General features: G+C 60.5%; 200 protein-coding genes, 1 tRNA gene, 7 pseudogenes, 1 CRISPR repeat array and 2 riboswitches (1 of these 211 cut by a window edge). Of the genes and pseudogenes, 112 read left to right on the top strand and 96 right to left on the bottom strand.

All coding sequences use genetic code 11. The features are described 5' to 3' along the window. A protein-coding gene (locus CHB75_RS08045; protein ID WP_217898769.1) for an IS3 family transposase occupies positions 1-690 on the bottom strand; the annotation gives its coding sequence in 2 pieces (ribosomal slippage) (positions 1-435 and positions 435-690; 1,140 coding nt in all); it reaches 449 nt to the left of the window's first position. 166 nt (positions 691-856) lie between these two features. Here CHB75_RS08045 and CHB75_RS08040 point away from each other — a divergent pair. From CHB75_RS08040 to CHB75_RS08020, 5 genes are all read left to right on the top strand, one after another. Then, positions 857-1,777, top strand: a complete 921-nt coding sequence (locus tag CHB75_RS08040; RefSeq protein ID WP_089270016.1) for a hypothetical protein — start codon at positions 857-859, stop codon at positions 1,775-1,777. A 462-nt stretch (positions 1,778-2,239) separates the two neighbouring features. Then, the gene (tnpA, locus tag CHB75_RS08035) at positions 2,240-2,698 is read left to right on the top strand and encodes an IS66-like element accessory protein TnpA (RefSeq protein WP_089270015.1); all 459 of its coding nucleotides are present in this window, start codon (positions 2,240-2,242) and stop codon (positions 2,696-2,698) included. Then, complete coding sequence (tnpB, locus tag CHB75_RS08030) at positions 2,695-3,048, top strand: IS66 family insertion sequence element accessory protein TnpB (protein WP_089270014.1); 354 nt, start codon at positions 2,695-2,697, stop codon at positions 3,046-3,048. The genes tnpA and tnpB overlap by 4 nt, the downstream gene beginning before the upstream one ends. A 64-nt stretch (positions 3,049-3,112) precedes the next feature. Further along, a complete protein-coding gene (gene tnpC, locus CHB75_RS08025) occupies positions 3,113-4,765 on the top strand; it encodes an IS66 family transposase (protein ID WP_089270013.1) in 1,653 nt (550 codons plus the stop codon). A gap of 353 nt (positions 4,766-5,118) precedes the next feature. Further along, positions 5,119-9,861, top strand: a complete 4,743-nt coding sequence (locus CHB75_RS08020; RefSeq protein ID WP_176439087.1) for a glycosyltransferase — start codon at positions 5,119-5,121, stop codon at positions 9,859-9,861. Positions 9,862-10,071: 210 nt separating this feature from the next. Here CHB75_RS08020 and CHB75_RS08015 read toward each other — a convergent pair whose 3' ends face one another. From CHB75_RS08015 to CHB75_RS08000, 4 genes are all read right to left on the bottom strand, one after another. Further along, positions 10,072-11,331, bottom strand: a complete 1,260-nt coding sequence (locus CHB75_RS08015) for an McrC family protein (protein WP_217898768.1) — start codon at positions 11,329-11,331, stop codon at positions 10,072-10,074. A gap of 26 nt (positions 11,332-11,357) precedes the next feature. Continuing rightward, positions 11,358-13,610 carry an AAA family ATPase gene (locus CHB75_RS08010; RefSeq protein ID WP_089270010.1) on the bottom strand — a complete coding sequence of 751 codons (2,253 nt, stop codon included), beginning with the start codon at positions 13,608-13,610 and terminating at the stop codon, positions 11,358-11,360. A 157-nt stretch (positions 13,611-13,767) separates the two neighbouring features. Then, positions 13,768-15,993, bottom strand: coding sequence for an SF1B family DNA helicase RecD2 (recD2, locus tag CHB75_RS08005; RefSeq protein ID WP_089270009.1), 2,226 nt, complete (start codon positions 15,991-15,993; stop codon positions 13,768-13,770). Between the two features lie 102 nt (positions 15,994-16,095). After that, positions 16,096-16,755 carry an XRE family transcriptional regulator gene (locus tag CHB75_RS08000; RefSeq protein ID WP_245840806.1) on the bottom strand — a complete coding sequence of 220 codons (660 nt, stop codon included), beginning with the start codon at positions 16,753-16,755 and terminating at the stop codon, positions 16,096-16,098. Between the two features lie 118 nt (positions 16,756-16,873). On the opposite strand from CHB75_RS08000, the gene CHB75_RS07995 reads away from it, so the two are divergent. From CHB75_RS07995 to CHB75_RS07915, 17 genes are all read left to right on the top strand, one after another. Then, positions 16,874-17,569, top strand: coding sequence for a hypothetical protein (locus CHB75_RS07995; protein WP_089270008.1), 696 nt, complete (start codon positions 16,874-16,876; stop codon positions 17,567-17,569). A 272-nt stretch (positions 17,570-17,841) separates the two neighbouring features. Further along, positions 17,842-18,054, top strand: coding sequence for a helix-turn-helix transcriptional regulator (locus tag CHB75_RS07990; protein WP_089270007.1), 213 nt, complete (start codon positions 17,842-17,844; stop codon positions 18,052-18,054). Beyond that, positions 18,051-18,416 carry a hypothetical protein gene (locus CHB75_RS07985; protein ID WP_245840803.1) on the top strand — a complete coding sequence of 122 codons (366 nt, stop codon included), beginning with the start codon at positions 18,051-18,053 and terminating at the stop codon, positions 18,414-18,416. The genes CHB75_RS07990 and CHB75_RS07985 overlap by 4 nt, the downstream gene beginning before the upstream one ends. A 44-nt stretch (positions 18,417-18,460) precedes the next feature. Next, positions 18,461-18,949, top strand: a complete 489-nt coding sequence (locus CHB75_RS07980) for a hypothetical protein (protein ID WP_089270006.1) — start codon at positions 18,461-18,463, stop codon at positions 18,947-18,949. Continuing rightward, complete coding sequence (locus CHB75_RS07975) at positions 18,946-19,938, top strand: ATP-binding protein (RefSeq protein ID WP_089270005.1); 993 nt, start codon at positions 18,946-18,948, stop codon at positions 19,936-19,938. Before CHB75_RS07980 ends, CHB75_RS07975 begins: the two co-directional genes overlap by 4 nt. A gap of 14 nt (positions 19,939-19,952) precedes the next feature. Beyond that, on the top strand, positions 19,953-20,618 hold the full coding sequence (locus CHB75_RS07970) for a hypothetical protein (RefSeq protein ID WP_089270004.1): 666 nt from the start codon (positions 19,953-19,955) through the stop codon (positions 20,616-20,618). A 12-nt stretch (positions 20,619-20,630) separates the two neighbouring features. Then, entirely contained in the window at positions 20,631-22,322 is a 1,692-nt protein-coding gene (locus CHB75_RS07965; RefSeq protein WP_089270003.1) for a DEAD/DEAH box helicase, read from the top strand. After that, the gene (locus CHB75_RS22010) at positions 22,319-22,744 is read left to right on the top strand and encodes a DUF6511 domain-containing protein (RefSeq protein ID WP_245840801.1); all 426 of its coding nucleotides are present in this window, start codon (positions 22,319-22,321) and stop codon (positions 22,742-22,744) included. Before CHB75_RS07965 ends, CHB75_RS22010 begins: the two co-directional genes overlap by 4 nt. Then, positions 22,744-23,511: a PD-(D/E)XK nuclease family protein gene (locus CHB75_RS07955; protein ID WP_089270002.1), complete on the top strand. Its 768-nt coding sequence runs from the start codon at positions 22,744-22,746 to the stop codon at positions 23,509-23,511. Before CHB75_RS22010 ends, CHB75_RS07955 begins: the two co-directional genes overlap by 1 nt. Beyond that, positions 23,508-25,811 (top strand): AAA family ATPase, encoded by a 2,304-nt coding sequence (locus tag CHB75_RS07950; protein WP_217898767.1) that lies wholly within the window; start codon positions 23,508-23,510, stop codon positions 25,809-25,811. Before CHB75_RS07955 ends, CHB75_RS07950 begins: the two co-directional genes overlap by 4 nt. Positions 25,812-26,243: 432 nt before the next feature. Next, entirely contained in the window at positions 26,244-26,780 is a 537-nt protein-coding gene (locus CHB75_RS07945; RefSeq protein ID WP_217898766.1) for a crossover junction endodeoxyribonuclease RuvC, read from the top strand. Next, entirely contained in the window at positions 26,777-26,977 is a 201-nt protein-coding gene (locus tag CHB75_RS07940; protein ID WP_089270000.1) for a hypothetical protein, read from the top strand. Before CHB75_RS07945 ends, CHB75_RS07940 begins: the two co-directional genes overlap by 4 nt. Beyond that, positions 26,970-27,398: a DUF6362 family protein gene (locus CHB75_RS07935; RefSeq protein ID WP_089269999.1), complete on the top strand. Its 429-nt coding sequence runs from the start codon at positions 26,970-26,972 to the stop codon at positions 27,396-27,398. Before CHB75_RS07940 ends, CHB75_RS07935 begins: the two co-directional genes overlap by 8 nt. A gap of 428 nt (positions 27,399-27,826) precedes the next feature. Continuing rightward, the gene (locus CHB75_RS07930; protein ID WP_089269998.1) at positions 27,827-29,080 is read left to right on the top strand and encodes a site-specific DNA-methyltransferase; all 1,254 of its coding nucleotides are present in this window, start codon (positions 27,827-27,829) and stop codon (positions 29,078-29,080) included. Positions 29,081-29,084: 4 nt separating this feature from the next. Continuing rightward, positions 29,085-29,843, top strand: a complete 759-nt coding sequence (locus CHB75_RS07925; RefSeq protein WP_245840798.1) for a DNA cytosine methyltransferase — start codon at positions 29,085-29,087, stop codon at positions 29,841-29,843. After that, positions 29,797-30,279 (top strand): hypothetical protein, encoded by a 483-nt coding sequence (locus tag CHB75_RS22005; RefSeq protein ID WP_141135092.1) that lies wholly within the window; start codon positions 29,797-29,799, stop codon positions 30,277-30,279. The genes CHB75_RS07925 and CHB75_RS22005 overlap by 47 nt, the downstream gene beginning before the upstream one ends. Beyond that, the gene (locus CHB75_RS07915; RefSeq protein WP_425439494.1) at positions 30,276-30,596 is read left to right on the top strand and encodes a DUF7220 family protein; all 321 of its coding nucleotides are present in this window, start codon (positions 30,276-30,278) and stop codon (positions 30,594-30,596) included. The genes CHB75_RS22005 and CHB75_RS07915 overlap by 4 nt, the downstream gene beginning before the upstream one ends. Here the strand turns inward: CHB75_RS07915 and CHB75_RS07910 are convergent. The 3 genes from CHB75_RS07910 to CHB75_RS07900 form a co-directional block, all read right to left on the bottom strand. Beyond that, positions 30,578-31,093: a DUF3489 domain-containing protein gene (locus CHB75_RS07910; protein ID WP_089269996.1), complete on the bottom strand. Its 516-nt coding sequence runs from the start codon at positions 31,091-31,093 to the stop codon at positions 30,578-30,580. The genes CHB75_RS07915 and CHB75_RS07910 overlap by 19 nt on opposite strands. A 92-nt stretch (positions 31,094-31,185) precedes the next feature. Then, on the bottom strand, positions 31,186-31,404 hold the full coding sequence (locus CHB75_RS07905; protein ID WP_089269995.1) for a hypothetical protein: 219 nt from the start codon (positions 31,402-31,404) through the stop codon (positions 31,186-31,188). Between the two features lie 5 nt (positions 31,405-31,409). Continuing rightward, on the bottom strand, positions 31,410-31,679 hold the full coding sequence (locus CHB75_RS07900) for a hypothetical protein (RefSeq protein ID WP_089269994.1): 270 nt from the start codon (positions 31,677-31,679) through the stop codon (positions 31,410-31,412). A 111-nt stretch (positions 31,680-31,790) separates the two neighbouring features. Here CHB75_RS07900 and CHB75_RS07895 point away from each other — a divergent pair, with 111 nt between their 5' ends. Genes CHB75_RS07895 through CHB75_RS07860 form a run of 8 tightly spaced genes read left to right on the top strand, consistent with a single transcriptional unit; the run spans position 31,791 to position 38,878 of the window. Beyond that, positions 31,791-32,351 (top strand): hypothetical protein, encoded by a 561-nt coding sequence (locus CHB75_RS07895; RefSeq protein WP_089269993.1) that lies wholly within the window; start codon positions 31,791-31,793, stop codon positions 32,349-32,351. Next, positions 32,299-34,299: a phage terminase large subunit family protein gene (locus tag CHB75_RS07890; RefSeq protein WP_089269992.1), complete on the top strand. Its 2,001-nt coding sequence runs from the start codon at positions 32,299-32,301 to the stop codon at positions 34,297-34,299. The genes CHB75_RS07895 and CHB75_RS07890 overlap by 53 nt, the downstream gene beginning before the upstream one ends. Positions 34,300-34,303: 4 nt before the next feature. After that, positions 34,304-34,519 carry a phage head-tail joining protein gene (locus CHB75_RS07885; protein WP_089269991.1) on the top strand — a complete coding sequence of 72 codons (216 nt, stop codon included), beginning with the start codon at positions 34,304-34,306 and terminating at the stop codon, positions 34,517-34,519. 4 nt (positions 34,520-34,523) lie between these two features. After that, positions 34,524-36,047 (top strand): phage portal protein, encoded by a 1,524-nt coding sequence (locus CHB75_RS07880; protein WP_089269990.1) that lies wholly within the window; start codon positions 34,524-34,526, stop codon positions 36,045-36,047. A 4-nt stretch (positions 36,048-36,051) separates the two neighbouring features. After that, positions 36,052-37,146: a head maturation protease, ClpP-related gene (locus CHB75_RS07875; RefSeq protein WP_176439086.1), complete on the top strand. Its 1,095-nt coding sequence runs from the start codon at positions 36,052-36,054 to the stop codon at positions 37,144-37,146. Positions 37,147-37,150: 4 nt separating this feature from the next. Beyond that, the gene (locus CHB75_RS07870) at positions 37,151-37,528 is read left to right on the top strand and encodes a head decoration protein (protein WP_089269988.1); all 378 of its coding nucleotides are present in this window, start codon (positions 37,151-37,153) and stop codon (positions 37,526-37,528) included. A gap of 25 nt (positions 37,529-37,553) precedes the next feature. Further along, a complete protein-coding gene (locus tag CHB75_RS07865) occupies positions 37,554-38,567 on the top strand; it encodes a major capsid protein (protein ID WP_176439085.1) in 1,014 nt (337 codons plus the stop codon). After that, a complete protein-coding gene (locus CHB75_RS07860) occupies positions 38,567-38,878 on the top strand; it encodes a head-tail joining protein (protein WP_089269986.1) in 312 nt (103 codons plus the stop codon). Before CHB75_RS07865 ends, CHB75_RS07860 begins: the two co-directional genes overlap by 1 nt. Positions 38,879-38,918: 40 nt before the next feature. On the opposite strand, the gene CHB75_RS07855 is transcribed toward CHB75_RS07860, so the two are convergent. After that, positions 38,919-39,206 carry a sll1863 family stress response protein gene (locus CHB75_RS07855; RefSeq protein ID WP_089269985.1) on the bottom strand — a complete coding sequence of 96 codons (288 nt, stop codon included), beginning with the start codon at positions 39,204-39,206 and terminating at the stop codon, positions 38,919-38,921. Positions 39,207-39,274: 68 nt separating this feature from the next. Here CHB75_RS07855 and CHB75_RS07850 point away from each other — a divergent pair, with 68 nt between their 5' ends. Then, entirely contained in the window at positions 39,275-39,907 is a 633-nt protein-coding gene (locus CHB75_RS07850) for a DUF6441 family protein (protein ID WP_089269984.1), read from the top strand. A 783-nt stretch (positions 39,908-40,690) separates the two neighbouring features. Then, positions 40,691-41,110: an acyl-CoA transferase gene (locus tag CHB75_RS07845; protein WP_089269983.1), complete on the top strand. Its 420-nt coding sequence runs from the start codon at positions 40,691-40,693 to the stop codon at positions 41,108-41,110. Positions 41,111-41,118: 8 nt separating this feature from the next. Here CHB75_RS07845 and CHB75_RS07840 read toward each other — a convergent pair whose 3' ends face one another. Beyond that, positions 41,119-41,469 carry a bactofilin family protein gene (locus tag CHB75_RS07840; RefSeq protein ID WP_089269982.1) on the bottom strand — a complete coding sequence of 117 codons (351 nt, stop codon included), beginning with the start codon at positions 41,467-41,469 and terminating at the stop codon, positions 41,119-41,121. A gap of 68 nt (positions 41,470-41,537) precedes the next feature. On the opposite strand from CHB75_RS07840, the gene CHB75_RS07835 reads away from it, so the two are divergent. From CHB75_RS07835 to CHB75_RS07780, 12 genes are all read left to right on the top strand, one after another. Continuing rightward, positions 41,538-42,476, top strand: coding sequence for a phage tail tube protein (locus tag CHB75_RS07835; protein ID WP_089269981.1), 939 nt, complete (start codon positions 41,538-41,540; stop codon positions 42,474-42,476). Next, positions 42,476-42,913 carry a hypothetical protein gene (locus CHB75_RS07830; RefSeq protein WP_089269980.1) on the top strand — a complete coding sequence of 146 codons (438 nt, stop codon included), beginning with the start codon at positions 42,476-42,478 and terminating at the stop codon, positions 42,911-42,913. Before CHB75_RS07835 ends, CHB75_RS07830 begins: the two co-directional genes overlap by 1 nt. Positions 42,914-42,921: 8 nt before the next feature. Further along, positions 42,922-43,140 carry a DUF7697 family protein gene (locus CHB75_RS07825; protein WP_089269979.1) on the top strand — a complete coding sequence of 73 codons (219 nt, stop codon included), beginning with the start codon at positions 42,922-42,924 and terminating at the stop codon, positions 43,138-43,140. After that, positions 43,133-45,538: a phage tail tape measure C-terminal domain-containing protein gene (locus CHB75_RS07820; protein WP_089269978.1), complete on the top strand. Its 2,406-nt coding sequence runs from the start codon at positions 43,133-43,135 to the stop codon at positions 45,536-45,538. Before CHB75_RS07825 ends, CHB75_RS07820 begins: the two co-directional genes overlap by 8 nt. Next, complete coding sequence (locus CHB75_RS07815; RefSeq protein WP_089269977.1) at positions 45,538-46,164, top strand: DUF2460 domain-containing protein; 627 nt, start codon at positions 45,538-45,540, stop codon at positions 46,162-46,164. Before CHB75_RS07820 ends, CHB75_RS07815 begins: the two co-directional genes overlap by 1 nt. Further along, on the top strand, positions 46,161-47,045 hold the full coding sequence (locus tag CHB75_RS07810; RefSeq protein ID WP_089269976.1) for a DUF2163 domain-containing protein: 885 nt from the start codon (positions 46,161-46,163) through the stop codon (positions 47,043-47,045). Before CHB75_RS07815 ends, CHB75_RS07810 begins: the two co-directional genes overlap by 4 nt. Further along, the gene (locus CHB75_RS07805; protein ID WP_089269975.1) at positions 47,042-47,476 is read left to right on the top strand and encodes an NlpC/P60 family protein; all 435 of its coding nucleotides are present in this window, start codon (positions 47,042-47,044) and stop codon (positions 47,474-47,476) included. The genes CHB75_RS07810 and CHB75_RS07805 overlap by 4 nt, the downstream gene beginning before the upstream one ends. A gap of 9 nt (positions 47,477-47,485) precedes the next feature. Next, entirely contained in the window at positions 47,486-51,454 is a 3,969-nt protein-coding gene (locus CHB75_RS07800; protein ID WP_089269974.1) for a baseplate multidomain protein megatron, read from the top strand. 10 nt (positions 51,455-51,464) lie between these two features. Continuing rightward, the gene (locus tag CHB75_RS07795; RefSeq protein WP_089269973.1) at positions 51,465-52,541 is read left to right on the top strand and encodes a DUF2793 domain-containing protein; all 1,077 of its coding nucleotides are present in this window, start codon (positions 51,465-51,467) and stop codon (positions 52,539-52,541) included. A 19-nt stretch (positions 52,542-52,560) separates the two neighbouring features. After that, positions 52,561-52,851 (top strand): DUF6127 family protein, encoded by a 291-nt coding sequence (locus tag CHB75_RS07790; protein WP_089269972.1) that lies wholly within the window; start codon positions 52,561-52,563, stop codon positions 52,849-52,851. A gap of 72 nt (positions 52,852-52,923) precedes the next feature. Continuing rightward, positions 52,924-53,598: a YcbK family protein gene (locus tag CHB75_RS07785; protein WP_089269971.1), complete on the top strand. Its 675-nt coding sequence runs from the start codon at positions 52,924-52,926 to the stop codon at positions 53,596-53,598. Further along, positions 53,595-53,852 (top strand): hypothetical protein, encoded by a 258-nt coding sequence (locus CHB75_RS07780; protein ID WP_089269970.1) that lies wholly within the window; start codon positions 53,595-53,597, stop codon positions 53,850-53,852. The genes CHB75_RS07785 and CHB75_RS07780 overlap by 4 nt, the downstream gene beginning before the upstream one ends. A gap of 213 nt (positions 53,853-54,065) precedes the next feature. Here the strand turns inward: CHB75_RS07780 and drmB are convergent, their stop codons facing one another. From drmB to CHB75_RS07725, 10 genes are all read right to left on the bottom strand, one after another. Next, complete coding sequence (gene drmB, locus CHB75_RS07770) at positions 54,066-55,931, bottom strand: DUF1998 domain-containing protein (RefSeq protein ID WP_089269968.1); 1,866 nt, start codon at positions 55,929-55,931, stop codon at positions 54,066-54,068. Next, positions 55,928-59,470, bottom strand: a complete 3,543-nt coding sequence (drmA, locus tag CHB75_RS07765) for a DISARM system helicase DrmA (protein WP_089269967.1) — start codon at positions 59,468-59,470, stop codon at positions 55,928-55,930. The genes drmB and drmA overlap by 4 nt, the downstream gene beginning before the upstream one ends. A gap of 5 nt (positions 59,471-59,475) precedes the next feature. Then, a complete protein-coding gene (locus CHB75_RS07760; RefSeq protein WP_089269966.1) occupies positions 59,476-59,982 on the bottom strand; it encodes a hypothetical protein in 507 nt (168 codons plus the stop codon). Between the two features lie 7 nt (positions 59,983-59,989). Further along, a complete protein-coding gene (locus CHB75_RS07755) occupies positions 59,990-61,096 on the bottom strand; it encodes an XRE family transcriptional regulator (RefSeq protein ID WP_089269965.1) in 1,107 nt (368 codons plus the stop codon). A 68-nt stretch (positions 61,097-61,164) separates the two neighbouring features. Then, a complete protein-coding gene (locus CHB75_RS07750) occupies positions 61,165-61,821 on the bottom strand; it encodes a hypothetical protein (RefSeq protein WP_089269964.1) in 657 nt (218 codons plus the stop codon). 12 nt (positions 61,822-61,833) lie between these two features. Further along, positions 61,834-65,730, bottom strand: coding sequence for an Eco57I restriction-modification methylase domain-containing protein (locus CHB75_RS07745; protein ID WP_141135091.1), 3,897 nt, complete (start codon positions 65,728-65,730; stop codon positions 61,834-61,836). A 5-nt stretch (positions 65,731-65,735) separates the two neighbouring features. Then, positions 65,736-68,969 carry a DISARM system SNF2-like helicase DrmD gene (gene drmD / locus CHB75_RS07740; RefSeq protein ID WP_089269963.1) on the bottom strand — a complete coding sequence of 1,078 codons (3,234 nt, stop codon included), beginning with the start codon at positions 68,967-68,969 and terminating at the stop codon, positions 65,736-65,738. Then, positions 68,966-69,160: a type II toxin-antitoxin system Phd/YefM family antitoxin gene (locus CHB75_RS07735; protein WP_089269962.1), complete on the bottom strand. Its 195-nt coding sequence runs from the start codon at positions 69,158-69,160 to the stop codon at positions 68,966-68,968. The genes drmD and CHB75_RS07735 overlap by 4 nt, the downstream gene beginning before the upstream one ends. Positions 69,161-69,370: 210 nt before the next feature. Next, positions 69,371-69,571 carry a hypothetical protein gene (locus CHB75_RS07730; RefSeq protein WP_089269961.1) on the bottom strand — a complete coding sequence of 67 codons (201 nt, stop codon included), beginning with the start codon at positions 69,569-69,571 and terminating at the stop codon, positions 69,371-69,373. 276 nt (positions 69,572-69,847) lie between these two features. Then, entirely contained in the window at positions 69,848-71,020 is a 1,173-nt protein-coding gene (locus tag CHB75_RS07725; protein WP_089269960.1) for a tyrosine-type recombinase/integrase, read from the bottom strand. A 226-nt stretch (positions 71,021-71,246) separates the two neighbouring features. Between CHB75_RS07725 and CHB75_RS07720 the strand changes: the two genes are divergently transcribed. Then, positions 71,247-72,686 (top strand): DUF6880 family protein, encoded by a 1,440-nt coding sequence (locus CHB75_RS07720; RefSeq protein ID WP_089269959.1) that lies wholly within the window; start codon positions 71,247-71,249, stop codon positions 72,684-72,686. 134 nt (positions 72,687-72,820) lie between these two features. After that, positions 72,821-75,274 (top strand): type IA DNA topoisomerase, encoded by a 2,454-nt coding sequence (locus tag CHB75_RS07715; RefSeq protein WP_089270028.1) that lies wholly within the window; start codon positions 72,821-72,823, stop codon positions 75,272-75,274. Positions 75,275-75,399: 125 nt separating this feature from the next. Here the strand turns inward: CHB75_RS07715 and CHB75_RS07710 are convergent, their stop codons facing one another. From CHB75_RS07710 to CHB75_RS07680, 7 genes are all read right to left on the bottom strand, one after another. Next, positions 75,400-76,812, bottom strand: coding sequence for a hypothetical protein (locus CHB75_RS07710; protein ID WP_089269958.1), 1,413 nt, complete (start codon positions 76,810-76,812; stop codon positions 75,400-75,402). Positions 76,813-77,686: 874 nt separating this feature from the next. Then, on the bottom strand, positions 77,687-79,378 hold the full coding sequence (locus CHB75_RS07700; RefSeq protein ID WP_089269956.1) for a recombinase family protein: 1,692 nt from the start codon (positions 79,376-79,378) through the stop codon (positions 77,687-77,689). A gap of 3 nt (positions 79,379-79,381) precedes the next feature. Continuing rightward, positions 79,382-79,516, bottom strand: coding sequence for a hypothetical protein (locus CHB75_RS22345; RefSeq protein ID WP_281253187.1), 135 nt, complete (start codon positions 79,514-79,516; stop codon positions 79,382-79,384). A 332-nt stretch (positions 79,517-79,848) separates the two neighbouring features. Further along, the gene (locus CHB75_RS07695) at positions 79,849-81,972 is read right to left on the bottom strand and encodes an AAA family ATPase (RefSeq protein WP_089269955.1); all 2,124 of its coding nucleotides are present in this window, start codon (positions 81,970-81,972) and stop codon (positions 79,849-79,851) included. A 32-nt stretch (positions 81,973-82,004) separates the two neighbouring features. Beyond that, entirely contained in the window at positions 82,005-82,832 is an 828-nt protein-coding gene (locus CHB75_RS07690) for a hypothetical protein (RefSeq protein ID WP_089269954.1), read from the bottom strand. A gap of 73 nt (positions 82,833-82,905) precedes the next feature. Further along, positions 82,906-83,430, bottom strand: a complete 525-nt coding sequence (locus tag CHB75_RS07685; protein WP_089269953.1) for a hypothetical protein — start codon at positions 83,428-83,430, stop codon at positions 82,906-82,908. 103 nt (positions 83,431-83,533) lie between these two features. Further along, positions 83,534-84,022: a hypothetical protein gene (locus CHB75_RS07680; RefSeq protein WP_141135090.1), complete on the bottom strand. Its 489-nt coding sequence runs from the start codon at positions 84,020-84,022 to the stop codon at positions 83,534-83,536. 108 nt (positions 84,023-84,130) lie between these two features. Here CHB75_RS07680 and CHB75_RS07675 point away from each other — a divergent pair, with 108 nt between their 5' ends. From CHB75_RS07675 to CHB75_RS07665, 3 genes are all read left to right on the top strand, one after another. Next, entirely contained in the window at positions 84,131-84,307 is a 177-nt protein-coding gene (locus CHB75_RS07675; RefSeq protein ID WP_089269951.1) for a ribbon-helix-helix domain-containing protein, read from the top strand. A gap of 509 nt (positions 84,308-84,816) precedes the next feature. Beyond that, a complete protein-coding gene (locus CHB75_RS07670) occupies positions 84,817-86,436 on the top strand; it encodes a plasmid recombination protein (RefSeq protein WP_089269950.1) in 1,620 nt (539 codons plus the stop codon). A gap of 86 nt (positions 86,437-86,522) precedes the next feature. After that, a complete protein-coding gene (locus CHB75_RS07665; RefSeq protein WP_089269949.1) occupies positions 86,523-87,068 on the top strand; it encodes a transposase in 546 nt (181 codons plus the stop codon). 237 nt (positions 87,069-87,305) lie between these two features. Here CHB75_RS07665 and CHB75_RS21295 read toward each other — a convergent pair. The 3 genes and pseudogenes from CHB75_RS21295 to CHB75_RS07650 all read right to left on the bottom strand — a co-directional run. After that, positions 87,306-87,422: pseudogene (locus CHB75_RS21295) on the bottom strand (transposase); the annotation flags it as partial. A 34-nt stretch (positions 87,423-87,456) separates the two neighbouring features. Beyond that, on the bottom strand, positions 87,457-87,951 hold the full coding sequence (locus tag CHB75_RS07655; RefSeq protein ID WP_089269947.1) for a hypothetical protein: 495 nt from the start codon (positions 87,949-87,951) through the stop codon (positions 87,457-87,459). 12 nt (positions 87,952-87,963) lie between these two features. After that, positions 87,964-88,500, bottom strand: coding sequence for an invasion associated locus B family protein (locus CHB75_RS07650; protein WP_089269946.1), 537 nt, complete (start codon positions 88,498-88,500; stop codon positions 87,964-87,966). A gap of 39 nt (positions 88,501-88,539) precedes the next feature. Between CHB75_RS07650 and CHB75_RS07645 the strand changes: the two genes are divergently transcribed. The 5 genes and pseudogenes from CHB75_RS07645 to CHB75_RS07625 all read left to right on the top strand — a co-directional run bounded on the left by CHB75_RS07645 (position 88,540) and on the right by CHB75_RS07625 (position 101,707). Further along, the gene (locus tag CHB75_RS07645; RefSeq protein WP_089269945.1) at positions 88,540-91,047 is read left to right on the top strand and encodes a filamentous hemagglutinin N-terminal domain-containing protein; all 2,508 of its coding nucleotides are present in this window, start codon (positions 88,540-88,542) and stop codon (positions 91,045-91,047) included. Then, entirely contained in the window at positions 91,044-92,750 is a 1,707-nt protein-coding gene (locus tag CHB75_RS07640; RefSeq protein WP_089269944.1) for a ShlB/FhaC/HecB family hemolysin secretion/activation protein, read from the top strand. The genes CHB75_RS07645 and CHB75_RS07640 overlap by 4 nt, the downstream gene beginning before the upstream one ends. 210 nt (positions 92,751-92,960) lie before the next feature. Then, a complete protein-coding gene (locus tag CHB75_RS07635) occupies positions 92,961-100,178 on the top strand; it encodes a two-partner secretion domain-containing protein (protein WP_089269943.1) in 7,218 nt (2,405 codons plus the stop codon). 5 nt (positions 100,179-100,183) lie between these two features. Next, positions 100,184-100,525, top strand: a complete 342-nt coding sequence (locus CHB75_RS07630) for a hypothetical protein (RefSeq protein ID WP_089269942.1) — start codon at positions 100,184-100,186, stop codon at positions 100,523-100,525. A gap of 244 nt (positions 100,526-100,769) precedes the next feature. Further along, positions 100,770-101,707 (top strand): annotated as a pseudogene (locus tag CHB75_RS07625) (IS5 family transposase). Between the two features lie 481 nt (positions 101,708-102,188). On the opposite strand, the gene cas6 reads toward CHB75_RS07625, so the two are convergent. Together cas6 and CHB75_RS07615 are read right to left on the bottom strand one after the other, a co-directional pair. Then, positions 102,189-102,830: a CRISPR system precrRNA processing endoribonuclease RAMP protein Cas6 gene (gene cas6 / locus CHB75_RS07620; RefSeq protein WP_176439083.1), complete on the bottom strand. Its 642-nt coding sequence runs from the start codon at positions 102,828-102,830 to the stop codon at positions 102,189-102,191. A gap of 613 nt (positions 102,831-103,443) precedes the next feature. Beyond that, positions 103,444-104,076: a hypothetical protein gene (locus CHB75_RS07615; RefSeq protein ID WP_089269940.1), complete on the bottom strand. Its 633-nt coding sequence runs from the start codon at positions 104,074-104,076 to the stop codon at positions 103,444-103,446. Between the two features lie 112 nt (positions 104,077-104,188). Between CHB75_RS07615 and CHB75_RS07610 the strand changes: the two genes are divergently transcribed. Further along, entirely contained in the window at positions 104,189-105,025 is an 837-nt protein-coding gene (locus CHB75_RS07610; RefSeq protein WP_089269939.1) for a reverse transcriptase domain-containing protein, read from the top strand. A 220-nt stretch (positions 105,026-105,245) separates the two neighbouring features. On the opposite strand, the gene CHB75_RS22465 is transcribed toward CHB75_RS07610, so the two are convergent. The 3 genes from CHB75_RS22465 to csm6 form a co-directional block, all read right to left on the bottom strand. Continuing rightward, positions 105,246-105,401, bottom strand: a complete 156-nt coding sequence (locus CHB75_RS22465) for a hypothetical protein (protein ID WP_425439493.1) — start codon at positions 105,399-105,401, stop codon at positions 105,246-105,248. Between the two features lie 91 nt (positions 105,402-105,492). Next, positions 105,493-106,626, bottom strand: a complete 1,134-nt coding sequence (locus tag CHB75_RS07605) for a hypothetical protein (protein WP_089269938.1) — start codon at positions 106,624-106,626, stop codon at positions 105,493-105,495. 2 nt (positions 106,627-106,628) lie between these two features. After that, positions 106,629-107,744: a CRISPR-associated ring nuclease Csm6 gene (gene csm6 / locus CHB75_RS07600; protein ID WP_176439082.1), complete on the bottom strand. Its 1,116-nt coding sequence runs from the start codon at positions 107,742-107,744 to the stop codon at positions 106,629-106,631. A gap of 221 nt (positions 107,745-107,965) precedes the next feature. On the opposite strand from csm6, the gene CHB75_RS07595 reads away from it, so the two are divergent. The 10 genes from CHB75_RS07595 (at position 107,966) to CHB75_RS07550 (ending at position 119,705) form a co-directional block, all read left to right on the top strand. Further along, positions 107,966-109,738, top strand: a complete 1,773-nt coding sequence (locus CHB75_RS07595; RefSeq protein ID WP_141135088.1) for a Cas10/Cmr2 second palm domain-containing protein — start codon at positions 107,966-107,968, stop codon at positions 109,736-109,738. Continuing rightward, positions 109,738-110,376, top strand: coding sequence for a hypothetical protein (locus tag CHB75_RS07590; RefSeq protein WP_089269935.1), 639 nt, complete (start codon positions 109,738-109,740; stop codon positions 110,374-110,376). Before CHB75_RS07595 ends, CHB75_RS07590 begins: the two co-directional genes overlap by 1 nt. Then, positions 110,376-111,845, top strand: coding sequence for a hypothetical protein (locus CHB75_RS07585; protein ID WP_089269934.1), 1,470 nt, complete (start codon positions 110,376-110,378; stop codon positions 111,843-111,845). Before CHB75_RS07590 ends, CHB75_RS07585 begins: the two co-directional genes overlap by 1 nt. Beyond that, positions 111,842-113,401 (top strand): RAMP superfamily CRISPR-associated protein, encoded by a 1,560-nt coding sequence (locus tag CHB75_RS07580; protein WP_089269933.1) that lies wholly within the window; start codon positions 111,842-111,844, stop codon positions 113,399-113,401. The genes CHB75_RS07585 and CHB75_RS07580 overlap by 4 nt, the downstream gene beginning before the upstream one ends. Then, a complete protein-coding gene (locus tag CHB75_RS07575; protein WP_089269932.1) occupies positions 113,394-113,942 on the top strand; it encodes a hypothetical protein in 549 nt (182 codons plus the stop codon). The genes CHB75_RS07580 and CHB75_RS07575 overlap by 8 nt, the downstream gene beginning before the upstream one ends. Next, positions 113,935-116,085, top strand: a complete 2,151-nt coding sequence (locus CHB75_RS07570; RefSeq protein ID WP_089269931.1) for a TIGR03986 family type III CRISPR-associated RAMP protein — start codon at positions 113,935-113,937, stop codon at positions 116,083-116,085. The genes CHB75_RS07575 and CHB75_RS07570 overlap by 8 nt, the downstream gene beginning before the upstream one ends. Positions 116,086-116,600: 515 nt before the next feature. Then, positions 116,601-116,900 carry a CRISPR-associated endonuclease Cas2 gene (cas2, locus tag CHB75_RS07565; RefSeq protein ID WP_141135087.1) on the top strand — a complete coding sequence of 100 codons (300 nt, stop codon included), beginning with the start codon at positions 116,601-116,603 and terminating at the stop codon, positions 116,898-116,900. Further along, positions 116,897-117,883 carry a CRISPR-associated endonuclease Cas1 gene (gene cas1, locus CHB75_RS07560; RefSeq protein ID WP_089269929.1) on the top strand — a complete coding sequence of 329 codons (987 nt, stop codon included), beginning with the start codon at positions 116,897-116,899 and terminating at the stop codon, positions 117,881-117,883. Before cas2 (CHB75_RS07565) ends, cas1 begins: the two co-directional genes overlap by 4 nt. Continuing rightward, complete coding sequence (gene cas2, locus CHB75_RS07555; protein ID WP_089269928.1) at positions 117,870-118,211, top strand: CRISPR-associated endonuclease Cas2; 342 nt, start codon at positions 117,870-117,872, stop codon at positions 118,209-118,211. Before cas1 ends, cas2 (CHB75_RS07555) begins: the two co-directional genes overlap by 14 nt. A 122-nt stretch (positions 118,212-118,333) precedes the next feature. After that, positions 118,334-118,853: a CRISPR direct-repeat array (repeat unit 36 nt; unit sequence GTCTGGACCCATGCCCGATATCGAGGCGATTGAAAC). Between the two features lie 64 nt (positions 118,854-118,917). Continuing rightward, a protein-coding gene (locus CHB75_RS07550) for an IS5 family transposase (RefSeq protein WP_089269927.1) occupies positions 118,918-119,705 on the top strand; the annotation gives its coding sequence in 2 pieces (ribosomal slippage) (positions 118,918-119,254 and positions 119,254-119,705; 789 coding nt in all). Positions 119,706-119,999: 294 nt separating this feature from the next. On the opposite strand, the gene rpsU is transcribed toward CHB75_RS07550, so the two are convergent. The 8 genes and pseudogenes from rpsU to CHB75_RS07510 all read right to left on the bottom strand — a co-directional run bounded on the left by rpsU (position 120,000) and on the right by CHB75_RS07510 (position 125,006). After that, positions 120,000-120,200 carry a 30S ribosomal protein S21 gene (gene rpsU / locus CHB75_RS07545; RefSeq protein ID WP_089269926.1) on the bottom strand — a complete coding sequence of 67 codons (201 nt, stop codon included), beginning with the start codon at positions 120,198-120,200 and terminating at the stop codon, positions 120,000-120,002. A gap of 120 nt (positions 120,201-120,320) precedes the next feature. Further along, on the bottom strand, positions 120,321-120,611 hold the full coding sequence (locus CHB75_RS07540; RefSeq protein ID WP_089269925.1) for a hypothetical protein: 291 nt from the start codon (positions 120,609-120,611) through the stop codon (positions 120,321-120,323). Next, positions 120,611-120,919: a helix-turn-helix domain-containing protein gene (locus tag CHB75_RS07535; RefSeq protein WP_176439081.1), complete on the bottom strand. Its 309-nt coding sequence runs from the start codon at positions 120,917-120,919 to the stop codon at positions 120,611-120,613. The genes CHB75_RS07540 and CHB75_RS07535 overlap by 1 nt, the downstream gene beginning before the upstream one ends. A gap of 2 nt (positions 120,920-120,921) precedes the next feature. Beyond that, complete coding sequence (locus CHB75_RS07530) at positions 120,922-121,263, bottom strand: hypothetical protein (protein ID WP_089269923.1); 342 nt, start codon at positions 121,261-121,263, stop codon at positions 120,922-120,924. A 335-nt stretch (positions 121,264-121,598) separates the two neighbouring features. Next, a complete protein-coding gene (locus CHB75_RS07520; protein ID WP_089269922.1) occupies positions 121,599-122,825 on the bottom strand; it encodes a recombinase family protein in 1,227 nt (408 codons plus the stop codon). Between the two features lie 128 nt (positions 122,826-122,953). Continuing rightward, a pseudogene (locus tag CHB75_RS07515) lies at positions 122,954-124,122 on the bottom strand (IS3 family transposase). A gap of 69 nt (positions 124,123-124,191) precedes the next feature. After that, positions 124,192-124,296: pseudogene (locus tag CHB75_RS22460) on the bottom strand (IS1 family transposase); the annotation flags it as partial. A gap of 146 nt (positions 124,297-124,442) precedes the next feature. Next, a complete protein-coding gene (locus CHB75_RS07510) occupies positions 124,443-125,006 on the bottom strand; it encodes a carboxymuconolactone decarboxylase family protein (protein WP_089269921.1) in 564 nt (187 codons plus the stop codon). Between the two features lie 157 nt (positions 125,007-125,163). Between CHB75_RS07510 and CHB75_RS07505 the strand changes: the two genes are divergently transcribed. Continuing rightward, positions 125,164-125,763 (top strand): TetR/AcrR family transcriptional regulator, encoded by a 600-nt coding sequence (locus tag CHB75_RS07505; protein WP_089269920.1) that lies wholly within the window; start codon positions 125,164-125,166, stop codon positions 125,761-125,763. Here CHB75_RS07505 and CHB75_RS07500 read toward each other — a convergent pair. From CHB75_RS07500 to CHB75_RS07475, 6 genes are all read right to left on the bottom strand, one after another. Continuing rightward, positions 125,760-127,127, bottom strand: a complete 1,368-nt coding sequence (locus tag CHB75_RS07500) for an MATE family efflux transporter (RefSeq protein ID WP_089269919.1) — start codon at positions 127,125-127,127, stop codon at positions 125,760-125,762. The two genes, CHB75_RS07505 and CHB75_RS07500, sit on opposite strands and share 4 nt — an antisense overlap. 38 nt (positions 127,128-127,165) lie before the next feature. Beyond that, positions 127,166-128,446 carry a TRAP transporter large permease gene (locus CHB75_RS07495; RefSeq protein ID WP_089269918.1) on the bottom strand — a complete coding sequence of 427 codons (1,281 nt, stop codon included), beginning with the start codon at positions 128,444-128,446 and terminating at the stop codon, positions 127,166-127,168. 2 nt (positions 128,447-128,448) lie between these two features. Further along, complete coding sequence (locus CHB75_RS07490; RefSeq protein ID WP_089269917.1) at positions 128,449-128,979, bottom strand: TRAP transporter small permease; 531 nt, start codon at positions 128,977-128,979, stop codon at positions 128,449-128,451. Positions 128,980-129,058: 79 nt separating this feature from the next. Continuing rightward, the gene (locus CHB75_RS07485) at positions 129,059-130,054 is read right to left on the bottom strand and encodes a TRAP transporter substrate-binding protein (protein ID WP_089269916.1); all 996 of its coding nucleotides are present in this window, start codon (positions 130,052-130,054) and stop codon (positions 129,059-129,061) included. Positions 130,055-130,297: 243 nt separating this feature from the next. Next, positions 130,298-130,990: a GntR family transcriptional regulator gene (locus CHB75_RS07480; protein WP_089269915.1), complete on the bottom strand. Its 693-nt coding sequence runs from the start codon at positions 130,988-130,990 to the stop codon at positions 130,298-130,300. 81 nt (positions 130,991-131,071) lie between these two features. Next, the gene (locus CHB75_RS07475) at positions 131,072-132,334 is read right to left on the bottom strand and encodes an enolase C-terminal domain-like protein (protein WP_089269914.1); all 1,263 of its coding nucleotides are present in this window, start codon (positions 132,332-132,334) and stop codon (positions 131,072-131,074) included. Positions 132,335-132,523: 189 nt separating this feature from the next. Between CHB75_RS07475 and CHB75_RS07470 the strand changes: the two genes are divergently transcribed. The 6 genes from CHB75_RS07470 to CHB75_RS07445 all read left to right on the top strand — a co-directional run bounded on the left by CHB75_RS07470 (position 132,524) and on the right by CHB75_RS07445 (position 140,315). Next, positions 132,524-133,627, top strand: coding sequence for an ABC transporter ATP-binding protein (locus tag CHB75_RS07470; protein WP_089269913.1), 1,104 nt, complete (start codon positions 132,524-132,526; stop codon positions 133,625-133,627). Then, positions 133,624-134,619, top strand: coding sequence for an ABC transporter permease (locus CHB75_RS07465; protein WP_217898765.1), 996 nt, complete (start codon positions 133,624-133,626; stop codon positions 134,617-134,619). The genes CHB75_RS07470 and CHB75_RS07465 overlap by 4 nt, the downstream gene beginning before the upstream one ends. Before the next feature lie 13 nt (positions 134,620-134,632). Further along, positions 134,633-135,514: a carbohydrate ABC transporter permease gene (locus tag CHB75_RS07460; protein WP_089269911.1), complete on the top strand. Its 882-nt coding sequence runs from the start codon at positions 134,633-134,635 to the stop codon at positions 135,512-135,514. A gap of 26 nt (positions 135,515-135,540) precedes the next feature. After that, a complete protein-coding gene (locus CHB75_RS07455; protein WP_089270027.1) occupies positions 135,541-137,088 on the top strand; it encodes a type 2 periplasmic-binding domain-containing protein in 1,548 nt (515 codons plus the stop codon). A 97-nt stretch (positions 137,089-137,185) separates the two neighbouring features. Continuing rightward, positions 137,186-139,537: a DUF4962 domain-containing protein gene (locus CHB75_RS07450; RefSeq protein ID WP_089269910.1), complete on the top strand. Its 2,352-nt coding sequence runs from the start codon at positions 137,186-137,188 to the stop codon at positions 139,535-139,537. Positions 139,538-139,571: 34 nt separating this feature from the next. Then, positions 139,572-140,315: an SDR family NAD(P)-dependent oxidoreductase gene (locus tag CHB75_RS07445; protein ID WP_089269909.1), complete on the top strand. Its 744-nt coding sequence runs from the start codon at positions 139,572-139,574 to the stop codon at positions 140,313-140,315. Positions 140,316-140,360: 45 nt separating this feature from the next. On the opposite strand, the gene CHB75_RS07440 is transcribed toward CHB75_RS07445, so the two are convergent. Next, positions 140,361-140,672 carry a cupin domain-containing protein gene (locus CHB75_RS07440; protein WP_089269908.1) on the bottom strand — a complete coding sequence of 104 codons (312 nt, stop codon included), beginning with the start codon at positions 140,670-140,672 and terminating at the stop codon, positions 140,361-140,363. A 119-nt stretch (positions 140,673-140,791) separates the two neighbouring features. On the opposite strand from CHB75_RS07440, the gene CHB75_RS07435 reads away from it, so the two are divergent. Beyond that, positions 140,792-141,733: a sugar kinase gene (locus CHB75_RS07435; RefSeq protein ID WP_089269907.1), complete on the top strand. Its 942-nt coding sequence runs from the start codon at positions 140,792-140,794 to the stop codon at positions 141,731-141,733. Between the two features lie 292 nt (positions 141,734-142,025). Here CHB75_RS07435 and CHB75_RS07430 read toward each other — a convergent pair whose 3' ends face one another. The 6 genes from CHB75_RS07430 to CHB75_RS07405 all read right to left on the bottom strand — a co-directional run bounded on the left by CHB75_RS07430 (position 142,026) and on the right by CHB75_RS07405 (position 149,122). Then, positions 142,026-142,727, bottom strand: a complete 702-nt coding sequence (locus CHB75_RS07430; protein WP_089269906.1) for a FadR/GntR family transcriptional regulator — start codon at positions 142,725-142,727, stop codon at positions 142,026-142,028. 355 nt (positions 142,728-143,082) lie between these two features. Continuing rightward, positions 143,083-144,609, bottom strand: coding sequence for a tripartite tricarboxylate transporter permease (locus CHB75_RS07425; RefSeq protein ID WP_089269905.1), 1,527 nt, complete (start codon positions 144,607-144,609; stop codon positions 143,083-143,085). Positions 144,610-144,612: 3 nt separating this feature from the next. After that, complete coding sequence (locus CHB75_RS07420) at positions 144,613-145,128, bottom strand: tripartite tricarboxylate transporter TctB family protein (protein ID WP_245840789.1); 516 nt, start codon at positions 145,126-145,128, stop codon at positions 144,613-144,615. 147 nt (positions 145,129-145,275) lie between these two features. Next, a complete protein-coding gene (locus CHB75_RS07415; RefSeq protein ID WP_089269903.1) occupies positions 145,276-146,241 on the bottom strand; it encodes a Bug family tripartite tricarboxylate transporter substrate binding protein in 966 nt (321 codons plus the stop codon). A 633-nt stretch (positions 146,242-146,874) separates the two neighbouring features. Next, positions 146,875-148,395, bottom strand: a complete 1,521-nt coding sequence (locus CHB75_RS07410; protein ID WP_089269902.1) for an aldehyde dehydrogenase (NADP(+)) — start codon at positions 148,393-148,395, stop codon at positions 146,875-146,877. 1 nt (position 148,396) lies between these two features. Next, the gene (locus CHB75_RS07405; RefSeq protein WP_089269901.1) at positions 148,397-149,122 is read right to left on the bottom strand and encodes a ribonuclease activity regulator RraA; all 726 of its coding nucleotides are present in this window, start codon (positions 149,120-149,122) and stop codon (positions 148,397-148,399) included. Positions 149,123-150,016: 894 nt separating this feature from the next. Here CHB75_RS07405 and CHB75_RS07400 point away from each other — a divergent pair. Continuing rightward, positions 150,017-151,255, top strand: a pseudogene (locus tag CHB75_RS07400) (IS3 family transposase). Here the strand turns inward: CHB75_RS07400 and CHB75_RS07395 are convergent. Beyond that, complete coding sequence (locus CHB75_RS07395) at positions 151,252-151,545, bottom strand: DUF6916 family protein (RefSeq protein WP_245840786.1); 294 nt, start codon at positions 151,543-151,545, stop codon at positions 151,252-151,254. The pseudogene CHB75_RS07400 and the gene CHB75_RS07395 sit on opposite strands and share 4 nt — an antisense overlap. Positions 151,546-151,716: 171 nt before the next feature. On the opposite strand from CHB75_RS07395, the pseudogene CHB75_RS07390 reads away from it, so the two are divergent. The 3 genes and pseudogenes from CHB75_RS07390 to CHB75_RS07380 form a co-directional block, all read left to right on the top strand. Beyond that, positions 151,717-152,054, top strand: a pseudogene (locus CHB75_RS07390) (transposase); the annotation flags it as partial. 45 nt (positions 152,055-152,099) lie between these two features. After that, positions 152,100-153,104: pseudogene (locus tag CHB75_RS07385) on the top strand (IS481 family transposase). 176 nt (positions 153,105-153,280) lie between these two features. Next, the gene (locus tag CHB75_RS07380; RefSeq protein WP_089269899.1) at positions 153,281-155,071 is read left to right on the top strand and encodes an SLC13 family permease; all 1,791 of its coding nucleotides are present in this window, start codon (positions 153,281-153,283) and stop codon (positions 155,069-155,071) included. A gap of 631 nt (positions 155,072-155,702) precedes the next feature. Here the strand turns inward: CHB75_RS07380 and CHB75_RS07375 are convergent. The 5 genes from CHB75_RS07375 to CHB75_RS21625 form a co-directional block, all read right to left on the bottom strand. Further along, a complete protein-coding gene (locus CHB75_RS07375; protein ID WP_245840783.1) occupies positions 155,703-156,227 on the bottom strand; it encodes a GNAT family N-acetyltransferase in 525 nt (174 codons plus the stop codon). Between the two features lie 234 nt (positions 156,228-156,461). Further along, complete coding sequence (locus tag CHB75_RS07370) at positions 156,462-156,995, bottom strand: phage tail protein (RefSeq protein ID WP_089269898.1); 534 nt, start codon at positions 156,993-156,995, stop codon at positions 156,462-156,464. A 10-nt stretch (positions 156,996-157,005) separates the two neighbouring features. After that, positions 157,006-157,524 carry a phage tail protein gene (locus CHB75_RS07365; protein WP_089269897.1) on the bottom strand — a complete coding sequence of 173 codons (519 nt, stop codon included), beginning with the start codon at positions 157,522-157,524 and terminating at the stop codon, positions 157,006-157,008. A gap of 16 nt (positions 157,525-157,540) precedes the next feature. Then, positions 157,541-158,023: a phage tail protein gene (locus CHB75_RS07360; protein WP_245840780.1), complete on the bottom strand. Its 483-nt coding sequence runs from the start codon at positions 158,021-158,023 to the stop codon at positions 157,541-157,543. Positions 158,024-158,249: 226 nt separating this feature from the next. Beyond that, positions 158,250-158,411 (bottom strand): hypothetical protein, encoded by a 162-nt coding sequence (locus tag CHB75_RS21625; RefSeq protein ID WP_176439080.1) that lies wholly within the window; start codon positions 158,409-158,411, stop codon positions 158,250-158,252. 154 nt (positions 158,412-158,565) lie between these two features. Here CHB75_RS21625 and CHB75_RS07355 point away from each other — a divergent pair, with 154 nt between their 5' ends. Then, complete coding sequence (locus tag CHB75_RS07355) at positions 158,566-160,926, top strand: beta strand repeat-containing protein (RefSeq protein ID WP_176439079.1); 2,361 nt, start codon at positions 158,566-158,568, stop codon at positions 160,924-160,926. Positions 160,927-161,484: 558 nt separating this feature from the next. On the opposite strand, the gene ilvC is transcribed toward CHB75_RS07355, so the two are convergent. Beyond that, positions 161,485-162,507: a ketol-acid reductoisomerase gene (ilvC, locus tag CHB75_RS07350; protein WP_089269894.1), complete on the bottom strand. Its 1,023-nt coding sequence runs from the start codon at positions 162,505-162,507 to the stop codon at positions 161,485-161,487. Between the two features lie 166 nt (positions 162,508-162,673). Between ilvC and CHB75_RS07345 the strand changes: the two genes are divergently transcribed. The 3 genes from CHB75_RS07345 (at position 162,674) to CHB75_RS07335 (ending at position 164,783) form a co-directional block, all read left to right on the top strand. Beyond that, positions 162,674-163,129 carry an Lrp/AsnC family transcriptional regulator gene (locus CHB75_RS07345; protein ID WP_089269893.1) on the top strand — a complete coding sequence of 152 codons (456 nt, stop codon included), beginning with the start codon at positions 162,674-162,676 and terminating at the stop codon, positions 163,127-163,129. Further along, on the top strand, positions 163,126-163,581 hold the full coding sequence (locus CHB75_RS07340; RefSeq protein ID WP_089269892.1) for an Lrp/AsnC family transcriptional regulator: 456 nt from the start codon (positions 163,126-163,128) through the stop codon (positions 163,579-163,581). Before CHB75_RS07345 ends, CHB75_RS07340 begins: the two co-directional genes overlap by 4 nt. Before the next feature lie 77 nt (positions 163,582-163,658). Further along, positions 163,659-164,783 (top strand): aminotransferase class V-fold PLP-dependent enzyme, encoded by a 1,125-nt coding sequence (locus CHB75_RS07335; protein ID WP_089269891.1) that lies wholly within the window; start codon positions 163,659-163,661, stop codon positions 164,781-164,783. A gap of 65 nt (positions 164,784-164,848) precedes the next feature. Here CHB75_RS07335 and CHB75_RS07330 read toward each other — a convergent pair whose 3' ends face one another. Beyond that, positions 164,849-166,066, bottom strand: a complete 1,218-nt coding sequence (locus CHB75_RS07330) for a UbiH/UbiF family hydroxylase (RefSeq protein WP_089269890.1) — start codon at positions 166,064-166,066, stop codon at positions 164,849-164,851. A gap of 68 nt (positions 166,067-166,134) precedes the next feature. Beyond that, positions 166,135-166,779, bottom strand: a complete 645-nt coding sequence (locus CHB75_RS07325) for a pyrimidine 5'-nucleotidase (RefSeq protein WP_089269889.1) — start codon at positions 166,777-166,779, stop codon at positions 166,135-166,137. Between the two features lie 211 nt (positions 166,780-166,990). On the opposite strand from CHB75_RS07325, the gene CHB75_RS07320 reads away from it, so the two are divergent. Beyond that, a complete protein-coding gene (locus CHB75_RS07320) occupies positions 166,991-167,635 on the top strand; it encodes a GntR family transcriptional regulator (RefSeq protein ID WP_089269888.1) in 645 nt (214 codons plus the stop codon). Here CHB75_RS07320 and CHB75_RS07315 read toward each other — a convergent pair. Both CHB75_RS07315 and carA read right to left on the bottom strand, forming a co-directional pair. After that, positions 167,632-169,515, bottom strand: a complete 1,884-nt coding sequence (locus CHB75_RS07315; RefSeq protein ID WP_245840777.1) for a glycosyltransferase family 2 protein — start codon at positions 169,513-169,515, stop codon at positions 167,632-167,634. The two genes, CHB75_RS07320 and CHB75_RS07315, sit on opposite strands and share 4 nt — an antisense overlap. A 145-nt stretch (positions 169,516-169,660) precedes the next feature. Beyond that, entirely contained in the window at positions 169,661-170,824 is a 1,164-nt protein-coding gene (gene carA / locus CHB75_RS07310; protein ID WP_089269887.1) for a glutamine-hydrolyzing carbamoyl-phosphate synthase small subunit, read from the bottom strand. A 185-nt stretch (positions 170,825-171,009) separates the two neighbouring features. On the opposite strand from carA, the gene CHB75_RS07305 reads away from it, so the two are divergent. Next, the gene (locus tag CHB75_RS07305) at positions 171,010-171,474 is read left to right on the top strand and encodes a GatB/YqeY domain-containing protein (RefSeq protein WP_089269886.1); all 465 of its coding nucleotides are present in this window, start codon (positions 171,010-171,012) and stop codon (positions 171,472-171,474) included. A gap of 166 nt (positions 171,475-171,640) precedes the next feature. Here CHB75_RS07305 and CHB75_RS07300 read toward each other — a convergent pair whose 3' ends face one another. The 5 genes from CHB75_RS07300 to lipB all read right to left on the bottom strand — a co-directional run bounded on the left by CHB75_RS07300 (position 171,641) and on the right by lipB (position 176,865). Beyond that, positions 171,641-172,552: a hypothetical protein gene (locus CHB75_RS07300; protein WP_089269885.1), complete on the bottom strand. Its 912-nt coding sequence runs from the start codon at positions 172,550-172,552 to the stop codon at positions 171,641-171,643. A gap of 10 nt (positions 172,553-172,562) precedes the next feature. Then, a complete protein-coding gene (locus CHB75_RS07295) occupies positions 172,563-173,069 on the bottom strand; it encodes a DUF2244 domain-containing protein (protein WP_089269884.1) in 507 nt (168 codons plus the stop codon). A gap of 55 nt (positions 173,070-173,124) precedes the next feature. Beyond that, positions 173,125-173,880 carry a metallophosphoesterase family protein gene (locus CHB75_RS07290; protein WP_089269883.1) on the bottom strand — a complete coding sequence of 252 codons (756 nt, stop codon included), beginning with the start codon at positions 173,878-173,880 and terminating at the stop codon, positions 173,125-173,127. A gap of 227 nt (positions 173,881-174,107) precedes the next feature. Continuing rightward, positions 174,108-175,781: a cytochrome c oxidase subunit I gene (gene ctaD, locus CHB75_RS07285; RefSeq protein WP_089269882.1), complete on the bottom strand. Its 1,674-nt coding sequence runs from the start codon at positions 175,779-175,781 to the stop codon at positions 174,108-174,110. A gap of 415 nt (positions 175,782-176,196) precedes the next feature. Further along, the gene (lipB, locus tag CHB75_RS07280) at positions 176,197-176,865 is read right to left on the bottom strand and encodes a lipoyl(octanoyl) transferase LipB (RefSeq protein ID WP_089270024.1); all 669 of its coding nucleotides are present in this window, start codon (positions 176,863-176,865) and stop codon (positions 176,197-176,199) included. A gap of 125 nt (positions 176,866-176,990) precedes the next feature. Between lipB and CHB75_RS07275 the strand changes: the two genes are divergently transcribed. The 4 genes from CHB75_RS07275 (at position 176,991) to CHB75_RS07260 (ending at position 180,971) form a co-directional block, all read left to right on the top strand. Further along, positions 176,991-177,977: a diacylglycerol/lipid kinase family protein gene (locus CHB75_RS07275; protein ID WP_089269881.1), complete on the top strand. Its 987-nt coding sequence runs from the start codon at positions 176,991-176,993 to the stop codon at positions 177,975-177,977. Further along, positions 177,974-178,771: a metallophosphoesterase family protein gene (locus CHB75_RS07270; RefSeq protein ID WP_089269880.1), complete on the top strand. Its 798-nt coding sequence runs from the start codon at positions 177,974-177,976 to the stop codon at positions 178,769-178,771. Before CHB75_RS07275 ends, CHB75_RS07270 begins: the two co-directional genes overlap by 4 nt. 259 nt (positions 178,772-179,030) lie before the next feature. Next, entirely contained in the window at positions 179,031-180,707 is a 1,677-nt protein-coding gene (locus CHB75_RS07265; RefSeq protein ID WP_089269879.1) for a peptidoglycan-binding domain-containing protein, read from the top strand. Between the two features lie 177 nt (positions 180,708-180,884). Then, positions 180,885-180,971, top strand: a tRNA-Leu gene (locus CHB75_RS07260). A gap of 165 nt (positions 180,972-181,136) precedes the next feature. On the opposite strand, the gene cobD is transcribed toward CHB75_RS07260, so the two are convergent. From cobD to cobO, 4 genes are all read right to left on the bottom strand, one after another. Next, positions 181,137-182,120, bottom strand: coding sequence for a threonine-phosphate decarboxylase CobD (cobD, locus tag CHB75_RS07255; protein WP_089269878.1), 984 nt, complete (start codon positions 182,118-182,120; stop codon positions 181,137-181,139). An 11-nt stretch (positions 182,121-182,131) separates the two neighbouring features. After that, on the bottom strand, positions 182,132-183,073 hold the full coding sequence (gene cbiB / locus CHB75_RS07250; RefSeq protein WP_089269877.1) for an adenosylcobinamide-phosphate synthase CbiB: 942 nt from the start codon (positions 183,071-183,073) through the stop codon (positions 182,132-182,134). Further along, positions 183,070-183,912: a hypothetical protein gene (locus CHB75_RS07245; protein ID WP_089269876.1), complete on the bottom strand. Its 843-nt coding sequence runs from the start codon at positions 183,910-183,912 to the stop codon at positions 183,070-183,072. The genes cbiB and CHB75_RS07245 overlap by 4 nt, the downstream gene beginning before the upstream one ends. Before the next feature lie 96 nt (positions 183,913-184,008). Then, entirely contained in the window at positions 184,009-184,620 is a 612-nt protein-coding gene (cobO, locus tag CHB75_RS07240) for a cob(I)yrinic acid a,c-diamide adenosyltransferase (protein ID WP_089269875.1), read from the bottom strand. A 38-nt stretch (positions 184,621-184,658) separates the two neighbouring features. After that, a riboswitch (cobalamin riboswitch) is annotated at positions 184,659-184,870 on the top strand. Positions 184,871-184,961: 91 nt separating this feature from the next. Between cobO and CHB75_RS07235 the strand changes: the two genes are divergently transcribed. The 7 genes from CHB75_RS07235 to cobJ are packed head-to-tail and all read left to right on the top strand — an operon-like array spanning position 184,962 to position 192,944. Further along, positions 184,962-185,348 carry a DUF1636 family protein gene (locus CHB75_RS07235; protein WP_089269874.1) on the top strand — a complete coding sequence of 129 codons (387 nt, stop codon included), beginning with the start codon at positions 184,962-184,964 and terminating at the stop codon, positions 185,346-185,348. A 1-nt stretch (position 185,349) separates the two neighbouring features. Next, positions 185,350-186,408: a cobalamin biosynthesis protein CobW gene (gene cobW, locus CHB75_RS07230; RefSeq protein ID WP_089269873.1), complete on the top strand. Its 1,059-nt coding sequence runs from the start codon at positions 185,350-185,352 to the stop codon at positions 186,406-186,408. Positions 186,409-186,414: 6 nt separating this feature from the next. Next, positions 186,415-189,702: a cobaltochelatase subunit CobN gene (gene cobN / locus CHB75_RS07225; RefSeq protein WP_089269872.1), complete on the top strand. Its 3,288-nt coding sequence runs from the start codon at positions 186,415-186,417 to the stop codon at positions 189,700-189,702. Beyond that, positions 189,699-190,832 carry a cobalamin biosynthesis protein CobG gene (locus tag CHB75_RS07220; protein ID WP_089270023.1) on the top strand — a complete coding sequence of 378 codons (1,134 nt, stop codon included), beginning with the start codon at positions 189,699-189,701 and terminating at the stop codon, positions 190,830-190,832. Before cobN ends, CHB75_RS07220 begins: the two co-directional genes overlap by 4 nt. Then, on the top strand, positions 190,829-191,458 hold the full coding sequence (locus tag CHB75_RS07215; RefSeq protein ID WP_089269871.1) for a precorrin-8X methylmutase: 630 nt from the start codon (positions 190,829-190,831) through the stop codon (positions 191,456-191,458). The genes CHB75_RS07220 and CHB75_RS07215 overlap by 4 nt, the downstream gene beginning before the upstream one ends. Then, on the top strand, positions 191,455-192,195 hold the full coding sequence (gene cobI / locus CHB75_RS07210; protein ID WP_089269870.1) for a precorrin-2 C(20)-methyltransferase: 741 nt from the start codon (positions 191,455-191,457) through the stop codon (positions 192,193-192,195). Before CHB75_RS07215 ends, cobI begins: the two co-directional genes overlap by 4 nt. Then, the gene (gene cobJ / locus CHB75_RS07205) at positions 192,192-192,944 is read left to right on the top strand and encodes a precorrin-3B C(17)-methyltransferase (RefSeq protein ID WP_089269869.1); all 753 of its coding nucleotides are present in this window, start codon (positions 192,192-192,194) and stop codon (positions 192,942-192,944) included. Before cobI ends, cobJ begins: the two co-directional genes overlap by 4 nt. Here the strand turns inward: cobJ and CHB75_RS07200 are convergent. Further along, positions 192,917-193,672 (bottom strand): cobalt-precorrin-6A reductase, encoded by a 756-nt coding sequence (locus CHB75_RS07200; protein WP_089269868.1) that lies wholly within the window; start codon positions 193,670-193,672, stop codon positions 192,917-192,919. The genes cobJ and CHB75_RS07200 overlap by 28 nt on opposite strands. Between CHB75_RS07200 and cbiE the strand changes: the two genes are divergently transcribed. The 14 genes from cbiE to CHB75_RS07130 all read left to right on the top strand — a co-directional run bounded on the left by cbiE (position 193,671) and on the right by CHB75_RS07130 (position 208,109). After that, positions 193,671-194,870, top strand: coding sequence for a precorrin-6y C5,15-methyltransferase (decarboxylating) subunit CbiE (cbiE, locus tag CHB75_RS07195; RefSeq protein ID WP_089270022.1), 1,200 nt, complete (start codon positions 193,671-193,673; stop codon positions 194,868-194,870). The two genes, CHB75_RS07200 and cbiE, sit on opposite strands and share 2 nt — an antisense overlap. Further along, positions 194,867-195,235 carry a cobalamin biosynthesis protein gene (locus tag CHB75_RS07190; protein WP_089269867.1) on the top strand — a complete coding sequence of 123 codons (369 nt, stop codon included), beginning with the start codon at positions 194,867-194,869 and terminating at the stop codon, positions 195,233-195,235. Before cbiE ends, CHB75_RS07190 begins: the two co-directional genes overlap by 4 nt. Then, on the top strand, positions 195,232-196,026 hold the full coding sequence (cobM, locus tag CHB75_RS07185; protein ID WP_089269866.1) for a precorrin-4 C(11)-methyltransferase: 795 nt from the start codon (positions 195,232-195,234) through the stop codon (positions 196,024-196,026). Before CHB75_RS07190 ends, cobM begins: the two co-directional genes overlap by 4 nt. Continuing rightward, complete coding sequence (locus CHB75_RS07180) at positions 196,013-197,365, top strand: cobyrinic acid a,c-diamide synthase CobB (protein ID WP_245840774.1); 1,353 nt, start codon at positions 196,013-196,015, stop codon at positions 197,363-197,365. Before cobM ends, CHB75_RS07180 begins: the two co-directional genes overlap by 14 nt. Continuing rightward, positions 197,362-198,081, top strand: coding sequence for a uroporphyrinogen-III C-methyltransferase (gene cobA / locus CHB75_RS07175; protein ID WP_089269865.1), 720 nt, complete (start codon positions 197,362-197,364; stop codon positions 198,079-198,081). Before CHB75_RS07180 ends, cobA begins: the two co-directional genes overlap by 4 nt. 31 nt (positions 198,082-198,112) lie before the next feature. Continuing rightward, positions 198,113-198,294, top strand: a riboswitch (cobalamin riboswitch). Between the two features lie 55 nt (positions 198,295-198,349). Next, a complete protein-coding gene (locus CHB75_RS07170) occupies positions 198,350-199,027 on the top strand; it encodes an energy-coupling factor ABC transporter permease (RefSeq protein WP_089269864.1) in 678 nt (225 codons plus the stop codon). A gap of 62 nt (positions 199,028-199,089) precedes the next feature. Then, positions 199,090-199,827 carry a precorrin-6A synthase (deacetylating) gene (cobF, locus tag CHB75_RS07165; RefSeq protein WP_089270020.1) on the top strand — a complete coding sequence of 246 codons (738 nt, stop codon included), beginning with the start codon at positions 199,090-199,092 and terminating at the stop codon, positions 199,825-199,827. A 298-nt stretch (positions 199,828-200,125) separates the two neighbouring features. After that, complete coding sequence (locus CHB75_RS07160; RefSeq protein WP_245840772.1) at positions 200,126-201,124, top strand: iron-siderophore ABC transporter substrate-binding protein; 999 nt, start codon at positions 200,126-200,128, stop codon at positions 201,122-201,124. Further along, entirely contained in the window at positions 201,121-202,104 is a 984-nt protein-coding gene (locus CHB75_RS07155) for a FecCD family ABC transporter permease (RefSeq protein WP_089269863.1), read from the top strand. Before CHB75_RS07160 ends, CHB75_RS07155 begins: the two co-directional genes overlap by 4 nt. Continuing rightward, positions 202,101-203,078 (top strand): FecCD family ABC transporter permease, encoded by a 978-nt coding sequence (locus CHB75_RS07150; RefSeq protein WP_089269862.1) that lies wholly within the window; start codon positions 202,101-202,103, stop codon positions 203,076-203,078. Before CHB75_RS07155 ends, CHB75_RS07150 begins: the two co-directional genes overlap by 4 nt. Then, positions 203,075-203,845 carry an ABC transporter ATP-binding protein gene (locus tag CHB75_RS07145; RefSeq protein WP_089269861.1) on the top strand — a complete coding sequence of 257 codons (771 nt, stop codon included), beginning with the start codon at positions 203,075-203,077 and terminating at the stop codon, positions 203,843-203,845. The genes CHB75_RS07150 and CHB75_RS07145 overlap by 4 nt, the downstream gene beginning before the upstream one ends. 14 nt (positions 203,846-203,859) lie before the next feature. After that, positions 203,860-204,912 carry a siderophore-interacting protein gene (locus CHB75_RS07140; RefSeq protein WP_089269860.1) on the top strand — a complete coding sequence of 351 codons (1,053 nt, stop codon included), beginning with the start codon at positions 203,860-203,862 and terminating at the stop codon, positions 204,910-204,912. Positions 204,913-205,023: 111 nt separating this feature from the next. Next, the gene (locus CHB75_RS07135; RefSeq protein WP_089269859.1) at positions 205,024-205,902 is read left to right on the top strand and encodes a helix-turn-helix domain-containing protein; all 879 of its coding nucleotides are present in this window, start codon (positions 205,024-205,026) and stop codon (positions 205,900-205,902) included. Positions 205,903-205,973: 71 nt separating this feature from the next. Further along, a complete protein-coding gene (locus CHB75_RS07130) occupies positions 205,974-208,109 on the top strand; it encodes a TonB-dependent siderophore receptor (RefSeq protein ID WP_245840769.1) in 2,136 nt (711 codons plus the stop codon). 99 nt (positions 208,110-208,208) lie between these two features. On the opposite strand, the gene CHB75_RS07125 is transcribed toward CHB75_RS07130, so the two are convergent. From CHB75_RS07125 to CHB75_RS07055, 15 genes are all read right to left on the bottom strand, one after another. Next, on the bottom strand, positions 208,209-209,633 hold the full coding sequence (locus CHB75_RS07125) for a gamma-aminobutyraldehyde dehydrogenase (protein ID WP_089269858.1): 1,425 nt from the start codon (positions 209,631-209,633) through the stop codon (positions 208,209-208,211). A gap of 31 nt (positions 209,634-209,664) precedes the next feature. After that, positions 209,665-210,471 (bottom strand): ABC transporter permease, encoded by an 807-nt coding sequence (locus tag CHB75_RS07120; RefSeq protein ID WP_089269857.1) that lies wholly within the window; start codon positions 210,469-210,471, stop codon positions 209,665-209,667. Next, the gene (locus CHB75_RS07115; protein WP_089269856.1) at positions 210,461-211,402 is read right to left on the bottom strand and encodes an ABC transporter permease; all 942 of its coding nucleotides are present in this window, start codon (positions 211,400-211,402) and stop codon (positions 210,461-210,463) included. The genes CHB75_RS07120 and CHB75_RS07115 overlap by 11 nt, the downstream gene beginning before the upstream one ends. Further along, positions 211,399-212,382: an ABC transporter ATP-binding protein gene (locus CHB75_RS07110; RefSeq protein WP_089269855.1), complete on the bottom strand. Its 984-nt coding sequence runs from the start codon at positions 212,380-212,382 to the stop codon at positions 211,399-211,401. The genes CHB75_RS07115 and CHB75_RS07110 overlap by 4 nt, the downstream gene beginning before the upstream one ends. A gap of 56 nt (positions 212,383-212,438) precedes the next feature. Then, positions 212,439-213,599: an ABC transporter substrate-binding protein gene (locus CHB75_RS07105; RefSeq protein WP_089269854.1), complete on the bottom strand. Its 1,161-nt coding sequence runs from the start codon at positions 213,597-213,599 to the stop codon at positions 212,439-212,441. Positions 213,600-213,725: 126 nt separating this feature from the next. Beyond that, positions 213,726-214,634 (bottom strand): LysR family transcriptional regulator, encoded by a 909-nt coding sequence (locus CHB75_RS07100; protein ID WP_089269853.1) that lies wholly within the window; start codon positions 214,632-214,634, stop codon positions 213,726-213,728. Positions 214,635-214,728: 94 nt separating this feature from the next. Beyond that, positions 214,729-215,757 (bottom strand): histone deacetylase family protein, encoded by a 1,029-nt coding sequence (locus CHB75_RS07095; protein WP_089269852.1) that lies wholly within the window; start codon positions 215,755-215,757, stop codon positions 214,729-214,731. Beyond that, the gene (locus CHB75_RS07090) at positions 215,754-216,236 is read right to left on the bottom strand and encodes a GNAT family N-acetyltransferase (protein ID WP_089269851.1); all 483 of its coding nucleotides are present in this window, start codon (positions 216,234-216,236) and stop codon (positions 215,754-215,756) included. Before CHB75_RS07090 ends, CHB75_RS07095 begins: the two co-directional genes overlap by 4 nt. 3 nt (positions 216,237-216,239) lie before the next feature. After that, a complete protein-coding gene (kce, locus tag CHB75_RS07085; protein ID WP_089269850.1) occupies positions 216,240-217,166 on the bottom strand; it encodes a 3,5-dioxohexanoate:acetyl-CoA acetone transferase in 927 nt (308 codons plus the stop codon). 9 nt (positions 217,167-217,175) lie between these two features. Next, positions 217,176-218,513 (bottom strand): aminotransferase family protein, encoded by a 1,338-nt coding sequence (locus tag CHB75_RS07080; protein ID WP_089269849.1) that lies wholly within the window; start codon positions 218,511-218,513, stop codon positions 217,176-217,178. A gap of 13 nt (positions 218,514-218,526) precedes the next feature. Beyond that, on the bottom strand, positions 218,527-219,288 hold the full coding sequence (locus CHB75_RS07075; RefSeq protein WP_089269848.1) for an amino acid ABC transporter ATP-binding protein: 762 nt from the start codon (positions 219,286-219,288) through the stop codon (positions 218,527-218,529). A 15-nt stretch (positions 219,289-219,303) separates the two neighbouring features. Next, positions 219,304-219,960: an amino acid ABC transporter permease gene (locus CHB75_RS07070; RefSeq protein WP_089269847.1), complete on the bottom strand. Its 657-nt coding sequence runs from the start codon at positions 219,958-219,960 to the stop codon at positions 219,304-219,306. A gap of 30 nt (positions 219,961-219,990) precedes the next feature. Next, a complete protein-coding gene (locus tag CHB75_RS07065) occupies positions 219,991-220,638 on the bottom strand; it encodes an amino acid ABC transporter permease (RefSeq protein ID WP_089269846.1) in 648 nt (215 codons plus the stop codon). 12 nt (positions 220,639-220,650) lie between these two features. Beyond that, positions 220,651-221,442 carry a creatininase family protein gene (locus tag CHB75_RS07060; RefSeq protein ID WP_176439077.1) on the bottom strand — a complete coding sequence of 264 codons (792 nt, stop codon included), beginning with the start codon at positions 221,440-221,442 and terminating at the stop codon, positions 220,651-220,653. A 63-nt stretch (positions 221,443-221,505) separates the two neighbouring features. Beyond that, on the bottom strand, positions 221,506-222,294 hold the full coding sequence (locus tag CHB75_RS07055; RefSeq protein WP_245840765.1) for a transporter substrate-binding domain-containing protein: 789 nt from the start codon (positions 222,292-222,294) through the stop codon (positions 221,506-221,508). Between the two features lie 140 nt (positions 222,295-222,434). On the opposite strand from CHB75_RS07055, the gene CHB75_RS07050 reads away from it, so the two are divergent. From CHB75_RS07050 to CHB75_RS07040, 3 genes are all read left to right on the top strand, one after another. After that, positions 222,435-223,394 (top strand): LysR family transcriptional regulator, encoded by a 960-nt coding sequence (locus tag CHB75_RS07050; RefSeq protein WP_176439076.1) that lies wholly within the window; start codon positions 222,435-222,437, stop codon positions 223,392-223,394. Positions 223,395-223,708: 314 nt separating this feature from the next. After that, entirely contained in the window at positions 223,709-225,169 is a 1,461-nt protein-coding gene (locus CHB75_RS07045) for a sensor histidine kinase (protein WP_176439075.1), read from the top strand. Continuing rightward, positions 225,162-225,584, top strand: a complete 423-nt coding sequence (locus CHB75_RS07040; protein WP_089269842.1) for a response regulator — start codon at positions 225,162-225,164, stop codon at positions 225,582-225,584. The genes CHB75_RS07045 and CHB75_RS07040 overlap by 8 nt, the downstream gene beginning before the upstream one ends. A 407-nt stretch (positions 225,585-225,991) precedes the next feature. On the opposite strand, the gene CHB75_RS07035 is transcribed toward CHB75_RS07040, so the two are convergent. Genes CHB75_RS07035 through mgtE form a run of 4 tightly spaced genes read right to left on the bottom strand, consistent with a single transcriptional unit; the run spans position 225,992 to position 229,799 of the window. Beyond that, positions 225,992-227,035: a succinylglutamate desuccinylase/aspartoacylase family protein gene (locus CHB75_RS07035; RefSeq protein ID WP_089269841.1), complete on the bottom strand. Its 1,044-nt coding sequence runs from the start codon at positions 227,033-227,035 to the stop codon at positions 225,992-225,994. Then, on the bottom strand, positions 227,035-227,940 hold the full coding sequence (gene rimK / locus CHB75_RS07030; RefSeq protein ID WP_089269840.1) for a 30S ribosomal protein S6--L-glutamate ligase: 906 nt from the start codon (positions 227,938-227,940) through the stop codon (positions 227,035-227,037). Before rimK ends, CHB75_RS07035 begins: the two co-directional genes overlap by 1 nt. Positions 227,941-227,967: 27 nt before the next feature. Beyond that, the gene (locus CHB75_RS07025) at positions 227,968-228,438 is read right to left on the bottom strand and encodes an ATP-dependent zinc protease family protein (protein ID WP_089269839.1); all 471 of its coding nucleotides are present in this window, start codon (positions 228,436-228,438) and stop codon (positions 227,968-227,970) included. Beyond that, a complete protein-coding gene (mgtE, locus tag CHB75_RS07020) occupies positions 228,426-229,799 on the bottom strand; it encodes a magnesium transporter (protein WP_089269838.1) in 1,374 nt (457 codons plus the stop codon). Before mgtE ends, CHB75_RS07025 begins: the two co-directional genes overlap by 13 nt. Before the next feature lie 90 nt (positions 229,800-229,889). Here mgtE and CHB75_RS07015 point away from each other — a divergent pair, with 90 nt between their 5' ends. Continuing rightward, complete coding sequence (locus tag CHB75_RS07015) at positions 229,890-230,177, top strand: hypothetical protein (RefSeq protein ID WP_089269837.1); 288 nt, start codon at positions 229,890-229,892, stop codon at positions 230,175-230,177. Positions 230,178-230,686 lie beyond the last annotated feature (509 nt).

Raw genomic sequence — 230,686 nt, 5'->3', positions numbered from 1 at the left:
GCGCCATGGGGAAGTAGGTGATGTCCATCGCCCAGACCTGATTGGGCCGGATGATGGGCAGCTTGCGCAGCAGATAGGGGTAGATCTTGTGCCCCGGCGCCGGTTGCGAGGTGTTCGGCTTTCGATACAGTGCCTCGATGCCCATGCGCTTCATCAGAGTGGCGACGTGCAACCGCCCGATCTTGAACCCTTCCTGCACCAACAGGCCCTGCAACATCCTGCTGCCCGCGAAGGGGAACTCCATGTGCAGCTTGTCGATCCGGTGCATCAGCTTCAGATCGGCGTCCGACACCGGGCGGGGCTTGTAATAGACGGCTCCCCGGCTGATCCCCAGCACAACGGCCTGACGGCTGACGCTCAGCTTGGCCGTGGGATCGATCATTTTCTTGCGCTCCGCAACAGACCCGCCTTGCCGAGCGCGCCGGACAAAAAATCGTTCTCCAGCGTCAGCTCTCCGATCTTCGCATGCAGGGTCTTCACATCGATGGTCGGCTCCGGCTCAGCCTTCGGGGTCTCGCCAAACACCCCGGTCGCCCCCTCAAGCAGCTGGTCGCGCCACTGCTTGATCTGGTTCGGATGGACATCGAACTCCTGCGCCAACTCGATCATGGTCTTCTCGCCCTTGATAGCGGCCACCGCTACTTTCGCCTTGAATGCCGGGCTGTGGTTCCGGCGTGGTCGTCGTGCCATGGTCTTCTCCTCGCTCGCAGCATCATGCTGCTGTTGAGCGGAAAATCCACTTATCCCGGCTGTTCAGATTTCCGGAACCACCTCTAACTGACTGCGGCGGCCTTGATTACTTTCCTCCTTGGAACAACACTCATGCGTGAAAAGCAAAGATTTGGTCAGGAAAACAATGATTGAGTACGATGGGGCGGTATTATTTGTCGACATATTGGGTATCAGCGCACTAACAACATCTGAAAAGCCACTTGTCTCTGCTCATGACTTCAAGGCACTGGCCCCCAAGTGCCGAAAGGTAGACGGAAATCAGCTCTTCTGCGCTCGCCTGCTTTCACAGTTTCGCAAGAACCTTCACGAATGCAATATAGAAGGCCTCAAAATTGCGCAGCTTTCGGACTGTGCGTTTCTGTGGTCAAGAAGCGAAAGCCTGGTCGTTCAGGCAGCGCACAGAATATTTTTTGAGAACACGAGAACTGGAATTCTCGCCAGAGGCGGGATGACTTTTGGTCAGATCATTGAGCCAAAAAAGACTAGAAGATCTTTAGGGCACTTCATTTGCGGAAATGCCGTTACGAGAGCTGCGCAGCTAGAAGGAGCGGGTAAAGGTGCTCGGGTCTTCATTGACCGAGAGATCGGTGGGCGTCCAATAGTGGGCGTTTCTCCAAGGGCATTTGAAGGCATGCCAAACCCATCGGACTACAGGATGATTGATGAGTTTATTTGGTTTTCTTGTCCGAAGGAATTTTCAGACCATTCTGAGAAGATGAGCAGACTTAAAGAACTCGTTAGGCTTCTCGTCAGCTTCAAGAGCTCCCCCAAGTTTCGTTGGAACGCCGCTTCGTCGCACGGGAGGATCCACTTGGGTGCAACAATCGAAAGATTGTGCAAAGCTGCCAGCGAGTTATGTGAGGAAATAAAAGTCCAACCCCCTCACTTTGCCATGCAAACGTCTGAGCTTTTTCAAGAAGTGTATAACGAGGAGCAATATAGCGATCAGGAGCATGCAAAAAATCTAGTCAAGCTCGAGAGGTGGGCAAGCCAGATGTTCGCTGATGATCGCAAGCATTCCTCTGCTCAAGCGCCGACCCGATGACGCACCCGGCCCTGAGCGTCCCTTCATGCTACTCGCAGCGAACGGCGGCTCTTGGAATGGGCCATAAACGTGCCAAAACAAGATGAACTTTGCCTTAGCGCTCTGTCTAGGATTACCTGATGAAGCAGTAGTATAGCGCGCGAAGGGACAGAAACGACTGATTCTTGCTGTCCATTTGTGTCCGGAGGTTTTTGTCTCAAACGACCAACCGCTGTGCGGGAAATGCGGTCATTCAAAACCAACCGTCAGCCGCGCCCATGAAAACTGCCACTTCCCGAGCTTTTCGGCTAGCCAGTGCCATTGGTGATTACCGGTCTCTTCTGAGTCAAACACTTTCGGTGGGACTTCACTCAACCAGACTCGCAGTGTTTCGTATGCGCCGTCTCTGCCCCATTGATTTCGCACGTTTTTGCCGGGTGACGGGTCTGCCAGAAGGTCCTTGGACACAGTCGGAGATTTGGCATGGCGGATGGTGGAGATGGTTTTGTGGGGCGGTGCGAGGTAGTCGAGCCTCGGCGGGGGAACCGGCGCTGGCCTGACGATGTGAAGGCGCGGATTGTCGCGGAGAGTTTCCAACCTGGGGCGCGTGTTGTGGATGTCGCCCGGCGCCATGGTCTCATTCCGCATCAGCTGTCGGACTGGCGGCGGCAGGCACGCGAAGGTCTTCTGGCCCTACCTGGCGATCTGATGGTGGCCCTGGTCCCGGCTGACGATGGGCCTGCGGAACAGGCCTTTGTGCCGCTCGCGGTTACGCCAGAACTGCAAGTGCCTGCGGATGCGTCGGCGGTTTCTGAAGGTGGCGATGGGTCCAAGGGGATCATGACGCTGGAAGTCGGGGCGGACCTTGTGCTGCGATTTCCGGACGATGTGATGGTGGAGCGGGTTGCAGCCTTGGTGCGCGCGCTGCGTGGGGCGGCATGATCGTTGCTGGGCAGCGGCTGCCGATCCTGATTGCGACCCGGCCTGTGGACTTCCGTTGTGGTCACCGGGCGCTGGCGCTGATCATCCAGACCGAATTGAAGCTGGATCCGCATTCCGGCGTGACGGTGGTGTTCCGTTCGAAACGCGGGGACCGGCTGAAGATTTTGGTTTGGGATGGAACGGGTCTTGTGCTTGTTTACAAGGTCTTGGAGCAAGGTAGCTTTGCCTGGCCGAAGGTGAAGGACGGAACGATGCGGCTGTCGCGGGCGCAGTTCGAGGCCTTGTTTGAAGGGCTGGACTGGCGTCGGGTGATGGCGCAGCGGGTGCCGCCGCCGGCTGCGGCAGGATGACTCATTTGGCGGGTATTGTCCTTGTTTTATTGGGCTTTCCTGCCGAGATCGGCTATGAAAGTGCATGTCGCAGCCCTTCGATCTCAGCCTGTTTCCAGGCCTGCCGCCCGAGGTGGTTCAGGCGGTTTCTGAGCTGCAATTCGAGCTTTCCGTCGAGCGTGCGGCGCGGCAACACGAACAGTCGGTTGTGGCCGAGAAGGACGCCTTCATCACCGAGTTGAAGAAGCTGATCGAGAAGCTGGAAGGCCAGGTTCAGGAATACCGGCGCGCGAAGTTCGGGCCCAAATCGGAAAAACTTGACCCCGCGCAGCTTGAACTGGCGCTGGAAGACCTGGAGACGGCCATCGCCGAGACTCAGGCGCAGATCGCTGCAGTCGAAGAAAAGATCGCGGCCAGTGCGGCCGATCCCGAAAGGGCGACCCCACGCAAGGAGCGCAAAACCCGCGCTCTACCCCAGAGCCTGCCGCGCGTCGAGCGAGTGATCGAACCCGACAGCATTGCGTGCCCTTGTGGTTGCGGCGACATGGTCCGGATCGGCGAAGATCGGACGGAACGGCTCGACTTCATTCCGGCACGCTATCAGGTGATCGTCACGGTGCGCCCGAAATACGCCTGCCCGAAGGGGCGTGCGGGGGTGGTGCAGGCGAAGGCGCCGGCGCACCTTCTGGAAGGCAGCTGGCCGACAGAGGCGCTTCTGGCGCAGATCGCCGTCTCCAAACATTCCGAACACATGCCGCTGAATCGGCAGGCCGTGGTCATGGCCCGGCTCGGGGTGCCGATCGACCGCTCGGTGCTGGCGGACTGGATGGGCAGGACCGGCGCGTTGATCGCGCCCGTGGTCGATCACATGGCCACGATCCTGAAACAGGGCAGCACACGGCTTTATGTTGATGAGACCACGGCCCCTGTGCTGGACCCCGGGCGAGGCAAGACCAAAACCGGCTATCTCTGGGCAGTGCTGCGCGACGACCGTGGCTGGGGTGGTTCCGCGCCGCCGGGCGTGGTGTTCCATTATCGTGCTGGGCGCAAAGGCGAATATGCCGCCGAGATCCTCGACGGCTTCAACGGCACGATCCAGGTCGATGCTTATGGTGCCTATACCCATCTGGCCACGCCCAAGCGCACGGGAGGCAAGCCATTGCGGCTGGCTTTCTGCTGGGCACATGGGCGGCGCAAGCTGATCAAGGCCAAGCCCAAGAAGGGCTCGCCCATCGTGGACGAGGCGCTGTTGCGCATCGCCGCGCTCTACAAGGTCGAGGGCGCAATCCGCGGGTCAGCCCCCGATCATCGCCGGGCGGTGCGCCAGAGCCTGTCCCGCCCCTTGGTGGATGAGTTCTTCACTTGGCTAACCGCGCAGGCCGCACGCGTCTCGCGTAAATCCGAGCTCGGCGAGGCCATGGCCTATATGCTGCGCCGTCAGGACGGCTTCCGCCTGTTCCTCGGCGATGGCCACGTCGACATCGACTCCAATCTGGTCGAGAACGCCATCCGCAGTCCCGCCATGAACCGCCGCAACGCACTCTTCGCGGGCCACGACGAGGGCGGAAGAAATTGGGCCCGCTTCGCCAGCCTGATTGGCACCTGCAAAATGAATGGCGTTGAACCCTACGCCTACCTGCGCGATCTCTTCACCAAGCTGGCCAACGGCCACTTGGCTAAGGACATCGACGCTCTGATGCCGTGGGCCTATGCCCAAAAGGTCATCGCCTCAGAGTGAGCTCATCCGAGACTCCCCGACGAGCTCATCGAACCGCCGTCCAACGCCAGACGGGCTGACCGCAAGCGGGAAATCAATGGGGCGGAGACGGCGCATACAGTGTTTCGCTCAAATGAGCTCAGGCTGTTCATATCAGGCTATTGGCCCCCCGCATGTGAATCTGTTAACCGGTTGAGATGACAACCAGCCACAACGACCCGCACGAACAGAATTTTACATGGACGAGACACTGGCTTCCAGAAGGCGGCGCGACCGTTGGCGCGGATCGCTCGGACTCGGCCACCGAAACCGCCCCTGTGGTTCTGACAGAAGTCGCAGAAGCACAGTGCCTTGTGCTCTTGGGCGCCCCCGGAATGGGCAAGACCCACGAAATAGAAGGACTTGCGGCTTGGTTGAGGGACAAGGGCGAGCAGGTTGATCTGCTCCGTGGCGGGCATACCAATTTCGCTACCGACCTCGTCGCGCTGATCTCATCCGAGCATCAACGCTGTTGGGCAGATGAAGAGCGGCCCTGGCATATCCTGATCGATGGCATCGACGAGATTGCCGGTCCGCCGACGTCGGCTGAACAAGTTCTGACCCACTTCCTCGATCAGCTTTTTGTCAGTAATCGCAAGAGAGCGTTGCTGCGGATCGCGTTGACATGCCGAACCGCGGCTTGGACCGAGGAGCTTGACCGAGTAATTGAACAGCGCTGGCCAATCGGAAGCTTCAAGAAGCTAACGCTGGCACCGCTCGAAAAAAAAGACATCCGCGCAGCAGTCGAGCGCACGGAGCCGCAGGTCGCAGAACGCGAGCGTCTTTCCGAACGTTTGTTGGATGAGCAGTTGCGAGCGATGGCGAGCAGCCCGCTATTGCTGAGACTGTTACTTCGGAGCCATCTTGGAAGTGAAACACTGCCGTCGAGGCAAGCTGATCTGCTCGAGCGCGTCGTCGAACGTGCGTTGGCTGAGCCAGAGATCGCGAATGCCGCGACTCGCGTGGTTGTCGCCGGCCGGCTTGCTGTTGCAACCACCTTCTGTGATATCACGCGGTTCACTCCCGGCAGCGTCTCAGTCAGTCCGGACCTTCTTCCGGTCGCTCGGATTGCGGGGGGCCTCGAACCCTCCCCGGCTGGCAGCGTCGTTGCGACACCCGCGATACTTACCGAAATCCTGCTTACGCCGCTTTTCGCCGAAGTCGAACCCGGAATCTTCGAATGGACCCACAAAACGTTCGTCGATTATCTGACAGCTCGATATCTAGCCGATCATCGCCTGTCGGCTGGTCAGATCCTGTCGCTACTAAATGTACCCGAGGTCGGCGGGCCGGGCGGGATCCCGCCACAGCTTCTTGAGGTGGCGGGCTGGGCTGCAGCGATGGTCCCGCCATTTTTCGACATGCTCCTCGAGCGGCAGCCAGATATACTGCTACGCGCACAGGCCGCCACCCTACAGTCTGCGGATAAGTATAGGCTGACGGCGGCTATACTGAAGCGATTTGCGGCGGACGATTTGCTCGACCAGTACGATCAGCTGGTTCCTCTGTTCGGCTCCTTGAGACACCCGGGACTCACCGAGCAATTGCGGCCTATCATCGTCGACGCTCTGACGCCGCCCTTCGAGCGGCGTGCTGCGATCGATATTGCCGCCGAGGCAAAAGAAATTGGTTTGACTCCGGTTTTGCTCGAGGTGGCTAGTGATCCCAACGCCGATGGGCTGATCCGATCGATGGCTTCACGTACGGTTACGCGCTTGAACGGGGACGACGCACCCGAACTCCTCGCGCCGATTCTGGCGAGCAGTCTCGATAGTGATACAGACGATCGCTTGCGCGGCATTCTGCTATCGACTTGCTGGCCAGACGCTTTGCCATTTCGGCAATTGCTAGGGGCGCTGACGGTCCCTCGCAAGCGCAATTTCATAGGGAATTACCAGCTCTTTCTCTACCGGTTCACCGTGCCGGATCTTACCTCGCGCCAAGCGCTCGACACCATCTCTTGGCTGCAGCGCCGGCTCGACACAGCCCAAGGCGACCATGATGAGCTTCAGCCCATTATGGCAAAGTTGTTTCGCGCGACCATTGCTCGGATTGCGGATCCCGAAGTACGGAAGGCGCTGGCGGCCTTTCTCGTCACTGCTGACCTCAAAATTTATAAGATGGTCTTGAATGACGCAGCCGCACCGCTGCCGTGGCCGGATAGTTCCGAATCGCGATCCGCACTAGTGCTGGAGAGCCTTCGGCAGGCAGACAATCCGCCTCGCGACGTAGTAATGCTTATGCACCACTTGGCCGGGCTGTTCAGACCGGAAGATCTCGACGCATATCTTGCGATGATGCTGGCGGAGCGTGCAGACCTACGCAAGCCTCTTGCGCAGATCATAGCTGACCTCACACAATCGCTGCCGATCAACACGCTCGATCGTGTCTGGGCGGCGGCATTGCGAGTGCCTGAGCTGCAGCACGCGCTCACAGCTCGGTACTCGATCGATCTGGACTCGACTGCTGCCGAGTACATGCGTCAAAGCGCCAAACGGCAAAGCGAGAGGCACGATGCCGAGGAGCGAGAAACCAAGGCCAAGGTGTCTTGGCGTTCGTCAGTGACCGGTCTACTTGACCGGATCGAAGCGGGCGAGGCGGCACTGTGGTGGCAACTCAACCTCGAGCTCTTCCACGAACCAAGCGGCGATTATGATGGGCATTTTGAGTTCGAGACTGATCTGACCGTGACGCCGGGTTGGCGGGCACTCGACGGCCAAGAACGCGAGCGGATTCGGCGAACGGCCGTCGTCTATCTGTGCGACGCCCCGCTGACCGATCTCAGTTGGCTGGGCACGAGCACCAGTCACCGGCCGGCAAACGCCGGCCTTCGGGCGCTGCGCCTACTTCGCGAAGAGGATCGGAGTACCTTCGAAGGACTGTCCGCCGAAACCTGGGCTGTTTGGGCACCGGCGGTGCTTGGCTACGTCGGGAACGACTTTGACACCGACGGAAATCCGCAGCGTGGACTGATGCGTGTCGCCTATCGCGTCGCGCCGGGATCGGTGCTGGCCGCGGTCCGGCAGATCGCCACTGGCGCTGCATCCAAGGGGTTAAGCAGACAGGTGTTCGAGCTCCTTGACGGCTTGCTCGATCGCCCGCTCTCGGAACTCATGCACGAATTGCGCGGTGCCGGAGATCTCAAGGGCAATAATGCGGCGTCTGAGATTATCGCGTATCTAGTGCGCAACGATGACACACTCGCGATGCGGCTCATCTACGATGCCCTGACGTCGTCTTCCGCGAATCTAGCAGGTGTGTCGACCGAAGACGCATGGATTGAAAAGGGTATCATTGAGCTCCTTGGCAAAAGCCCGGCAGATACATGGTTCGACCTCCTTGCTTTGCGCGAGCGAAACGAGGCGCTCGCGCGGTCGATCTGGACCAGATTTGCTAGCGAAGTTGCCTTCGATCGCTCGTTCGATTTCGACGCGCTGTCCGAATATGCCTTGGCTCAGGCCTACATCGATTTGGCCGTACTTTTGCCTGAGCGCCCGCCAACCGTGTCTGGCGCGCGCATGCTTGGTGTGCCCGATTATGTTGAGCAATTGCGCAGTGTGCTGCTGTCTCGGCTCGTCTCGGCTGGGACAAACGCCGCGCTCGAGCAAATGTACCGGATGCGTGACGCGTTGCCCGAACTGTACGATATTCTGGGCTGGTCGATCGAGCGGGCCCGCCATGCCGTCCGTGCCAAGGCGAAGCGCCCTGAAGACCCCGCAGATATTCTGGCTAGAATCGGCGACATGGGCGTTCTGACCGAGCCGGTCGTTTCGGAAAAGCCTATAGCCAAGACCGATGACAGTGACGGCATTCCCTTTGAAATGAACATCGCGGCGCCCGCACCAGCGCCATCGGGCCTTCTACCACAAACCAATCGTCGCACGATACTTGCAGTAGCGACTGAATGGGCCTCGAATCATGGCGGCATATCCACGGTCAACCGTGAGCTCTGCATCGCGCTTGCTGCACTTGGGCATAAGGTTCTGTGTCTTGTCCCGGATGCCTCTGGCACCGACGTCCTTAATGCAAAAACGGCCCGGGTTGAGCTCGTCCAATGCCCGGAATCAGTCCAGATCCGAGGGCATGCACGCTTCCTTTTGTGCGATGCGGAACATCTCAGTACCAAACCGGATCTGCTGATTGGTCACGATCATATTACAGGCCCCGCCGCGCACGCTCTGGCCAACCGGTTTGGCGCTAAATACGTTCATTTTCTCCACACCATTCCGCATGAAAATGAGGGGTTGAAAACGCCTCACGGAGATGACCTTTTCGACCCGCTAAGAGGCGAAGCAAAACTTGACGATCAAATCGAACTCGCGAAACGAGCCGATTTGGTCGTCGCTGTTGGGCCACGGATCAAGAGAAACTTTCTGTGGCAAGCGCCTGTACCTACCATGACCATGCTGCTGCCGGGCCTCAGCCCAGCCTTGCTTGAGTTGACGCCAGCCCTCCCAAATCTGCAAGTGAATGCCTGCCTAATGTCGGGCCGCATGGAGGACGCTGGCATCAAGGGAGGTCTGCTAGCGTGCGACGTCATCAAGAGTGTTGCGACGGCCCGGTCCTGGAGTTCCGGGCATACGCCGAAGTTGGTGATGCGCGGTTTCACGAAAGAACAGGCTCTGGCCGAGTTCCAGAACATTGGAAATTTTGGGGACTATTCACAATTTGTTCAGTTACGTACGTTCTCGACTGAACCGGCGAAGCTCGTGCAGGACTATGTCGGCTCGGCGCTGATCATCATGCCGTCGGTCGCGGAAGGATTTGGGCTGACTGGCCTCGAAGCGATTGCCGCCGGCGTGCCCGTCATCATTTCGGCGGAAAGCGGCCTCGCCGAATACCTGCGCGATCCTGCGTTGAACCAAGGGCTGGATCCCGACCTTTTTGAGGCTAGCATTGCATCGGTAACGCTCGGTGACGTGGCAAATCGTAATGAGTGGGCAGCGAAAGTTGACTCCGCGCTGTCCGACCATGCAACCGCATTCGCCCGGGCGGCTAAGTTGCGCGCCGAGCTAAAGCTTCGCCTAACTTGGGATAAAGCTGCACGCGGCCTGTCGTTGGACATCTTGAAGCTATAGCGCCTTCAGGAGCGCTCAATTTTTAAGGCTCCAAAGGAAAAAGTGATGGATGGATTGTGGCTCGAACAGGATACCCGCGGATTAAACCTTGTTGCTACCAGTGTTTGCTTTGCCATCAGCGAGCAAAGAATCCAACAGTCTGTGGTGGCCCTAATGAATCCTTTCGAATTTCAGTCCAGTTGCGTCCGCTTTAGCTAACTGCGAGCCTATTCATACTGTGGCGAAAAACGATAGCGCAGGTGATTGCGGCCTCTTCAGCGCGCTTGGCAGCACTGCATCAAAGCCGGGCGGCAGGCCGCTACCGAAGGCCAAGTCGCGGACGTCAATGGTGAGTACTTCAAGCACTGGCCGTGTTGCAGTCAACAGCACAAAATTTGTCACGCTTCCGGAGGGAAATTCCGCCGTGGCTGGATAGACGAGCGCCAGGCGATTGCAGCAATAACGGTCCGCATAAGCGTTCATCTGGTACGCATCGGCACTCGAAACACCGGCGTTCGGCTTACCGATCTCGAGGCGCTTCCACTTAGCGTCGAAAATCGCAAAGGCCACCTCGCCGTCAAGAACAGTGATGTCCGGTCGAAGCTGGAACCCCGAAGTGGCGAGATTTTTTTGTGGGCGCTGTAGCCCCACAGAAAAGCGCCGTTCACCGATCGCCTGGCATTCGCGGCGGATGCGTTGGCCGAGGACGGTCTCGAACAGCCTCTCCATATTGAAGAGCAACGCTGAGCCGGAGGTGTCCCCAATGCGTAGATCCGGGAAAAGGCCCGCCAGCAGCCACGCGGCCTTCCGGAATACCGGTTGCCAGTGCGTAATCGTGCGGTCGAGGCGAAGCGCATCCAGGTCGCTGACACTAATTCGGACGTTGGCCACGTCATCGAAGCGGTGCAGTATCGACGCCATGATGGCGCGTGTCCGTGGGCTAAGAGCGTGGCCATGAAGGACCCTCAGAACTGCCTTCAGCGCTCGATTATAACCGTTGTCGATGCTCCGCTCGTCGAAACGGCACAGCAGCCGTGATCGGTCAAAGGCGTTTGCCCGCAGGTGATCCGTCAATTCGAGTCTTCCACGGATCGCGTTCAAATTCTCCGTTTTCTCAGTATATCGAGCGATTGCCCCGCCACGCAGTGCTGTTTTCACCTGGTCGCAGAAGTCCTCGATGAAGACGTCGAGCAGGTGACTGCTCTGCTGACCTAGAGTGGCTTCGCCCACTCGCTTCGGCCCCAGTTCGCCTGCCCGCGCAAGCAGGCCAACGAGCAGTCCACGCATGTCCTCTGGCGCTTGGGGGCCGCTCTCGATCTTCGGAAAAAGCTCGATTATCATCTGCGGGGTTTGGATGACCCCACAGAAGGGGCCGAACCGCAGCGCCCGGTGGCCCCAGCTCAGTGCGCCGTTCGGCAATCGCAATGACAGGCGCGCGATGCTCTCTGCCTCTTCTTCGGTTAAATCGCCGTCAGGCCCGATGCTGACCATGTCACGCTCTCGAAACGTCAGCGACCTCATTCCGGTGGCTCATAGATCTTGCGGATCGCGTCAGGTGAGATGTCATCCTCACGGACGATTTCGAACACCGCGCTATCGCCAATTTCGTTCGGGTCGGCTCCCGGGAACAGGTAATCGGCCCTTTCCGTGTGCGCGCGCACGAGCTGAAATTCCTCGCCCACAGCCTGGTCGGCCAGTACGAGCCGGATCTGACGCCAATCGTCGTAGAAGGCCTCCTGCAAGAATGGGAGGATTTCGCGCGCAAGCACCCTCCGTAGCTGATCGAACGACTTCACCTTGTAGAGGTAGCTGTGCCCCAGCGTCTGGTCACGATGCAACAAGCGACAAAGGCGCGCATTCAATGCGCCGAGCAGCTGCCGCAAGTCGATCGTGCCTCCAACGCCGTCCTCCACAGTGCCCAGAAGCTCTGGCTTGGGTGTGAGTTCCTCGAACCGGAAACGACGACGAAGTGCGCTGTCCAGGAGCGCGATTGAGCGGTCTGCAGTGTTCATAGTGCCGATCACATCGACATTCATTGGCACGCCGAACAGCTCGCCAGAGTAGGGCAGCGTTACTTCCAAGCCATTGCATCCGGGTACTCTCTTGCCTGAGCCATCGGTCACGATGCGCTTGTCTACCTCTACCAGCGAGATCAGCTCGCCGAAGATCTTGGCGATGTTGCCACGATTTATCTCGTCGATGAAGAGGGCAAAACGCTTGTCCGGAGACTGGCGCGCCCGTTCGCAGAGCCGCTTCAACACCCCCGGCCGAACCTCGTAGGTGACGACGCCATTCTCGGTCACCGGGCGAATACCCTCTACGAAATCTTCGTAGGCATAGCTCTGATGGAACGTGATGAACTCGAAGCGGTCTGCCGCCGGTTCTTGGTAGTCTGGCAGATAGTCGTTCATCAGCCGATAGGTCTTGCCGGTTCCGGGCGGGCCGTAGAGGATCAGATTCAAGGCCTCCCCGGTCGGGCGTGTTGGCTTCAGAACGGCGGCGATCTCTCCGGTGACTGCGGACGATCCAGCAATCGGGGACAGCGACTTCCAGAGCCTCTCGAGCGTCCGTGCAGACTTGCTCTTGATCTCGATTCCCGAGGATTGCGGGTTCCACTCCTGACCAGATTCCAGGCGTTCAAGATCTTCGAGTGTCACGATGGGGTCGGACGTCGCATCCCGGACGGCATCGAAAGCAACATCGATGAACCGCGTCGTATCGCCTGCTTCTTTGCGCGTTTCGTCCCAGTGCGCGGCCTCATAAGGCGCGCGGGTTACCTTGCCAACAGCGACGACGCCCTTAGGCGCTGTACCCGTCCGCATCAGAAAGACGCGGTCGCCTTCGCGAGGCTTCGACGATCCGCAGCGCCATCGATTGTCGGCTTTTTCGTTGGCGATGGTAGTTGCCCTGTCCGCAGCCAAGGTGTCCCAGTTCCATTTCGAAGGGTTCCAACTGAGAAGCCAGTTCCTGGTATGGGTCTTCCACTGTGACTCAAACTCTTCTTCGTAAAAGTCGAATTCGGCGCTGTGCTCTTCTTCGAGACGACGGCGCAGGTCGAGCAAGGCCCGGTCAATTTCAGTGGTGCTCCACTTCCGGATTTCCCTTTCGGGTGCGTCACCAAACCCAGCAAGAATCCGGCGCTTATCGCCTTCTGAACTAACGCGCTCGAAGCTGTCAGGAAACAGGAGGTGCGAAAGAATATGGATCAGCTGCCTTTGGCGCGCTTCCGGTAAGCCGCTCAGCCAACCTGAAAATGCCAATGGGTCCGAGACAATTTCCTTACGGGCGGCGGCATCATGACGCTTAAAATCGCGCAGCGCACCGATCAGGAAAACCAGCTCGCGCCACCTGTGCGTGTTGTAGGCTGTTCCAGCTGAGCCGATCCCCTCCAGGACCATATCATCCAGAAGCGGGTGGGTCGCATCCAGATCCTCTCCTGACCAGGACCAGATCTCGCACACAGTTTCACGTTTTTTAGCAGCGCCGATATTCGACGGAAAGAGGAGCAACAACCATAAGCACTCGGCCATCAACCGGCGGCAATCTGGTGAGCCTTCCGATAGCTGCACCTTCAACTTTGATAGGAAATCGCCCTCTCCCGCGTCGAGGTTCTTCACGAACCTTTGGTCGAGCTCGTCAAGGCAAGCCATCGACCAGAGGCTTTCGTGGCTTGACAACACTGAGCCATCCGCAAGAAGGCTACGGTCTTTCCATTCAACTGCGGCGCCATAGATCGGAGAGAAATCTTTGTGAGGATTGAATCGTGACATATTCTATCGCTCCGATCGGCAGAATTTTAATGTTGAATTCGCCAGCGCAGCTCGCTGCTAATTCTTTGAATTTGCACCCTAGCGGCTTCTCCAATGAGTGCAATGTCGCGCCTGCATCTGTCCGCTTCCCGCCCTCTTCGCATCGCGAAACGAGGAATCATTCCATGATTTGGCTTGCGGTTGCCTGAGAGCGTCCAAGCCACTCATCCAGCTTGGACCAGCGCCGCCGTCCTGACACGTTCTTCACCGCGATGGCCACCGCCTTGCGCTGACCGACAATCACCACCAGGCGTTTGCCTCGGGTAATTCCAGTATAGAGCAGATTGCGCTGAAGCATGGCGTAGTGCTGCGTCAGGACCGGGATGACGACAGCCGGGTATTCGGACCCCTGGCTTTTGTGGATCGTCGCGGCGTAAGCCAGCACCAGCGTGTCGAGTTCCCCAAACAGGTAGGTCACGGTCCGACCGTCAAAGCTGGCGGTCAGCTCACCTTCGGCGAGATCGACGCCCTCAACGTAGCCGATATCCCCATTGTAGACCTCCTTGTCGTAGTCGTTCTCGATCTGCATGACCTTGTCGCCCGGCGCGAAGGTCGAGCCAAAGCGCTCCACCTTGTTGTCACCGGAGGGATTCAGCGCAGCCTGAAGTTCAATGTTGAGAGAGCGGGCACCGACACCGCCCCGGTTCATCGGGCAAAGAACCTGGATGTCGCGAACTGGATCCAGGCCGAAGCGCTTCGGGATCCGGTTCTTGACCAAGTCCAGAATGCGCGCGACGGCCTGATCCGGGTCCTCGGCCGGAACAAAATAGAAATCACTCTCGCCGTCCGGCTTGGCTAGGTCCGGGATCTGGCCCTGGTTGATGCGGTGGGCATTGGTGATGATCTGGCTTTGGGCGGCTTGTCGGAACACTTCCGTCAGGCGCACAACCGGAATCGCGTCCGATCCGATGATGTCGGCCAGTACCTGTCCAGGGCCGACGGAAGGCAACTGGTCGATGTCTCCGACAATCAGGACCGCCGCATGATCTGGCACTGCCTTGAGCAGCGAATGCATCAGGGAAATGTCGACCATCGAACTTTCATCAACGACCAACAGATCGCACTCGAGCGGGCTTTCTTCGTTGCGCTTGAAACCGAACGTCTTTGGGTCGATTTCCAGCATGCGGTGGATGGTCTTTGCCTCCATGCCCGTCGCTTCTTTCATCCGCTTGGCGGCCCGCCCGGTCGGGGCGCACAGCAAAAGCGTGACCGCTTTCGCTGCCAGGATCTGCAGGATCGAATTGACGATGGTGGTCTTGCCGACGCCGGGGCCGCCGGTGATCACCATGACCTTGGAGCGAAGCGCAAGACGAATGGCCTCGGTCTGGCTCGGGGCGAGGGTCAGACCGGTTTTCTTTTCGATCCAGGGGAGCGCCTTGTCGGCATCAATCTCTGGCCAGGGACGCGGGCCCGAGACCAGATTGCGGAACCGGTCGGCGACACCTTTCTCTGCGTGATAAAGCCCGCTCAGGAACACGCAGGGGGTATCGGACACCGTGTCGGCAATCACGGTGCCCTCGGCCAGTTCCAGATCGATGGCCGTCTGGATCAGATCGTCGGAAACCTCGAGCAGTTTGGTGGACTGCGGGATCAGTTCCGCAAGCGGCAAGCCGCAGTGACCGTTGCCCATCGCTTCGGTGAGAGCATAGGAAATCCCGGCGCGCACACGGATCGTCGCGGTCTTTTCGATCCCTAGCTTCTCGGCAATGAGGTCCGCCGTTCGGAACCCGATGCCGCGAATGTCCCGCGCCAGGCGGTAGGGATTCTCGCTCATCACCTGCACGGAGTCGACGCCATAGGTCTTGAAGATGCGCACAGCCCGGGCAGTTCCGACCCCATGGCTGTGCAGAAACACCATGATCTCGCGGATGACCTTCTGATCGGCCCAGGCGGACGTGATCTTGTCAGCGCGTTTCGGTCCGATGCCCTCGACCTCCCGCAATCGCGCGGGCTCGGCCTCGATCAGGTCGAACACGTCCTTGCCGAACATCTTGACCATCCGTTTGGCGTATACCGGCCCGATGCCCCGGATCATGCCTGAGCCCAGGTATTTCTCGATGCCGTCCAGAGATGTTGGCGCGGAGGTCTTCAGGAACCGTGCGCGGAATTGCAGGCCGTGGGTATGATCATTGGTCCAGTCGCCTGACGCTGTCACCCATTCCCCGGCGGATATCATCGCCGCGTGGCCGATGGTCGTGACAAGATCGCGGTGGCCGCGCGCCTTCAAGCGCAGCACGCAAAAGCCGGAGTCCTGGTTGTGGTAGGTCACACGTTCTACGAGCCCGGCAAGAACCTCATGCCGCTGATCACCTGCGGCAACGAAGGCCGCTGGCGCCTCCCGCATGCCCCGATCCTTACGGCTCTCTTCCATCTCGCTCCCGTTCCACGATTGCTACATGGCGAGCAATGAGGCTCCCGCGATCGCCGCTCATCTCCCGGCGGCCTCTCACATCTCGCGTCCGTACCATCGCACACGGCCAATGATGTTGACCTCTCCTGACGTGCATTCATACGGCGAATAGCGCGCATTGTCCGAAATGATGCGCACGCGCGGCGGCTCGCTCATGGGAACATGCTCGAGCCGTTTGGCCACCAGCCCCATGCCATCATGCAAGACGAATACTCCGGAAGGGGACGGGTTGCGCTGGTTCATGTCGACCAGGATCGTGTCTCCGTCATTGAGCGTCGGCAACATGCTGTCGCCCTGCACGGCCATGACGCGCAGCATGGATGGCGCGGCTTTCAGGCGATCCCGGATCCAGGCCCTGCGGAAATGGAAATCTCGACCGGAGCGTTCCTCGGCCTGCTCCACCACGGCGCCGCCACCCATCGACGGACGCACTGCGACATACTGGATCGCAACGAACTCGTTGTGGTAGTCGTCGGTGATCGGATCATCGCCGTGGACCGTGCCCTTACCGGTCAGCAACCATTCGAGCTCGACCTTCACGACACCTGCAATTCGGGTGAGTTTCTCGAGATTGGGCACCAGCGACTTGCCGCGCAGGATGTCATAAACGAAGGATCGGTTGACGCCCGCTTCTCGCGCCACGTCTGCAACCGACATGCCAAGTTGGCGTATCCGCGCTCTGAGCCGTTCGTGCATTTGCACTGACATCTTTATCCCCAACATTGGTGGTCCTGTGGAAAAAACAGGATTGCGACGCGCCTGTCAAGATTATAGAACAAAAGTAGAACAAAGGGGGGCGAAGGGAATCGTTGGCATGCGTATCGAGCGGGACTGTTTTGAACTTGGTGAGGTCGCAGATGAGTGGGGGATCACAGATGCGGAGATCCGGTATCTCGTTGCTAATGGGACGCTGAAACTGTCGGTTCGGCTCGTGGCGCAGCGGGCCCGCCTGTCGAGCATGGAGGAGACGCAGGAAGGGGAACCGATGTGGGTCCCGTTCGAGGAGCGGGTGTTCAACGGGCTTGCCGACCTTTCGCTGCGTGACGCGTTTCTTCTCGTCCGCGACGGCCAGGCCGTCGTCACGGATGTCTTTCTGCCGGACAGCATCCGCCTCAGCCTGCGGGGTGGTGACGGCTTGCTCCTGTCCCATGCCGATACGCTGGTGCGCCGGGAGCATTTTGATCTGATCCAGCGCAATGTACTGAACCAAAGCGATTCCTCTGGGAAGGACGCGTTTGATTTCAGGCAGTTCGTTTATGACGGCGAGGAGTTTGCATTCACATTCCAGCAGGCACGCGCACTGGAATTCGCGTTGAACGCTGCCCGTGCCGGGGCACCAGATCAGCACTACCTCGAAATTCTGAAAGCCGCCGGATCGGCATCGCAGCGGATCGGCAGCCTCTTCAGCCGCAAGCCCTCGTGGACCCGGCTCTTGCTCAGGACCTCCGGTCGTCGCGGATGGTATTATCTCGACCCGGCCTTTGTCGTCTGGTTGACCCGCAGCGCCTGATCGGCCCGATACACCGGGTCCTGCCCGCCTTGATGGCGGGCTTTTTTGATTCTGGGGATTCGGCCTGAAGGCCCGAGCCGGTCTGCATCTCGTATGCATCCCGACTGCACCTGGTGGGCGCTTGTACGCGTTCGTATGCGCTTGTCTGTCCGGATGGAAATTCTCTTGAACAAACAAGGCTCAAAGAAAACTAAAAGCGCATCCCACATGTGAGACGACCGCATACGTAGGGATTGGCATCACTGCTCCATCACATCCCGATGGAGACGCCGATGTCAGACACATTTCTAAATCAATCGCGATTGGCCAACCGCTGGCATATCAGCCCGCGCACCCTCGAGCGCTGGCGCTGGAAGGGGGAAGGCCCTGCCTATCTGAAGCTCGGCGGGCGCGTAGTCTACCGGATCGAGGACATCCTGGCCTATGAACAGGCTCGGGAACGCCAGAGCACCGCGCATGTTCCTGCCGCAGGGTCGAGGGCATGAGTCGCCTCCACGCAGTCATACCCGGCGTGGGAGCGTCGCAGCCTCCCTCGGATAATCCTGGCATCGGGGAGATTGATTTCTGCGCCTGGGTTGCGCAGGCGATGGCTGGCGAGAGGTTGGTGTATCACCGCGGCTTCCTGGCGTTCGATGCGATGGCGCTGTTGTCGGACCTGCCTCCGGGCCACCAGCGCACCCTGCGGGGCGTTGCCGCCGCGGCCATGCGCGCCGCCGAACAGGACCTCGTCCATCTCGTGCAGGCCCGTCTTGGCCCTGGCCAATTCGCCTACATCGCCGTCGCCCGGCGCAAGCCAAAGCTGCCCGGCGCTCTGTCGGTCCGCCTGCTTCAGCGCATGGCGGCCTGATGTCTGCGCCCCAATCCAAAATCCACAAAAATAGAGTGAACCCCATGCCCTTTCCCGAAAACGTACCGAGCGTTGATGACCTGCTGAGTCTTCCGCTGCACGAGATTGCTCTGCTGTCGCCGGATCTGCTTGCAGAAATGCAGCGAGAAATCAGCGCCGCCAGCAAACAGATGAAAACCGTTTCCGCACGGTTCAACGCGGCACTTGAGGTTCGTTACGCTCCGCGCGCCGCCGAGGAACGCCGCGTCTCCGGCAAAGACACCGGAACCGTCCGCTTTGAAGACGGGGATTGCACCATCGTGGCTGATCTCCCGAAACGGGTTGATTGGAACCAGGCGAAGCTGGCTTCCATGGTCGCGCGCATCATCGAGGCCGGGGACGATCCTACCCAGTATGTCGACATCGCCTACAAGGTTCCTGAGCGCAAATATGGCGCCTGGCCCGATGCCATTCGGGAGGGTTTTGAGCCTGCGCGCACCGTTCGCACTGGCACCTTGTCCGTCACGCTCATCCCGGCGGAGGAACAGCAATGACGTCGCTTCCTCTCAGCACGGCTGAAAACGTCCCCTCGCGAGCGTTCCCATCCTCTGCTGCCAAACCCATCCCCGAAAGGACCCGGGCTGTGACCGGCGCGCTGCCCATCATCACGGCCGATCAGCGGCTGGCCGAGACGCGCGGCATCAAGGGCGTGATCTTCGGCCCCTCCGGGATTGGCAAGACAACGCTGTTGTGGACGCTGATGGCGACCACGACGCTGTTCTTCGATCTCGAAGCCGGGGATCTGGCGATCGAGGGTCTTGCCATCGACGTGATCCGCCCGCGCACCTGGAAGGAATGCCGCGACTTCGCGGTTTTCATTGGCGGGCCCAATCCGGCGCTGCGCGGCGAACAGCCCTACAGCCAGGCGCATTATGACGAGGTCTGCGGTCGGTTTAGCGATCCGGCCGTGCTCGGTAAATACGACACGGTCTTCATCGACTCGATCACCGTGGCGGGGCGGCTCTGCTTTCAGTGGTGCAAGGGACAGCCCGAGGCGATGTCGGAGAAGACCGGCAAGCCGGATGTGCGGGGCGCTTACGGTCTGCATGGCCGCGAGATGATCGCCTGGCTCACGCATCTGCAGCACACGCGCGGCAAGAACGTCTGGTTCGTGGGGATCCTCGACCAGAAGCTCGACGACTTCAATCGCAAGATCTTCGTGCCGCAGATCGACGGCTCCAAGACCGGCCTCGAGCTGCCTGGAATCGTCGATCAGGTCATCACCATGATTGATGTGCCCGATGTGCAGGGTCAGCCCCAACGCGGCTTTGTCTGCCAGACGCTGAACCCCTGGGGCTATCCCGCCAAGGACCGCTCAGGTCGGCTTGCGCTGCTGGAACCCCCGCATCTGGGTCAGCTCATGGAGAAGATCCGTGGCCCTCTGATCGCTGCGGAGCGTCGCCTGACCTTCAAACCGCCAGTGCTGCCCAAGCTGCCGGTGGCCGACGGCCCCGGCCCCTCCAACACCCCGACTGCAAACTGAAAAGGACAAACCCGATGACTGGACTCTGGAACGACTTCAACGACGCAACCTCCAACAGCGACGTGATCCCCAAGGGCACGCTGGCCAAGGTGCGCCTGACGATCCGCCCGGGCGGTTTTGATGATCCATCACAGGGCTGGACCGGTGGTTATGCCAAACGCGGTGCCACCGGGGCGGTCTATCTCGACGCCGAATACACCGTGCTCGAGGGACCTTACGCCAAGCGCAAGATCTGGTCGCTGATCGGGCTTTACAGCCCGAAGGGCCCGGATTGGGGCAATGCCGGGCGCGGCCTGGTCAAGGGCATCCTGAACTCGGCGCGTGGCATTGCCGACAAGGACAACTCGGCACAAGCACAGGCCCAACGCCGGATCAGCGGCTTTGTCGAACTGGACGGGATCGAATTCATCGCCCGGATGGACATCGGGTCCGACACCAATGGCGAGGACAAGAACGAAGTTCGCAGCGCTGTCACACCCAGCCACCGCGATTATGCCCAGCTGATGGGGCATGTTGGGTCTGCCCCAACCCAGGGATACAGCCACCCCCCGGCAGCCAGTGCGCCTCAGCAGGGCCATGTCGCCCCGGCTCAGGGCTACAGCGCACCCGCGCCGCAACCGCAGACACCGCAAACTCCTGCGGCCCCCGGTTTTTCCGGGCGTCCCAGCTGGGCCGAGTGAGGGGAAGCGATCATGCGGCTGCGTCCCCGTCAGAAAACCTTCGTTGAGCGCAGCCTTGCTGCGCTTGGCACCCACCGCAACACGCTGGGTATCGCGCCGACCGGCGCGGGCAAGACGATCATGCTGTCGGCGGTCACGGGTGAGGTGATCGGCGACAGCGCCGCCAAGGCCTGTGTGCTGGCCCACCGCGACGAGCTGACCGATCAGAACCGGGGCAAGTTTGCTCGGGTCAATCCAGGCCTGACTACGTCGGTGGTCGATGCGAGCTCCAAGTCGTGGGCGGGCCGGGTGACATTCGCGATGGTTCCGACCCTGGCGCGCGAGGCCAATCTGGCCGCCATGCCCGTGCTGGACCTGCTGGTCATCGACGAGGCCCACCACGCGGTGGCGGCCAGCTACCGCCGCATCATCGACCGGGTCCGCGATGCCAACCCCGACGCCCGGATCTTCGGCGTCACGGCCACCCCGAACCGCGGCGACAAGAAAGGCCTGCGCGAGGTGTTCGACAATGTCGCCGATCAGGTGCGGCTGGGTGAGTTGATCGCCTCGGGGCACCTCGTGCCGCCGCGTACCTTTGTGATCGATGTTGGCGTGCAGGAAGAATTGAAATCGGTCCGCAAGTCGCTGGCGGATTTCGACATGGCAAAGGTCGCGTCGATCATGGACCGCGCGCCGGTCACCGACGAGGTCATCCGCCACTGGAAGGAAAAGGCGGGTGACCGTCAGACGGTCGTATTCTGTTCCACCGTCGCCCATGCCGCGCATGTCACTGAGGCCTTTAACGCCGCTGATGTGCCAGCCGCGCTGATCCATGGCGATCTGCCAAGCGAGGAACGACGCAACATTCTCGCCGCCTACGCCACGGGAGAAATCCGCGTCATCGTCAACGTGGCGGTGCTCACGGAAGGTTGGGATCACCCGCCGACCTCCTGCGTCGTGCTGCTGCGCCCGTCCTCCTACAAATCGACCATGATCCAGATGGTGGGCCGTGGGCTGCGCACCATCGATCCGGAGGAACACCCCGGCGTCATCAAGACTGACTGCGTGGTGCTGGATTTTGGCACGTCGAGCCTGATCCACGGTACGCTGGAGCAGGATGTCGATCTCGACGGCAAGACTGAGACTGGCGAGGCCCCGACCAAACTCTGCCCGGGTTGCGGGGCCGACATTCCGCTGGCCTGCTTTGAATGCCCGCTCTGCGGCGAGGTTTTTGGCGGTAATGAAGACGGCGAGGCCGAGGCAGCCGACCGTGCCGATTTGAGCGGCTTCATCATGACGGAGATCGATCTGTTGAAGCGGTCTAGCTTTGCTTGGATCGATCTGTTCGGGTCCGACGACGCGCTGATGGCCAATGGGTTCAACGCCTGGGGCGGCATCTTCTTCCTCGACGGCCGATGGCATGCGGTCGGCGGCGCAAAGGGCCAAAGCCCCCGCCTGCTGGGCATCGGCGAACGAACCGTCTGCCTCGCGCAAGCCGACGATTGGCTGAACGAGGTCGAGTCCGACGAAAGCGCCTTCAAGACGCGCGGCTGGCTGAACCAGGCCGCCACGGAAAAACAGCTGCAATATCTGCCGCCCGCCTATCGGCAGGATTACGGCCTGACCCGCTATCACGCCTCCGCGCTGATGACCTTCACCTTCAACAAGCGGGCGATCCGTCACCTGATCCTGGCCGTCGCTCCTGAACAGCGCAGGGCCGCATGAGCCATGTCGCGCAAATCCCATCCCCGGCCACAGAGGCTGCGGATCGCCCGGGCTCTGATCCAAACTGGCATCCACGCTTCATGCCCTGTGCCGTCTGCCTGCGCCCGGCGCGCGGCTTCGGCTTCTTCAACCCCAACACGCCGCGCCCGCGCGAGCACCGCTGGTTCTGCTCGATGCCCTGCCAGGGGCTCTTCGCCATGCGCTTCAGAAAAGGACTGACCATGATTGGAATGACTGACGAGGAACGTCTCGCCATCGCGCTCGTGATGAAGCGCCTCGGCCAGACCATGGACCAGATCGGCTGGAGCAAGCGCCTGTGCGATCTGAACGAAACCGACGTGACCGCGCTGATCGAGGAGGTGCTGGAAGGTTACGGCGCCGAGATGTCGCGCATCGCGAAATCCCAGGAGGTGCCGTTCTGATGCTGGACTATAATCACCGCCCCAGCTTCGCCGAGAAGGTGAATGCCGCTGTCGATGCGTCGCTAACCGCTGACAATGCCGTACGCACTCCGCGCGACTATCTCGGCGGTTCGCGCCTTGGCCACGCCTGCGAACGCGCCTTGCAGTTCGAGTTCACGCACGCAACGAAAGACGAGGGCCAGGAATTCTCCGGGCAGTTGCTGCGCATCTTCGCCATCGGTCATGCGCTCGAGGATCTGGCGGTTGCGTGGCTGCGCGGCGCGGGTTTCGATCTCTACACCCGCAAGGGCAATCGCCCCGATGGTGGCCAGTTCGGCTTCTCTGTCGCCGACGGGCGCATCCGCGGCCATGTCGATGGCATCATTGCCGCGGGGCCAGAAGGTCTCGGGCTGGCCATTCCCGCGCTCTGGGAATGCAAAACCATGAACGCCAAGAACTGGCGTGCCTGCGTCAAGGAGGGTGTGACCAAGTCAAAGCCCGTCTATGCCGCCCAGATCGCGCTGTATCAGGCCTACATGGAGGCAACGGTGCCCGGCATCAGTGCCGCACCAGCCGTGTTTACCGCCATCAACAAGGACACGGCGGAGATGCACCACGAGCTGGTGCCGTTCGATGCCGATCTGGCGCAACGCATGTCCGACCGCGGCGTTCGGATCCTGCGGGCCACGGACGCAGGCGAGTTGCTGCCGCGCGTCGCCCAACATCGCGATTTCTTCGAATGCCGCTTCTGCGCCTGGGCAGATCGCTGCTGGGAGTTGCCCGCATGAGCGACGACAACATCATCCACTTCAGCCCCTGGCAGGATTTCAACGACGCGCCTTCGATCGAGGATCCGTTCGACGTCGAGCCGGATCCCAGCCAGATCGAAACCTTCGTCGACGTCGTGTTCGGCTATTGCGAGGGCCAGATCCCGGTTCGGGGCTTTGTCGACATGGGACAGGGCAAGGAGGGTCGGCCGCACAATATCTGGATCGACGCCGATACGACCGCGCCGGGCAAGCTCGCGACCTTTGCCAATTGGGCCTCGCGCGAAGGGGCGGCCGTCTATGTGATCCCCGGCACGGTCACGGCCGCCGGACAGGCCAAGTCCGCCGATGTGCTGCAGATGCAGGCGCTGGTCGTCGATCTCGATGCAGGCGATATCCCCGCCAAGCTTGACCATCTGCTGCACCATCTTGGCCAGCCCACCCTGATCATCGAAAGCGGCGGGCGCACGTCAGAAGGCGCCAACAAGCTGCATGTCTGGTGGCGGATGACCGAACCCGCCGAGGGACCGGCCCTGGCCGAGCTTTGCCGCCTGCGCGGTGAGATTGCTCTCAAGGTTGGCGGCGACACACATTTTCGGTCCGCCCACCAGCCGATCCGGGTGGCAGGTTCGGTTTATCACAAGCACGGGCATCAGCGCCTGGTGCAAATCCGTGAACACCACGGCATCGAAGTCGACCTTGACGACTTCGCCGAGCGGGTGGCGGAGATGCCGCCAATCCCGGGCGCGGGCATGGCCAGCACCGGGACTGCCGCTCCCGGCAAGCCCTCGCTGGACGCGGTGCTGACCACCCCGGTCCGCCAGGGCGATCAGGATGACTGGAGCCGCTTTGCCGGGGCAAGCGCTGCCATCGGGCATTTCCTGCGCATGGTCCATGATGGACGAATGTCGCCGGATGAAGGATGGGAAGCGATCCGTGGCTATAATGCCGCCGCCTTGCGCCCGAGTTGGCCGGAGGATCGCCTGAAGGCGGAATCTGAGCGTCTCTGGACCAGGCATATCGAGAAGAACGGCCCGCCGCTGATCCGGCTGAATTCCGGACTTCCGGGGCCGCAGGAGATGCCTGCCTTCACGCTCGGCGCGCTGCTGGACGATGACAGCACTATGCCGGAGGATATCATCGCACCGCGCGTTCTGACCCCAGGCGGGCTGCTGGTGCTGGGCGGGGCACCCAAGGTGGGCAAGAGCGACCTGCTGATCTCCTGGCTCGTGCACATGGCGGCAGGCGTTCCATTCCTCGGCTTCATCCCGCCGCGCCCGCTGCGCATCTTCTATCTGCAGGCGGAGATCCAGTATCACTATCTGCGCGAGCGGCTGAAGCAGATCGCGCTCCCGCCCCAGGTGCTGGCCGCCGCGCGCGATACCTTCGTCGCCACGCCCAAGCTGAAGATGCTGCTCGACACCGAGGGTAGCGTGCGTGTGGCGGGGGCAATCCAGGCAGCGTTTCCTGATGCGCCGGTAGACATCATCTGCATCGATCCAATCCGCAACCTGTTCGACGGCGGGCCCGATGGCGGCGGCGAAAACGACAATACCGCCATGATGTTCTTTCTGAAGGAACGGGTGGAGGTTTTGCGCGACCATATCGACCCCGACTGCGGGGTAATTCTGGTCCACCACACCAAGAAGCTTAGCAAACAGCAGGTAAAGGACGATCCCTTTCTGGCCCTGTCCGGCGCCAGCGCGCTGCGAGGGTTCTACACCTCCGGCCTGATCCTGCACCGGCCGGACGAGGATTGCTCGCAACGAAAGCTTGAGATCGAGCTGCGCAATGGCCCCGCTCTACCGCCCAAGGTCATCGACAAGGTCGGCGGCCAATGGGTCGAAATCAACCCGATGAACGAGCGGCTGGTGCGCCAGGACGTCGGTGCAAAGCACGATGCGGAGCGGGCACGCAAGGGGGATGTGATCCTGCAAATGATTGCTGAGCAAGCAACTCGGGGCAAGATGTTCACGCTGACTCAATTTGCCGCGAAGTTTGAGAACAAGGGCAGCCTCGGAGGCAAGACCAGTATCGCAGACCGGCTCCACGTTCTGGCGACAAAAGGCCACGTCAAGTTTGTCCGCGGCAAGAAGTTGGACAAGCTCGGTTTGAAGCCAACGAAGTCGAAATTCGGTTACATCTGTGTCCAAGGTATGTGCCTCAAAACCGATGCCGAGGTGATGGACGTCGTTACCGGGGAAGTCGTTCCCGAGGTCGTTGGCGTCTTCCCAACTGACTACATGTGCGCTGAATCCGGTGCCCTTCTGCCCGTCGAAAATCCGGAGATCTGGGTCGATCAGGACGGGGGTTCAGAATGAGTTTTCCCATCCAAATGGGCCCGTCCAGGAATCCGGATTGGCCGGTTTTCTGCCAAAACCCGGCCCGGTTTTTAGGGTGGTGGTTTCTGGGCTTTAGAAATCCCCCATTAAGATCAGAGACTTGCGCTAAATCCCAGAACCCGGATTGCGCTCAGTCAAAACGGTTTTTGGGAAATAGATTTTTGTCAGCGAATTCAGTTAGTTACGCTAAAGCACAAAACCCGGATTTACCCCCCCTAAAGGGGAAGGTGTCCTCCCCGCTAAACGCGGGGGAGACACTTCCTTCCCCTCGGCTCGTCTTGGGCTGCGGAGTTGGTGTGCCCAAGCATCCCCTCGAAACTTTTCATCCGACGACGGCGGCCCGTACCGCCAAGCACATGACCACCGTCGTCTTCCACCTGAGCAACCAACCCCAAAAAAAGGAGACCACCCATGGCTAACCTGACTCTGTCCAGTGCCGATGCAGGCGCAACCCCGAAAACGCAGCTGCCGCCCGAGCGGGCTCGCACGTTCCTTGCCTTGGATCTGGGCACCACCACCGGCTGGGCCATCCGCGCCTATGATGGCCTGATCACCAGCGGCACGGTGTCGTTTCGGCCTAACCGCTATGACGGCGGCGGCATGCGTTACCTGCGCTTCACGAACTGGCTGACCGAGATTGATCGGCTGTCCGGTCCGATCGAAGCGGTCTATTTCGAAGAAGTCCGCCGACACGTTGGCACCGACGCGGCCCACGTCTTTGGTGGGCTGCTGGCTGTTCTGACCAGCTGGGGGGAGTTGCGCGGCGTGCCCTATCAGGGCGTGCCGGTCGGCACCATCAAGCGGCACGTCACCGGCAAGGGCAATGCACCGAAGCAGGCGATGATCGACGCGGCTCGGGCCCGCGGGTTCAGCCCTGCAGACGACAACGAGGCCGATGCCATCGCCATCCTGCTCTGGGCCATCGAGACCGGCGGAGGTGTCGCATGAAGTGGCATCCCCGAGGCTACGGCGGAACGCGCCGCGACCCAGATCAGGTCAAGCGCGATGGCTGGAAGGAACAGGGTCTGCTGGCTGTTGCCATCAATGACCATCGCTTGACCTGGCCGGAGCGTGAACTCATCCGTCAGCTTGGCGAGAAACTGTATGGCAAGCGGCCCGACAGGCGGGAGGTGCGCAATGGCTGATTGGACCCCAAGCATCGTCGAAGCCAGGCTGGCCGAAGCCGCATGGGTCCTGAAGCTTATGCCCGAGCCGCGCCTTTCGGGTTACTTCAGCACCTGGCCTGAGTTCGTGTACAGCTTCGCGGACAAGGTCGAACAGGAACCCAAGCCCATGCGCGTCCTGCCATCCCCGAAAGCCATCAGCCGGATGGAGGAGACGCTTACCTGGACGGTTGGCCTTGATCCGATCGATGGCAAGATCGTCTGGCTGCGCGCCTATGGAACACGATGGAAGGAAGTCTGCTGGGCTGTCGGGCTGCAGCGATCCGCAGCCAACCAGCACTGGCTTTTCGGGCTGTCGGTGATTTCGCTGCGCCTTAACAACCGTCGGTTCAACCGCAACCTGTCGAAACAGGGAGTGATCAAGCTGGCAGGTGCGGCGTAAACCTGCGTAACCAATCGGAAAGTGTCCGCCGGACACTTTTCGAAGGGACAAAAGCCGGTTCCCGAGGGTATAAGTTGGATATACTCGGGAGAGGCGCGTGCGGGACAGCACAAACGTTTTCGAGATGGATTTCGTGGTGGACCCCAGAGTCCGAACCGGGGCCCAGTCTGCTAACTCACTGATTGTACGGGTCCTTCCTGACTGCAAACGTATACGGGGGGGCGCAGCGCGCAATATCGCCAGCGACAGGGCTGGTTTTTTGGGAAGCCACCCTGGCGGGCATCCACCCGCGATCTTCTGAAAACCACAATAAAACAGACCCTTGGAACCGGACACGTCCGGTGGCCGCTGGACCCTTTGCGGAGTCCAGGCTGGCTGCTGGTGTCCGGAGTCCAGGGCATCCACTACATTGAGGCGAACCGACCAGCATGACCCTGAGCTTTGCCCCGGACGCGATTGAGACCTGGCCGCTGGTCAAGCTTCAGCCCTACGCGAAAAACGCAAAGATGCATGGCGCGGACCAAGTCGCGAAGATCGCCGCCAGCATGGCGGAGTTCGGCTGGACCGTGCCGTGCCTCGTCGCTGATGACGGCGAGTTGATCGCAGGCCACGGGCGCGTCCTGGCCGCGACGCAGTTGGGGCTGACCGAAGCGCCGGTTATCGTGCTGGGCCATCTGACTGAGGCGCAGCGCCGGGCCTACAGGATCGCTGACAACAAGCTGACGGAACTCGGCACCTGGGACGAGGCGCTGCTCTCAGCCGAACTGAACGAGTTGCTAGCCGAGGACTACGACCTGTCGCTCATTGGCTTCGATGACGCTGAACTCGAGGCGCTATTGGCTGGAGAGGTCGATCCTGAAACTGCGTCCCGAGAGGGTGAGGACGATGTTCCAGAGGCACCTGAAACCCCGATCAGCCGTCCCGGCGATCTCTGGGTGCTGGGCAAGCATCGGTTGCTCTGCGGTGACGCGACAGTGGCCACAGATGTCGAGCGTTTGCTGGGCGAAGTGAAACCGCTCCTGATGGTGACCGATCCGCCCTATGGCGTGGAATACGATCCCGGCTGGCGCAACAAGGCAGGTGCCGCCGCGACACGGCGCACCGGCAAGGTGCTGAATGATGACCGCGCTGACTGGCGTGAGGCCTGGGCGCTGTTCCCGGGCGATGTGGCCTATGTCTGGCACGGCGCGCTGCATGCGACCACTGTCGCCGACAGCCTTGAAGCCTCCGGCTTCAACATCCGGTCCCAGATCATCTGGGCCAAGGATCGCTTGGTGCTGAGCCGCGGTGATTATCACTGGCAGCACGAGCCCTGCCTCTATGCCGTGAAAAAAACCGGCAAGGGCCATTGGGCGGGCGATCGCAAGCAAACGACACTGTGGCAGATTGCCAACAAGGATCAGGATGTTGAAACCGTGCACGGGACCCAGAAGCCAGTCGAATGCATGCGTCGGCCCATCCTGAACAACTCGAGCCCCGGACAGGCCGTCTACGAGCCCTTCATGGGGTCCGGAACCACGCTGATCGCGGCCGAAACGACTGGTCGCGTCTGCTACGGGATCGAACTCAATCCGGCATACGTCGATGTCGCCGTGGAGCGGTGGCAGCAGTTCACCGGCAAGCACGCTGTTCTCTCCGGATCAGACGAGACGTTCAACAAAATCAAGAACAAAGACGTTTGAGGCGATGCATGACCTGGCTTTATCTTCCTCCGGACGCGCTTCCGGAAACGAGAACGCATGTCTGTTCGGCCTCTCGCTTTGCTCAGGCGCAGGCGGACTCGACCTCGGCCTCACCATCGCCATCCCCGGATATCGAACTGTGGGCCATGTCGAACGGGAAACCTTCGCGGCGGCCACTCTCGTGGCGCGGATGGAAAATGCGGCCTTGGATTGCGCACCTGTCTGGGACGATGTTGCCACCTTCAACGGCCGCCCTTGGCGCGGCGCGGTGGATATCATCACTGCAGGCTATCCGTGCCAGCCGTTCAGCGTCGCGGGCAAGCGCCAAGGTGCGGACGACCCGCGCCATCTCTGGCCGCATGTCGCCCGCATCATTGATGAATGCGAGCCGCCCTTCGTCTTCCTCGAGAATGTCGCCCATCATCTCCGCCTCGGCTTCCCCGAAGTCGCCAGCGGACTGGTCGGCATGGGCTACCGCCTTGCGGCAGGCCTCCTTACGGCGGCGGAAGTCGGTGCGCCCCACAAACGCGAGCGGCTGTTCATCCTTGCTATCCGCGAAGGCTGCGAACTGGCCGACCCCGCGCGCCTGCTCTGGGACCCGCTCGAGCGGCGGAAACCGGACCGAGATGTTGCGGCTATGGCCGACGCCCCGGGCCAGTGCCAACGAGAACCGGCAGACGAAACCAACGCCGTCTCAGGAAGCAGGCAAGCATGGGATGAACCTGGCAACGAGTGCGGCGATGTGGCCGACGCCGCAGACTGACAGCTTTCGGAGCCGGGGCGGAGACCGGAAGCACGAGAAGGGTCTGGACGGCATGGCGCGGGACTGGCCTACGCCGATGGCGAACGACGGGTGCAAGCCGAGTGCTGGGAACCGCAAGACAGCGGATCTGACCCATGCCAGCCGCATGTGGATGACGCCGACGGCGCGGGATCACAAGGACGGGGCGACAACACTGGCGAACACGCCTGTGAACGGCCTGCTTGGCCGCCAGGTCCTGGTGACGCAGGTGGCTGGGACCGATACCTTAGAGCAGCGCCGGACCTTGAACCCGCTGTTTGTCGAGGCGCTGATGGGCTGGCCCACAGGGTGGACAGGCTTCGCCTCTGTGGCAACGGCGTGGTCCCCCTGGTTGCGGCGCATGCGCTTCGAACTCTCGCAGCTGAACTGCTGGGCGATGGATGAGGTGGTGGCATGAAGCAGTCGCGCCTCATGTCGCTGGTCGAGTCCGTCGCCAATGTGATCGTCGGCTACGGCGTCGCCGTCGCTACACAAATCCTGATCTTCCCGATCTTCGGGCTGCACACGACGCTGGCGCAGAACCTAAAAATGGGCGCGGTGTTCACAGTGGTGAGCATAGCGCGGTCCTATGTGCTGCGGCGGCTCTTCGAGGCAATCCGGGTCAAAACGACGAAGCCGCCGCCCATGAGGAGCGGCGACTCTGCTCGGCGGCGGCTTCCCTACCGCCGGGATTTCAGCGGTGCAGCAGGGCGGGATCAGTCTTCAATCCGATAGATGCGTCCACGTTCCTCTGTCTTTTCTGAGGTGACCTCAAGCCCGAGCTTCTTCTTCAGCGCGCCGGACATGGCACCACGAATCGTATGTGACTGCCATCCGGTTGCGACCATGATGTCCTCGATGGTCGCGCCGCCCTCAGCGCTGAGCATTTCGATCAGCTTTGCCTGTTTGGTCCCATTTCGACGCTGGATGGGTTCGCTTGTTCTATCGGTGGGGGCATTGTCGTTGGGTTCGTCGGTGATCCCGAGGACGCTGTAAGCTAGCGATGTGGAACGCAGGGTTATCGGCCCGCCCTTTTCGTCGTGCCGCCAGACCGTGTTCAGGTCCGTGGCTGCGATCTCCTCGATGAGCCCCTTCTTCAGGAGGCTCTTGCAGACATTGCCAACAGCGCCGCCCTTGAGGCTGGCGGTGACGGGAAACACTGCCCCGTCTTCCCGCGCGCAGGCGGCGGACAGGATGATGGCTTGTGGGTCAGATAGCTGGATCTGGGTCATTGGTTTTCTCCGGTGTTCGGGCAACGCAGGATGCGGCGCCTTCTACCGGATGAAGCCCGCAAGTGCGGGCCTGCGGGCTGAACGAGCCGAATTCAGATCAGGTTGAGGTCTTTCAGACAGGTTGCAGCATCGATCAGCTGATTGGTCGGAACCTCGATGGTGATCGTCATGCTGTCGGCGTAGGCCCGGACATAAACGCCGCCATCGTCCATCAGGGCACTTTCGATTTCGTCGAGGACCGTGGTGATACGGCTTCGGTCGAAATGATCGGGCAGCTTACGGATGGCAATGCGGATGGTGCTGGTTTCCATGGCGCTCACTCCGCGTGCTCGCCTTCGCTGAAGGCGCTGTCGGTGATGCGCTTCAGGAGGCTGGCGCAATGCTCAAGGGTGCCGACATGGCCCCAGTTGATCTCGTCGGGGTGGGCGTTGAAATGCTCGTCGCTGAGGCTTGCCAAGCGGACGAGCATCTCGTCGATTTCGGCTTTCTTGCCGATGAAGGCGTTCAAGGCCACCTCCTTGTTCCGCGCAGCCTTCTCGGCGCGCAGTTGATGGCGGGGCGTTGTCTGCGGGTTCAGGCGGGTCATCGTGGCGGCTCCGTGGTGAGTTGCATCTTTTTCTTGAGACCACGTTCGCTCTGGTACGGAGGCTTATCAACTACATAAGCACATGATTTTGAATGATAATCGGAGCACGCAATGGAGGGTCTGAGCGAGCGCCAGTATGCCGCCCGCGTCGGCCTTTCACGTGGTGCAATCCAGAAGGCCAAAGCGACAGGGCGGCTGGTTCTGTACGGCGATGGCAGCATTGACGCGGTGGCCAGCGATGCCTTGCGCGCCGAAGCGACCGATCCGTCGAAGACCCGGAAAGCGCCGCAGCCAAAACTCAAGCCTGTCTCGGAGGCGGCAGTGTCCGCAGTCGGCGAGACGCTCCGTGAACAGGGGTTAGCGGCGCCACAAATCGGCAGCGGCACCACGTTCCTGCAGGCCAAGACGGCGAACGAAGTGCTAAAGGCGCAGGAGCGCCGCCTCCGGTTACAAAAGCTGAAAGGCGAGTTGATCGACCGGGCCCGCGCATTGTCGCTGGTCTTCCGGCTGGCGCGGCAGGAGCGCGATACCTGGGTCAACTGGCCGTCGCGAGCTGCGGCGCTGATGGCGGCCGACCTGGGCGTCGAGCCCGCAGCAATGCAGAAGGTTCTGGAGAAACATGTCCGTGCCCAGCTCGACGATCTTGCCGAGATCAAACCCGATCTCCGGTGATGCCGACGATGTGCTGGATTTCGACGGCGCGGCAGAGATCCTGCGTGCCTGGGGCGCGGGCCTCACGCCCGATCCAGACCTGACCGTTTCCGAATGGGCGGACCGGCACCGAATGCTTTCGGGGCGCGCTTCGGCCGAACCGGGAAGGTATCGCACGGCGCGCACGCCCTACATGGCCGAGATCATGGACCGGCTGTCGCCTGGCGACCCGACCCAGCGGATCGTCTTCATGAAGGCGGCGCAGGTCGGCGCAACCGAGGCCGGGAACAACTGGATCGGCTTTGCGATCCACCAGGCACCGGGCCCGATGCTGGCGGTCCAACCTACGGTGGAACTGGCGAAACGGAACTCAAGGCAACGGATCGATCCGCTGATCGACGAGAGCCCCGAATTGCGGGAGCGGGTCAAACCGGCCCGCTCCCGCGACGCGGGCAACACCATGCTGTCGAAGGAGTTTGCGGGCGGCATCCTGATCATGACCGGAGCGAACTCGGCCGTGGGTCTGCGCTCGACACCCGCGCGCTACATCTTCCTCGACGAGGTCGATGCCTATCCGGCCTCCGCTGACGACGAAGGCGATCCGGTCACGCTGGCCGAAGCGCGGTCGCTGACATTTGCCCATCGGCGCAAGGTGTTCCTGGTTTCGACCCCGACAATCCGGGGGCTCTCCCGGATCGAACGCGAGTTCGAGGCAAGCGATCAGCGGCGGTTCTTTGTGCCATGCCCGCACTGCGGTCAGGAACAGTGGCTGAAGTTCGAGCGGCTGCGCTGGCAGAAGGGTCGTCCGGAAACGGCGGAGTATCACTGCGAGGGCTGTGAGACACCCATCGCCGAACACAACAAGACGGCGATGCTGGAGGCAGGCGAATGGCGCGCGACTGCGACGGCCGCCGATCCTGGCACTGTCGGCTATCATCTCTCGGCGCTCTATTCGCCGATCGGCTGGCTGAGTTGGGAGCGGATTGTGCGCGCATGGGACGCGGCGCAAGGGTCGGACGAGGCGATCAAGGCGTTCCGCAACACGATCCTCGGCGAGACATGGGTCGAAACCGGTGAAGCGCCCGACTGGCAGCGCTTGGCGGACCAGCGCGAGACCTGGAATGCTGGCGCTGTGCCAACAGGCGGTCTGTTCCTGACTGCGGGAGCGGATGTTCAGAAGGATCGCATCGAAGTCGATGTCTGGGCCTGGGGCCGCGGGCTGGAGAGTTGGCTGATCGATCATTTGGTCGTTGAGGGCGGGCCCGGCGATCCGGCGTGCTGGCAGCAACTGACCAATTTGCTCGGCCAGACATGGGTGCATGCTTCCGGTCAGAAGATGACGTTGGCACGGCTGGCGATCGATACCGGCTACGAGACCAGTGCTGTCTATGCCTGGTCGCGACAGGTCGGCTTCGCGCAGGTTGCCCCTGTCAAAGGCGTCGAGGGCTTCAACCGCTCGAGCCCGGTCACTGGCCCGACTTATGTGGACGCGACCATTGCAGGCAAAAGGCTGCGGCGCGGGGCGCGGCTTTGGACGGTCGCCACCTCGACCTTCAAGACCGAGACCTATCGCTATTTGCGCCAGGACCGACCGACGCGGGAGGAAATCGAGGCTGGGCATCTTTGCCCGCCGGGAACGATCCACCTGCCAAACTGGGTGGACGGCGAGTGGTTGAAGCAATTCACGGCCGAACAACTGATCACGGTGCGCACCAAGCGCGGCTTCGCTCGGCTGGAATGGCAAAAGCTGCGCGAACGCAACGAGGCTCTGGACACGCGGGTCTATGCCCGCGCTGCCGCGTGGATCCTTGGGGCCGATCGCTGGTCTGAGGCGCGTTGGGCCGATCTGGAAGCACAGGTCGGGATCACGGCGGAGGACATGGCTGAGGACGGGGCGGGAAACACTACGCCCACTTCTCGGCGCGCGGGACCACAGCGGCGAACCGTACGCTCAAGCTACATGAGGTGAATTGATGTCCACGACCGCTGAGCTCCGTGCCCGCCGCGAGGCGTTGGCCGTTCAACGCTCCTCTGGCGTGGCGCGTGTCAGTTACGACGGAAAGACGGTGGACTATCGCAGCGTCGCGGAGATTGACCGGGCCATCGAGGCCCTCGACCGCGAGATTGCGGCCGCCGAGGGACGACGGATCGTTCGGCAGGTGCGTGTAACGACGTCAAAGGGGCTCTGACAGTATGGGTCTCTTCGATCGTTTTCGCCGCCGGGCCCCCGGCGGTCCCGCTGGTGTGTCCGCGCGTCTGGAAGGCGCTTTGGCCAAGCGGCGCTTGCGGGGCTGGCAACCGCCGCTTGAAAACATCAATTCGCTGATCGCCTCGGGCGGCCCTCGTTTGCTGGCGCGGTCGCGGGAACTGGTCGTTACCAACGGCTACGCCGCAAATGCCTGCGAGGCCTTCGCAGCAAATCTGGTGGGCGATGGGATTAAACCGTCGTCTCTGATCGAGGAGTCCACGCTTCGGGACAGTGTCCAGCAGCTCTGGCTTGCGTGGACCGACGAGGCCGATGCCGACGGGTTGACCGATTTCTACGGCCTGCAGGCCATGGTCGCGCGGGAAATGTTCGTGGCAGGCGAATGCTTCGTGCGTATGCGGCCACGGCGGACCGAGGATGGTCTGCTGGTGCCGATGCAACTGCAGCTCCTGCAGTCAGAAATGCTGCCCTTCGAGAAGACCGAAACGGCGGCAAACGGCAATCGCATCCGCTGCGGGATTGAATTTGACGGCATCGGACGGCGCTTGGCCTATCACTTCCGCCGTCGCCATCCGGGCGACAGCACCGATCAGGGAGCGGTGATCCCGGAGACGGTGCGCGTGCCCGCTGAGGATGTGCTGCACATCTACCGCCCAATAGACGCAGGCCAGATACGGGGCTTGCCTCATGTGGCTCCGGCAATGGTGCGGCTGTTTCTGCTGGACCAGTACGACGACGCCGAGCTTGACCGGAAGAAGACGGCGGCGATGTTCGCAGGGTTCATCACCAAGACCGCGCCGGAAGACCCGATGATGGGCGAGTCCGAAGCCGATCTCGATGGGGCGGCGATGGCCAGCCTGGAGCCGGGAACGATGCAGGTGCTGCTGCCGGGCGAGGATGTGAAGTTCTCGAGCCCCGCCGATGTGGGTGGCGGCTATGAGGCGTTTCAATATCGGACGCTCTTGTCGGTATCAGCTTCACTGGGGCTGCCGTATCACCTGGTCACCGGGGATGTGCGCCAGGCGAACTATTCGAGCCTGCGGGCAGAGCTGGTCGAGTTCCGTCGCCGTATTGGCCAGCTGCAACACGGGGTGATGGCGCACCAGCTGTGTCGGCCGATCTGGCGGCGCTGGCTTGAGACGGCTGTGTTGTCGGGGGCGCTGGATATCGGCAATCCCGCCGTCGCGCGGCCGGTGCAATGGATCCCGCCACGCTGGGATTGGGTCGATCCGCTGAAGGACATCCAGGCGCAAGTGCTGGCGATGGAAGCGGGCATCACCTCGCGGCGCAAGGTGGTCGAGGCCACCGGCTATGACGTCGAAGAAGTCGACCGAGAGAATGCGGCGGATGTCAAACGCGTTGCTGATCTGGGGCTGAGCTACCGCGCGAGCCCCGGCGAAACGCAGGGCGCGCGAGCGACGCCCGCCGCGCGGCCTGATCCTGGAGATGGCACAGGCGAAGACACAGGCGACGGATCCGCCTCCACCGATCCCGCCACCGAACAGGAGTGACAATATGACAAGCTGGTATGCGATCCGCGCCCGGGGAACAGGTGCGGAAGTGGCGATCTATGACGAAATTGGCGCCTATGGGGTTTCGGCGAAGGGGTTCCTTACCGAACTTACCGCACTGCCCGAGGGGACGCCGGTTGATTTGCGGCTGAACAGCCCTGGTGGGTCAGTGTTCGATGCGGTGGCGATTTACAATGCGCTGAAGCGGCACGAGGGAACGGTCACGGTCTGGATCGACGGCATTGCCGCCTCGGCCGCGTCTTATATCGCGATGGCGGGTGACGAGGTCGTCATGCCGGAAAACGCGTTCCTGATGATCCACGACCCGTCGGGTCTGGCAATGGGTACAGCAGGCGACATGCGCGCCATGGCCGAGGCGCTCGACAAGATCGCGGGCAGCCTCGTCCGGGGATATGCCGCCAAATCCGGCAAGACCGATGACGAGATCGCAGCGCTGATGGCGGCCGAAACTTGGTTCGATGCGGCCGACGCGGTGGCGGCGGGCTTCGCGGATCGATTGGCGGACCCTGTGAGGATGGCCGCGCGGTTCGACATCGGCCGGTTCCGCAACGCGCCACCCGACCTCGTTGAGGCAGTGGCTGTGGCAGACCCCGCGAGTGTTCCGGACGAGACGGAGGGCGTTCTGGCCGAAAGCGACCACGAGACAGGCACGGACACACGCCGAGAAATTGACAGTATCCTGGACGGCAACGTCGAACCTGCCGACATCACCAGCGAGGCGGACAGCGACGAGGCGACCGTCGAGCCCGAGGGGCATGGTGCCTCCGACGACATGCCCAGCCCGTCCGATCCGATCCTGGCTCCGGGTGGCGCACCGCCCGATCCCGCCGCAATCCGCGCCGAGGCGATCACCCATGCCCGCGCTATCGTCGATCTTTGCCGTCTTGCAGGTCAGCCACAGATGGCTGGGCGGTTCCTCGACCAGGACGCCAGTCTTGACGACGTCCGCATGGCCCTACTGGCGGCAAAAGCCGAGGCCGAACCCGAGATCGTCGCCCATCACCCGCAACCCGGTCGGACCACGACGGCCCGCCCCTGGGGCGAGATCGTCGCCCGTACCTTCAAGCTGAAAGGATAACAACGTGACCACGCTCACCGAGACCACGCATCCCGGAGGCTTCCTCGTTTGGGAAGCCTTCCGCGACTACACCCGCGAAACCGTCACCGTCGCCACAGGAACAGCGTTTGCCACGCTCGATCCGGGCACCGTGCTGGGCAAGATCACGGCTTCGGGCAAATACGCGGCCCATGATCCCGCCGCCGTCGACGGTACTGAAACCGCCGTGGCGGTGCTCTGGGGCAAGGCCGACGCGACAGGCGGCGATGTGCCAGCCGTGGCGCTGGTTCGCGGCCCCGCCGTCGTCAATCGCTACGATCTTGTCTTTGTCGGCACCCCCAGCGAGGGCGAGATCACCGCCGCCCATGCCGCGCTGCTGGCGGTCGGCATCCTCGTCCGCTGATCAAACCCTCAAAGGAGGCATTCCCATGACCACCATGGATATCTTCGAAGGCGATGCCTTCACCATCATCGAACTCACTCGTGCTCTGGAAAACATCCCCTTCAAGCCCGCGATCCTGTCGGGCTCCAGCCTGTTCTCGCCGCGCGGCGTGCGCTCGCGCACCGTCGTGATCGAGAGCCGGGACGGCACACTGTCGCTGATCCCGTTCTCCGAACGCGGCTCGGCGGCCGAGCAACAGGTTCCCGAGCGCCGCGACATGCGCGCCTTCGTCTGCCGCCAGTTCAAAAAGCAGGACGTGCTCTGGGCGTCTGAAATTCAGGGCATCCGTGACTTCGGCTCGGAAAGTGCCACACAGCAAGTGCAAAGCGAGGTCGCCCGAAAGCTCGGCCGTTTGCGCCAGGATGCGGAGGCGACGTTCGAATATCACCTGCTGAACGGCATTCAGGGCATTGTGAAAGACCCCAAGGACAGCGCCACGGTGATCAACTACTTCACCGAGTTCGCCATCACTCCCGCCACCGAGATCGACTTCGACCTAGACAACGCGACCCCGGGCTCCGGGGCGCTGCGCAAGCGCTGCCAGGCGCTGATCGAAAGCGTCGAAGACAGCATGGGCGGGCTCGCGGCCGGGGCCGTGCAGGTCCGCGCCGAATGCGGCTCGGCCTTCTTTGCCGATCTCATTGCCCACAAGGAGGTGCGCGAGACCTATCTCAACACCGCCGCTGCCGCCGATCTGCGCGGCCGGGTCGCCGACGAAGTCAGCTTTGGTGGCATCAGCTTCCGTCGCTACCGAGGTGGGGCGGGCTTCGGCGTGCCGACCGACAAGGCGTTCTTCTACCCTGAAGGGGTGGAAGGCCTCTTCGAGATCTACCATGCCCCGGCTGACACGTTCGAGACGGTGAACACGCTCGGCTTGCCGCTCTACGCGCGTACGATCCCCGATCGGGACCGCGACGAATGGGTGCGGCTCGAGATCGAAAGCAATCCTCTGCCGATCTGCACCCGCCCGCAGGTGCTGCGTAGCGCTCGGCGTACGTGATGTCTGCCTTCGACGCCGTCGTCGACTTGCTGTTCGCCGACCCGAACATCGGGCGAGAGGCGATCTACACCTCCGACGGCGGCGCGCCTGTGTTGGTGCGCGTCGTCTCGCGGCAAGCCGATGCGATCAGCGACTTCGGCGATGCGCGGCTCTGGTCGGAAACGACCCGCATCGACTTGCGCGTGGCGGAGGTATCCAACCCACGGCCGGGCGACCGTTTGGAAATGGACGGGGACGCCTTCCTCATTCAGGGCGAGCCCGTCCGCGACCGTGAGCGGCTCGTCTGGACCGTGGACTTGCGGCCGTCGTAGGCTGCTGGTGTTCTGAAACGCCTACGGCCAGCGGATCAGCTCACTTGAACCGCTTCATCGCACTTTGGAACGAGTCTGAGATGCTTTCCCAAGCTGCTTGAAAACCCTTGCTCATGTCGTCCCAAGCGGCGTTTGACGCCTGCTGCGCCTCCTTCATCTTCGCCTCGGCCTCATCGCGTTGCTTTCGCATTTCGGCAAGCTGCTTCTCGTATTCGATCTTGGCATCGGCCTGCGCTTCTTTGGCGTTTGCCTGCATCTTGTCGATCTCTGCGTTCCACTTGTCGATATTCGCCTTGGCCTTCTCCACATACGCGTCACGATCAATCATCGTTTTCCTCCCGGTTCTGAAGTTGAAATGAGTGCACATAGTAACCTGAAAATGAGGTCTTTGGAAATTTGAGGCTGAAACTCGACATCGACCCCGGCATCGTGGCCATGATGGCGGTCGAGGTCGCGGCGGGTGAACGCGCGGTGACCTCCGCCATGCGCGAGGCTGGGACCGGGCTCAAGACTGCCTGGCGCACCCAGATCACTGGTGCGGGACTTGGTCGGCGGCTCGCCAACTCGATTCGCAACCAGAACTTTCCCGGATCGGGCGAAAGCCTCGATGCGGCAGCGCTGGTCTGGTCCAAGGCCCCGGTGATTGTCGGCGCGCATGACACCGGCCCATTGATCCGCTCGAAGGACGGCTTCTGGCTTGCGATCCCGCTGCCCGCCGCAGGAAAATCCACACGCGGCGGCCGTATCACCCCCGGTGAATGGGAACGGCGACGCGGGCTGCGTCTGCGGTTCGTCTATCGGCGAACGGGCCCTAGCCTGCTGGTGGCCGAGGGGCGGTTGAATACTAGGGGTCAGGCGGTGGTGTCACGATCGAAGACCGTGCGCGGCAAGGTCACCGCACCAATCTTCCTCTTGGTCCCACAAGTGAAACTGCCGAAGCGGCTTAACCTCGACCGGGACGCAGAGCGGGCGCTGGATAGCGTCCCGGGGCTGATCGTGGCGAATTGGGTGGAGGGGCGGTTTGGCTGAGGGAATGTCTGTTTAGGTTCGTATAACCTACGTAGTCTGCCACCTATGATCTCCTGAGCGGCTGCTGGCAGGGCAACGAGCAGCGACCGTTCCAGGGATGCCTCCGCACTTGGAGCAGAACTGCCCGCTGGCACCGGTGCTCCATCTATGATCTCCGGAACGACTGCTGGCCGGACAGCGGGCTTCGGTGATACCCGGCAGGCGCCCGCACTTCGTGCAAAATGAGTCGCCAGCTTCATCACTCCATCGGTGAGTGCCGGATCGGGTGCTAGCGGGACAGCGAGGTTCAACCGTGCCTGGCAGTCCGCCACACTTTGTGCAGAACTTGGTAACGTTGGATTCGAACCCTGTCCTCAGACTCGATAATCTCCGCACATCATTTTCGATTGAGGCAACTCGAACTTGTAGGCTGCCAATAGCATGTCCTTGCTGCTCGACAGCGCTTAATACCCGCATGATAATTTCGCGATCCGAAGCACCTTGAGAATCACGGATTATCTTCGAAATCAGCACGCGAAAGCCCACGCCGACCACGCTTTCGAGAACTGTCGCCAATACCGCCTCTGCCGCCATGTGATTCTTTTCCTCAACGTTTGCTGGGATCTCCGAAAAGTAGGGTGCCCAATATTGGTCCGACCAAAGTAGCGCGTATTGACTGTTTGCGCCGTGGAAGCACGGTGCTCGAATTGCGATACCAACTATCTCTCTAGATCAATAGCCTAGCTTCGATAGAAGCTGGCGGCAAACCCCCAAGAAAGGTTTTGGGAGCTTCTTGTAATCGCCATGCCCAGCCACCGCGAAACCATCCTCACCGCGCTGCACGCGCGGCTTTCGGCGCTGCCCGCCACGGCCTTGCGTGGTGAGGTGCTGCCCGAGCGCGTCCCGGCCGATGGGCTGCTGATCCTGCGCGACGGCGAGCCGGGGGAGCCCGAGGTGACTTTGTCGCCCCTGCGCTACCACTACCAGCACCGCGCCGAAATCGAGGCGGTGGTCCAAGGCGCGGCGCGTGACGCTGCGTTCGATACCCTGACCACCAGCATCGGTGCGGCAATTGCTGGCGACCGCACTCTGGGCGGCCTCTGCGACTGGGTCGAGGCGGAAGCACCGCGCCCGGTCGATCTGCCCGTTGAGGGCGCGGCCAGCCTGAAGGCGGCCGTGATCCCGGTGGTGCTGCACTATTCAACGGCCGACCAGCTGGCCTGATCATCCGGCTAGGTGGCTTTTGAATATGATTGGGATCTACACTTTCCCTCAATCTGCGCTCCGCTCTCGATGCTCAGGCTCTCATAGGTGATTTCGCCGGTCACCCGCGCGCTTGTATGCAACCTGACCTTGCCACCCGTAACCTGGCCGTTGAAACGCCCCTTTATGTCGATGCTGGCTGCATGGATTTCGCCTTCGACTTCGCCTGCCTCCTCGATGACGATTGAGGACGCTTCCACACGCCCTTTCACATAACCGGGTAACTCGACGGTGCCGGGAAAATACAGCTCGCCCGTAATGCGCGAGCCTGAGCCGAGATGCGAGTGGCCACCGGCCTCAGAGTAGTTTTGATCCGCCATTCAATCTCGCCCTTTTGAGTTCTGGCCCATCTCGGGCTCATCCGCTTCAATATACAGGAGAATCCTTCATGGCACGAGCCCAAGGGGCGCGGGCGCAGATGGCGCTTGCGTTCGAGACGACCTATGGAACGCCGCCAGTGGGCGGTTTCACGAAGATGCCCTTCGCCAGCACCTCGCTGGGGGCGGAGCAGCCACTCTTGAACAGCGAATTGCTGGGCTACGGCCGCGATCCGCTGGCGCCGATCAAGGATGCAGTGACGGCGGATGGCGATGTCGTGGTGCCGCTCGACGCCGAGGCCTTCGGGTTCTGGTTGAAGGCAGCCTTTGGCGATCCGACCACGACCGGGACTGGTCCCTGGACGCACGAGTTTCAGTCGGGGTCCTGGACACTGCCCAGCATGTCCATCGAGACGGGCATGCCGGAAGTGCCACGCTTCGCGATGTATTCCGGATGCGTGCTCGACCAGATCAACTGGCAAATGCAGCGCTCTGGGTTGCTGACCGCAACGGCGCGACTGGTCGCGCAGGGCGAGACAGTGGGCACGACGACGAGTGCAGGCACGCCAGCCGCTCTCGAATTGCAGCGCTTCGGCCATTTCAACGGGGCGATCACGCGCAACGGATCCGCCCTCGGCAATGTGGTCTCCGCCGACATCACCTACGCCAACAACCTCGATCGGATCGAAACCATTCGCTCGGACGGCCGCATCGACGGCGCAGACCCCTCCATCGCCGCGCTGACCGGTTCCATCGAAGTGCGCTTCGCTGATCAGACGCTGGTGACTCAGGCGATCAACGGCGATCCCTGCGAGTTGGAATTCGCCTATATGCTGCCATCGGGCGAAAGCTTCACCTTCACCGTGCACGCCGTCTACCTGCCGCGGCCCCGGATCGAGATTTCCGGGCCGCAGGGCGTGCAGGCGACGTTCGACTGGCAGGCGGCTCGCGATAGCACCGTCGGCCGGATGTGCACCGCAACCCTCGTGAACGATGTGGAGATTTACTGATGCTAACGCTCGATCTGACGAATGCACCCCGCGGGCACGACCTCGCGCCGGGTGTGCGGGTGCAGCTGCGCCCGCTGACCACCGCACTGATGGTGGCAACGCGCAGCGATCCCGGCGTGGAGGCTGTCCCAGACGAGGCTTCCGACGAAGAACGCGCGGTTGCCTTCGCCAAGGCGCTGGCGCGGCGGGCGGTGCTGTCCTGGGAAGGCATCGGTGACGCCGATGGCAATCCGATCAACCCTGGCCCGGAGGCCATCGACGCGCTCCTGGACATCTGGCCGATATTCGAGGCCTTTCAGCTGACCTACGTTTCCAAGGGCCTGCTGCTGGAACAGGAAAAAAACGTCTCCGCGCCCTCGCCGAATGGTCCTTCGGTGGGGGCGATCGATACTGCCAAGCCTGCGCGCAAGCCTGCCCGGACTGCCCGACGCGGCTGAACCAGCCTTTGACATTCGAGGGCTGGCAGGTCTGGGACCTCGTCGGCCGTCTCGGCGGCCAGCTGCGTGTGCTTCCCGGCGCAGTTGTCGGCTGGGACATGTCGGCGGCGCTGGCGCTGGCCGATGCACTCGGCGTGCCACCTGCCGCAGCAGCTGAACTGTTGCCCGTCATCGAAGCGGTGATGGTCACCAAACTCAACGAACAGATGGATCATTCCAATGGCTGAAAAGCGCGTTTCTGTCCGACTTGCCGCAGTCGGCGGCCGACAGGTGCGCGCCGAGTTGGAAGGTGTCGGCGAAGCCGGTGCTCGTGGGTTCGGTCGGCTTAGCCGGGAGATGGAGGCAGCAAATACGCGGCTGGCGGCATTCTCGCGACGCGTCCAGATCGCGGCTGCTGCTGCGGTTGCCGCCGCTGCGGCTGCGGGTGTGGCCATGGTCCGCTCCGGGCTTCAAACCGTCGACGCGCAGGCCAAGCTCGCGCAGTCGCTTGGCACGACGGTCGCCTCGATCCAGACGCTGGAGCGTGCGGGTGAACTGGCCGGTGTTTCCATGTCGGGCATCGAGCAGGCGACAAAGGATCTGACACGCCGCCTCAGCCAGGCCGCCGCCGGGACCGGACCTGCTGCCGACGCTCTCGACCGGCTCGGGCTCTCGGCCACCGAGCTGATCGCCCTGCCGCTGGATCAGCGCGTGGGCGCCATCAACGCCGCCATCGAGAGCTTCGTGCCTGCCGCCGAGCGCGCTGCAGTAGCGGGCCAGCTCTTCGGCGAGGAAGGCTCCATCGCCATGAGCCGGATCGACACGGCGACGCTGCGCCAGGCGACCGAGGACGTCCTCGCTTTCGGGGTCGTGGTCTCGGAGCAGGACGCCGACCAGATCGAGCGCACGAACGATGCGATCTCCCGGCTTGGGCTGATCTGGCGCGGGCTGTCGAACCAACTGGCGGTCGCCGCAGCGCCGGCGCTGGAAGCCGTCGCGGATGCCATGGCGGAGCTGGCCAGCCGCACCGGTCCGCTCGGCGTCGCGATCCGGGGTCTTTTCGACAACATCGGTCGCCTGACCACCTATGCCGCCACGTTTGTGGCTTTTCTTGCAGGGCGTTGGGTCGCCGGGATGGCGGTTGCTGCCCTGTCGGTCCGTGGGCTCGCCACGGCGCTGGTCCTTTTGCGCGGCGCGCTGATCCGCACCGGCATCGGGGCGTTGATCGTTGGCGCGGGCGAGCTTGTCTACCAGTTCACCCGCCTTGTGTCGGGTGCGGGCGGCTTCGGCGAAGCAATGTCGCTCCTGAAGGACCTCGCCGTCGAGGTCTGGGATCGGATCAAGATGGGGGCTGCTGCAGCGGGCGCGGCCGCCTCGGCGATGTTCTTCGACCTGAAGGCCGATGCCGCGGCGGGCATGCAGAACGCCATCGAGAGCGTCGTGGCTTTTGGCAACACGGCCGCGAACACGTTTGAGGGGGCCTATGAGGCGATCAAGGCGATCTGGGGCATGCTGCCAGCCGCCATCGGCGATCTGGCGTTTCAGGCAGCCAACAGCCTGATCGATGGCGTGGAAGCGATGCTGAACGGCGTTGTTTCTCGGATCAACACGTTCATCGGCGGGATCAACCAGGGGCTGGAGGCGCTTGGGTCCGAGCGGCGCATCTCGATCATCCCCGATCTTGAGTTGGGTCAGATCGAGAACCGCTTCGAGGGTGCCGCGACGGCCGCGACGACCGCTGCACAGGCGGCGTTCGACCGGGCCTTCGAAGACAACCCGCTTACCGCGCCCGATCTCGGGCTCACCCAGGCGGCAAATACTGCACTGGCCACGGCCAACACGTATCGCGGTGCCGCGCGGGATTTGGCCGAAGGCGCGCGTGCGCCACTCGCCAGCTGGCAGGCCCTGCGTGACGCGGTGCAGGGCAGCAATGAGGGTGGCGCAGACGCGCTGACCGACGCGGCTGACCGTCTTGAGACGGCCCTTGGCGATGCCGGACGGGCGGCCACGGGTGCAGGCGCTGCGGCCGGGGCTGCGGCCGCTGCCGCCGAACCCGATACCGAAGCCGCCGTCACCGGCTGGCAGGCGGTCACGGCTGCGCTCAGCGACTATGCCAGCAAGGCCCGCGATATCGGCGGTGATATCGGCCAGAGCCTCGTCAGCGCGTTTCAGTCGGCCGAGAACGCCGTCGGTGAGTTCGTGAAGACCGGCAAGCTGGACTTCCGCGGTCTGGTCACCTCGCTGTTGGCGGATCTCTCCAAGCTGGCGGCGCGGCGGTTCATCCTCGGGCCGATCGCCAATGCGCTATCCGGCGTGTTCTCCGGTGCGGGCGGCATCTTCGCCAACGTCCTGCATGCGGGCGGGATGGTCGGATCGGCCGGGCCATCACGAATGGTCCCGGCCATGGCCTTCGCCGCTGCCCCCCGAATGCACGGTGGCGGCATGGCTGGCCTCCGCCACGACGAGGTGCCCGCGATCCTCCAGCGCGGCGAGCGGGTGCTGTCGCGCCGTGAGGCCCAGAGCTACGGCGCGGGCGGGGTCAACGTCACGATCATGGCGCGTGACGCCGAAAGCTTCCGCCAGTCCCGCACTCAGGTCGCCGCCGACATCGCCCGCGCCGTGTCCCTCGGGCGGAGGGGCATGTGATGGCGTTTCACGAGGTGCGTTTCCCTGACAATATCAGCCGGGGCGCACGAGGCGGGCCGGAACGCCGCACTCAGATCGTCGAACTGGCCAGCGGCGACGAGGAACGCAACGCCAGCTGGGCCAATTCGCGCCGCCGCTACGATGTCGCCTACGGCATCCGCCGCGTGGACGATCTGGCGGCGGTTGTGGCATTCTTCGAGGCACGCAACGGCCGACTGCATGGCTTCCGGTTCAAGGATTGGGGCGACCACAAGTCCTGTTTGCCCTCGGGCACACCATCGCCGACGGATCAGTTGATCGGCGCTGGTGACGGCACGACGACCGTCTTCAAGCTGGTGAAGCGCTACGCCTCCGGCGCGCAATTCTGGACGCGCGCCATCGCGAAGCCGGTGGCAGGTAGTGTTCGGATCGCGCTTGGTGGGGTGGAGCAGTTCTCCGGCTGGTCGGTCGACACCACGACTGGTGTCGTCACCTTCAGCGCCGCGCCCGGGGCGGACGTCGCCATCGCCGCGGGCTTCGAATTCGACGTGCCGGTCCGTTTCGACAGCGACGCCCTCGATGTGACGCACGACATCGAAAGACTGGGCTCGATCACCTCCATTCCAATGCTGGAACTCCGCCGATGAAAAGCATCAATCCCGATCTGCAAGCCCATCTCGACGAGGGCACCACCACGCTCGCCTGGTGCTGGCGGATTGCCCGCGCGGATGGCGTGACCTTCGGCTTCACCGACCACGACCGGACGCTCAGCTTCGACGGCACCTATTTCGAGCCGGAAAGCGGGTTGACGGCGTCAGAGGTCCGCTCTGGCTCCGACCTGTCGGTCGATGCACAGGACGCCGAGGGCGTGCTGACATCCGACCGGATTTCCGAGACCGACATTCTGGACGGCCGCTGGGACAACGCCGAGGTGGAGGTCTGGCGGGTGAACTGGGCGGACACAAGCCAGCGTGTGCTGATGCGCCGGGGCGCCATTGGTCAGATCCGGCGCGGGCGGCTGGCCTTCGTCGCCGAGGTCCGCTCGCTCGCCCATGTGCTGGGCCAGACGGTCGGTCGCACGTTCCAGGCGACCTGCGATGCCGCGTTGGGGGATGCGCGCTGTGGCGTCGATCTGGAGGATCCGACTTACAAAGGCACGGGCGCCGTCATCGATCTCCTGCGCGACCGGGCCTTCACGGCCTCGGGGCTCGGCGGGTTCGCCTCCGGCTGGTTCACCTTCGGCGCGGTCGAATGGACAAACGGCACGAATGCCGGGCGGCGCGCCGAGATCATCGCACATGACGTGACAGACGGCATCGCGGTGCTGACACTGCTCGAAGCGCCCGTGCGGTCCATTGCCGGAGGCGACGTCTTCATTGTCCGCGCAGGCTGCGACAAGCGCCTGGAGACCTGCGGCGCGAAGTTCGCAAATACCGTCAACTTTCGTGGCTTCCCGCACATCCCCGGCCAAGACGCGGTTCTCCGCTATGCCACCAAGGATGGTGGGCACGAGGGGGCGGTGCTTTGAATGCTGCCAAACAACACCGGGTTATCAAGGTAGCGCGGTCCTGGCTGGGCACGCCGTATCACGATCAGGCCAGCCTGTGCGGCGTTGGCTGCGACTGCCTCGGGTTGGCGCGCGGCGTCTGGCGCGAGGTCGTCGGCCCTGAGCCGTTCCCGATCCCGCCCTACAGCCGGGATTGGGGCGAGACCGGACCGCGCGAGGTACTGGCCGAGGGCGCGCGGCGCATGATGCCGGAGATCGCACCTGCTGACGTCGTTCCGGGCGCGCTGGTCCTGTTCCGCATGATGCCCCGCGCCATTGCCAAGCATGTCGGGATCCTCACCGGGCCTGATGCCTTCCTCCACGCCTACGAGCGGCTCGGCGTGATCGAGGAGCCGCTCACCCCGTCCTGGCGGCGGCGCATCGCCTTCGCCTTTATGTTTCCGCAACGCTGAGATCCCCATATGGCCACCCTCGTTCTCGGAGCCGCTGGCGCTGCCATTGGCGGCAGCATTGGCGGCGCGATCCTCGGCGTCAGCGCCGCGACCATCGGCGGTTTCGTTGGCTCCACCATTGGTTCGGTAGTTGACAGCTGGATCATCTCTTCGCTCGCGCCAACCCAGCGGATCGAAGGTGCGCGGCTGGACAATCTGCGCATCACCTCGGCCACGGAAGGAGCGGTGATCCCGCGTCTCTATGGCCGCATGCGGATCGGTGGCAACATCGTCTGGGCGACTGATTTCCGCGAGGAGACGAAGACCACCACGCAGGGCGGCGGCAAGGGCGGTGGGGGTGGCGGCAAGGTCAAGACCACCGAATACTTCTACTACGCGTCCTTCGCGGTCGCGCTCTGCGAGGGGCCGATCACCAGCATTGGCCGCATCTGGGCCGACGGCAAGCTGCTGGACACCGCCGGGATCAGCTGGCGCTGGTATCCGGGCGATGAGGGTCAGACGGCCGATCCGTTCATTTCGGCAAAGATGGGCGCGGCCAACACGCCAGCCCATCGCGGCACCGCCTATGTCGTTTTCGAAGACCTTCCGCTCGGGAATTACGGCAACCGCATCCCGCAGCTGAGTTTCGAGGTGTTCCGCCCGCTGGCCGATCCGGACACGGCGGAGGGTCTCACGCAGGCGATCACCATGATCCCGGCCTCAGGTGAGTTCGCCTATGCCACGCAGGGCATCCGGAAGGGCGGCGGCGGCTCGTCCGAGCCCGAAAACCTGAACGCACTGACCGACACCGCCGACATGGTGGTGGCGCTGGACCGCTTGCAGGCGATGGCCCCGAAAGTCGAGAGCGTATCGCTGGTGGTCGCCTGGTTCGGCGACGATCTGCGCGCGGGCAATTGCAAGGTGCAGCCCGGCGTCGAGGTCACCGCCAAATCGACCACGCCGTCTGCATGGTCCGTGAATGGCGTCAGCCGGACCAATGCCTTTCTGGTCAGCCGCGATGATCAGGATCGCCCGGTCTATGGTGGCACGCCCGCCGACTTCGCGGTGGTACAGGCGATCCAGGAGATGAAGGCGCGTGGGCTGCGCGTCACCTTCTACCCGTTCATCCTGATGGATGTCCCGCCCGGCAACACGCTGCCGAACCCGTATTCCGACAACGCCGCTGAGACGGGCCAGCCCGCCTTTCCTTGGCGGGGGAGGATCACCTGTTCGCCTGCGGCGGGATATGTCGGGAGCGTAGACAAGACCGGTACGGCCGCCACGCAAGTGTCCGCACTGTTCGGCGCGGCGACGCCCGCCAGCTTCAGCGTCTCAGGCGAGAACGTCAGTTGGACCGGGCCATCCGGCGACTGGGGTCTGCGGCGCATGGTGCTGCATTACGCCCATCTCTGCGCGGCGGCGGGCGGGGTCGATGCGTTCCTGATAGGAACCGAGATGCCGGGACTGACGACGATCCGCTCGGGTGCCAGCACCTATCCGGCGGTTCAGGCTTATCGGGATCTGTTGGCTGACGTACGCTCGATCCTCGGGTCCGGCACCAAGATCGGCTATGCCGCCGACTGGTCGGAATACTTTGGGCACCAGCCGGGCGACGGCAGCGGCGATGTGTTCTTCCACCTCGATCCACTCTGGGCCGACGCGAACACCGACTTCATCGGGATCGACAACTACATGCCGCTGTCTGACTGGCGCGACGGCCTCACACATGCCGACGCGGCCGAGGGCTGGCCCGCGATCTACGACCGCGCCTACCTGCAGGCGAACATCGCGGGCGGCGAAGGCTTCGACTGGTTCTATGCCAGCGCCGCTGATCGCTCCGCGCAGGTTCGCATCCCGATCACGGATGGCGCAGCGGCCAAGCTTTGGGTCTTCCGCTACAAGGATCTGCGCGCCTGGTGGTCGAACGTGCACTACGACCGTCCGGGCGGGACGGAGAGTGCTACGTCGACGGCATGGGCCCCGCAGTCGAAGCCCATCTGGTTCACCGAGCTCGGTTGCCCCGCCATCGATCGGGGGACGAACCAGCCGAACGTCTTCTTCGACCCGAAATCCTCGGAGAGCTTCACGCCGCATTTCTCGCGGGGCTGGCGCGACGACGCGATCCAGCGCGCCTATCTCGAGGCGACGTATCTCTGGTGGGACGAGGCCGCCAACAACCCGGTCTCCTCGGTCTACGGCGCGCGTATGGTGCATGTGCCGGAATGCGCCGCCTGGACCTGGGACGCGCGGCCCTATCCGTTCTTCCCGGCGCTGACCGATGTCTGGACGGACGGCGCGAACTGGCGGCTCGGGCATTGGCTGACCGGGCGGCTCGGCGCAGTGTCGCTGGCAGCCCTCGTCCGGCACCTCTGCTTGCGTGCCGGGATGCCAGAGACCCGGATCGACGTCACCGGTCTCTGGGGTGCGCTCGAAGGATATGCGATTGGCGCACTGGAATCCCCGCGAGCGTCCATCACCACACTGTCGCGGCATTTCGGGTTTGACGCGGTCGAGACCGAGGGCATGATCCGTTTCCTCATGCGCGGGCGGGCGTCCATCACCACCATCGCACTTGACGATCTTGTTGCTGCTCGCGAGGGAGACGTTCTGGAACTGACCCGCGCGCAGGAAACTGAGTTGCCGCAGGCGCTCAAATGGCAGGTGGCACGCGCCGATGAAGATTACGACGCCGCCTTAGTTGAAGCGCGCCGGATCACGGTGGATACGACCCGCATCGCCTCGGAAAGCTTCCCCATGGCGGTCCCGCCCGAGGAGGCCGAACGGCGCTGTCGCCGGGCACTGATGGAAGCCTGGACCGGGCGAGAGACGGCAGCGTTTCGCCTACCACCGTCGCGACTGGCACTGGATCCAGCCGATGTCGTGACGCTGGACCATGACGGGCGACACAATCCGCTGCGCTTGGTCTCCATCGCAGACGCGGATGCACGCGGGATCGAAGCCGTCCGCCAGGATCGGGAAGCCCACGACCTTCCGCCCGGATCGCCAAGACCGTCCTCACTCTCGAAGGCCGTAGTGTTCGGCGCACCCGAGGCAGTGTTGCTGGATCTGCCACAGCTGACCGAGGATCAGTCTGCGCATCGGCCGTTTGTCGCGGCCTATGCCACTCCCTGGCCGGGCGAAATGGCGGTGTTCCGCAGCCCATCGACGGACGCGTTTGAGCTACTGACGACATTTGGCGGCCGTGCCCGGATCGGCGCTCTAGTCTCGGATTTCTATGCTGGTCCCACATCACGGTTCGATCTCGGCAATTCGCTGGTGATCGATCTGCTGATGGGCACACTGGAAAGCATCACCGACCTGACCCTGTTCGGTGGGGCCAATGTGCTGGCCATCGAGAGCGCGCCCGGCACTTGGGAAATCGTGCAGGCGAGCGCAGCCGAGTTGATCGCGCCGGGCCGTTATAGGCTGACGCGGCTCCTGCGAGGACAGCGCGGCACGGAAGCGGCTATGGTCAATCCGGCTCCTGCAGGCGCACGGGTCTTGGTGCTGGACGCGGCGATGGCGTCATTGCCGATCGCCGAGGCCGATCTCGGGCTTCCGTGGAACTGGCGCATCGGCCCGGCGGCGCGCCCGGTCAGCGACGAAACCTATTTGGCGCAAGCCTTCACGCCAGTCGGCGTGGGGCTTCGTCCGTTCTCCGTCGTGCATGTCGAGCAGCCGTGGCGCAGGCCACGCAGTCCCGGCGATCTGACCATCCGCTGGACGCGGCGGTCCCGGGCCCTCGCGGCCGACAGCTGGGGCGCGGTCGAAGTGCCGTTGATCGAGGAGGTCGAAGCCTATGAGCTCGAGATCCTCGACGGGGCTACGGTGAAGCGCATGCTGACTACTGGCACGACCAATGCGATCTATACGGCCGCCCAGCAAACGGCGGATTGGGGTGCGTCGCTAGCGCCCGGCGACATACTGACCATCCGCATCTTCCAGCTCTCCGCCCTGATCGGGCGGGGTGCGCCCAAAATCGTCACGCTCACCTTCTGAAGGCCAACCCATGTCCGACAACACAACGAACCTGCTGCTGCCTTACATTCTGGCGGCGCAGGCCCAGAAGCATGTCACCCATAACGAGGCACTGCGGATCCTCGACGGGCTGGTTCAGCTTTCCGTCCTCGACCGCGACCTGACCGCGCCGCCCGGCACCCCTGCCGATGGCGACCGCCATATCGTGGCGAGCGGCGGGACCGGTGACTGGACGGGGTGGGACCTGAACGTGGCGCTGTTCACGGATGGGGCCTGGCTTCGCCTGCCGCCCCGGGCGGGGTGGCGTGCATGGGTTGAGGACGAGGGGCTGCTGTTGGTCTACGATGGCGCGAGTTGGATTGGCACCACGCCGGCAAATCTGCAGAACCTTGGGCTACTTGGACTCGGCACGACAGCCGATGCCGCCAACCCGTTCTCCGCCAAGTTGAACGCGGCGCTCTGGACCGCCAAGACCGTGGCCGAAGGCGGGACCGGCGATCTGTTCTACACCATGAACAAGGAAGCGGCGGGCGACGATCTCGGCCTGACCCTGCAGAGCGGTTTTGTGACAAAGGCGCTCGTCGGTCTCTTCGGCTCCGACAGTTTCCGCCTAGCGGTTTCGGCCGACGGCAGCACCTTCTTCGACGGTCTGATCGTCGACAACGCCAACGGCATCGTCGAACAGCCGCAACTGCCGCGCTTCAAGGCTTACACGAACTACGACAACTACGTGGGCGTTGGAGCCTGGACAAAGATCGGCTTAAACAACACCGACTACAACGATCAGGGTTGTTTCGATGCCGGAACCGGCCTCTTCACAGCACCTGTGGACGGGACATACCTGTTTGGCGCAACGCTGCTCTACAAGATCAACGCCAGCGCCACGGCCCGCATGCGTGGGCGGCTTGTGCTGAACGGAGCCACGGAAATCCGGGGTTCCTTCGGCGAGATCTCCGCCACCCACGTCACGCTCGCCACCGCGATATGGCTGCAGACCATGGTGCCGCTGACTGCGGGTGATACCATGGAACTGCAGGGGTATTTTCGGGTCGCGGACGGCTATTTCGCCGCCGATCACACGTCCTTCTGGGGCTGCAAGGTTGGCTGAACGGCGGGAGAATTGACCCATGACACCACCCCGATCCGACCAGGGTTTCGTACGCATGCCAGACGCCGAGTTCGAGGCCATGCTGGCACGCGCCGCTGAGAAAGGCGCCAAGCGCGCGCTTGCCGATGTTGGCCTCGATGGTGAAGAGGCCGCGCTGGACATCCGTGATCTGCGTTCGCTGCTTGACTGCATCCGGCTGGTGCGCCGCACCGCCATGCAGACCGCCGTCCGCATGATCACCACCAGCGTCATGCTGGCGCTGCTGGCGGGCATCGCCATCAAGCTCAAGATCTTCGGCGGCGGCCCGTAGCCGCTCCCCATCTTTCATCATCAACCCAACCGCACCCGCCCTCGAGGCGGGTTTTTCGTTCTGGAGGACACCATGACCACGACCTTTTATGATCATTGGCGCGACGTGCCCAAGGGCACTTGGCGCTGGTCCAATTTCTCGCCCGCCGAAATCGCCTGTCGTGGCACCGGCAAGCTGCTGGTCAACGAGCCTGCATTGGACAAGCTTCAGGCCCTGCGCGACCGGCTGGGCAAGCCGCTGATCGTCCGTTCGGCCTATCGCAGCCCGGAACATAATCGCGCGGTGGGTGGGGCGACCCGGTCAAAGCACTTGGATGGCGCGGCCTTCGACATCGCCATGTCAAACCACGATCCCGTCGCGTTCGAGGCGGCGGCACGCGCTGTCGGCTTCCTCGGGTTCGGGTTCTATCCGCGCTCGGGGTTCATGCATGTCGATCTTGGCCCGGCGCGGCAGTGGGGTGAGCGGTTCCCCATCCGGGCGACGGCTTTCGCCGAGGAAACCCAGCCCGCGCGTGAGGTCTTGGCCGATAGCCGCACCATGAAAGGTGGCGGAGCGGCCGGAATGGCGACGCTGGGCGCGGCGGGGGTTGAGGTGGCGCAGAACGTCCTCTCTGAGACCCAGTCCGCCGTCCTGCCGCTGGTGCCATACCTCGACACGCTCCGCTGGGTGTTCATCGCTGTGGCGCTTGGGGGCATCGCGGTCACGATCTACGCGCGCCTTGATGACTGGAAGCGGGGGCGGCGATGATCGCGACCATTTTCGGCGGAATCGCTGCCACCCCATGGATGCGGGCGGCCCTGCATTATGGTGCGATCGCTCTCACCATCGTTCTGTTCCTGCTGTCGATCCGCCGCGCAGGTGAGCGCACGGGGCGACTTGCCGAACGCCTTGAAGCAACGGAGAAGGCCAATGAAATCCAACGACGGATGCTGGAGGCGGCGGCTCGCCGTCCTCGCGATCGCGGCGAACTGGTTGACCGGCTGCGCGACGGCGGGTTTTGAAGCGATCGGCTTGGAGGCTTGCCCACCGGTCATGGAATACAGGCGGGAACTTCAGGCGCAGGCGGCCGAGGAATTGGCAATGCTGCCGGAGAGATCGGCCGTAGTCGAGATGATGGGCGATTACGCTGTGATGCGGGATCAGGCTCGTGCATGCCAGCCATGATCGCACGGAAATCGCGCTAGAGCCGCATATTGGACAGCCTATCAATCGCTTCAGTCAAAGAAACTTGACCCATGCCCACCCATCGTCGGAACTAGCAGGCTGCGGTCGAGAAAAAGATTTCGCATCTCGCAGCTAGTTTCAGCGATCAGGAGGCAGCCGTGGCAAGCCGCGCCGTGGGTGGCGCGGTCGCCACTCCGTCCGTCAGGTTCGTGGTCTGCGCAAATAGGGTCATTCGAGCAGACTTTCAGGCGATCTAGCGCACCTTCCAGAATTCGCGTGAACCTGGATCCAGCTGCAACAAGTCCACCCAGAGTACCCTGCGCGCCAGGTGTCGCGGTATATATGAGCACTCCGCACCTTTCAGGGATACTTCCGGTGCGGGAGTCTGAAAGTGCGTAGATCCGCTCCTTCAATGAACTCGCAGGGTATCCGCAGTCCAAGGCGATTTCTGCCATCAGTGCATGTGACAGGCTGTGAAGAAGGGTGTAAGCCGTTCCCGGATAGCTCGGCGCCCCACCGGAAAAACGCCTCTGCCAGTGTTCATAGCCGTTGATCAACTTTCCTTGCCGCGCCGCGACGTCGGTTTTCTGCAGCCAGGCGGCCACTGCTTTCTCATCGAAGTGAACAAAGAGCCCCTCGCCAAACTGTTCAATGGCGGGAAGCCAATCCGCATGACGTGATATCGGCGCCCCACGCACAGCCAGTTGGATATCTTCGATATCGCCATCTGCGCTCGTAGGTGCCGCTTCGAACCGGGTAAAGCCGTAAAGACATGATACTTCACGGAGGCGGTGCACAGCGACCAGGCCCTTGATGGGTGATAGGTCAATTCTTGCCGAAGTATCCTCCCAGACAGAGCGCGGTAGAGTCTGGGCGTAAAGCTTTGCCGAAGGACTGTTTGTCCCAATTTCTGCTGTTCCACTTGCAAATACATCAAATTCAGAAAGCTTTGGCGATTTTGAAGCATCAACTCTGGCGCCATCACGCAGTCGCTTGAGGCGATCAAAAATGTCCGAGTTGGAATATGCTCCTAAGGAAGCTGATACCCTCGGGTTGAACTTCTTTGCCTGCGCCACATCGTCGATAGATTGAACTCCGGCAAGGTCTCCCGAAAGCTCATCGACCAATCTTGAAAGTTCGTCTTCCTCTGCAGGAAGAGAAATCACCGTGTAGACTTGCGGAAAGTATGTGTTGGTTGCAGTGCGGGTAAGAAGCTTAAGATTGTCCCCGCAGCCCTCTGGGTCTCGATCCATCAGCCAAGGTCGCTCACCACGACATTTTCCGAGCCTTCCTGGTTGGAAAGCATCCTGCAAAGATAGCTTACGCTCGCATCCACACACCACACTGGTGTCTGCCGGGTCGGCACTTGTTCCCTTCTCTTCGATCCACATTGGTTCATGGCACTGAACCGCGCCATGAACGACCCACCGCCAATCAATGTCCTGCATGTGTCCCTTCTCGCAGGCACAGACGAAGCGAATAGGAGTAACCTCTGATTTGCGTCCGTCATCGAACACGAACTTTCGTCGTCCCTTGGTGTCGAGGTCCTGCCAGCGAACTAGGCGGCGTCTTCGTAGGCTCGAGTTCGGGCCACTGCCCGTCTCTACCTGCTCGCAAACAAACCACGTCGGAAAAACGGGTGCCGCCACACCTTGAGGAGCTCCATGCCCGAGCTCGTTCGACACAGGCGGCGTTCGCAGCGAAAGATGGACTTCCGGATCAAGCCGACCCTGATCCTTTAACAATTGCTCGAGGCGCATCGTAAGCCGTGGCTCAGGAATTGTAGTGAACGAGTTGCCCCGCATATCCCACCATTCCAGACCCGCAACGATCACAGAGCGTGTCGGAAGGTCGATCATCGAGCCGGGGCCAAAGGTCGAGATGAGCTGGCTAAGTCTCTGAGAATTCTTTGTCATGTTAGATCATCCGCGTTTGCGATTGTATTTCCGTGCGGATCTCTGACCTTGAGAGCTACACTCGACTCGACGTCTCTCATCGACCGGCCAGCGACAAACTTGCGATGGGGTTCATCGAGATTGGCCCAATCCGGCTCCAAGGGCATATGTAGAAGTCGATGGGGGCTCTTCTTCTTGGCGTAGGCGAACTGATTGCCCCCAGCAGATTGGTCGTCCCCAGTTGAAATCCATGCATCGATTATGTCATCAATTGCGGCCCTAAGGGCGGCGTGACCACCTGCGATCATTTGCGCCGGAGCCCTAGCTACAATAGCTTCGCGCACGTCTTGGCGAACTTGGGGCGAATTCTTCAGTTCAGTAACGGCATTTTCTGGCGTCAGCAGGGGATCGACGTGGCGCGCCGCTGCGACTACGACTGCTGCCAATCCCCGATCCAAGGCGCGTGCGGCCCATGGCGTGACGCTCGTCGCCTCCACGGAGCGATAGAATGTACGATGGAATTGGCCGAATTGCTCGAAGTGCATTCGGTCTCTTGGTTTGTGGAGGTTTAGGACGGCAACGACCAAGCCGGGACGGGCAGGATCGCGGCCAACTCGACTGGTGGCCTGAATATACTCGGCTGCCGTTTTGGGTTGGCCTTGGACCATCATCAACCCAAGACGAGTGATGTCGAGTCCGACTGAGATCATGTTGGTGGCCAGGGCAACGTCTACACTTTCGGCTCCGGGCCCAAAGATGGCTTCCAGCCTTTGCTTTGCCAAAGCTACTTTGTCAGTCGACTCGCGGGACGTTAGCTCCATCGGTTCCCTGATCTGGCGATCCGCGAAGGGCAAGTCTGGAGGATCTAACCGATGCCTTTGGGTGCCGTAGCGGCCAGACCTGTCCCGGACTTCATCTTCAACGATACGGCGTGCACCGCCTAGTTCGCGAAGAGCGTTAAAGTAGCAAAGGGCTGTCATGTAGGGATCAGCAGGATTCAATGTGGCACCTGAGCCAGCCTCTGCATCGTAAAACGCCTGTGCCGACGCTAGAAGGGTCGTCAAAGAGCGAAGGAAGACTAGTTTCGGCCCTCTACCTTGGGCTGCTATTCCCATGTAAAGACGAGCGGGATCTTTGCTCGCAGGCACCGTCTTTGCGAAAAAACTGTCCGTTCGATCAAGGCCCGGCGGCGGGAAGATGCTCGTGGTGCTTCTGTCAAAGAGGGCTTCGATTTGATCCGAGGCCCGGCGGACCGTTGCAGTAGACGCCACAATCTTTGGCCGTACGACATGGTCGCCAATCTTGCGACTAGCGAGTTGGTCGATCGCAGCTTCATATAATCCTGCTACCGTTCCTAATGGTCCAGAGATCAGGTGCAATTCGTCCTGAATGATAAGATCCGGTGGCGACAGTGACCATCCGTTACCAAGTGGGCTTCCTTCACCAGGTTCAGCTGCACCATAGAAGCCAAGATCCTCCCGAAAACGGTCAACATGACCGAAGAAGGCGCCGGTCTCTCCAACCCATGGTAGCGCTGCAAATTTATCGACGGTCGCGATCAAGAACGCAGGAAGACGTCGGTAGATCGGTTCATCAACAGTCAGAACCGGAAGCGGTCTCGCACGACTGAAATCGCAGTTGGTGTTGGCGCATCTTATCTCAAGATTGGTCGGAGCATGCTCGTTCGGCGTACATGCAAATGATGATGGAGAGAATTCCGTGCCACACCAAGGGCAGGCTTTCAGCGGCGCCGGAGCTCGTTTGTCACGCCCATTGCGATATCGTCGCACTCGTCCGACTGCAGTCTTTTCGTCGGATTTTCCTTTGCCACCAAGTTTGTTTGGAGACGCATCTGAACCTACCCACAATCCAATCTCGATAGGCCAATCGCCAAGCAGACGTCGTCCGTTTTCATTGATGTTTTTGGGATCAGTTCGCATCAGCTCGAGCGCACATACGACGCCTGCTGCTCGGGCCAACTGATCCAAGGTCAATAGTCGCAGAGTATAGCGCATGATCACAGACACACCGGCCCCTAGCACTCCGGAAGCCGTCAGGCGTCGATGAGCGATTATAAGAGCGGCAAGACCAAGATATGCTTCAGTTTTGCCACCACCCGTCGGGAAAAACAGGAGGTCAGCTGTCTCGCGGTCTGGGTGCGTCTTCTGTATCAAGCCCGAGATATTGAGAAGGATAAAGGCGAGCTGGAAGGGTCTCCATGTTGGGGGGGGCATCATACTTGGATCGCCGCTAGGCCCGGCATTTCGGCGCCGCGCAGCGGCGGCGACAGCAAGGTTCATAAAGCGAAATGCGGAACGGGCCGTTGGATCCGTCAGTAGCAGATTGATTCCGGCTACAATCCGATCTCGTGCCTGCTCCATTTCCGATACCAAACGTTCACCAGTCTTTTTTCTCTGACTCGGAAGAGACGTTAGTTTTTGACGCTCGGCGTCGATCCAAACATCATATAATTCAGGGAGTTTGGCGATCAGGGAATTTAGGGTGTTTCCATCCTTACCTGCCGCTTCGGCCAAGGCTTCCATTTCGAACGAAACGAGAGACTTGATCTCATCATCTTCGTTCGGAGCGACGCGCTCAACTTCCGCTGTGGGTAACGGATTTGTCCATACGCGTTTCACGGTTCCAAGAGCATCTTCGTCGTGGTCCCAACTTGCTGCAGCGTTTCGTCCTACGGCCCATTCACTCACATCTCGGTAATGCAAGTCGGCGACCCGGAGATCCCAGTCGTCCGCACGAGTGCCAGACAAGTCTCGGCGGGGATGAAATCCCTTCTCGCAGGCGAGCTCGAGGCGCGCTTGAAAAACGAAACTCACATCTGAATAGAAGCGGTGGACGGTCGCTCGTCGGTTCACAAGGAATACTGTGAGCGCCCGGACCTCTTCCTGCCCTCCGTCCGGGGTTTCGTATTTGAATGTTCTAGAGTGGGTCTCCAACGTCAGACCGCCGCCTCTACGTTGCTCCGCAGCGCTTTCCGGGATCAATATCGGTTCGCCTCTACCGTCGCATATGGGTACTCGGACTATCCGATCCTTTGGAGTGCGAACCCAGTCCACCAACGGCCTGGAATTGCGCCTGGGCTTGCCATCCTCATCAAACTCCTCGGGAAGGGGCTCCGGGAGGAGTACATTTTCAGGCAGGGCTGGTTCAGTCCTGTAGTCGCCCCACGAAATCCTTGCCGCGATCTCTTTTACTTCCGGAGGCAACAAGACTGTCAGGCCAATAGAGGAGGGCAGGAAGCGTCGCTTGGTGTTGGGGGCCTCAGGCTCCTCGTTATCACCGGCCGCGCCACCAGCGCCCTCGGAATCCGTTTCCTCAACGCCGATTTCCATCTCCTCCTGCGCTGATGGGTCATCGTCGTTGCCTTCGCCATCGAGCCCAAGCGGATCCTCGGCGGGCGCCAGGAAGCCAGTTAAATACCATCGCGAGGGGCTTTCGTTCAGACTTTCCAACGCCAAATCAGTGTCCTGTTCCCCTGGACCGATCAGGTCGCGACGAAACATATCAACAATCTTTGAGCGGATATCTACTGAGGCAGTCATGACCACTAAATTCCTTCTGAAATAACGAGTTCGCTCAGGGTATTGGCCAACCACTTGCTGGTGTAAGCTGTCTTCAAAGGTTGCTTCGGTCGATAGCCAACGGCATCGAGCAACTGTTCCAAAGCGAAAAGCCGGTCTCGAAACCCCGACCGAACGCCGAAACGGAGACTGGCTTTGTCCGGCCCACACAGAACCCATCCGTCAGTTCTTATGAGGGCATGGGCCCAAAGTGAGTGCTCACCAATGTCCAAATTGATGCCTGATGCCCTGAGTAAGACCTCCGCACGTTCGCGATCACCCACATCGTGCACGGCAGCCAATGAAGTCCGAAGTGCTGCTGAATCGATTAGCTCCTCGGTTCGCCGACGCTGAAAGCCCGTTTGAGTCTCCGTCACACAATCTTCCACGGTTTCAACCGAGTAGCCGCCAGAGAACGCCCGCCACGCCCCGATCCGGTAGGACTCGAGAATGACGTTCGTATCAACAAGGACAGGACCCGGGTGCTTCGCCATGATAGTCTCAAAGCTCTGCTGGGGGTTCGACCCCGTGGGCGACGAACAGATCAGTAAGGTCTTCGACCGTTTGATCGAGCAGCCCAGCGGCGCGGCGCGTTGAAACCCGTCCTTCGTCAACTGCAAGACCGATCACTTCCATAAACGGCTTGGAAAACAGGACGGGTACCTCTGCATCTCCTACATCGCGGCCATTGTTTCGCAGCGCCGCATCGTTCAGCGCCCGTGCACGAGCGGGCTTCAATTCGCCGAGCGCCACCAGACGCCATTTCAGAGCAGATGCGGTCACCTGAAGCTCTTCTGCAGCGGTGTTCAGCTGCGAAATTAGCTCTTGGTCCTCAAGGCTCGCCCAGTCGCCAAACTTGCCGAGGACGACCTGCGGCATTAGAACAGCCGATGCAAAATTGTTTGCCAGTTGTTCGACGCGGTTCCCGCCGGTTTCGTTTGCTTCTTCGGAATGCTCAGGTGGCATCGCATCCCAAGTGAGGATGTGAAACAGCTCGTGCGCGAGGTCAAAGTGCCGACGGCCGATAACCTCCTTCCGGTTTATCAGCACGACATCGAGCTCTGGCAGCCGACAAGCCGCACCTGAGATTCCCTCGAACGCGTCGACTATCAGCACAAGAATGCCAAGCTCGCGCTCCATCACTTCTGCGAGCCGCGCGGCGGGAATGTCGCCCAGATCGAACTCGGCAACGAACCGTTCGCCCGCTTCCATCGCGTCCTCGAAACTGGAACGCCTGGTTAGCCCTAGTGACCTGCGAAGCAGCGGAGCAGCGCGGCCCACTTGTGGCGCGATGGCGCGGAACGCTGCTATCCAGCGACCGGCGTTTCGCTCATACCCATTTAGAACGCCCGCGCCGACATTGGTCTGCCGCCACGAAAAGCGGCCTTCACCAACCAGCATGAACGGATCGGTGAAATACTCGAGCGTCTTTCCAAGCTTCTCGACGGCCAGCATCAGTTCATCTGCCGTGACGCGGCGCTCACCGGTCTCGATGGCAGACACCGTCTGCCGGTCCTTGAAGCCGAAAAGTTGCGCCAGATCGTCCTGCGAGAGCTTTCGCTCCTCGCGCAGGGCCTTGATCCGAGCGCCGATGAGTTGTGTCGCCATGGGGTGCCTCCTTGGCGCTACATATTCTTGCAAATTGACAAATGCAAGAAATTCTTGCGGCCGGTCACTCAGGCGACCCGGTCAGCCTCTTCGATCCGCGCGGTGCCTGCCTCCTCCTCGAAGTAGCGATCGCCGCCGCTGAGAGATGAACAGAAGAGGTCGGCGAGGACGCTGCCGATTCGGCGCATGTCGTCATGGAAGAGGTCCAGCGTCAGCTTATGTTCTGCGCCTCGCTCGGCGTTGAACTCAACCCGGAATCCTGCAAGCAGCGTTCTCCCGGTTCGCGCAGACTGCTTGTGGATCGATCTGATCGTCCGTCCGTCTCCATGCGCAAGCGCGTCGCGAAGCCACTTGAAGAACTTCTCAGCAGTCATGGCTTCGAAGTCGGCGTTGATCCTGCGGTCCTGGTTTTCACGTCCATCTGCCCGGTCGACCAGCACGATCTGAGGAGCGGCTAGGGAGAGCCGCCACGGATCGTCCGTTATCAGCCTGTCCCGCATGGCCTCGCGCACATTGTGGGCGCGATGGTCCGCCTGGTCCTCCCATTCACCTCGTTGCCCATGGTTGCCAGCCACCCATGCTCGGTTCTTGGTCCAGAGCAGAACACTGCTGAACAGGGCGAAGGTCTGGGTCACGTTGAACGTCGTTTGCGGCGGCTCGTCGAGCATCGCCTTCAAACGGTTTACGATGGCCCATTCGACATGCTCGTCAGCGATACCGCCCATCTGCTGCCTCCATCATGCCGCTTCTCCTTCGTTGTCTTCGTCATCATCTTCGTCGGACGCGGTCAGGCCTGCGGCGCGTTCGGCTTCGGCGCGTTCGGCGTTGAGGGCAAGGAGGCGGGCAAGGACCTCGTCCTTGAATTCGGACGGCCAGTCGAAGCGAGTCTTGGCCTGCTTGCCTTCGTCGGCGTCCTGTTCGATGAACTCCGGATGTGCCCGGTCGGCGAGGTCGTCCCAGCCGTAGGCGCGCAGGACGGCGGCATCCATTTCGGCGTGGAGGTCGCGCAGGCGGGCGATATCCGGAGAGTTCTGTCCGCGGTCATGGAAGCGGTTGTAGGTTTTGGTGAGGCCTTCATCTCGGTCGATCATCACCTCAGCGCGGTAGTTGTGATAGGCTTCACCAGTCCCTTCGAGTTCATCATTGACTTCAAATCTCTTCGGAAAGGGAAAGGTTTGAAAGCAATCTGAAGGGCTATACCGCAAATCCGATTTGAGAGTTGACGAAAAGTACCGCGCCCACAACTCATGAGCCCTCGATTGAAGCACGCAGAAAGAAGAAAAGCCTTCAAGTGTGAATACTTTTAGTGCGTGTGAAAATATCATATTTGCGTCGACAATTGCGAATGCCATGTTCGGCGCTGTCTCAGCAATCACAAGCGCCTTGGAGTTACCCTTTATCTTCTTGTAAAGTTCTCGCTTTGGCCTAAAAAATTGCCACCACTTTTCCTTTAGAACACGGCCGTCAGCAGTATCTTTTGTCTTGAGGCGCTCGGGCAAAACTTTCTCTCTAACTATTTCGATGAGTTCAGGAAATCCCTCCGCTTCTCTCAGGCTCATTTCTTCAAAGTCGATGACATATCTTCGGGCTGACTGAGTTGGGTCGCTGTTGACCTCTTCTCCGCCAATGTACGGCTTAACAAATTTTGCGCATGATTTATTAGTTTTAAGTATTTCATGCATTCGAGAAACGGGTGTAGCCTTCGCGTCGAAATCGTCAAAGCAAAATCCTTGGCCGTAAATCTTTGATCCATTGAAGGCTAGAGCGGTCATTGATGGCAGTTTATTTGGTGATCTGTCATAGTGGCCTTGCACTAGATAAGCGGAAATTCGATCAACCACCTCTTGATCTAGGACAGGTTGATTGGAAGTGCCCTTAGCAAAGTGCACGACTGACACTACAACTGCAGCTTCGCCTGGCCACTGAAGTCGACGTGTTGCGCGAAGAATGCTTCCGCCGTTCCTTAGCAGCCACTCTAGCCCTGAAGCACGGGTGTCGCCTTGACCAATCGTATTTGTCGCGATTAGCCCAGCCACTCCGTTTCTTCGCAAGAGTCCAAATGAGCGGCGAAAGAAGTGAGACACTAGATCTGCGTTTCCATGTGCACCCTCATGCAGGCTTTGGAGCCACGGAAGGTAATTCTTCCGATTTCCATTAATGACGGTGATCTTGCCAGCAAAAGGCGGATTGCCCACGATGGCATCGAAGCCACCATTCTCGCGTTTGAACACCTCGGGAAATTCGATGGCCCAGTGGAACGGGGGAATGCCATGCTCCCCTTCGCGCAGCGCATTCGCAGAGACTTCCAGCAGATCCCAACGCGCCGGGCGGCCCGAGAACCAGCTTTCCGCATCCGCCCGAGCTTTCTCCCGCGTCTTTGGCTTATCGGCCGAGAAGAAGCCCGCGATCACCGCATCCCCCAGCAACCGGACGGGCGACAGACGCGTCTCCACGTGCTTGTGCCGCTGTTCCTGAATCGCGCGCATCGTGTCGTCCGGCGCCGACCGGATTTCGGCACGGGCCCGATCCGCCTCGGCCACACGTTCGGCAACGAGCGGCCGCAGTAGGGGCAGGCCCGGTTTCGACGCATCCCAGTTCGCCGCCGCGATCTGCTCGGGCGTCAGACCCACAAGGCTGTCACCGCATTTCAGCGCATGGTCGAGGAAGGTGAATTCGTGGTCCTTCGCCAGCGTGGCCAGCCAGAGCGATAGCCGCGCTAGGTCGACCGCGCGCGCATTCCGGTCCACGCCATAGAGACACCGCTGTGCCACAAGGCGGCGCGCATGAAGTTCCTCGTCCTCATCCGCCGGAATCGTTGGCCTCGCATCCGGCCAGCGCGCCCAGGCATCGACCAGACGCGAGGCGATGGCACGGCAGGCTTCGACGAGGAACGCGCCGGACCCCATCGCCGGATCGCAGACCTTGAGGTCGAGAATCTGTTCGGGCGTCGCATCTGACCCCAGCCGCTCGAAAGCTGGCTCCAGCGCATGGGCAACAATCGGCGCTGTCAGGCTGCGCGGTGTGTAGTGGCTGCCGGTCCGACGGCGTTCGTCTGTCGGCTGGAGAATGGGCGTTCCTGTCGCCGCAACGACGTGACGGGGTGAGCCGCGTTCATCGACGATGTTGTCGAGTGCGGCGGCTAGATCTTCAACCGTCGTGGCCGCCTCGACCGGCTTTGCTTGCGCGGCGGTCAGGGACCGACCGACATTCTCCTTCAGGTCCTTGATCCGGTCCTTGCCCTTCTTATTCAGAAGGTCGTCTAGGCCTACGAAGACCGGCGTCTTGTTGTTCTTGCCCGCTTTGATCGCAAGCACCCGACAGGGCGCTTCCTCGACCGTGAAGCCCATGACCGTTTCATAGACGGAACCGATCTGTTCGACATCGAGCGTGCGGTAGGAGAGGCGTTCACGCTCCTGACCGCGTAGCTTCAGCGTCATGAGCCCCTCGAGGATACGCAGTATGCAACCATCCGAGACCTGAAGGACGCGCGGGTCTTCATCGACATCGCTCCGACCTTCGAGGAACGGAAACTCGTCTGGATCGAACAGCTTGCCGCCGCGCGCCTGGACGAAGTGGGTCGGGTGCCCCCCATGGATCAGCCGGAACAGCGCCAGGAGTTGGCCCCAGCCGCCGCGCCGCTCATCCATCGTGTCGGGGTTCAGTGCGGCTTCTTCGGCCAGCCGCGCAAAGAGGCCGCGGACCGAATAGCTGGTTTCGTAGATCGATCTGGCGCGGCCATCCGAGCGGGAGGGAAGCAGATCCCGATCCTCGGCATAAAGGATGAACACCAGCCGCATGAGTACTGTCAGAAGGCCCTCATAGAGGTGGTCGGGTCGGGAGCGGGCGAGTTCCCGCGTCAGATCCGGGTCCGCCGCGTGTAGACCACGCAGGAGGTCATGCAAAGCGCCGAGGACCTGACCCGCAAGTTCTGTTGAAACCGAAGCCTGCGCATCGCGGCTTTTCTTCAAGAGTGCGGGAAGTCGCCGCTCATCGGCATCGGAGAACAGACGGAAACGGTCAAGGACGAGCTTCAGGCCCGCAAGCATTGGACGCCCGGCCACTGTCGCGAGAGGGCGGATCGGGAAGGAAAGATGACCAGAAGTCTCGCCACGAGGGGCGTATACAAGGCGGATCACCTTATCGGTGATCATCACACCGGCAAAGACGCCGGTGTCACGTAGAAGGCGCTCGAAGCGCTGGTGAGGCGTAGCCTCCCAGCCATCGAGCTGAGCCCGCGTGTCGGGATCAATTCCGGCGTCTTCGATGCGGACCAGCAACTGCCAAGATTGGTCGGCTCCACCTAGCTCCGCCACGGCCCAATGCGGAGACAGCGTTGTGGAATGCTCAGGCAACCTGACGATCAGCTGATCCGGGATCGCCGGGCCCCCAGCTGCTCCAGCAGTGTGACGAGCTTCCCACCCCAGAACCTTTTCCGCGAAGGCCCAATGGTCGGTAATCGCCGGGCCGTCGATATCATCATTCAGCAATTCAGCGAGGGCACCCGTGTCTATTGGGCTTTGATGTAAAGGAGTGAGACCCAGTTCTTTGAGAACGCTGGGCGCAATGACAAGGCCAACCGGTTGAATATGATCAAGCCACTCGAGGTCCGGGTCGCGATTAATTTCAGAAACCATCTATCTCACCCCGAAACCGGCCATAGGTACACGAGTCCGACCGGCTCCAGGCGATGGGCTCGGACCTCGTAGGACTCTCGCAGACGTTGTGGTTCGTCTTGAAGTTCTTGTTCGAGCCGCGACAGGCGGCTTTCCCAGTGCCGACGATCCGCCTCGCGTTCGCGTCGCTCATCCGGAACAAGATCAAGAGTAAGCTGGTTCGGATTGAAATCCGTTGCGGCTTTGGCGATCCTTTTACGCTGTTGATCTAGCAAACTTTCGAGTGACCGAGCTTCTTCTTCTCCACGCTTGACCAGCTGTGCCTTCACTGCGGACAGGCGTTCTGCTGCGATTTTCTCGAACGCAGGCGTCAAGTCGGCGATGTCCTTGGCGTAGAGCTCTTTGACCCTCGAGACGGCGGACGCGGGTGCGGAGCGTGCATCGCGCAGTGCATCCTCAAGTTGGTTTAGTGTCCTCTCTTCCCCGCTTTCTCCTAGTGCCTTCAGATGTCGGCGTTCTCGGTCCGACTCACTCCAGATTGACGTAATGGGAATGATCTCCTCATGCAGTCTTGCCGCCCCGGAACCATAAACCGCCAAGCGCCCCATGAGGACAACCCTTGGCTGAGCTCCGGGCCCTTCGATAACTGACAGTCGGGACAGATTTGACTGGAACCCCTGGCTAAGAAACCTCGATAGAAGTCGACGAACAAGTCTGTGTTCAAGATGGACCTGGACAACATTAGCGGCGTCTCTGCCATCAGTCAGAATTGGTGGCTCGAAGGCGATCGAGCGTATAGGGGCGTTCCGTCGCCAGTCTCCCAATCTCTCGCCCCGTTTTCGAGGCCTGACGCGCAGATCGTCGAAAGCGTCATCCCAACCTGCGTCTCGCGAAAACGCTGGATCGCTGGGGTCGAGGTGGTATGTCTCTGTCCTGCCGACAGTCACTCCTCGCGCTTGTTCAAGCGACAGTCCTGCGCGCGACAGTGCTGCCGAGGCGACCCTTTTCAAGTCGTCTGCATTGACGCCGACTCGCTCTCGGGATCGCTCAAGAACTTTTCTTAGATCGTCTTGTTCTTTCAGAAGGCGATCATGTCGCGCTCGTTCTTCGTCATCCATCTCTGAACGCGCCCGATGAAGCCTATCTGCATCGTTTTCATCAGTTATTGCACGCGCGAGCGAGGCTCCCTCACCTTTCCCGATGCCACCTTCTGCCAATCGCTTCGCAATTTTGTCTTCGATCACCTTTCCAACTGAACCCAGTTCTTCGCGTATGGTCTCAGTTTTCCAAACCAGCGCATCAAGAACGATGTCAGTCTCACGTTGAGCGTATCGAAAGTAACGGCAAAAAACTGTCTTGGCTGGCTGCAATTTCCGATCAATTCGGCCATTTCGTTGCTCGAGCCTCGATGGATTCCAAGGCAAGTCAAAGTGCAACAGATCAGAGCAATGGGATTGAAGATTGATGCCTTCTCGTGCTGCGTCCGTGCAAATAAGAATTCGCAGCGGCTCAGTGCCTGGATCAGCATTGAACGCTCGTTTCACGTCTTCCCTGCGATCAGAACCCGTTGCACCTGTGAACACACCGATCCGTTCATCGGCGAGGTCGGTGGCCGAAAGTGCCTCACGCAAACGTCGCTCTAGCCAACGTCTAGTATCCTCCCATTCTGTAAAGATAATTAGACGTCGCCTGTTCCAAGCCTCCCCGTCCAACATGTTTTCGCGGATCCAACCTACCAGCCACTCCACACGAGCGTCTGGCCGCGACAGTTGCTTTTCTGCTAGTGTGAGCATCTCATCGACGGCGGTGAGCTCAAATATCAGCTCCTGACGAGACGCATCGACAACTCCCGCGGACGAGGCCGCGCTTGCGCTTGCTTCTGCATCCTCATCGAACGCCTGCTCTGCGCTCTCGTCTTCGAGACCCAACTCAGCGCTTTCTTCTGCTGAGGGGGAATTAACAAAACTGGCGGCTGAGTTCTCAATCCGAGCAACTTCAGTGCCGTCTAACACCTTTTGAAGGGTCACCCGATGAGCTTTTAGCGTGCGATGGAACGCGGCAACTGAAGATAATAGCCGCTGCTGAAGCCCAACGAATGTCAGTTTGGCGATTGCGGCCTTGCCGCTCGGCAATTTGGCAATCCGCGCCATTCGAAGCTCACCATAAGCGCCGAGTTGGCGGGCCAGTTCCAGCTCAGGTGTGCTTTCCGGCAAGCCGTCGAGAATTATCGGCTCGACAACGCGTTCGGGGAATGCCTCTCCAAGACGGCGCAGATCGGATTTCAAACGGCGAACCATCACTGGTTCCAAGTCTTTAGGACGAACTTCAACACCCCGCGTGAAGCGTTGAGGGTCAAGCATTTCGAGCAAAGCTGAAAAGCTGTTGGAGTGACCGTTGTGCGGAGTGGCCGTTAGGAACAGTCGGTGCTCAAAGCGTTCCCCGAGTTCCCTGACCGCCTTTGTCAGCTGGCTGGACACAGCGTAGCGGGTTCCAGCGGATGGGGCGGCATGGTGTGCTTCATCCAGGATCAGAAGCGCCCGAGCACGAAACTCACCAAGGACGTCTCGCAAACCAGCTGCGTAGGTTTCGTCGGTCAACAATCGATGCGAAATGATGAACCTGGAACCTGTTGTCCATGGATTGACCGAAAAACCTCTGGTGCGCCTCAGGTCACCGACTCGTTCACGGTCAATTATTTCGAACGAAAGACCGAACTTTGCCTCCAGTTCGTCCTTCCATTGAATGGTCATCGCAGGAGGCGCGGCGATGACTATGAAATCAATCCGCCGACGAAGTAAGAGTTCTCTGGCAATCAGCCCGGCTTCGATTGTCTTCCCGAGGCCGACGTCATCTGCGATGAGGAGATTGACGCGCGGTAGACGAAGCGCTTTTCTGAGCGGTAGCAATTGGTATGCATCGAGCCTGATCCCAGCCCGGAAGGGCGACTGAAGGAGGTCTCGATCTGCTGCAGTCGCCGACTTCCAGCGGATTGCCCGAATATGTGCGGCCAAGACTTCGGGGCTGTCTGGTTGACCATGCCCGACGGTAGCCCAGCGGTCATCGTCTAGAAGCTTCCCATTGATTTCGGCGTCCCAAAGAACTTCAAGCTGTTCGCCTTGTGCGTCATCAGCAATGCAGGAGAGACCCAATGTCGAAAGGTCGCTAGCCTCACCCAACAAGGCTTCGACAAGCCACTGCTTGCCTCGTACCTCGACGAAGTCACCTTGCTTAATGCCATTGCTGGGAAAGTTATTCTTCATATTCCGCTTTCTCCAATCATGCCGTCGGGTTTGGCGTTTTCTTGGAGAGCCGTGAGGCGATTGTACTCCTCGATAGCGATTACAACTACGACCGTCCGACCGTACTTCTTAATTGCTACCGGTTCAGCTCGAGCGGTATCAATCAGTCTACCGAAGCTGTTCTTTGCGTCCCGCGCCGCCATATGTTGCATAGCTCGCCTCCTGTTGAGGTGGAGCTATTGTAGCCACCATTGGCCTGGCTTGATAGAGAGAAACGGGTTGCGAGTACGCCACTCGCAACCCGAACATGATTGCTCGAAAAATGTGGCTGGGGCCTCTCGATGGCTGGCCTCCCTATAGGTCGGACTGGCCGGATAGGCGCGAAGTCGAGCCCAGTGGGCTTCGACTCCTAGTCGCCTGGCTCAGCCCTCGACGGTTTGCGCTTCTGTGTAGCTTTGAAACTCGCGTTCAAATGCCTCGATGTCGGACGGCATGTAGTTCACCCGTTCGCCCAGCTTGAGGTGTCGCGGACCTTTCTGGGCCCAACGCCAGCGTTCAAGTGTTCGGTGGTTGATCTTCCAACGGGCCGCCAGTTCGATCTGACTCAGACATACTTCGCTCATTTTCGTCTCCTTTTGCGCAACAGAACGAAGGCGCGAGAAGAGAACCTATTCAAGTCGGTATGTTGAGTGCTGAGAGGCTATGTCTCAAACAGGCGAGGCAAGCGCAAAATGGCGCATGCGGTCGAAACCAAGTCGGATCCTTCGGCATTGCACCGGGGCGCATCGGCATGGGGCCGGACACTTTTCTCAAGATTGCAGGGATTTTTGTGGCATCTCGACTCGATCCCAACTGCCAAAATAACCGAATTGAAGTGTGAGTCATTTCCTCCTGCAAGTTTAGCCGAGCGCCTCGCGCAGCGATGTCGCGACGGCGTCTGCTGCGCTTTTGACGGGGTCTGCTGCAAGGTGAGCATAGCGCGCGGTTGTCTGCACCTGTGTGTGGCCCAGCAGCTTGCCGATCATCGGTAGGCCTTGACCTGAGGCTACTGCCGTAGATGCAAACGTGTGGCGCAAGTCGTGGATCCGGACATCCTTGACTCCGGCGCGGGCTCGGACGCGCTGCCAGAACGGCTGCAGGTCGCTTAGAGATTTACCTGGCAGGGTGCCGAGAATGACCCAAGGGTTGCCATCAATGCGCTGGGCGTCGTGCAGGTATTCGACGGCCGGCGCGCCGAGATGGACGATTTTCTTGCCGGTTTTGGAATCCGGCAGGCGCAGGGCGCGCTCGTGGAAGTCGATGTAGTCCCATTTCAGCGTCATGATTTCGCCGAGGCGGCACCCAGTCAGGATCAGGAGCCGCGCCGCCAGAACTGCGGATGGCAACTCGACGCGCTCGCTTTCCATTTCTCGCAGAACTTCGCCAATCCGGCGAAGTTCTGCGGTGCTGAGAAACCGCTCACGCTTCTCTTCTGGATACTTCCGGTCTTCTGGATACTTCCGGATGTGCTTGCGCGGGTTGGAACCGTCGGGTCGCAGCCCCCACATCTCCGCCAGCACGAACATCTTGGACACCACCTCGAGGCAGCGGTTTGCTTGATAGGGAATGTGTCGAAGATCGTGATGGAACTTCGCCACGTCGGCGCGGGTAATTTCTGGCACGGCCAATCGGCCGAGTGCAGGCAAGATGAAGCGCCTGAGGTTACCGCGATATTCCTTCGCAGTGCTCGCCTTAAGGCGCACCGCGATGTGTTCCTTGTCGAAGCGCTCCGCCAGATCGCTGACGGTGGCGGCATTGCGTTTGGCAGCCCGATCAGCTGCAGGATCCTCGCCATTCTTGACGGCGGCGATGATTGTGATCGCCCTGGTGCGCGCCTGATCACAGGTCAGCACCGTGCTCGGCCCAAGGCTCATGCGTCGCGGTCGTCGTCCTGCGCGATACTGCACCACGAAGCTTTTGCGCCCGCTCGGCATCACGCGCAGCCCGAAACCAGGGATGCTCTCGTCCCAGATGAAGAACTCCGTCGCCTGCGGCTCAATAGCATCGACAGTGCGTTTGGTCAGCTTTGGCATGAGAGGTCCTGCGCAATGATGATGGCTGGCCCTTACTGTGGTCATCATTTGCGTCCAGTCAACGAACACATTGAAATTGCGTAATAAAAGGAAAAGCTGCGTAGCCGTTCCAGCGGCAAAACAGTATTCTGTCGGAATTCAAACCGGTATTGGCCCCGAATCAGCGTTGGCGTTTCGTTCGTCGCATACCGCTGTTAGTGTGGTTATAAATTGATACGGGTTTCCAATGGCATCGAAGACCACCCTGAATGCAAAGAACCTCGAGACGCTGGGCGCCGCGCGTCTGGCTGAACTGGTGATCGAAATCAGTACCGGCTCTGCCGTGGCCAAGAGGCGATTGCGCCTAGAACTGGCGGGAGCGCAAAGCCCGAAAGAGGCGGCGCGCGAGGTGGCCAGGCGTCTGACCAGCATTGCGCGGGCGCGCAGCTTTGTGAACTGGAAGAACCGCAAGCCCCTCGTTACCGATCTGGAGAGCCAACTTCGCGCAATCAAGGAACAGATCGCCCGTGACGACCCGGCCGAGGGGTTGGCGCTGCTGTGGCGATTCATGCAGGTCGCAACACCGCTGTTCGAGCGGTGCGATGACAGCAGTGGTATCGTCATCGAGGTGTTTCACGACGCCTGCGTGTTGCTGGGCGAGATCGCGCTTGCCGCCGGTACGCCGCCGGAAGCACTGGCTGACACGGCAATTGATGCCCTGCGCGACAACGGCTACGGCCAGTACGACGGATTGATCGCCATCCTGACACCCGCGCTTGGCGAAGTTGGGCTGGCGCATCTCAAGCAGCGGATTGAGACGATGGCAGCGACGCCGGTTCCCGTGCCACCGAAAGGTGAGTGGGAGGCGGTGGGGTATGGCGGCGGCGGTGCGACTTATGCACATCAGATGGAAGAGCGCTCCCGGCAAAGCATGGTGGGGATGGCGCTGAAGGACATTGCCGATGCGATGGGCGATGTGGATGCCTTCATCGCCCAATACGATCCAAAAACGCGGAAGGTACCAAAGATTGCGGCCGAAATAGCGGCGCGCCTACTGGCCGCTGGCAGGGCAGAGGATGCGCTTGGCTTCATCGAACGGGCCGAGGTGGATAACGACCGCTGGGTGCCCCGTGAGTTGCAGGACACTCGACTTGAGGTGCTTGAGGCGCTTGATCGCAAGGACGAGGCGCAGGCTTTCCGTTGGAGCTGTTTCGAGAGCACTCTAAATTCTGAATACCTGCGCGATTTCCTAAAGCGGCTTCCCGATTTCGAGGACATCGAGGCCGAGGAACGGGCGATGGACCACGCCGCCGCCCACTCGCGCGTGACGCCGGCCTTGGGCTTCTTCCTGGACTGGCCATCGCCAGACCGCGCAGCCCGTTTGCTGATTGACCGCCATGCCGAAATCAACGGTGACCACTATGAATTTCTCGTGCCCGCAGCTGAGGCTACCTCGGAGCGCCACCCACTTGCCGCCACGCTGGCTTTGAGAGCCATGATCGACTTCACACTTTTGAAGGCCAGATCAAAGCGCTACGGCTATGCCGCCCAGCACTTGGCCGAATGCGCGGCGTTGGCCGACAGGATCGAGGATTTCGACGAACTCGAAACACACGTCGCCTATCTTGCCCGGTTGAAGAGTGAGCATGGTCGGAAATATGGGTTCTGGTCTCTGACCGAGGCCTGACGGCAATGCTCACGGATTATCACGCTGCGGTTCTGCACTAGCATTGCTGAGCCTCATAAGAGTTAATTTTTGAATGACATTTGTTCACTTTACGTTCTATCTTGGCGGAATTCTGGATTCCGAACGAGAGCGTTATGGCCGATCAGATTGTCATCACCGAGAAAACCAGCCAGGCGAAAGACGTCCGCGCCGCCATTGGGTCTCGCTACGGCATGGTTCTGCCCGCCGAGGGACACTTGTTTGACTTGCTCGAACCAGAGGATGTGGTGCCGGAATGGAAGCGTTGGTCCCCGGTTCTGCTGCGCCCCGACGAACTTTACGGCACAAGACCGGCAAAAGGTGGAAACAAGGCGGCCAAGCTCAAAGCCATTCGTGAGGCGCTGCGCTCGGCCAAGCGGGTATGGCTTGCTACCGATTGCGACCGGGAGGGGCAGCTCATCGGCCAGGAAATTCTCGAACATTACAAGTATCGGGGCCATGTCATGCGGGTGCTGTTTACCGCTCAGGACGCCCAGACCATACGTCAGTCATTCGATCGGGCCAAACCCAATTCAGAATACGCCCGGCTTTACGCCGCCGCTGTTGCGCGCCGCCAGGCCGATCAGATCTACAATCTGTCACTGACCCGCACCGCGACTGTCATCCTTGGCAAGGGCGCGCGTGGCGTCATCGGTGTCGGGCGTGTGAAAACCCCGACCCTGGCGATCGTCTGCAAACGCGAACTGGAAATCCGCGATTTCGTTCCCACGACCTATTTCGAGATCGTCGCCACAGCCTTGGTCGAGGGTGGTGAGTTCAAGATGCGACATGCCCCACGGGATCGAATTCTGAAACGTGAGGTTGCCGAGACCGTGGTCGCGGCCGCCCGAAACTTTGAGGGACCTCTCGACGTGCGCGTCGAGGACAAGCGTCAGCAACCGCCGAAACTGCACGATCTGCCGTCACTCCAGAAACTCTGCGCCTCGGGCTTCGGCTGGACCGCGGCAAAGACCCTGGAGATCGCTCAGGAGCTCTATGATGGTCAGGGCAAGAAGATCATCACCTATCCGCGTGCCGAAGTGCGTTACCTTCCGGAAAACCTGATCAGGGACGTGCCGCAGATTGTCGCCGGACTGCAGGCGGGAAAATCGTTCAGCACGATCCCCGTGCCCGCTGTGCCGGTCATTCGAAAGGGCAAGAGTAGCAGTTTTTATGACAAGGGGTTGGAGGGGGCCAGCCACCACGCAGTCATCCCAAACGTCAACACCATCGAGGGCTTGCGGGACGCCTGGCCGCGCCTTTCGACAGACGAGAAAAAACTGTTTGATGTGATCGCGCGGGCGTATCTGGCCTCCGTCATGCCGGACTTCCGCTATCGCCAGACTACCGCGACGCTCGACGTGGGCGGCTCTCCATTCAAGGCCACTGGCCGCCAACACATCGATCTCGGTTGGCGGGCGGCGTTTCCGGAATGGCAACCTGCCGACGAAAAGGGTGACGATGCACAGTTGCTTCCGCAAATGCGAAACGGCGAGACCGCGCAGTTGCGGAACCCGGCCATTGAGGACAAGGAAACCCGGCCTCCGCCGCGCTACAACGAAGGCACTTTGATCGATGCGATGCAGCAGGCTTGGCGTTTTGTCGATGATGAGGTGCTGCGTGACAGGCTGAAGGAAGCCAAGGGCATCGGCACCCCTGCGACGCGCGCTGAGATCATCGGCGGGTTGAAGCGGCAGAAGTTTCTGATCGTGCAGGGCAAGAACATTGTACCGACCGACACCGGATTGAATTTGTTTGGTGTGCTCCAGCAGGCTGATCCGGCCCTGGTCGACCCGGGCGTGACGGCACAACTCGAATGCCTGCTCGACGACGTCGTCGTTGGCAAACAGGAGATGGTTGGCGCCATCGATGCCGTTTGCGATGTCGCCCAGCGTATCATCGGCAAGCTCGTCGAAGGTCCGCCGGGCGGTGTGTCGCCTTTGGTCGGTTTTGCACCGGATGGCGGGGGCGGCGGACGGCCACCAACAGCCGCGATGAAGCGTTTCGCCGACAGCATCGCCCGTCAGAAGGGCATAAAGCCTCCGGCTGGCTACACAAAATCGGGATCGGTCTGCCGGGCATTCCTCGAAAAGCACGCCCCCAAGAAAGCCGAGGGCGTTGACGGGAATACTGTTGGCGGTCTTGCAGCACGCCCCCCAAGTCAGGCGCAATTGTCATTTTCCGAGAGCATATCGCGGGAAAAAGGTGTTGCGATAAGTGACGAAGCTAAGGCAAACGCTGCCGCCATGTCCGTATGGATTGAAACTAACCAGGGCGGAAAGCCCAGAAACGGCCGCCGCAAGACAGTTACGAAGAGTTCCGATCCGAAAGCAACAAAATCCACCACGTCGACGAAGCGGTCTCAAAAGCCCTCAGCAACTGCGACTTTGGTGAATTCGAGGCATCCGCCGGTTACAAAGCAGAATAGTACCCCTGCAAACACGCCACTGCGAATTCCCTATGGAAACAAGGAAGTCGCGCAAGAACTCGGCGCCAGATACGCTGCAGGCGGATGGTATGCGCCGCCCGGTGTGGATCTGACCGAGTTCAAATCGAAAGGATGGCTGTGAGGGGTGTCTTGGCGATCTTCGACGACCTTGAGGGCGGGATCAGCCGTTTGCGGTTCAGGCCACTAACGATTTCTGGGCGCAGTGAAAATCGCTTGGAGAAAGCACCGTCAAGATACGGTTCGGCACTATGGTTTTTTCCAAAACTTCATCGCTGGGCCTTCAAAATCCGCGAGCGCTTGAGCGACATTCACGCCGCCTAGGATTTCGGTACTTGAGGCCAGAGGGTGGAAGCGAGGGGCTGTTGTTGTCCAGTTGCCTTCAGCGGCGCAATGGTGATGCGCGGCACCGGGTATAAGGCGTTCCTCGAGCGGAATGATGGCGCGCGGGTTGTGATAGACGTTAAGCCCCTCCACCCAGCTCTCATGGTACCCTTTGGCGTTCACGATCGCCTTGAAGATCAGCGGGCTCGTCGCTTCGGGGTCGGGGTCCACAACGGTGCCGGTACGCGTCATCAAAACGTCGCCCGCGTCGAACCCAGCCAGAATCCCCATTCGATTGAATTTTGAAATCGTGCCCGCAGTGGTAGAGATAACGGCGCTGACATGTTCCGCGTCCGGAATGTCAAAGAAGCCCGAGGGCACCACCTTGTCCCCCCAACGGTGCTCAATGATCTTGGTGGGCTTTGCTACGGCTCTTCCTCGCTCATCGCGCGCCGCATCAAAGGAGTACCCATAGAGATATCGTTCGAGCGCGGATCGGGTATGGATCATGGAGCCGGGCGATGAGAAATCCGCGATCGCGAACACCAGCGGCACACCCTCGATCTGCTCCTTCTCCCAGTATTTCTTCCTCAGCTTGCTGAACAACGGGCTGCCGAACTTAATCGGCATGTAGTTCCACAGATACGCCTCCATCTGTTCCTCGGTCTCAAAGGGCGGCGGCGGAACGATTTCAGCGCCTCGCCGGGTCGGTCCAACCGTCACCGCTTCGATGGAGATGGGCCCGAACAAGCTCTTGCCGATGAAGTCGGGCACTGCATGCGTCGCGTCCAGGGAGAACCCGAGTTCGATGAGCGTTGCGAAAAGGTAAAGTTCCCAAATCCGCTGGTCGAAAGCGGTAGACTGGAACTGCTCCACGAAGTTTCCATCGAGATCCTCGTGCCACCGCATCATGGGTTCGATTATGCCCCGGGCAGGAAAGAACCCAATTTCGGACGCGACCTGCCGGAAGTCCGGGTGCAAGACTTCCGGTGGGTGCACAGGAGTGAAGAAATCAACTGGCTGACCCTTTTCATCACCTTGGTGGTGAAACTCGTCCGGCTCATCGGACAAGTTGGTCATCAGTTCCGCCAATGCGTCGCGCGCCAGTTCCGGGCTCTCGAGGAAATCGGTCATAGAAGTCCAGCGGAACCGCAATTTCGCGTCCCGGCCAAAGGCCATTCCTGCGAAGTCACCGTCTATCCGGTCCCTGATGATCAGGCCGAGAATGCTCCCATCCTCAACCTCGTAGTAAGCTAGTTCCTCACCAGTCAACGCTGCCCTCGGGTCTCGCGCGTAGCCGGCAATTGCGTTGAAACGGGGTTCGGAGATTTCCTTCAATTCAAATCCTTTAGCGCTGTTATTGGAGCTCCTGCACCGTGTCAGATTGAACGCGGGATGCCAAGGCGATGCGGTTCTGATCTTCACTTGTCAAAAGGCTTCTTCAGCTGGGGCGTCCCTCGCTTGGGTGGGCTCCAACCACACCAGAATATTTGCAAGCTGTAGCGTATGTCGGCAGTGATTAGCCGCACTGCAGCATCCCGGTCGTTCACCAAGGTCGGCTTTGGCCGGGCCTTCTGATCGCATTCAAGGGCTTCGCCGCAGCTGTGCAGGTCCGTTCTTCGTCCCAAAATGTTTCGCCCGCAACCTGGGCGCAACCAGTCAATTGTCGCAAGGTCACACCAAGATGGACAATCTTGCGAGATATCTCGGCGCCAAACTGGAAGATGCCCTCGCGATCGCGGAAATCATGGAAATCTGACCAAAAGGGCCGTCCCAACGAGGGCGGTGCTGCTCGACGGCCCCGCGTTTCATGCTGCACGGCTCATGAATGTCGTCTTTGGGCTTTAGCGTGCCGATCCTGCGATTGTAAGGAAGGTCCGGTCAAGGCCGACGTTGATCTCAGTGGTACGCTTCTGACGCGGAATGACGAAGTCTAGAACAAGGTCGGTTTAGCTTTTATGCAACGTATCGCTGGGCAGTGATCGAACGACCGTAACCTGCCTCCCGGTGAGGCAAATGGGCGAGGATTGCCCTGCTACCGGAACATCACCTTCGCCGGTGTGGAAGCATAGTGGAAGCAAGAGGGAGAGGTTTGTAGCGGTTTCTTGCGAAAACCCGCGTAGTGACGATCCGAGACCTGGGGCCGCAACCCACGGAAAACGCGAAGGATAGCGCGGTTTTGAGGGGTTGTTCATGGTTCGTTCGCCATGACTCATAACCTGAAGGTCGTAGGTTCAAATCCTACTCCCGCAACCATTGAATACGACACCCCGCCCGTAATACGGCGGGGTTCGTCGTTTCCGCCACCCGCCAGACCCAGAATGGCCCCCAACTCCCCATAGAGTTCAATGACATGGCCGTGCTCCGCGGCGTCATCCGGAACCATCCGTACCTCCGAAACCAGCCCCCGCAAAGCTTCCGTCGCTTCCGGACGGGCGAGCTCGTCGTTCAAGGATGCGGTGAGGTCTGAGACCTTCTGGCGGTAGACCTGCGCCAGAGACGGGTGCAGATGAATGGGGGCCGCGGCATCTCCCAGATTCGCAAGTTTGGTCGTCAGGTCCCCCTTGTGCGCTTCCAGCGCGTCCATCTTCTCCTTCATCGACATGTGGAACATCCCCTCGGAAATGGCATCGACGATCTTGTCGATCTTCTGGGTGACGGTCTTGAGTTCGGCCTCGCAGGTGGCGCGCTCCGAGACTTCGGTAGACCGCAGCCGGTTCCACTCCCGCTGATACTCGACGATAAAAGCTTCGATCATCTCCGGATGCAGAAGCTTGTCCTTCAGCCCATCCAGGATCCGCGTCTCGACGCGCTCGCGGTGGATCAGCTTGCGATTGTCGCAAGTGCCCTTGTTGCGCGCGGCGGAGCAGCCGTACTTGGTCTTGTTCATCAGCGTGTAGGATGCGCCGCAACATCCGCACTTCAGCATTCCGGAAAACAGGTATGTGGGCCGACGCGCCGTTCCCAGGGGATTGCCGCCATGCGCGACGCTGCCCGCCGTATCGTCCATATCGGCACGGATCGCGCCTTGCCGCCGCTTGACGCTCTCCCAGAGGTCGTTGTCGATCAGACGCAAGTCCCCGACCTGCTCGATAATCCATTCTTCAGGCGGGTTCGGGCGGGCCTGGCGTTTGCCTGTCGCGGGGTCCTTGACGAACCGCTGGCGGTTCCAGACGCGGCGACCGACGTAAAGTTCATTGTTCAGGATGCCCGTGCCGCGCTTCCAGTTGCCGGAAATCGTCGAGAACGACCATTCTCCCGATCCCTTGCCCGAGCGCGGAGACGGAATGCCAGCAGCGTTCAGTTCGACCGCAATCGCGCGGGCACTCTTGCCAAGGCTGTAGCTCTTAAAGATCCGCTGCACCACGGCCTTCTCTCTTGCATCGATGGCCAGATCGCCCGTGGTCCACGTTCCGTCGGGCAGGGGCTGGCGGTCGATCCTGTAGCCGTAGCTGCGCCCACCTGCCGACTTGCCGTTGTGTACACGCCCTTCGAGGCCGCGGCGAGTTTTAGCCGCCAGTTGCTTGAGAAACAGGGCGTTCATCGTCCCGCCGAGGCCGATATGCATCTCGTTGATCAGACCCTCGGACTTGGTCACGATCTCAGCGCCGAGATAAGTCATGCGCTTGTGGAGCCCCGCGATATGCTCCTGGTCACGCGACAGCCGGTCCAGGGCTTCTGCGACGAGCACATCGTACCCACCGGCCGTTGCCATCATCTGCATCCGCTGAAATGCCGGGCGCAGATGCGACGCCCCGCTCATGGCCTCGTCGGTGAATACCTCGACAACCGTCCAGCCGTTGCTGTCGCACAGACGGCGGCAGAGCCGCACCTGATCCGTGATCGAGGATGCGGACTGCATGTCCGACGAATAGCGGGCATAGATCACCGCGCGCTTGGCCATCAGTCAGGTCTCCTTTGCCAGCGCCTCGCGGGCGGCGGCACGCGCGAGGATGTGGACAATGCGAAAAAGGTGATCATTCGGGTGATTGATCCTCCTGCCGTCGGCGGGGCGAGGCAGCTTGAGCAGCGATACGGTCATGGGTGGTCCTCTTCTTCTTGTTTCTGATGAGGACCTATGAGCAACATTCTGATACTTCTGTGCCCGGCAGGTGCGTTTATGTGGATAACCTCCGATTCATTTGCCGGGAAGATATTCTGATCTGGAAGTGTCGCGGCCGCTGGCGCATCCGTCAATATCGTTTGACGCTGACGTCTGTGATCACCTTCAAGCTGACTTAAGCAGCGACAGCAACACCGACATGAGCACTGACCCCAGCGATGATGCCAGCGCCGACATCAGAGCCGAGGTCGGCACCGACGTCAGCGCTGAGGGCGGTGCTGATATCAGGATAGACACTTTCTGGGCGGCTATTAGCGTTCGGCACCATCGTCGAGAAGGCGCTGCAGATCTGCGGCTGTCAGTTCGCTCGACTGGTGCAAGGCATTCGCGATGCGGTGGACGAGAGGCTCGTGGTTCCGGATGATCCCGAGCGAAATGTCCTCTGCGTGGCGCAGGTCCGTGTTCAAAAGATCGGTGGAACCCGTGAACGTATCAGGGCCGCCTCGGGTGTCACGCGGAATGGAAATCAGCGTATCAGGGCGCATGCCCCAGCGGTATCGCATGCTGCACGCCAGCTCGGTTGCTTCAGCAAGGTCCTTGTCCGCGCCGCTCGAGCAGGTACCGAGAAGTGCGATCTCCGCGGCGCGGCCGCCCAGCAGGGTCGCCAGATTGTCTTGCGCGGTCTGCTCCGTCATTGTGTCCGGGATGAGGTATCCGTATGAACCGCCCGTGGCAGTCAGGCGTAGATGATGGGGCGGTGGCAGTCCGAGGCAATACCCGACCACAGCATGTCCGGCTTCGTGAAGTGCAATCCTTTGCAAGAGCACTGGCGGGCGCTGAGGCGCGATGCAATCGACAGCCAAAACCAGATGCTCGGGCTGCAGGTCGCCTTTTGCGCGTCGGGCCCTTGCCCGGGCGTCACGGACCACAGCGCTGACCTGGGCGCCTGACACGCCCAGAAGCCGGTTCGCGATGTCGGCCGCTCCGAGATCCGCGGCCCGCGCCCCCAGTTCGATCTCCAGGATGCGCAGGATGCCGGCACGATCGGGGTCGCCGAGATGAAGTTTGATGTCGAAACGTCCGGGTCGGAGGATCGCCGGATCGACGAGATGCAGGTTGTTTGTCGCCCCCAGTGTGATCACGCCAGGCGTGTCGTTGAGCCTGGAGAGATGTTCCAGCAGGCCATTGACGACGCCGACGACGTAATCCGAGTTCCGGCCGGGCTTGTCGCGGACAGCGAATGAATCCAGCTCGTCGACGAACAACACGCAAGGTGCAGATGTAATGGCCTCCGTGACCTTGTCCGCCAGGACCCTCAGGAAATCGCCTTGGTGACCCGCCCGCTGGCAATCGGCGTAACTGGTCACGAACAGCGGGATGCCCGCCGATCCTGCCAGGGCCACGGCAAGGCTTGTCTTTCCGTTGCCGGGCGGGCCGTACAGGCACGCGGACGAGGGCACTTCGGACCATGATACCTCTCTCGCCTGCCAAGCTTGAAGGTCCCCGAGAACTGCTTCGCAAAAAGCGGCGGCTGGGGGCGGCAGGTGGATTTTGTCCAGGGTCATGCTGTAGGTCTGACGCGTCGCGGCCTGCGCCGTTGCGAGATCGCGCAACCTGCTCAACACGCCTCTCGGGCTGATCTGATGGAACGCGCTGTGAAACAGTGACAGCGGCATCTTTGCCAGCGCCGTATCCGAGGGCATGAGGTCGAGAAGGGCCTCCTCTTTGATGTCGTCGGTCACGGCGTGGCTCTGGCGCAGGATGTCGCAGATCATGGCCCGAGACAGCGGCGGCAGCGTCATGGAGCGCGAGACGAGTGGGAGCATGTCTTTGGGCAGATCGCTGAGCACGGGCACGAGGGCGACGATGCTATTGCCTTTCTCGACCGCTGCCGCCAGGGCGTCTTCGAAATCTTTTGTCGCTCGGGCCCGGTCGGATTGTGTCGTACCTCGATATCCCAGGACAACGGTTTGCACGGATGACAAGGGTTGGCTGTCCAGCTGGGTGAGACGGCCGAGATGGACCAGGATGTTCGGGAGGTCGTCCCAAGCGCGTTGGCGTTCCTCGCGATCCGGAATTTCCAAGCAGGACAAGGCCTGTGGAGCACCAAGCGCTGTCAGTTGCGCGGATGTCGGGAAGCACGCTGCGAAGCGGGCGGCCAGGATCATTCTGGCGATGGGGATCTGCAATGCGCGCTTTGCGATGTTGCCTGTCTCGTCAGTCCGATAGATGCTTGGGCGCTGCAGGAACCTTGCGGCCTGTTCCGGCTCCATCTCGATAGATGCTGGTGCGCCGGCGGCAGCGTCGCTGGCGATGCCATCAGTCTCCTCCTCTCCTGAAGGAAAGGACGTGAACCCTTCATTGAAATGATCATGAACGCGCCGCAGCAGGTCGCGGGTGAGCCAATCGGAAAACGTGAGATGTGTGGTGTGCATGTGGTACCTCCGGAAACAACTCGGAAAAAAGGTCAGGCTTCTTGGGCCGGATTCCGTGCCTCGATATCGTCGAGCATGGACAGGATCCGCGCCTCGGCGGCGGGCGCGTAGATCTCCGAGACGGTATTGATCGCATCGCCATAGACCGCCTTGGGAACATACCACTCAGGATGTTCCCGCATCAGAAAGCCGTGACACCGCTCCTCTTCCGAGCGCGCAAGGTGTCCGGTTGGGAGCCGGATCGTCCGGATCACCTCCGTCTCGGCGGTCTTTGCGATCCCTAGTTGATGGCGCAGTCGCTTGGCAGGCCGGACGCTGTAGCCGAGCTTGATCACGGGATTATGCGGCAGATCGATGCGAAACAGGTAGATTGAGGAGGGGCGCGCCGTCCGGCTAGTACTGCATCCCGCGCAGGCACAGTCGCCCCAGACCATGTTGCCGATAGAAATGTCCTGGCCGTGCCCGCAGGTGTGGCGGTAACGTCGATACCCCCCTTTACCGTTCTGCGCCGGTCCGATCATGGTCCAGCCGAAACGATGGGATTGCGCGCCGTAGCGCAATTCCCTGCATGTCTCGCACCCGAGCAAATGGCCGCCATTCGCGGCAGCTTCGATTCGATGGTATTGCCGTCTGGTGGCATGACCGCACTGCAGGATGAAATATCCGTAGTGTCTGTCGTCCGGATCGTTGCGCAGGAACGAGGCGCCCATGCGCGTTGCTGCGGTGATACGGCGGATGCGAATGCAGTGCGGGCATTCCGGCCGATACTTCAGCACCACATTGACGCGCTTGGCATGTGGCAGGCCGCAGATGTGACACCGGATCAGGAGATGCAGGCGGTCAATCACACGCGCGATCACATCGAAACCCTTACCAAAGGCGGCCTCGCGCCAATGATCGTGCAGGGTGCCGGTATGGATCGGGAACTGCTCGTTATCGATCCGGATGAAGGGGCGGACGGGGCTCGTGAGGGTTTTGCTGAATGTCAGTATCCTTGATTGAAAGGCTGCGTGAAGAAGGGGGTGGCTCGAGATGAAAGGGGTCGTGGTCGGCGAAGACTTGTGACATCAAATCCGCGGCCCGGCTGAATTGCACATGTGTCCGGCCCTGGAGCGACATAGAGTCCGCCAGGAATGCGAGGCCGCGTAGGTTCTGACGATCCTGTCCGGGATCGGTACCGTCAGAGAGCAACAGCGCGAACAGATGTTGAGCTGCAACCGCGATGGGTTCCTGAGCGAAGGGGGCACGGACAAGATTGTGGAGGCGTGCAGAAGCGGTGGCCCACAGCATCTCCGCTTCTGTCAGAAGCCGGGACAAGGCGGGGTCAGAACCGTTCACGGAAAGATCCGTCTCCAGTTCATAAGCCTGCGACATCAGCGAGATGGCGTGCTCGAGTTCTGCAAGGGCGTCGAACGACTTTGCGGAATTGTAACACCAGGGGCCTAGAACGGTTCTCATCGGAGCAAGCCCTTTAATGAGTGAAAGATGCAGACAGCGCGCGGGCACGATCTCCCCAACGGTTGTTGCAGTTGCGCTGGACAGCAACCAAAGGCGGTTTGCCTCAGATATCGTCGAGGAGATCGCTGATAACCGGGACCGAGATTCCGGGTTGGCGATTGTAGAGAATGTACCCGGCCGCATCTGTCAGCAGGTCTGCAAGGCGCACATCGTGTTCAGGCTTTGAGCGCAGGACAATCGCCGCCCTGGTCAGGATCCGGCCGTCGAGGGTGGAATCGAAGGTATCGCTCAGTCGCGCCTTCAACAGCTTCGAGAACTGGTCGCTGACGGCAATCAGGATCGGGGGCAATGACTTGATCGTCGCGAAGTTGGTCAGGGCGACATGGACGGTATGCCACGCGTTGTATGCCTCGGCATGGCACTCCACACGTGCCGCGGAAGTCGCCGCGCAGAAGTGCTTATAGTCGCACCGAAAGGCGCGAAACAGCGCGTCGCAAACTGCCTCAAAGGCGTCGATTGACTGTTCAGCGGTCAGTGCGGAATTGGGGGGTACGGGGCAGCCGAGAGGCGTGTTACAAGCAACGTCAGTCATGCGGATCTCCTTGCAGATCGGTGTGGTCAGGGCGATGTCGGAGGAGAGAGCCTCTTGCATCATCTGAGTACTATATGATTTAATAGCGCTAAGAAGTCAATAAGTGTCATGCAAAAAAAGATGGGCCGACCAAAAACTGATACCGAAGCTGTCAATGTCCGGCTGACGCGTGAGATCGTCGGCCGGATTGACGAGGCAAGAAAGGGGCAACCAGATTTGCCCACGCGCCCGGAAATGATACGCCGTATGATAGAGGACTGGCTGGACAAGGATGGCGGTTCTTGATCTCCGACTATTCGGCGTTATCGACGCGAGCAGAACCCGTGAGATTCAACGTACAAGGATCTTGGTGAAACGGCTGATTGGTGATCGTGTCCACGCATGGTCCGGCCCATCGATGTTGCTCGACAGGTCGGCCTGCATTCTCGGACAAGCCGCGTATGGATGTGGTGAGGCCGGGCCACGAACGCCAGAACACCGGGGTAGGGCGACGCCATCCGCAACACGTCTTCGCCAGGCCAAACGTCAAATAACAAATGAACATCAAGAGCTCCCGGCAGGGTGGGTCCAGCAGGCTGCTGGCCGCAGCCGGATTTTTAGCGCAGCGTGAAATCCGGCGAGGAGGGGATCAAAGGGGGTATCCCCCTTGCGAACAGAGGTTTTTGAGATCGGGCACCGATTGCAAAAACCGTAGTGAGTAACACAGTTGCGCTTTCCATCTCAAAACGACATGCCGGACTTTCTCGAACCAAGTCGATCCTGACCTTCAGAAAAGCCAACCCTGAAGGTGAAACATGTCCATCCACACATCGTTCAACACGTCCGACCCCGTTCCTCAGCTTGACACTGCACCGATCGTCCTGCGGTTCCAAGGGTTGTGGCCGCAGGATTTGGGCCGGTTCGAGATGCATGATCGGCGCACCGGTGGTGACCTCTTGCACGTGGATCAAGCATCATCTCAGGACAACCAGATCCTGTGGGGTGAGGAAGACTGGATCAAAACGCTTCGGCGCGAAATCAAGGACATGTCGCTCCTTAATCACGAACACCATATCGCAGCCCTGATCGCGAAATCCCGGATCTCCGAGGCCGGTCGCGTCGAGGAAGCAGGCCCTCTGCATCCATGGCGACAGTCCATCGAGGGCCCTCTGCGCGAAGGTATCCTGACCGTAAACAAGGCGTGGTTCGGCGGCACCGGGGCGGCGGGTTGGAAAGCTGACCGGATCGAACAATTCCGAAATGCCGCGCTGGGTTTTCTGCAGATTCATTTCCCCGCACAACAACTTCGATACGCGGCCTCCCACACAGATGAAGAGGCGTTCCACCTGCACTTCGTTGCTGCCGTGTGGACCGAAAAGACCACCGGAAACCGGGGGCGACAATTCCTGTTGCGGCCGGGCGCCAATCCGCTCCTTGCGAATTACGAGCATGCCCAGGATGTCGCCGGCGACCACTTCGCAGCGATTGGCCTGCAGCGGGGAGAGCGTCGTGCGGCGGCGGTGCGCGCGGCCAAGGAGGCGGGCGATCCTCTTCCGGAAATCCGCGCCCATGTGCCGCCCTCGAAGTGGCGCGCGCGTGAGCGAGCCCGAGCGCGCACAGAAGCAAAAGCGCTTTTCGATGCGGGGAGGGATCGCGCGGAACAGACGGTGGAGGATGGCCGTGAACTCGGTAACAAGACTGTTCGCAAATCTCGGAAACGTGCGATCGCGGAAGCGAAGGCCCGAAAGGCCGCGGCGGCGCGTGAGGTCGAGAAATCCTTGGCTCTGGCTGCGAATGCCAGGGCGCAGGCCGAAACTGCAACCCTGGAGCGCGACGATGCCGTCCGGGAGCGGGGCGCGGCCAAGGAGGCCGTTGCGCAACTGGAGAAGGCCTCCACGCAGATCGTTACGCAATGCCAGGCGATGGAACAACGCGCCATCCGCGTCACCGAAATCCGGATCGCAGAGGAGCGGAAAGTTCGTGAGGCGTCGGAGATGCAGGCAGAACTGCTGGTCACGTCACACCGTATCGAAGCTAAGTTGATCGAGAACCAGCGCACGCTGGAACGCCGGGAGGGCGCGGTGGCGTTGCGCGAGAAAGGCGCCGAGGCTTTCGAGCGTGGGATCGCGTACATTGCTGACGGTGGTATCGCGTGGGATGAGAACGAACAAAAGTTTGCGGTGGATTCGGAGTTGCTCTCGGTCGACCGGAACAGTCTGCGCGCAACGGTTCGGGCAGCCGGGCCCTTGTTCCTGCGCGTCGCCAAGGCGATCTCCCGGGCGGCGCATCTGGTCTTGCAGCGGGCTCAGGCTCAAATCATGGCAGATGTGCGTATTCTCAGCGAGATCCGCGAGGAAATGGGGTTGCCACGCGAAGGGCGTCTTGCCGAGATTGTACAGCGCCATCGTGATGACAGCAGGGGCCCGGGAGGCTAGTCGAAATACCGATCGCACTGTCGATTGGGCGTGCGCGGCGCGCTATCCCAGAGATCCTCGCAGACCGGACGAACGGGCTGACTGCAATGACCCGGGAGATTATTGGCGATCTGTTCGACTTCTTGGGACAGATCGACGCTCGGATCACAGCCTTCGATCATCGGATCGACGCAATATTCAAATCCAACGTGGATTGCCGTCGGATTTCACGCATTTGCGGTGTCGGCCCAAAGACGGCGACCGCTGTTGTTGCCGCCGTGGGCGACGGTCGGGAGTTCAAGAACGGCCGACATCTGGCCGCGTCACGCTGGAGGCGTGCCTTCGTCACGACGATGGGGCTGGTTCCACGACAGCATTCCAGTGGCGACAAGAGGCTGCTCATGGGGATCAGCAAGCGCGGAGACAGGCATCTGCGAACGCTGCTTATCCACGGTGCCAGATCCGAGGTCCGGGTGGCTGAGCGCAAGACCGCCCCCTTCAGTCAATGGGTCAACAACCTCCGCGGACGACGTCGCATGAACCGCGCCATCGTCGTGACGAAGGCACGCTTGCAGCGTGACGAGGCCAACAAGAACGCCCGGATCATCTGGGTTATGTTCAACAGAAACGAGGAGTTCCGCGCCCAAGCCTGAGCGCGCAACAAGGATTGCAAGAGGATCAAAGAAATGAACCGACCGGCAAACTCCGGTGTGTGAGGAACCTGGCTTTTATAATGGCCTGCAGAGGCCGACCACTTGTTGAGGCTCACTACGCGGAATTCCCATTTGGGCGCACCATCAACCGGTGACGCCGGATAGATGTTTGCAACCTGGGACCTGACGGCGGAACAGATCAGCGAAAATCTTGCAATGGGAGAGCCATCCATAGATGTAGAAGGACGCAGGGCTCAGGCCGTGCTTCCGGCACAGCTCAGAGACCGGCACACCGCCCTCTGGCTGGCGTAGGATCGAAAGGATCTGCGCCTCAGTGTATCTGCTTGTCTTCATTCAGAATCTCCTCATGCATCTTGCCGAGAAAATTCTACTTATGCAGCCCCTTACTTTCGGGGAGGATTACCAATCCGCAGCCCGTCCCGTCCCGTGCCTCCGCATCCGGTGCAACCGCAACCGTGCCCAGCAGCGCCCGAAGCAACATGTTCGCCTCAATCAGACAGTCCGAGCCTGTCAGCAATGTGTCCAGGCGGGCAACCTGCGCCGTGTAGCTCGACGCGAGCCCCGAGACAGAGGGTCGGGACGCCGCGGGCGCTGCTGCCAACGCCTGCGTCAGAGCGCTCTGCAGCCGGTCACGGTCAGCTTCACGATCCTTGAGACGCTCCAGCAGCGAGGCATTGTCATCTGTCTCGACCAGCGCCGTAAAATACCAGTCCAGCTGTTCCTTGATCGATTTGGTCGTGCGTGGAGACAGCGCAGCGCGTCTGTGTTTTGATGCAAGGCCGCCGTAGGGGCGGCCCTCTGACAGTTCGCCAAGGTAGGTCTCGACCTCCCGGAGCACCGTCTCCGGGAACTTCGGTGTCACGCGGTGGTAGCCTCAGCCATCCTCGCGGGCGGCGGAGGCGGTGATCAAGGCGTCCCACGCCTTGGTGAAGCCCATGAGGGAGACCTCGGGTCGCACCGGGTCTTGTACAGAATCAAGGAAGGTGATGCGGAGCGCATTGCCTTGTTTCAGCGCATTAAGCATATTGCGGCTTAAGGGTAGGCCGGTGTGGCAACCGGAGGTGTCGCAGATCTCGTAGGGTGTGACCTTTTGTGTTGACTGGTCGATGCGGTACTGCCACCCCGTGCTGAGCAGCACACCCAGTGGCATGGTGACCAGCATGGTCGGCTGCGCGCCGTCAAAGACTCTGACCAGCAGGATATCACGGGCGGTCGCGGACTGGACGATGGTCTGGGACATCCGGCAGGCCTGCGCCTTGGGGCAGGTAATACGCCAGTCTGAATAGGTCTCGTTGAAACCCTCCATATCGCTCGTGTTCTGCGCCCGAGCGCCCCCTGCCAGTAACAGCAGGAGCACGACAAGGACCGTGGTGCCGGATTGCCACGCTGCACGTTTGGGATGTGAAAGCATCTTGTAAAACAGCCTTAGTCGACAGAAACAGTCAGGAAGATGTTAGCTTGGGGCGCAACGCAGTTCCAGAAGAATTCGAACGGGAAGAAGACATTGCAGGTTTGGGGGGAGCTCGTTGCGAGGGCGGTGACGCTTGGTGTTTTGGGGGTGAGCGTCGGCGCCATGCCTGCCCGAGCGCAGTCGGTCGTATCTGATGGCGCGACGGCTACGGGGATTACCATTGAGTCTTCCGGTTTGGTGAGCGTTGATATCGCCCCGGCTCGGGCGGCAGTCAGTCATAACACCTATTCCCGCTTTGACGTGCCCACTGTGGGCTTGCAGCTGAACAACACCGGCGTCGGGGCGCAGACCATTGTTAATGAGGTGACATCTTCCATGCCCAGTGCGCTGACAGGACCGCTGGAAGTGGTCGGGTCGCAGGCGGATGTCATCATAGCCAACCCCAACGGCATCACCGTGAATGGCGGCCGGTTTGTGAACACTGGCAACGTGGCGCTGACCACGGGCCGGATGTCGGGCTTTGACAGCGGTCAGCTGGGGGCCTCGGTCGCCAACGGTGCGATCCGGGTGGAAGGTGACGGGCTGGCAGGGACCATGGCTGAGCTTGCGCTGATCTCTCGGTCCCTTCGGTTGGCGGCGGCCATCGACGACGACGGCGCAGGTACCCATCTGAACATTTTTACCGGCGCGGGCGAGGTGAGTTTTGACCGGCAGCGAGGCGGCTTTGGCCAGGATGGTTCGGGAACCTTGCCCTGGGCCCTGACCTCCGGGGCAGGGGGGGGGGGCAGTGATGGGGTGATCGTGGACATCACCGGCGATGCGCGCCTGAACGCGGGCCGGATCAGCCTGCGGGTGACGGATCGGGGGGCCGGGGTGCGGCTGGCCGGGGACCATCTGGCAAGTGTCGGCGGCTTCCGCCTCACCAGCTCCGGGCAGCTCGAGGTTGACGGGGCGCGGGTGACCGCCAAAGGATCGGTGGCCGCGACCGCCGGATCCGTAGTGCTGCGCTCGGACGAGGGGAGGCGTTCCGAGATGTCCTCTCTGATCAGTGGCATCACGCTTGAGGCGAGCGCGGGAGACATCGACCTCGGCCAGGCGCGGCTCGCAGGGCGGCTCGTGTCCTCCGACAATTTCGCCTCGCAGGGTGGGGTGACCCTGACAGCCACCGGCCAGATCACCGCCGCCGGGCAAGGGGAGCGGACGGCAGAACTGATCTCGGAGGCGGGAGACATGGAAAACCCGCTGGTGGGCAGCAACATCGTGCTGACGGCCTTGGGCGGGATGGCGATTTCCGGGCTCAGCCTACAGGCCGATGACGACATCCGCGCCACGTCAGATGGCGCGCTGCTCTTCGAGGGGGTTACGGGGACGGCGGGCGGCGACCTGAGCCTGCATGCCGGGACCGATGTGCGCGTGGACGCGTCGGTGCTGTCCGCGCAGAGTGACGTCATCATCGATGGCGAGGCCCTGCGGTTCGGATCCGGAGCATCCGAGCAGGCCCGGACGGAAATCCGGGCGCTGGAGGGTGGCATGATCCTGCGCGCGCAGGCGGGCGACGTATTGAATTATGGCAGCCTGTTGCAGGGCAAGACCACGCCCACGGGCATCAGCGACGTGCGGGGCGGCATGACGATCCTCGCGGCTGGGTCCGTGCTGAACCGTAGCCTGTCAGTGGACCGCCTGGCTGTGGCTTACGGAGAGCAGGATGCGCTTTATATCCAGACAGGTGGAGACCTCAGCAACGAGACGGGCCGCTTGTTTTCCAATGGGGAGATCACGCTGGATCTGGGCGGCGACCTCTTCAACGAGACGCAATTCACCCTGCCCGCCAGCCCCATCACAACCAAGCGCGAGGTAGGGCCGCGACTTGCCAGTACGCTGTTTCTGAAGCGCGCGCGCAAGACGGAGATGTCCGGCGACTTTGGCGAGCGCAGCATCGACGGAGAACAGTCCTATATCCTTGGCATCGGGGACGTCGCGATCACCGCGCGCAACATTCATTCCATCGGCGCGGATATCACCGGCGCTGATGTGACCCTCAGCGCCCTTGCGGTCCTGAGCAACGATGCCCGTCAGGTGGGGCGGATCTCATTCCGGGAACGGTGTCGCTGGTTTTGCAGGACCTCCGGGCAGTCGGACCTGGCACTGGTGGGCGGTACGATGACAGCATCGGGCCACCTGTCGGTCAGCGCGGGCAGCGGCATCGCCAGCCGCGCGGGCAGCTTCACCGGTGTGGCCGGACTCACCATGACCGCGCCCCGCACCGAGTTGACGGGAATGCTTGTACCACAGCTGATCGAGCGGCCATCGGGCCTGATGGGGCTCTTCAGCGGCACCAGCGGCTTCGTTCTGTCCGACTACCTTTTTGGATCCTTGCAGAGTGGCGGCACGATCACCATCGACGGCGACGCGGAACCGGGCGGCGCAGATTTGCTGGGTGCGGGTAGCGTGGTCATCACCGGCACAGAGATCGCCTATCTTCCGCAGCCACTGAGCTTCGCGTTTGAACGTCGCCCGCTCGGCTTTTATTGGAACCTGTTCCGATGATGCGCGCGTGGTTCCCGGCGGCAATCCTTAGCGCGACGGCGCTGACCTGTGGCAGTGCCAGCCAGGCGCAAGAGGCGGACGCCGGGGAGCGGCTGTGGGAAGAAGTGCGCCGGACGCAAGCGCTGGAAAGCTTGGCGGGGGGCGGGCCCGGGCACGCAATCACCAGCGACGAAACACCGGGCGTGGTCGCAGAGACGCCATGCTTCCCCATCGACAACATCGAGCTGTCCGGCTTCACCGTGTTTGCGTCTGCGCACTTTACACCGCTGCTGGCGGAATTTTCCGGGCGGTGCCTGGGGCAGGTCAGCATCAACAACCTCCTCGGCGGGATTTCGGCGATCTATGCGGATGCGGGGTATATCACGACGCGGGCTTATGTTCCGGCGCAGGACATCAGCGGACGGCAGCTGCAGGTCGAGGTGATCGAAGGCCGCATTGAGGCGTTTGAGTACATCCAGCTCGACAAAGACGGGCAACAGCGGGACGCGCCACGGCGCAAGATCCTCACGGCGATGCCGCAGGCCGAGGGCGACGTTTTTCAGTTACGGGACCTCGAACACGGACTCGAGCAGATGAACCGCCTGCGCTCGACCCAAGTTAATGCCAACCTGACCGCGGGCGAGGCGCCGGGTACAAGCCGCATCATGCTCACCGAGAAAAGGTCCGACCCTCTGCGCGGCACCTTCTCCCTGACCCGCCAGAGCGGCGAGGAGGGCGAACAGCTCCAGATCAGTAGTCGCTTGGAGGTGGACGACCTGCTTCGACTGAATGACAGTTGGTCGTTGGCCCTGTCGGGCAGTCGCGATTCCAACGCGCTGGCGCTGTCCATGTCGCTGCCGTGGAAGAGGTGGCTGTTCTCCGCCGCGGCTTCCTACTCCGAAGAGCTGAGCGTAGTGAGTCCGACCGCCGACCTGCTGACCCAGACGGCGACAGTGAACCTGAGCGCCGAGCGCATTGTCCTCCGCACCGCGCGGTCGAATTATTTTACCTACGCCAGGCTGTCGAGCTATTGGAACGAGCGGTTCATAAATGTCGCCGAATTGACGCCGCAACATCGTTCGGCGCTTAGCTTCGGGCTGCGTCAGGAACACAGGATGGAGTCCTGGCTGTTTTCCGCAGACACCGCATTGTCGTTTGGAGTCGGCTGGCTGGGCGCAGATCGAGACGCAGGTGACATGGCTCGCAGCAGCCCGCGGACGGATTATACGAAGTTGGAGACCCGGCTGACCTACATCCGTCCATTCGAAGACGGCCGACAGCTTTCGGTGTACCTGTTGGGGCAGATGGCCGACGTGCCGTTGTACGGCAACGAGCAGTTGTCCATCGGCGGTTGGGAAACCGTGCGCGGCTATTCCGGCGGCAGCGTTTCCGGCGAATCCGGAGCCTACTTGCGAGCGGAATTGACCTTCCCCACTGACGAACTGGACTTCACCCGATTTGGCCAGGATATTGGGGATACCTGGCGCAATCCCTTCCGCCGTGCTTTTGGCGGCATCCGGACTTTTGCCTTCCTGGACGCCGGACGCATTCAGAATCGCGCAGGTGATTTCAGCGTTGATTTACTGGGTGCAGGGGCTGGTGTTTCCGCGCAGTTGGGGATCTTTACCGTTGACGGGGCATTGGCATTTCCGTTGGTGCCACATGCCGGGCGCAAGCGTGGCGACTACGAGGCGCAGCTGGGACTCAGCATCAACCTCTTCTGATCGCGTCATAAAATTTCTCATTTGTGTAGACAAACAGTATTTCTCCGCGATAGTTTGTCTCGAAGAAATTAGGGTCCGCAAGCAATTCGGCCTTGGTTGGAGAGTATATTAATATTGGTCCAGCGACGACTAGCACACCACCGAATGAGATGTGGTGGTTTGTGTTGGTCAGCCAGATAACCCAATGAATTTGGCGAATGGACCGATATCATGCGGAATACCCAGGCAGGTAAACTGACCGTGCGCAGCAATGGGCGTGTCAAAAAGATGCGCAAATTGTTTGACGGCTTCGTGGCAATCCTTTCCTGCGCGTCCATCGTCCTGACATCCGTTGCCGCTTCGGCTCAGACGGTCATCGTCGATCCTTCGGCGCCGGGCACATCCTTTCTGCAGACGGGCAATGGCACGCCCCAAGTCAATATCGCGACGCCGGACCAGGGCGTGTCTATCAACAAATATGACAGCTTCAACGTCGATGATCGCGGCCTGATCCTGAACAACTCCACCAGTAATGGTGTCAGCGTCATCGGCCAGAACGTCACCGCGAACCCGAACCTCATGGTGTCCGGCCCCGCCAATACCATCGTGAACGAGGTCACGGGCGCCACCCCGTCGACCATGACGGGCACTACCGAGGTCTTCGGCAAGAAGGCCAAGGTCATTATGGCCAACCCCAATGGGATCACCTGCAACGGCTGCTCTTTCCTGAACACGCACTCCTCGATCCTGACTACGGGCCAGCCTTCGCAGGTCGCGGGCCGGGTGGACCTGACCGTGACCAAGGGCACCATCACCGTGGGTCCCGAGGGGTATGATCCTGGCCAGAACGGCGCTCTGATCGGGCGTCACGTGGTAATCGACGGCGCAGTCTCGACCCAGACCGGCGGCAACAACAACAACCTGCTGGTTTCTGGCGGCGCGCAGCGCGTGACGGGCGCCAACTGGGCCCAGTTGGACAAGGCCGGGATCGTCGCTGCCCCCAGCACCGTGGCAAAGACGACACCCTTTGCCATCGACGCAAGCCAGCGCGGTCGCCTGTCAGCCGAGAATGTCATCGTGCGCAACGTTGAGGCGACGCAGGGGGTGAACCTCTATGGCGTTATTTCAGGCCTTACCCTTGATGCCAAATCTGGGGGCACCCTGTTCTATCGCGATGTGGTGGTTTCCGAGAGCGCCACGCTCACAGGGTCCGAGATTCGCCAGTACGGCGATCTGTCGGCTGGCGGGGCTGTCACCCTTAATGGCCGGGCCTTTACCCTCTATGATGGTCGTGTGATCGAGACGGATGGCAACGTAGAGATCACAGCCTCTGACTACGTGGTCATCGCGGGCGAGGTGACGGGCACCCACATCGGTATCGACGTGACGGCGGGCAAGCTGACCAACAGCGGTTTCCTGATGGCTGATGGCGTATTGGACATTGTCGCGGGCGAATCTGTGGCGCAGCAACGCCAGATCGCCAGCGAATATGACACCACGGTGGATCCTGCGCTTCAGCAGTATCTTGACGCCTATTATGCCCAATTGGCGTCAGGCGGCGAAGAGGCCGATATCGCAGCCGGGATGATCGCACGGGCGGGCCAGCATCAACTGGTTGAAGAGCATGCCGACAAGGGTGCCACCAGCACAGGTCACACCGTCACGATCACTTCAGAGACGGGCGACATCCTGAACGAAGGTGGCGCCATCGCGGCCACACGCGACGTAAGCCTCAGCGCTGGCAATGACATCCTAAACCGCGCCCTTGCGCTGCAGACCCGAATGGGGGCCGAAGACGGATGCGTCAGCGCGGCCTGCGATCTCAAGACCGAATTCCACGCTGCAGAAATCCTGGCTGGCGGCGACGTCACGCTTACCGCCATAAATGATGTGCGCAACACTGGCAGCGATCTGGCAGCGGCAGGGTCTATCCGCATCGATGCGGGGCAGGACGTGGTCCTCGCAACTGAAAACAGCAGCACCCTGGTTGCGGGCCTAAAATTGAGCGAATTCCAGGCCTTCGCCAACTGGCAGAACCACACTCCGTCGCGTCTGGTCACGCTCCACGGCGACATCGAAATTGGCGCAGGACGCGATCTGACGGTCGAAGGTGCCCGGATCGCTGCGGGCCGGGACCTGACGTTGGAAGCAAACGGTGCCATGACCCTCGCCAGCGCCGTGTCGGGCAACTCCGGCGGTTATATCGTCGACCATATGACCGGTGGCCAGTGCGCGCCGGGAAACTACACCTGCTATGACAGCAACTTTGACTGGGACTGGTGGGAATATTCGCATGACGTGGCCACCGTCGCCGCGTCGATGGACGAACAGCAGCTGTCTTCGCCGACGATTCTCTCCGGGCGTGCGATCCGTGTGACCGCAGGGCAGGACATCGAGATGTCCTCGGCCAGCCTTCTGTCGGAGCAGGATCTGAGCGTGCAATCCCTCGGCGGGAAAATCCGCCTTGCCAAGGCCTCCGAGAGCGGAGGGAGCGCGACGGCTCAGGATCCGGAGCACGCCGGAAACCTGTCCCTGTATCTTCATGGCGATGCAACCTCTGAAGAGGGGGGCGATCTGCGCCGCGACTACCTGGAGTTTCTTCAGGGCAGCGAGCTTCTGACCGCCGTCGAAGCGCTGCGCCGGGCGGAAAGCGGCGCGGACATACGGCAGGCGGGACGCAGCGTTGCAGTTCAGTCTTACAATTCATTGTCGGACAGCGAGGGGCTGGACCAGTCGAGCGAGGACGAGGTCCATGCGCGCGCCGCTGACTGGGCGACACATGCCTCTGGTTTTGCGGCAAACTTGGCTCAGATGCGGGATCTGCATGATACTGTCAGCATGCAACTGCAGGCGCTGGAGGATCGTCTTGCAACCCCGTCTGCAGAGAGACAGCTCGAACTGGACCGGGACTTGGCGCTGGCCGGGGCCGAGCATGACGCCACTGTTTCTGTAGTGGAGCAGGCCTACGCCGCAGCTCTGGCTGCCAATGCTGAAGAATTCTCGGCACCGGCGCTCAATTATGATGAATGGTTTCTGTCGCATTACCCTGACGAGTATTGGGACGATTACTCTTACTTCGACGATCCCTGGTTCCCGCAGGAATACCAGCGCTACGCGGCACAAAGCTCGCAGATGAAGGCGCAGGCGGATGCCCAGGCGGTTGCGGATCGTGACGCAGCGCTGCTTGCGGCCGCGACGTGGCTTCAGTTGGAAGAAGCACAGATCCGGGCGACCTCCTCTGACGAGGGAATCCTGGCCGAGATCGCCGACCTGAGCGGTCAGTTGAACAACCGCCATGGGGAGCTGGAGGCCGAACAGACTGCGCTGACCGAGCAGTTGAACAGTGATATTGATGAAGCCCTGCGCAGCGAAGACGCGCTGCTGCTCGCGCAGGCTGAGCGTGCAGGCCTGCGCAGGTTGGCAGTGGCTCAGGGCAGTGTCCAGAAGGGCGCGCCCTCTCTCGCCGCTGCTTTGACCGACAGCGCATTCCCGGAACTTGCCCTGGCCGAGTTAATAGGGGTCAACGCTACGGGGATCGTCGAGAGCCAACGTGTCACACAGGAAGAGCGTACCCGTACGGTCACCGAAACCCGAGAGATCGGCGAATACCAGGACGTCGAAACCACGACACAGGTCCAGGTCGTCGCCTCTGCTGAAGTCCAGAGTGAATGGGACTACTGTAACAATGTCGACTGGGACAGTATCTGTGCTCAGGAATGGAATTCCGGTTACTTTGACCCGATCTCCCATCCGATCTACCAGACGGTAACTTCAACCGAGACGCAGTGGGTCGTTACCGGAACCGAGGAATACGAGGTCGAAGAGACCTATCTGGCGGATGTCGCTGTGGGTACGCCGGTACTGTCGGTCGATATCGAAGAGCAGAACGACTTCCTGGATGCGACCAGCTGGCACTTTGCCTCGCGTGCGACAGACACATCAGAAGAGACGCTGCCCGCAACGCGGCTGTTCGCAAATGGCGATGCTCTCAGCCTGACGTCGATCACCGGGATCATGCTTGCGGATGCAAGCCTGGGCTCCGCCGGATCCCTGTCGCTGGGAACGCTTGGCACGCTGGGATTGAGCGGCTCGAACATCTCGGGCGGGACGGTGCAGCTGACTGCGCTTGGCGATGTGATCGGACGGGGCACCACGCTGCAGTCCGATGGCGATCTCACTCTTGGCAGCCTGGGAAGCATTGATCTGGGTTCCACGGCGCGCGCTTACGACCGGAATACCGGCTACGACAACGTGATCGGGACACTCTCCGATCAGACCTGGGGCAGCAACCATTTCCTGATCTCACAGGAACTATCGTCGCTTGCGGCGGGCGGTGACCTGGCGATAAGCGCCACCGATAACCTTGTCCTTGGCGGCGTGATCGGGAATGTCGGAGGCGATGCCGCCCTGACGTCCGGTGCGGATCTGGCCTTCATCGCGCCGCGTTCCGAAGTCGCATACTCCACGGGAAACAGCCGCAACGGGACCGATACGCTCGACCTTCAGCCCCATGTCACGGATCTGACAATCGCGGGCGATTTTCAGGCCTTGGCCGGCGACAACCTGATCCTGGAAGGCGCGATGATTGAAGCCGGGGGCATGCTGGACTTGGCCGCCGAAAACGACCTGATGCTTTCTGCCGCGCAAGAGGTTTACCAGTACAACAGCCGCTCTTATTCGCGAAACTGGTTCCGCACCAAGCGCTCCAGCCGGTCGATCCTTCATGTCACCCATGACGGCACGGACCTGTCTTCGGGCGAAGAGATGAACATCGAATCCGAGCTTGGCGATGTCATCACTGCAGGTAGCACGCTTATCAGCGAGGCTGGTGACATCAACATGTCGGCAACCGAAGGCGACATCCTCGTCGGGGCCTTTACCGACATCAATCGGGATCAGCGCCGCTCCAGCCGTTCCTACCTCTTTGGCCTGATCTCATCGTCCAACTCCAGCTTCCGCGAGTATGCGACCTCGACCGGCTCTGCTCTTCTCGCCGGGCTCGACCTAAACGTCGTTTCGGGTGGCAACACCGAACTGGTCGGGGCGCAGTTGTCCGCCGGGCGGGACCTCAATTTTGACGTGGGCGGCGATCTGCACGTTCGCGCGGCAATCGATTCGACCCGAGAAGAAAGCTTCTCCTCCAATGTGGGGCTGGTCCTGTCTACCACCGAGACCGAGCGTTCGAACCGTGAGACCGCCGTTCTGACGACGCTCGACGCAGGCGGCGACATCACCTTCTCCATCGGCGGAAGGCCCTACGTGACGTTGTACAATTCGCCCTACGGTGACAGCCCTTCGGTGGCAGAACTGTACCCCGACGAGTTGGCGGCGCTGGCGGGCCTTGTGCTGTTGGACCAGGAGCTCCTTGACGAATATTTCCACGAGGAGACGAAGGCTCTCTCGCCGGCCTTCATCATGGTGGTGACCATCGCGCTAACCCAAGGATTTGGCGCTCTTCTGGCGAACATGGGCGTTGCGGGCCTGACGACGACGGCGGCCAACGGGGTGGTGTCCCTGACCCACGCCGGCAACGCCGTAGCCTCCATGGCGGCGTCGACCACGGTGGGCATCGCCAACGGCACCATATCGGGTGACCTCGACCTGGGCGAGATCCTGCGCAGCGCTGCAATATCGGCCGGAACCAGCTACCTCACCAGGTCGATCAACCTCGCCGCGATGGGTGATGAGCAGGCAGCGGCCCTGGCGGAGCTGCAAGGCAACACGGCCTTGGCTGCAGTGGATGACCTTGGCACGCGCACGCTGACCGGTTTGGCCTGGGGCGCCGACCTGACCACATCTGTCTTTGGGAACAATCTGACCGTGGCGGGCCTTATGGAAGGCGCGCTGGACGCCTCCATCTCCGCGGGTGTCCAGTCCGCCGCCAATGGCACGAACTTTGGCGAGGTCTTTCAGTCGAGCTTCCTGAGCTCGGTGGTCTCTCTGGGGTTGGCGGACGCTCAATCAGGCATCGGCGACATTTTCGAGCGTGGGCAGAATGGCGGCGAAGGTTCTCTGGGGCACGTCATGCTGCACGGCCTGGCCGGGTGCGTCGCCGCCGAGGCCCAAGGAGCGAACTGTGCCGTGGGCGCTGCAGGGGGAATCGCGGGGGCCGTGTTCTCTGGAATGCAGCAAGCCCCGGATCGCGAGGCTTTCGCCAACGATGCCGACTATCAGTTCGCCTATGCGGATTGGAGGAACACGGTACTCAAACAAGCTGAGCTCGTAACCCTTGCCGCAGGCTACCTTTTCTCCGGCGGCGATCCGAACACTTTGTCCGTCGCAACCTCTATCGGAACATCGGTGGTCGCAAACAACTACCTGACTCACGCGCAGTTCGAAGCGCTCGAAAACGAGTATGCGGCTTGCGAGAATGCCGAATGCGTCGCGGAGGTCTGGAACCGGTACGGGGAGATTTCCGCAGAACAACAGCACCAACTCGGAATGTGCGGTACGGATATTTCGTGCATGGCACCGCATCTTCAGGCGATTGCCGATGCACGTTCCCACCCTCTGCGTGCCGCACTGATGGCAAGCAACAGCTTCCAGCGCACCGCAGTCGGAGCATACGAGTATCAAGCTGAAGTCGCATATTTCGGGCATACGGACCCGGGGTTGCTGGGCCTGGATTTCTTTGGCGAACTCTTTACTCCGAATTACGACGAGTTTTATCTTGCCTACCCTGAATGGGCAGATTCGAACTGCAATGGACTGTCTGGCGCCAGCTGCATGACCAACTTCCAAGGCTATGCAAATCAGCAGGCATTTTTGCAGGGTTTGGATGTTGGTGCGACCGCCTTTACGATCAGCCTTGGTGCGGGAATAACCCTCGCTGTGGCCACCGAGGCAGCGCTCGCATTGCGCGTTTGCGCCGCCAATCCGACTTGTTGGAACACACTTTCCGTCACGAGCGGAGAACTTGCCCTGGGCTTCTCGGGGGCAACGGCAGGCCAAACTTTTTACACCGTTGGCGCAGCCGGAGCCTTGGCCGGCAGGCTGCTTCTGCAACATGGTGACTTGGTTCTTGGTGTTATCGATGATCTGGGCCGTGTCCTTAGACCGGTCTCACAGACTGCCGATGATGCGGGGCGGTTCCTTGTCCACGACGCGGTTGGAAATATCGGGTACCTTGACGACACTCAGCGGTTCACTGTTACCGTAGTTGCTCCAAATGGTTTAGCCACGAACGTTCCGACCTCTGGCCGCAAGTTCAATCAGTTGACTTCAAGAGGGTGGGATCAGTCATCTATCGATAATGTGGTGAATAACCCGGTTCATACGAGTACAGCGACCAATCGTGCGACGGAGAATTCGGCCACGGCTTATTTTGATAGAGGCGGAAATTACATTGTGCGTGATGACGTCACCGGCGATCTGGTGCAAATGAGTAACCGTAACGATCCGAACTGGATTCCTGATTCAACTATCACCGATCCATATATACCGGGATGACAGCCATGGGACTCGAAGCTATTTCTGAAATCTATATGCAATTTTCGGTTCGCAAACGCAGCGAAGGTTTTATTGCGCCCGTATTGAGACCGGTTCACGCACTTAGATATTTGGCAGATTGCTTTGAGGCTGGGGGCCAGCTTCTTGGAATGTCTGGGTTTCACTATCTCGACAATGGGGGTATCCAACCCGATCAGTCTTTAGAAGTGGACGCGGATGGTTTTGATACGCCTGAAGAGTTTTTAGATCGGATTGGCGGTGTTATACTTAAGAATCTGAATACTAATGTAGTTTTTGAGATCGCGTTTGCCGAACAGAACACCCAAAACCACCCCCCGGCCACATAGATTGTCAGAAAGATGTGGTTCGCTCCGACTCTTCCGGTTCCTGATACCTTGGCATCGCCACTGCGCAGTAATGTGTTCTTTGGCTGTCTTTGATGAATGAAGCTGACCTGTCCCCCGCCGGTCCCTCGTTCATAACGAGAGTCCTTGGGTAATCCCCCCTAAAATTAGTGGTGTTCAAAAGGGCTCTGTTGCACAAATCCGGTGTGGGATTCATCATGTGAATCCAGCGTGGTAGCAGGGATGCATGAGCAGACCGACACAACCGACTTACAAGACCACGAACTGGCCAGCCTATAACGAAGCGCTCAAGCGCCGCGGTTCTCTGACGATCTGGTTTGACCCCGAGATGAGCTGGGATGCCGTGCCGACAGGCAGGCGTGGCCGTCAGCAGACCTTCAGCGACACGGCCATTCAAACCTGCCTTACGATGAAAGTGCTCTTCGGGATGGCGCTCAGGCAGACGACCGGCTTTGTCGAGAGCCTGTTGCGCTTGGTCGGTCTGAACTGGCAGGTGCCTGATTTCAGCACCCTGTCACGTCGTCAGAAGACCCTGGCTGTGAACATCCCGTATCGCGGCTCCAAGGGGCCGCTGCACCTGCTGATCGACAGCACTGGTATGAAGGTCGAGGGCGAAGGCGAGTGGCACGCCCGCAAGCATGGTGGCCCCAAACGGCGGGTGTGGCGCAAGATCCACCTCGGGATTGACGAGGAAACGCTGGAGATCCGCGCCGTTGAAATCACCGGGAGCCACATCGGCGATGCGCCGGTTCTGCCAGATCTGCTGAGCCAGATCCCGATTGGCGAAGAGATCACCTCGGTGACCGCCGACGGCGCCTATGACACGCGCAAGTGCCACGAGGCCATCGCAGATCGCGGCGCTCACGCTGTCATCCCACCCCGCAAGAACGCGAAGCCGTGGCAGACCATCACCGCCGGTGCCGCCGCGCGAAACGAAATCCTGCGCGTCACCAAATACCTCGGTCGCGCACTGTGGCGACGATGGAGCGGATACCACCGCCGGAGCCGCGTCGAGACGAGACGAAGATGCACTGTGTAAAGCTTCTGGGGCAGCGCCTAATGGCGCGGGACTTCGACCGCCAGGTCGCGGAGCTCCAAGTCCGCATCGCCGTCCTGAACGGCTACACCGCGCTCGGCATACCCGTCACAGAGCGCGTAGGATAGGTCTGTCCGGGGAAAGGGGAACCTCGGCTATCAGCCGATTTGTGCAACAGAGCCATCCCTATCTGACGCGCACCCTTCTGGAAATGGATGCATCGGCGGCAAGGGTCGACGAAGGGGCATTGGCAGAGTTATGCAGGCAAGTAGCGATCGAGCGACCAGAGGGCCGCTGATGTGACATGGCTTGAATTTCGGCTGTAGCGTCAGAAGAGGCATCCCGCGGTCGCATCGCTGCACTGTGAATGAATGGCGACAAATCAGACCACACAACGAATTTCAGGTAGGATTCGACGGTTGCGCCCTCCAGAAACAAAAAAATACGCTAAATCAAATGCTTAAAGTCCGACTAAATCAGTCTGGTTTTGCTTGTGCGTTTTACCCCAACGCCACCTCAACGGTTGACGAGTCCCCCTGAAAAGCGTGGACTTTCTTGATTCTGACACCGCGAAATCCCCTGCAGTGGCATCCACCATGATCGAGTTCCCTAACCCTCCCTTGGATGTACCCTGACACTCCCCAGACCAAAACTTGTCTTTTGCCCGATGTGGAGCCATTGCGACCACCACAAGGCCGCCCAGAACATATCGTCGTTCGGCAGGTGCAGCACGAAACTGCCCATCGTTCCGGCCATGTCATCCTCGATGCCCAGTTTTGCGGACCAGCGGTGCAGGATCTGAGGCCAGATTTGCAGTTGAGAGACCTCAAGGGCAACACCCCCAAACGCGGGCAAGACATCTCCGTCAAAGACCTCGCACACTCGCTGCGCGCGATCCCACACCGCCTTGGCGAAGACCTCTTTGCGAAAGGTGGTTTGCCGGAACGGCTCTTTCCCGCCGCGCCATGGGGTCCGCAGGACAACCAGCGCAGAGGCGGGGCGCTGTGGGACCAAGGGAACAGCGGGCGCGCCGTTGGGATCATCTGACCAGATCGTGCCAGCATGGGTCAATTCCGCGGTTCCACGCCCCTTTCCCAGACCATCCGCCGCTGCGGCCTCGAATGCCTGAACCGCGATCAACGCCTCGGCCACAGCCTCGCCGATCAGGGTGAAATACACAAGAAACGTCTCTCCGGGCAGGATGACCAGATCTGGCGGCGCATCCGCGTCAATCACAAAGGGGCTGGGCATGTTTTGCTTTTTGACAGAGCTGCCTTGCGGGGGAAATGGTTCGAACAAACGCTGATAGGCGCCCGGGTCCATGCGGCGCAGCGCGTTTCCAAAAGCCCCACGCCACATGGCCCCGATCGCAGGGGGTGGAACGATTGGGGTGTGGGCGACAAATTCCAGACGGATCCGGAACACAGCAGGAATCTGAGGGAGCGATAGGGTCATGTTTCAAGCGTAGCGCAATGCCAATGTCGCGCCCAGAGGGGTTTGCATTGCTCATGCTAACGGCCCCCAAGACAGGCGCAAAACCGGCGCGCGCCTCGGAGGTTTGATTTCAATCGCCTCGATATCGAGCACGGGTCAGCACTGCGCCCCCTGATTTTTGCCAATGATTTCAAAGAGAAAATTGTAGATAACTTGAGAAATTGAAAAACTGAAAAGTAAAAAAGATTTTTCTACCTCCGCGTGTCTTTCGACGCTCACATTCCTCTCGCTTTGCATATCTGCCTTCAGCATGCCCCGTCGATGGGTTTGGATCAAGCAAAGTTCTGCGTGGCTCCGGATGTCAGGGGGCTTGCCCTGCGCCACACGAATTGGCAGAAGAGGTCCCCCCTGCCAATCCGAATTTTAGGTCTTACTTTGCCTCGTCCGGAACCGGGTCCAGCAGTTTGGGATCGATCCCGGCTTTGCGGCACAACTGGGTCACCTCTGCTTGTGTGCTGGCCTGCATCTCGCGCAGGTTGTCGGCAAAGGCCGCGCTGTCCCTGTCCAGATCCTCTCTGGCAGCGGCGATCTCGCGGGCCAGCAGGTTTTCACTGATCAGGTCTCTTTGCGTGCGCCAGGCGTGAACGGCGGCCAGCGCTGCCAGCCCGGTGGTGGCGATCAGGGGCAGCACCGTCAGCCCAAGGGCGACGAGGATCCCTGCGCCGATGCCTGCCATGGCCCCCGGAACCACAGAGCGCCGGGTCCGCAGCCCGATCCGGCGCGCCATCACGCCCAATCGGGTGGCCCCAAGGCCAAGGGCAAGCCCACTGCCCGCCCCCGCCACGACGGGGCTGAGCGATAACCCCTGCGCCCATGCCGCGCCGATGGCCGTGACACACACGGTCCCGGCGATCAGGGCCAGTTGCGCGGTGTCCACCTGGCCAGCAGGACCGGGGCTGCGATCCCGCAAGGTGTCCAGCGCGGCACGTCTGTGACGCAGAAGGGGCGCCGTTTCGGACAAGTCCGGTTTGGACGGCGATAAGAACAGAGTTTTGTCAGCCATTTCATCCTCCTTAGACTGGTTGATGACATGGATATGGGGCGGCCTTTTCATATCGAATGGCCTGCAAATTTGCAGAGTCCGGGTGCGATGATGTCGTCCCCACCTGACGTGGATGACAAAAGTAACGCTGGACGACTGGACCTCTGACGCTGCCCTGTCTGTGGCATGGCAAAGGGTGCGAAGAAACCTTATGCGCCGCGCGCGGGACGGATCCGGCGTGGTCAGGCTAGAGATGGATCCCCCGTCACAGGTACAGGCGCTGCAACAGGATCTGAGGCTTGGCCTCTACCGTCCGGGCAAGCTTCAGCGGATCCCAAAACACAAAAACGACGGCGGGGTGCGCTGGTTGTGCATTCCGACCCAGCGGGATCGCGTTGCACAGGGCGCTTTGTCGGATGCGCTGGACCGCCGCCTCGATGGGTTGATGTCGCCCGCAAGTTTCGCCTATCGCGCGGGTCTGTCGGTCGAGGCCGCTGCGGGGCGGGTGACGATGCTGCGCCTTCAGGGCTGGGACTGGGCCGTTCATCTGGATATTGAGACCTTCTTTGACCGGGTCCCGCATCAGGGGCTGATCGACGCCTTGCGCGATCACACCGATTTCCAGACACGGTCTGTTCTGGGGCGCTGGCTATCGGGGTTTGGCCGCTGGCGGCGGGGCCTTGCGCAGGGGTCGCCGATCTCTCCGGTGCTTGCGAACTGGTATCTGTCGCCCTTTGATCACGAGATGAACAGGGGGCAGACACGGGTCGTGCGCTATGCCGATGACATCCTTTTGCTGACCCGCAGCCGGACGCAGGCCGAAGCCATGCGCGCCCGGGCAGAGTCCGCCCTGCGCGGTCTCAGGCTGAAACCCAATGCGGCCAAGACCCGGATTGCCAGTTTTGACGAGGGGATTGCCTTTCTCGGGCTCTGGTTCACCGGGTCGGGGGTGCAGCCGCTTATCCGGTAACCTATTGGTCTGGAAGAGCGCCCTGAATGACCCGAGCGCCCCGTCCTGACGCAGATCAATCGCCTCGATATCGGGCATGGGTCAGCACGCGGCAGGGAGGTTATATCGGCCCGCACGGCTAAGTTTCAATCGCCTCGATATCGGGCATGGGTCAGCACAAAGGTCCGTAAATAACCCAAAAGGGGAGAAAGGTTTCAATCGCCTCGATATCGGGCATGGGTCAGCACTGCACCCCCTGATTTTTCCCAATGATTTCAAAGAGCACATTGTGGATAACTTTGCGATTTGGATTTCCGAAAAGTAAAAAATATTTTTCCACCTTAACGTGTGTTTCGGGCTGCCGCTTCACCTTCGTCTCCACAATTGAATTCAGCATGCCTTGTCCCTTTCCGTCCGTCAAGCTTTTCGGGTCGCAAGACGCACGCGCGGGGACACAGGCGGATCACAGTTTCGCCGGGCGGGCGGCCTTAATAGAAAGACTCTGCCTCTGCGATCATTTCATCCAGATTATGGATCACATTGTAGCTTTTGGTTTGATAGGTGTTGGTATCCACATAGATGATCCGGCGTCTGGGGTGTTTCAGCGTGTAGGCTGCGGCGGCGACCGAGGTCACGGCAAGACCCCCTGTGGTGTCCACGACGATCTCGTCCTCGCCATATGGCGCGTCGCCGTGCCGGTTGGTGAAGTAATGCCAAAGCCGGTCCAGAGTGATGGCAACGGCCTCGATATCGCCAAAGGGTATGCCGCGCACCACAGAGCTTTTGCTGCCATCGGACAGGATGGTGTCACCGCGCAGCACATCGGCCAGCACATCGACCCTGATCCCGGACTCTGCCCCCAGCATTTCCAGGATCAGGCCTTTGAGTTGGTGCTCATTGTGATGGCTGCCCGGGTTCCATCCCTTTGGCGGCTTGCCGTCAACGGCGGTTTCGGGCCCGTGGCCGGGCAGAAAGGTGTCCGCCGATGGAATAAGCACGATCTGTTCAAGTCGCGAAGCACCGCGCACCGGGTGTCGCAGATATTGGATTGCTTCCAATGGCATGCGCCAGCTTTGGTAGTAACTGTTCTCTGGTGTGTCCCGCGCCGCGCTGCGGCTCCAGGACGCAAAGTCCGGAGTGATCAGGGCCGTCTGGGACAAGAGGTTTTCGGGAACGGGGAATCCCGAGGGGTTCATGTGGATCCCAAAGATGGGGTTTCCATCGGTTATTGGAGTGTCGGCTGTGCCCGGCCATCTGGGGCGCAGGAAAAAGGGTGGCGCGCTGACGAAGAGTATCAGGACCTTGGGGGACGGACCATCATCCAGTTTGACGGTCGGAATGCTTGCCTCGCGGTATTTCTGCGTCATTTTTCGCAGCAAGAACCACACAAAGCCCAGCATGAGACCCGTCGATGAGAGTAAGAGCACGAGGCTGGTCCACGGGAACCCTGCGCTGGCCTCGTTCATGCCGAGCGCGATCAGGCCGTCAAGAACATCAGAGGCACTGTTCCCGACAATACCAAGAAAAACCGCCAGCGATATGATCACGATGGCGCTCTTCCAGTTGATGAGGCCCTGCCGGATAAGGACATAAAGGAAGGTATTCGAGCCCTTTTTAGACATGATCAGTCCTCCAGAATGGTGATTTGATGTGGCTCAAGTCGAAACCCACGGGCCGCTTTGGGCTTTGTTGCAATCCTGTGGATTTTATATCGGTCCGCCAGGTCCGCCAGAGCCAGATCGAGGCGCTCATTGAGCCGGGTCCGGGTGGAGAGAAAGGAGACCTCTCGCAGCGGAGCATGTCCGCGATCCGCAAGCTTTTCCTGCAGGCGGTCGATGTCATCCCGAGTTCCGGCCGCCAGGGTCTGAGCCTGTTGAAACGCGGATTGTTCCGAAGGGTCGAGAAACTCTTCGTGCGAGATGGCACCGGCATACATTTTGCCTTCATCGACTATGCGTTTGGCCAGATAGATGGCGAGCGCGAACTGGCTGGTGGCGCTGCTGAAGTCCACGCTCACCCCTTGGCAGATCAGTTTGCGGTTGGGGATGTCCACAACCATTTCCGGCGGGTCAATCAGGCGTTGGGCAAGGGCGACGATGTCGGAATAGCTCAGATCGCCGTCCATGGGATTGTGGCGCAGGAACCCACGCAGCCTTAGAATAGGGATGTCTGCGAGGACAATTCCGGCATCCTTCGTGCTGGCGCGTCCGCCCCGAACGTCGATGTCCGCGGGCGGATGAGGTGGAAAGAAAAATCCGGGGATTTCAAATCTTGGATCGACAAGTACATGGCTCAGCCGATCCTGCGGTCGCGAAAACAGCGACAAGATGTACCCGCCAAAGAAGGTCATTGTCTTGCGTCCACCGGCAATTGAAACATGCAGTGAACTTGCCGGATCCTTGGTGAAGTCGCGCACAAGATTAACGACAAGGTCTGCAAGGCGCATATTGTCATCGTCGGTCTGGATGTTTGCGAGTGGTCCGGATTTTCCGTGAACAATGTGAATATTCTCTGCCGATATCTTGATATCCAGATCGTACTGCTTCGCAAAATCCCGGAAAATTGACCCCTTGAGGAAATGCTCTTCAATTTTTGTCGCGCCGGTCGTGGTTGTCGCAAAATGAACCTCAGTGGGAAATGATTGAGACTGGCGTTCGTTTTGCAGGGCCCAGAGTGTTTCGGTCACAACGGCAGGACTCATGCCCACAGTTGCCAGAAGGATGCGTCGGTCAAATGTCATTTTGCTATCCGGCATCTTTTGTGCGCCCCTATTTTGCTGTTTCGCGTCAGATATAGGCCGGTTTCTACGGGTCTCGTCACTGCAAATTTGCACCAAGCTCGACCACTGGCCTATGTGATATGAGCTTGGCACGGCGTCTATATTTCAAGCGTTGCGAAAATTTGCTTGAGTTCAAGGCGGCCATTCTGTCCTATTGTGTAAATATTCTGAGGGCACAGCTTATGATGATTCAATTTGAGGCCAAAAGTATCCAAGAATGGATAAGTTCTGGCAATAAACTCAATGATATTTCCGGCGGAAGTGAAATTCTGGAAGTATTAGTGTCTTCGCAGCCTCAGGCAGGCGGTGATGAAAGCCTGTTGATGCAATGTCTTAGACAGAGTGAAGTGGCTGGCAATCTGGTCGTAAATGCAGCGTCTCGGATACAAATTGAATGCGAGCAGGAGGAAGAAGCCAAGTGCATTGCTTTCTGCCGCCTCTGGGTGCTCGTCTTGCGCAGCATTGCCCCAGACTTGAAATACGATCTGGATATCCGAACTATCGCATTTGATGAGCATGGGGACGAAATCATTACGGTGCATCGTGACTTTGGTGGTCAGGGCGCACTGCCAATGATCGGCCCGATGGTTCAACGGTCACCTTTGACAGGCCGACCAGCCGTTGCTGCTGTCCCGGTCTCCAGCGGGCGTGCTGACACGTCAGAGAAAGAGGTTGTCGATCAGGCAACCTTTGCACGCAGACTTTATGGAAGGCGGACGCGCAAAGATGCCAAGACGGGCAATACCAAAGCCAACGAGAAAAACGTCACACTCTTGCTCCAAAAGATCATTCCGGACAGTGGGGAAGACACGCTCGTATTAATGTCTGATACCGAAGAGCTCTCGGAACGGGCGGGCAGACGGTCTTTGGCCTACGTGCATGCGGACGCGTCTGGATTGGGCGCTGTTTATGGTGCGCTTAATGTAAGCAAAGCCTCCAAATCCGAGGTGAAAAGGTTCTCAGAAGGTCTGGACCATCTGACGCAAGAGTCGGTGAGGTTTGCTGTCGGTAAATGCGTGGCCCTGTTCCAAGGGTCATCGGGCGAAAAACCATTGCCAATCCGGCCGATCCTTGTGGGTGGCGATGATGTGACGGTTATTCTGCCAGCGACGTTGGGCTATGCGTTTGCAGTGGCTTTCATGTCTCAATTCAAAAGCCGTTCGCGGGTGTTGATGGCAGAAACCAAACAGCGCGTCGGCTTAGAGACTTTGCCGGATAGCATCAATGTGGGCTGTGGGATCGCCTTTGTTGGTCCGCATTACCCAGCCAGAAACGCTCTGGAACTGGCAGACAGTTTGTGCAGTTTTTCGAAGGTAAGTGTGGGTCGCACCACAAGCGCGCTTGCCTTCCATCGCGTAAAAGGGGCGGCGAATGCGAGCGACTACAAGAGCATTCTAAAGGATGAACTGACGGTATCAGTGGGCGGGTTGCGGTTCTCGACCAACGGTCCATACTTGCTGTCTGCGCCCCAGACAGAGTCCGACCTGCAGTTTGGCGGAAAGGGCATGGCAGCGGATCGATCTAGCGAGACATTGGGCATGTTGAACGGCTTTATGACGGTTGATCAACTCAGCGATCTGGTGATCACACTTGCACATCCAGAGTTCCCCAACGGCCCTATGAGGAAAGTTCTGGACCTTGTAGATCAGCTTCCCAGCGACGGTGATGCCCGGCTGAAACGCATTTTCGAGGTCTCTGATGGGTCTGACGCACCGAAAGTGCGGGATCTCGCAAAGGACTTGAAACAGCAGCTCTCGCCATCGCAAACAAACGGCAAGGGAGTGTCAATTTGGCGTCCGCGAGGGCGCATTTATTCAAAGCAGGGCACATACAAGATTGGTGCCGATACGCCGCTGTCAACCCCGCTGTCCGATGCCAATACGCTCATCAGCGTATCCCATCGACCCGGAAAAACCGCCCAGCCCATGATCATCAAAACGGATGAGGTGTCATAATGGATAATATTGGACATTTTGACATCCAGTTGCACGGCTGGTGGCGGACGGCCAGCGGGCATACAGAGGGGGATCGCCTTGACGATGTCATCCAAAAGTCGCCGGAGGGGCTTCCGTGGCTTGCGGGACGGACGCTGAAAGGCTTGCTGCGCGATGCGGCCTGTCAGCTTTGCGCATTGGGCCACGCCAGGCAGGACATGATTGATGCGGTTTTTGGATTGCATGTCAGCAATGTGCATGCGCCTGGACTGGCGATCGAGGCTCGGTATCTGACGGAGCCTGCTGCCTATCGCTTTGGCTCTGGCGAAATGAATGCCATGTGGCGAGACTGGGCATCAGGCGCGGGCAAAGAAAATGCCGCCGCTCAATCTGTAATAGCGGCGCTATTTGACCGTCGATCTATGACAGCGATTGAGTCTGATGGTCTCGCGAAAACAGGTTCTCTGCGCCGTGTTGAGGTGGCCGCTCCGGTTCATTTGACGGCGCCGATATGGTGTCTGCACGACGTTCCGGGTGCGATTGATCTGTTGGAAAAATCAGCAGGACTGATCAAGGCCTTGGGAGCGGGTCGCACCCGTGGCTTTGGTCGAGTGACGGTCAGACTTGATCTTGAGCAGCCAGCGGAGGGGACAGCGTGATGCGGATCGATCTTGAAATCACGTTGCTCGAAGATACCGCGATTTCTTCGGATGCCACCCAACGCAGCGGGCATGAATGCATGTCCTACATTCCCGGAAACAAGATACTGGGCTGTGTGTCGGCGCAGTACGAGGCATTTGGGCCTTTGGCCTGGGATGTTTTCCATTCCGGTGCGACGCGATTTGGAAACGCCTATCCGGCCCGCAACGGCCAGCGCTGTTTGCCAGTGGCGCGCATGTGGACCGAAAAACCTGACGCGAACACCGATCCAGCCCTCGATAAATCCGCCCGCGATAAATTCTTTTTTGGTGATGAGATTGTCGGCGTTCAAGCCATTCGACGTCAAAAAACATCCAATAGTCGTCAGCGGCGCGGTGCTGTGGAAGATGGCCAGTTCTTTGATGTTGCCGCTCTTGCGCAGGGGCAGGTTTTTGCCGCGAGCGTCTGGATTGAAGATGGCTTTCCAGAGATCCGGGATCGATTGTCCGAACTCCTAGATGACTGTGAAATGACATTTGGCAGGTCCAGAAACACGGAATTTGGATTGGCGAAATGTCGTATTGTGGAGCGCGCGCCCTTACAGACAGCCACACTTGGGCAATCCATCAGCAAGCTGCGGGTGTTCTGCGCCTCAGACGTGGATTTTGGCAATATGACCGGGCGGGAAATCTGTGAATATCTTGGCTTGTCCGACAAGTGGAGCTTTGGGCAAGAAACCAAAACGAGGCGGAACAACAGCTTTGGGTTCAACTCTCATCGCAAACTGAATACCACCGAACGTGCCGTGATTGAAAAGGGTTCGGTCCTGATCTTCTCCGGCCCAGCGCTTACCAGCACGGAAGTCGAGACGTTCAAGCTCAGATGTGCCGAGGGCCTTGGAGCGGGTCGGTCTGATGGCTTTGGGGAGGTTCTGGCAGAGCCAGCGTTTCTTGACGCGCCCCCGCTTGGCGAAGAGGTCGACGGTGACCGGATTGTGCAGGCGTCTGGTCATGTACCTGATGATGCCGCATATCGATGGGCATTGGCACGGGCAAACCAGGCTGAGTCCGAAACGGATGACAGGGTCTTCTTGAACGACTATTTCGATCAGTTCGATTGGCTTTATCGCCAGGCAATCGAAGACGCCACAACCTCATACAAAGCCTTGAAAGATGTGGCGCCGGGAAAGGCCCAATGGGGAGAAGTCCGCAAAATTGCGGTCAAAAGTGCCTCTGCGCAGGAGGCAATCAACGCCCTGTTCCACGAAGAAAAAAAGGCCGAAGGACTGACGTTTGGATCGCAAAGCCGCAGGGTCTGGGAGTTCGAGTGGGAGGTCAATGACAGTCAGCCGCCCAGTTTCCGGGCCTTGCTGCGTGCCTACGTCGATGACTCATCTGATGAGGGAGATCGCGTCGTCCTGAATCGCCTTTTGCTGCTTGCGACGGAAATGCCGCGATTGATCGCCAATGCAGAGAGGGAACGTCGATGACAGGGCAGGATAACACCTTGATGGGCATTGATCCTGTGCGCTTTGTGGCGCGGGTCACGATTGAATGTCAGACAGCGGTTCTGGTCGCCGACGGATCGGAACGAAAAGCCCATGATCAGGGCTTTGTCAGAGATGTACATGGCTTGCCGATGATCCCTGGAACCTCGATTGCGGGACTTCTGTCCCATGCCATGACTTCGGTCTCAGATTTGGAACCCGACGTGTTGCGTCCCATCGCATTCGGAAGCACGCCTGTGTCGGGCGAAATGCAGACCGAAGATGGAGGCGATCCCGGCGCTTCCACAAGGTCCATGGCGTCGCGGTTGCGGGTGTCGGATGGATATTTCCACGATGCCTCAGATCGCCCCGTGGATCAGGATTTGGGTGAATTGGAGGAGGACGAGGTCACCCGTCTGGGGCGCCAGGGGTCTCATCGAGACAGAGTACGGATCAACGCCCGGGGCACTGCAGACTCCCGTGGGAAATTTGACGCTTTGCTGTGCCCCAAAGGCGCGCGGTTCACCTTCGAGTTGGAATTCGTCTGGGGCTCGCCGGGCGAGGCCGAAGACGAAGCGACGCGGGACCCCGATATCGGGAAAAAGATCTGGGATATGTTGTTGTCGAATTTGGCGGGACGGCAGACCCGTCTGGGCCAGAGTGTGCGCTCTGGGTATGGTGCGTTTCGGGTCGTTCAAGTGCAGGAAGCGATCCATTGGATGCCTTCTAACGACGTGTGGGGCACGATTTCACGACCGGGCTATTGTAACGCAAAGCTATGCGACTACCTCGCGGTGACAGGGTCTTTCCGGACCAAGCCCGCGCATTTTGCTCCCTCTGAGATCGTTGCAAAAGATAGCACTTTAGGCACAATTCAATTGGTCGACATGTGTCCGGAAGACACTTGGTATTTCGGTGGTGGCGACCCGACCGAAGACGAGGACATCACCCCGGTCTCTGAAGCCGTTATTTTGTGGAACGCGCCCCCAACCAATCAGCCCGGATACGTCAGCGAAGCAATATGTCTTGTCCCGGCATCCGGAATAAAAGGGGCGCTTCGACATCGCATACTCTGGCATTTACGGCGCCGTAATGACTGCTGGATGGAGCTGGAAAGCACAGAAAATGATCCCGCCAATGCCGTGCTGAAAGAGATGTTTGGTGAAGTCAAAAACGATGCGGGCTCTGAGACGGCGAGGCCTGGCGTGCTGTTTTTCGATGACCTCTATCTGGACAGCCACTCGGATGTGAGCTTCACGCATAATGTCTTGGATCGCTTCACATCCGGTGTTCGTGCGGGTCTGCTCTTTTCGGAAAAAACCCGCATAGGTGGCCAGTTGGATGGGGTGAAAATCGAGATTGATTTGGCAAAAGCGGCTCGCATCGATCCCCATGGACGCGCTGCCTTGATGCTTGCGCTGGATGATTTATGTGCGGGTCGTCTGAGCCTTGGTGGCGGGGTGGGACGAGGACACGGGGCATTCTCTGCATCTTTGTCGCTCGATGCGCAGGTACAAGATTGGTTCGAGAATAAGCGACAGGATCAAGTCCATGGATAAAGTGATCGATCACTATAACGCGCTCACCAAAACAGCGATCCTGCCTGACCTTCGGCTCAATTTGTCAAGCCGCGCGGTCAAGCAAACACCACGCCTGGTGGAGGGACAAGTGGCCTTGCTGGCTGCTTTGGCGCGGTTTGGCGGTGATGGCTGGCTCGAATGCGTCGATGCTGTCAGATACCGAACCGATGGTGATACCCATTGGATTTCGCCGACGACCAACCAGCACGCCTCTCTGTCATCAGACGTCCGTATTCTGAACGGCGAAGTGACGGGTGTCGTCGACGGATTTGTGGGGTCATTGCAGATCCGCCACCACCATCTGGAGACCTGGCATCTCACCGAAATTCTTGAAACCGGCAACGAGATGCCCTCCTTCGATGGTGTCTTTCGCGGGATCATCCGAGACAACCCGAAGTCTCCCGAAAGTGACGGGCTTGATGATCTGCGATATCGAACCTTTTGGGACGTCGAAAAGGGAAGCCCCTATGCTGTCCGCTTTGTCGGCTTCGTAAAGTCAGGGGGACAACGTGATGAGTAATGTCGGGCTGGCTGGGCCAAAGCGATACGTGCCCGCTTGGGAAAACGTTCACGAGCCTGCGTGGGCAGATATATTCAAGAAAACGGGCATCGGCCCGCATGACTGGCCCCTGAAAGAGGGTGTTTCAGGCGAGATCGGGCTGACGATCCGCGCCATGACGCCCCTGGTCGTGGGAGCAAGCCAGGAAGATGTCACTGTTTCAGGCAGGGATGAAGGAAAGCGAAAGAACTGGCTGGTCCTGAAAGACAAACGCGCCATATCTTCGACATCCATCAAAGGGGCTGTACGTGGCGTTCTTGAACCTCTGACCCATGGACGCTTTGCGGGCCGTATGGATGAGCGCCGCCTGTCCATACGTGATCTACAAAACCGCACCGATTATATCGATCATCTCACCGATATGTTCCGTCCGCTCTCACAGGCCGGATGGCTAAAACCCTCTCGCAACGGATGGGAGTTGACCCCATGTCAGTGGTCCCTTGTGCGGCAATCGGATTTGGAGAGATACCATAAAGAGAATATCCAGCTTGGGCGCAGGCAGTCCTCTTCGCAGAAATATCAGAAATGGGGCTGGCAACGCCTTTCTGTGAACTTCGATCCTCTGTCCGTCAGTACAGAGGGCGATTATGCCAAGGGCCGAGAGCTCTCTCGGATCTCAAATCTGGGCAAGGGCCGCACCAAGGGCCATATCGTCTTTACCGGTCAGCCGCAGGACCGGATCCGCAATGGCCAACCGAACAAGACCGCGAAATCCTCAGAGTTCATCTTTCACGGAGACGATGGCGATCCGCTAACGGTGCCAGCTGATATCCGACGCGACTTTGAAAGCATCAACCGCGACGACGCAGGCACGCCCAACGAAGAATGGGGCATGTGGCTGACCCAATATCGCAAGTACAAGCAGCGCATCCCTGTTTTTTGGCTCGACGATGGGTCAGCCGGCATCAAGGCCATTGGACTGGCGATGATGTTCCGCCTGCCTTACGCCAAAACGCTCCATGAGGCCGCGCCGACGGAAACAAATGAAACTTGGGACATGGCCGACCTGATTTTTGGCCGTGTGGTCGAGGATCAATCCGCTGGCGAAAATCTCAGCCTGAAAGGCCGCGCCAGTTTCAGCCACTTCCTGCAATCCTGCGACACGCCGCTTATGGCGGAACAGGAAACCGTGCTGCTTGCACCGAAATATGGCTTTTACCCCGCGCTGATCAAGCAGCTTAGCGTAGCACCCGGCAAGCCTCCTGCGGTCAATCGGGTCAAGGAAAACCCGCGCAGCAGCCCGGTCAATCAATACACAACCCTGCAAGACGACAAAGCCCGCCTGCGTGGTGCCTCTCGCTATGTCGCCAGCCGGGGGTATGAAATCCCCAAGCCGCTGCCCGACAACAAGGGCAAGTTCAACCGCAAGATCATCACTCGCATTCAACCCGTGAAACAAGGCGCGACCTTCACTGGCAAGCTGCGGGTGTTCAACCTTGATCCCCGTGAACTTGGCGCATTGATCTGGACCTTGCATTGGGGCGGCGCGCCAGATGACGCCACAAAACCAAACGCTGGCCACGCCCATATGATCGGCGCGGGCAAAGCCTTTGGCCTTGGGGCCTGCGAAATCTCGATCGACCTGTCGCGCACCGAACTGGCCTGTAACGATGACCCGGACTTTCAGACCCAACGCGACGAGGACGCGGCGATCATTCTGCGCAAGGCAGTAGCGGCCTTCACCGCCTATATGGAGAGTGCAATTCCGGGCTGGTCGACGGGTCTGCAAAAGACCGAACTGCTGACGCTGGCCAATCTGGACCACGGCGACAAGATGCGCGCCGATGGGCTGCTAGAACCGATGCGCACCCCGCGAGAATTCGTGGACGCCAAGAAAATGGGCTATGTTCTGCCGCTGGCCTCTGGCGGTTATGAGGTTGATCCCAGCAAACCCAAAGCCGCGCCCCCTCCGGCGCAGAGCCCGAACAAACCCGCACCCGCCGCGCGCCCGCGCTGGCGCAAGGGGGACCGGGCCATCAACATTGACGAGGGCGAAGAGGTCACCGTGATGGAAGACGTAGGCCCCAATGCAACAACCGCCTTGGTGCAATTCCATGACGGCGAGACTGAGTGTGTCAACTTGTCCTCATTGACCAAGGTTTAACGCGCAAGTCATGCCTTTGGTGCCCCGGCCAAGATCAAGATTTTCCCAAGCCCGCTTGACCGGCGATCATCGGCAGGGCATGCTGAAAACAGATGTGGAGAGTAAGGTGAGACCGGGTTTCAAAACACACGCAAAGGTAGAAAAATCTTTTTTACTTTTCGGAAATGCAAATCGTCAAGTTATCCACATTTTGCTCTTTGAAATCATTAGAAAAAAACAGGGGGTGCAGTGCTGACCCATGCCCGATATCGAGGCGATTGAAACCCCGCCGAATCCGCGCTCAAGAATCTCTCTGTCGTGCTGACCCATGCCCGATATCGAGGCGATTGAAACGCAGCATTTTCAATTGCTTTAGCCACTTGCGATGTGCTGACCCATGCCCGATATCGAGGCGATTGATGTGTCTGTCCGGTTTGGATCGGACCACGCAGGTGGGTCGGTAAGGGGGCTCTCTGAAAGATGTGCTGCAAATTTGCAGTCCGCTGCTTTTGCTGGGCCGCTCTTATCTTAAGGGCATGACACACAGAGCCCCCCACAGAACCCTTTGCCTTGTCGCCTATGACATACGCGAGGATACCCGCCGCGCCCGCGCCCTGCGTGCGGTCAAGGCCTTTGGATTGGACGGCCAGAAATCCGTCCACGAATGCGCCCTGAGCCAGAGCGAACGGCGCGAGTTATCGCTGCGGCTCTCTGGGCTGATTGACCCGGACACGGACCGGATCATGGTCCTGCCACTGGATCCCCGCAGCACAATCGTGACCCTTGGCGGGCAGACCCGCGCACCGCTGGCCCCACGCGTTCTGGTGATCGCATGAGCACGCTTTACGTGGATCGGCGCGGTGCCGCGATTGACCTTGAGGGCGACACCATTGTCGTGCGCGTCGATGGCCAGCGCGAGGGGACAGCCCCCTTGCGCGTGCTGGAGCGTGTGGTCGTGCGCGGTGCGGCACAGATCGGGACGCGGCTGGTGTCCCGGCTGACGGAACGCGGGATCGGGCTGACCTTGTTGCCCGGTCGCGCCAGTGCCCCGGCTTCTGTTCTGGCTCCGGCAAAGGGGGACGCGGCGCTGCGGTTGGCGCAGTTGGAATTGCTGCAAGATCCCCGACGGCGCGCGGCCCTGTCCACGGATCTGGTGCGCACCAAGCTGGCCCATCAGGCACGTCTGTTGCGCAAGGCCGTGGCCGCGCATCAAAAGGCAGGTCTGGACAGCACGCGCATGATCCATTCCATCGAGGCGCTTGACCGGGCCTCTGCCAAGCTCTCGACTGATATGCCCGCGCAAAGCCGAGACACCCTGCGCGGGATCGAGGGCGCGGCTGCGGCGGCCTATTTCGCCGGGTTGACGCAACTCTTCGCGCCCGACCTTGGCTTTACCACCCGCAACAGGCGGCCCCCTCGGGATCCGGTCAATGTCTGCCTCAGCCTTGGCTATACCATCCTGCACCACCGGGCCGTACAGGCGATTGCCTCTGTCGGGTTGGATGCCTCTATCGGGTTCTATCACGATCTGGCCTCGGGACGGGACAGCCTTGCCTGTGATCTGGCAGAGACGCTGCGCCCGCTGGTGGACAACGCTGCAATTTCCCTGTTCCGCGAGGGCACGCTTGAGGTGCAGAATTTCACCCTGTCCAGAACCGCCTGCCGGATGAGCAAACCCGCCCGCACCCGGTTCTATCGCGCCTTCGAGGATCACATGGCAGAGGCCGATATCAGTCTGGACCGTGTGACCAAAGCCTTCGTGGCAGAGCTGCGCCACACCTCTGAAACCCGACGCCTAAGCGACGATGGCCGGCCCTAAAGTCTGGCTTGTGGCCTATGACATTCGCGATCCCAAACGTCTGCGCCGGGTCCATCGCTTCATGTTGAATTGGGGCACGCCGCTGCAATATTCGGTCTTCGCGGTAGAGGCGCGGGCGAAGGATCTGAACCGTCTCAAGGCGGGCCTGTTCAAACGCATCGATCCGGCAGAGGACGATCTGCGTATCTATGCCATTCCAAATCGCGGAGGGGGATGGGCCGGGATGGCGATACAGAAGGACGGGATTATCTTGACCGGATCGCCTTTGGCCCGCACACTCGCCTCACTTCATGCGATTCCCTTACCTGAACTCAAACCCGAAAAATGAGGGAAAAGATGCGAAACGAAACAACCAGTGGTGGAATTTTCACTTTTACTTTTTCCGAATATGAAAACGTGAAATTAGCCCGAAAATCCCACTGTAAACAAAGGAGAAAATTAGGGGGTGCAGTCTGGACCCATGCCCGATATCGAGGCGATTGAAACGATTTTCTTCCCGGACTTTTTGCAGACGTTGAGTCTGGACCCATGCCCGATATCGAGGCGATTGAAACCCCGTCGGCTCGGCTCAGGTCGACGCGCGGCTCGGTCTGGACCCATGCCCGATATCGAGGCGATTGAAACCTTTCTCCCCTTTTGGGTTATTTACGGACCTTTGTCTGGACCCATGCCCGATATCGAGGCGATTGAAACTGATTTACAGGCCGACAGTCTTTTCGAAGCCGGGTCTGGACCCATGCCCGATATCGAGGCGATTGAAACGGATGGAACGTCCCTGTTGTTTGTTTGTGTTTTGTCTGGACCCATGCCCGATATCGAGGCGATTGAAACAGAAAAATCGGCAGTATCATCTTGGAACCTTTTGTCTGGACCCATGCCCGATATCGAGGCGATTGAAACAGAAACTCTCCGGTGGCCCATGTGATTGGGTCCGGTCTGGACCCATGCCCGATATCGAGGCGATTGAAACCTAGGGTGTGTTGACAAAAGCGATTCACATCGCGGTGCAGTCATGATTCAAGCTGGTATCTGCTATGGAGACCAGCTTGGCACGAGACCTGATCTCGGACGAGGAATGGGCGTTCTTTGAACGTTTCATGTTGGCAGTCCGTGCGCCGAACGGGCGCAAACCGACTAACCACCGCCTTGTTCTTGATGGGATTTTCTGGATCGCGCGCACCGGCGCCCCGTGGCGTGACCTGCCTGAAGAGTTCGGCAAGTGGTCGAGCGTCTACCGGCAGTTCCGACGCTGGACACTGGCTGGGCTCTGGGAAGAGATCATGGACGCCTTGAACCATTGCGGGGCGGTGACGGACGCCCTGCAAATGATCGACGGCACCGTTATCCGCGCGCACCATCAGGCAGCGGGCGCAAAAGGGGGACTCCGCGACAGGGTTTTGGCCGTTCTCGTGGTGGCTTCACGACCAAGATCCACCTCCGTGTCAATGCAGCGGGTCTGCCCATGAGAACCGAAATCACGCCGGGCCAGACGTCGGATTATCTGGGGTTCGATCTGGTCATGGCCGACAACCTGCCAGAGCCCAGTGTCCTGCTGGCAGACCGAGGCTATGATGCTGACAGCATTCGGGGAAAGATGGAGGCACGCGACGTTTTCACCCAAATTCCCATGCGCAAATCCCGTAAAATGCGCGTCGGTGTGGATCATTCGCTGTATTCGTTGCGCAACCTCGTCGAACGGTGCTTCAACAACCTTAAAAACGCTCGACGTGTCGCAACCCGCTACGACAACACCGCCGAGAGCTTCCTTGGCTTTATAGACATCACATCCATCCGCCTCTGGGTCCGCCTTTTGTCAACATGACCTAGTAATGGAAGTAGCGGCGTTTATTCAGGATCGGGGGTTGAAATCGTACTCCCAGATCCTGGCCAAGCGCCGGATGGGGAGGAGCCCGCCTACGTTCCGGCCCAAGCGTGTTCTGGAGAAGGCTGCATGGCCGTGGAGTGCGAGATTGGGGGGTCTTAATGTCTCCACAAAGCAAGCATGCCGATCAGACTTATCGGCACCGTCGACCAAGCCAACAAGCAACAGAGTGCTCGCAATCCCATGCATGTTGGCCCCGTGACTCTCATCCTCGCAATTGTGAAACGCTTCTATTTAGGACTCGCGCTCGAGCTTCTTGCGCGCCAGCTTGCGCTGACGGCGAATACCCTCCGCCTTCTCCCGCGCCTTCTTCTCTGATGGCTTCTCGAACTGCTCCTTGAGCCGCATCTCACGGAACACGCCTTCGCGCTGGAGTTTTTTCTTCAAGACCCGAAGGGCTTGATCGACATTGTTGTCGCGAACACTGACCTGCATGTGGCTTGGACCGTCTTTCTTTGATTAGTTGAGAACAGAGAATACTCTGAGAATAAATTCATGTCGATCCTGGCTGACCTGTTCCATCTCTCGCGGCCTTTGGTGTCAGGCTTTGAAACATCAGCCCGTCGGAAACAGAACCCTCAAAAAGGCGGAGCCCAGTAGCAGCACATAACCGACGAGAAGGCAGAAGTGGTCGCGCCACCGCCAGCCAGCAACATCTTTCTCATGCATGTCTTTCAGTATCTTACGGGTCTTGCTTCTGAAGTCACTATCATCCTCCGCAGATTGATCAGCCTGCCTGACCTGGTGCAGCTTTCTTTTGCGACTGTTCAGCGACCAGACCGGGACAGCAAGGATCGCGATACCGGCAAAGGTTGCCAGGTTGAGCCACCAGGCGAAGGTGAACATCACGCGACCGCGTTTTCCGGTTCGTTATGGGTGATGACAATATGGTAATGACCGCCACACGCTTCAACGTACCTGCTGATGGAATCGAGGCTGGGCACAGGCCCGCTAAGCGCCTCCATACGGGCAATCGTCGGCTGTTTCATATCCGAGTTTCGGGCCACATCGGCCTGAGTCATGCCGACCGCGTCCCTCAGGACACGTAGTTTCATGGCGATCTCGCGCTTGTGGACATTCTTTTCCTGCAGTTCGACCATGTCGGGACGTGCGTCGCGCATCTTCTGGCGGAAGGTTCTGGTATCTTTGGTCATGGTCATGTCTCCCAGGAGGGGTTGATCAATCCGAACTGTCGGATCGCAAGAGATGCGCCCTGATTGCAGCTGTCGTCCGATGTCGGGACGACTCTCGGTTGGGAAGGTTCTCTCCTGTCGATGGACAGGATCATCTTCAACTCCGGACAGTCCGGCAGGTCGATGGCGTAGACCTCGTATCGATCGGCAAGCAAGCCACAGCGGTACAGGATGCCTGGCTCGCGCTCTGCGAACACATCGAGCAGGCTGTCGAAACCATCAGCGCACTTCAGGGGCAAGCCACAGAAGAGGACGATGACCTCGTCTTCGTACCCAGGAACTGGTTCGACTCTGTAAGTGGTCATGGCGCCTCCGACGCCCTATATATAGCAAATATGTTATCAAAATTCAAGGTCAGGTTTCGCTTCCGCGCACATCTAATCGTGCGTCAGGGGAGCCTGGATGCCAGAGTTCCATCCGGAAGTTTCCGCTGTAGCGCTTTCGCCTCCGCCCAGTCCGCTGTCATCCAGGTTTCCCAGTCCGCCGGATCCGTGAGGATCACGGGCATGGCCTTGGGGTGGCCTCGGCGGCGACGACGATGAATGTCGACACTTGGGTCGACAGGACCGAATAGCGTTCGATCCGCTTTTCTGCTGCTAACGAGGCATCGATTCGCGCTGATACCCGCTCCATGCTGGGCCTAAACATTGCACCGCAATTTGGGTAGGATCCGGCGGTTGCACCCTCCCGCAACCACCGAAATCTTACTACATTCCAAATAGGCCTCCTTCGGGAGGCCTTTGGCGTTCAAGCCTCCGCCTTCGCTCAGAAAACACCGCGCGGCAGAGCTGCGGATCGTGATCCGCAGCCCATCTTGTGCATCAGGGTCTGGCGCGACGTAAACGCAACCAACAAGCTCTCCGATCAATGCGTTGGCTTCAACCATCTGATTGCTCCCAGCCAGCAAACTCTCAAGGCGTTTCACCTGACCAGCGTAAATCTGTTCCAGGTCTTTCACCGTTGGCAGGCTAATTGGATGCCTCGCAGCCTCAGCATCTTCCAGCGCATTCCGAATTCGGGCGCGTTCTGCCTCCCTCGCGCGTAGGCGGTCCACCAATGCATCGCCCAGTTCATCGGTTTCCAGCCGATCCAAAATCCGCTCAATTGCGCGGTTCACCTTGATCAGGTCAGCCTCGAGTTGCATTTTGTCTGGTGCCAATTGCTGCGCCTCAGCTTCCAGAAGCGACCGGACCTCACTTGCAAAACGACCGGCCATTTCCGGCGCGAGTAGACCCGCCCGAAGTCGTGCAAGAACACGCGCTTCTATTTTTTGCTTGGTGATGGTCTTTGTGTTTGAACACACCGAAAGCCCCTTGGTCTTACGAGTTGAGCAACCGTAACGTTCCTGCGCAACCACTGTATAGCTATCTCCGCAACACTCGCATTTGATCAATCTGGATAACAAATAGGTCGCACGATGGCTTTTGTTCAAAGGCGTGCTTTTACGGCTGTATTTCTGCGTCGTCTCGTCCAGACGATCCTGAACGACATTCCAGATGTGGTCATCGACTATTTGCAGACCCGGCTCTTCGCAGTAGATGATGTCTTCGGCTGCAGCGGGTCGAGAAATCCGGTTGCCCGTATCAGGGTCCCGACGAAAACGGTTTCGACCGTAAACGATAATACCGATATACGCTTCGTTCCGGAGCATACCGTCACGCTTCTTGGCATTTCCCCGGATCGTGCTGTCATTCCACTTTCCACCGGACGGCGACGGAATACCTTCCTCATTCAAAGATGACGCAATTTTGCGAGGAGATTGGCCGGACGCATAGTCATCGAATATCCGTCTTACGATTGCAGCGTGGCCTTCGTCTATTTCGCGATTGAGGCTTTGGCTGTGTTTGATGCGATAGCCGTATGCCAACCCTGCTGCGACCCTTCCACGCCGAGTTGTGCCGATCTGGCCTCGCCTTGTCTTGTCGCCTGTCTCACGCGACTGGTGCTCGGCGATTGGGTAATCCCCCCGTTTTTAACGGGGTGCGTCCGTAGAACTTACGCGGCCATTTTCAGTTTCTGGGCGGGAGTGATGCCGCCGATGCCCATGTTCGGGCGGTCATTGTTGTATGTCCATAGCCATTGCGTGGCGTGATCTTGCGCCTCCTCTATGCTTTCGATGATGTATTGATCCAGCCACTCATGCCGGACCGTGCGGTTGTAGCGCTCGATGTAGGCGTTCTGTTGCGGCTGCCCAGGTTGGATGTGCTGGATCGTAACCCCTTGTTCCTCGGCCCATTCCATTAGCTTTCCACTGATGTATTCCGGGCCGTTGTCGACCCTTACGGTGCCGGGCTTGCCGCGCCATTCGATGATGGGGTTGAGGCTCCGGATGACCCTTTCGGCGGGCAAGGAAAAATCCACTTCGATACCCAAGCCCTCGCGGTTGAAGTCGTCCAGAACGTTCAAGAGCCGGAATGCGCGACCGTCCCCAAGGCGATCGGCCATGAAGTCCCCTCTCAGCGATGCTTTGCATCGCCTGCCGGGCAATGATCGACCAGGTCACGTTCGGTGCCTCTGGCACCGCAAGCGCATCGGGTTTGTCGCGTTTCAACCGTTTCCGGGGTTTGATTGTCACCCGGCAGGGCATTGCGCGAAGCCAATGTCCCGAGAGGGGCGCAAGTTCAGCTCAAGTTCGCAGTAGATCCGGTAAACCCTTTTGTGATTCCAGGGATGGCCTTTGACGTTGCGCAAATGCAGGAAGCACAGCCTAAATCCCCAAGTCTTCCGGGCCTCGGTTAACCCAACAAGCAGATCGGCTATCTGCTCATTCTCGTCGCTCAGCAGGGGGCTGTAGCGATAACAAGTCTCGCTGACCCCGAAGGCTCGGCAAGCCAGCGCAATGCTGACCCCACGGCGCGCCACCGCATTCTCGGCCATCTCCCGGCGGTGAGACGGCCCAATTACTTTTTTCCAAGGGCTTCCTTCAACAGATCAGCCTGCATGCTCAGATCTGCATACATCCGCTTCAGGCGCCGGTTCTCATCTTCCATGGCCTTCATCTGGCTGATCATGGACGCGTCCATGCCGCCATACTTCGCCCGCCACTTGTAGAACGACGCATTGCTCATGCCATGCTCACGGCAAAGCTCTGCCACCGGCACTCCGCCTTCGCCCTGGCGCAGGATCGAAAGGATCTGCGCCTCAGTGTATCTGCTTGTCTTCATTCAGAATCTCCTCATGCATCTTGCCGAGAAAATTCTACTTATGCAGCCCCTTACTTTCGGGGAGGATTACCATGCGTCTGTAACGGCCTTGAGGTATGCGCCGTGACCGTCTGTTGTAAGCTGGATACGTGTGGCGAGACGCGAGGCCAGATCAAACATGAACTCACGCGCCGTTGACATGCCATGCCTCTTGGGGAAAAACGGATAGTGTCCGAGGATGTGGTGGACTGGAGGTCCTATCGCGGAATCAAATCAACCCTCGGACGCGCCGGTAATGACACGTCCGAAGATATTTAAGAATCGTAGCAGATCACGTGATTTTAACGACCCGATTTCGGAGTCCACGCGAATTTCTGCATGACCTGATCCACCGGGGTGTCGGCGATGTGATTGATGTAGTTGCTCATCACCTTTTGCGCGAGGCCGAGCACGACTTCGAGAACGTGGCGCTGTTCGTAGCCCGCATCGTAAAAGGTCTGCAACGCGTCGTCGCTGACGCTGCCACGGTCGCGGACCATGGCGAGTGTGAAGCTGCGCAGCGACTCGAGCCTGGTGGTGGGCAGGGGCGTTTCGTCGCGTAGTGCGTTCGAGATGTCGTCGCTGACTCCCATCATCTTGGCGATTCCGGTGTGGGCGGGGACGCAATAGTGGCATTGATGTTCGACGTTGATCGTCTGCCAGACCACGGTTTTTTCATCAGCGTCAAAGGCGGTCTGCTCAGCAAAGAGCCGGTGCAGGACCTGATAGCCTTCGAAGGCGGCGGGGGAGGCGGACAGAACGCTGTGCAGGCCGGGCAGTCGACCAAATGCCTTTTTCGATTTTTCGATCAGGGGCACGGAGGCTGCTGGCGCGTTCGTTTCATCAAGACGGGCGAGTGTGGACATGGGTCTCTCCTTGTTTTGCCGTTCTGGACGGCGGGTTCTAAACCCAGATGGAGGTTTTTGAACGATCACTCAAGTAATATTTGAGTGATCGTTCAAAATTGGGTGAGGCGCGCCGGACGGCCTTTTGTACGAAGGCTGAAAGGTGTATTGATCACCAATGCCCAGAGAACCTGCATATGACCGTGATGTGGCCCTGAATACCGCGATGTCCCTGTTCTGGGCCAAAGGGTATCACACCACCTCGATGCGCGATCTGGAGCTGGCGTTGAAGATGCGCCCGGGATCAATCTATGCCGCCTTTCACAACAAGGAGGGTTTGTTCCGCGCCACGCTGGAGCTCTACGCAAAGCGGATGGAGGCGGACCTGTCGCGACAGATCGAGGAGTCGGCCTCTCCTTTGGGGGCACTGCAGCGGTACCTGTTGTCGCTGGGCGGGCTGGAGCGGTGCGAGAAGCCTTCGACCGCCTGCATGCTGGTGAAGTCGCTGCTCGAAATTCACGAGGATCAGCCCGAGTTACGAGACGTGGTGCTGGGCCATCTGGAATGCGTCCGAAGACTGCTGGCGGAGGGATTCGAAAAGGCGCGTTTGGCTGGGGAGTTGCCGATGGATGTGGATACTGACCGACTGGCGCGGCGGATGCAAACCTATGTCTTTGGGCTCAAGATTCAGGCACAGCGCGAGACGGATCCGGCGGCGATGCAGCATCTGGTGCAGGATCTGGCGGATGAATTCGCCCGGTTGGGGCACGCGGCCTAGACCATTGCCTTTTTCCAGTGGCCCTTGAACATGCGCAGGTGGAAGGGCGGGAATTTTACCAGTTCCTCCAGCAGGAACAGCGAAAACACCCAGCCGACCGGCGCGCCCATATAAACCAGCGCAGCGGTGGCGGGCACGCGGAACAGCCATTGCGACCAGACAAAGATGTGCATGACATAGACAGTCTCGCCGCCGGCGCGCAGGGTGTTGCCACAGATCGCGTTTGAATTCTTTGGGAAGGGCAGGAACAGCAGCGTCGGTAGAAAGATCAGCAGCGCGGCGCGGGTTTCGGGCTGAAGATCGCTATAGATCCAGCCGGAGGACAGGCAGACCGTGACATAGATGGCAGACACCACGAATGACGTGACGAAGGCCCCCCGCCACGCCTGACGCAGGAAATTGTCCAGAACTTGTTCCGGTGCGCCACGCCCCAGGAACTGTGCCACGAGGATGCCGGTGGCCTGTGCCCAGCACATGCCGACCGTGCCGACTACCATGATCCACGGCTGGATCAGCGTCATCGCGGCGAATTCGTTCACGCCAAGCCGGGCATAGATCAGGGTGCAGACGCTGCCGGCGAGGTTCGCGCTGATGAAGGTCGCCGCGACCGGCAGAGAAAAGGCAAGGTGGCGGCGCAGTGCGCGCCAGAGGCTGCCGTGCAGCCATCCCGGTGCGCGCAGGGAGGGGCCGTTTTCGCGCAGCAGGTGGTGGGCCAGGTACCACGCGCGCACCACCGCAGAGACCGCGCTGCCAAGTGCGGCCCCAGTGACACCAAAGGCGGGAAAACCGAATAACCCGTAGATAAGCACAAGGCTGACCACGATGTTGATGGGCACCGCGTAGAGGTAGCTGTAGAACGGACGCCGGGTTTCGCCGCAGCCGTTGAAATGCGCCGACAGGCTTTGCCCCGCGGCTTCGGCCAGCACGACGATGGTGAAAACGGCGAGGTACTGCTTGGCCTCGCTGGCGATCCACAGACTGTGCGCGCCGCCGTCGATGATCGGCCCGGCGGCGAACAGGGTGATGATCAGCCCGATCAGTGCCGCAGAAACGTTGACGATCAGCCCACACCAGAACCCGGTCTTGAGTGCGACGGGCTGTGTGGTGCCGAACCCCTGCGCCACGAGGATCTGCGTGGCGTTGGAAAAGGCCAGCAGGATGCCCAGCAAAAGCCCGCCGACGGCGCTGGCCAGACCCAAGGCGGCCAGTGCCTCTTCGCCCAGACCGGCGATCAGGAAGGCGTCGATCACGACGACGCCGTGCAGCATCATGGCGCGCAGGGTCATCGGCCAGGCCATGTCGAAGATGGCCCGTGTGGGCGACAGTGCGCCGTCCGTTGCAGCGCCCGTTTCAGCGGTGGTCAAGATGCAGTTCCTTTGGTTCTGCGGTTTCGCTCAACAAGTCATTCAAGGACGGAGGGTAACCAGAGCGATACCCCCGGCACATAGGTCACCAGCATCAGCGCGACAAAGATGGCGAGGTAGAAGGGCCAGATCGTTCTGAGCGCCTCTTCCAGCTTGATCTTGCCCACGGCGCAGCCGACGAACAGGCAGGTGCCCACGGGGGGCGTGCAGAGGCCCAGCCCGAGGTTGATCAGCATCATGATCCCGAACTGCGTCGGGTCCATGCCCAGCCCCTTGGCGATGGGTAGGAAGATCGGCGTGCAGATCAGGATCAGTGCCGCCATGTCCATGATCATGCCCAGCAGCAGCAAGATGACGTTGATCATCAGCAGGATAATGATGGGGTTGTCCGAAATGGACACCAGAAGCGCGCTCAGCTTCATCGGAACCTGATAGAGAGCGAGAAGGTAGGCAAAGGAACTGGCAAAGGCGATCAGGATCATCACCATCGCCGTGGTGCGAACTGCCCCGGTCAAGGCTGTGATAAAGGATTTCAACGTCAGACTGCGGTAATAGAATGTCGTCAGCAGGACGGCGTAAATCGCGCCGAAAGCGCCGGATTCGGTTACAGTGAACACGCCCGACAGGGTGCCGCCGACGATGATGACAGCGGTAAAGAATCCGGGCAGGGCGTCGGCAGCCGTGGTGCCGACGGCGCGCCAGCCGGGGAAAGCCTCGGACGGGTAGTTGTGTCTGATTGACAGGATGTAGGCCGCAATGGCTAGGCAGACGCACATCAGGATGCCCGGGACCACACCCGCCAGGAACAGCTTGGAAACGGATATGCCGCCGCCCGCCGCCACGGCAAAGATGATCATGTTGTGGCTGGGAGGGATGACGATACCTGCGATCGAGGATGTCACGGTGACATTCACCGCGAAATCGGCGCGATACCCGCGTTCCTTCATCACCGGCACCAGCAACGAGCCGAGCGCCGAAATGTCGGCCACGGCTGACCCCGAGATGCCGCCGAAGAGCATGGACGAGAAGATGTTGACCATCGCAAGTCCGCCGCGAAAGTGCCCGACAAGGGCCGAGGCGAGTTTCACCAAGCGCTTGGCGATGCCGCCGTGCAGCATGATTTCGCCCGCGAAGACAAAGAAGGGGATGGCGAGCAGTGAAAACACCGTGACGCCGGCGGTGGCGCGCTGAAAGGTGATCAGCATCGGAAAACCTTCGTACCAGAAGGCGGCGGCGGCGGCGATGCCCATGGCAAAGGCCACAGGCGCGCCGATCACGACTCCGGCACCAAAGACGCACAGCAGAATAGCAAGACCCACGGTTAGAATTCCTTGAAAAGGGCTTCGGGATCCCAGGATCCGAAGGACAGGATACGCAGCAGGCCGCGCAGGCCGGCGAACAGCAGGACAAGCGCGCCACAGGACGTGATGGCCAGCGTGCGAAAACTTTCGGGGATGTTCAGCATGGGCAACATGGTGTCCCAGCCGAACCGCATCAGCGTGACGCCCGCGATCAGCATGACCGCGCCAAAGGCCGCAAGGGCAAAGTCGATGGCGATCATCAGTACCTTGCGTGCGCCGGGCGGCAGCATGTCGCGAAACAGGGTGACGCCGATGTGGGTGTCTTCCTGAACCCCGGCGGCGGCACCCAGAAAGGCGATGTAGCAGACTAGGATCAGGGCAAGCTGTTCCACCCAGGTCGGGGTGACGTTCAGCACATAGCGCCCGAAGACCAGCCAACCGAAGGTTGCGATCAGCACGACGAGCGCGGTGGCAGCGACAGCCATGCACAGGCCGCGGATCAGGTCGAGCAGGTGCGAGACGGTTTGGATAAATGGGGACTGGGGCGACATCTGGGGCTCCGGGAATGCCGTGATCTTGGCTAACGGCCCACCCCGAAAAGGGGTGGGCCGACATGACAAGCGGTGCAGATTATTTCGCGTCGCGGATCATGTTGACCAGATCGGTCAGGCCCGGATTGGCCGCGAGAAACGAATCGTAGACCGGGGCCATTGCCGTCTGGAACGGCGCCTTGTCGGCGATCATGTTCACCTCGGTTCCGCCTGCCTTGACCTTTTCCAGGCTGGCGGCCTCACGCTTGGCCCAGAGTTCGCGCTGAAGGTTGGCACTGGTGCGGCCTGCCTCCATCACGACGGACTGCTGCTCGGCTGTCAGCTTTTCCCAAGACTTGAGGCTCATGCACAGGCACTCGGGGATGATGAGATGCTCGGTCATCGAGTAGTACTTGGCCACTTCAAAGTGATTGGTGGATTCATAGGACGGCGGGTTGTTTTCGGCTCCGTCCACGACACCGGTCTTGATCGACTGATAGACTTCGCCAAAAGCCATCGGTGTAGCGTTGCCATCCATGGATTCGACCATCTTGACGAACAGATCGTTGGACATGACGCGGATTTTCAGGCCCTCGACATCGGTGGGGGTATTGATTGGGTGAACCGAATTGTAGAATGATCGTGCGCCGGCGTCATACCAGCCCAGCGGCACGATGCCCTTGGCCTTGAGACCTTCGCCGATTGCGTCGCCCACCGCGCCGTCCATTAGTTCGTACATCTTGGGGATGCTCGGAAAGATGAAGGGCAGGGACACGACGTTGGCTTCGGGAACCGACTGGCCCATGGGTCCAAGGCTGAATTCACCGAAATCGATCACGCCCAGGCGGATCTGCTCGATTGCATCCGGCTGATCGCCCAGAACGCCGTTGTGATAGATCTTTGCGGTGACCTCACCGCCGGTTTTTTCCGCGACTTCGGCGGCAAAACTCTCCATCGCGATGGAGACGGGGTAATCGTCGACGTGGATGTTCCAGCCGCGCAGTTCGGTGGCCGATGCGACACCGGCAAAAGCCGTCAGCGCCGTGCTGATAGTGACAGCTGTGGCGATGCATTTCAGTGGCAGACAAAAGGTCATGGTTTCCTCCCTAATCCCTCTTTTTGTAACGCTTGCGACCCGGGAGTCGCCTCGCGTCATGAATCTTGTATACTAGTATAAGAATTTTTTGGAAGAAAATTGTTCAGCTGTTTAGAGTTTTTGCTTCAGGTCGCGTATCGAGTGGGAAATTGGCTGTCGCACAGGGGACCTAGCTGCGGCGCAATGCATTGCGCGCAGTCTATGAACCGATCAACAGTTCTGGAAATGCCCGGTGGTGGGATTTCAGTCGTCGTCTGTTTCGAAATAAGCGGCGTTGCGGGTTTTGATCGATTCAATGGTGGAGTCGAGACGAGAGAGGTGCAGCATGCCCGCTTCCACAGCCTCTTCGGGTTTGCCTGCGATGACCATCGCGGCAATCTGTTCATGATCTTCAATGAGCTGGGGCATACGATCCTCTTTCGACAGGCCTAGCATGCAAAGCCTGTCGACCTTGGCCTTTTCTGCGGAAATCACATCAAAAGCATATTCGACGTCGGCGATGTCGCACAGCAGTTTGTGAAATTCGTAATCCAGCGTGCCGAACGCAGCATAGTCCTGATCCGCCAGCAGGTTTCGCTGACGTTGCAGGCTGTCCTCAAGCAGTTTCGCGCCGTCTTTGTCGCAGAGTCGCGCCGCGCGCCGCAACACTTCGGATTCGACCGAGGCGCGCACGAACCGGGCTTTTTCGATGGCGCGGACAGAAAACCGCCTAACCTCAGTCGCCTTTTGGGGGCGGATCAGCAGCAGATCCAGATTGGCGAGCCGCACAAACGCATCCCGAACAGGCTGGCGTGAGACGCCAAATCGGGCCGCGATATCCGTTTCGGAAATCTTCGTCCCGGGCAGCAGGCGCAGCGATGTGATTTCATCATATAGATGATTGGCAACGAGATCCACGCCGGTCCGCCGGTCCCAAGTCTGTGTCGTATCCGCCATATGTCACTCTCCAATGCTGGATTGTCTTAGCCAATCGTGCCGCCACTATCCAGCAATCCGATATGTTGATGTGCGTACAGATTACCATCGTGGAACCTTGCGAACGTAATCCGGCACGTATTTTAGCATTTCGTCTGTGTCGTCCCGGTCGCGCACCATGGTGCGGCTGTAAAGATCGTGCAGGTCGGCCAGTGCGTCCCTGTCCAATTCCACGCCAAGGCCGGGCGTGGTCGGGACCGGCCATGTGCCATCCGCAAAGGGCCGTCGCCCACCCTTGACGATATCATGCGACGACCACGGATAATGCGTGTCGCAGTCATAGGTAAGATTCGGGGTCGAGGCAGCGACATGAAGCATCGCAGCCAGTGAAATGCCGAGGTGCGAATTTGAATGCATCGACACGCCGAGCCCGGCTGCGCGGCACATCTGGCCCAAGTGAATCGAGCCGGTCGCGCCACGCCAGTAATGCGGGTCGGACAGAACGATTTGCACGGCATTCTTGCGAACAGCCTCGAACACTTGCTCAAATTCCACCACCACGAGGTTGGTGGCCAGCGGCATATCTGTCTGGACCGAAAGCTCGGCCATGGCGTCCATGCCGCGGCAGGGGTCTTCGAGGTATTCCAGTACACCGCCTTCTACGCCACCCAGCGCTTTGATGACACGCAGGGCTGTCGGCACGGTCCATGCCCCCATTGGGTCGATGCGCAGCGGATGATGCGGAAAGGCCTCGCGCAGCTTGAGCAGGGTTTCGATTTCCAGGTCCGGTTCCAACACCCCGCCCTTGAGCTTGAGCGAGCGGAATCCATATTCGCCGACCATCCAGCGTGCCTGATCGACCAGCGCGTCCGGGGTCATCACTTCGCCAAGAATATCGGGGCCAAAGGTCAGATCCTGCTTTGCGAATTTGAAGAACAGATAGCCCCCAAAGGATACAGTGTCGCGTACCGCGCCCCCCAGCAGTTTATGCACCGGGCGTCCGGCCTGTTGGCCTGCAAGGTCAAGGCAGGCAATCTCGAATGCGCTATAGACGACATCTACCAGTTTGTGATCGGCCAACGCCGTCGGGGCGTTTACGCCGCCCGCATCAGGCAATGCGGTCTCTGTCCTTTGGCGCAGATCGTTCAGGTTCCATGGGTCCAACCCTTCCAGCATCGGCGCTACCGATCTTAGCCCGGCAAGCGTGCGCGCGGCACCATAGGTTTCGCCCAGACCGACCCGGCCACAGTCGGTTTCCACCTCGATCACCGAGCGCAGAAAGACGGGCTGGTGAACGCCTTTTGTATTGGCAAGCGGCACATCCGGCACGGCGATCGGCGTGACCCTAATTTCAACGATGCGCATCATCTCTCCTCTGGGGATGGGGATTTTGAGTCTCTCGCGTTTAAATATAATACTAGTAGCCAAGATTGTAAACTAGTATACAAGTCATGCTGGAGGAGCGAATCGCGTTCCGGCCTGCCATCCCACAGGTTGCAGAGCGACCAGGGATTACCACGCAGGCTGACGCGGCCATTTTTAGGGAGAGGCGCCATGTCGGGTGTTCGACTGGACGGAATCGTCAAGGCCTACGGGGCGCTACAGGTTGTCCATGGCATTGACCTTGAAATCGCGGACAAGGAATTCGTCGTTCTTGTTGGGCCATCCGGCTGCGGAAAATCCACGACGCTGCGGATGATCGCGGGGCTCGAAGAAATCTCGGACGGGACGCTGACCATCGAAGACCGTGTGATGAACCGGGTCGCGCCAAAGGATCGCGATGTGGCGATGGTGTTCCAGAACTACGCGCTGTATCCGCATTTGAACGTCGCGGAAAACATCGCATTCGGCCTGCGCATCCGCAAGGAAAGCAAAGAGGTCATCGCATCCTCGGTTGAGGAAGTTGGCGGTATCCTTGGCCTCACGCCTTACCTTGAACGGCGCCCGGCGGACCTGTCGGGTGGTCAGCGCCAGCGCGTCGCCATGGGCCGCGCCATTGTGCGCCGCCCCAAGGTGTTCCTGTTTGACGAACCGCTATCGAACCTTGACGCCAAACTGCGCACCCAGATGCGCGCCGAGATCAAGCGCCTTCATAAACGGTTGGGCGCGACCAGCATCTATGTAACCCACGATCAGGTCGAAGCGATGACACTGGCCGACCGTATTGTCGTTATGCACGACGGACGGATCGAACAGATCGGCACCCCGATGGAGCTGTTCCTGAATCCCGCCAATGCCTTTGTAGCGGGTTTCCTGGGCGCACCTCCGATGAACCAGATTAAGGCCGTGATCGCCGCAGGTGACAGGGCCCCCGTGGCGCAGTTTGACGGGCAATCGCTGGAGCTGGCACCGCTACCGGGCCTGCAGAATGCCGTGGGGCGCGAAGTTATCGTCGGCGTCCGACCTGAATACGCAACCATAGTGACCGAGCCTCAGTCAAACAGCGTGGCCTGCGATCTGGATCTGGTGGAAACCCTGGGGTCCGAGGCGCTGCTGCACACCATGATCGCCGGGGATCCCTTCGTGATCCGGACAGAGACTCTGGGCAACATGGAGCGTCTCAACGCGGTCAGCGGATTTACCGTCGAACCGCATTTGATCAAGGTGTTCGACGCCAAGACAGGGGCGGCCCTTTCTGGCCAGACGCGTGTCGCATGATGGATCCAAACAACACGACCGGAGGGTCGACCGAAGAACTGGTCGCTGAGGCCAAAGAGGCCCTGCGAATTCGCCGCCCCGGCCGGGTTCAGCGTGTCGGCGACCACCTGCGCCGCGAATGGCAGCTTTATGTGCTGCTGCTACCCACCATCATCTGGCTGCTCGTGTTCCTGTACAAGCCGATGTACGGGCTGCAGATCGCGTTCAAGGATTTCAGCGTGTTCCGCGGTGTCGCGGGCAGTCCCTGGGTCGGGCTGGAACATTTCTATACGTTGTTCGGCAACGATCAGTTCCTGCGGGCGCTACGCAACACGATCTACATTAGCATGCTGAGCCTGGTTTTCGGCTTTCCCATGCCGATTCTGCTGGCGCTCATGTTCAACGAAGTGCTGCACCAGACCTTTAAGAAGACGGCGCAGACCATCGTTTACCTGCCGCACTTCATCAGTTCCGTGATCATCGCCGGTATTGTCATCACGGCCTTTTCGCCATCTGCGGGCATCGTCAACACGATCATGGGATGGTTCGGGGTCGATCCGGTGTATTTCCTGACCAAGGCCGAATGGTTCAGGCCGATCTTTGTCGGCACCACGATCTGGCAAGAGGCCGGCTTCCAATCCATCGTCTACCTCGCCGCAATCGCCGGTATCTCGCCCACGCTATACGAAAGCGCGGTCGTGGACGGGGCATCGCGATGGCAGATGGTGTGGAAAATCACCGTGCCGTCGATCCTGCCGACGATCATCATCATGCTGATCATTCGTATCGGCAACATGCTCGAAGTCAGTTTCGAGATGATCATCCTGCTCTACCAGCCTGCGACCTATGAGACGGCGGATGTGGTCAACACCTTCATCTACCGGCAGGGCATCCAGGGCGGTCAATACGATCTTGCCGCCGCCGCGGGTCTGTTCAACGCCGTTGTCGCCTTTGTTCTGGTGATGAGCGCGAACACGATTTCCAAGCGCTATTCACGCACATCGCTGTGGTGAGGAGGACAGGACCATGCTGAACATGAATCTCTATTCACGCGGCGACAAGGCCTTTGTGATCCTGAACATGGTGCTGATCGGGATGTTCACACTCTCGGCGCTGTATCCCTTCATCTACATTGCGTCGCTGTCGATGAGCACCGGTTTCGAAGCTCGCGCTGGCAATGTGATCCTGACGCCCGTGGGCTTCACGCTTGAGGCTTACAAGCAGGTTCTGTCCGAGCCGATGTTCTGGATCTCGTACAAGAACACCTTTATCTACACGATCTTCGGCACGCTGATGAGCCTCGCGTTCATCATCCCCGGTGCCTATGCCCTGTCGCGTTCGCAACTGTACGGGCGCAGATTCTGGAACCTGATGGTGGCCTTCACCATGTGGTTTCACGCCGGGATGATCCCGTTCTTTCTGAACATGCGGGATCTGGGGCTGCTCGACAGCTATTTCGGCATCATCATCGGTTTCGCGGTCAACGGCTTCAACATCATCCTGCTGCGCAACTTCTTTGAAGGCATCCCGCAGAGCTTTGAAGAGGCTGCGCGGATGGATGGCGCCAACGAATTCCAGGTGCTTTGGAAGGTCTACATGCCGCTGTCGAAACCGGCCATCGCGACCGTGGCGCTGTTTTGCATCGTGTCGCGCTGGAACGGATTCTTCTGGGCGATGGTGCTGCTTCAGGACGAGGACAAGATCCCGCTGCAGGTTTATCTGCGCCACGTCATCGTCGAACTGTCCGATGACGAGACCTTTGCCAACACTCTGCTCACCTCGGTCTATTCGTTCGAGACGGTGAGTGCCGCGATCATCGTCTGCTCGATCATCCCGATCCTGCTGATTTACCCGTTCCTGCAGAAGTACTTCAACAAGGGCATGTTGCTCGGTGGAGTCAAGGAATGACCATCTTGCGCAATAGGGAGGAAACCATGCGTACATTCACTCTCGCCTCGGCTTTTCTGGCGACTTCGGCGCTGACCGCGCCCGCCTTCGCCGATAGCCATCTTCAGGTCGTCGACAAGCCGATGGAACTGACGATCCACATGCACTGGCCCCGCGCCCAGGGTTATGACGAAAGCTACACGGTCGAGAAAAAGGCCTGTGAGCTGACGAACATCTGCCTCAAGGATGCAACGGCGGGGCGCAACAGCACCGACAGCAACGAGGCGATGAACCTGCTGATCGCCCAAGGAAACATGCCCGACATCGTTGGCGGTCACCTGATCCAGCAGCCGGTGAACCAGTACGGACCCGAAGGCGCCTTTCTACCGTTGAACGATCTGGTCAAAGAACATGCGCCGCACATCCAGGCCTTTTGGGACAGTCACCCTGGCCTGATGGAGGCGATTTCCTCCTACGATGGCAACTATTACTACATCCCCTATCTGCCAGACGGCAAATACGGTCGGGCGTGGTATGTGCGTCAGGACTGGCTCGACAAACTGGGGCTGGAACAGCCGCAGAACGTAGAAGAGCTGCACGCCGTCCTGACCGCGTTCCGCAACGACGATCCGAACGGCAACGGGCTGAAGGATGAAATTCCCTACTTCTCGCGCCAGTGGGAAGAGGTGAACCGCCTTCTGACGCTGTGGGATGCACGTTCCTCGGGGTCGGACACCTATCACGACTTCTACGTGAACGATGAGGGTAAGGTGGTGCATCCCTACGCACAGCCCGCCTATCGGGGCGCGCTGGCCAATGTGGCGCAGTGGTACAAGGAAGGTCTGATCGACCCGGAAATCTTTACCCGCGGATCGTCGTCGCGCGATTATCTGCTGTCTGAAAACCTGGGTGGTGTGACTCATGACTGGTTCGCTTCGACCTCGGGGTACAACGACGCGCTCAAGGACAAGATCGAAGGCTTCAACCTCATACCGTTTCTGCCGCCGGAGTCTGCGGGTGGCGTGCGCATGGAAGAACATCGCCGCATCCCAATCAAGCCGGATGGCTGGGCGATTTCCTACATGAACGAGCACCCGGTCGAGACGATCAAGTATTTCGATTTCTGGTTCACTGACGAAGGTCGTCTTCTGTCAAACTTTGGTGTCGAAGGCGAAACCTGGGACATGGTGGACGGTCAGCCGATCTACAAACCCGAGGTGCTGAACAGCGACAGCCCGGTCAACAGTCAGATGTATCTGGTAGGCGCACAGATCCAGCGCGGGTTCTGGCAGGATTACCGTTACGAGGATCAGTGGACCTCCGAGGCGGCGCGCGAAGGCATCGCGCTTTATGACGCGAACGACCTGCTGATCGATCAGTTCCTGGGCGTTGCCTTCGACCAGGACGAACAAAAGGTCTATGACAAATTCTGGCCGTCCCTGCGCACCTACATGCTGGAGCGTCAGCAGGCCTGGATCCTTGGGTCCGGCGACGTGAAGGCGGACTGGGACAGCTATATCCAGACGCTCGACAAGATGGGCTACCAGCAGGTCATCGAAGTGATGAACGCAGCCTATCAACGTCAGTACAACTAGGGTCGGCCTTCTCCCGACCGACCCTGGTCGAGGGACGCGGCGTTGTGCCGCCGTGTCCCTCCCCTTTGCCCGTTCCCGCCAGCAAGGATGCCATGCCATGTCCACGGACACCCGAATACGCCCGACCCTTCCCACGCTTGATGAACCCAGAGCCGGTCGCCTGACAATCCAGTACGGCCCGACCGCGGAGACCGTGCTGGCCGAAAATCCGCCCCGGTTTTCCTGGATTCCGGTGATCGAGGACGAGGCAGTCTATACCCTTCGCGTCTCGACCGACGCGCGTTATCCCAAGGCCGCGACATATGTGTTCACGGGCATCCCGCTGAACTTTTTCACGCCGGACGCTGCGCTGCCTGCAGGGGATTATCACTGGTCTTATGCCCAGTGCGATGCTGCCGGTAAACCGTTGACCCGCTGGAGCACGGACCGTCGCTTTCATCTGCCCGACGGCCTGCCAGACACCCCGCTGGCCCCGCGTGCCAGCCGTTTCGACAGGGCGACACGCGCGCATCCGCGTCTGTGGCTGAGCCCCGAGCGTCTGACCCAGTTCCGTAAGGATGTGGCAGAGGACCCCGAGCATTGCACATGGTCCACCTTCCATGCCGGGTCCGTCCTGCCGTGGATGGAGCGTGACATCATCCCCGAACCCGCAGGATACCCGGATCACAAGCGCGTCGCGCATATCTGGCGGCAGACCTATATCGACTGTCAGGAGCTGCTTTATGCGATCCGCCATCTGGCGGTGGGCGGGCAGGTCACGCGGGACGCGGCCATGCTGGCCCGGGCCAAGGAGTGGCTGCTGAGCGCGGCACGCTGGAACCCCGCTGGAACCACGTCGCGTGCCTATACCGACGAATGGGCCTTCCGGGTGAACCTCGCGCTGGCCTGGGGCTATGACTGGCTGCACGACCAGTTGGACGAGGACGAGCGTGCACTGGTGCGCAAGGCCCTGTTGGAGCGGACCCGCCAGACGGCCGATCATCTGATCAAGCACGCCAACATCCAGTTGTTCCCGTTCGACAGCCACGCCGTGCGCGCCGTGTCTGCGGTGCTGATCCCCGCCGCCATTGCCCTTCTGGACGACGAACCAGAGGCCGAAGGCTGGCTGCACTATTCCGTTGAATTCCTGTTCACCGTCTATTCGCCCTGGGGCGATCACGACGGTGGTTGGGCCGAGGGTCCGCATTACTGGATGACCGGCATGGCGTATCTGATCGACGCCGCCAACCTGCTAAAGGGCTGGTCGGGCATCGACCTGTACCAGAGACCGTTCTTTCAGAAGACCGGGGATTTTCCGCTGTATACCAAGGCGCCCGACACCCGCCGTGCCACATTCGGTGACGACAGCACCATGGGCGATCTGCCTGCGATCAAGATTGGCTATAACCTGCGTCAGTATGCAGGCGTGACCGGTAACGGCGCCTATCAGTGGTATTACGACGAAATCAAACGCACCAACCCGGGCACCGAAATGGCGTTCTACAACTGGGGCTGGTGGGATTTCCGCTTTGATGAAATGCTCTACCGGACCGATTTCCCGATTGTAGAGGCCGTGCCACCATCCGACGATGACGCGATGCGCTGGTTCAAGGGGATCGGTTGGGTCGGGATTCAACACCGGATGCAGGACCCGGAAAACCACATCCAGTTCGTGATGAAATCCTCGCCCTTCGGGGCGATCAGTCACAGCCATGGCGACCAGAACGCATTCTGTCTGTCTGCCTTTGGCGAGGATCTGGCGATCCAGTCGGGTCACTACGTCGCCTTTAACAGCACCATGCATCAGAACTGGCGGCGGCAGACCCTGTCCAAGAACGCCATCCTCATCAACGGCAAGGGCCAGTATGCGGGCAAGGACAAGGCGCAGGCGATGCGCTCGACGGGGCGTCTTTTGGTGGCCGAAGACCGTGGCGATCACATCTTCATGCAGGGCGATGCGACGGCGGCCTACCAGACAATGTCGCCCGAGGTGACAAGCGTCCTGCGCGACATCTACTTCGTCAATCGCGAGTATTTCGTGATCGTCGACGCCATTGATGCGGAAACGCCGGTCAGCATCGACTGGCGGCTGCACGCCAATGCGCCAATGGCGCTGGGCGATAGCACCTTCCGCTATACCGGCGCAAAGGCGGGTTTTTACGGTCAGGTCCTGTGGTCCGAGGCCGGGGCGGCCACGCTGTCGCAGGACACCGGGTTTCCGGACGTCGACCCGTCCGAGATCAAGGGCCTGCCGGTCAGCACCTGCCTGACCGTACGTTTCCCTAAATCGACACGCCAGCGCATCGCCACACTGATCGTGCCTTATCCGCTGGCGGCACCCCGGCGGGTGTTCAGCTTTCTCGATGATCAGGGCTACGACTGCGACCTCTATTTCACGGATGCCGACAACAACAGCTTCAAGGTCGTCGTGCCAAAGACGTTCGACGTGGGCACTACACCGACAACCTGACAACGAACAATCAGAATAAACGGAAGGAAGACAGATGACACTTCAAGGCAAGACAGCAATTGTGACCGGTGGCGGACGTGACATTGGGCGCGCTTGCGCCGTCCGGCTGGCGGCAGAAGGTGCAAACGTCGCCATCAGCTATTTCGCGAGCGCAGACGGTGCCCACGCGACGGTTGCAGAAATCACCGGGGCAGGGGGCAAGGCCATCGCAGTGCAGGCGGACCTCAGCAAGGCCGACGGCGTTGCGACGCTTGTCGCGGCAACGGTAAAGGCGTTCGGCAGCATCGACATTCTGGTGAACAACTCAGGCGGGCTGATCGCGCGCAAGTCGATCCGCGAGATGTCTGTAGACCATTGGCTGGCCGTGATGGACCTGAACCTGACCAGCGTCTTCATGATGACCAAAGCCGTGCTTGAACACATGAAGTCGGGCACGATCGTCAACCTTGCCAGCCAGGCTGGCCGTGACGGTGGCGGACCCGGAGCCGGGGCCTATGCCGCATCCAAGGGCGCGGTGATGACCCTGACGCGTGGTTTGGCCAAGGAGTTGGGGCCGGACATCCGCGTCAACGCCCTGTGCCCGGGCATGATCGACACCGATTTCCACAATGTCTTTACCAAGCCCGAGGTACGCAAGAACGTCGAGGCAGCAACCCCCGTGAAACGCCAGGGCGTTCCGGCCGATATAGCGAACATGGTCTATTTCCTGGCGAGCGATCAGTCGTCCTTTGTCACCGGGGCCAATTTCGACATCAACGGCGGGATGCTGTTCAGCTGATCCGGCAAGCTCCGGCGCCCGTCCGTCGTGCGCCGGAGCGTTCAACTAAAGGAAGTCGTCCCGGCGTGGCGTAAAGCAATCAACAAGGCAACCCGGTTCGATGCAGACACAGCCATGCCGCGCGCCCGACGGAACGACAAAGCTGTCCCCTTTCGAGACCTCAAATTCCCGGTCGCCCACCGTGAACCGGTAGCGGCCACTTTCGACATAGGTCGACTGCACATGCGGGTGATCGTGCAGCGCACCTTCTGCGCCGGTCTTGCCGAACCGGAAGGCCACAACCATGAGGTCCGGATGATCGGACAGGACCTGTCGTGTCACGTCTTCTCCGGTCGAAACTACAGGGAAAGTGTTCATGGCGATCAATTCCTCGTTTTATCCGGCCCGATGGTGCGTCACGTCCTCTTGATCGTGTCGCACCCGACCGCCCCCATGATCAATAGTATCCCCAAAATTTCAAAAGGCTACTTCGATTGATGTATCCAAAACGTTTCTCTTCTTCGCCTGCGCATCGTTGTCTGGTGTCCATCGGTGAATGTATGGTCGAACTTGCACCCGGCGCGGACCCGGACAATTTTCGGCTCGGCTTTGCCGGTGATACCTTCAACACAGCGTGGTATCTGCGCCAACTTCAGCCTGGCTGGGCTGTCCGCTACATGACAGCGGTGGGGCGGGACGCGGTATCGGACGCTATGCTGGCAAAGATGCAGGGCGCCGGGATAGACACGCGCCATGTTCTGCGTGATCCAGAGCGAACGGTCGGGCTATACCTCATTGCGCTGCAGAACGGCGAACGCAGCTTTTCCTACTGGCGCAGCCAATCCGCCGCGCGCCGCCTCGCACAGGATCCGGATGTGTTGGCACAGGCGATGAAGGGCGCGGCGCTGGTCTATGTGTCGGGCATCACCATGGCCATTCTGGACGATTTCGGGCGCGAGACGCTACTTGGCGAACTGGTTCGGACGCGGGCGGCGGGCAGTCTGATCGCCTTTGACCCTAACCTGCGGTCGCAACTCTGGGAGGATGCCCAAACCATGTGCCGGGTTGTGACGCAAACTGCGGCGGTCAGCGATATTGTCCTGCCCTCGTTCGAGGACGAAGCCGAACACTTTGGTGATGCCAATCCGGAGGCGACGCTTGCGCGCTACCTGCAAGGAAACACCAGAACCGTGATCGTCAAGAATGGCCCGGGTGCCGTTCTTTTTCGCCACGAAGACACGACTGGCACTTTTCTGCCCCATCCCGTCAGGACGGTTGTGGACACCACATCAGCGGGCGACAGCTTCAACGCCGGCGTGCTGGCTGGTCTGCTCTCGGGAGAACCGGCTGATCAGGCCGTGCAGCAGGGAAGTCGAGTCGCCGCGCAGGTCGTGGGACAGCGCGGCGCACTTGTACCGCTGGACTGTGCAATCTCTTGAACCTGACCCCCCTGATTCCCGGCAGGAAAAACTACCTCTTCATGGGCTCGGAAGGGGCAGGCGACGCTGCGGCCATCGCCTACACGTTCATCAAAACAGCCCGGATGATCAGAGGTGATGCTGAACCTAAGTACCGGTAAATTAAAGCGACATAAGAAACAAAGATGCATGCGCATTGCACCAAGATCCATTATAGCCTGAAACGGCCGCGCGCGAAAATGGAATGCTGTCGTGCGAATTTGGGGAAAGTCCGCTATTCAAAGGCAGGTCGGGCGCGCTCTTACCGTACTTTTTACGATTCCTGTGTACCAACGAACATACGGTCCTTAGCGGCAGTGATATGATGACGCATCGTAGCCTGCGCGACCTCCGGTTGCTTGAGGCGGATCGCGTCCAGCACGGCTCTATGTTCAGCCAGCACGAGTTCCTGGCGAACCGGCGTATCCAAAAGTGTCAGGGATCGCGAGAGCTTTACGCCAAAGGCAATTTGTTCTCCAAGAGATTCGAGAACTGAAGCAAAGAATGAGTTTCTCGAGGCGCGCGCCACCGCGAGGTGAAGCATCAGATCTGCTTCGACACCCAGAGCGTTTTGTTCGTAGGCTTGCTCCATCACCTGATAGGCGTGATCCATGGCGGCCAGATCCTCGTCTTCTCTTCGCCTGGCTGCCCATGCAGCTGCCGCACCTTCCACATCGATGCGGAATTCGTAACACCGTTGGACCTCGGACACCGAGTCCAGTGGTACGAAACTGATCAGTTGCCGGTCGGGACGGCGTAGGACATAGCTGCCGGAGCCACGGCGTGACTGGACGATTCCGTCATCACGTAGCCGCGAAAGCGCTGCGCGCACAATCGGGCGGGATACGCCGAAACTCTGGGCCAGGACCTCTTCGGGGGGTAACCGGCTGTCAACTGAATACTCCTCTTCCAGAATTTTCGCCATCAGTTGATCGTAAACTTGATCGGCCAACGAGGGGCGACGGGTTTCTGACAACGTGGTCTCCTTTGTTTTGGATTGGACTGGAGTGTACACTGGCCGTGCAACTTTTGTCCTTAATAGTCTGCAAATTGGCTTAGTTAAAAGCCTGACGGTGGCGCGTTTTTGGGACCGACCGTTGATACACATGATCCATGGCAGTCGCGAACTGCCGGACCTTCGGAGGCGTATGCCGGGCCGGTGGTCACCGGAAGATATGGCCTGCGTTGTTTCGCCTTGTGCCATCAAGCCGCTTTTGGCTTTGGGGAGGCACGCCTACTTCCTGATACATAGCGGCCCGCGGGGTAATGGAGTTTCTATACAAACGCATATTCAGTTTGTTGTCGCCACCCGGCCTTGGAACGGAAGCTTATCACATGCCCGTGGAGACCGTCGGGTTCTTGGTCGGCTTCCTGATTACGAGGAAGTAGACAAAGACCAGAGTAAGCAGAACAAAGAACAAGCTGTCCGGATTGGTGACGAAGGTCGTCGGATCCCCGTTGGACAGGGCCAGTGAACGCCGCAGGAATTCCTCCAGGTTGGGGCCCAGGATATAGCCGAGCAGCATCGTGATTACCGGGAACCCGTTGCGCCGCAGATAGAAGGCCAGAACACCCATGCCCAGAGCCATGAACATCTGGAAGGTGGAATAGGTTGCAACGTAGCTTCCTACCACAGCCAGAAGAGCGATGACCGCGTAGAGGACATCCTTGCGAACTGATACGATCTTGATGAAGTAAGGTCCGAGCAGGTAGAGCGTCAAGGGAATGAGCACCACCGCGCTAAACAGGAGAGTTGCCAGCATCGGCGCGATCAAGGGGGCCTGGGCGGTCATCAGTTGCGGCCCGGGCTGGATACCGTTGATGACCAGCACGCCGAGCATGATCGCCGTGATCGGATCGCCCGGGATGCCGAAGGTCAGCATCGGCACCATGGCTCCGCCACAGACAGCATTGTTGGCACTTTCGGACGCAGCAATACCTTTCGGGTTTCCTTTGCCGAAGGTTTCCGGCTCGGACGAGGTGCGGACAGCCTCGGTATAGGCGAGGAAAGAGCCCATTGATCCTCCGGCGCCCGGCAGTGTCCCCACGAAATACCCGATTAGGCAGGACTTGATATAACAGCCAAAGCCAATTTTGCGGATGTCGGAAAGCGGCGGCAGAAAATCGCGGCGTCTGATCTTGACCTTGTCGGCGGCCGCGGCAAAGGCGCTGATATCATTGGATGCCACGGCCTGTGTCAGGACTTCGGCGATGGCGAAGGTGCCGATGATGACGGGCATCAGGTCGATACCTGCCGTGAGGTTGGAATAGCCGTAGGTGAAGCGGGTGATCGGTTCCATTGCGTCCAGGCCTACGGTCGCAAGCATGAGCCCGATACAGGCGGCCAGACCGGCCTGCGCTATTTGTCCGCGCTGTGCGATCACGACAACGATGATGGCAAATGCAAGCAGAGAGAATTTGCCGGTCGTTTTGACGAGCAAGGAGACTTCGGCCACGAAAGGCGCGACCGCAATAAGGAGCAAAGCCCCGACAGCACCGCCGATCATCGAGCCGAGGGCCGCGTGGCCCAACGCAAGGGCGCCTTTGCCCTGTTGTTGCATGGGATACCCGTCCAGCGCGGTCATCATCGAGGATGGCGCACCCGGAATGTTGATCGTGATTGCCGTGATGCTCCCGCCGCACATGCCGGCCATGTAGATGCTGGCACAGGCCATAAGCGCGGTTTCAACGCTGAGTGTGTAGGTCACCGGCAGCAGCAAGGCCATCGCCAGCGTCGCAGTCAGACCGGGAATGGCTGCAAAAACGGTGCCGATCACGAAGCCCAGGATCACGTAGGTCAGATTGAACGGATCCAGCAGGAGGGTGAAGCTGTTGAAAACAAGAAAAATGAAATCCATGACTTAACCCCAAAGCGTCGGGAGTCGGACCCCGAACAATTGCTGAAACATGACATAGGCAATCACGACAATTACCGCCGATATGGCGGCCTTCTGCAGAAGCTTCTCGAAAGAAGAAAAAAGTACGATAAGCGCGAAAACGAAGAGGCCCGACGAGATGAAGTATCCCATTGGTTTAAAGCCGAGAATGTAAAAGAAAATAGCGACCACGACCCAGATGTGGGTGTAATTCCGCGGCACATCAGACTGGAACTTTTCGGGTTCGGCACGCAGCTTCTGAAGAATGAGAATGCTGCAAAAGAAGATCGCAGCGCCCCCCACCAGGATGGGAAAGAACGAAGGTGTCAATCCGCTCTCGGATATCGGGGCGCCTAAATTCAGTGCCGAGATGAGATATCCGACAGACACTGCAAGAATGACATATAGAAATACCAGAGGCCTGTTTAAGAGCATCGTCTTCTCCCGGGCTGGGTTGTTGGTGGGGGTAGCGGCAAGCTGCTGTTTTGGACTCAGCGTCAAGAGGCACGGTGGAACATCTCGTGCGAGCTGCTGCGTTGGTATGGGGCAGCTTGCCGGTCGATGATAGCGCTTGCATCACCACCCCAAACAAAGCGCCCCCGGAGGGCGATGTCTCCGATACAGGACCGGAGACATCATGCTTGGTGGTTACAGATTCAGTTCGTCCATGAGCTTGAACGTCTTGTTCTGGAGCTCGTCCATCCAGCCTTTGACCTCGTCCGAGCCGAGCCAGTCTGGGGTGACGCCAACCTGCTTCAGCCAGTCCTGGAACTCTGCACTATCGTATGCCGTTTTGAACGCTGTCTCGATCGTGGCGACGGCCTCTGGCGGAGTGTCTTTCGGAGCCGAAAGAATGATGAAACTGCCCGTTTGCAGATCGTAGCCCTTTGAACTGATCGTGGGCACGTCCGTGTAGGTCAGGTTTTGCACAGAGGACAGTTCAACCACACCTTTGACATCGCCCGACGCAATGATGCCGCTGAAATCGCCCAGGCTCGAGATTGCTGCATCAAGCTCGCCAGACAGGAGTGCTTCTGCTTCTGCGCTTGAAGATCCGGCATAGGTGATCACGTTGAAATCGACGTCCAACAGTTTTTCAAGCTGGATGACCGACAGATACGGACCCGACCCCTTTGGAGCCACGCCGACGCGCACTGTGCCGGGACTGGCCTTCGCCGCTTCCACCAGTTCTTCGAAGGTGTTGATTCCGGAGTGCTTGGAGACGACGATCGCATCGGCTTCGGTGGTGATGCGGGCGATCGGTGTCATGTTGTCCAGCGAATAGCCGGGCACCATCTGGCCACGCGGCAGGGTGATGACACTGTCGTAGGTCAGCACGCCGACGGTGTGCCCGTCCGGGCGCGAATTGGTCATCTGGATCAGACCGGTCGCCGTCACGGCACCCGCGATATTTTCCACATAGACAGATTTTGGCAGTTCATCTTCGGCAATGTTGCTGATCTTGCGCGAAATGGCGTCCGCACCGCCGCCCGCCGGCCACGGAACGATTAGACGAATATCGCGGGTCGGGAAATCCGCCGCAGCAACCGAGGTACCAATGATGCAGGCACCAAGTGCCAACGCGATTTTGCCTTTCAGGCTTTTAGAAAACATAGACCTGTTCCTCCTTAATAGATGTCGTGATCCAGATAAGTCTGGCAAGTTGAATGAACCGACTGGTCCGACGAAGCAGGGCGCTTCGACAGAGCAACTTCAAGTTTGTCTTTTTGAGAGAAAGCCAAGCCTGAATGAGGTTCAGGACTTTGCTTGCGCGCTTTTGAAAATGACTGGGCGCGATCTGGCTGCAAGGGGCGCGCCATCGCCTGATCGAAACTTTGCACCCATTGAAGCACGACGCGACTGTGCTCCAAATGCGACTGATAACATCCTCCCATATATTACCAAGCTTCGGCCCCCTGAAACCGTCAGCGCAGCAGACGGTGTGGATCGGGAGACTTGAATCACGATACTTGTATAATATTTACAAATCAATGCGAAATATTACCAATTTTGGAGAAAATGTGTGATTTTTGTGCGTTGTATGTTCTTTTTGAGAACAACTTTTAACATATTGTGATCCGCATAGCCCCGCCGCATGCCGCATGCCAAACGTGCAAAGCGGCCTTGGCAATTGCAGGGGCGAGGTTGTCTGATGGGGGTAGGCGTAGCCACCGGCCCGCAGCTGACTTGTGGTTCCGCCACCGCAAAAGAATACAGTGGCGGTACAGTGGATTTATGTGACCGAAGCTAAACGTACACGAGATCGGCCGGAAGAAGCGCTTCGGGGAGGTTCTGGTAACACACCGGCCGCAGGAAGCGTCGGATGGAAAGTGTGCCGACGGATGTGGCACCAAAGTTGGTGCTTGCCGGATAGGGGCCCCCGTGAACCATGGAGTCGCAGACCTCGACCCCTGTCGGGAAACCATTGGCCATGACGCGACCAGCCATTCGCTCCAGCACGGGCAGCAGCTCCCGCGCAAGGTCGATATCGCCGTCATCCATCTGAAGCGTTGCGGTCAATTGGCCTTTGAAGCTATGCGCTATTTCCTTCATCTGCGATGCGTCCTTCACCCGGATCACCAGCCCGAGAGGGCCGAACACTTCTTCGGACAACTCTTCATTGGCCATCCAGTCGCTGGCCAAGACCTCGAACAGATACGGCGCGGCATTCCGACCCTCGCAGGATGTGCTCAGGAGAGACTTGACGCCCGCGCCTTCGGAAACCCGCCGGGCGCCTTTGCGGTAGGCGGCGGCCATGCCATCTGTCAGCATGGTCTGGCCTTCAATGGAACTGAGCCCATCTGTCGCCGATTGCACAAATGCATTCGCATCTGGCCCGTCTAGCACAATCGCAATGCCCGGGTTGGTGCAGAACTGTCCGACACCCATCGTAAGACTTCCGGCCCAGCCAGCGCCTATATCCGCGCCACGGGCAGAGGCTGCTTGCGGCAGAACGAACATGGGATTAACGCTTCCGAGCTCCCCGAAGAACGGGATCGGCTCGGGGCGCGAGGCGCAAAGATCAAAAAGCGCGCGCCCACCGCCAAGGCTTCCGGTGAAGCCGACGGCCTTGATCCGCGGATCCGTCACAAGCGCTTCTCCCACCGCGCGACTGCCCCCCTGGACGAGGCTGAAGATGCCCGCGTCCATCCCAAGTTTTTCGAGTGCAGCGACGATTGCGTCACCAACGATCTCACCCGTGCCAGGATGCGCGCCGTGCCCCTTGACGACGACGGGACACCCCGCGGCAAGCGCCGCTGCGGTGTCGCCACCGGCCACCGAGAACGCCAGCGGAAAATTGGACGCACCGAAGACCGCCACCGGGCCAACGGGGCGCTGCATCATCCGTAAATCAGGACGGGGAAGCGGCTGACGATCTGGCAGCGCCGCGTCATGTCGCCGATCAAGGTAATCTCCGGCCAAAATGTGCGAGGCAAAGAGACGCAACTGACCGGTGGTCCGGCCGCGCTCGCCCTGCAGGCGGGCTGCGGGTAGCCCCGTTTCCGCGCTTCCGACCTCGGTGATCTGGCCACCACGGGCGTCGATCTCGTCAGCTATGGTTTCCAAAAGCTTCGCGCGCTGCTCGCGGGACGTGGCGGCGAATCCCGCAAATGCGGCCTCGGCAGCAGCACAAGCCTCGGCCACAAGCTTGGGAGACCCCGCCGAGAACTCAAAGGCGCTGCCCGTCGCGGGCGCGGATAAGAACCGCGCCTCTGAGCTGACCCGTTTTCCTGCGATCAGGTGATTTCCATGGAGGGTATCGGTCATATTATCGTCCTGTCCGTTCGCGCCATGCGTCGTATTTCACGAGGTTTTCTTCGTCCGTTGCCGGATAGAGGCCGATGATCCCAGCGCCCTCGTTCACTTGCTCCAGCACGAAATCTTCGTAGGATTCCATGTTCGTGCATTCTTCTGCGATCTCATCGGCAAGGTGGGCCGGGATTACCATCACGCCATCACCGTCCCCCAGCATGACATCGCCGGGAAAGACCGGCGCGTCACCGCAAGAAATCGGCACGTTTATGTCAATGGCCTCATGCAACGTGAGGTTTGTCGGTGCCGAGGAGCAGGCAAAATAGGCGGGCATGTCAAGCGCAGCGATGCCGATCGCGTCGCGCACGCCACCGTCCGACACGACGCCGGCGGCGCCGCGTTTCGCAAGGCGGGTGACGAGGATCGATCCGGCCGTGGCGGCGCGGCTGTCCTTGCGGGCATCCATTACCAGCACATGACCTTCGGGACAGGTTTCCACCGCCACGCGTTGCTTGTGGTCGCGTTCCCGGAAAATGGTGATTGGATTGCGATCCTCCCGGGCAGGGATGTAGCGCAGCGTGAAGGCCTGGCCGACCATGGTCACCGGCTTGCGCGCCATCGGCACAACACCTTGTACAAACTGATTGCGCAAACCGCGCTTGAACAGAGCCGTCGCGACGGAAGCCGTGGATACCTTCCTTAATTTGTCACGGATCTCACTGGACAAGATGTAATCGCTCATAGCTTTTTCCTATTGTTTGGTTCTTTGCGGCCACAGTTGGTGTGAATCCAGTGTGCTTTCCGGCGCACAAGAGCTCGGTCAGCAAAACGCGATTGAAGCATTTCCCTGAGCGGCATGCGCGTATCGGCTGGCAGCCTGTCAGCCTCCGCTATGCAGCGTGTGCTTTGAGGCTGCCGCAGCGAATCATACAGCAGAGGGAACCGGTTAGATTGATGTCCCGAACAGCGTTCGGATCTGATGCAAGCTTTTCAAGCCTGTGCGCCGCCGAAGCGGCAAAATGCTCGTCGCTTGCGTTGCGGTTACCTGTGGTAAATCTCCAGAAGGTTTAACACATCAGTCCTCCAAATCCTCTCCGCCGAAGTTGTGAACTCAAGTACACATAATTGCAAAATGTGTCAATATTTGTAATGACAAAAATAGACAATTGACCAAATTGTCACGATAACATAAAAAATATGTACTTTTTTGTTACATATTTTTTGACTAACGCTATGCTTCCCGACGGAGAGAGTGGACATGGAAAAGCCGCTCGAAACGCCGCGCAGTCGGTGAATCGTGCCATTTCCGTGAAGCTGCAGGCAGGGGGTGTTGATTTCCACCCAGAAGTGAGCCGGGTGGCCGCATGATTTTCATTGAGATTTGCCCCTTGTGATCTTCCGCTCTGCGACGCGCATTGGGAGGCAACGGAATGATCTGCATGGGACTTTTGAACATCATACGGAAGGGGCGGGGAGCTGCCGTTCGCTGCGCTCGTCACGAACGGCAGAAAAGCGCAGAACTCAGCCTTCTGACGCGTTCAGGCGGCGTTTAGAGGTGGTTTCGGAAATCTGAACAGCCGGGATAGGTGGATTTTCTGCGCAACAGCAGCATGATGCTGCGAGCGAGGAGAAGACCATGGCAAGACGACCGCGCCGGAACCACAGCCCGGCATTCAAGGCGAAAGTGGCGGTAGCCGCTATCAAGGGCGAGAAGACGCTGATCTAGTTGGCGCAGGATTTCGACCTCCATCCTAACCAGATCAAGCAATGGCGTGATCTGCTTCTTCAGAGCGCGACCGGGGTGTTTGGTGATGGGCCGAAGGCCGAGCCGGAACCGGTGATCGACGTGAAGACCCTGCATGCCAAGATCGGGGAGCTGACGCTGGAGAACGATTTTTTGTCCGGCGCGCTCGGCAAGGCGGGTCTGCTGTCCCGTTGCCCGGCAGGCGATTGCGCAGCAATCTGCCGAGAGGGGGGCGCAAAAAGATGATCGACCGGACAGCTAAGCTAAGTGTCGGCCGTCAGGCCAAGGTGCTGGGGATCAGCAGGGGCAGCGTCTACTACTAGCCGCGCTCGATCCGGGCTTCCGATCTGAAGCTGATGTACCGGATCGACAAACTGCACATGGAATTTCCCTTCGCGGGCAGCCGGATGCTGCAGGGCCTGCTGGTTAAGGAAGGCTTCAAGGTCGGGCGGCTGCACGTTGCCACATTGATGAAGCGCATGGGGATTGAGGCGCTCTATCGCAAGCCCAACACCTCGAAACCGGTGCCAGGGCACAAGATCTACCCCTATCTGCTGAGGAAGCTGCCGATCACCCGGCCCAACCAGGTGTGGGCGATGGACATCACCTACATTCTCCCTCTCGGGTATGCACGCATGCCCTGCCGGGCGGTGGATGGCGCGCGGGTTCATCTAGCTCGCCGCTGTGCTGGACTGGTTCACCCGCCGGGTGCTGTCTTGGCGCGTGTCGATCACGCTGGAAGCGGATTTTTGCATTGAAGCAGTGGAGGGGGCGTTGGCGCGCCACAGCGCTCCCGAGATCTTCAACACGGATCAGGGTAGCCAGTTCACATCGACCGACTTCATCAAGGTCCTGGCGAGCCGGGAGATCAAGATCAGCATGGATGGCAAAGGGGCGTGGCGCGACAACGTCTTCGTGGAGCGCCTCTGGAGAAGCAGCAAATACGAAGACGTCTACCTGCGGGCCTACGCCAGCATCTCGGAAGCTCGCGCCAAGATCGGCCGCTATCTCGGCTTCTACAATCCGCGCCGCCGACACTCAGCATTGGGCTGGAAAAGCCCTGTCGCCTTCGACCGAAAGGTGGCTTACATGAGCACTTGGGGCGGCACGAAAGCGCGACAGGTCCACTAGGTGAAGATTGCCTCATATTCTACTCCGGCATCTTTCCATGAAACGGGAACCAGGAAAATATCATGGCTGCCAATCGTGTCCTGGGACATCTGATAAGTAGCTTGTGGCAGAACCGGATGTGGTGGTCCCTGCCAAAGAAGGGAAAAAGCGCCGCCCTTACGCTCACCCGCACCCAGTTTCCTGACTTCGATCAACTTCAAACGAACTGCTGGCTCAACGGAAACAATCATGAATTCCATCCCCTCGATCAAGGCGAAATCCTCTGCTGTCATGGCATTTAAATCAATCACGTGCGTAAAATTTCCCTGATTGTCATTCTGGTTTCATTTCTACATGGGTTTACCACCGCAGGATAGCTGATTGCCTGTTCCTTGTTCAGGAATATTTGTCAGTGCGATGGCTTTGTTGCACAAACCCGATGAGGGATTCCTGTCGTGAACCCAGCCTGGTAGCTGGACGACATGAGCAGACCGACAGCCCCGACCTACCGGACCCGGAACTGGCCAGCCGATAACGAAGCGCTCAAGCGCCGTGGCTCGCTGACGATCCACTGACCGGCAGTGCATTGCGCCGCAATGGCACGAGAGGTTGGTTTGACCCGGAGATGATCTGGGATTCTGCGCCGACCGGCAACCGCGGCCGACAGCAAACCTACAGCGATACCGCCATCCAGACCTGCCTGACGATGAAGGTGCTGTTCGGCATGGCGCTACGGCAGACGACCGGGTTCGTCGAGAGCCTGTCGCGTCCGATCGGTTTGAACTGGGCGGTGCCCGACTTCAGCACAGTGTTTGATCGCATGGTTTGATGGTGCGATCCTTTCTCAGGCCTGGAAGGAAGCATTGTGAGACAAGTTCGTCACGGGAGCGCCACGACAACGCACGCCGTCAGAGCTGTGCAATACAGCGATCGCAAGCTTCGCTCGCGCAGTTGAGTAAGGAGTTGGGCATCAATCCCAAAACCGTCGCGAAGTGGCGTAAGCGTGCGACGGTAGAGGGCTTGAAGACCGGACCGAAAGAGCCGCGTTCGACCGTTCTCACCGAAGCGGAGGAGGCAATGATCGTCGCATTCCGGCGGCACACGCTACTGCCGCTGGATGATTGCCTCTATGCCCTTCAGCCGTCTGCCCCGCACCTGACGCGGTCGGCGCTACATCGGTGCCTTCAGCGACATGGCATTTCGCGCTTGCCAGATGTCGAGGGTGACAAGCCAAAGCGGCAGCAGTTTAAGCGATATCCCATCCACTGCCCGGCAGACGATTTGCAAGGCAAATCTGCCGAGAGGGGGCTTCTTCCACATCGACATCGCCGAGGTTCAGACGGTGGAGGGCAAGCTCTATCTCTTTGTGGCCATTGACCGGACCAGCAAATTTGCGATCACCCAACTCGTGGAAAAGGCGGATCGCAAGACCGCCTGGGAGTTCCTCGAACATCTGCTCAAGGCCGTCCCCTATCGCATCCACACGATCCTGACCGATAACGGCATCCAGTTCGCCGAGCAACCTCGCAACCGAAACACAGCATATTCGCGGCAGATGCGCTTCGACATGATCTGCGAGGCAAATGGGATCGAGCATCGGCTGACCAAGCCAAACCATCCGTGGACGAATGGTCAGGTCGAGCGGGTGAATCGAACGATCAAGGAGGCGACGGTGAAACGATACCATTACGACAGCCACGACCAGTTGCGCACGCACCTCACCGACTTCCTGGCAGCCTACAACTGCGCACGCAGACTCAAGACCCTCAACGGGCTCACGCCTTACGAATACATCTGCAAGATCTGGACTGCAGAGCCAGATCGTTTCATCACAAATCCGATCCACCAGATGCCGGGACTGAACACCTAGTTTTGCGGAGCACTACCGTTCCCCCTCCTAGCGACGTACGTTTCATGCGGGGGCAAGTCATAGTTTCACCCTGACTGTTCCTCGCAAAGGCAAGTATCGTCCGAACGTCAAACACCAGTTTGATTCGAGAAACGTAAACTTACGCCGTCTGCGCAACAATGGAGCGTGATCACATCATGGCAGTCGACTTTGCAACTCTGGCACCTTACGCCGCCGTCCTCTTGTTTGTCGGCGTTTTCACGGCCTTCGTCATGGAATTGCGATCCCCGGATGTTGTCGCCTTTTGTGGGGCGGCTACAGCACTTGCCATGGGTCTTGTCGGGCCCAATGATATTCTGGCTGCGCTCGCCAACCCGGCGCCGACCACGATCGGCGCGATGTTCATCCTCAGCGCGGCGCTGGTCCGGACAGGCGTGCTCGAGGCACTGAGTGGTGTTCTGGGTCGACATGCGTCGGCCCACCCGGTCCTGACGCTCGGATTATTCTTTATCACAGCTGCCGGAGCCTCGGTCTTCATGAACAACACTCCGGTGGTCATCGTGCTGATCCCTGTTGTGATCACGCTGGCGCGGCAGATGAAGATTGCGGCATCACACCTGCTCATCCCGCTGTCCTACATGGTCATTCTTGGCGGGACCTGTTCCCTAATCGGGACCTCGACGAACCTGCTGGTCGATGGCATAGCACGCGATCTCGGGATGACTCCCTTTAGCCTGTTCGAGATCGCCCCGGTCGGAATTGCAGTCGCTATAATCGGTGGGGCGTTTCTGGCCATCGCGGCCCCGCGCCTGCTGCCCCTGCGTCAGACTGTCGGGGACCTTCAATCGAAACGTGATCTGCGCACCTGGCTGGTTGAACTCTTCATCCCGGCAGGCTCGCCTCTGATCGGCAAAACAGTGCTGGAGGTGGACGCACTCAAGAACGCCGGAAGCCGGGCTGTCGATCTTGTTAGCGGTGATCTGTCCTTGCGCGACTCTCTGGCGACATCGACGATGGCAGCGGGGGATATCGTGGTCATAAAGACCACAGATACCGAAATCATGGGGTTTCGCGATGGCGCCGCCGTGGGCAACGCCGTTCTGGGAACAGAGGCGTCGACGGCCCGCCCCACTTCGGTTGTCGAAGTCCTGATCGGCCCGGATTCAAAAGCGCTGCACAGAATGGTCGGGCGTTTGCACTGGCGTCGCCGTTTCGGCGTCTATCCGATCGCGCTGCACCGCAATGGAACTGCGGTCGACATGCGCCTTGCGATGGTCAAACTGACGGTCGGAGACACATTGCTTCTTGATGGCGCGCCCGACGACATCGCCCGCCTCGCCGAGGAGGAGCGATTGATCCTGCTGTCCCCGGTCACTTCTCGAGGTTTTCGCCGCAAGAAAGCGCCGATCGCCATTGCGACCATGATCGGCGTCGTCATCCTCGCGGCCCTCAATGTGGCGCCGATCCTGACACTTGCGTTGATCGGTGTTGCAGTCGTTCTGCTGACAAACTGCATCGATGCAGAGGAAGGCGTAGGGTCAATCGACGGCCGGTTGCTGTTGCTGATCGTCTCCATGCTGACATTAGGCAGCGCGCTGGACAATTCAGGGGCGCTTTCGCTCATTATAGCCAAGCTGTCGCCGCTCCTCGCGACGGTCCAGCCGATCATAGCCTTGGCTTTGGTCTACGCCCTGACGTCGGTCCTGACCGAGTTGGTCACTAACAACGCCGTCGCAGTCCTGCTGGCGCCGATCGCAACGGGCGTGGCGGTCCAGCTTGGCCTCGATCCACGTCCTTTTATTGTGGCCGTGATGTTCGGTGCAAGCGCCAGCTTCGCAACGCCAATCGGCTACCAGACCAACACCCTCGTCTACAACGCGGGGGGCTACAGGTTCACTGATTTTCTGAGGATCGGCCTACCGATGAACATCATCATCGGGGCTGCGACCGTATTCCTTATCCCGCTCATCTGGCCTTTGGCGGGGTAGGCAGGATAGTTCGGGCTGAACCACGCGATCGATCGACCAGATTGCCACCGGAGGTGTGCTCGGCTTCAACCGTCTTGATCAATCGCCACCCTGTGCCTTCCTTTCCGACCCGCTTGCGCCAGCCGTTACCCGACGGGCGAATGTTTACATTCGCTGAGAAGGGGCGGCGAGGGGAGATCAATCGGCGGGCGGTGCTGTAAGAAGACGTCGCCGGTGAAGTGTTGATAGTGAGACGGATCAGTAAATAGTCCGGGGGGCTCTTGCCCGGCGAACGAGGCCCCCCCCTCCAGCGGAGACGATCACTGCGTCTAACAGACGATAGGCGTGCCGGAGATACCGTAGACCCGCGACAAGGCCCGGCGATGAGGCTGGTCGACGCGTGGAGGAGGGAAATAACCTGACCTATTCGCGCTCGACGACCTCCCGGGTGAAAAGTGCTGCCAGTTTCGCCAACTCGTCATGTAAATCAGTCATGTTAGTCGGGTGGGGACGCCGAAGGTCGTCCTGCTTTTCCGTGCGGGATGAGGCTTCATTAGGGCTCCGGGATTTGAAGGGTTTCAGGACCCGGCATACAAAACCTGGCAGTTTTAATAATACAGCTTTGGCCAGTTCATCGAGTAAATTCAGACAGCTACCTGCGACAGTGGCCGGTCTCTGCAGGGCGCCATACCAGCAGATCGTAGACGCCCTTATCTTCGGTCTGTTTGAATCCGAGGCGGTGATACAGAGACATCGCCGGGTTGGCCTTTTCAACATGAATACCGATATTTTTAGCGGTCGCTGCGGCTTCGGACTGTAAATCCTCTAGAATGTCCGCCCCGATACCCTTCCCTCGCGCATCCGGTATCAGAGCGATGTCGATGATACGCAGCTCGCTGGCCCACCGCTCAATATAAAGCCTGCCAATAGGTGCCGAATTCATCTCAATGATCAGCCAGAGCGCATCCGTATAGTGCTTTTGATAATGCTCGTGCTGCGCCCGAAACTGCATGTCGATAAAGGATTGTTTTTGCTCATCACTCCAGGGCAAGCCAGACATTTCTTCCTCGCGGGTTGAACGGTACAAACGAGAGAGGAACGGCATATCGGCGTCTGTCATGTCGCGATAGCTCACACCAAAGCGGGACACACGGTCAGTCGGCGGAAAATTGTTCACGGAAAGCGGACCCTGTGTGAGATCATGGCAGGTCGGAGCGCCGAATATCTGGCGCCATTGGCAGTTCAATCAGCAGCAGGCAGCGTTCCCCGGAGCAGCCTATTCCTTCACTCGATCGCCAGATATACTCGTTGATCGAGTGGACGTTCAGCTGCCCTGCGAAATGATTGTCCGCACATGCTGAACGTCGAGGAGGGCGGCGTAAAGGAGATACCTTACTCCTCGACGTTATGACTAGCTCCGGGAGGGATAAATACCGGCCAGGGCGATGATGAAGTTCAACGTCAGATACGGCTGAAGATTGGTGTGCGACTGGTTCCCACCTGCCGCCGCCACAGCTTCCTCTGCCAAATCGACTAGGTTTCCAGACGTGTCGGATTGATACAGGTTGTCACCGAAACTTGAACGCGACAACGAGGTTGTGGTGCCGGGCGCCATGTTTGCGGTTGCCGCTGACGTTGTGGCGCGTACTGTGTGCGTGTGTTTGGGGATATGTTCCTCTGTCAGTAATGCCGTTTCATTTCCATCCTTTTCGCCAAGTCGTCGAGCCGTCAGACCCGGGCCGCGTCCCGGGTGCATCGGGGCACGTCCCTGAAGATTGGGCAACGCAGTGGTAGTCCTGCCATCGCCCCCATAGGTGGTCCCTATCAGTGAAAACAATGCTGTATTGTTGGACACTGGCAGCAATTGACCATCACAAAACGCCCAGGATCTCGGTGCAAAGTTCCCCGCAAAGATGCGGATTTCTGCGATAAATGGTTCCGACATATCAATGCTCCTACTGACGACTTGGGTAAATGCCAAACAAGGCGATTATAAAGTGGACGCAGAGGGTCGGCATCAAATTGGTATGCTGGCGGGATCCCCCGGTATGCGACAGCATTGATTGGGCCATATTCGTGTCCTGCGCTGTCTCACTGTAAAAGTTGACGCCAACACCCATGGCAGCAACATTGCCTTCCGGTCCGGCCGCAGTCGCTTCTTTCGTCTGGGCGTGGAAGTCGTGACCATGGATGGGGAGCTCATTCATGGTCAGGGTGACGTGCTCCGTGCCGGCCTTGCTTCCCAATCGCCGCGAACTGAGCCCCGGGCCGTCACCGAAGTGGAGCGGCACACGCCCGCGCATGTCAGGCAGTCCAAAAGTCGTTCTTCCGTCGCCGCCATATATCGTCCCAATCAACGAGAAAAGCGCGTCATTTTGGGACACAGCCAACAATTGGCCGTCACAAAACGCCCAACCGACTGGGGCGAAATTACCGGCAAACATGCGAATCTCACCAATAAATGGTTCTGACATTCAATATCCTCCAATCTTAATTTTGTGAGGGGAAAAGCCCCTGTAGGGCGATGCAGAACGCCACTGTAAGATAGGGCTGCATGTTTTCATGCGGCTGTCCGCCACTTGCATAGGACACTGTCCCTTCTCGCAAAGCGGTCATGTTTGGTGCCTCGGGCGCATGATAGGCGAGGTCATTCCCCGCCTCGGCGGCAAGCACATGATCTGTGGGAACAGGACTGTCACCGGCAAGCGAGGACGCTTTCGCAGTATGGGTATGTGCGGGCATCTCGGCAGTTGTCAGCGCCACGCCTTCCGAACCGCTTGCGCGCCCAAGATTAAACCCATCTCCCATATGAAGCGGCGTGCGGCCGCGCAGATCGGGCAAAGCAAATGTCGTGCGCCCGTCACCACCGTATGTCGTGCCCAAAAGGGAATATAGTGATTGGTTCTGGTTGATCGGCAGGAACTGCCCGTCAAGAAAGGCCCAGCCTCTTGGCGCAAAATTGAAACTCACCATTCGAATTTCAGCTAAAAATGGCTCTGACACGTAAACCTCCCGTGTTTGGTACTAATAGTTCGCCTCTTTCAGATTCTTGAGTGTGGCCAAAAACGCAACACATGCGACGATCTCGATTGAAAATTAGTCAATTTCTCAGGTAAGGGTTGCGCTTATTGCTAATGGGCTCAAGTTATGCTTGCATTTATTATCGGGGCACGCAAACGAAATTTGTTCGTTGGGCGGCTCACAAGCGGGGCACCACACGCATGACACTTTTCAAACGGATACTTTTCGCAATCATTTGTCGCTTGACGGCCTTCTTCTCGGCCATTTGGATCTCTCTCTTATCAAAGCGCTCGATTGTCAGACTGGCCACGCTACTTTTGAGCCTGGTCTTTTTGGGCATGGTACCGACCGGCGCGCGTGCTGCGTTCAACGACTGCCCCCCGACGGCAAACAATGTGTCTGACGCTCAGATAGCATTGAATCTGACCGACGATGAATGCATCTACTCTTCGACTCTTCCGTCATCAAACACAGACGGATCAGAGCAGTTCATTTTGATCGAAGTTATTGATGGCGCCGGTTCTACCAATTTCCAAACCTTTGACGGCGGAGGCGATTCCGGAAATCCCATCGTGCTTCAGGTCAACGCAACTCCGGTCGCGAGCTCGCCGACTAACTTCAATTGCTCAGCCGGGTGCAATGTTAGTGGAACATATGGGGGGACGCCGTTCACATCCTTCGTTTATACATTTTCTGGTGGAAGCGGAACGAACAGCGGTGCGGTCGGTCCGCCCGCCAATCTTGCGGCCACCTCTGGCGGGGGTCAGAGCACGGCGATCTCGACCGGGTTCGCCAGCGCGCTTGTGGCGACGGTGACGGATGCGGGCGGCAACCCGGTGGCGGGTGAGACGGTGAGCTTTGCGGTGCCGGGATCGGGCGCCAGCGCGACACTTTCTGCGAGTTCCGGTGTGACCAACGCCTCGGGCCAGGTGTCGGTGACGGCGACGGCGAATGCGACGGCGGGGTCGTATAATGTGACGGCCAGCAGCGGCAGCCTCAGCAATGTGACCTTTGCGCTGACCAACACGGCGGGGGCGGCGGCGACGCTTGCGGCCACCTCTGGCGGGGGTCAGAGCACGGCGATCTCGACCGGGTTCGCCAGCGCGCTTGTGGCGACGGTGACGGATGCGGGCGGCAACCCGGTGGCGGGTGAAACGGTGAGCTTTGCGGTGCCGGGATCGGGCGCCAGCGCGACACTTTCGGCGAGTTCGGGTGTGACCAACGCCTCGGGCCAGGTGTCGGTGACGGCGACGGCGAATGCGACGGCGGGGTCGTATAATGTGACGGCCAGCAGCGGCAGCCTCAGCAATGTGACCTTTGCGCTGACCAACACGGCGGGGGCGGCGGCGACGCTTGCGGCCACCTCTGGCGGGGGTCAGAGCACGGCGATCTCGACCGGGTTCGCCAGCGCGCTTGTGGCGACGGTGACGGATGCGGGCGGCAACCCGGTGGCGGGTGAGACGGTGAGCTTTGCGGTGCCGGGATCGGGCGCCAGCGCGACACTTTCGGCGAGCTCCGGTGTGACCAACGCCTCGGGCCAGGTGTCGGTGACGGCGACGGCGAATGCGACGGCGGGGTCGTATAATGTGACGGCCAGCAGCGGCAGCCTCAGCAATGTGACCTTTGCGCTGACTAACGCGGATGTAACAGCGCCATCTGTCACGCTGACGACTTCGGCCACCGGCAGCATGCCTGGGAAATCCTTCTCTGTGAATGCGGCATTCTCTGAGACTGTGGTGGGCTTCACCGCTTCGGATGTCGCTGTCACAAATGGCTCGGTCTCAGGGCTGGCAGGGAGTGGCGCAAGTTACGTGATCACGATCAGCCCGACGGGCGGCGGTGACACCACTGTTTCCATTCCGGCAAGCGTCGTTCAGGACACGTCTGGTAATGACAACCTGGCATCGAACACGCTGTCGATCCAAAGCGAAACAATCACTGAAACGGCCCGCGTCGTAAAGCAGTTCATCGAACGGCGCTCGGGTCTTTTGCTTGGCAGTCAGCCTAATTTGACAGGGCTTCTGTCCGGGTCAGCCCGCGGTATCTTTAGTGCAAGTATCACGAGCAGTCAGGGTCGATTCAAATTTTCGTCCAAGCCCGGATCCGCTATCTGGACAACTTTCCATGGTTCAAAAGCCAAGGATGGGGACACCAAAAGTACGTATCTTTTCGGTGCCGTCGGAACCCACCACAAATTTCACGAGAATCTGTTAGGTGGGGTCCTTCTTGAGTACGACTATCTGGAGCAGGACACCGGGGTGTCGAGTGTCATTGGTCACGGTTGGATGGCGGGGCCTTATTTAGTGACCAAAGTGCCGGATCAGGATGTCTATCTCGAGGGCCGTCTGCTTTATGGTCGCAGCTCGAACGAGATTTCGCCATTCGGCACCTATACGGACGACATGGAGACAGAGCGGCTTCTGGCCATGTTGAAAGTATCCGGGGAGCTGCAGTACGATGTGACGACGTTAATCCCAAGTCTTCAGGTATCTTATGTAACCGATGAACAGGAGGCCTATACCGACAGTGTTGGAAACGAGATACCAAGTCAGGGCCTTGCATTAAGCGAACTCGAAATAGGTATCGACTTTGAGACTCCTGCGCCGTTTGCGCAACGTGATCGCAGGCTGCTGCTAACAGGAGGCGTCAGCGCTATTGCGAGCGATATCACCTATACGGGTGCGGCAGCGGAAACGTCCAGTAATGACGGCAGTCTGCGGGCCAGAGTGGAGCTTGGGTTCAACTATCGCTTCGCCAATCAGGAGTTGATCACTCTTGGCACATACTACGATGGTATCGGGATTTCAGACTATGAGAGCTATGGGCTTGATTTCAGCGTGAAGCTAGAATTCTAGAAAATCTAAGGGCAGAAGGTCGGGCTTCAGACAGCTGATTTATGTCGGAAGCATGGTTGTAGGCCAGCGGTTTTCTAATAGCTGAAGGCCAAATGTGAGGGCCGACGTGCATTCGCGTCGTGTGCTTGGTTGGGCGGTCTGTATCCGAACGAAGAGTGACCTTGCGATGCTGGCATTGAGGATGGGGATTGCTTTCCTGTCACCACCTAGTGTTGCGTGTGTTGCTGACGGCAGGTCAACGCGGTGAAAATATCGGTGTGCGTGGCCTGCTGCATAGTCCGCCGACCACTTGCTGGTGGACAGGGGCTATGACGCGGACTGGTATCGCGAAGCGCTTGGAAAAAAGGGAAATACTTGTGTCCAGTTGGCAGCAAACGCGGGGTCCCGATCCGGCATGATGAGGGTCACTATTGCAGGCGCCACAATATCCAGAACAGCTTTGCCCGCATCAAGGATTGGTGGCGTGTGGCTACCGACAGGTGCGCAAAGGTCTTCCTGTCTCAGAAAAAACTCAGGCCGGGCAATTGCCCGGCCTGTTTGATCGCATAGTGGTCGTAATCAGTTTTTCGCCTTGTCGACCATCTTGCCCGCGGAAATCCAAGGCATCATGGCGCGCAGCTTTTCACCGACCTGTTCGATCTGGTGTTCGTCGTTCAGGCGGCGAGTCGCCTTGAAGAACGGCTGGCCGACGGTGTTTTCCTGCATGAAGTCACGCACGAATTTGCCGTTCTGGATGTCGGTCAGGACCTCTTTCATCCGTGCCTTGGTTTCGGCATAGGGCAGGATGCGCGGACCGCTGACGTATTCGCCATATTCCGCAGTGTTCGAAATCGAGTAGTTCATGTTTGCGATGCCGCCTTCATAGATCAGGTCGACGATCAGCTTCACTTCGTGCAGGCATTCGAAATAGGCCATCTCGGGCTCATAACCCGCTTCGACCAGCGTCTCAAAGCCCATGCGGATCAGTTCGACCAGACCACCACAGAGAACCGCCTGTTCACCAAAGAGGTCGGTTTCGCATTCCTGACGGAAGTTCGTTTCGATCACGCCCGAGCGGCCGCCACCGATGGCCGAGCAATAGGACAGGCCGATTTCCAGCGCCTTGCCAGATGCGTCGTTGTGTACGGCCACGAGGCAGGGCACGCCGCCGCCTTTGGTGTATTCGCCACGCACGGTGTGACCCGGGCCCTTGGGGGCCATCATGATGACGTCGGTGCCGGGCTTGGGTTCGATCAGGCCGAAGTGGACGTTCAGGCCGTGGGCGAATGCGATTGCAGCGCCGTCGCGCAGGTTGTCATGCACGTACTTCTTGTAGGTCTCTGCCTGAAGTTCGTCGGGCATTGTGAACATGATCAGGTCGCACCAGGCTGCTGCTTCTGCGATGCCCATGACCTTGAGGCCTTCGCCTTCGGCCTTCTTGGCCGAGGGGGAGCCTTCACGCAGCGCGACGACGACGTTCTTGGCGCCGGAATCGCGCAGGTTGAGGGCATGGGCGTGGCCCTGGCTGCCGTAGCCGAGGATCGCGACCTTCATGTCCTTGATCAGGTTGATGTCGCAGTCACGGTCATAATAAACGCGCATGATGAGCTTCCTTCCGAAGTGATGGCGCTGACCCGTTGTTTGGGCTCTGGCCGAATGATGTGAGCTGTAGCATATGGATTAGCTTGCGAAGGACTTGCCGAAATGGCGGGATTTCGCGTTATATCTGCGCTTTTCATTCGCTTGATTGGAGTTTACTGACATATTCATGCTTGATGACACAGACCGCCGTATCCTGCGCCAGTATCAGGCGACTCCCGAAGCGCCCGCCGCAGAACTGGCTGAGCGTTGTGGCGTCACCGCGACCACCCTGGCGCGGCGGCTCGATCGGATGCGGAACACCGGGGTGCTGCGCGGGGTGCGGGGTATGATTCACTGGCCAGCGCTTGGTTACACGGTCGAGGTGTCCCTGCGCATCACGCTGGACAAATCCCGGCCGCAGGCGTTCGAGGAATTCGCCGAAGCCGCGCGGCAGGTGCCCGAGGTGATCGAGATCCAGACTTTTCTGGGACAGGTCGATGCCCGTCTGTCAGTGATCGCCCGGGATATGGCCCACTACCAGCAGGTTTATCGCGGACAGATTTTGACGCTGCCGCATATCACCGACATAGACGCGCTGATGCATGTGGCACGGCTCAAGACCGATGAAAGCCTGCCACTGTGATCGATCTGGACGAAACCGACCGCGCGCTGATCCGCGCGCTGGCGCTGGACGCAACCCAGAGCGCCGGGGCGCTTGGGCGTGAATTGGGCCTGTCGCAGCCCGCCTGTTGGCGGCGGATCAAGCGGCTGCGCGAAGCGGGCGTATTCCGTGGCCTGCGGCTGGATCTGGACCGTGAGGCACTGGGGTTTGGCGTCACGGTTTTCCTGGGAGTGAAGCTTGCCACCAAGGGTCGCGTATCCTTGCAGGATTTCGAGCGCGCGGTGAGCGCCATCCCCGAGGTGCAGACGGTCGAGCACGTTCTTGGAATGTATGACTACCGCTTGCGGGTCGTGGCGCGGGACATCTCGGATTTTGAACGCGTTCTGCGGCGGCGGATCATGACGCTGCCGGGGGTGGGGAATCTGGATGCCAACGTGCTCTTGTCCGAGGAACGGCTGCCGGGGCCGATCTGAGACCTTTGGTTTAGAGGAAGTCCTTTGCCAAACCGACGCCGACAGGATAGTCAGCGCGCAACCAGAGGAGACTGCAAATGGCTTTGCTTGATCAGGTGGACCCCACGGGGCTTGATGAATTTTCGGTGGTCTTTACGGACCGGTCGCTGAACCACATGTCGGCGACGTTTCAGCAGGTAATGCGCGACATCTCGGGCATGTTGAAAGAAGTTTATCACGCCGATGCCGTGGCCATCGTCCCGGGTGGTGGCACCTATGGGATGGAGGCTGTGGCGCGCCAGTTCGGTCGCGATGCGAACGTTCTCGTCGTGCGGAACGGATGGTTTTCCTACCGTTGGACCCAGATATTCGAGGCTGGTGGCTTCGCGGGTGAGACCCATGTGATGAAGGCCCGCCAGACCGGCAACGGCGCTCAGGCACCGTTTGCACCCGCGCCGATCGAAGAGGTGACCGCGCAGATCCGCGAAATCAAGCCGGACATCGTCTTTGCGCCGCATGTGGAAACTTCGGCCGGGATCATCCTGCCCGATGATTATCTGACCGCGCTCGCGGCGGCGGCACATGAGGTGGGCGCGTTGATGGTGCTGGATTGCATCGCAAGCGGTTGCATCTGGGTCGACATGAAAGCGACAGGTGTGGACGTACTGATTTCTGCCCCTCAAAAGGGCTGGTCTGCCACCCCCTCTGCGGGACTCGTCATGCTGTCAGAACGCGCCGTTGCGCGGATGGCCGAAACCACGTCCGACAGCTTTGCCTGCGACCTGAAGAAATGGCATCAGATCATGCTGGCTTACGAAAACGGCGGCCATGCCTATCATGCAACCATGCCGACGGACAGCCTGCGGGCCTTCCGCGACACCGTCCTGGAGACGCGCGATTATGGTTTCTCTCGCCTGAAAGAGGCGCAGTGGGCGCTGGGGACGGCTGTGCGGCAGATGCTGGCCGATAAGGGCGTAAAATCAGTCGCCGCCGAAGGTTTCGGCGCGCCCGGCGTGGTGGTCAGCTACACCGATGATCCAGAGGTTCAGTCTGGCCGTGCCTTCGCCGCCAAGGGCATGCAAATCGCGGCTGGCGTACCGCTCCAGTGTGATGAACCTGCGGGCTTCAGCACCTTTCGACTGGGCCTGTTTGGTCTGGACAAACTTTATGATGTGGACGGCACCGTGGCGCGTCTGCACAAAGTGATCGATCAGGTTTTCTGACTGGCATTTGCCCTGTTGGTGGCAGCGTCATCAACAGGGCAACTACCGCCCGGCTAATCCGCGATTTAGCGTGATGGCTCAGGGATTTGGCGACCGATCGTTCCCAGCCCCACCTGCATCAGTTTGGCACGCAGGGGTTTGAGCGCATAAAGCGCGTCAAGGCCTGCCGCACGGGCGTCGCGCAACAGCGGATCCGATACCATAGAGGCGCGGTTCAACAGGGTGATCCCGGCCACCCGGGCGCGGATATCGGCGATGCGTTTCGCGTGATAGGCATCCAGCATTTCTACGGAACCCAGGGTGCCCCGCTGCGCCATGGCCAGATCCAGCAGCACATCCAGATCCGCAAGGCTCATGTTCAGGCCCTGCGCGCCGATTGGCGGCAGCACATGCGCCGCCTCGGCCACCAGTGCGACCCTTTCACCTGACAGGCGATGCGCCACCTGGGCGATAATCGGCCAAAGGCCACGCCGACTGGCCAGTTTCAGCGGGCCGAATAGCTGGCAGGACCGCGCCGACATCGCTTCTTCGAATTCCGGTACGTCCAGCTGCATCAGCGCGTCGGCCTTTGCCGCCTCTTCCATCCAGACGATGGCCGATGATGGCTGCCCGTCGATATCGGGCAGCGGGACAAAGGTGAAAGGCCCGCCGGTACGGTGGATTTCGGTCGAGACGTTCTGATGCGGGACAGGGTGGGTCACGGCAAAAGCCAGCGCCTTTTGTCCAAAGCGCGTGGTCGTCACGCCGATATCCGCGGCCCGGCGCATGGGGGAATCGCGCCCATCCGCGGCGACCACCAGCCGGGTGATCACACGGCTGCCGTCGCTGAGACTGACCCTGGCCGAGGCGGTGCGGGTGAACAAACCCGTGGTTGCCATGCCGGGGCGAAAATCAACCGTGCCCAGATCAGCAAGATGCGCGCTCAGCTCGCGGCGCAGCAGCCAGTTGGGCAGGTTCCAGCCAAAGGGGGCATCCGAAATTTCGCTGGCGTCGAATTCGCGGGTCACGCGGGGCTCAGGATCGGTCCCCCCAGCGTCAACGATGCGCATGACCTGCAGCGGCATGGCGTGATTCGCAAGCCGATCCCAAATCCCCGCGCGTTCAAGAAAGCCGCGCGCAGGCTGAAGAAATGCGGTGCTGCGCAGGTCGGCACCTGCGGCCTCTCGGTCGGTCACGGGAGGTGTGGGGTCGACGCAAAGCACAGAAAAGCCCTGCGTCCCAAAGGCCGCAGCGGCTGTCAGTCCGGCGATCCCGCCGCCAGATATTACGATGTCATAGTCCATATCGACCTCCTGCCAAGGATATCTAGCAGCCCGGCGCGTCAGGGCACTGCATCATCGCGCCGCAGGGGTCATGTAAGTCGGGCGAGAAACGAGCCAAGGTCGTCAGTGTGATGGTGGATGTGGTCAGCCTTGAAAGGCTCGGGCGCGACATGAACGGTGCGCATCCCCATTGCATGCGGTTCGGTCAGGTTGCGAACGTCATCCTCGAACATCGCGGCCGTGCGGGTGTCGGTGCCGTCGCGGGCAAAGACGGCCTCGAACGCGGCGCGTTCCGGTTTGGGCGCGAAATCAGCATGTTCGACGCCATAGAGGGCGTCAAATGCCGCCTCAAGTCCGCGCGCCTTGAGTACTTGCGCGGCATAAGGGGCAGTTCCGTTGGTGTAAACGATCTTGCGCCCCGGCAGGCCAGAGATAAGGGCGGCCAGATGTGGATCGGGGTCCAGCGTGTCGAAAGTGATGTCGTGCACCTCTTCCAGATAGGGGGCAGGATCGACATCATGTTCGCGCATGAGCCCGGCAAGGGTCGTGCCGTAGGTGCGCCAATAATGGCCACGCAAGAAGTTCGCGCGGACGTGATTCACGCCAAGCGCCTGCATGACAAAGCGGGTCATGCGCACCTCGATTTGATCGAAAAGCCTCGCGGCAGGCGGATAGAGGGTGTTGTCGAGATCGAACACCCAAGTGCGGACATGTGAGAAGCTTTGCTTGATCATGGCGCGAGGCTACCGCCCGACGCGATCTGGTGCAATCGCTGATGCACGAGTAGCGCGCGTCGATATGAAAAGATTTAAGGAACGCCAATGAGCACTTTAGCTTTGGCGGTTTTCTTCAGTAATTCCCGCTATCCTTTAGTGCGATGCCGCTGCGCTTGATTGACGGGGCGGCACGGGGCTATCGTGCGCCAAGCGGTAAAAAGGACAGCAGATGAATCAAGTCAAGGCACAGCAGAAGGATGCCTATACGCTGATCCTCGAAGCGATTGACGTCGGCGTTTACAAGCCGGGTGACCGGCTGGTGGAAAGCGATCTCGCAGATCGTTTCGGTGTGTCCCGCACCCCCATCCGCGAGGCATTGCAACGGCTTGAGACGCAATCCTTGCTGGCGCGGGACGGGCGGTCGTTGATTGTCGCCTCGCTTGATCACAACCAGATGGCCGAACTCTACGTGGTGCGTACCGAGCTTGAGGGGCTGGCGGCCAGACTGGCGGCACGTCATGCCACCGAAGAGGAAATCCAGGTCCTGCATGACATGGTCGAGGAAGACCGCGCCCTGCTGGACAATCCCGGAGCGCTGGCGCGGGCGAATCGACGGTTCCACCAGCAGATCCATCTTGCCTCGCACAACCGCTATCTGGTCCAGCAGCTTGATCTGGTGCATCGGTCCATGGCGCTGATGGCGACCACCTCGCTTGCGGCGCAAGGACGAGGTGAAATTGCGCTGGCCGAGCATCTGGCGATTGTCGACGCCATTTCAAAACGCGATGAAGCGGCGGCCTACCGGGCGCTGCGCGACCATATCTCCGTAGCCTTCGTGACGCGGCTCAAGCTGGACAGCAAGGCCAAGGGTTAATCTTTGGCCTGATCTGCGCCGGCGTTGTCGGGCGGGGAATGGCCATGTGTGGTCTTGTCCCAGTAGAACGGTTTGACCACCAGTTCGTAAAGCCCCTTGTAGGCTGCGACGACACCCAACGGGAAATAGAGAAACATCGTCGGCACCCAGATCAGCAGTCCGTCATGCGGGCTTCGCGCCACGGCGGCGAGACTGACAAGAAGGGAGATCGCCTCGGATATCAGAAAAATGCTGATCAATGCCGTCATCAGACCGGGAGCAATCAGGCCGCTTAAAGGGTGGGGCAAGCCGAACACGATAAGCCAGAAAGACCAGAGTGCGGGGAGCAGAAGAAACTGCAGGATCGCCGTTAAAAAAACCAGTTGAAAACCAAGAAATTTCCAAGGGCCAAGAGTGTGCATGAGGCGTGCGGGGCGGCGCATGTGAACGCGGTAGGTGACCATATATCCCTTGAGCCAACGCGAACGTTGTTTGATCCATGGCCAGATGCGGTTGTTCGCCTCTTCACGGGTAACGGTGGGCAGCAGTTCAGTGACATAGCCATAGCGGGCGAGACGGATACCCAGATCGGCATCCTCTGTCACGTTGTGCGCATCCCAGCCACGCACCTTTTCCAGCGCTGCGCGACGAAAGAAGACGGTCGTCCCACCCAGCGGAATTGCGAATCCCAGCCGCGCAAGGCCGGGCAACAGAACGCGGAACCATGTCGCGTATTCTATGGCAAAGCATCGCGACAGCCAGTTGGCGCGCGGGTTGTAGAAATCGAGGATGCCCTGAATGCAGGCTACATGATCGGGGGTTTGCGAAAATCGATCAGCCACGCGGCTGATCTGATTGGCGGCGGGGGCGTCTTCGGCGTCATAGACCCCGATAATTTCGCCCCGGCAAAAGCTCAGCGCATAGTTCATTGCACGCGGCTTGGTGGTGATCGTCCCCGGGGGGACTTCGACGATCCGCATCCAGGGCGGATATTCGGCCTGGTCCAGAGCGGCGCGGGTCGGGCTATCTCCCGCTTCCAGTACAAGGATGACGTCTAGCAGCGCCTTTGGGTAATCCAGCCGGCTCAGGCGGGTGATCAGTGTAGCCGCGATGCCCTGTTCGCGGACGAGCGGCACGAGTAAAGAGACTGTGGGGCGGGCGGTCTTCGATGCGAGCGCTGCGGCGGAAGAGGCGGCGCGAGAAGCAAACAGCGCTGCCAGTTTGAGTCCCTGCGCCATCAGCAGGGTGATTAGCGCAAGCGCGACGATTACTGCAAAGAACAGGGTAGGGGCGAAAGCCAGGAACGCCAGACAAGCCGCAGCAAAGCCCGCCGCGACAAATCCGCGGCCAAGGGTCATCCGATTGATGTCACGCGAGCTTTCTGCAGCAATCACACATGTTTCGGCGCGCGCTGCTAGTTCGCCGCCGTGGCGGGCAACAATAAGGGCCTGAATGTCCGCTTCGGACACCATTCCCATCACTACCGGGCCCAGCGTGGCGGTCAATTGTGGGCGCAAGGCCTGGAACTCTTCGGGGCGGGCGGTCGCGATGACCGTGGTCGGGCCGATCCGTGTCCAGGGTAGTATGCCGTGCTTGAGACAGAAGGCCGGATCAAGCAGCCCGCATAACGTCGCATCCGGGGCCAAGATGGCCGGATCAAGGCAGCTCACCCCGAGTTGACGTGCCTGTGCCGAAAGCATCTGATCCGGGGTGGTCAAGCCGTCAGCGACAAGAATGCGGTCCAGCGCGGTTCCGCTGTGTGCTGCCTGAGCCAAGGCACCGAGCATGTCCGTGGGCGACACGATACCCGACTGGACGAGGGTTTTGCTGATGGGGCGCGGACCGGCTGCCCCCGCATGGGCAAGGTTGGCCGTGACATCACTCAGATGCTGTTCACTCATACCGATCCTCGACGTATTACGGGATCAGATGAAGATGGTATGGTTAAGGTAGCGTTAAAATTAACACAATTTCAGCATTGATGAACCCAGACCTAACAGCAGAGGTCCGCAAGACTGGGTCAATCGCGCAAACAACGGAGACGATTCAACGCGCCTCGGAAGCTTTCTCCATCGATTCCGCGAAACGTTCGAACAGGTAGAAACTATCCTGGGGGCCGGGGCTTGCCTCGGGGTGGTGTTGCACTGAAAAGACCGGGCGGTTCGCCATGCGGATACCACAGTTCGACCCGTCAAACAGCGAGACGTGGGTTTCCAGAACCCCCTTGGGCAGGGTCTGGCTGTCGACGGCGAAACCATGGTTCATCGAGGTGATCTCGACCTTGCCGGTTTCGGTTTCCTTGACCGGATGGTTGGCGCCGTGATGGCCGTGGTTCATCTTGACCGTGCGCGCACCAAGGGCAAGCGCCAGCATCTGGTGACCCAGGCAGATGCCAAAGACCGGAATGTTGCGTTCAAGAATGCCCTTGATCGTCGGCACAGCGTAAACGCCGGTCGCAGCCGGATCGCCGGGTCCGTTGGAGAGGAACACGCCGTCCGGGCTTTGTGCCATTACATCCTCGACCGTTGCCGAGGCCGGCATCACGGTCACGTCGCACCCCGCCGACGCGAGGCAGCGCAGGATGTTGCGCTTGGCGCCATAGTCGATCGCGACGACCTTGAACCGGGGTGCAGTCTGGGGGGCGTAGCCCTGAGGCCAGGCCCAACGCATTTCATCCCAGCGGTAGGACTGAGTGCAGGTCACGTCGCGCGCAAGGTCAAGCCCGGTCAGGCCGGAAAAACCGCGGGCCTTTTCGAGCAGCGCATCAATGTCGAAAACGCCATCGGGGCTGTGCGACAAGGCAACATGCGGCGCACCCTGCTGGCGGATGGCACGTGTCAGGCGACGTGTGTCGATCCCGCCGATGGCAATGCGCCCGCGCGCCGACAGCCACTCCGAGAGCTGTGTGACCGCGCGCCAGTTCGATGATTGGGTCGGCATCCATTTGACCACCATGCCGGCGGCGACCGGGTCAGCCGTTTCGTCATCTTCGGGATTCACGCCGACATTGCCGATATGCGGGAAGGTAAAGGTCACGATCTGGCCCGCATAAGACGGGTCGGTCATGATTTCCTGATACCCCGACATGGCCGTGTTGAAGCAGAGTTCTGCCACCGTGTCGCCAGTGGCACCAAAGCCCTGTCCGTAAAAGATAGTGCCATCGGCAAGCACGAGGCATGCGGTGGGTTTCCGGGTCTGGGCGAGGGACATGGGTCAGCTCCTGTCGGGTGGCAAACTTTGGCATACCTAAGGGGCGCGCCGTGCAGGGTCAAGACCCGGGGTGGCAGGGCGATCAGGCATGAAAACAAGGGGTTTCCGCTGCGTCTGTCCGGTTGTGCCGGGATCGGGATTCGCTTAGTGTCAACAATTGGTAAAAACTCGGGGATGAATGGGCCATGGAACTGCGCGCGCGGATCACGACGGCGATGAAACAGGCAATGCGGGACAAGGCGGTTGATCGCCTGTCCACGGTGCGGCTGATCAATGCGGCAATCAAGGATCGCGACATCGCGGTGCGGGCCGAGGGCAATGACGACGGTGTCGGGGATGCCGAAGTTCTTGCCATTCTTGGCAAAATGGTCAAGCAGCGCCGCGAAAGCGCGAAGATCTACGAAGAGGGCGGACGTCTGGATCTGGCCGAGCGGGAGCTTTCCGAGATCGAGGTGATCGAGGAATTCCTGCCGAAGAAGCTTTCGGACGATGAAGTTCAGGCGGCGGTGGACGCGGCCGTTGCCGAGGTCGGCGCTGATTCCATCCGCGACATGGGGCGGGTGATGGCTGTGCTGAAAGGCAAATATACCGGGCAGATGGATTTCGCCGCAGTCGGCCCGATGGTCAAGACCCGTCTTTCAGCGAGCTGACCTGAGAGCGCTTGCCGAGCGGTTCGGCAAGCGCAGGCGGGCTTTGCCTGCGCCGTCTGCTGACCTAAGGTGAAATTCTACTGTCTTGTCGGAAGGCAGGGACGCTACCCAATCGTCGTACCGCGAATCCCCTGGAATATTCATGAACAGATGAAACCGGCTCCGGTCAGGGGGCGGGGAAGTCCTGAGCTATGGCCTGCAGAGTCGCGGCGTCCGTAATCCGGAAACGTTCCACAAAACGCGTCTTGAAACCGACCCGGCCGCGTCTGGCACCGAAGTTTTCGCCATGGTTCAGCTCATAAAGCACCGACGGCTTGCTTAGCGGCGCGAGCGGCTGATGCGCCAGTCGGGCAAGATAGGGAAACATGCGGTGTTCGTGCTGGGTCATTTCGCGCAGGAAGGCGGCGCTTTGCGGTACGGTCGAGTCGTGAAATAGCGCCACGCAAGATCCGCAGAGTTTCCAGAACGGTTTGCGCAATGGCGCTGACAGGCTGGGGGCATCTGCGAGGGCGATAGCGCCGGTCGAGGCATCGCGCACATATCCCGAACGCACCAGATATCCGCCGCGCGCCTGACGTTTCAGCATTTCGGCCACGACCCCCTGCCGCAGCAGATCATCGGCATCAAAGCTCATGACATAGCCCGGGGCCAGGTACATAGCCGTCAGGTGATTGCACAGCGCCGCCAGCTTGCGCCATTTGTCGTTGCCGGGGGTTGGATCGGCAAAGGGCAGGTGCGTGATCCGGGCATCGTCGGGCAAAGGTGGTTTGGTCTGGCAGCAGATGACTGCGCGCCAGTTGGGGTCGGACTGATCCATGAGGCTGCGCAGGGTCAGATTGAGACGTGTCGTGACGGCATCCCAGTCGCCCACGTGCTGCGGACTGACGAGCGGGATGAGAAAGGTTACGTTTTCCGCTTGGGGCCTTGGGCGGTTGGCTTGCGCGATCCTCAGATCAAGCGCGGCACGTTCAGAGCGCAGCAGGCTTTCGCCCCCGCGCGCCAGTCGCGGGCCAAAGACCGCCGCGGCGGCGGTCAGGGCGGCACGTTTGAGTTTTGGCGCGGCGGGGGCTTGGGCCATCAGAAAGAGGTCATTCGGGCTGGCCTTCGGTCAGGGTGCGCAGGCGGCTCTTCAGGTCGCCGTATAGGGTCTTGCGCTCATCCTCGGACAGGAAGGCACCGATTTCAACCTCGCGGCCTGAACCGGACAGGGTCACATAGTTCGGCACCGGTCCACCCGCTTCGTGCAGGGCGACGCGCGCCCAGTAGGTATTGCAGTGCCATGTCTGATCCGGCCCCTGCGGGTTATGGCGGACAAGATGCAGGTCCTGCGGGGTCAGGGTGAGTACCTCAAGCACCTGACGATCCCGGTCGTTGCGACGCAGGGCGTAGTACACCCCGGCCAGCGCGATCAGCAGGAATGGCAGAAGGCCCCAGAGCAGTACCGTGCCCAGAAGGCCATAAAGCGGCAGTGTGGCCATGGCAAAGGTCGCAAGGATGAAGGCCGCAAACCCCTTGGGTGGTAGCGATCTGTGCGGCCACAGACGCAGTTCAAGCGACGTCGCGCCGGGATGGGATGGGGTCCAGTCATAGGGCATGATGATCTGGTATTAGCATCTTGGCGCGGGGTGTCGAACGGGAATTTGACGCAGCTCAGCTTTCGCGCGACAGCCAGCCGGTTGTGAGCGCCGCAGCCCAGTTTGGCCGGTCGGCTGCGCGGGCCAGATCGGCCATGCGGCGGGTGTCATAGGGGAGCTGCCGGAAGGTGACCTGCCAGCCGTCGGTGCGTTGTTCCAGGATGGCATAGCTGGCGTCGGACGTGCCGGTTTGCATCACATGGGGCACCGGATGGGTGTCGTCATAGGCCGGGCACCCGACGCTGCCGGGATTGACGAGGTATTGGCCCGTGGGCAGGCGCAGCGCCCGCGCAGTATGGGTATGCCCGCAGAGAATCAGGCTGTGGTGCAGGCCAATGGCGCGTTCCGCGATGTCGGGCAGGGCGGCCATGTGGGGGATGCCGTCGGGGGTAAGTGCCTCCATCCAGTAGGTTTCGTCGTCCTGCGGGGTGGCATGGCAGAGGAATATTTCGTCGCCTATGGTGGCGGTTGCGGGCAGGCTGCGCAGCCAGTCCAGATCACCCGGGGACAGCTGACCAAAGGCGGTGCTTTCCCAGCTGCCCATGTCAGCCGGATCGGTTTCCAGCAGGTAGCGGTCATGGTTTCCGCGAATCGAGAGCATGTCACGCCCGCCTATGAGGGCGGCGGTTTCTGCGGCGGCCAGTGGGCCGCTGAAATGGTCCCCCAGATTGAGGATTTCCGTCAGTCCGGCGGTGTCGATGTCAGCAAGGACGGCGCGCAGGGCGTCGGCATTTCCATGGACGTCGGCGATGACTGCAAAGCGTTGGATCATTGGGATATTTGATCCGTGTTGAGCAGGAGTTTCAAGTGCGCAGTGGTGGATCGTGAGGTCTGGCGTGATGGGCGCTGTGGTCTGATCAAATGCTGTGCGGCGTGTTCCAGCGACGGACGTTCCTTTGTGGTTTCGCGGGAAATCCAGGCCGCCTGAGATGCCCCCAAATGCAAAAGGCCCCGCGCGATGGCGGGGCCTTTTCAAGTGTTTTTCGTAAGTTACGAAGCCTAGTGGGCGTGGCCCTTGTCCCAGTCTTCGCGCTTTGGCAGCTGCTCGAACGTATGTTCGGGCGGCGGCGAGGGCAGGGTCCATTCCAGCGTATCCGCGTATTCGTTCCACGGGTTCGCCTGAGTGCAGGCAGCGCCCTTGCGCAGTGTCCAGACCATCACGCCGATGAAGAACACGAAGGATGCGAAGGAGAGGAAGGCACCGAGCGACGAGACATAGTTCCAGGTTGCAAAGGCATCCGGGTAGTCGATGTAGCGGCGCGGCATGCCCTGACGACCAAGGAAGTGCTGCGGGAAGAAGGTGATGTTCGCACCGATGAACATCGCCCAGAAGTGCAGCTTACCTGCCCATTCGGGGTACATCTTGCCGGTCATCTTGGGGAAGTAGAAGTAGATCCCCGCGAAGATTGCGAACACGGCCCCGAGGCTCATCACGTAGTGGAAGTGCGCCACGACATAGTAGGTGTCGTGATAGGCGCGGTCGATGCCGGCCTGCGACAGGATGATGCCCGTCACGCCGCCCACGGTGAAGAGGAACAGGAAGCCGAAGGCCCAGAGCATGGGTGTCTTGAACTCGATCGAGCCGCCCCACATGGTCGCGATCCAGGAGAAGATCTTGACGCCCGTGGGAACCGCGATGACCATGGTTGCCAGCATGAAATAAGACTGCTGGGTCAAGGACATACCGACCGTGTACATGTGGTGCGCCCAGACGACAAAGCCAAGCGCGCCAATGGCGATCAGGGCCCAGACCATGGGCAGGTACCCAAAGATCGGCTTGCGTGCGAAGGTTGCGATCACGTGGCTGATGATACCAAAGCCGGGCAGGATCACGATGTACACTTCCGGGTGGCCAAAGAACCACAGGATGTGCTGGTAGAGGATCGGATCGCCACCGCCTGCGGGGTCAAAGAAGGTTGTCCCGAAGTTGCGGTCGGTCAGCAGCATGGTGATGGCACCGGCCAGAACCGGCAGCGACAGCAGGATCAGCCAGGACGTCACGAAGATCGACCACGAGAACAGCGGCACCTTGAACAGGGTCATGCCGGGGGCACGCATGTTCAGGAAGGTGGTGATCATGTTGATCGCACCGAGGATCGAAGAGGCGCCAGAGACGTGCACGGCAAAGATGGCGAGGTCCATGGACATGCCGCCTTCGCGCACCGACAGCGGCGGGTAAAGCACCCAGCCAACGCCGGAACCGAGCTGGCCATTGCCACCCGGTGCAAGCACCGAACAGACCGCCAGAGTGGTGCCCGCGACGTAGAGCCAGAACGAAAGGTTGTTCATGCGGGGGAACGCCATGTCCGGCGCGCCGATCTGCAAGGGCATGAAATAGTTGCCAAAACCGCCGAACAGGGCGGGAATGACCACGAAGAACATCATCAGGATTCCGTGGCCGGTGATGAGCACGTTCCAGAGGTGTCCGTTGGGGGTACAGTCGGCGACGGCGGCCGGCCAGAGGCGTGCGCCTTCCATGCACATGTACTGAACCCCGGGGTTCATCAATTCCATGCGCATGTACACGGTGAAGGCAACCGAGATGAACCCGGCTAAGCCCGCGACGATCAGGTAGAGAATCCCGATGTCCTTGTGGTTGGTCGACATGAACCAGCGGGTAAAGAAGCCGCGCTGATCCTCGTGTTCGTGGCCGTGAATGGCGGCGTCTGCCATGTGTGCCTCCTCGTGGGTGATAATGTGAGAGCGCAGACGTTTAGCCGCATCCGCCCCATCGGTTCCTGCCCCGTTTTAGGCAATGCGGGCGTTCCGGGCAATGACCGCTTTTGCCGCAGAGACGATATTATTGTCGCAGGCCTTGTGTATGGCGCGGCTGCACCACCGTGCGCGCAACGGATCGGAGGCCCGGCGCCGGGCTGCGGTGATTCATCTGCCGTTCATGCAGGTAAACAACGGGAATCCGGGCGGTTTCCAGGATATGGAACCGGTATGGAACGCGTATGGTTTTCATATGGCTGACGTCTGGCAATTCCTGTGGTTAAGCCAGCGTACGCCGGGGCTTGTGACCAAAGTCTTAAGCCGCGCCGCGCCAAGGGGCATGCGGGGGGATGTGTGCCGGGCCGATCAGCCGTCAGACGGTGGCGGTGGGGAGTTCGGCGAACACCTTTTCAAACGAGACGCGCAGGGCCACGTCGACGTCGTCCATCGTGACGGGCAGGCCGAGGTCCACTAGGCTGGTGACGCCGTAATCGGTGATGCCGCAGGGGACGATGCCGCTGAAATGCTCAAGGTCGGGTTCGACGTTGATCGACACGCCGTGAAAGCTGACCCATTTGCGCAGGCGGATGCCGATGGCGGCGATCTTGTCTTCGGCCTTGGCGCCGGTTGCGGTCAGTGGCCTGTCGTCGCGTTCGATCCAGACGCCGACGCGGCCATCGCGAATGTGCCCGGTCAGGTTGAATTCACCCAGCGCGGCGATCACCCAGGCTTCGAGGTCCTGAACAAAGCGGCGCACGTCGCGGCCGCGCCGACCCACGTCGAGCATGACATAGGCCACGCGCTGGCCGGGGCCGTGATAGGTATACTGCCCGCCGCGTTGTGATTTGTGCACCGGAAAGCGGTCTGGATCGACCAGATCGGCAGGCCTGGCCGAGGTGCCGGCGGTATAAAGTGGGGGATGTTCGACCAGCCAGATACATTCATCGGCGGTACCGGCAGCGATGGCGGCGGCGCGGGTTTCCATGAAGGCGACGGCATCGTCATATCCGGTCAGCCCGTCGCTGTGCTTCCACTCGACCATGTTGCGCACCCCAGCATCATTTCGCCACTGCCAGATAACGATTGCTGCGGCGCAATGGAACCCCGCGGCTTTGGCCCACGTTGGTCCGGTAAGATAGCAAATTTAACCGATGGTGGGTGTAGACAATGGTTCAAGTACGCGGTGAGTCGGGGCTGAAGGCGGCACCCCCCATTACGAATGACCGGATTTGCGTTCTCATGAATGCCCGCGCCGGCAAGGATGACAAGCAGGACGTGGCGCGGCAGATGGAGGCGGCGTTTGCGCGGCATCCCGGACGGTTCGAGCTGCGGATGATGGAAAAGGGCGCAGGCGTTGCGGATTCCTGCGCGCGGGCGATGAAGGACGGTTTCGGGATTATCGTCGCTGCCGGCGGGGATGGCACCATTTCGGGAATCGCCGGGCAGTTGGCGGGGTCGGGACGCCGCATGGGGATTGTACCGCAGGGCACGTTCAACTTTGTCGCGCGGGGTCTGGGCATTCCCGAAGATATCGATGCGGCTGTCGATCTGATCGCCACCGGCACGGCGCGCCCCTTTCCGGTGGGCGAGGTGAATGGCGAGATTTTCCTGAACAATGCGAGCCTTGGCATCTATCCGCAGATCCTGAAAGAACGCGAAGGCACCTACAAGCGCTGGGGGCGGTCGCAGCTTGCGGCGCATTGGTCGGTTCTGATGACGTTTCTGTCATTTCGTTCGCCGGTGCGGATGAAGGTGCGTGTCGGGGGCAAGGAAATCCGTGCGCGCACGCCGCTGGCCTTTGTGGCGCGCAGTGCCTACCAGTTGGAACACTATGGATTGGACGGGGCCGATTGCATCCGCAACGGTGAATTTGCGCTGTTTCTGCTGCCGGATGTGAGCCGCTGGCAGCTGCTGCTGAGCGCGCTGAAGCTGGCCAACAAGGGGATGCAGTCCAAGCGCGACTTTGAGCTGATCCGCGGCAGCGATATCGAGATTGAAACCACAAAGGGCAGTCAGCTTGTGGCGATGGATGGTGAGCGGGTGCGGATGACGGCGCCGTTCCGGTTTCGGATGCACGAAGATGCGCTGCATGTGATTGCGCCCGACGAAGTTGCCGCGACGGATGCTGCTGCGCCGGATGCTGCTGTCGCATGACGCGGATCGTTCACCTGTCAGATCTGCATTTCGGCCGCGACCGGCCAGAGCTGTTGGACCCTCTGATTGCGCATGTGAACGGGCTTCGGCCTGATCTTGTGCTGATTTCGGGGGATCTGACGCAGCGCGCGCGCAATCATCAGTTTGCCGCAGCACGCCGGTTGATGGACCAGTTGGATGCGCAGGTGCTGGCGGTGCCCGGCAATCACGACACGCCGCTGGACAATCTGTATGTGCGGTTGCTGCGGCCCTGGGTCCGGTTCCGCCGCCATATCGCGCGGGATCTGGAACCCTGTGTGAGCGGCAAGGATTTTGTGGTGGTCAGTCTGAACACCACCGATCCGCTGGCCTGGCAGCGCGGGCGGTTGCGGCGATCCAGCCTGCGGCGGGCCTCGGCCTTTCTGAGCGGCGAGGAAGACCGCGACAAGATCGGCATCGTGATGATGCATCACCCGCCAGAGCATGACACCAATGTCGGCAAACGTCTGATGCGTGGCGCCGACAAGGGGCTGTTGCATCTGCGCGACTGCGGTGCCGATATCGTGCTGTGCGGGCATCTGCATTCCTGGCGCGTCGCGCCGTTCCGTGCGGCACGGTCGCTGTTGCTGGTGCAGGCGGGCACAGGTCTTTCGACGCGGATGCGCGGAGAGCCGAACGATCTGAACCTGCTGATCCTGGAGGATGGCGCGGTGGTGATCGAACATCATGTGTCCGAGGGCGAGGAACTGGCGTTCCGCTGCGAGTCGCGCAGTGTTTTTCGCAAACGTGACGGGGTCTGGAACCCGCTGCCCTGAGGCATCGGGGCAGGGCGGGCAGTGGATATTGTTGGCCACATTTTCGCCGTTTATATTAAAGTATTAATTCGGCGTCGCGCCGAATTGGTTGCTATAGTTTTTTTGCGATTTCCATTAATCTTGTTGGGTCGAAAAACTTGACATGCGGGCAGTGCGCATCGGACAAATGCACCCTCGGGGCGCATAAAGCCGAGGCGCATTTTTCGTATCGGTTTCAATCGCTGCAATTTTAAACGTAGTGCGGGAAAAGTTAATGAGAATGTTCCGAAATCTTAATATTTTGGTCGCGGCAGCGGTCGCGTTTTCACCGGTTCCCGCGGTCGCAAATGATGCGTTTATCGGTGGTCTGGTCGGGGGTATCATCGGCGGAGCGATCACAAACGCCCAGCCACGTCAGCAAAAGGTCTATCGCAAGACAACACGCCAGACAACGCGCCAGACGCCGGCCTATTCCGCAGCCCGGCAGGCCAATCGCGAAACACAGACCGCGCTGAATTACTTTGGTTTCAATTCCGGAACGCCGGATGGCGTCATGGGGTCGCGGTCACGTGCGGCAATATCATCCTTTCAGGGCCATATGCGATATGCCGCCACCGGACAATTGACGCAATATGAACGGGATTTTCTGATTTCGTCCTATTACCGCGCGCAATCGGGTGGACCGACGACATCGCAATTGATCGCGTCGAATCCGCAGGGTGTGCGGGGATTGCTGACCGTCTATCGCGATGAGCAGATGAATGGGGCTGGCAGTGGTGCGACGACCTCGATCGCCGGACATTATGGCCTGCCCAAGGATGTGGCTGCCGCCGTGAACGAGATTGCCAAAAGTTCGGACCCATCCGCCGAACAGCTGGTGCAGCGGTCGGGCTTTATCCAGCTGGCGGATATCAATGGCGACGGGCAGACGGACTATGTTCTGGACACCTCGGTCACCGGCAGCGCCTTTTGGTGCAACGCCCAAAGCTGTGCCGTGCGGGTCTTTGCATCGACCCCCGAAGGGTATGAACGCAACGATTTTCAGGCGTTCAACGTGACACCGGCGATGTTTTCCTGCACCCGCGGCACCTGTTCCAAGACCGGCCAGCCGATGACCCAGATGGCCGCCGCGCCAGCGCCCGCCCCGGCACCTGCACCGCAGACGCAGATGGTTTCGACCCCCGTGCCAACCGCCCAGCCGGTGGTGCGGGCGATGCCCAGCTTTGTGGCTGCGGCACCCGCGCTGCCGAACTTCTTTGGTGGAACGGATGCGGCTGGTCCGTCGCTGGCGTCATACTGCAACAAGGTCAGTCTGCTGACCTCGACCAACGGCGGCTATACCAGCGCGGCAACGCTAAGCGATCCGACGCTGGCGCTGGGCGAGCAGATGTGTCTGGCGCGGACCTATGCGATCACGCTGGGCGAGGATATGATGTCCAAGATCGCCGGGGCGACCCCGGCCCAGATTGCCCAGCAGTGCAAGGGATTCGGACCGGCGCTGGCCGAACATGTGGCGGCCGTTTCGCTGCGATCGCGCGCCGAGGTGCTGCGTGGCGTGTCCACCTTTGTGCTGGCGTCGGGCATGTCGCCTGCGCAACTTGAGGCGACGGCGCGGATCTGCCTTGCGACCGGGTACAAGTCTGACGATATGACCGTGGCGATGGGGTCGGCGCTGGTGTTGGTGTCGCTCGGACAGGCGCCGTATTCCGAGTTGATCGGCCACCACCTGAGCCAGGGCTTTGGCGCCACCCACCGCGACGATCTGGCGGTGGTCTGGTATGACGATGCGCTGCAGGCCGCCCAGAGCGGTGCAAAGCAGGTCTTTGCCCCGGGGCAGCCCGAACGGCTTGAGCTGATCCAGAAGGCGTCGATGATGCTGGTCGGCACTGCTTCGGCATCTTTTGCGGCACCGGTTCAGGCCTCTGCGACGCTGCCGGTATTTTCCGTCACGGAATAGGGTTCGGGCAGTTTTTGCGATGGGAAGAGGGCCGGTTCGTCCGGTCCTTTTTCGTTTCCGGGGTAGGCGGGCGAGCCTCTGTTTCGGCCTTGCGACGAAGATGCGGAAAATGGGGCATTTTCCTCTTCACAAGGGCTTGAGGCTCGTCTATACGCCCCTTCACCAAGTCAAGACTGTGCGGTCGTGGCGGAATTGGTAGACGCGCAGCGTTGAGGTCGCTGTGGGGTAACACCCGTGGAAGTTCGAGTCTTCTCGACCGCACCATTCTTTTCCGGCCTACCAGCCTCTGGCTGGCTCGGGTTTGGAAATCCTCTCTTGCCTGCTGCATGATAGTCGCTGTCAATAAATCCGAAAAATGAACAAGAACAGCAACTTGCCGGGGCGTGGCCCTGTCGGGTCTATTCTGCATGCTGCCGTGGTGCGGGACGCTTAGGTGCCGGTTCGGGCGGCGTGCAGGGCTGTGCCCAGCCGGGTCCAGTCGGTATCGTGACCGGGCAGGCCAAGGCGGATCCAGTGATTGGAATAGGGGAAGATCCGCGTCCAGATGTGATGCCGCGCCAGTGTGGTCTGTGCCTGCGCCGCATTGGCTGTGTGATAAGTGCGAAACAGGGGCGTTCCGCCGACGCATGTCCAGCCCGCGTCTTGCGCCAGCGCATCCAGGCGGTTGGCGTCAAGGGTCAGCCGCGCGGTGGTTTCATCGGTCCAGTCGCTGTCGTGCAGGGCGCGGTGCGCGACGGCGATGGCCATGCCGGACACCGGCCACGGCCCGATCAGCGTGCGAAGCTGCGCGGAGAGGGCGGGATGGCAGAGCGCAAACCCGAGGCGCAGACCGGCGAGGCCATAGAATTTGCCGAAAGAGCGCAGGATGATCAGGTTTTCAGGCAGGGCTGTTTTGCGCGCGACGGAGAGTTCTGGTTCGGGGTCCACAAAGCTTTCGTCGACGATCAGCAGGCCGACATTGGCCGCCAGCTTGGCAAGGGTGTCTGGCGCATGGCGTTGCCCGTCGGGATTGTTCGGGTTCACCACGACGGCGACATCGCTGCCGCTGAGCGCGGCAAGAGTGGCCGCTTCGGTGACCTGCCAGCCCTGTGCCCGCAGGGCGGCGGCATGTTCGTTGTAGGTTGGCGTCAGGACGCTGGCCCGCCCGGTGGGGCGCAGCAGGGGCATCAGCTGGATCGCCGCCTGCGCCCCGGCGACCGCCACGACGTCAAGCGATGTCAGGTATCTGCTTTGCGCCGCCTGTTCGAGCGCGGCGAGGTCTGAGCGTTCGGGCAGGCGGTTCCATGCCTCGGGGGGGATCGGGCCAACCGGGTAGGGCCGCGCGTTTATGCCGGTAGAGAGGTCGATCCAGTCTGCCGCAGTACCGCCAAATGCGGCGATTGCCGCCTGCAGATTTCCACCGTGATCCCGCATCTTGGCCCCTTTTAGATCAGTGCAAGCAGCGCCACACCACAGCCGAGCAAGAGCATGGCGCGCCGGTAGAGTGCAAGCCCGCCTTGCAGGTCTGCGGCACCCGGGTCGGGGGCATCGGCGTTGAGCCAGGGTTCGTCGGCGATGCGGGTGCCATAGATCCGGGGGCCGGACAGGCGCACGGACAGGGCGGCGGCCATGGCGGATTCGGCCCAGCCGGCATTGGGGGATCTGTGGTGCGGTGCGTCGCGCCATGTGGTGGCGAGGCAGGCGCGCAGCCGTCCCGACATCAGCGCAAACAGCAGGCCGGTCAGGCGCGCGGGCAGCAGGTTGACCAGATCGTCAAGCCGTGCGGCGACCATGCCGAAGTGTTCGTAGCGGGGGGATCGGTGGCCGATCATCGAATCCATCGTGTTGATCGCCTTGTATGCAGCCAGCCCCGGCAGGCCGAGGACAAGCCCCCAGAAGACCGGCGCGACAACGCCGTCGGAGGCGTTTTCGGCAAGGCTTTCAAGGGCGGCGCGGGCGATTGCGGCATCGTCCAGCTGGGCCGGGTCACGGCCGACGATCATCGAAACGGCGTGACGGGCGGCGGTTGTGTCGCCTTGGGCCAGCGGTTTGGCGACGGCGGCGACGTGATCGTAGAGCGAGCGGGCGGCGAGGAGTGGCCAGGCGAGAATGCCGCCCAGAAGGACCCCCGGCCAGCCGTCGGGCAGCAGTGTCGCGATCAGCCAGACCGGGGTTGTGACCGCGATCAGGACCAGTGCGACAGTGACCGCGCCGCGCAGGTTCTGGACGAATTTGCCGTCTTCTGGCCGGTTCAGCGCGGTTTCGAGCAGGGTGATCAGCCGCCCGATCCATGTGACGGGATGGCCGATGCGGCGGTAGAGGGCAGTGGGCCAGGCGAGGGTGGCTTCGATCAGCAGGGCGAGGAGGAGGGAGGCGGCAAAGCTCATCTGTCCTGTCCGGTCATGAACTGAATCGGGTTGCGCAACCCGGAGCGTTCCAGCACCGTATGTGCGCCGCGCGGCACGGTGCCGGGGGCAAAGATCAGCGCGCGGGCGGAACCGGTATGCGCGCGTGCATGGCCAAGCGCGCCAAGCTGGTGGGCGATGCCCGCAGTGGGGTCGCGGAACGGACCACGGTGCTGGGTCGTGCGATCTGCGGACTCTGATGCGAGGGCTGCGAGTGCCGGCAGGTCGCCGGTTTCGGTGGCGTTTTGCCAGCGGGGGATGAGGTCGGAAATATCGGCAAAGTTGTGATCTTCGGGGTCCGTGCGGTAGGGGGACCCGAGGTAGCCGCCGATGATTTCGCAGCGCGGCGGCGCGGGGAAGTGGCGCAACACCTGCGCCCTGCGCGACGCCCATAGCACGCAATCGGGGGCGGGCAGCATCAGCGGATCGCTGGCCCCTTCGGCGGCGAGACAAGCGTCCGCAATCAGGTCTTCGGCAGTTCCGGCAGCGCGGGCGAGCGCGACCAGCGCTGCGGTCGAGGCACCGGCACCCGCACCGGGAGGGGCCGTGCCGGAGAGGAGGAACAGGCCGTGTTCCGGCCGTCCGGCGCGGCGCAGCAGGTGATGCAATTGTTCCTGTGTCACCACGGTCGGGGTGGGTTGGTGGAGTTGCAGGGTTTGTGCGGGTTCGAACGTCGCCTCGGCATAGACCGCATCACAGGCCATGGTCACCAGAACGACGGGACCCTGCGGCCCAAGGCGACCCTGAAGCCATTCACCAAAGTGACCGGCAACGCGGTGCAGGGGCCGTTTGGCAAAGCTCTGCGCGACGGTCGGCTGCATTTCATTTCCTGTGGGCTGTCGGGACACGGTGATCCGGGGTGAGTGTTAGTGGCTGGCGGCGCCGTGGTCCATATGGGTGCTGAATAGGCGTGGGGCCTACATCTCGACCCCGATCTGTGCCTTGATCCCGTCGCGGAAGGGATGTTTGACCAAGGTCATTTCGGTCACCAGATCGGCGGCTTCGATCAGTTCGGGTTTGGCGTTGCGGCCGGTCAGGCAGACATGGGTCATCGCGGGCTTCTGGTGCAGGAGGAAATCCACGACCTCGTCGATATCGAGGTAGTCATAGCGCAGAGCGATGTTGATTTCATCCAGCAGCACGAACCGGATTTCGGGGTCAAGGATCTGTTCCTGCGCGATTTTCCAGCCGTTTTGTGCGGCGGCGATATCGCGTTCGCGGTCCTGGGTTTCCCAGGTGAAGCCTTCGCCCGAGACGAAAAAGCGGCACTCATCTGCAAAGCGGTCGCGCAGCAAGGTCCTTTCGCCGGTTTCGCGGTTGCCCTTGATGAACTGGACGACGGCGCAGGGCATGCCATGGGCGATGCAGCGCATGATCATGCCGAAGCCGGAGGAGGATTTGCCCTTGCCCGCGCCGGTGTGGACAAGGATCAGCCCCTTTTCCTCGGTCTTGGTTTCCATCATCCTGTCGCGCGCGGCCTTGATTTTACGCATTTTTTCCGCGTGGCGGGCGTTCTGGTCTTCCGGCATCGGGCGTTCCTTCGTCTTGACAAGGCTTTGGCATTCGGCGCAACTGCGGCTGTGTTGGTGCCTGCCCTAGCAGGTGAAAAGGGAATGTGCAGCCGCGATTTTTCGTGGTCAAGCACAGCCGCCCCCGCGACCGTGAACGGAGAGGCTGTTCGACGCCACTGGCATCTTGCTGGGAAGGCAGAGCAGTCGCAGGACCATCCTGGCCCTGAATCCGCAAGCCGGGAGACCTGCCATCACATGACGACGTAACCGGACGGGGTGTTCCGGTGTCGGGGTGACTCCGACTTGCGGGGTGTCCTCGCCACCTTGGGCCGCGTTCCATGATATTTGGGACCGAGGACATGAAAGATCAGGTTTCGACCGCGCCGCATTCGACGGAATTGCTGGTCTGCATCAAGTGCAGACGTGGCGCCGAGATGGCCGAGGGTGACCGCCGTCCGGGTCAGGCGCTGTTTGACGCGCTGGGCGCGCTGACGCTGCCCGAGGGGCTGCGCGTGACGCCGGTGGATTGTTTGCAGAATTGTGATCACGGCTGCACCGTCGCGCTGCGCGGCGGGGCGCGATGGACCTATGTCTTTGCCAATGTCGATGAGGCGGCGGACCCGGCCATGATCCTTGACGGTGCGACCCGCTATCATGCGACCGCTGACGGGCTGATCCCGTGGCGCGAACGTCCCGAACATTTCAAACGCAACTGCGTTGCCCGCATTCCCCCATTGGAGGCCTGATATGTCTGATCTTGCGAAACTTCCCGTCACGGTGATCACCGGATTTCTTGGGTCCGGTAAAACGACGCTTGTGCGCCAGCTGATGCAGAACCCCGGTGGGCGGCGGCTGGCCGTGATCGTCAACGAATTCGGCGATGTCGGTGTCGACGGCGAGATATTGAAGGGCTGTGCGATCCCCGATTGTCCGGCGGAAAACATCATCGAGCTGTCCAATGGCTGCATCTGCTGCACCGTGGCGGATGATTTCATCCCGACGATTGAGGCGCTGATGGCGCTGGACCCGCGCCCCGATCACATCCTGATCGAAACCTCGGGTCTGGCGCTGCCAAAGCCGCTGTTGAAGGCGTTCGACTGGCCTGATATCCGTTCAAAAATCACCGTGGATGGCGTGATCGCGCTGGCCGATGCCGAGGCCGTCGCGGCGGGCCGTTTTGCGCCCAACGTGGCGGCGGTGGATGCCCAGCGTCTGGCGGATGACAGCATTGATCACGAAACGCCCCTGTCCGAGGTGTTCGAGGATCAGATCTCCTGCGCCGACATCATCCTGCTGACCAAGCCCGACCTTGCGGGCCCCGAAGGCGTGGCAAAGGCCCGGGCGATCATCGCCGCTGAATCGCCGCGCGCCATTCCGGTGGTCGAGGTGGCCGAGGGTGTCGTCGATGCGCGGATCATTCTGGGTCTGGGGGCGGCGGCCGAGGACGACATGGATGCGCGCCCGTCGCATCATGACGGCGCCGACGATCACGAGCATGATGATTTCGAAAGCATCGTCGTCGATATCCCTGAAGTTGGCGATCCTGCCGATCTGGTCCGTGCGATCGAGGGGCTGGCAAATGATCACAACATCCTGCGGATCAAGGGCTATGCCGTGGTCACGGGCAAGCCAATGCGCCTGCTGGTGCAGGCTGTGGGCGCGCGGGTGCGTCATCAGTATGACCGTCCATGGGGTGCGGATGAGGCGCGCATCGGGCGGCTGGTGGTGATTGCCGAGCATGATGATATCGACGCGGGCGTGATCAGCGCCGCACTGGGCGCGGCCCAAGCCCAGGCCGCCGAGTAACCCACCATGCATGTCGTTTTCCGCGAAAGTCACGGGCTGGAAGAGACCGAGACACCCACGGATCTGGGGCAGAGCGCCGCAGATCTGGTGGTGCTGTCGCTGTCGGATTCCGATCTGGGCGCTTTTGCGGAGGGCTGGCATCGGGGCGGCGGGCCAGAGGGGCGGCTGCCGTCCCTGCGGCTGGCCAATATCGTGGCGCTGAAACATCCGCTGTCGGTCGATACCTATGTGGAGCAGACGCTGACCGGCGCGCGGGGCATCCTGATCCGGCTGATCGGCGGCGTTGCCTACTGGCCCTATGGCTTGCAACAGATCTGCGCGCTGGCGGCACAAAAGGGCATCGCGCTGGCGGTGCTGCCCGCCGACGGGCGGCCCGATGCGCGGCTGGATCAGATGTCGACCTTGCCGAAATCGACGCTGCGGCGGCTGGCGGATCTGTGTGACACCGGCGGCGTTGTTGCAGCGCAGGCCGCGCTGGCGCAGATGGCGCTGGCGGCGGGGCTATATGCCGGGCCGGTGATCGGGACCAAATCGCTGCCCAACGTTGGTGCATGGACGCCAGAGCATGGCGCCTGCTGTCCGCTGGTGGCATCGGGGGTTGGACCGGGCGGAAAGCCCCGGATACTGATCGTGTTTTACCGGTCCTATCTGGTCGCTGCCGATCTGGCCCCGATCACGGCGATGTTCGCGGCCTTCCGGGACCGGGGTTTTGACGTGGTGGGGCTGTTCGCGCCGTCGCTGAAGGCACCCGGCGCGGCGGGCTGGCTGCGCCGTCAGGTCGCGCAAATGGCCCCCGCCGCCGTGGTCAATGCGACGGCCTTTTCCGGCAAGGGCGAAGATGGCACATCGCCGCTGGATTATGCGGGTGTGCCAGTGTTTCAGGTCGCACTCGCCACATCGACGCGCAAGGCATGGGCCGGGGCCGAACGCGGGTTGTCGCCCGCGGATCTGGCGATGCATGTGGTTTTGCCCGAGGTTGATGGCCGCATCATGGGCGGGGTGGCCAGTTTCAAGGAACCGGGGCGGCGCGATCCGCATCTGCAATATTCCCGCTTTGCCCATAGCGCCGATACGGGTCGGATCGCCGCGATTGCGGACCGGGTGCAGGGCTGGACGCGGCTGGCGCAGATGCCTGCGGGTCAGCGGCGGGTCGCACTGATCCTGTCGACCTATCCCGGCAAGGATTGGAACATGGGGCATGCCGTCGGCCTGGATGCGCTGCAATCGACCGAGGCGATCCTGAGCGATCTGAACGGCGCAGGGTATGACGTTGGTGCCGGGCCGGTGCTGGATGCCTTGCAGGAGCGCGGCATGTCATGGCCGTTGGCGGAGTATACTGCGGCGCTGACCCGACTGCCGGACGCGCTGCGCGAGATGCTGATCCAGACTTGGGGCGCGCCGGAAGAAGACCCGGATTTCCGCGATGGGGCGTTTCATTTTGCCGCGATCCAGCGTGGCAAGGTGCTGATCGCCCTGCAGCCCGAACGCGCCACATCCAAGGGCCGCGAAGACAGCTATCACGACCTTTCGCGGACCCCGCGCCATGCCTATGTCGCGTTCTATCTGTGGTTACAGGGGCGCGCGGATGCGATGGTGCATATCGGCGCGCATGGCACGCTGGAATGGCTGCCCGGCAAATCCGTGGCGCTGTCAGACACCTGCTGGCCCGAGGTGCTGACCGGGGCCTTGCCCGTCATTTATCCCTTTATCGTCAATGACCCCGGAGAGGCGGCGCAGGCCAAGCGGCGTATCGGAGCCGTCACGCTGGGCCATATCCCGCCACCGCTGCGCGAGAGCGGCACGCCCGAACGACTGGCCCGGCTTGAGGCGCTGCTGGACGAGTTTTCCAACGCTGATGGCCTTGACCCGCGCCGCCGGGACCGGTTGCAAGGCGACATCCGTGCCGAGGCGCAGGCGCAGGGGGTCGAGGGCGATCTGGGGCTGGACAGGGCAAGTTGCAGTGCCGAGGCGATCACGCGGATCGACCGCTTTGTCTGCGATATCAAGGAAAGCCAGTTTGGCGAGGGCCTGCATGTCTGGGGGCGTGCGCCGCGCGGCACCGTGCCCTTTGCCACCGCGCAATCGGTCGCGGGGGAACGGCAGGCGCTGCTGGATGCGCTGGCCGGTCGGCGGATCGCGGCGGGGCCGTCCGGGTCACCCTATCGCGGGCGGCGCGATGTGTTGCCGACGGGGCGCAACCTGTTCACCACCGATCCGCGCGCCGTGCCGACCCGGGCGGCATATGCCCAAGGGGTGCGGCTGGCGGATGAGCTGATGCGCCGCCACCTGCAGGACGAAGGCGACTGGCCGTGTGGGTTGATCGTTGATCTTTGGGGGTCGGCGACGATGCGCACGGCAGGCGAGGAATTCGCCATGGCGCTGCATCTGATGGGGGTGCGGCCGGTCTGGGATGCGGGATCGGAACGTGTGTCGGGGATCGAAGTCCTTCCGATCGCGGAACTGGACCGCCCGCGCATTGACGTGACGCTGCGGGTGTCGGGCCTGTTCCGCGATGTGTTCCCGACGCTGTCGGCGCTGTTTGCACAGGCGGTGCGGGCGCTGGCGGGCCGGGACGAAGCGCTGGATTGGAACCCCTATGCCGGGCGGTGCGATCTGGCGCGGGTCTATGGCCCGGCGCCGGGGCAGTACGGTCTGGGCATGGATGTGGACGATTACAGCGCGGCCGGGCGGGATGCGGCGGGGCAGGCCTGGCTTGATGCCAGTTCATGGGCGCTGGATGGCGAGGCGGCGCAAAAGGACGCGGCCGGCATCCGCGCGCGTGTGGCCCATGCCGACGCTTTTGTGCATCCGCAGGACCTGCCCGAAACGGATCTGCTGCTGGCCGGGGATTACGCCGCCCATGAGGCGGGATTTGCCGCCGCTCAGGCCGTGACCGGGGGCAGGGCGGCGCTGTATCATCTGGACAATACCGACCCTGCGCGCCCCCGCGCCCGGGGGGTGAGCGAGGAAATCGCCCGCGTCGTGCGCGCCCGTGCCGCAAATCCCGGCTGGATCGCGGGGATGAAGCACCACGGTTTCCGGGGTGCCGCCGAGATCGCCGCGACGCTGGAGCATATGGCGGGCTTTGCCCATCTGGCCGGTGTGGTGCCGCCGCATCTGTTTGACCTTTATCACGAGGTGACACTGGGCGATCCGGAAACCGACGGTTTCCTGCAGGATGCCAATCCCGAAGCGCACCGCGCGATGCAGGCACGGTTCGCCGCGCTGCTGGACGCGGGCCTGTGGCAGACGCGGCGCAATTCGGTGCTGGCCGGTCTGGCGGTGGGGGCATGAGCGCGGGGCGGATCAAGGGGTGGTGCCCCGGGGCCTATCGCCCGATGATGGCCGCCGACGGGCTGGTGGTGCGTATCCGCCCGCGTCTGGCGCGGCTGGATGCGCGCGCGGCGCTGGGCCTTTGTGACATCGCGGGGCGGTTCGGGCATGGGTATCTTGACCTGACCAATCGCGCCAACCTGCAAATTCGTGGCGTGGCGGAGGGCGATCACCGGGCGGTTCTGGACGGGCTTGGTGATCTGGGTCTGCTGGATATTGATCCCGCGCAAGAGGCGCGGCGCAACATTCTGGTTTCGCCGTTCTGGCAGGCGGGCGATGTGACCCACCGCCTGACGCTGGCGCTGTTGGAAGAAATTCCGAACCTGCCCGATCTGCCCGCCAAGGTTGGTTATGCCGTCGATTGCGGCGCGCGCCCGCTGCTGAGCGGTGACAGCGCCGATATTCGGATCGAACGGGGTGTGTCCGACCTGATCCTGCGCGCCGATGGGGCAGCTGTGGGGCTGGCGGTGTCAGAGCAGACCGCGATCCCGGCGTTGATCGAAATGGCGGGCTGGCTGGCTGAACATATCACGCCCGAACGTCGCCGCATGGCGGCGGTTGTTGCCGCGACGCCCCTGCCAGCACAGTGGTGCACTGCCGCGCCGCTGCCGCCCGCGCCACCGCCGCAGATCGGCGGATACGATACCGGCGTGCTGGTTGGTGCCGCTTTTGGCCAGATTGACGCGGCGGCGCTGGCGGATCTGATCCGCGCGCAAGGTATTGCCGCTATCCGCGTGACGCCCTGGCGCAAGTTGCTTTTGGAAGGCGGGCAGATGCCGACCGGTACTGTCTTTGTGACCGCACCCGATGATCCGGTGATGCGCGTCGATGCCTGCCCGGGCGCGCCATTCTGCCCCTCGGCCAGTGTTGAAACCCGCGCGCTGGCGCGCCGCCTTGCGCCGCGTGTCACCGGGGTGCTGCATGTGTCGGGCTGCGCCAAGGGTTGCGCGCGCAACCGTTCGGCGGATGTCACGCTGGTCGGGCGCGACGGCGGCTATGACCTTGTACGCAACGGTGTCCCCGGGGATGCCCCCGAAATTTGCGGGCTGACAGCCCATGACCTTATGTCCGGAGCGACCATACCCCTATGAGCTATACTTATGAGACCGACGGCGCGGCGATCTATGCGCAATCCTTTGCGATGATCCGCGCAGAGGCCGATCTGGCCCGCTTTGCCCCGGAGGAAGAGCCGATTGCCGTGCGCATGGTGCATGCCTCGGGCATGGTGGGGTTGGAGCAGCATGTGCGCATGTCGCCGGATTTTGCCACTGCCGCGCGGGCCGCGCTGATCGCTGGCGCGCCGATCCTGTGCGATGCCCGCATGGTCAGCGAGGGCGTCACCCGCACCCGTCTGCCCGCCGATAATCAGGTGATCTGCACCCTGCATGATGCGTCGGTGCCCGACCGCGCCAAGGCGATGTCCAACACCCGGTCAGCGGCGGCGCTCGAGCTTTGGCGGCCGCATCTGGGCGGCGCGCTGGTGGCGATCGGCAATGCGCCAACGGCGCTGTTTCATCTGCTCAACATGCTGGAGGATCCTGATTGCCCGCGCCCGGCGGCCATAATTGGCTGCCCCGTCGGGTTCGTTGGCGCGCGCGAAAGCAAGGATGCCCTGTGGGCCGATCAGCCGGTGCCCTGCTGCATTGTTCAGGGGCGACTGGGCGGCAGCGCGATCACCGTCGCCGCGATCAACGCCATCGCGAGCCGTGCGGAATGAGCGGGACCGTTACTCCGGGTACGATCCACGGCGTCGGGCTTGGCCCCGGGGACGTTGACCTGATGAGCCTGCGGGCCCATCGGCTGCTGTCGAACGCGCGCCATGTGGCGTATTTCCGCAAGGCGGGTGCCACCGGGCGTGCGCGCAAGACGGTGGACGGCATCCTGCCCGACCACGCCGTGGAATTCGCCATGGAATACCCCGTGACCACGGAAATCCCGGTAAGCCACCCGGATTACAACGCGGCGCTTTCGGGATTCTACGCCGGTTGCGCCGCCCATCTGCGCGCGCTGGCCGAGGCTGGTGAGGATGTGGTTGTTCTGTGTGAGGGGGACCCGTTTTTCTATGGCTCGTTCATGCATCTGTATACCCGGCTGAAGGAGGACGTGCCGGTGCAGGTCGTGCCCGCCATAACCGGCATGTCGGCGGCATGGACGGCATCGGGGCAGCCGATCACCTGGGGCGATGACGTTTTGAGCGTGCTTATGGCCACCCTGCCAGAGGACGAGCTGGTGCGCCATATGGCGGCGGCTGACGCGCTGGTGGTGATGAAGATCGGGCGCAACATCGACAAGGTGCGCCGCGCCCTGCGGGCTGCGGGCAAATACGATGCCGCATGGTTGGTGGAATATGCCAGCATGGAGGGGCAGACGGTGCAGAAACTATCCGATGCCGAGGGGCACATGCCGCCGTATTTTTCGGTCGTGCTGGTGCATGGCAATGGGCGGCGGCCATGAGCGGGTCGCTGGTTATTGCGGGCCTTGGGCCGGGGGCTGAGGGGCTTGTGACGCCGCAGGTGCAGGCGGCTTTGGCACAGGCGACCGAGATTGTCGGTTATGGCCCCTATGTGGACCGGGTTGCCGCGCGGCCGGGGCTGACGCTGCACCCCAGCGACAACCGGGTCGAAATTGACCGCGCGCGCCATGCGCTTGAGATGGCTGCCGATGGGCGTCGTGTGGTTGTGGTATCGTCCGGGGATCCGGGCGTGTTTGCCATGGCGTCGGCGGTGTTCGAAGCGGTCGAGGCCGGGCCAAAGGCATGGCGCGATCTGGAGATCAAAGTGCTGCCGGGTATCACCGCGATGCTAGCCGCCGCCGCGCGGGTGGGGGCACCGCTGGGGCATGATTTCTGCGCCATCAACCTGAGCGATAACCTCAAGCCCTGGGCGCTGATCGAAAAGCGTTTGCGGCTGGCGGCTGAGGCGGATTTCGCAATGGCGTTTTACAATCCCCGCTCAAAGGCGCGGCCCGCCGGGTTTGGCCGCGTGCTGGAGGTGCTGAACGAGGCCTGCAATGACGCGCGCCCGGTGATCTTTGCCCGCGCGGTTTCGACGCCGGAAGAGGTGATCCGCATTGTGGCGTTACCCGATGCGCGCCCGGAAATGGCTGACATGCGCACGATGGTGCTGGTCGGGACATCGGCCACACGGGTGATCGAACGCAATGGCGCGCCCTATGTCTATACGCCCAGATCGGTGCCGGAATGACCCAGCCATGCCATCACGTCGGGGATCGCATATGCCTCTGGTCGCGGGGGCAGGCTGGGGCGGTCGATCATGATCACCGGCAGGCCCAGCTGGCGGGCGGCGGTGATCTTGGCCGCGGCACCGGTGCCGCCGGCATTCTTGGACACGACAGTTTTGATGCGGTGGTGGCGCATCAGGTGCAGATCGTTTTCCACGGTAAAGGGGCCGCGATCCTGCAGGGTGGCGTGATCCGGAAACGGCAGCGGGGTGTCCGGCGCATCAATCAGGCGCAGCAGATAGAAGTGCTGCGGATTGGGCGCGAAGTCTGCCAGATGCATACGGCCCACGGCCAGCATGATGCGACTTGGGGGCTGGTTCAGCGCGGCCACGGCCCCCGCGATGTCAGGAACGTGCTGCCAGTTGTCGCCGGTCTGCGACTGCCACGGCGCACGGGTCAGCGCGATCAGCGGCGTGCCGGTTTGCGCGCAGGCGAGCGCGGCATTGCTGCTCATCTGCGCGGCAAAGGGGTGTGTGGCGTCGACCACATGGGTGATGGCGTGGGTGTGCAGGTATTGGACCAGCCCCGCGACACCGCCGAAGCCGCCGATGCGCTGGGGCAGGGGTTGGCGAACGGGCCGTTCCACCCGGCCCGCGAAAGAGATGGTGGCGTTGATATGCGCATCGCTGAGCGCGCGGCACAGGGCAGTTGCCTCGGTCGTGCCGCCCAGGACGAGAAGGTTGGGGATCATGTCTGAGCTTCCGTGGCTGACCATCGTTGGAGTGGGCGAAGATGCGCCGGATGGGTTGTCGCGCGCAAGCCTGACGGCGCTGAGGGGCGCAGAATTCGTGATCGGCGCGTCCCGGCATCTGGGTCTGTTGCCAGAGATTGAGGCCGAGCAGATCGTCTGGCCGGTGCCTTTCGCTGACGGGATCGCGCGGCTTTTGGCGCTGCGGGGGCGGCGGGTTGTGGCGCTGGCCTCTGGTGATCCGTTCTGGTTCGGGGCGGGCAGCAGCATCGCGCGGCATCTGGAGCCGGGCGAATGGGCTGCGCTGCCGGGGGTGTCGACCTTTTCGCTGGTTGCGGCGCGCATGGGCTGGCCGCTGGAGCGGACGGAGTGTTTTGGCCTGCATGCCGCACCTATGGAACGGTTGCGACCGGCGTTGGCGGGCGGGGTGCGGATGATCGTGCTGCTGCGCGATGGGGCGGCGGTGCAGGATCTGGGGACCTATCTGGTGGGCGCGGGCTTTGACGCCTCGCAGCTGAGCGTGTTTGAGGCGGTAGGCGGCCCGAGGGAGCGGCGGGTGGATGTGAGCGTGTCTGATCTATTCGATAAGGACTTTGCCCATCCGGTTTGCGCGGCTGTCGAGGTTCAAGGGGCTGGCGCGGTTTTGCCGCTGGCCAGCGGGCGCGCGGATGACTGGTTTGAAAGTGATGGCCAGATGACCAAACGGCCGGTGCGGGCGCTGACCCTGTCGGCGCTGGCCCCGCGCCTGTTTGAACATCTTTGGGATATTGGTGGCGGGTCGGGGTCCATCGGGATCGAATGGCTGCTGGCCCATCCCAGCCTGAGCGCCACGGTGATCGAACCGCGCGCTGATCGTGTCGGCCGGATCACACAGAACGCGGCCCGTCTGGGTGTGGATCGTCTGAAGGTGGTGGAAGGTATGGCACCGGAGGCCTTGGCAGGCCTTGCCCCGCCGGATGTGGTGTTTGTCGGTGGTGGGCTGACGGCCGAGCTGTTGCATTGGTTGGAGGCGAAGCTGCCTGCGGGCACGCGGATCGTTGCCAATGCTGTGACGCTGGAAAGCGAAGCAATGCTGAGCGCCGCGCAACAGCGCATTGGTGGCGACCTTCTGCGCATCGAGCTGGCGCAATCGGCGCCGCTGGGCACCCGGCGCGGCTGGAAGGCCAGCTATCCGGTGGTGCAGTGGAGCGTCACGCTATGATCGTCGCGGGGTTTGGATTTCGCGAGGCGGCGGGGATGGACAGCCTGCGCGCCGCGTTGGAACTGGCCTGCGAGGGCAGGCAGCCGGATTTGTTCGCGACGGCGGCAGGCAAGGAAAAAAGCGTGGGATTGCTGGCGCTGGCGGTCGAGCTGGGCTTTGCCATCCGTGTCGTGTCGGTCGACCAACTGCGCGCGCAAGTGACCGTAACCCAGTCAGAGGCATCCGAAACCGCCTATGGCACCGGCAGCGTGGCCGAAGCGGCGGCGCTGGCGGCGGCGGGGCCGGGTGCCCGGCTGATCGGCGCGCGAATAATTTCACATGATCGCATGGCGACCTGCGCCCTTGCAGAAGGAAGACCCAGATGACCATTCACTTTATCGGCGCAGGCCCCGGCGCGCCGGATCTGCTGACGCTGCGGGGGCGCGACCTGATCGCCGCCTGTCCGGTATGTCTATATGCCGGGTCGCTGGTGCCCGAAGAGATTCTGAGCCATTGTCCCGGGGACGCGCGCATCGTCAACACCGCCGCGATGGATCTGGACGCCATCATCGCAGAAATGCAGCGTGCCAATGCGGCAGGGCAGGATGTGGCGCGGCTGCATTCCGGTGATTTGTCGGTCTGGTCCGCCATGGGTGAACAGATGCGCCGCCTTCGCGCGCTGGACATTCCGGTCAGCGTGACACCCGGAGTTCCGTCGTTTGCCGCCGCTGCCGCGTCGCTGGGGGCCGAACTGACTCTGCCGGGGCTGGCGCAGTCGGTTGTGCTGACGCGGACGCCGGGGCGGGCGTCCTCGATGCCCGAGGGCGAGACGCTGATAAATTTCGCCGCTACGGGCGCGACACTGGCCATCCACCTGTCGATCCAGAATCTGGACCATGTGACCGAAAGCCTGATCCCGGCCTATGGCGCGGAATGCCCGGTTGCGGTGGTCTATCGCGCCAGTTGGCCGGACGAACGGATCGTGCGCGGCACGCTGGCCGATATAGCCGGTCGCGTTGGTGAAGGTATCACGCGCACCGCGCTGATTCTGGTCGGGCCTGCGCTGGGCGGCGAGGGGTTCACGGAAAGCTGCCTGTATTCAAAGGATTACGACAGGCGCTACCGTCCGTTGCATGCTGACAGCCCCTGGGCCGATTGGAGTCATGGCGATGATTGACGGGCAGGGGACAGGTGCACGGGGGAATGACGCACGGGGGATCATGATTTCGGCGCCGTCGTCGGGCACTGGCAAGACGACGGTGATGCTGGGGCTTTTGCGCGCGCTCAGCGATGACGGGATGCGGGTGCAAGCCTTCAAATCAGGGCCGGATTACATCGATCCGGCGTTTCACCGGGCGGCCAGCGGGCGCGCGTCCTTCAACCTTGATACCTGGGCCATGGGGGATGGGTTGCTCGGTGCCATCGCGGGGCAGGCGGCGGGCGCCGAAATCTGCATCGCCGAAGGGTCGATGGGCCTGTACGACGGGGTTGCGACGCGCGGGCAAAGCGGTTTCGGCAGCAGCGCCGAGACAGCCGCGCTGATGGGCTGGCCGGTGGTTCTGGTGGTTGATGTCAGCGGGCAGGCGCAATCGGCGGCGGCGGCGGCGCTGGGGTTTCGGATGTATAACCCCGATCTGCCCTTTGCGGGTGTGATCCTGAACCGCGTGGCATCGCCCCGGCACGAACGGCTGACGCGGCTGGGCATGGAAAAGGTGGGGCTGACTGTGCTGGGGGCGCTGCCACGGCGCGGTGATCTGACATTGCCCGAACGGCATCTGGGCCTCATTCAGGCGGTCGAGCATCCCTATCTGGACGCGGCCATTGCAGGTTATGCGGATTTCCTGCGCGCGCATGTGGATCTGGAGGCGATCAAGGCAGCGGCGCGTGGCAAAGCGGCCGGAAAGGGTGGCGCATTGCCCAAACCCCCGGCGCAGCGGATCGCGCTGGCGCAGGATGCGGCGTTTTCCTTTACCTATCCGCATCTTGTCGAAGGCTGGCATGCGGCGGGTGCCGAGGTGCTGCCGTTTTCGCCGCTTGCGGATGAGGCACCGGACAGCAGTGCCGATCTGGTCTGGCTGCCCGGCGGCTATCCCGAATTGCATGCTGGACGGCTGGCCGCGGCGCAAACTTTTGCCGACGGGCTGCGCGAACATGCCCGCACGCGACCCGTGCACGGCGAATGCGGGGGATATATGACACTGGGTCAGGCGCTGATCGACAAGCAGGGTCAGCGTCATGCGATGGTGGGGCTGCTGGGGCTGGTCACCAGTTATGAGACACGCAAGCTGCATCTGGGATATCGTCAGGCGCGGTTGCACTCGGCCTTGCCGGGGCATGCGCCGGGGGCGCGGCTGCGGGGGCATGAATTCCACTATTCCACCATTCTGGAACAGCCCGACGCGCCGCTGGCCAGTGTCGGGGATGCCGACGGCAATCCGGTGGCGGAAACCGGATCCTGTCGTGGCCATGTTTCGGGGACATTCTTTCACCTGATCACGGCGGATGAGGGCGCATGACCGGCTTTGTCAGCTTTGTCGGGTCCGGTCCGGGCGATCCCGAGCTTTTGACGCTCAAGGCGGTGGACCGGCTGAAGCGTGCCGATGCGGTGCTGTTTGATGATCTGTCATCGGGGCCGATTCTGGGGCATGCGCGGCCCGGTGCCGATCTGGTGGGCGTGGGCAAACGGGCAGGGCGCGCGTCGCCGCGTCAGGATCATGTGAGCCGCCTGCTGGTCGAATATGCCCGGATCGACCAGCGTGTGGTGCGGCTGAAATCCGGCGATGGCGGGTTGTTCGGCCGGTTGGAGGAAGAGCTGATTGCGCTGCGCGAGGCGAGCATTCCCTATGAGATCATTCCCGGCGTGCCTTCGGCGATTGCTGCGGCGGCGGCTGCCGGTATTCCGCTGACCCGGCGTCTGACTGCGCGGCGTGTGCAGTTCGTCACCGGCCATGACGTGAGCGGCCAGCTGCCCGAGGACATGAACCTGCCCGCGCTGGCCGATCCCACGGCATCGACCGTTGTGTTCATGGGCAAACGCACCTTTCCCAAGCTTTACGATGTGCTGCGGACGCATGGCCTGCCCGCCGATACCCCCGCCCTCCTTGCCGAAGGTGTCAGTGGCCCCGACCAGCGGCTGACACGCACGACCATTGCCGAACTTGCCGCACTTTTGAGCCGCGAGATCGGCGATGCGCCGGCGCTGATCCTATATGGCCCCCTTGCCGATGCCTGAGCGTTTTTGCCTTTGCGACACGGGGGGAACTGCCGTAGTGTCAGCGCACGGTGTCACATCGTGTGATTTAAAAGGGAACCGGGTGAAATCCCCGGACTGCCCCCGCAACTGTAAGCGGCGAGCGCAAAGGTTGAACCACTGGCCAAACGGCTGGGAAGGTCCGGCGCGCAGCGACCCGCAAGTCAGGAGACCTGCCGTACCACGCAAGGCGCAAGCCTTTACTATTTCCATATCCGCCGGAGGGGCGGAAACACAAAGGACCTGAACCATGCATATCGAACCGGGTGTCGTTGACGGCGCAAAAATGGTGTTCGCCTATGGCACTGCTGCTGCGGCGGCTGCCTATTCTGTCAAACTGATCACTGCTGATCTGGCACGCAGCAACATCGCCGCCTTTGCAGCGCGCACCGTGCTGGCAACTGTCGGCGTCTTCGTCTTTTTCGAGCTTCTGCCGCATTTCGCCGTCGGTATCTCCGAGGTGCACCTGATCCTTGGCACGACGCTGTTTCTGCTGCTGGGGGCTGCGCCGTCTTCGATCGGGCTGGCGCTGGGTCTGCTGGTGCAGGGGATGTTCTTTTCCCCGACCGATCTGCCGATGTTCTTTGTCAACGTGACCACGCTGCTGGTGCCGCTGTTCGCAATTGACGCACTGGCCCGCCGCGTCATCCCGCAGGATCGTGCCTATGTGGATCTGGCCTACAGTGACGTTTTGAAGATGTCCGCCGCTTATCAGGGTGGCGTGGTTGCATGGGTCGCGTTCTGGGCTTTCTACGGTCAGGGTTTTGGCGCGGCCAACCTCAGCGCCGTCGGAACCTTTGGTGCGGCCTACATGATGGTCGTCCTGATCGAGCCGATTGCCGATCTGGCAGTTCTGGCCGGTGCCAAGACGCTGCGCGATGGTGGTCTGCGCGGGCTGTTCACCCAACGGCTGTATAACGCCGCCTGATCTGGTGCCGTTCAATCACTCCGGGTCCAGCGATGGGCCCGGATTTTTTGTGGAATAACGACATGATTCAGGACCTGTGGCTGATCGGAATCGGGACGGGCAGCCCCGCCCATGTCACCTGCGAAGGGATGCAGGCGCTGCGCGAGGCGGCTGTCATCCTTGTGCCGCAGAAGGGCACAGGCAAGGACGATCTGGCCGAGCTGCGCCACCGCATTATCACCGCCAGCGGCACGACGGCGCGTGTCATAGGGTTTGACTATCCGGTGCGCGATCCGGAGTTGCCCTATCTTGAACGGGTCGAGGCCTGGCATGACGAAATTGCGCGGCGGTGGCAGGCTGCGTTGGACGGAGCAGCCCAAGCCGGGCCGGTGGCACTGCTGGTTTGGGGCGATCCGTCGCTGTATGACAGCACCATCCGCATTGCCGCGCGCCTTGATCCGCGTCCGGCTGTCCGCGTGGTGCCGGGCATCACGGCCATTCAGGCGCTGACCGCGGCACATGCCATCCCGCTGAATACGGTCAACGGTGCGGTCGAAATCACCACTGGCCGCCGCTTGCGGGATCACGGCTGGCCTGCCGGGGCGGAAACGGTTGTGGTGATGCTGGACGGTGAGTGTAGTTTTCAAAACCTTGACCCAACGGGCATGACGATCTGGTGGGGGGCCTTTCTGGGTATGCCAGAGCAGATTCTGCATCATGGGGATCTGGCCGGGGTGTCAGACCGGATCATCGCCACGCGTCTGGCTGCCCGTGCCGAACATGGCTGGATCATGGACATCTATCTGCTGCGCAAGGCGTAGACGTAGGCAGGGTGACCGCGCCGGAACGCGACATCAAGGACAGGCTGGTCTGATAGCGTGAAAACCGCGTGTGGCACGGCCTGTTCCGCGTGGCGATACGCGATTTGTCGGCGCTTGTTTTCTGGGGGGCTTTCCACTATCTAGCCGCAGATAAGGCAGCCATATTTGACCGTGGGTTCCCTCGTCGGTCAAATTCGCCACCGGAAATCTCTTCTTCATGACGTGTTGGCCGACCGCCAGTGCCGAGCAGGCGGCGTGCGGGATCACGGACCAATACTTCTGGATGGCGCCTACCCCGATGAACAACGCCCCGATGACCCGCCGCACCTTTTTAGGCAGCGCATGTGCCACGCTGGCGGCACCGCCATTGCTGGCGGGGGCAGGGCTGCGATTTGTGCATCCTTATGGCGAAACCGTGCTGAGCGGACCGGCGCGTCGGGTGGTTTCGATCGGGTACAGCACACAGGACCCGCTGCTGGCGCTGGGGGTCGTGCCCGTTGGCATCCGGTACTGGTTTGGCGATTTTCCCCATGGTGTCTGGCCTTGGGCGCAGGGTCATCTGGGATCAGCGGCACCCGTGCTGATCACCGGCGAAGTGTCGATGGAAACCGTGGCAGGGCTGGCCCCCGACCTGATCGTTGCCATCGGATCGGGTATATCGCAGGCCGAATATGAACTGCTGTCCCGGATCGCGCCGGTTCTGATGCAAAGTCCGGAATACTCGACCTATGGCAGCCCATGGCAGGACACCACCCGACGCATCGGTCAGGCGGTGGGCAAATCCGAACTGGCCGAAACGCTGATCGCCGAGGTTGGTGATACGTTTGCAGGCCTGCGCGCCCGTCATCCCGACTGGGGCGGGCGCACGGCCGCCGCCGCCTGGCAGAGCGGAGGCGAAACCGGTGCGTTCCTGCAGAGCGACAACCGGGCGCAGTTTCTGTCTGAACTGGGTTTCCGCCCGACTGAGGGATTGGCCCGCGCTGGCGCCTCAAACGGTTTTTACACCACCCTGTCGCCCGAGGATCTTTCGCCGCTTGATGCGGACCTTTTGGTCTGGGTGTCGGCCTATGATCAGGTGCCCGATATCGTGAACCTTGCCATGCGGCGCACGCTGGTCGCGCATCGTGCCGGGCGCGAGGTTTTTGCCGGGTCGCTGGTCGCCGGGGCGCTATCATTCGGAAGCGTGTTGTCGCTGCCCTATGCGCTGGAACAGCTTGAGGATGACATCGCGGCGGCGCTGGACGGTGATCCGCACACGCCGGTTGCCTCCGCTGTCACGGCGGGGCTTGCACCATGAAGTGGGCGGGGCTTGTTTCGCTGCTGGTTCTGGTGATGGGCCTGTCGCTGACCGTGGGCGTGCGCGATCTGACGTTGGCCGACTATGTCACGGCCATCACAGCGTTTGATCCGTATGATCCCGCCCATGTGACGTTGATGTCGATCCGTCTGCCGCGTCTTCTGGCGGCCCTGATTGCAGGCGGTGCGCTTGGCATGGCGGGCAGCATGATGCAGGCGCTGACCCGCAATCCGCTGGCTGACCCCGGTCTGCTGGGGGTCAACGCGGGGGCTGCCTTTGCCCTTATACTGGGCACGACGCTTTTGGGGCGGGCGGATCAGTCCACGATTGCCATGCTGGCCTTTCCGGGGGCTGCGGCGGCGTCTGCGGCGGTCTTTGCGCTGGGGGGCGGTCTGCGCGGCGATGCCGGGCCGGTGCGGCTGACGTTGGCCGGTGCCGCGCTGAACGCGCTGTTGCTGTCGCTGGTGACGGCGGTCGCCCTGATCCGGCAGGATTCGCTGGATATCCTGCGGTTCTGGGTTGCCGGGTCGCTGTCGCAGGCCGCCGCGAGGCCGCTGTTTGAAATGGCCATTGCGGCCGCGATCGGCGGGGGGATGGCATGGGCGCTGGCCCTGCGGCTAGAGGCGCTGTCGCTGGGATCGGCGCTGGCGCGCGGGCTGGGTACCCGGCCCGGGCTTGTGCAGGCCGCGACGCTGGTCGCTGTGACGCTGACCACCGGGGCGGCGGTGGCGGTGGCCGGTCCGATCGCGTTCCTGGGTCTTATGGTGCCGCCAGTTGCGCGCCGCGTGGCCGGTCATTCGCTAAGGGCGGAACTGCTGGCCTCGGCCATTCTGGGCGGCGGTCTGCTACTGCTGGCGGACACGCTGGGCCGTCTGATCCTGGCCCCTGCCGAAGTGCGCGCGGGCATCATGGTCGCGCTGCTGGGGGCGCCGGTGTTCATCTGGATCGCCCGCAGTCTGCGCCCGGGGGCGACGACATGAGACGCGGCATTTTCCTGTCCCTGATGCTGATCGCATCGATCCTTGTGGCCCTGATGGTCGGGCAGGTCGATATCGGCGTGGCGGATCTGTGGCAGGGACTGATCACCGGTGAAGGCCCCGGGGCGCTGCTACTGGGCACGATCCGCGGGCCGCGCGTCGCCACCGCCGTGGGGGCGGGCGCGGTTCTGGGCCTGTCCGGCGCGATCTTTCAGACGCTGTTTCGAAACCCGTTGGCCGCGCCTGATATCATGGGCTTTACCGCCGGGGCGGGGCTGGCCGTGGTGGCCGCCATCGCAATGGGACTGGCACTGCCGATGCCGCTGGTCGCGTCACTGGGTGGGTTGGTGGCGGCCGTTCTGGTGGCGCTGTTTTCGTGGCGGCGCGATGCGGCGACGCCGCCTTTGACGCTGATCCTTGTCGGGCTTGGCGTCGGTTTTGCCGCGTCCGCGCTGACCACGTTCCTGATGACATTTCTGCCAACTGTCGCGGCGGGCGAGGCGCAGCGCTGGATGACCGGGTCGCTTGCCGCGCGGGACTGGGGCCATGTGGCGCAGGTCTGGGGGCTGGGGGTGATCCTTGGGCTTTTGACGCTGGGGCAGGTTCAGTCGCTGACGGTGCTGGAGCTGGGTGCGGACCTTGCCGCCGGGCTGGGGCTGAATGTGGAACGTGCGCGTTGGGGGCTGGCGGGGACGGGTGTGCTTTTGGCGGCTGTCGGGGTTGCTGTGGCGGGGCCGATCCCCTTTGTGGCGCTGATGGCGGGGCCGTTCAGTTCGCGTTTCACCGGGGCAAGGACACTGGGGGGACGGCTTGCCGCCGCCGCCGCTGCGGGTGCGCTGATCACCGTGCTGGGCGATCTGGCAGCCCGCGCCGCCGTACCCGGCATTCAACTGCCGGTTGGCGTGATGACCGGCCTGATCGGCGCGCCATATCTGCTGTGGCGGCTGTCACGCGAAATGGAAAGGGGAGAGCTATGAGCCTGAGGGCCGAAGCGCTGACGCTGGGTTACCGGGACCGCGCCATAATCGAGGCGCTGGATCTTGACCTGCCGCGTGGCGGGATGACAACCATCCTTGGCCCGAACGGCTGTGGCAAATCCACCCTGCTGCGGGCGTTGGCCCGGCTTATCAAACCGCGTGGCGGGCGGGTGACACTGGACGGGCGCGATATTCATGCGCTGCCGAGCCGTGGGCTTGCCCGGGAAATGGCGATCCTGCCGCAGTCGCCTCTGGCGCCGGACGGGATCACCGTCGGTGATCTGGTCAAGCGGGGCAGGACCCCCTGGCGCGGTTTCCTTGCACCGTGGAACGACGAAGATGCCGATGCCTGCGCGGACGCGCTGGCGGCTGTGGGGCTGAGCGATCTGGCAGATCGACCGCTACAGGAACTGTCCGGCGGGCAGCGGCAAAGGGCATGGATCGCACTGGTGCTGGCGCAGCGCACACCGCTTTTGCTGCTGGACGAACCGACGACCTATCTGGACCTTGTGCACCAGCTTGAGGTGCTGTCCCTGTTGCGGCAGCGCAACCGTGACACCGGCCTGACCGTCATTTCGGTGTTGCACGACCTGAACCTTGCTGCCCGGTTTTCCGATCACCTTGTCCTGCTGGGCCCGGATGGCATTGTGGCGACAGGCAGCCCGCAGAACGTGCTGCACCCTGATCGGCTGATGCAAGCCTTTGGCCTGCGGGCGCAGGTCATGCCGGATCCGGTCACGGGATCACCGATGGTTATTCCCCTGTAAGAGGTAGAAGTGAAATGAACGAGCTGTCTTGCCGGTTTTCCAGAACCTCTGTGACCCGATTTAATGGCCCCATCGCGGATGGATTTCTGGCCGGTTGCGTCGCGCATCTACAGGAATTCGACCTTCCCGTGACCGTGACGCATATTGGCGTTATGGTTGAGCTGCCGATGGCACAAACGACGGTAGACTGCGACGGGCCGGGCTTTTGTGTCACTCTCTGCGCGAGGGATGATGTCGCGCTGCATCAGGCGCGCGAAAACCTTTTGTACATGATCGACCGTGTGCAGCCCGGGATTTCGCAGCATCTGCGTTGGAGCGGTGATATCGCCCGAACCGGGGCACCGCCGAACTTTTATGGTGCCGAAGTGGTGACGGTTCGGCAGCTAGGGCCACGGTTTCTGCGGGTGGAACTGGACTGCGCAGGGACGGCGGCGCTGGCAGCGGGGCCGGGCATGCATTTTTCGCTGCTGCTGGCACCTGACGGTCGCGCGCCGGTCTGGCCACGGATCAATGGAAATGGACGGACCGTCTGGCCCGCCGGTGACGATTGCCTGCATCGTGCCGTCTATACCTTTGTCGATTTGGATCCTGTGGCAGGGCGGTTCACCTTTGACGTCTTTGAACATGACGGCGGACGGACAACCGATTGGGCCAGAACGGCGCGCCCCGGCGCAGCTGTCGGCATCATGGGGCCGGGGGGCGGCGATATGCCCGTTGGTGATGACCTGCTGATCGCAGGGGATGAAACGGCTTTGCCCGCTATTTCCCGTATTCTGGGCCAGTCCGATCCCACACGCCGGGGCAGGGCCATTATCGAGGTTGCTGACGAAACCTCGGTTTCCCTGATTCCGGCACCAGAGGGGGTTTCGATCACCTGGGTCCTGCGAGACCGGGGTGAAACGCTGTGGGATCATCTGAGCGACGCCGACCTGCCCGGGGCGGGTGGCAATGGGTTTGTCTGGGTCGCCGCCGAAAGGGATGTGGCGCGTCGGGCCAAAAGCCATTTTCGCGAAACGCTGGGTCAACCCGCCGACCGGTCATATTTTTCGGCATATTGGATCCGGTGAGGCCGCAAAATAGCCGGGAATTCGGGGCATGTCGTTGACAAAACGTCCGGGCCGGGCCAACAAGCGGCAGCCAGCGAGATCGCCCAGCCAATTGGACCAGAGGGCGTTTCCATGTCATTTCATCCAAGGATGTTTACGTCTGTAAGGGGGTTTGAGCCGCTTTGCGATGTGCGCTGTCTGGCGTTTGACCAGATGACGATTGATTACTGGCGTGTCCGTGGCCGGGCGCGGGCCGGGGGCCATTATGTTTCGATGCACCCCCGTCTGGTCTTTGTTCTGGACGACCGCCGTCTGGGCCTGACTGCGGATAAGGCCGCGGCGCCGCTGGCCTGCGCGTGCTGCTATATCCCCGGTGGGATGGAGGTCTGGGGCAGGGTCGAGCAACCGGGCGAATTGCGCCATCTGGATCTGCACCTGTCCCACCGCAGGCTACAGGCGCTGATCGGGCCGAACACCCCGCTGGATAAGCCGATCTTTCTGACCGAGTGGGATGATCTGGCGGGGCTGACCAACCTGCTGGTCGAAGAGGCGCAGCACCCGCGCAGGTCCAGGGCGCATATTGAACGGCTGGCCGAGACGCTGATCCTTGAGCTATTTCATCAGGCCGGTTCCGCCGACCAGTCGGATGACCCACATGAAACACGTCTGAAACAGCTTGGCCTTTACGTGCGGCGCAATATGGAGCACCGCATTTCCGTTGGTGATCTGGCCACGGTTACAGGCATGTCACGTACCAACTTTACCCGGATCTTCCGCGAAACTTCAGGACAATCCCCCTATCAGTGGGTGATGGAAATGAAGATCGGCCATGCAAAGAATCTGCTGCAACAGGGCATGCCCTTTGTGGAAGTGGCGAGTGCCACTGGCTTTTCCGATCAGGCGCATTTCAACCGGATGTTCAAAGCCGCGACCGGTCTTGCGCCCGGCTCTTGGATAAAACAACAAGATTCCGATCAATTTGGTTCAATTTTACAAGACATTCATACCTGACGAAATCTATCAGTCATTGGATTCTCTCCCTCTGCTGGCTATGCCCGGCGGTGCCTTCTAAGGACGCCCCAATGAAAACAACTTACAATTCCGCCGCGATCGGAAAACTGACACTGACAGGCATTCTGCTGATGTCTGTAGCCCCTTGCGCGATGGCGCAGACGAATGACGAACCCTTCGAACTGGAAGCGATCGTTCTGCAGTATCAGGAAGACGCCACCGGCCCGGTGAACGGCGATCCGAACCCGCCCACGGTGACCGGTTCCAAAGTGCCGCTGCTGGTCAGCGAAATCCCGCAATCCGTATCCGTACTGGGGCGCGAGGATATCGACCGTTTCAAATCCGACCGGGTGAGCGAGGCGCTGCGCTATACCGCCGGTGTGTCGTCCGATGTTTTCGGCGATGACAACGATTACGACTGGCTGCGGATCCGTGGTTTTCAGGCGGACCAGACCGGGATCTACCTCGACAATGCGCAGAACCTGGCCTTTGCCTTCGGGTCGTTCTTTATTGATCCCTACACGCTTGGCCGGATCGAAGTGTTGCGCGGGCCGTCTTCGTCCCTTTACGGCGGATCGAACCCCGGGGGTATCGTCAATTACGTTTCCAAACGTCCCGGTGGTGAGGTTCGTGAACTGACGGTCGGTCTGAATGATGCCACCGGCGGCTGGGTCGAACTGGACTACGGCGACGACCTTGGCGAAGGCCGGTCCTACCGTGTGACCGGGCGGATCGAAGCCGGCGACAAATACGACGACATGAACCACGGCGTACGCGGTACGCTGGCGCCGTCCTTCAAGTTCTCAACCGATGGCGGCACCGACGTTACCCTGTTGGCCAACATCCATTACGCCGACGAACAGCACAACGGCAGCACCTTCCTGCCCTATTATGGCACGGTAAAGTCGACGTCCGAGTTCGGCTATATCGACCCCGATGCCAACTTTTCCGACTCTGACTGGGACAGCTATTCGCGCAAGCAGGCGTCTGTCAGCGCGATCGTAGAACGCGAATTGGCGAATGGTTTTACCTTTACCGGCATCGGTCGCCTCGGCGTCGCCCATGTAGAGGAAAGCTTTTATTATCCCTACGGCTACACGGGATATTCGACCACGCCGGTAGATGCCGACGGCACGCTGAGCTTGGTCGCGTTTGAACATGACACGCTGGTGCGCACCGCACAGACCGATTTGCGGCTATATGGCACCGTGGACAGCGGCGCAGTTTCGCATGACCTGCTGTTCGGGCTGGACGCGCGGTACTACTGGGTGGATGAAACGCAGGCCTCGGGGTTTGGGACCAATTCGGTTGTGAACCCGTCCAATCCCGGCACCCCGGTTCTGGACGCGCCCTATCAGGATGCGATCACCACACAAAAGCAGATTGGTCTGTATTTTCAGGACCAGATGCGCTTTGGCGGCGGCTGGATCGCCACCGCGAACCTGCGCCACGATCTTGTCTGGACGGAACAGGACGGTTCGGGCGCGTTTGCGCGTGACGACAGCGAGACCTCTTATCGTGTTGCAGTGGCGTATGAGACTGCGGGCGGGATGACGCCCTATGCCTCTTTCTCGAGCTTCTTCAACCCGCTGATCACGTCTCCGTCCAGTGGCGTGACAGAGCCGGAAACCGGGCACCAGGTTGAACTGGGCGTCAAATGGGCACCGCAGGGCAGCAATTTCTCTCTTGCTGCGGCAGCGTTCCAGATCAGACAGGAAAACGTTCTGACCGGTGCATGGCCGACATTCGCGCAGCTGGGCGAAGTCCGTTCGCGCGGGTTTGAAGTTGAGGGCCAGTATGACTTTGGCAATGGCCTGAGCATGAAGGGTGCCGCGACCTTCCTGGATGTGGAAGTGACGAAAGACAGCAACGAAGCCCTGATTGGCAATGCACCGACGATGAACCCGGGCAAGGAAATTTCGCTTTTTGCGAACTATGCGTTTGCGGGCGAACTGGACGGTCTGTCGCTGGGTCTGGGTGCCCGTCATCGTGGCGAAAGCTATGCCGATGCGGCCAACACGCTGAGGGTGCCCAGCTCCACGATCTATGATCTGGCCGCCAGCTACGAATTCCGCAACGGGATGGAAGGCAATCTGAGCGTCACGAACCTTGCCGATGAGCGCTATGTGACCGGGTGTCAGACGGCCTATGTCTGCTCCTACGGCTCAGGTCGGGAAATCAGCGTCTCGATCACTTCGCACTTCTGATATCCCTCACACAGCAGTGGCCGCCCCGATGGGCGGCCACTTTACCGATGGATCTGCGCCAGCCCGGGTTGTTCGGGCTGGCGCAGTTATTTCCGGGGATCAGTGGGCGATCATCACGTGGCGGACGGCGGTGTAGTCCTCCAGCGCGTACATCGACATGTCCTTGCCATAGCCGGACTGTTTCATCCCGCCGTGGGGCATTTCGTTGACCAGCATGAAATGCGTGTTCACCCATGTGCAGCCGTAACGCATACGACCCGACACATCCAACGCCCGGCCAACATCCTGCGTCCAGATCGACGACGCCAGACCATAATCGCTGTCATTGGCCCATGTGACGGCCTCTTCGGTGTCGGTAAAGCGTGTGACCGACACGACGGGGCCAAAGACTTCGCGTTGCACGATTTCATCCGATTGCAGCGCGCCCGCGATGACCGTGGGCTGATAGTAGAATCCGTTCCCGCCGTGCAGATTACCGCCCGTGGTGATTTCCATATGCTTGTGTTCACGGGTGCGTTCCACAAAGCTGGCAACGCGGTCACGCTGGCGCAGGGAAATCAGCGGTGGGATTTCGTTCAGCGTGTCATCGGCATTGTCATAGACGATGTCGGACACGGCAGAGGACAGTTCTGCCACCAGTTTTTCATAGATCTTCGGACCGGCATAGATCCGGCAGGCGGCGGTGCAGTCCTGACCGGCGTTGTAATAGCCAAAGGCCTTCAAACCTTCGACGACGCGGCCCAGATCGGCATCGTCGAACACGATCACCGGTGCCTTTCCGCCCAGTTCCAGATGCGTCCGCTTGACCGTTTTAGACGCGGCCTGCAGTACCTTTTTGCCCGTCGCCACATCGCCGGTGATCGAAACCATATCCACATCGGGGTGGCTGATCAGGGTGTTGCCGACACTGGCACCCTGACCGACGACGACGTTCACCACGCCTTCGGGCAGGATATCGGCCATCAGCCGGGCAAGTTTCATGGCCGTCAGCGGGGTCTGTTCGGAGGGTTTCAGCACCACCGTGTTGCCCCCGGCCAGTGCCGGTGCCAGTTTCCAGGCCATCATCATCAACGGATAGTTCCACGGCGCGATGGATGCCACGACCCCGATCGGATCGCGGCGCACCATCGAAGTATGCCCGGCCATGTATTCCCCCGCCGCAGAGGTATGCATGTTGCGCACGGCCCCCGCGAAGTAGCGGAAGCAATCTGCCACGGCAGGGATTTCGTCATTGCGCACCGCATCGATCGGCTTGCCGCAGTTCAGCGCCTCAAGCTGGGCAAGCTCTTCGAGGTTGGCCTCGATCACATCGGCAATTGCCAGCAGCTTGATCGACCGTTCTGCGGGCGTGGTGCGTGACCATCCCGCAAAAGCGGCCCGTGCAGCCGCGACCGCGCGGTCGATCTGGCCGGTGTTCGCCTCTGGCAGTTTCAGGATCAGTTCGCCCGTGCGCGGGTTCAGAACGGTTTCTTCGGTGTCGGTGCCAGCCTCAAAAGACGCGCCGATCAGCATATTGGTTTCCATCAAGACTCTCCCAGTTGGTTATTTGCACAGGTTATTTCCCCTGACCGGCTACCGTGTCGGTGCCCCGTGTCAGGGTGTAGGCGGCAAGGACCGGCAGGAATGTGACCAGCACGACGACCATGGCGACGACATTGGTCACGGGGCGTTCGCGCGGGCGGACAAGTTCCTCGAGCATCCAGATCGGCAGGGTTTGCTGTTGTCCGGCGGTAAAGGTGGTTACGATGACCTCGTCGAACGACAGGGCAAAGGCCAGCATTCCGCCCGCCAGCAGCGCGGTCGAGATATTGGGCAGAATGATATACCGAAATGTCTGGAAACTGTTCGCGCCCAGATCCATAGAGGCCTCGACCAGACTGCCCGACACCCGCCGGAACCGCGCCACCGCATTGTTGTAGACCACCACGACGCAAAAGGTCGCGTGCCCCAGAACGATGGTCCAGAAACTGAACGGGATATCCGCGAGGTTGAACGCGGACCGCAGGGCGATACCCGTGATGATCCCGGGCAGGGCGATTGGCAGGATCACCAGCAGGGAAATCGCCTCGCGTCCGAAAAACCGTGTGCGGCTGACCGCAGCGGCGCAAAGCGTGCCCAGCACCAGCGCGATGATGGTGGAAATGCTGGCGACTTGCAGCGACAGGCCAAGTGCCTCCCAGACATCGGGGCGCGCCCAGGTCACGGCGAACCATTTGAGGGTGAAGCCAGGGGGCGGCCATTGGTAGGATTTATCCTCGGTCGTGAAGGCATAGACAAAGATCAGCAGGATCGGCAGGTGCATGAAGGCAAGGCCGAACCCGGCTGCGATCTTGAGGCCAAGAGGCGCGCGGTCAGAGTGCATCAAACGCCCCCTGACGTTTTGCGACCCAGAGATAAACGGCCATCAAAAGGATCGGCACAACCGCAAAGGCGGCGGCCAGCGGGATGTTTCCGGCCGTGCCCTGATAGGCATAGACCGCCTGACCGATGAAACGGCGGGACGACCCGACGATCTGTGGAATGATGTAGTCACCCAGCGTCAGCGAAAACGTAAAGATCGACCCGGCGATCACCCCGGGCAGGGCGAGTGGTAACAGCACGTGGCGAAAGGTCTGTGCCGGGCGCGCGCCCAGGTCGCCGGACGCCTCGATCATGGTATGTGGCACCCGTTCAAGCGAGGCCTGAATAGGAAGGATCATGAAGGGGATCCAGACATAGAGGAACACCAGAAACGTGCCGGTCGCACTGACCGAAAGGGAATTGCCCCCGATGACCGGGATCGCCAGATAGGCGTTCAGCAGCCCGCCGAGGTGCAGGGTTTCGAACAGCCAGTTCAGGATGCCTTCCTTGGCAAGGATCAGCTTCCAGGAATAGACCTTGACCAGATAGCTGGACCAGAGCGGCATCATCACACCCAGATAAAAGATCGCCTTCCATTTGCCGCGGGCATAGCGGGCGGCGTAATAGGCCACGGGAAAGCCGATGACCGCCGCCCCGATTGTCACTGCGGCGGCCATTACCACTGTGCGGATGATGATGTCGAAATTCGACGGGCGAAACAGTTCGGCATATGTTTTCAAGGTGAATTCATACTGGATGATCCCGGTGAATTCGTCGATCGAGAAAAAGCTTTGCGCCAGCAGGGCGAACAGCGATCCCAGATAGATGATCCCCAGCCACAGCGCGGGCGGCAGGATCAGCAGAAAGATCAGCAGCCCCGGCCTGCGCCACAGCGTATCTGAAAGCTGGGCCAGCGCGCCGCCCCGGCGGTTGATGAGTGCGCTGTCGCTCATGTGCGGTCCATCACATGCAGATCATCCGCGGACCAAGCCACCGTCACGGCATCGCCTGCCTTCGGGATTACCGCGCCCTTGGGCAGCAGTATCGTGAGCGGGATCTTGTCCATCTGCATGCTCACCCGCGTGGCGGCCCCCAGAAAGCTGACACTGCGCACCATTGCGCTGTGGCCCTGTTCGGCCAGAAAGACCGACTCGGGTCGGAGGGCACCATAGGCGTGTTTTCCGGTCAGTTTCGCGACAAACTCTGGTGGCAGCACGTTTGATGAGCCGACAAAATCTGCCACAAACGGCGTTTCCGGGCGGTAATAGATATCCTCGGGCGCGCCGATCTGCACGATCCGGCCCTTGTTAAAGACGGCGACACGGTCGGCCATGGACAGGGCTTCGCCCTGATCGTGGGTGACAAAGATGAAGGTGATGCCAAGGCTACGCTGCAGGGATTTCAACTCTTCCTGCATCTGTTCGCGCAGTTTCAGATCGAGCGCGCCGAGCGGCTCATCCAGCAGCAGCGCCTTTGGCTGATTGACCAGCGCCCGGGCAAGGGCGACGCGCTGGCGCTGACCACCAGAAAGCTCCGAAGGCTTGCGGTCCCCGTAGCCGCCCAGGGCCACCATTTCCAACGCGCCATCCGCCGCCTTGTGGCGCTGTGCCTTTGGCTGTCCGGCAATCATCAGCCCGTAGGCGACGTTGTCGCGCACGTTGAGGTGCGGGAACAGCGCGTAGTCCTGAAAGACCGTGTTCACGTTGCGTTTGTAGGGCGGAATGCCCTGCGCGATCTGACCGAATATCCGGATTTCCCCGGCAGTCGGGCGTTCAAAGCCGGCGATCAGGCGCAGGCTTGTCGTCTTGCCGGACCCGGATGGCCCGAGCATGGCAAAGAATTCACCCTCGGCGATGTCGAGATCGAGGGTATCGACGGCTTTCACGTCACCATAATGGCGTGAGACGCCGGAAAAGCGGATTGCTGATGTCATGGGATGTCCAGAATGTGGCCCGCCACCAGTGGCGGCGGGCTTGGGGCAGTCGGGGTTCAGCGGCCGCCAATGACGCCGATGTAATCCGAAACCCAGCGGTAATAGGGTACACAGGTCCCCTGGCTTTCGCAGGAGGACACCGGCGTGGTCCAGAACTTGATCCGGTCGAAATCGTCCATGCCGTTGGTCGTGCAGCCCTCGGCGGTCTGCATCCCGCGCCCGTCGGTGCAGGCGGCCGGAACCGCCGGGTTTGCGCCGAACCAGACCGAAAGATCGGATTGCAGGTTCGAGGCCAGCGAATGTTCCATCCACATGTAGCTGCAGTTGGGGTTTTCGGCGTCTGCATGCATCATCGTGGAATCGGCCCAACCGGTTGCGCCCTCTTCGGGGATGGTCGAGGCCACCGGTGTTTTGTCGCCCTGCAGCAGGTTTACCTGGAACGGCCAGGTGCCAGAGGCCGCCATGCCTTCGTTCTTGAAGTCGTCGATCTGGATAAAGGCGTCGTGCCAGTAGCGGCTGACCAGTTTGCGCTGCCCGCGCAGCAGATCAAGCGCCGCGGCATATTGATCCTCGTTCAACTCATAGGGCGAGGTGATGCCCAGTTCCGGCTGATGGAACATCAGATAGTTGGCCGCATCGGCGATGTGGATCGGCCCGTCATAGGCCTGCACACGGCCCTGGTTCGGCTTGCCGTCCGGAAAATCCATCGCCGTGAACACCACGTCCCAGCTTTTGGGCGCTTCGGGGAAAACGTCGGTGGAGTACATCAGAACGTTCGGCCCCCACATGTAGGGCACGCCGTAATGGGTGCCGTCCACATAATGCCAAGGGGCTTCCTTCAGCCGTTCATCCACGGTGGACCAGCTGGGGATCAGGTCGACGTTGATCGGCTGTACCCGCTTGCCCGCGACCATCCGCAGTGACGCGTCACCCGATGCCGTGACCAGATCAAAGCCGCCCTCGTTCATCAGGGCGACCATTTCATCGCTTGTATTAGCGCTCTTGATGTTGACCTTGCAGCCGGTCTTTTCCTCAAAGCCGGTGATCCAGTCGAACGCGGCATCCGTTTCGCCGCGTTCCAGATACCCGGGCCAGGCGACGATATTAACCTGACCTTCGCCTTCGCCGATTTCCGTGATCATGGTCTGTGCCGCTGTCTGGCCCGCAACCGTCAGCCCCAGCAGCAGTGCCGTGCCTGATTTCAAGATGGTCTTCATTTGCGTTCTCCCCTGAGGATGCATCTGGCATTTTTGCCTGTTATTCAGGAAAGAGTGCGGCAGGTTCGCTGCATTCGCAAATTCAATTGACAGATATGCCCTATCGGTTTTTCCGATACCGGGGCGTCATGTACTGCTGATCATCTTGTGGGCCTGCGCGACGGCGACGAATTCGCGCGCAGCGGTCGATAGTTTCGACCCTTTGCGCCAGACCAGCCCGACCTGCACCACTGGCAAAGAGCCTGAGACATCGCGGGCCTCGATCCGGTCGCCTTCAAGCGACCAGGGCCGATAGACCAGGTCAGGCAGCAAGGCGACACCGGCGCCGGTCGCGACCAGTGATCGCACCGCCTCGACCGAGCGGGTGCGAAACGCCACCTTTGGCTGCGTGCCGAGGACGGACAAAAGTTTGACCGTTTCCTGCTCCATCTCATCAATGTTCAGAATGATCAGCGGCTCATCCTTGAGATCGGACAGGCTGATGCTGTCCTGAATGGTCAGACGATGGCCCAGCGGCATCCACAACCGATAGGGCGACACATCCAGCGTTTCGGCATGGAGCGCGTGGCGTTCAGTCACGCGCGAGGTCATCATCACCGCCACATCCATTTCGCCGCCGATCAGGAGATGTTCAAGGTATTCGCCTGAATCCTCGATCGCGCTGATTTCAACCTTTGGGTTGGCGCGGCGATACTTGGCCAGAAGATCGGAAATCACATAGCCCGAGACGAGCGATGTCAGTCCAAGATGCAGTTTTCCCTGCGCGCTTTGCCCTTCGTCATCAAATGCACGCCGCGCGCCCGAGACATCGGCAAGGATGGTTGTTGCATGGCGCAGGAACTGGTGGCCCCGGTGCGTGATCCGCAGGCCGCGCGAATGACGGTCAAACAGCTTGACGCCCAGGTCGGCCTCAAGATCCTTGACGGCCTCTGTCACCGAACTTTGCGAAATAGACAGGGACTGCGCGGCCGCACTGACGGACCCGTATTCGGCCACGGCCACGAAGTAGTTGAGCTGTCGAAGGGTGAATGACACGCGCGCGGCCTATGTCGTTTGGTCAGACCAAAGACTAGTGCGCAGGCGCGGCTTTCTCAATGGCTGGTTATGGACGCGGGAAAGCCGATGCTGCTTAGCCGGAATTCTCCTGAAAACCGTTAAGGGCCGATGCGAGGTTCGCGCCAAGTTCATCGCAGAGATAACCGCCTTCCTGCACGAACAGGCACGGCAGGCCCAGCCCGGCGATAGCGGCACCTATTCTGCCAAACCCGGCCTCAGTCACCGCCAGTCCCTTGAACGGATCACCAACAAAGGCATCCAGCCCAAGTGCCACAACCACCACATCCGCGCCAAAGGCCGCGATCCGTTTCAGCGCCACATCCAGCGTCGCGAGGTAGGCGTCGTCAGCCGTGCCACGCTGCAGCGGCAGGTTCAAGTTGTAGCCCAGCCCGTCGCCCGCACCCCGTTCATGCGCCTGACCCCAGAAGAAGGGGTAGAACCGTTCAGGGTCTGCATGGATCGAAACGGTCAGGACATCGCTGCGATTATAAAAGATACCCTGCGTCCCGTTGCCGTGATGCACGTCCACATCAAGGATTGCCGGACGCAGACCCCGGGTGCGCAGCCGCTCTGCCGCGATGCCGGAATTGTTCAGAAAGCAGAATCCCCCGGCCAGATCACCAAAGGCATGGTGCCCCGGCGGGCGCGACAGGGCATAGGCACCGCGTTCACCCGCGAGGATCAGATCGGCCCCGGTGATGGCGGTCTGTGCAGACCAATAGGCGGCTTCCCAGGTGCCTTCGGCGATGGGGCAGGCAGTGTCCGCCTGATGGAACCCGGCCTGACCGACGGCGGATTTGGGGTAGCTGTCGCTGCGGTTGGCGGGGTGGATGTTGGGGATCACCTCTTCGCCGGCACCTTCGATGCGTTTCCAGCGCGTGTGGATGTTTTCAAGGAAGGTCAGGTATTCCGGCGAATGCAGCGCGGCGATCGGGCCCAGCCCCGCGTCCTGTGGGGCCTCAACGCTGCATCCGGCATCCTTGGCACCTGCCAGCAGGCGGTCGATCCGTTCGGCCTGTTCCGGGTTGGGCAGGATCGCGCCGTTGGCCATGAAGTGGCGCGGTTGGTGTTTCCACTGGCGGCCGTCGAATATGGTTTTCATGGTCTCTCTTTCAGGTTTTCCAGGGCGGGACCTGTCAGGGTCATGTTTGTTTCGTCCGGTTGCCCGGTAAACCCAAGCCGGTCATAGGCGGCGCGGGCCCCGGGATTGTCACGATAGACGGTGAGTTTCAGGAAATGCCCCGCGTTGCGTTGGGTGCCATGCTGCAGGGCACTTGCCAGCAGCCTGCGGGCCAATCCTTTGCCGCGGACGGATTCCGTGACCCAGAGATCGCTGACATAGAGGCCGGCCCCCCCGCGCATGGTGGAAAATACCGGCGCGGCCAGCACAGCCCCCATGGGACTGCCATTCCGGGTGGCCAGCAGTGCCAGACAGTCGGCCCCGGGGCCGCAAACAGCCGCTGCAAGTGTCGCCTGATCGGCTGTATATCTGTCGTTCAGATCTGTCGCCAACTGGCGCAGCGCCGCGTCCAGCAGGGGGATATCTGCAGTCCCCACCGGCGCGATGACGATACCGTCCATGTCTCAGATTCCTGTCCGGTCAGCACCCTTGAGATGCAGCATTTCACGCGCCTCGGTCGGGGTGGCCAGGGTGCGGCCCAGCTCCTCGACGATGCGGCGGATTTTGAGAACCTGTTCGGCGTTGTTCCGGGCAAGCGTCCCGCGTGAGATCATCAGGCTGTCCTCAAGCCCGACGCGGACGTGGCCGCCAAGGATCGCGGACATGGTGATCAGAGGCATCTGATGCCGACCCGCCGCCAGCACCGAAAAGGTGTAAGTGTCGCCGAACAGTTTGTCCGCGATCAGCTTCATATGGGTCAGGTTTTCCGGGTCCGGCCCCATGCCGCCCAGAACACCGAATACGAACTGGATGAACAGCGGGCCATCCACCAGCCCACGATCCACAAAATGGCGCAGCATATAAAGGTGACTGACATCGTAGCATTCGAATTCGAACCGCGCGCCGCGCTTGTCGCCCAGCTCTTGCAGGATATGGGCCATGTCGCGCGGTGTGTTCTTGAACACCAGATCGTCAGACCCTTCGAGAAAGGGCTTTTCCCAGTCGTATTTCCACTCGGTGATCCGCTCTGCCGCCGGATAAAGCGCAAAGTTCATTGTCCCCATGTTCAGCGAACACATTTCGGGCTGGGCCAGTTTCGGCGCGGCAAGCCGGTCGTCGAGCGTCATCGTGGCACTGCCGCCGGTCGAGATGTTGAGCACCGCGTCGCAGCGCTGCTTGATCTGCGGCAGGAAGGCCATGAAATGTGCCGGATCGGCCGAGGGTCGCCCGTTTTCAGGGTCGCGCGCATGCAGGTGCAGGATCGCGGCTCCCGCTTCGGCGGCGCCAATGGCATTGTCAGAAATCTGCTCCGCCGTGATGGGCAGATAGGGTGACATGGACGGGGTATGGATCGATCCCGTGATGGCGCAGGTGATGATGATCTTTGACATGTCTGTCCCTTAGGCCGCGCCGGAAAACTGCGGAATTTCCGCCATATAGCTGGCCAGCGACCGGTCGAGCCGATCGGTGATGTCATCCAGCTGTGCCTCGTCCACAATCATCGGCGGGCAGACAAGGAAGTGATCCCCCGAGGTGCCCCCGCGTGTGCGACGGGAATAGATGATCAACCCGTTATCATAGGCGATATCGACCAGCCGGGCATGGGCGTTCAGGTTGGCGGGCAGGGGGGCCTTGGTATTGCGGTCGGCCATCAGTTCGAACGCCATGAGCAGACCCTTGCCGCGCACGTCGCCGATCAGCGGATAACGCTGCATGAGGCCGCGCAGCCGTTCGGCCAGCTTATCGCCCATGCGGGCGGAATTGCCGATCAGGTCGTGTTCCTTGATCTGGTCCAGTACCGCGCAGCCTGCGGCGCAGGCCAGCGGATTGCCGGCATAGGTAAAGCCGTGGATGAACCCACCCGCACCCATCACCGCCTCGACAATATCGTCGCGGGCAATCATGGCACCAAGCGGGACATAGCCACCACCGAACCCCTTGGAGATCGAAATGAGGTCGGGCGTCACATCCCAATGCTCGGCCCCGAAAAAACGACCCGTACGCCCGCCGCCGGTCATCACTTCGTCATGGATCAGCAGCACACCGTACTGGGTGCAGATCTCGCGAATGCGCTGCATGTAGCCGGTGGGCGGCACGAGCGCCCCGGTGGATGCACCGCCGACGGGTTCCACGATAAAGGCCAGAACGGTGTCAGGGCCTTCCTCAAGGATCTTCGCCTCAAGCATATTGGCATAGTGCAACCCCGTTGCCGGGTCCTGCGGATCCAGCCCGTCCAGATAGGCGCGCGGTGCGGGCACCTTGGGCATCCGCTGCATCATCGGGTCAAAAGGTGCGGTCATGGGCGCGTAGCCGGTGATCGCCAGCGCACCCAGAGTACAACCATGATAGCTCGGGTAGCGCGAGATCACCTTGAAACGCTGCGACTGGCCTTGGGTCAGCGCATACTGCCGCGCCATTTTCAGCGTGCTTTCCACCGCTTCGGACCCGCCCGAGACAAAGAATACCTTGTTCAGCCCCTCGGGTGCCAAAGCCGCTGTCTTTGCTGCCAGCACTTCGGAGGCTTCGGTCTGGAAATGCAGCCGATAGCCGAAGGTGGATTTGTCCATCTGCGCGCGCATCGCGTCCAGAACCGCCGGATTTGAATGGCCGATGTTGCTGACCATCGCGCCGCTTGAGCCGTCGATATAGCGTTTGCCGTCCGTGTCCCACATGTAGATGCCTTCGGCACGGTCAAGCACGGGGCGGGGCGATTTCGTCTGATAGAACAGGTTTGTCATTTGGGTGCGGCTTTCAGCGACTGAGATGCTTTCGAAGGAAATTGCGGGTGCGTTCTTCTTTGGGGTTCTGGAATATCACCGACGGCGGGCCTTCTTCGACCACCACGCCCTGATCCATGAACAGCACGCGGTCGCAGACAGAGGCGGCGAAATCCATCTCGTGGGTCACGATGATCATGGTCATGTGCTCTTCGGCCAGCTGCTTCATCACCTGGTTCACTTCTTCGACCAGCTCGGGATCAAGGGCCGAAGTTGCCTCGTCAAACAGCATCACCTTGGGTTTCATCGCCAGCGCCCGTGCGATGGCCACACGCTGCTTTTGACCGCCGGACAGCCGCGAGGGGTATTCGTCGATCTTTTCGGACAGACCGACCTTGGCCAGCTGTTCCTCGGCCAGCTTGTTCGCGTCTGCTTCGGACAACCCTTTGAGCATGCGCGGGGCCAGCGTGATGTTTCCGCGCACGGTGAGGTGCGGGAACAGGTTGAAGTGCTGGAACACCATGCCGATGTCCTGACGCACCTGATTGACGTGTGCCTCGTACTGGCGGAACGGCAGCTTCTTGTTGATCTGCACATCCTCCAGCCAGACCTCGCCAGAGGTCAGCGGATCCAGCTCGTTGATGGCGCGCAGCAGGGTGGATTTTCCGGACCCCGAAGGCCCGATGATCGCGACGATCTGGCCGCGTTCAACCGTCAGGTTGATGTCCTTGAGGACTTCAAGATTGCCATAACTTTTGGCAGCATTCTTGATCGTTACAAAGGCTTGATTGGTCATCTGACTCTCCCAGTCTCAGCGCGAAGCGGCGATGCGGCGTTCCAGATGCCGCAGTCCCGCCTCGAGCGCGAGGTTGACGATGTAGTAGCAAAAGGCGGCGGCGAGATAGAATTCGAACGGGCGGTAGGTGCGGCTGATGGCCTGCTGCGCGGCCAGCGTCAGTTCCATGACGCCGATCACCGACACCAGCGCGGAATCCTTCAGCAGTGCGATCATGTTGTTGCCCATCGGCGGGATCACGGCGCGCACCGCCTGTGGGATCACGATCCGCCGCAGGGTCTGTCCGCGCGAAAGCCCCAATGTCCGCGCGCCTTCATACTGGCCCTTGTCCACCGCGAGGATAGAGGCCTGAATGAGTTCGGAATTATAGACCGCAAAGTGCAGTCCCAGCCCGATCACCCCGGCAACAAAGGCGGGCAGGTCGATGCCGATCTGGATCAGTCCGAAATAGATCAGGAACAGTTGCAGAAGCAGCGGTGTGCCCATGAACAGAAAGGCAAATGCGCGTACCGGCAGGCGCAGCGCCCAGTGGCCGTACAAGGCGATGACAGCAAAGACGATGCCACCGAAAAAGCTGAGCAGACCCGCACAGATGGTGATGGCGATGGTCCAGCCAGCGCCCATGGCAAGCACGCCGAAGTAGTCAGGCACTACCGAGAAATCAAGACCCATGGCGGCCTCCTGTCATCGTGTTCATGCTGTTCATGTGATGCGCGCCCGGCGGTCGAGCCAGTTGATGACCTGACCCACGGCATAGATGATGATCATGTAAAGAAGCCCCGAAAGCAGGAACATTTCGAACGGTTTGTAGGTCGATCCGATAAAGCGTTGCGCGGTATAGGTCAGTTCGACCACCGAAATGGGGGCGACCAGCGCGGTGCCTTTGATCAGCGCGTTGATGTTCACGCCCAGCGGGCGGATCATCATGCGGGCTGCCTGCGGCAGAACCACCTTGCGCATCGTTTCCCAGCGGCCCATGCCCAGCGTGCGGGCGGCCTCGGTCTGGCCCCGGTCGACGGACTGGATCGCGCCACGGATGGTTTCGGTCATATAGGCGCCGATGTTGACGCCCAACGCGATTGTCCCGGCGGAAAAGGAATCGAGCTGGATGCCGATCTGCGGGCCGCCGAAGTAGAGGATGAAGATCTGGATCAGCGCGGGTGTGCCCCGGATGATGCTGACATAGGTGGCCCCGATCCAGCGGAACACCGCCAGCCGTGACATACGAGCCGCTGCGCCAAGCGCGCCGCAGGTCAGGCCCAGAAGGGCCGTCAGGATCGACAGTTGGATCGTCACCCAAGCCGCTTCGATGAAGAAGGGATAGACGCGCAGGATCAGTTCATAGTCCAAATCACCCGCCTTTCAGTGATGGTCGTGACGTTGCAGGATCGGCAGCGCCCGGATTTCGCGGATCAGGGCGGTGGTCTCTTCGATGGCCGCGTCCAGAAACTTCTTTCCCGTCTCTGGGTCGGCCACGGTCGGGTCGCCCATGGTGCCGTCCGGCGACACTTCGGACCACCAGCGCATCAGCATCGCGCCGCCGCCGCCCCCGGCAAGGTCGAGGTTGAAGAATTTGCTGTCGGGATTGTGCAGGTTCTGGACCGTCGATTTTTCGGTGTGCACGCGCTCGGGATGCAGGTGCATGTACATCGCCGCCTCGAATTCTCCGGCGTGGGCGATGCCGCCGATTTCGGATTTGCGCACATCGTTGATGCGCGCCGACATGAGGTTCCAGTAAGAGGCCGAAACGCAGATGATGCCGGTTTCGATCACGGTCTTGCGGGCGGCCAGATCCAGACAGGGATGGTTCGAGCCATGCGAATTCAGCAGCAGGATGCGGCGGAACCCGTGGTGGGCCAGTGATTTGGTGATGTCGGTGACAAAGGCGATCAGGGTCTCGGGCTGAATCCAGATGACACCGGGGAAATCCTTGTGATGTTCGTTGAAGCCATAGGGAACGGGCGGCATCACGAACACCTCATCCGGGATCTCCTTTGCCACGCCTGTCGCCACGGCCATGCCCAGCACGGTGTCGGTATCCAGCGGCATATGGGGGCCGTGATCCTCGGTTGCCGAAACGCTCAGGATGACCACACGATCCTTGTCGGCGTCGCGCACATCTTCCCAGGTCAGATGTCCGTAGGTTGTTGTCACAGGGGTTTTCCTCGCAAGGGGGTGCCTGCCGGGGATCGCCCGGCAGGCGGCAGGCAATCAGGTTCAGCGGATGTCGCCGCCAACCCATTCCGTAGCAATTGCGAGGTAGGTGCCGTCGGCCATCATATCATCCAGCGCCTTTTGCATGGCGGCGGACAGATCCGGGTTGTTTTCACGGATCGCGATGCCCGCGCCGATCGGTTCGGCGGCGGGATCATTGATTGTGGCCAGATCGTACTGTCCGGCTTTCATCGCCAACATTACCGGGATGGAATCGTTCACGATGGCATCGACACGGCCGTTGTCGAGTTCCAGTAGAAGCTCGGGCAGGCCCTTGTAGGTGTTGATGTTATACCCCTGATCACGGGCCCATTGTTCGTGTGTCTCACCCAGCGTGACGCCGACTTTGGCCGCGTCCAGCTGATCGACGCTGGTGATGTCGGAACCGGACTTGGTAAAGATCGCCCGCTTGGTGTTGTAGTAGGGGCCGACGAAATCAATCACCTTGTCGCGCTCTTCGGTGATCGACATGGAACCGACGACGGCATCGTATTTCTCGGCCAGCAGGCCGCCGATGATACCATCCCATGCGGTTGTGATGATCTCGACTTCGAGGCCCATGCGCTTGGCGATTTCGGTGCCGATTGCCGGGTCAAAACCAACCACTTCGTTCTTCTCATTCACAAAGTTGAACGGCGGGTACTGGCCGCTCATCGCGATGCGCAGCACGCCGCGCTCCTTGATTTCGGCAAGTTCGTCGGCGCTCGCCGCCAAAGGTGCAAGGCTCAGACCCATCATCGCGACAGAGCCCGCCAAAACGCTGCGGCGCAGGATGTTCATAGAATTCTTCATTTCAATTTCCCCTGATCTTGTACGTGCCTTTTTCCCTGCGACCCTCAGGACGCAAGGCAAAGACCTCATGAATCACAGGTTGCGCCACAGTCTGTCATAGGGCAAATAGATAATTCCGATACGTAAAATAGATCAAATCTATGATTAAGAAGTACGAACAGCGCTTTCCCTGGAACCTGGACTGGAACCTTCTGCGGACCTTTATGGTCGTGGTGGATGAGGGCGGAATCACGCCTGCGGCGCATTTTCTCGGTCTCAAGCAACCAACGATCAGTGCCGCCCTGAAGCGGCTTGAGGAGATCACCGGCCGCAAGCTGGTCAACCGATCGCCCAAGCATTTCAGCGTCACACCCTGGGGCCGGGTTCTGTATGCCGAGGCCAGATCGCTTTTTGGTTCGGTCGCGCAACTGCCGGATCTGATGAACAGCTTGGAAGAGGTGGTGACAGGCCAGATCAGCATCGCGATGGCCAGCCATGTCGTTTCCCCGCATTTCGATGCGGTTCTGGAACGCTTCAATGCGCTATATCCACGGGTGAGCTATACGATCTCGACCTTGGACAGCGCCGATGTGATTGCCCTTTTGCAGCAGAATCGCGTCACCTTTGGTGTCTGCCTGCTGCGCGAACCGCCTGCCGGGCTGGAAACTCGGGTTCTGTTCCGCGAATTCTTTGGTTTGTTCTGCGGCCCTCCGCACCGGCTTTATGGGCGCAAAGACATCGACATTTCCGAGCTTCGGAACGAAGATGCGGTATCCTTCCAAACCGATGAAATCGACGGCCCCCTGTCTGGCGTGGCACATATGCGCAGGCAGCTGGGCATGCGGCCGGACCCAAAGGGGTTGTCGTCGAACCTGCCAGAGGTGAGGCGCATGATTGTCGCCAATATCGGCATCGGCGCCCTGCCGCTGCATGTGGCGCGCAAGGATGTGAACGCAGGCCTGCTGTGGCAGTTGCCGCCCTACACAGCCCTTCCCGCCGTGGACATTCACATGCTGACCAACGCCAGACGCAGCCTGAACCGCGCAGAAGCGGCATTGCTAGAAATGCTGAACGCCGAACTGGACGCGGTGCCGATGGCAGAGCGAACCTACGACGTTTAGAATTCGGAGTTAAGTAACTGAAAAGGCCATGGTGCAAATCCCATGCTTCTGAGTCCAGCGGCCCGGCCTGCCTAGTTTACCAGGACACGATGGGTAGCTGCAACGCGACTGAACATGTTCCCACACTTGTACTGTGGGCTAACCTTCAGGGGGGGGCAAAACCATGATTGGTGCCACCACAGGTGCCATGAATTGGGTGCACAAGATGGTCGGTGCCGAAGGCATGCAACCTAATTTTAAGACTTCTTCGGCAGTGTTCATTGACCCCTATGCGGACCTCCCCAAGGGGCCAAAATTGGAAGTCAGGGTGCGAGATGTCATTTGTCGAAAAATACCGGTTGGCTTTCGAGATTTCTCCTGTCCCGATGCTGCTCGCCTCGATGTCTGGCGAAATATTATTAGCAAATTCCGGGTTTCACGAACTTTTTGAATATGATGACGGCGAACTGCTAAATCAGACGGTTGACGTGCTTGTCCCCGATGCCGTGCGCAGCCAGCACCCCGAACTACGCGATGCCTATTATCGGGTGCCGACCAAGCGAAGTATGGGGGCCGGCCGCGAGCTGAACGGAGTGACTAAATCCGGCAAAATCATTGCGTTGGAGCTCGGGTTGGAGCCGGTAAAGAATGGGGACGAAACCTGGGCCCTTGTGGCTGCAATCGACATTCGCCAGCGCAAAAGCCATGAAGAACGTATGCATTTAGCAATGAATGCTGCGGCTAGCGCGATGGTAATGGTCAATGAGAGCGGAGGTATTGTCTTTGTGAACATGGCTGCGGAAAAATTGTTCGGGTACGCCAATGGCGATCTGCTGAATCGACCCGTAGAGCTTTTGGTCCCGGATGAATTCCATCGCTCGCATCCTGTTTATGTCGGAAGCTACATGACGGCGAGCGAGACTCGTCGGATGGGCGCCGGGCGCGATCTTTTTGCGCGCCACCGCAACGGGGCGAAGATCCCGGTCGGAATTACCCTGACGCCGGTCGATTCTCCTGATGGAAAACTGGTGATGAGCACGATCATAGACTTGTCCGAACGGGTTGCCGCGATGGAGGCCCTTGCGGACAAATCCAGAGAACTGGAAGCGTTGAATGTGGAACTGTCACATTTTGCTTACAGTGCCAGCCACGATCTGAAGGCACCTCTTTCCTCAATCGCTGGTCTTTTGGCCATTTGCCTCGAAGATCTTGAGGAAAACAACCATGACGAAGTGCGGAAAAATTTAAAGACGATTTTGGAGATCAGTGGCAGAAGTGCCAAAAAGGTTGAGGGCATCCTTAAAATCGCCCGTGCCGGCCACGAAAAACTGCCGATCGAGAGATTTTCACTCGAGGAAACCATTCGTGAGATTTGGATTGATCTCACCGGCGGAACCAATAGCGACACGCAACTGGTTCTGGTTATGGGGCATAGTGATCCGGTATCGACAGAGCTCGGCACCCTCAAGCTGATCTTGGAAAACCTCATTTCCAACGCACTCAGATACGGTGACCCGGCAAAACCCACCCATGAAATCCACGTCAGCAGTCTGTTCGAAGCCGGTTTTTTATCCGTCACGGTCGCAGATAACGGGATCGGAATTCCTGAGAAAAACAAGTCGGAGGTTATGCAGATGTTCAGGCGTATCAATGAGAAAAGCGGCGACGGTTTGGGGCTTGCCCTCGTTCGCAAGCAGATTGACCGGATGGGCGGAACTCTAACTTTTACAAGTACCGAAGGTGAGGGAGCAGAGTTTTCTTTTTCCCTTCCTTTGAGCGAGGCTTCACGTGTCTGAAGTCACTGTATTTTTGGTCAACGATGAAAAATTGGACCGCTATGTGGCCTACCGGCGCATTGCGAAATCGGGCTTTTTTGGCGAGATTCTAGAGGCTCTATCTGGTGATCTATTTCTGGAGCAATTCTTTTCTCAGGATTGGAAAGCCGTTTCGCCGGAGCGCGTAGCTCTGATCTTTATGGACATCAACATGCCTGGCTTGAACGGTTTCGAAACCTTGGAGGAACTTGAACGCCGACTAGAGACGGAATGCGGACCTGACAGGATTGTCGCGATATTTTTGACATCGTCCAATAACCCGAGCGACCGTGAAAGAGCCAAAGGCTTGAAAGTCGTGAAAGGTTATTTTACGAATCCAATGAATGATGAAGACGTCGAGCACATTCATACTCTTTGTTTTCCAAAGGGTGACTGACTGACAGAAGGCATCTGTGCGGAAAGCTGAAGTTCAATTTCTTTAAAAGTTAATTACCGCCTTTAGGATCCAGACGCCATCTATGTTGGGCGTAATATGTCAGCCTCAGTGATGGTGATGTCGCATTTAAATGCTTTCGGTCATCGGTAACGGCGGGCGGCAAATTTCGGGTGACCCGACCGGTAGGAAGCCCATCTGGTGGCAGCAGTTCCAATTCCGAAAAGTTCAACGTTGGCCGATCCGTTTTTTTCGAAATTTTCATGGCTTGCAAAGATACGGAGTAGTCGGTTGCTATCAAAACGCCTCCAGAGACGAGAAAGGCGATAAATTAATAATTCTAAAATGAATGCCCTTTGATAGCCGTCATTGACTGCCCTGGATCGGCTGAAAAGACGCCAATACGTTCATCAGATGATTTCATCTTCGTCAAAGAGCGGATCATCGGTCAGCTGATCGTTCAGATCTTCGACGGCGCCTTCGGCGACGGAGATAGATTTCACGCGCGCAAGGTGAAAGACGGCATCGCCTTCGTTGACGATTGGCAGCACGGCGCGGCCGACCACGATGCCCTTGAACGGGGCGATGATTTCCTGTTCGGCTTCTCCGAAGGGGTCTGCGACGACGGCCATCACGTCGCCCTGTGCGACGACATCGCCCTCGGCACGAAAGGTCCGCAGTAGCCCGCCGGCGGGCGCGCGCAGCCATTTGCTGGACATGCAGTATTGCGGCGCAGCTTTGGGTTTGGCGATGCCCTTGGCGGGGATCTGGCCCACATGGCTAAGGACCCGCAGGATTCCAGCGACGCCGGCGCGCACGGACATTTCGTCAAACCGCAGACCTTCGCCTGCTTCGTACAGCAGGATATCCTTGCCGATCTCTTTGGCGGCACCGCGTAGCGACCCTTCGCGCAGCGGTGATTGCAGGATCACAGGGGCGCCAAACACCTCGGCCAATTTGGCGGTATAGGGGTTGTCGGGCGAAATTCGCACCTGCGGCAGGTTGGTCCGATGGATCGCCGCGGAATGAAGGTCGATGCCCAGATCACTTCGGGCGACGATCTCGGTCAGGAACAGATAGGCCAGCCGCGAGGCAAGCGATCCGCCCGGCGTGCCCGGAAACATCCTGTTCAGGTCACGCCGGTCAGGCAGGTAACGCGAATGGTTGAGGAACCCGAAGGCATTCACAATCGGGATCACGATAAGGGTGCCGCGCAGCGATTTGAGATTGGGCGCCCGCAAGAGACGTCGCACGATTTCGACGCCAATCACTTCGTCCCCGTGGATACCGGCGCTGACAAACACAGTCGGGCCATCGGCCTTGCCGTGAACGACATGCACCGACATCGACACGGGCGTGTGGTCCGACAGAACGCTGACCGGAAGGTCAACGGTCTGCCGGGTGCCTGCGGGGATGCTATGGGCCCCGATCTCAAACGCTGCGCGGCGGGGCATCAGCCTTTGCCTTTTGTCTTGGTCGAACCTGTGCTGGCACCCTTTTCAAGGTATTCGATGATCTTGCCTGCCACATCCAGACCGGTCGCAGTTTCAACGCCTTCCAGGCCTGGCGATGAGTTGACCTCCATCACCACCGGGCCGTGGTTGGCGCGCAGCATATCGACACCACAGACGTTCAGGCCCATCGACTTGGCCGCACGAATGGCGGTCGAGCGTTCCTCGGGCGAAAGCTTGATCAGCTGGGCAGACCCACCACGGTGCAGGTTGGAACGGAAATCGCCCTCGGCTCCGGTGCGTTTCATCGCGGCAATCACCTTGCCTCCCACGACGATCGCGCGGATGTCGGTGCCACCGGCTTCCTTGATGAACTCCTGCAACAGGATGTTGACGCCCGCGCCACGGAACGCTTCGACCACCGACTTGGCAGACCGCTTTGTATCGGCCAGAACCACACCGATGCCTTGCGTGCCTTCCAGCAGCTTGATCACCACAGGCGCGCCGCCTGCAAGTTCAAGCACTTCGTCAGTCTGCTTGGGGTCATGGGCAAAAGTCGTCACCGGCAGGCCGATACCATCACGCGCCAACAGCTGCATCGAACGCAGCTTGTCCCGGCTGCGGCCAATCGCAACGCTTTCGTTCAACGGGTAGACACCCATCATTTCGAATTGGCGCAGCACAGCCAGACCATAAAACGTCACAGACGCCCCGATCCGCGGGATGACGGCGTCAAAGCCTTCCAGCTTTTCACCATTGTAGTACATTTCAGGACGCCGAGACGCGATGTTCATGTAGCAGCGCAGCGTGTTGATGATGTGTAGCTCGTGGCCTCGTGCCTCAGCAGCCTCTTTCAGGCGCTTGTGTGAATACAGATTGGGGTTACGTGCCATCATTGCGATTTTCACGGGAAAATCCTTTCTGCCTAAAAGGCGTTACTGTCCAAAAGTGCTGGTCAGGTTTGCGCGGCGCGTGTGCACTGCGATATTGTGGTTTCTCAGTGCGGTACGCCCCACGATCATCTGGAACCGCATGTTGCTGCGGTCCGTCAGTGAAACGGAAATGGTCCAGGTCCGGTCCGTCAGTTTCAGCTTTGTGCGGATGATGATCCGCTCTTCGGGGATGCCGCTGGTGTTCTTGATTTCGCGCCGGTCGTGAATGGGCGCTTCTACTGTGACCTCAGGTTCGTCTTCATCTGCCTGCGCCTGAAACCTGACCCAATCCTCGCCATCGCGAACAAAGGTCTTGATCTGGGTCGCATGCAGGGCAGAGGTGCGTGCGCCGGTATCAATCTTGGCTTTGATCTGATGCAGACCAAGATCCGGAAGGTCCAGATGCTCCATCCAGCCAATGACCATCAGATCAGGCTTGTTTTTCTTGATCTTTTTCACGTTCACACCAGCCATGGCATCATCAGCGTTGCAAGGCTGAGAACAAAGAAGAACCCCGCCATATCAGTTACGGTCGTCAACAACGGCCCGCTGGCGACGGCCGGGTCCTGGCCAATCCGCTTGAGCAGAAGCGGCACAACACCACCAATCGACACGGCCAGCATGGTGTTCAGCGCAAGTGCGGCACCGATCACGAGGCCAAGTGCCGGTGAGCCCTTCCAGATCCAGGCAACGATGCCGATCAGGATGCCAAGCGCGATGCCGTTGATGATGCCCACGCTGATTTCCTTGAACCAGACCTTCACGGCGTCCTTGGGCCGGACAAGGCCAAGGCTCAGCTCGCGCATGGTCACGCCCACGGCCTGATTGCCCGAACAGCCGGACATGTCCGACACCATCGGCAGGAAGACCGCGATCGCGATCACTGCGAGCAGGGTTTCTTCGTAGGCGGAGATGACTGACGCGGCGATCATGTTCAGAATGATGTTGGCCGACAACCACACAAGCCTGCGCCGCGAGCGCAAACCTGTGGGCATGGAGCGCAGTTCGTCCCCGACCACACCCTGCAGTTTCAGGTTCTCGCTTTCGGCGCGTTCCAGCAATGCCTTGGAGACAGCGTCGCGCGAGACCACGCCAAGCAACTCACCCGATGCGTCGACGACAGGCACGCCAAGAAAGTCGTACTTGTCGAAGATATCCTCCAGATCGGACAGATCGGTATCAACTTGCACTGACATCGGCTTGACCATGATGGTGGTCAGCAATGCCGCCCGTTTGGTCGCAAGCAATCCGCGCAGCGACACCACGCCCACCAGTTTTCCGGCCTCATCGACGATATAAGGGTGCTGACCGCGATACCGGTCCACATCTTCGTCATCCTTCGCAATGACCTTGATCACATCGCTGACTGTCATCGTGCTGCGACACTCAAACACCTCGGACATCATCAGACCGCCGGCCGTGTCATCGTCATAACCAGACAAACGACGGACTTCGGCCGCCTCTTCAGCGTCCATCTGGCTCAGGATGGCCTCGGCCTCGGCGGCTTCCATGTCACCGATCAGGTCGGCCTGCACGTCCGAGTCCATCTCGTCCATGATTTCCCGCGCGCGGGCGGGCTCAAGATCCTCCATCAGATCGGCGCCAAGTTCGTGGGGCGCTTCTTCGACAAGGCCGGCAGCCACCTCTGGCGAGATCAGCGTAAGTACCTTGCGACGGTCATCTGCTGACAGCTCCAGCAATTCCCGCAGGGCCTCTGCAAGGGAAAGCCGTTCGAACAACGCATTGAGACGCGCCGCATCGCCAGCTGTTGCCGCAGCCCCCAGTTCTTCAGACAAATCTATGTCCAGCTCAATCGAGTTAACCGCTTGGTTCATGTGACAGTCTCCTTGCTGGGTGTTTACATAGGCAATAAAAAGTTGTCTATAGATAAAAAAATATAACCATTGGTAACGATGAGGGTGTGAATGACCGTCTTCCAGATCGCTGCCCAGCAGCTGGCCGGCCTTTACGGCAAAAACTTTGGCGGCAAAGCGACAGGTCGGTACCGACTGTCGTCCAAGCAGGTCAAAGAGTTGCTTGGGCGCAAACGTCTGTATGCAGATGACATTGATCAGCTGACGCGTGCAGCCCTCGAAGAGGGGCTCGTCCTGATAGATATGGACAGCTTTTTCGTCGTGCTAAGTGCCAATGCATTTGTGAACTACCGCCGCGTCAGTGCAGAGGCCTTGGCAGCGGCGATGTCAGGCAAATAGAACTGGGCATTGGGGCACTTTGGCTATGGCGCGCAAATCAGCTGGGGCTCGGGCCCCCGTTTCAGCAAGCGAACTTAGCTGAAGCGCGCCTGGCAGACCGCGACGCGTTGATTGCAGGGTTTGTCGCGGGGCAGGGGGGCAGGTAGGCGCAAAGCAATGAAGGCGGCATACAGATTCGATTGCGTCGTGTCGGCGGCAGGCTATACCGTCGTAATGGCGTCGTTCGGATTGGCACTGATTTCGATCACCGCATTCCGGACGCTCACGTCCATTTGGTAGGGTCTTCATCTGCTTCGCTCTTGCTGTACGGAACCGATATTCGACGGAGCATTGGGCAAAAGCGCTTAGTAGGCAACGTCATGACATGTCTGTGGGCCGGTGTTGGTATCAGGAACCGACGCTTAGTGGAGTGGTCTTGCCAGTGTTTATTTCCGGTCTCTTTCGAGCAATGTTTGCGATGAAGGAGACAAGGAATGGCAACGAGATAGACAGACGAGTTTTGCCGTGAT

The sequence above is a fragment of the Puniceibacterium sediminis genome (assembly GCF_900188035.1).
GTDB classification, from domain to species: Bacteria; Pseudomonadota; Alphaproteobacteria; order Rhodobacterales; family Rhodobacteraceae; genus Puniceibacterium; species Puniceibacterium sediminis.
Note: the sequence above shows the minus strand (reverse complement) of the source record. Positions and strands in the feature narration are given on the sequence as shown.

Coding starts and splice junctions, on each gene's coding strand:
- CHB75_RS07465 (WP_217898765.1), top strand. CDS start 133,624: ATGATGGATCCAAACAACACGACCGGAGGGTCGACCGAAGAACTGGTC.
- CHB75_RS07315 (WP_245840777.1), bottom strand. CDS start 169,515: ATGAGTGAACAGCATCTGAGTGATGTCACGGCCAACCTTGCCCATGCG.
- CHB75_RS07110 (WP_089269855.1), bottom strand. CDS start 212,382: ATGACATCAGCAATCCGCTTTTCCGGCGTCTCACGCCATTATGGTGAC.
- CHB75_RS07035 (WP_089269841.1), bottom strand. CDS start 227,035: ATGCCCCGCCGCGCAGCGTTTGAGATCGGGGCCCATAGCATCCCCGCA.
- CHB75_RS07735 (WP_089269962.1), bottom strand. CDS start 69,160: ATGCAACATATGGCGGCGCGGGACGCAAAGAACAGCTTCGGTAGACTG.
- CHB75_RS07855 (WP_089269985.1), bottom strand. CDS start 39,206: ATGATTGATCGTGACGCGTATGTGGAGAAGGCCAAGGCGAATATCGAC.
- CHB75_RS07015 (WP_089269837.1), top strand. CDS start 229,890: ATGACCGTCTTCCAGATCGCTGCCCAGCAGCTGGCCGGCCTTTACGGC.
- csm6 (WP_176439082.1), bottom strand. CDS start 107,744: ATGACATTTGACCGACGCATCCTTCTGGCAACTGTGGGCATGAGTCCT.
- cobA (WP_089269865.1), top strand. CDS start 197,362: ATGACCGGCTTTGTCAGCTTTGTCGGGTCCGGTCCGGGCGATCCCGAG.
- CHB75_RS07985 (WP_245840803.1), top strand. CDS start 18,051: ATGAGTCGCCTCCACGCAGTCATACCCGGCGTGGGAGCGTCGCAGCCT.
- CHB75_RS07410 (WP_089269902.1), bottom strand. CDS start 148,395: ATGACCGATACCCTCCATGGAAATCACCTGATCGCAGGAAAACGGGTC.
- CHB75_RS08040 (WP_089270016.1), top strand. CDS start 857: ATGATTGAGTACGATGGGGCGGTATTATTTGTCGACATATTGGGTATC.
- cobO (WP_089269875.1), bottom strand. CDS start 184,620: ATGCCGGAAGACCAGAACGCCCGCCACGCGGAAAAAATGCGTAAAATC.
- CHB75_RS07220 (WP_089270023.1), top strand. CDS start 189,699: ATGAGCGCGGGGCGGATCAAGGGGTGGTGCCCCGGGGCCTATCGCCCG.
- CHB75_RS07885 (WP_089269991.1), top strand. CDS start 34,304: ATGTCCACGACCGCTGAGCTCCGTGCCCGCCGCGAGGCGTTGGCCGTT.
- CHB75_RS07300 (WP_089269885.1), bottom strand. CDS start 172,552: ATGGCCCAAGCCCCCGCCGCGCCAAAACTCAAACGTGCCGCCCTGACC.
- CHB75_RS07415 (WP_089269903.1), bottom strand. CDS start 146,241: ATGTTTTCTAAAAGCCTGAAAGGCAAAATCGCGTTGGCACTTGGTGCC.
- CHB75_RS07460 (WP_089269911.1), top strand. CDS start 134,633: ATGCTGAACATGAATCTCTATTCACGCGGCGACAAGGCCTTTGTGATC.
- CHB75_RS22005 (WP_141135092.1), top strand. CDS start 29,797: ATGAACCTGGCAACGAGTGCGGCGATGTGGCCGACGCCGCAGACTGAC.
- drmA (WP_089269967.1), bottom strand. CDS start 59,470: ATGACTGCCTCAGTAGATATCCGCTCAAAGATTGTTGATATGTTTCGT.
- CHB75_RS07880 (WP_089269990.1), top strand. CDS start 34,524: ATGGGTCTCTTCGATCGTTTTCGCCGCCGGGCCCCCGGCGGTCCCGCT.
- CHB75_RS07380 (WP_089269899.1), top strand. CDS start 153,281: ATGGCAGTCGACTTTGCAACTCTGGCACCTTACGCCGCCGTCCTCTTG.
- CHB75_RS07265 (WP_089269879.1), top strand. CDS start 179,031: ATGTTCCGAAATCTTAATATTTTGGTCGCGGCAGCGGTCGCGTTTTCA.
- CHB75_RS07540 (WP_089269925.1), bottom strand. CDS start 120,611: ATGTTCACCTTCGCCTGGTGGCTCAACCTGGCAACCTTTGCCGGTATC.
- CHB75_RS07800 (WP_089269974.1), top strand. CDS start 47,486: ATGGCCACCCTCGTTCTCGGAGCCGCTGGCGCTGCCATTGGCGGCAGC.
- CHB75_RS07125 (WP_089269858.1), bottom strand. CDS start 209,633: ATGGAAACCAATATGCTGATCGGCGCGTCTTTTGAGGCTGGCACCGAC.
- CHB75_RS07445 (WP_089269909.1), top strand. CDS start 139,572: ATGACACTTCAAGGCAAGACAGCAATTGTGACCGGTGGCGGACGTGAC.
- CHB75_RS07160 (WP_245840772.1), top strand. CDS start 200,126: ATGAACAACGCCCCGATGACCCGCCGCACCTTTTTAGGCAGCGCATGT.
- CHB75_RS08000 (WP_245840806.1), bottom strand. CDS start 16,755: ATGCACGAACGGCTCAGAGCGCGGATACGCCAACTTGGCATGTCGGTT.
- CHB75_RS07875 (WP_176439086.1), top strand. CDS start 36,052: ATGACAAGCTGGTATGCGATCCGCGCCCGGGGAACAGGTGCGGAAGTG.
- CHB75_RS07720 (WP_089269959.1), top strand. CDS start 71,247: ATGGCATCGAAGACCACCCTGAATGCAAAGAACCTCGAGACGCTGGGC.
- CHB75_RS07940 (WP_089270000.1), top strand. CDS start 26,777: ATGAAGTGGCATCCCCGAGGCTACGGCGGAACGCGCCGCGACCCAGAT.
- CHB75_RS07785 (WP_089269971.1), top strand. CDS start 52,924: ATGACCACGACCTTTTATGATCATTGGCGCGACGTGCCCAAGGGCACT.
- cobF (WP_089270020.1), top strand. CDS start 199,090: ATGATTCAGGACCTGTGGCTGATCGGAATCGGGACGGGCAGCCCCGCC.
- cbiB (WP_089269877.1), bottom strand. CDS start 183,073: ATGAGCTTTGCCGCCTCCCTCCTCCTCGCCCTGCTGATCGAAGCCACC.
- CHB75_RS07330 (WP_089269890.1), bottom strand. CDS start 166,066: ATGGACTATGACATCGTAATATCTGGCGGCGGGATCGCCGGACTGACA.
- CHB75_RS21625 (WP_176439080.1), bottom strand. CDS start 158,411: ATGCCCAAAAAGACCAGGCTCAAAAGTAGCGTGGCCAGTCTGACAATC.
- CHB75_RS07915 (WP_425439494.1), top strand. CDS start 30,276: ATGAAGCAGTCGCGCCTCATGTCGCTGGTCGAGTCCGTCGCCAATGTG.
- CHB75_RS07275 (WP_089269881.1), top strand. CDS start 176,991: ATGGTTCAAGTACGCGGTGAGTCGGGGCTGAAGGCGGCACCCCCCATT.
- CHB75_RS07815 (WP_089269977.1), top strand. CDS start 45,538: ATGGCGTTTCACGAGGTGCGTTTCCCTGACAATATCAGCCGGGGCGCA.
- CHB75_RS07025 (WP_089269839.1), bottom strand. CDS start 228,438: ATGGCTGGTGTGAACGTGAAAAAGATCAAGAAAAACAAGCCTGATCTG.
- CHB75_RS07045 (WP_176439075.1), top strand. CDS start 223,709: ATGTCATTTGTCGAAAAATACCGGTTGGCTTTCGAGATTTCTCCTGTC.
- CHB75_RS07675 (WP_089269951.1), top strand. CDS start 84,131: ATGCAAAAAAAGATGGGCCGACCAAAAACTGATACCGAAGCTGTCAAT.
- CHB75_RS07105 (WP_089269854.1), bottom strand. CDS start 213,599: ATGAAGACCATCTTGAAATCAGGCACGGCACTGCTGCTGGGGCTGACG.
- CHB75_RS07215 (WP_089269871.1), top strand. CDS start 190,829: ATGAGCTATACTTATGAGACCGACGGCGCGGCGATCTATGCGCAATCC.
- CHB75_RS07580 (WP_089269933.1), top strand. CDS start 111,842: ATGACAGGGCAGGATAACACCTTGATGGGCATTGATCCTGTGCGCTTT.
- CHB75_RS07680 (WP_141135090.1), bottom strand. CDS start 84,022: ATGACTGACGTTGCTTGTAACACGCCTCTCGGCTGCCCCGTACCCCCC.
- CHB75_RS07925 (WP_245840798.1), top strand. CDS start 29,085: ATGCATGACCTGGCTTTATCTTCCTCCGGACGCGCTTCCGGAAACGAG.
- CHB75_RS07990 (WP_089270007.1), top strand. CDS start 17,842: ATGTCAGACACATTTCTAAATCAATCGCGATTGGCCAACCGCTGGCAT.
- CHB75_RS07905 (WP_089269995.1), bottom strand. CDS start 31,404: ATGGAAACCAGCACCATCCGCATTGCCATCCGTAAGCTGCCCGATCAT.
- CHB75_RS07295 (WP_089269884.1), bottom strand. CDS start 173,069: ATGCCCTATGACTGGACCCCATCCCATCCCGGCGCGACGTCGCTTGAA.
- CHB75_RS07115 (WP_089269856.1), bottom strand. CDS start 211,402: ATGAGCGACAGCGCACTCATCAACCGCCGGGGCGGCGCGCTGGCCCAG.
- CHB75_RS07455 (WP_089270027.1), top strand. CDS start 135,541: ATGCGTACATTCACTCTCGCCTCGGCTTTTCTGGCGACTTCGGCGCTG.
- CHB75_RS07860 (WP_089269986.1), top strand. CDS start 38,567: ATGTCTGCCTTCGACGCCGTCGTCGACTTGCTGTTCGCCGACCCGAAC.
- ilvC (WP_089269894.1), bottom strand. CDS start 162,507: ATGCGCGTTTATTATGACCGTGACTGCGACATCAACCTGATCAAGGAC.
- CHB75_RS07995 (WP_089270008.1), top strand. CDS start 16,874: ATGCGTATCGAGCGGGACTGTTTTGAACTTGGTGAGGTCGCAGATGAG.
- CHB75_RS07865 (WP_176439085.1), top strand. CDS start 37,554: ATGACCACCATGGATATCTTCGAAGGCGATGCCTTCACCATCATCGAA.
- CHB75_RS07890 (WP_089269992.1), top strand. CDS start 32,299: ATGTCCGTGCCCAGCTCGACGATCTTGCCGAGATCAAACCCGATCTCC.
- CHB75_RS07235 (WP_089269874.1), top strand. CDS start 184,962: ATGAAAGATCAGGTTTCGACCGCGCCGCATTCGACGGAATTGCTGGTC.
- CHB75_RS07945 (WP_217898766.1), top strand. CDS start 26,244: ATGGCTAACCTGACTCTGTCCAGTGCCGATGCAGGCGCAACCCCGAAA.
- CHB75_RS07180 (WP_245840774.1), top strand. CDS start 196,013: ATGGCGATGATTGACGGGCAGGGGACAGGTGCACGGGGGAATGACGCA.
- kce (WP_089269850.1), bottom strand. CDS start 217,166: ATGTCAAAGATCATCATCACCTGCGCCATCACGGGATCGATCCATACC.
- cbiE (WP_089270022.1), top strand. CDS start 193,671: ATGTCTGAGCTTCCGTGGCTGACCATCGTTGGAGTGGGCGAAGATGCG.
- CHB75_RS08020 (WP_176439087.1), top strand. CDS start 5,119: ATGGGCAAGACCCACGAAATAGAAGGACTTGCGGCTTGGTTGAGGGAC.
- CHB75_RS07700 (WP_089269956.1), bottom strand. CDS start 79,378: ATGGCCAAGCGCGCGGTGATCTATGCCCGCTATTCGTCGGACATGCAG.
- CHB75_RS07320 (WP_089269888.1), top strand. CDS start 166,991: ATGAATCAAGTCAAGGCACAGCAGAAGGATGCCTATACGCTGATCCTC.
- CHB75_RS07840 (WP_089269982.1), bottom strand. CDS start 41,469: ATGGCGGATCAAAACTACTCTGAGGCCGGTGGCCACTCGCATCTCGGC.
- tnpB (WP_089270014.1), top strand. CDS start 2,695: ATGATCGTTGCTGGGCAGCGGCTGCCGATCCTGATTGCGACCCGGCCT.
- CHB75_RS08015 (WP_217898768.1), bottom strand. CDS start 11,331: ATGGTCAGCATCGGGCCTGACGGCGATTTAACCGAAGAAGAGGCAGAG.
- cobN (WP_089269872.1), top strand. CDS start 186,415: ATGCATGTCGTTTTCCGCGAAAGTCACGGGCTGGAAGAGACCGAGACA.
- CHB75_RS07480 (WP_089269915.1), bottom strand. CDS start 130,990: ATGGCGGATACGACACAGACTTGGGACCGGCGGACCGGCGTGGATCTC.
- CHB75_RS07730 (WP_089269961.1), bottom strand. CDS start 69,571: ATGAGCGAAGTATGTCTGAGTCAGATCGAACTGGCGGCCCGTTGGAAG.
- cas1 (WP_089269929.1), top strand. CDS start 116,897: ATGAGCACGCTTTACGTGGATCGGCGCGGTGCCGCGATTGACCTTGAG.
- CHB75_RS07795 (WP_089269973.1), top strand. CDS start 51,465: ATGTCCGACAACACAACGAACCTGCTGCTGCCTTACATTCTGGCGGCG.
- CHB75_RS07155 (WP_089269863.1), top strand. CDS start 201,121: ATGAAGTGGGCGGGGCTTGTTTCGCTGCTGGTTCTGGTGATGGGCCTG.
- CHB75_RS07435 (WP_089269907.1), top strand. CDS start 140,792: ATGTATCCAAAACGTTTCTCTTCTTCGCCTGCGCATCGTTGTCTGGTG.
- CHB75_RS07080 (WP_089269849.1), bottom strand. CDS start 218,513: ATGACAAACCTGTTCTATCAGACGAAATCGCCCCGCCCCGTGCTTGAC.
- CHB75_RS07510 (WP_089269921.1), bottom strand. CDS start 125,006: ATGTCCACACTCGCCCGTCTTGATGAAACGAACGCGCCAGCAGCCTCC.
- CHB75_RS07585 (WP_089269934.1), top strand. CDS start 110,376: ATGCGGATCGATCTTGAAATCACGTTGCTCGAAGATACCGCGATTTCT.
- CHB75_RS07070 (WP_089269847.1), bottom strand. CDS start 219,960: ATGGGTCTTGATTTCTCGGTAGTGCCTGACTACTTCGGCGTGCTTGCC.
- drmD (WP_089269963.1), bottom strand. CDS start 68,969: ATGAAGAATAACTTTCCCAGCAATGGCATTAAGCAAGGTGACTTCGTC.
- cobD (WP_089269878.1), bottom strand. CDS start 182,120: ATGCGGGATCACGGTGGAAATCTGCAGGCGGCAATCGCCGCATTTGGC.
- CHB75_RS07650 (WP_089269946.1), bottom strand. CDS start 88,500: ATGCTTTCACATCCCAAACGTGCAGCGTGGCAATCCGGCACCACGGTC.
- CHB75_RS07290 (WP_089269883.1), bottom strand. CDS start 173,880: ATGATCCAACGCTTTGCAGTCATCGCCGACGTCCATGGAAATGCCGAC.
- CHB75_RS07485 (WP_089269916.1), bottom strand. CDS start 130,054: ATGACCTTTTGTCTGCCACTGAAATGCATCGCCACAGCTGTCACTATC.
- CHB75_RS07610 (WP_089269939.1), top strand. CDS start 104,189: ATGACAAAAGTAACGCTGGACGACTGGACCTCTGACGCTGCCCTGTCT.
- CHB75_RS07950 (WP_217898767.1), top strand. CDS start 23,508: ATGAGCGACGACAACATCATCCACTTCAGCCCCTGGCAGGATTTCAAC.
- CHB75_RS07120 (WP_089269857.1), bottom strand. CDS start 210,471: ATGCACTCTGACCGCGCGCCTCTTGGCCTCAAGATCGCAGCCGGGTTC.
- drmB (WP_089269968.1), bottom strand. CDS start 55,931: ATGACAAAGAATTCTCAGAGACTTAGCCAGCTCATCTCGACCTTTGGC.
- CHB75_RS07975 (WP_089270005.1), top strand. CDS start 18,946: ATGACGTCGCTTCCTCTCAGCACGGCTGAAAACGTCCCCTCGCGAGCG.
- CHB75_RS07075 (WP_089269848.1), bottom strand. CDS start 219,288: ATGACCAATCAAGCCTTTGTAACGATCAAGAATGCTGCCAAAAGTTAT.
- CHB75_RS08010 (WP_089270010.1), bottom strand. CDS start 13,610: ATGTCACGATTCAATCCTCACAAAGATTTCTCTCCGATCTATGGCGCC.
- CHB75_RS07820 (WP_089269978.1), top strand. CDS start 43,133: ATGGCTGAAAAGCGCGTTTCTGTCCGACTTGCCGCAGTCGGCGGCCGA.
- CHB75_RS07670 (WP_089269950.1), top strand. CDS start 84,817: ATGTCCATCCACACATCGTTCAACACGTCCGACCCCGTTCCTCAGCTT.
- CHB75_RS07615 (WP_089269940.1), bottom strand. CDS start 104,076: ATGGCTGACAAAACTCTGTTCTTATCGCCGTCCAAACCGGACTTGTCC.
- cas2 (WP_141135087.1), top strand. CDS start 116,601: ATGACACACAGAGCCCCCCACAGAACCCTTTGCCTTGTCGCCTATGAC.
- CHB75_RS07090 (WP_089269851.1), bottom strand. CDS start 216,236: ATGGACGGTATCGTCATCGCGCCGGTGGGGACTGCAGATATCCCCCTG.
- recD2 (WP_089270009.1), bottom strand. CDS start 15,993: ATGCGGGAGGCGCCAGCGGCCTTCGTTGCCGCAGGTGATCAGCGGCAT.
- CHB75_RS22010 (WP_245840801.1), top strand. CDS start 22,319: ATGAGCCATGTCGCGCAAATCCCATCCCCGGCCACAGAGGCTGCGGAT.
- rpsU (WP_089269926.1), bottom strand. CDS start 120,200: ATGCAGGTCAGTGTTCGCGACAACAATGTCGATCAAGCCCTTCGGGTC.
- CHB75_RS07095 (WP_089269852.1), bottom strand. CDS start 215,757: ATGAAAACCATATTCGACGGCCGCCAGTGGAAACACCAACCGCGCCAC.
- CHB75_RS07535 (WP_176439081.1), bottom strand. CDS start 120,919: ATGACCAAAGATACCAGAACCTTCCGCCAGAAGATGCGCGACGCACGT.
- CHB75_RS07170 (WP_089269864.1), top strand. CDS start 198,350: ATGCATATCGAACCGGGTGTCGTTGACGGCGCAAAAATGGTGTTCGCC.
- CHB75_RS07755 (WP_089269965.1), bottom strand. CDS start 61,096: ATGGCGACACAACTCATCGGCGCTCGGATCAAGGCCCTGCGCGAGGAG.
- CHB75_RS07900 (WP_089269994.1), bottom strand. CDS start 31,679: ATGACCCGCCTGAACCCGCAGACAACGCCCCGCCATCAACTGCGCGCC.
- CHB75_RS07570 (WP_089269931.1), top strand. CDS start 113,935: ATGAGTAATGTCGGGCTGGCTGGGCCAAAGCGATACGTGCCCGCTTGG.
- CHB75_RS07630 (WP_089269942.1), top strand. CDS start 100,184: ATGGGACTCGAAGCTATTTCTGAAATCTATATGCAATTTTCGGTTCGC.
- carA (WP_089269887.1), bottom strand. CDS start 170,824: ATGTCCCTCGCCCAGACCCGGAAACCCACCGCATGCCTCGTGCTTGCC.
- CHB75_RS07450 (WP_089269910.1), top strand. CDS start 137,186: ATGTCCACGGACACCCGAATACGCCCGACCCTTCCCACGCTTGATGAA.
- CHB75_RS07835 (WP_089269981.1), top strand. CDS start 41,538: ATGGCACGAGCCCAAGGGGCGCGGGCGCAGATGGCGCTTGCGTTCGAG.
- CHB75_RS22465 (WP_425439493.1), bottom strand. CDS start 105,401: ATGCTGAATTCAATTGTGGAGACGAAGGTGAAGCGGCAGCCCGAAACA.
- cobM (WP_089269866.1), top strand. CDS start 195,232: ATGACCATTCACTTTATCGGCGCAGGCCCCGGCGCGCCGGATCTGCTG.
- CHB75_RS07050 (WP_176439076.1), top strand. CDS start 222,435: ATGATTAAGAAGTACGAACAGCGCTTTCCCTGGAACCTGGACTGGAAC.
- CHB75_RS07425 (WP_089269905.1), bottom strand. CDS start 144,609: ATGGATTTCATTTTTCTTGTTTTCAACAGCTTCACCCTCCTGCTGGAT.
- mgtE (WP_089269838.1), bottom strand. CDS start 229,799: ATGAACCAAGCGGTTAACTCGATTGAGCTGGACATAGATTTGTCTGAA.
- CHB75_RS07575 (WP_089269932.1), top strand. CDS start 113,394: ATGGATAAAGTGATCGATCACTATAACGCGCTCACCAAAACAGCGATC.
- cas6 (WP_176439083.1), bottom strand. CDS start 102,830: ATGCCCAGCCCCTTTGTGATTGACGCGGATGCGCCGCCAGATCTGGTC.
- CHB75_RS07955 (WP_089270002.1), top strand. CDS start 22,744: ATGCTGGACTATAATCACCGCCCCAGCTTCGCCGAGAAGGTGAATGCC.
- CHB75_RS07830 (WP_089269980.1), top strand. CDS start 42,476: ATGCTAACGCTCGATCTGACGAATGCACCCCGCGGGCACGACCTCGCG.
- CHB75_RS07605 (WP_089269938.1), bottom strand. CDS start 106,626: ATGTCTAAAAAGGGCTCGAATACCTTCCTTTATGTCCTTATCCGGCAG.
- CHB75_RS07910 (WP_089269996.1), bottom strand. CDS start 31,093: ATGACCCAGATCCAGCTATCTGACCCACAAGCCATCATCCTGTCCGCC.
- CHB75_RS07130 (WP_245840769.1), top strand. CDS start 205,974: ATGAAAACAACTTACAATTCCGCCGCGATCGGAAAACTGACACTGACA.
- lipB (WP_089270024.1), bottom strand. CDS start 176,865: ATGGTCGAGTGGAAGCACAGCGACGGGCTGACCGGATATGACGATGCC.
- CHB75_RS07745 (WP_141135091.1), bottom strand. CDS start 65,730: ATGGTTTCTGAAATTAATCGCGACCCGGACCTCGAGTGGCTTGATCAT.
- CHB75_RS07475 (WP_089269914.1), bottom strand. CDS start 132,334: ATGCGCATCGTTGAAATTAGGGTCACGCCGATCGCCGTGCCGGATGTG.
- CHB75_RS07360 (WP_245840780.1), bottom strand. CDS start 158,023: ATGGTGAGTTTCAATTTTGCGCCAAGAGGCTGGGCCTTTCTTGACGGG.
- CHB75_RS07980 (WP_089270006.1), top strand. CDS start 18,461: ATGCCCTTTCCCGAAAACGTACCGAGCGTTGATGACCTGCTGAGTCTT.
- CHB75_RS07635 (WP_089269943.1), top strand. CDS start 92,961: ATGCGGAATACCCAGGCAGGTAAACTGACCGTGCGCAGCAATGGGCGT.
- CHB75_RS07760 (WP_089269966.1), bottom strand. CDS start 59,982: ATGGCGAAGCACCCGGGTCCTGTCCTTGTTGATACGAACGTCATTCTC.
- CHB75_RS07345 (WP_089269893.1), top strand. CDS start 162,674: ATGCTTGATGACACAGACCGCCGTATCCTGCGCCAGTATCAGGCGACT.
- CHB75_RS07470 (WP_089269913.1), top strand. CDS start 132,524: ATGTCGGGTGTTCGACTGGACGGAATCGTCAAGGCCTACGGGGCGCTA.
- CHB75_RS07640 (WP_089269944.1), top strand. CDS start 91,044: ATGATGCGCGCGTGGTTCCCGGCGGCAATCCTTAGCGCGACGGCGCTG.
- CHB75_RS07790 (WP_089269972.1), top strand. CDS start 52,561: ATGACACCACCCCGATCCGACCAGGGTTTCGTACGCATGCCAGACGCC.
- CHB75_RS07530 (WP_089269923.1), bottom strand. CDS start 121,263: ATGACCACTTACAGAGTCGAACCAGTTCCTGGGTACGAAGACGAGGTC.
- CHB75_RS07140 (WP_089269860.1), top strand. CDS start 203,860: ATGAACGAGCTGTCTTGCCGGTTTTCCAGAACCTCTGTGACCCGATTT.
- CHB75_RS07325 (WP_089269889.1), bottom strand. CDS start 166,779: ATGATCAAGCAAAGCTTCTCACATGTCCGCACTTGGGTGTTCGATCTC.
- CHB75_RS07490 (WP_089269917.1), bottom strand. CDS start 128,979: ATGTCGCCCCAGTCCCCATTTATCCAAACCGTCTCGCACCTGCTCGAC.
- CHB75_RS07810 (WP_089269976.1), top strand. CDS start 46,161: ATGAAAAGCATCAATCCCGATCTGCAAGCCCATCTCGACGAGGGCACC.
- CHB75_RS07780 (WP_089269970.1), top strand. CDS start 53,595: ATGATCGCGACCATTTTCGGCGGAATCGCTGCCACCCCATGGATGCGG.
- CHB75_RS07505 (WP_089269920.1), top strand. CDS start 125,164: ATGCCCAGAGAACCTGCATATGACCGTGATGTGGCCCTGAATACCGCG.
- CHB75_RS07930 (WP_089269998.1), top strand. CDS start 27,827: ATGACCCTGAGCTTTGCCCCGGACGCGATTGAGACCTGGCCGCTGGTC.
- cobJ (WP_089269869.1), top strand. CDS start 192,192: ATGAGCGGGTCGCTGGTTATTGCGGGCCTTGGGCCGGGGGCTGAGGGG.
- CHB75_RS22345 (WP_281253187.1), bottom strand. CDS start 79,516: ATGACCGTATCGCTGCTCAAGCTGCCTCGCCCCGCCGACGGCAGGAGG.
- CHB75_RS07190 (WP_089269867.1), top strand. CDS start 194,867: ATGATCGTCGCGGGGTTTGGATTTCGCGAGGCGGCGGGGATGGACAGC.
- CHB75_RS07365 (WP_089269897.1), bottom strand. CDS start 157,524: ATGTCAGAACCATTTATTGGTGAGATTCGCATGTTTGCCGGTAATTTC.
- CHB75_RS07440 (WP_089269908.1), bottom strand. CDS start 140,672: ATGAACACTTTCCCTGTAGTTTCGACCGGAGAAGACGTGACACGACAG.
- CHB75_RS07595 (WP_141135088.1), top strand. CDS start 107,966: ATGATGATTCAATTTGAGGCCAAAAGTATCCAAGAATGGATAAGTTCT.
- cas2 (WP_089269928.1), top strand. CDS start 117,870: ATGGCCGGCCCTAAAGTCTGGCTTGTGGCCTATGACATTCGCGATCCC.
- cobI (WP_089269870.1), top strand. CDS start 191,455: ATGAGCGGGACCGTTACTCCGGGTACGATCCACGGCGTCGGGCTTGGC.
- CHB75_RS07305 (WP_089269886.1), top strand. CDS start 171,010: ATGGAACTGCGCGCGCGGATCACGACGGCGATGAAACAGGCAATGCGG.
- CHB75_RS07725 (WP_089269960.1), bottom strand. CDS start 71,020: ATGCCAAAGCTGACCAAACGCACTGTCGATGCTATTGAGCCGCAGGCG.
- tnpC (WP_089270013.1), top strand. CDS start 3,113: ATGTCGCAGCCCTTCGATCTCAGCCTGTTTCCAGGCCTGCCGCCCGAG.
- CHB75_RS07055 (WP_245840765.1), bottom strand. CDS start 222,294: ATGAAGAATTCTATGAACATCCTGCGCCGCAGCGTTTTGGCGGGCTCT.
- CHB75_RS07135 (WP_089269859.1), top strand. CDS start 205,024: ATGTCATTTCATCCAAGGATGTTTACGTCTGTAAGGGGGTTTGAGCCG.
- CHB75_RS07685 (WP_089269953.1), bottom strand. CDS start 83,430: ATGAGAACCGTTCTAGGCCCCTGGTGTTACAATTCCGCAAAGTCGTTC.
- CHB75_RS07695 (WP_089269955.1), bottom strand. CDS start 81,972: ATGCACACCACACATCTCACGTTTTCCGATTGGCTCACCCGCGACCTG.
- CHB75_RS07270 (WP_089269880.1), top strand. CDS start 177,974: ATGACGCGGATCGTTCACCTGTCAGATCTGCATTTCGGCCGCGACCGG.
- CHB75_RS07970 (WP_089270004.1), top strand. CDS start 19,953: ATGACTGGACTCTGGAACGACTTCAACGACGCAACCTCCAACAGCGAC.
- CHB75_RS07405 (WP_089269901.1), bottom strand. CDS start 149,122: ATGAGCGATTACATCTTGTCCAGTGAGATCCGTGACAAATTAAGGAAG.
- CHB75_RS07245 (WP_089269876.1), bottom strand. CDS start 183,912: ATGCAGCCGACCGTCGCGCAGAGCTTTGCCAAACGGCCCCTGCACCGC.
- CHB75_RS07645 (WP_089269945.1), top strand. CDS start 88,540: ATGTTAGCTTGGGGCGCAACGCAGTTCCAGAAGAATTCGAACGGGAAG.
- CHB75_RS07145 (WP_089269861.1), top strand. CDS start 203,075: ATGAGCCTGAGGGCCGAAGCGCTGACGCTGGGTTACCGGGACCGCGCC.
- CHB75_RS07665 (WP_089269949.1), top strand. CDS start 86,523: ATGACCCGGGAGATTATTGGCGATCTGTTCGACTTCTTGGGACAGATC.
- CHB75_RS07845 (WP_089269983.1), top strand. CDS start 40,691: ATGCCCAGCCACCGCGAAACCATCCTCACCGCGCTGCACGCGCGGCTT.
- CHB75_RS07370 (WP_089269898.1), bottom strand. CDS start 156,995: ATGTCGGAACCATTTATCGCAGAAATCCGCATCTTTGCGGGGAACTTT.
- CHB75_RS07590 (WP_089269935.1), top strand. CDS start 109,738: ATGGATAATATTGGACATTTTGACATCCAGTTGCACGGCTGGTGGCGG.
- CHB75_RS07965 (WP_089270003.1), top strand. CDS start 20,631: ATGCGGCTGCGTCCCCGTCAGAAAACCTTCGTTGAGCGCAGCCTTGCT.
- CHB75_RS07895 (WP_089269993.1), top strand. CDS start 31,791: ATGGAGGGTCTGAGCGAGCGCCAGTATGCCGCCCGCGTCGGCCTTTCA.
- CHB75_RS07750 (WP_089269964.1), bottom strand. CDS start 61,821: ATGGGCGGTATCGCTGACGAGCATGTCGAATGGGCCATCGTAAACCGT.
- CHB75_RS07715 (WP_089270028.1), top strand. CDS start 72,821: ATGGCCGATCAGATTGTCATCACCGAGAAAACCAGCCAGGCGAAAGAC.
- CHB75_RS07200 (WP_089269868.1), bottom strand. CDS start 193,672: ATGATCCCCAACCTTCTCGTCCTGGGCGGCACGACCGAGGCAACTGCC.
- CHB75_RS07150 (WP_089269862.1), top strand. CDS start 202,101: ATGAGACGCGGCATTTTCCTGTCCCTGATGCTGATCGCATCGATCCTT.
- CHB75_RS07335 (WP_089269891.1), top strand. CDS start 163,659: ATGGCTTTGCTTGATCAGGTGGACCCCACGGGGCTTGATGAATTTTCG.
- cobW (WP_089269873.1), top strand. CDS start 185,350: ATGTCTGATCTTGCGAAACTTCCCGTCACGGTGATCACCGGATTTCTT.
- tnpA (WP_089270015.1), top strand. CDS start 2,240: ATGGCGGATGGTGGAGATGGTTTTGTGGGGCGGTGCGAGGTAGTCGAG.
- CHB75_RS07935 (WP_089269999.1), top strand. CDS start 26,970: ATGGCTGATTGGACCCCAAGCATCGTCGAAGCCAGGCTGGCCGAAGCC.
- ctaD (WP_089269882.1), bottom strand. CDS start 175,781: ATGGCAGACGCCGCCATTCACGGCCACGAACACGAGGATCAGCGCGGC.